At 72.1% G+C, this 175,458-nt stretch carries 145 protein-coding genes and 1 pseudogene (1 of these 146 running past the window's edge); 76 read left to right on the top strand and 70 right to left on the bottom strand.

All coding sequences use genetic code 11. From position 1 onward, the window contains the following. The 3 genes from HAV39_RS14780 to HAV39_RS14770 all read left to right on the top strand — a co-directional run. Positions 1-551 (top strand): beta-xylosidase family glycoside hydrolase (locus HAV39_RS14780; protein WP_483398700.1); only part of this gene is annotated, 551 nt, incomplete at its 5' end. Between the two features lie 314 nt (positions 552-865). Next, positions 866-2,053 (top strand): endo-1,4-beta-xylanase, encoded by a 1,188-nt coding sequence (locus HAV39_RS14775; protein ID WP_191839779.1) that lies wholly within the window; start codon positions 866-868, stop codon positions 2,051-2,053. A gap of 576 nt (positions 2,054-2,629) precedes the next feature. Continuing rightward, positions 2,630-3,337 (top strand): polysaccharide deacetylase family protein, encoded by a 708-nt coding sequence (locus HAV39_RS14770; protein ID WP_191839778.1) that lies wholly within the window; start codon positions 2,630-2,632, stop codon positions 3,335-3,337. 54 nt (positions 3,338-3,391) lie between these two features. On the opposite strand, the gene HAV39_RS14765 is transcribed toward HAV39_RS14770, so the two are convergent. Beyond that, positions 3,392-3,676 carry a hypothetical protein gene (locus tag HAV39_RS14765; protein WP_191839777.1) on the bottom strand — a complete coding sequence of 95 codons (285 nt, stop codon included), beginning with the start codon at positions 3,674-3,676 and terminating at the stop codon, positions 3,392-3,394. Between the two features lie 264 nt (positions 3,677-3,940). Here HAV39_RS14765 and HAV39_RS14760 point away from each other — a divergent pair, with 264 nt between their 5' ends. The 4 genes from HAV39_RS14760 (at position 3,941) to HAV39_RS14745 (ending at position 8,964) form a co-directional block, all read left to right on the top strand. After that, on the top strand, positions 3,941-6,601 hold the full coding sequence (locus HAV39_RS14760) for a tetratricopeptide repeat protein (protein WP_191839776.1): 2,661 nt from the start codon (positions 3,941-3,943) through the stop codon (positions 6,599-6,601). Positions 6,602-6,674: 73 nt separating this feature from the next. Then, positions 6,675-7,799, top strand: coding sequence for a sensor histidine kinase (locus HAV39_RS14755; protein ID WP_191839775.1), 1,125 nt, complete (start codon positions 6,675-6,677; stop codon positions 7,797-7,799). Beyond that, on the top strand, positions 7,796-8,458 hold the full coding sequence (locus HAV39_RS14750; RefSeq protein ID WP_191839774.1) for a response regulator: 663 nt from the start codon (positions 7,796-7,798) through the stop codon (positions 8,456-8,458). The genes HAV39_RS14755 and HAV39_RS14750 overlap by 4 nt, the downstream gene beginning before the upstream one ends. Positions 8,459-8,535: 77 nt before the next feature. After that, the gene (locus HAV39_RS14745; protein ID WP_191839773.1) at positions 8,536-8,964 is read left to right on the top strand and encodes a hypothetical protein; all 429 of its coding nucleotides are present in this window, start codon (positions 8,536-8,538) and stop codon (positions 8,962-8,964) included. A gap of 61 nt (positions 8,965-9,025) precedes the next feature. Here HAV39_RS14745 and HAV39_RS14740 read toward each other — a convergent pair whose 3' ends face one another. The 4 genes from HAV39_RS14740 to HAV39_RS14725 all read right to left on the bottom strand — a co-directional run bounded on the left by HAV39_RS14740 (position 9,026) and on the right by HAV39_RS14725 (position 14,437). After that, a complete protein-coding gene (locus tag HAV39_RS14740) occupies positions 9,026-11,062 on the bottom strand; it encodes a beta-galactosidase (protein ID WP_203736230.1) in 2,037 nt (678 codons plus the stop codon). Between the two features lie 132 nt (positions 11,063-11,194). Further along, positions 11,195-12,535 carry an extracellular solute-binding protein gene (locus HAV39_RS14735; protein WP_191839772.1) on the bottom strand — a complete coding sequence of 447 codons (1,341 nt, stop codon included), beginning with the start codon at positions 12,533-12,535 and terminating at the stop codon, positions 11,195-11,197. Positions 12,536-12,590: 55 nt separating this feature from the next. Then, positions 12,591-13,391: a carbohydrate ABC transporter permease gene (locus HAV39_RS14730; protein ID WP_308440871.1), complete on the bottom strand. Its 801-nt coding sequence runs from the start codon at positions 13,389-13,391 to the stop codon at positions 12,591-12,593. Between the two features lie 119 nt (positions 13,392-13,510). Then, on the bottom strand, positions 13,511-14,437 hold the full coding sequence (locus HAV39_RS14725; RefSeq protein WP_191839770.1) for a carbohydrate ABC transporter permease: 927 nt from the start codon (positions 14,435-14,437) through the stop codon (positions 13,511-13,513). Between the two features lie 246 nt (positions 14,438-14,683). On the opposite strand from HAV39_RS14725, the gene HAV39_RS14720 reads away from it, so the two are divergent. The 5 genes from HAV39_RS14720 to HAV39_RS14700 all read left to right on the top strand — a co-directional run bounded on the left by HAV39_RS14720 (position 14,684) and on the right by HAV39_RS14700 (position 19,135). After that, positions 14,684-15,709, top strand: coding sequence for a LacI family DNA-binding transcriptional regulator (locus HAV39_RS14720; protein WP_191839769.1), 1,026 nt, complete (start codon positions 14,684-14,686; stop codon positions 15,707-15,709). 178 nt (positions 15,710-15,887) lie between these two features. Next, positions 15,888-16,760: an alpha/beta hydrolase family protein gene (locus tag HAV39_RS14715; protein WP_191839768.1), complete on the top strand. Its 873-nt coding sequence runs from the start codon at positions 15,888-15,890 to the stop codon at positions 16,758-16,760. A gap of 102 nt (positions 16,761-16,862) precedes the next feature. After that, entirely contained in the window at positions 16,863-17,747 is an 885-nt protein-coding gene (locus tag HAV39_RS14710; protein ID WP_191839767.1) for an exodeoxyribonuclease III, read from the top strand. 38 nt (positions 17,748-17,785) lie between these two features. Beyond that, positions 17,786-18,613: a DUF72 domain-containing protein gene (locus tag HAV39_RS14705; protein WP_191839809.1), complete on the top strand. Its 828-nt coding sequence runs from the start codon at positions 17,786-17,788 to the stop codon at positions 18,611-18,613. A gap of 258 nt (positions 18,614-18,871) precedes the next feature. Further along, complete coding sequence (locus HAV39_RS14700; RefSeq protein WP_191839766.1) at positions 18,872-19,135, top strand: hypothetical protein; 264 nt, start codon at positions 18,872-18,874, stop codon at positions 19,133-19,135. A 61-nt stretch (positions 19,136-19,196) separates the two neighbouring features. On the opposite strand, the gene HAV39_RS14695 is transcribed toward HAV39_RS14700, so the two are convergent. From HAV39_RS14695 to HAV39_RS14685, 3 genes are all read right to left on the bottom strand, one after another. Next, positions 19,197-19,523 carry a hypothetical protein gene (locus tag HAV39_RS14695; protein WP_191839765.1) on the bottom strand — a complete coding sequence of 109 codons (327 nt, stop codon included), beginning with the start codon at positions 19,521-19,523 and terminating at the stop codon, positions 19,197-19,199. Between the two features lie 145 nt (positions 19,524-19,668). Further along, positions 19,669-20,160 carry a hypothetical protein gene (locus tag HAV39_RS14690; RefSeq protein ID WP_191839764.1) on the bottom strand — a complete coding sequence of 164 codons (492 nt, stop codon included), beginning with the start codon at positions 20,158-20,160 and terminating at the stop codon, positions 19,669-19,671. A gap of 133 nt (positions 20,161-20,293) precedes the next feature. Then, the gene (locus tag HAV39_RS14685; protein WP_203736231.1) at positions 20,294-21,556 is read right to left on the bottom strand and encodes a serine hydrolase domain-containing protein; all 1,263 of its coding nucleotides are present in this window, start codon (positions 21,554-21,556) and stop codon (positions 20,294-20,296) included. 74 nt (positions 21,557-21,630) lie between these two features. On the opposite strand from HAV39_RS14685, the gene HAV39_RS14680 reads away from it, so the two are divergent. From HAV39_RS14680 to HAV39_RS14665, 4 genes are all read left to right on the top strand, one after another. Continuing rightward, complete coding sequence (locus tag HAV39_RS14680) at positions 21,631-22,065, top strand: SRPBCC family protein (protein WP_191839763.1); 435 nt, start codon at positions 21,631-21,633, stop codon at positions 22,063-22,065. A 136-nt stretch (positions 22,066-22,201) separates the two neighbouring features. Continuing rightward, positions 22,202-23,287: a DNA alkylation repair protein gene (locus tag HAV39_RS14675; RefSeq protein WP_191839762.1), complete on the top strand. Its 1,086-nt coding sequence runs from the start codon at positions 22,202-22,204 to the stop codon at positions 23,285-23,287. An 87-nt stretch (positions 23,288-23,374) separates the two neighbouring features. Next, entirely contained in the window at positions 23,375-23,740 is a 366-nt protein-coding gene (locus HAV39_RS14670; RefSeq protein ID WP_203736232.1) for a type II toxin-antitoxin system RelE/ParE family toxin, read from the top strand. Further along, positions 23,737-24,051, top strand: a complete 315-nt coding sequence (locus tag HAV39_RS14665; protein ID WP_191839761.1) for a helix-turn-helix domain-containing protein — start codon at positions 23,737-23,739, stop codon at positions 24,049-24,051. Before HAV39_RS14670 ends, HAV39_RS14665 begins: the two co-directional genes overlap by 4 nt. Positions 24,052-24,225: 174 nt before the next feature. Here HAV39_RS14665 and HAV39_RS14660 read toward each other — a convergent pair whose 3' ends face one another. Both HAV39_RS14660 and HAV39_RS14655 read right to left on the bottom strand, forming a co-directional pair. After that, complete coding sequence (locus HAV39_RS14660) at positions 24,226-24,834, bottom strand: SGNH/GDSL hydrolase family protein (protein WP_191839760.1); 609 nt, start codon at positions 24,832-24,834, stop codon at positions 24,226-24,228. Continuing rightward, positions 24,831-27,038 carry an alpha-galactosidase gene (locus tag HAV39_RS14655; RefSeq protein ID WP_191839759.1) on the bottom strand — a complete coding sequence of 736 codons (2,208 nt, stop codon included), beginning with the start codon at positions 27,036-27,038 and terminating at the stop codon, positions 24,831-24,833. The genes HAV39_RS14660 and HAV39_RS14655 overlap by 4 nt, the downstream gene beginning before the upstream one ends. Positions 27,039-27,184: 146 nt before the next feature. Here HAV39_RS14655 and HAV39_RS14650 point away from each other — a divergent pair, with 146 nt between their 5' ends. The 7 genes from HAV39_RS14650 (at position 27,185) to HAV39_RS14620 (ending at position 36,075) form a co-directional block, all read left to right on the top strand. Next, on the top strand, positions 27,185-28,156 hold the full coding sequence (locus HAV39_RS14650) for a carbohydrate ABC transporter permease (RefSeq protein WP_191839758.1): 972 nt from the start codon (positions 27,185-27,187) through the stop codon (positions 28,154-28,156). Further along, complete coding sequence (locus HAV39_RS14645; RefSeq protein WP_120319736.1) at positions 28,153-29,052, top strand: carbohydrate ABC transporter permease; 900 nt, start codon at positions 28,153-28,155, stop codon at positions 29,050-29,052. The genes HAV39_RS14650 and HAV39_RS14645 overlap by 4 nt, the downstream gene beginning before the upstream one ends. Beyond that, positions 29,052-31,442 carry a glycosyl hydrolase family 95 catalytic domain-containing protein gene (locus HAV39_RS14640; protein ID WP_191839757.1) on the top strand — a complete coding sequence of 797 codons (2,391 nt, stop codon included), beginning with the start codon at positions 29,052-29,054 and terminating at the stop codon, positions 31,440-31,442. Before HAV39_RS14645 ends, HAV39_RS14640 begins: the two co-directional genes overlap by 1 nt. An 87-nt stretch (positions 31,443-31,529) precedes the next feature. After that, complete coding sequence (locus tag HAV39_RS14635) at positions 31,530-32,867, top strand: ABC transporter substrate-binding protein (protein WP_203736233.1); 1,338 nt, start codon at positions 31,530-31,532, stop codon at positions 32,865-32,867. A 114-nt stretch (positions 32,868-32,981) separates the two neighbouring features. Then, complete coding sequence (locus HAV39_RS14630) at positions 32,982-34,154, top strand: ROK family transcriptional regulator (protein ID WP_191839756.1); 1,173 nt, start codon at positions 32,982-32,984, stop codon at positions 34,152-34,154. A 195-nt stretch (positions 34,155-34,349) separates the two neighbouring features. Continuing rightward, positions 34,350-35,000 (top strand): TetR/AcrR family transcriptional regulator C-terminal domain-containing protein, encoded by a 651-nt coding sequence (locus HAV39_RS14625; RefSeq protein ID WP_342355580.1) that lies wholly within the window; start codon positions 34,350-34,352, stop codon positions 34,998-35,000. An 85-nt stretch (positions 35,001-35,085) separates the two neighbouring features. Continuing rightward, the gene (locus HAV39_RS14620; protein WP_191839754.1) at positions 35,086-36,075 is read left to right on the top strand and encodes an NAD(P)-dependent alcohol dehydrogenase; all 990 of its coding nucleotides are present in this window, start codon (positions 35,086-35,088) and stop codon (positions 36,073-36,075) included. A gap of 69 nt (positions 36,076-36,144) precedes the next feature. On the opposite strand, the gene HAV39_RS14615 is transcribed toward HAV39_RS14620, so the two are convergent. Then, the gene (locus tag HAV39_RS14615; RefSeq protein ID WP_191839753.1) at positions 36,145-37,152 is read right to left on the bottom strand and encodes a winged helix-turn-helix domain-containing protein; all 1,008 of its coding nucleotides are present in this window, start codon (positions 37,150-37,152) and stop codon (positions 36,145-36,147) included. 191 nt (positions 37,153-37,343) lie between these two features. Here HAV39_RS14615 and HAV39_RS14610 point away from each other — a divergent pair, with 191 nt between their 5' ends. After that, positions 37,344-38,750, top strand: a complete 1,407-nt coding sequence (locus tag HAV39_RS14610) for a family 43 glycosylhydrolase (protein ID WP_191839752.1) — start codon at positions 37,344-37,346, stop codon at positions 38,748-38,750. A 51-nt stretch (positions 38,751-38,801) separates the two neighbouring features. Here HAV39_RS14610 and HAV39_RS14605 read toward each other — a convergent pair whose 3' ends face one another. Then, positions 38,802-42,527: a S8 family serine peptidase gene (locus HAV39_RS14605; protein WP_239120542.1), complete on the bottom strand. Its 3,726-nt coding sequence runs from the start codon at positions 42,525-42,527 to the stop codon at positions 38,802-38,804. Positions 42,528-42,751: 224 nt separating this feature from the next. On the opposite strand from HAV39_RS14605, the gene HAV39_RS14600 reads away from it, so the two are divergent. From HAV39_RS14600 to HAV39_RS14575, 6 genes are all read left to right on the top strand, one after another. After that, positions 42,752-43,588 (top strand): ABC transporter ATP-binding protein, encoded by an 837-nt coding sequence (locus HAV39_RS14600; RefSeq protein ID WP_191839751.1) that lies wholly within the window; start codon positions 42,752-42,754, stop codon positions 43,586-43,588. After that, positions 43,585-44,406, top strand: coding sequence for an ABC transporter permease (locus HAV39_RS14595; protein ID WP_239120543.1), 822 nt, complete (start codon positions 43,585-43,587; stop codon positions 44,404-44,406). Before HAV39_RS14600 ends, HAV39_RS14595 begins: the two co-directional genes overlap by 4 nt. Before the next feature lie 80 nt (positions 44,407-44,486). Next, entirely contained in the window at positions 44,487-45,620 is a 1,134-nt protein-coding gene (locus HAV39_RS14590; protein ID WP_191839750.1) for a sensor histidine kinase, read from the top strand. After that, positions 45,617-46,237 (top strand): response regulator, encoded by a 621-nt coding sequence (locus HAV39_RS14585; RefSeq protein WP_191839749.1) that lies wholly within the window; start codon positions 45,617-45,619, stop codon positions 46,235-46,237. The genes HAV39_RS14590 and HAV39_RS14585 overlap by 4 nt, the downstream gene beginning before the upstream one ends. Positions 46,238-46,333: 96 nt before the next feature. Next, positions 46,334-47,662 carry a sensor histidine kinase gene (locus HAV39_RS14580; protein ID WP_191839748.1) on the top strand — a complete coding sequence of 443 codons (1,329 nt, stop codon included), beginning with the start codon at positions 46,334-46,336 and terminating at the stop codon, positions 47,660-47,662. Further along, positions 47,650-48,315, top strand: coding sequence for a response regulator transcription factor (locus HAV39_RS14575; protein WP_191839747.1), 666 nt, complete (start codon positions 47,650-47,652; stop codon positions 48,313-48,315). The genes HAV39_RS14580 and HAV39_RS14575 overlap by 13 nt, the downstream gene beginning before the upstream one ends. 237 nt (positions 48,316-48,552) lie before the next feature. On the opposite strand, the gene HAV39_RS14570 is transcribed toward HAV39_RS14575, so the two are convergent. The 6 genes from HAV39_RS14570 to HAV39_RS14545 are packed head-to-tail and all read right to left on the bottom strand — an operon-like array spanning position 48,553 to position 55,444. Beyond that, the gene (locus tag HAV39_RS14570) at positions 48,553-49,188 is read right to left on the bottom strand and encodes a DUF624 domain-containing protein (protein ID WP_191839746.1); all 636 of its coding nucleotides are present in this window, start codon (positions 49,186-49,188) and stop codon (positions 48,553-48,555) included. A 6-nt stretch (positions 49,189-49,194) separates the two neighbouring features. Beyond that, positions 49,195-50,058 carry a carbohydrate ABC transporter permease gene (locus HAV39_RS14565; RefSeq protein ID WP_191839745.1) on the bottom strand — a complete coding sequence of 288 codons (864 nt, stop codon included), beginning with the start codon at positions 50,056-50,058 and terminating at the stop codon, positions 49,195-49,197. Beyond that, the gene (locus HAV39_RS14560) at positions 50,055-50,996 is read right to left on the bottom strand and encodes a carbohydrate ABC transporter permease (protein WP_191839744.1); all 942 of its coding nucleotides are present in this window, start codon (positions 50,994-50,996) and stop codon (positions 50,055-50,057) included. Before HAV39_RS14560 ends, HAV39_RS14565 begins: the two co-directional genes overlap by 4 nt. A 55-nt stretch (positions 50,997-51,051) precedes the next feature. Then, a complete protein-coding gene (locus tag HAV39_RS14555; RefSeq protein WP_239120544.1) occupies positions 51,052-52,320 on the bottom strand; it encodes an ABC transporter substrate-binding protein in 1,269 nt (422 codons plus the stop codon). Positions 52,321-52,346: 26 nt separating this feature from the next. Further along, positions 52,347-54,437 (bottom strand): DUF2264 domain-containing protein, encoded by a 2,091-nt coding sequence (locus tag HAV39_RS14550; protein ID WP_191839743.1) that lies wholly within the window; start codon positions 54,435-54,437, stop codon positions 52,347-52,349. Then, positions 54,434-55,444, bottom strand: a complete 1,011-nt coding sequence (locus HAV39_RS14545; RefSeq protein ID WP_191839742.1) for a hydroxyacid dehydrogenase — start codon at positions 55,442-55,444, stop codon at positions 54,434-54,436. Before HAV39_RS14545 ends, HAV39_RS14550 begins: the two co-directional genes overlap by 4 nt. Positions 55,445-55,774: 330 nt before the next feature. On the opposite strand from HAV39_RS14545, the gene HAV39_RS14540 reads away from it, so the two are divergent. From HAV39_RS14540 to HAV39_RS14525, 4 genes are all read left to right on the top strand, one after another. Then, positions 55,775-56,902 (top strand): substrate-binding domain-containing protein, encoded by a 1,128-nt coding sequence (locus HAV39_RS14540; protein WP_203736234.1) that lies wholly within the window; start codon positions 55,775-55,777, stop codon positions 56,900-56,902. A gap of 13 nt (positions 56,903-56,915) precedes the next feature. Beyond that, positions 56,916-58,583 carry a heparinase II/III family protein gene (locus tag HAV39_RS14535; protein ID WP_191839740.1) on the top strand — a complete coding sequence of 556 codons (1,668 nt, stop codon included), beginning with the start codon at positions 56,916-56,918 and terminating at the stop codon, positions 58,581-58,583. Positions 58,584-58,699: 116 nt separating this feature from the next. Next, positions 58,700-60,676 carry an FAD-dependent oxidoreductase gene (locus HAV39_RS14530; RefSeq protein ID WP_191839739.1) on the top strand — a complete coding sequence of 659 codons (1,977 nt, stop codon included), beginning with the start codon at positions 58,700-58,702 and terminating at the stop codon, positions 60,674-60,676. Positions 60,677-60,797: 121 nt separating this feature from the next. After that, entirely contained in the window at positions 60,798-62,195 is a 1,398-nt protein-coding gene (locus HAV39_RS14525) for a carboxylesterase family protein (RefSeq protein WP_203736235.1), read from the top strand. A gap of 26 nt (positions 62,196-62,221) precedes the next feature. Here the strand turns inward: HAV39_RS14525 and HAV39_RS14520 are convergent, their stop codons facing one another. Together HAV39_RS14520 and HAV39_RS14515 are read right to left on the bottom strand one after the other, a co-directional pair. Next, positions 62,222-62,866, bottom strand: a complete 645-nt coding sequence (locus HAV39_RS14520; RefSeq protein ID WP_191839738.1) for a M23 family metallopeptidase — start codon at positions 62,864-62,866, stop codon at positions 62,222-62,224. A 79-nt stretch (positions 62,867-62,945) separates the two neighbouring features. Beyond that, complete coding sequence (locus tag HAV39_RS14515; RefSeq protein WP_191839737.1) at positions 62,946-64,349, bottom strand: cellulase family glycosylhydrolase; 1,404 nt, start codon at positions 64,347-64,349, stop codon at positions 62,946-62,948. Between the two features lie 184 nt (positions 64,350-64,533). Between HAV39_RS14515 and HAV39_RS14510 the strand changes: the two genes are divergently transcribed. The 3 genes from HAV39_RS14510 (at position 64,534) to HAV39_RS14500 (ending at position 66,308) form a co-directional block, all read left to right on the top strand. Continuing rightward, positions 64,534-64,920 (top strand): VOC family protein, encoded by a 387-nt coding sequence (locus tag HAV39_RS14510; RefSeq protein ID WP_191839736.1) that lies wholly within the window; start codon positions 64,534-64,536, stop codon positions 64,918-64,920. 81 nt (positions 64,921-65,001) lie between these two features. After that, a complete protein-coding gene (locus HAV39_RS14505) occupies positions 65,002-65,415 on the top strand; it encodes a PadR family transcriptional regulator (protein ID WP_230689756.1) in 414 nt (137 codons plus the stop codon). Next, positions 65,412-66,308 carry a permease prefix domain 1-containing protein gene (locus HAV39_RS14500; protein WP_191839734.1) on the top strand — a complete coding sequence of 299 codons (897 nt, stop codon included), beginning with the start codon at positions 65,412-65,414 and terminating at the stop codon, positions 66,306-66,308. The genes HAV39_RS14505 and HAV39_RS14500 overlap by 4 nt, the downstream gene beginning before the upstream one ends. Positions 66,309-66,355: 47 nt before the next feature. On the opposite strand, the gene HAV39_RS14495 is transcribed toward HAV39_RS14500, so the two are convergent. Together HAV39_RS14495 and HAV39_RS14490 are read right to left on the bottom strand one after the other, a co-directional pair. Then, entirely contained in the window at positions 66,356-66,787 is a 432-nt protein-coding gene (locus HAV39_RS14495; RefSeq protein ID WP_191839733.1) for a glutaredoxin family protein, read from the bottom strand. Between the two features lie 24 nt (positions 66,788-66,811). Continuing rightward, positions 66,812-67,255 carry a DUF6223 family protein gene (locus tag HAV39_RS14490; protein ID WP_191839732.1) on the bottom strand — a complete coding sequence of 148 codons (444 nt, stop codon included), beginning with the start codon at positions 67,253-67,255 and terminating at the stop codon, positions 66,812-66,814. Positions 67,256-67,483: 228 nt separating this feature from the next. Here HAV39_RS14490 and HAV39_RS14485 point away from each other — a divergent pair, with 228 nt between their 5' ends. Together HAV39_RS14485 and HAV39_RS14480 are read left to right on the top strand one after the other, a co-directional pair. Then, positions 67,484-68,614, top strand: coding sequence for a sensor histidine kinase (locus HAV39_RS14485; protein WP_191839731.1), 1,131 nt, complete (start codon positions 67,484-67,486; stop codon positions 68,612-68,614). Next, positions 68,611-69,273 carry a response regulator gene (locus HAV39_RS14480; protein ID WP_191839730.1) on the top strand — a complete coding sequence of 221 codons (663 nt, stop codon included), beginning with the start codon at positions 68,611-68,613 and terminating at the stop codon, positions 69,271-69,273. The genes HAV39_RS14485 and HAV39_RS14480 overlap by 4 nt, the downstream gene beginning before the upstream one ends. A gap of 22 nt (positions 69,274-69,295) precedes the next feature. On the opposite strand, the gene HAV39_RS14475 is transcribed toward HAV39_RS14480, so the two are convergent. The 3 genes from HAV39_RS14475 to HAV39_RS14465 form a co-directional block, all read right to left on the bottom strand. Continuing rightward, positions 69,296-70,756 carry a dynamin family protein gene (locus tag HAV39_RS14475; protein WP_191839729.1) on the bottom strand — a complete coding sequence of 487 codons (1,461 nt, stop codon included), beginning with the start codon at positions 70,754-70,756 and terminating at the stop codon, positions 69,296-69,298. Continuing rightward, positions 70,753-72,564 (bottom strand): dynamin family protein, encoded by a 1,812-nt coding sequence (locus tag HAV39_RS14470; protein WP_239120545.1) that lies wholly within the window; start codon positions 72,562-72,564, stop codon positions 70,753-70,755. Before HAV39_RS14470 ends, HAV39_RS14475 begins: the two co-directional genes overlap by 4 nt. 101 nt (positions 72,565-72,665) lie before the next feature. Beyond that, positions 72,666-73,541 (bottom strand): IniB N-terminal domain-containing protein, encoded by an 876-nt coding sequence (locus tag HAV39_RS14465; RefSeq protein ID WP_191839728.1) that lies wholly within the window; start codon positions 73,539-73,541, stop codon positions 72,666-72,668. 290 nt (positions 73,542-73,831) lie between these two features. On the opposite strand from HAV39_RS14465, the gene HAV39_RS14460 reads away from it, so the two are divergent. The 6 genes and pseudogenes from HAV39_RS14460 to HAV39_RS14435 all read left to right on the top strand — a co-directional run bounded on the left by HAV39_RS14460 (position 73,832) and on the right by HAV39_RS14435 (position 83,717). Then, positions 73,832-75,112: an Hsp70 family protein gene (locus HAV39_RS14460; RefSeq protein WP_191839727.1), complete on the top strand. Its 1,281-nt coding sequence runs from the start codon at positions 73,832-73,834 to the stop codon at positions 75,110-75,112. A 50-nt stretch (positions 75,113-75,162) separates the two neighbouring features. Further along, positions 75,163-77,661: a helix-turn-helix transcriptional regulator gene (locus tag HAV39_RS43270; RefSeq protein ID WP_203736236.1), complete on the top strand. Its 2,499-nt coding sequence runs from the start codon at positions 75,163-75,165 to the stop codon at positions 77,659-77,661. Positions 77,662-77,891: 230 nt separating this feature from the next. Then, complete coding sequence (locus HAV39_RS14450; protein WP_203736237.1) at positions 77,892-79,106, top strand: serine hydrolase domain-containing protein; 1,215 nt, start codon at positions 77,892-77,894, stop codon at positions 79,104-79,106. A 142-nt stretch (positions 79,107-79,248) separates the two neighbouring features. Further along, entirely contained in the window at positions 79,249-81,096 is a 1,848-nt protein-coding gene (locus tag HAV39_RS14445; RefSeq protein WP_191839725.1) for a hypothetical protein, read from the top strand. 164 nt (positions 81,097-81,260) lie between these two features. Beyond that, positions 81,261-81,719 (top strand): annotated as a pseudogene (locus HAV39_RS43625) (SigE family RNA polymerase sigma factor); the annotation flags it as partial. 1,266 nt (positions 81,720-82,985) lie between these two features. Further along, positions 82,986-83,717, top strand: coding sequence for a hypothetical protein (locus HAV39_RS14435; RefSeq protein ID WP_191839723.1), 732 nt, complete (start codon positions 82,986-82,988; stop codon positions 83,715-83,717). Between the two features lie 70 nt (positions 83,718-83,787). Here the strand turns inward: HAV39_RS14435 and gntF are convergent, their stop codons facing one another. Together gntF and HAV39_RS14425 are read right to left on the bottom strand one after the other, a co-directional pair. Beyond that, positions 83,788-85,098 (bottom strand): guanitoxin biosynthesis pre-guanitoxin forming N-methyltransferase GntF, encoded by a 1,311-nt coding sequence (gntF, locus tag HAV39_RS14430; RefSeq protein ID WP_239120546.1) that lies wholly within the window; start codon positions 85,096-85,098, stop codon positions 83,788-83,790. Then, entirely contained in the window at positions 85,095-86,507 is a 1,413-nt protein-coding gene (locus HAV39_RS14425; RefSeq protein WP_191839722.1) for an FAD-dependent oxidoreductase, read from the bottom strand. The genes gntF and HAV39_RS14425 overlap by 4 nt, the downstream gene beginning before the upstream one ends. Positions 86,508-86,667: 160 nt before the next feature. Between HAV39_RS14425 and HAV39_RS14420 the strand changes: the two genes are divergently transcribed. Next, on the top strand, positions 86,668-88,731 hold the full coding sequence (locus HAV39_RS14420; RefSeq protein ID WP_191839721.1) for an AAA family ATPase: 2,064 nt from the start codon (positions 86,668-86,670) through the stop codon (positions 88,729-88,731). A gap of 30 nt (positions 88,732-88,761) precedes the next feature. Here HAV39_RS14420 and HAV39_RS14415 read toward each other — a convergent pair whose 3' ends face one another. Continuing rightward, positions 88,762-90,474, bottom strand: coding sequence for an acyl-CoA dehydrogenase family protein (locus HAV39_RS14415; protein WP_191839720.1), 1,713 nt, complete (start codon positions 90,472-90,474; stop codon positions 88,762-88,764). 21 nt (positions 90,475-90,495) lie between these two features. Further along, positions 90,496-91,047: a PadR family transcriptional regulator gene (locus HAV39_RS14410; RefSeq protein WP_191839719.1), complete on the bottom strand. Its 552-nt coding sequence runs from the start codon at positions 91,045-91,047 to the stop codon at positions 90,496-90,498. Between the two features lie 506 nt (positions 91,048-91,553). On the opposite strand from HAV39_RS14410, the gene HAV39_RS14405 reads away from it, so the two are divergent. Both HAV39_RS14405 and HAV39_RS14400 read left to right on the top strand, forming a co-directional pair. Next, the gene (locus HAV39_RS14405) at positions 91,554-92,312 is read left to right on the top strand and encodes a hypothetical protein (protein WP_191839718.1); all 759 of its coding nucleotides are present in this window, start codon (positions 91,554-91,556) and stop codon (positions 92,310-92,312) included. 62 nt (positions 92,313-92,374) lie between these two features. Next, positions 92,375-92,758 (top strand): hypothetical protein, encoded by a 384-nt coding sequence (locus HAV39_RS14400; protein ID WP_191839717.1) that lies wholly within the window; start codon positions 92,375-92,377, stop codon positions 92,756-92,758. A gap of 112 nt (positions 92,759-92,870) precedes the next feature. Here HAV39_RS14400 and HAV39_RS14395 read toward each other — a convergent pair whose 3' ends face one another. The 4 genes from HAV39_RS14395 to HAV39_RS14380 are packed head-to-tail and all read right to left on the bottom strand — an operon-like array spanning position 92,871 to position 97,960. After that, entirely contained in the window at positions 92,871-94,946 is a 2,076-nt protein-coding gene (locus tag HAV39_RS14395) for an alpha-galactosidase (protein ID WP_191839716.1), read from the bottom strand. Beyond that, entirely contained in the window at positions 94,943-95,764 is an 822-nt protein-coding gene (locus HAV39_RS14390) for a carbohydrate ABC transporter permease (protein ID WP_191839715.1), read from the bottom strand. The genes HAV39_RS14395 and HAV39_RS14390 overlap by 4 nt, the downstream gene beginning before the upstream one ends. Next, entirely contained in the window at positions 95,764-96,669 is a 906-nt protein-coding gene (locus tag HAV39_RS14385) for a carbohydrate ABC transporter permease (protein ID WP_191839714.1), read from the bottom strand. Before HAV39_RS14385 ends, HAV39_RS14390 begins: the two co-directional genes overlap by 1 nt. Position 96,670: 1 nt before the next feature. Beyond that, the gene (locus HAV39_RS14380; RefSeq protein ID WP_191839713.1) at positions 96,671-97,960 is read right to left on the bottom strand and encodes an ABC transporter substrate-binding protein; all 1,290 of its coding nucleotides are present in this window, start codon (positions 97,958-97,960) and stop codon (positions 96,671-96,673) included. Positions 97,961-98,129: 169 nt separating this feature from the next. On the opposite strand from HAV39_RS14380, the gene HAV39_RS14375 reads away from it, so the two are divergent. The 9 genes from HAV39_RS14375 (at position 98,130) to HAV39_RS14335 (ending at position 105,890) form a co-directional block, all read left to right on the top strand. Then, positions 98,130-98,876, top strand: coding sequence for an SDR family NAD(P)-dependent oxidoreductase (locus HAV39_RS14375; RefSeq protein WP_191839712.1), 747 nt, complete (start codon positions 98,130-98,132; stop codon positions 98,874-98,876). Between the two features lie 36 nt (positions 98,877-98,912). Continuing rightward, positions 98,913-99,623 carry a FadR/GntR family transcriptional regulator gene (locus HAV39_RS14370; RefSeq protein WP_191839711.1) on the top strand — a complete coding sequence of 237 codons (711 nt, stop codon included), beginning with the start codon at positions 98,913-98,915 and terminating at the stop codon, positions 99,621-99,623. Next, a complete protein-coding gene (gene dgoD, locus HAV39_RS14365) occupies positions 99,620-100,765 on the top strand; it encodes a galactonate dehydratase (protein ID WP_191839710.1) in 1,146 nt (381 codons plus the stop codon). The genes HAV39_RS14370 and dgoD overlap by 4 nt, the downstream gene beginning before the upstream one ends. Beyond that, positions 100,759-101,751 (top strand): hypothetical protein, encoded by a 993-nt coding sequence (locus HAV39_RS14360; RefSeq protein WP_191839709.1) that lies wholly within the window; start codon positions 100,759-100,761, stop codon positions 101,749-101,751. Before dgoD ends, HAV39_RS14360 begins: the two co-directional genes overlap by 7 nt. Further along, positions 101,748-102,368: a bifunctional 4-hydroxy-2-oxoglutarate aldolase/2-dehydro-3-deoxy-phosphogluconate aldolase gene (locus tag HAV39_RS14355; RefSeq protein WP_191839708.1), complete on the top strand. Its 621-nt coding sequence runs from the start codon at positions 101,748-101,750 to the stop codon at positions 102,366-102,368. Before HAV39_RS14360 ends, HAV39_RS14355 begins: the two co-directional genes overlap by 4 nt. Continuing rightward, positions 102,365-103,303 carry a sugar kinase gene (locus HAV39_RS14350; protein ID WP_191839707.1) on the top strand — a complete coding sequence of 313 codons (939 nt, stop codon included), beginning with the start codon at positions 102,365-102,367 and terminating at the stop codon, positions 103,301-103,303. The genes HAV39_RS14355 and HAV39_RS14350 overlap by 4 nt, the downstream gene beginning before the upstream one ends. Beyond that, entirely contained in the window at positions 103,300-104,193 is an 894-nt protein-coding gene (locus HAV39_RS14345) for an SMP-30/gluconolactonase/LRE family protein (protein ID WP_191839706.1), read from the top strand. The genes HAV39_RS14350 and HAV39_RS14345 overlap by 4 nt, the downstream gene beginning before the upstream one ends. 81 nt (positions 104,194-104,274) lie before the next feature. Continuing rightward, positions 104,275-105,027: a MerR family transcriptional regulator gene (locus HAV39_RS14340; RefSeq protein WP_191839705.1), complete on the top strand. Its 753-nt coding sequence runs from the start codon at positions 104,275-104,277 to the stop codon at positions 105,025-105,027. Beyond that, a complete protein-coding gene (locus HAV39_RS14335; RefSeq protein ID WP_191839704.1) occupies positions 105,024-105,890 on the top strand; it encodes a hypothetical protein in 867 nt (288 codons plus the stop codon). Before HAV39_RS14340 ends, HAV39_RS14335 begins: the two co-directional genes overlap by 4 nt. A gap of 102 nt (positions 105,891-105,992) precedes the next feature. On the opposite strand, the gene HAV39_RS14330 is transcribed toward HAV39_RS14335, so the two are convergent. The 11 genes from HAV39_RS14330 to HAV39_RS14285 all read right to left on the bottom strand — a co-directional run bounded on the left by HAV39_RS14330 (position 105,993) and on the right by HAV39_RS14285 (position 119,139). Beyond that, positions 105,993-106,814, bottom strand: a complete 822-nt coding sequence (locus HAV39_RS14330) for an HpcH/HpaI aldolase/citrate lyase family protein (protein WP_191839703.1) — start codon at positions 106,812-106,814, stop codon at positions 105,993-105,995. After that, entirely contained in the window at positions 106,814-108,001 is a 1,188-nt protein-coding gene (locus HAV39_RS14325) for a CaiB/BaiF CoA transferase family protein (protein ID WP_239120547.1), read from the bottom strand. Before HAV39_RS14325 ends, HAV39_RS14330 begins: the two co-directional genes overlap by 1 nt. Next, positions 107,998-109,959, bottom strand: coding sequence for an SUMF1/EgtB/PvdO family nonheme iron enzyme (locus HAV39_RS42655; RefSeq protein ID WP_239120548.1), 1,962 nt, complete (start codon positions 109,957-109,959; stop codon positions 107,998-108,000). Before HAV39_RS42655 ends, HAV39_RS14325 begins: the two co-directional genes overlap by 4 nt. Continuing rightward, positions 109,956-110,876, bottom strand: a complete 921-nt coding sequence (locus tag HAV39_RS14320) for a ribokinase (RefSeq protein WP_191839701.1) — start codon at positions 110,874-110,876, stop codon at positions 109,956-109,958. Before HAV39_RS14320 ends, HAV39_RS42655 begins: the two co-directional genes overlap by 4 nt. Further along, on the bottom strand, positions 110,873-112,195 hold the full coding sequence (locus HAV39_RS14315) for an ADP-ribosylglycohydrolase family protein (RefSeq protein WP_191839700.1): 1,323 nt from the start codon (positions 112,193-112,195) through the stop codon (positions 110,873-110,875). Before HAV39_RS14315 ends, HAV39_RS14320 begins: the two co-directional genes overlap by 4 nt. After that, entirely contained in the window at positions 112,192-113,325 is a 1,134-nt protein-coding gene (locus tag HAV39_RS14310) for an ADP-ribosylglycohydrolase family protein (protein ID WP_191839699.1), read from the bottom strand. The genes HAV39_RS14315 and HAV39_RS14310 overlap by 4 nt, the downstream gene beginning before the upstream one ends. A 2-nt stretch (positions 113,326-113,327) precedes the next feature. After that, positions 113,328-114,587 carry an ABC transporter substrate-binding protein gene (locus tag HAV39_RS14305; protein ID WP_239120549.1) on the bottom strand — a complete coding sequence of 420 codons (1,260 nt, stop codon included), beginning with the start codon at positions 114,585-114,587 and terminating at the stop codon, positions 113,328-113,330. Positions 114,588-114,678: 91 nt separating this feature from the next. Next, the gene (locus tag HAV39_RS14300; RefSeq protein WP_120319671.1) at positions 114,679-115,512 is read right to left on the bottom strand and encodes a carbohydrate ABC transporter permease; all 834 of its coding nucleotides are present in this window, start codon (positions 115,510-115,512) and stop codon (positions 114,679-114,681) included. 1 nt (position 115,513) lies between these two features. Beyond that, the gene (locus tag HAV39_RS14295; protein ID WP_191839697.1) at positions 115,514-116,443 is read right to left on the bottom strand and encodes a carbohydrate ABC transporter permease; all 930 of its coding nucleotides are present in this window, start codon (positions 116,441-116,443) and stop codon (positions 115,514-115,516) included. Beyond that, the gene (locus HAV39_RS14290) at positions 116,440-117,474 is read right to left on the bottom strand and encodes a LacI family DNA-binding transcriptional regulator (protein WP_239120550.1); all 1,035 of its coding nucleotides are present in this window, start codon (positions 117,472-117,474) and stop codon (positions 116,440-116,442) included. The genes HAV39_RS14295 and HAV39_RS14290 overlap by 4 nt, the downstream gene beginning before the upstream one ends. A gap of 267 nt (positions 117,475-117,741) precedes the next feature. Continuing rightward, positions 117,742-119,139 carry an alpha,alpha-trehalose-phosphate synthase (UDP-forming) gene (locus HAV39_RS14285; RefSeq protein WP_191839696.1) on the bottom strand — a complete coding sequence of 466 codons (1,398 nt, stop codon included), beginning with the start codon at positions 119,137-119,139 and terminating at the stop codon, positions 117,742-117,744. Positions 119,140-119,556: 417 nt separating this feature from the next. On the opposite strand from HAV39_RS14285, the gene HAV39_RS14280 reads away from it, so the two are divergent. From HAV39_RS14280 to HAV39_RS14270, 3 genes are all read left to right on the top strand, one after another. After that, positions 119,557-121,356, top strand: a complete 1,800-nt coding sequence (locus HAV39_RS14280; protein WP_191839695.1) for a glycoside hydrolase family 3 protein — start codon at positions 119,557-119,559, stop codon at positions 121,354-121,356. A 9-nt stretch (positions 121,357-121,365) separates the two neighbouring features. After that, positions 121,366-122,652 carry an exo-beta-N-acetylmuramidase NamZ family protein gene (locus HAV39_RS14275; protein WP_191839694.1) on the top strand — a complete coding sequence of 429 codons (1,287 nt, stop codon included), beginning with the start codon at positions 121,366-121,368 and terminating at the stop codon, positions 122,650-122,652. 98 nt (positions 122,653-122,750) lie between these two features. Next, the gene (locus tag HAV39_RS14270; RefSeq protein ID WP_191839693.1) at positions 122,751-123,395 is read left to right on the top strand and encodes a GNAT family N-acetyltransferase; all 645 of its coding nucleotides are present in this window, start codon (positions 122,751-122,753) and stop codon (positions 123,393-123,395) included. A 7-nt stretch (positions 123,396-123,402) separates the two neighbouring features. Here the strand turns inward: HAV39_RS14270 and HAV39_RS14265 are convergent, their stop codons facing one another. Continuing rightward, complete coding sequence (locus HAV39_RS14265; RefSeq protein WP_191839692.1) at positions 123,403-124,029, bottom strand: hypothetical protein; 627 nt, start codon at positions 124,027-124,029, stop codon at positions 123,403-123,405. Positions 124,030-124,108: 79 nt separating this feature from the next. Next, a complete protein-coding gene (locus tag HAV39_RS14260) occupies positions 124,109-124,918 on the bottom strand; it encodes an alpha/beta hydrolase (protein WP_239120551.1) in 810 nt (269 codons plus the stop codon). A 136-nt stretch (positions 124,919-125,054) separates the two neighbouring features. Here HAV39_RS14260 and HAV39_RS14255 point away from each other — a divergent pair, with 136 nt between their 5' ends. Beyond that, positions 125,055-125,465, top strand: a complete 411-nt coding sequence (locus HAV39_RS14255) for a hypothetical protein (protein WP_191839690.1) — start codon at positions 125,055-125,057, stop codon at positions 125,463-125,465. 73 nt (positions 125,466-125,538) lie between these two features. Here the strand turns inward: HAV39_RS14255 and HAV39_RS14250 are convergent, their stop codons facing one another. After that, on the bottom strand, positions 125,539-125,739 hold the full coding sequence (locus HAV39_RS14250; protein WP_191839689.1) for an LPXTG cell wall anchor domain-containing protein: 201 nt from the start codon (positions 125,737-125,739) through the stop codon (positions 125,539-125,541). A 116-nt stretch (positions 125,740-125,855) separates the two neighbouring features. Beyond that, the gene (locus HAV39_RS14245; protein WP_191839688.1) at positions 125,856-128,159 is read right to left on the bottom strand and encodes an immune inhibitor A domain-containing protein; all 2,304 of its coding nucleotides are present in this window, start codon (positions 128,157-128,159) and stop codon (positions 125,856-125,858) included. A gap of 451 nt (positions 128,160-128,610) precedes the next feature. Between HAV39_RS14245 and HAV39_RS14240 the strand changes: the two genes are divergently transcribed. From HAV39_RS14240 to HAV39_RS14230, 3 genes are all read left to right on the top strand, one after another. Further along, positions 128,611-130,467: a LamG-like jellyroll fold domain-containing protein gene (locus HAV39_RS14240; RefSeq protein WP_191839687.1), complete on the top strand. Its 1,857-nt coding sequence runs from the start codon at positions 128,611-128,613 to the stop codon at positions 130,465-130,467. Positions 130,468-130,607: 140 nt separating this feature from the next. Beyond that, entirely contained in the window at positions 130,608-131,435 is an 828-nt protein-coding gene (locus tag HAV39_RS14235; RefSeq protein ID WP_191839686.1) for a DUF1295 domain-containing protein, read from the top strand. 190 nt (positions 131,436-131,625) lie between these two features. Beyond that, positions 131,626-132,294: a TOPRIM nucleotidyl transferase/hydrolase domain-containing protein gene (locus HAV39_RS14230; protein WP_239120552.1), complete on the top strand. Its 669-nt coding sequence runs from the start codon at positions 131,626-131,628 to the stop codon at positions 132,292-132,294. Between the two features lie 39 nt (positions 132,295-132,333). Here HAV39_RS14230 and HAV39_RS43265 read toward each other — a convergent pair whose 3' ends face one another. Beyond that, positions 132,334-133,917, bottom strand: coding sequence for an acyltransferase (locus HAV39_RS43265; protein ID WP_275413923.1), 1,584 nt, complete (start codon positions 133,915-133,917; stop codon positions 132,334-132,336). Between the two features lie 61 nt (positions 133,918-133,978). Between HAV39_RS43265 and HAV39_RS14220 the strand changes: the two genes are divergently transcribed. The 4 genes from HAV39_RS14220 to HAV39_RS14205 all read left to right on the top strand — a co-directional run bounded on the left by HAV39_RS14220 (position 133,979) and on the right by HAV39_RS14205 (position 139,881). Beyond that, positions 133,979-134,365: a DUF1801 domain-containing protein gene (locus HAV39_RS14220; RefSeq protein WP_203736239.1), complete on the top strand. Its 387-nt coding sequence runs from the start codon at positions 133,979-133,981 to the stop codon at positions 134,363-134,365. Positions 134,366-134,400: 35 nt separating this feature from the next. Further along, on the top strand, positions 134,401-136,275 hold the full coding sequence (locus HAV39_RS14215) for an AfsR/SARP family transcriptional regulator (protein ID WP_191839684.1): 1,875 nt from the start codon (positions 134,401-134,403) through the stop codon (positions 136,273-136,275). Between the two features lie 194 nt (positions 136,276-136,469). Continuing rightward, a complete protein-coding gene (locus HAV39_RS14210) occupies positions 136,470-136,994 on the top strand; it encodes a sigma-70 family RNA polymerase sigma factor (protein WP_191839683.1) in 525 nt (174 codons plus the stop codon). Positions 136,995-137,127: 133 nt separating this feature from the next. Beyond that, positions 137,128-139,881 (top strand): AfsR/SARP family transcriptional regulator, encoded by a 2,754-nt coding sequence (locus HAV39_RS14205; protein WP_191839682.1) that lies wholly within the window; start codon positions 137,128-137,130, stop codon positions 139,879-139,881. Between the two features lie 57 nt (positions 139,882-139,938). Here HAV39_RS14205 and HAV39_RS14200 read toward each other — a convergent pair whose 3' ends face one another. The 8 genes from HAV39_RS14200 to HAV39_RS14165 all read right to left on the bottom strand — a co-directional run bounded on the left by HAV39_RS14200 (position 139,939) and on the right by HAV39_RS14165 (position 151,770). Then, complete coding sequence (locus HAV39_RS14200; protein ID WP_191839681.1) at positions 139,939-143,274, bottom strand: S8 family serine peptidase; 3,336 nt, start codon at positions 143,272-143,274, stop codon at positions 139,939-139,941. 107 nt (positions 143,275-143,381) lie between these two features. Then, positions 143,382-145,079, bottom strand: a complete 1,698-nt coding sequence (locus tag HAV39_RS14195) for an AfsR/SARP family transcriptional regulator (protein ID WP_191839680.1) — start codon at positions 145,077-145,079, stop codon at positions 143,382-143,384. A 127-nt stretch (positions 145,080-145,206) separates the two neighbouring features. Next, a complete protein-coding gene (locus tag HAV39_RS14190) occupies positions 145,207-146,088 on the bottom strand; it encodes an alpha/beta fold hydrolase (protein ID WP_239120553.1) in 882 nt (293 codons plus the stop codon). 165 nt (positions 146,089-146,253) lie between these two features. After that, positions 146,254-147,069: an alpha/beta hydrolase gene (locus HAV39_RS14185; RefSeq protein ID WP_239120554.1), complete on the bottom strand. Its 816-nt coding sequence runs from the start codon at positions 147,067-147,069 to the stop codon at positions 146,254-146,256. 151 nt (positions 147,070-147,220) lie between these two features. Continuing rightward, positions 147,221-148,522, bottom strand: a complete 1,302-nt coding sequence (locus HAV39_RS14180; RefSeq protein WP_239120555.1) for a helix-turn-helix domain-containing protein — start codon at positions 148,520-148,522, stop codon at positions 147,221-147,223. A gap of 279 nt (positions 148,523-148,801) precedes the next feature. Next, entirely contained in the window at positions 148,802-150,058 is a 1,257-nt protein-coding gene (locus tag HAV39_RS14175) for an FAD-dependent oxidoreductase (protein ID WP_191839678.1), read from the bottom strand. Positions 150,059-150,174: 116 nt separating this feature from the next. Then, positions 150,175-151,065 (bottom strand): universal stress protein, encoded by an 891-nt coding sequence (locus HAV39_RS14170; protein WP_191839677.1) that lies wholly within the window; start codon positions 151,063-151,065, stop codon positions 150,175-150,177. Positions 151,066-151,308: 243 nt separating this feature from the next. Then, entirely contained in the window at positions 151,309-151,770 is a 462-nt protein-coding gene (locus HAV39_RS14165) for a peptidoglycan-binding domain-containing protein (RefSeq protein ID WP_191839676.1), read from the bottom strand. Here HAV39_RS14165 and HAV39_RS14160 point away from each other — a divergent pair. Further along, positions 151,769-152,068: a hypothetical protein gene (locus HAV39_RS14160; RefSeq protein ID WP_191839675.1), complete on the top strand. Its 300-nt coding sequence runs from the start codon at positions 151,769-151,771 to the stop codon at positions 152,066-152,068. The two genes, HAV39_RS14165 and HAV39_RS14160, sit on opposite strands and share 2 nt — an antisense overlap. Positions 152,069-152,109: 41 nt before the next feature. Here the strand turns inward: HAV39_RS14160 and HAV39_RS14155 are convergent, their stop codons facing one another. Continuing rightward, positions 152,110-152,577, bottom strand: a complete 468-nt coding sequence (locus HAV39_RS14155) for a peptidoglycan-binding domain-containing protein (RefSeq protein WP_191839674.1) — start codon at positions 152,575-152,577, stop codon at positions 152,110-152,112. Between the two features lie 546 nt (positions 152,578-153,123). Here HAV39_RS14155 and HAV39_RS14150 point away from each other — a divergent pair. Together HAV39_RS14150 and HAV39_RS14145 are read left to right on the top strand one after the other, a co-directional pair. After that, positions 153,124-155,007: a hypothetical protein gene (locus tag HAV39_RS14150; RefSeq protein WP_191839673.1), complete on the top strand. Its 1,884-nt coding sequence runs from the start codon at positions 153,124-153,126 to the stop codon at positions 155,005-155,007. 330 nt (positions 155,008-155,337) lie between these two features. After that, positions 155,338-157,584, top strand: coding sequence for a tetratricopeptide repeat protein (locus tag HAV39_RS14145; RefSeq protein WP_191839672.1), 2,247 nt, complete (start codon positions 155,338-155,340; stop codon positions 157,582-157,584). 11 nt (positions 157,585-157,595) lie between these two features. Here the strand turns inward: HAV39_RS14145 and HAV39_RS14140 are convergent, their stop codons facing one another. Together HAV39_RS14140 and HAV39_RS14135 are read right to left on the bottom strand one after the other, a co-directional pair. Further along, positions 157,596-158,432 carry a potassium channel family protein gene (locus HAV39_RS14140; RefSeq protein WP_191839671.1) on the bottom strand — a complete coding sequence of 279 codons (837 nt, stop codon included), beginning with the start codon at positions 158,430-158,432 and terminating at the stop codon, positions 157,596-157,598. Positions 158,433-158,582: 150 nt separating this feature from the next. Then, complete coding sequence (locus HAV39_RS14135) at positions 158,583-161,567, bottom strand: S8 family serine peptidase (RefSeq protein ID WP_239120621.1); 2,985 nt, start codon at positions 161,565-161,567, stop codon at positions 158,583-158,585. 267 nt (positions 161,568-161,834) lie between these two features. Between HAV39_RS14135 and HAV39_RS14130 the strand changes: the two genes are divergently transcribed. The 3 genes from HAV39_RS14130 (at position 161,835) to HAV39_RS14120 (ending at position 163,631) form a co-directional block, all read left to right on the top strand. Beyond that, entirely contained in the window at positions 161,835-162,467 is a 633-nt protein-coding gene (locus HAV39_RS14130) for a hypothetical protein (RefSeq protein WP_191839670.1), read from the top strand. A 157-nt stretch (positions 162,468-162,624) separates the two neighbouring features. Next, complete coding sequence (locus HAV39_RS14125; protein ID WP_191839669.1) at positions 162,625-163,062, top strand: hypothetical protein; 438 nt, start codon at positions 162,625-162,627, stop codon at positions 163,060-163,062. Positions 163,063-163,172: 110 nt separating this feature from the next. Then, positions 163,173-163,631, top strand: a complete 459-nt coding sequence (locus tag HAV39_RS14120; RefSeq protein WP_191839668.1) for a hypothetical protein — start codon at positions 163,173-163,175, stop codon at positions 163,629-163,631. Here HAV39_RS14120 and HAV39_RS14115 read toward each other — a convergent pair. The 3 genes from HAV39_RS14115 to HAV39_RS14105 all read right to left on the bottom strand — a co-directional run bounded on the left by HAV39_RS14115 (position 163,572) and on the right by HAV39_RS14105 (position 167,629). Then, positions 163,572-166,349, bottom strand: a complete 2,778-nt coding sequence (locus tag HAV39_RS14115) for an AfsR/SARP family transcriptional regulator (protein WP_191839667.1) — start codon at positions 166,347-166,349, stop codon at positions 163,572-163,574. The two genes, HAV39_RS14120 and HAV39_RS14115, sit on opposite strands and share 60 nt — an antisense overlap. A 144-nt stretch (positions 166,350-166,493) precedes the next feature. Further along, positions 166,494-167,090, bottom strand: a complete 597-nt coding sequence (locus HAV39_RS14110) for a DinB family protein (RefSeq protein WP_191839666.1) — start codon at positions 167,088-167,090, stop codon at positions 166,494-166,496. Positions 167,091-167,146: 56 nt separating this feature from the next. After that, positions 167,147-167,629: a GNAT family N-acetyltransferase gene (locus tag HAV39_RS14105; RefSeq protein ID WP_191839665.1), complete on the bottom strand. Its 483-nt coding sequence runs from the start codon at positions 167,627-167,629 to the stop codon at positions 167,147-167,149. Positions 167,630-167,789: 160 nt separating this feature from the next. Between HAV39_RS14105 and HAV39_RS14100 the strand changes: the two genes are divergently transcribed. Next, entirely contained in the window at positions 167,790-168,281 is a 492-nt protein-coding gene (locus HAV39_RS14100) for an SRPBCC family protein (protein ID WP_191839664.1), read from the top strand. Positions 168,282-168,605: 324 nt separating this feature from the next. After that, positions 168,606-169,382: a class I SAM-dependent methyltransferase gene (locus tag HAV39_RS14095; RefSeq protein ID WP_191839663.1), complete on the top strand. Its 777-nt coding sequence runs from the start codon at positions 168,606-168,608 to the stop codon at positions 169,380-169,382. Positions 169,383-169,487: 105 nt separating this feature from the next. On the opposite strand, the gene HAV39_RS14090 is transcribed toward HAV39_RS14095, so the two are convergent. The 7 genes in view from HAV39_RS14090 to HAV39_RS14060 are tightly spaced (each overlapping or abutting the next) and all read right to left on the bottom strand, a layout consistent with a single transcriptional unit that may run on beyond the window. Next, positions 169,488-170,528 (bottom strand): GNAT family N-acetyltransferase, encoded by a 1,041-nt coding sequence (locus tag HAV39_RS14090; RefSeq protein WP_191839662.1) that lies wholly within the window; start codon positions 170,526-170,528, stop codon positions 169,488-169,490. Further along, a complete protein-coding gene (locus tag HAV39_RS14085; RefSeq protein ID WP_191839661.1) occupies positions 170,525-171,667 on the bottom strand; it encodes a DUF3419 family protein in 1,143 nt (380 codons plus the stop codon). The genes HAV39_RS14090 and HAV39_RS14085 overlap by 4 nt, the downstream gene beginning before the upstream one ends. After that, positions 171,651-172,694: an SDR family oxidoreductase gene (locus HAV39_RS14080; protein WP_191839660.1), complete on the bottom strand. Its 1,044-nt coding sequence runs from the start codon at positions 172,692-172,694 to the stop codon at positions 171,651-171,653. Before HAV39_RS14080 ends, HAV39_RS14085 begins: the two co-directional genes overlap by 17 nt. Continuing rightward, positions 172,691-173,572: a class-II aminoacyl-tRNA synthetase family protein gene (locus HAV39_RS14075; protein WP_191839659.1), complete on the bottom strand. Its 882-nt coding sequence runs from the start codon at positions 173,570-173,572 to the stop codon at positions 172,691-172,693. The genes HAV39_RS14080 and HAV39_RS14075 overlap by 4 nt, the downstream gene beginning before the upstream one ends. Beyond that, the gene (locus HAV39_RS14070) at positions 173,569-173,814 is read right to left on the bottom strand and encodes a hypothetical protein (RefSeq protein WP_191839658.1); all 246 of its coding nucleotides are present in this window, start codon (positions 173,812-173,814) and stop codon (positions 173,569-173,571) included. The genes HAV39_RS14075 and HAV39_RS14070 overlap by 4 nt, the downstream gene beginning before the upstream one ends. Next, complete coding sequence (locus tag HAV39_RS14065) at positions 173,804-174,685, bottom strand: diiron oxygenase (RefSeq protein WP_191839657.1); 882 nt, start codon at positions 174,683-174,685, stop codon at positions 173,804-173,806. The genes HAV39_RS14070 and HAV39_RS14065 overlap by 11 nt, the downstream gene beginning before the upstream one ends. Then, positions 174,682-175,458 carry the 3' portion of a 3-oxoacyl-[acyl-carrier-protein] synthase III C-terminal domain-containing protein gene (locus tag HAV39_RS14060; protein WP_191839656.1) on the bottom strand. It continues 168 nt past the right edge of the window, so only the last 777 of its 945 coding nucleotides appear in the window; its start codon lies off the right edge, out of view; its stop codon occupies positions 174,682-174,684. The genes HAV39_RS14065 and HAV39_RS14060 overlap by 4 nt, the downstream gene beginning before the upstream one ends.

Here is a 175,458-nt window from a genome sequence, read left to right as displayed (position 1 = left end):
TGCGGTCGCGGCCCTCGCACCTGCGGATCTACGGCGGGCAGTCGCCGGTCGGCAAGCAGACCCCCAGCCTGGTCGCCCGCCGCGTCGGCGCGACCCGGTGCTCGCTGGAGACCGCCGTCGAGTTCGACCCCGCCGACCACCGGCACCTCGCCGGCATCACCGCCTACTACAACACCCTGAACTGGTACTACCTCTACGTCACGCGCGCCGACGACGGGCGGGCCGTGCTGGAGCTGCTCAGCTCCGACAGCGGCCGGCGCACGGTGTACCCGGACCTCACCGTGGACGTCAGCGCGGCGGGCCGGATCGGCCTGCGGGCGGAGTTCGACGGGCCCACGGTGCGGTTCTCCTACGAACTCGGTGACGGCTGGCGGCAGCTGCCCGTCGAGCTGGACGCCACGATCCTGTCCGACGAGCACGCCGCTCTGATCATCGACGGCGAGCCCGCCGCGTGGGGCTTCACCGGCGCGTTCCTCGGCCTGTGGGTGCAGGACCTCGGCAACGACGGCGTGCACGCCGACTACGACCACGCGACCTACCTCGAGCACTGACTCCGCAGCACGATCGAGGCCGGACGGCACGACCGTCCGGCCTCGATGCGCTCTGCGAAACTTTCGGGGGCTGAGGAAGCAGAATCAACGCCGCACCATGGGATTTCCGGAAGTTCTGATGGTTGACGGTCCTGAATGGCCATCGTAATGTTTCGGCCTAGTAACGGAACATGAGCCGCAACTACCGCCGCACCGCGTTCGGGCCTGGCTCAGCAACGGCCCGCGTTCGCCGCGCACGGCGTCATCCGCACCAACGCAAACTCCCGTGCCACTTCCGTCGACCCCGTCGACCGCTCACCACGGAAGGAACGCCCATGAAATTCAGACGCTGGATCGCCACCGGCGCCGTCGCCATCGCGACCGTCGGCGCGCTCAACACCCTGCCGGCCTCGGCCGGCAGTCCGTACAACCCGGCCGATCAGAGCCTGCGCAACCTCGGTCTGCGCCACGACCTGTACATCGGCACCGCGGTCGACATGGCGGCCCTGAACGACGCCGCCGACCCCCGCTACCGCGAGCTCGTCTCCTCGGAGTTCTCGACGGTGACCGCGGAGAACGTGATGAAGTGGGAGAGCCTGGAGCCCACCCGCGGCACCTACAACTGGGGCCCGGCCGACGAGCTGATCGCCTTCGCCAAGCAGAACAACCAGCGGGTGCGCGGGCACGTGCTGGTGTGGCAGAACCAGCTGCCCGGCTGGCTCACCACCGGCGTGAGCGACGGCTCCATCACCACCGCGCAGCTGCGCGACATCCTGCGCAACCACATCACCAACGTGGTGAAGCACTTCAAGGGCAAGATCTGGCAGTGGGACGTGGTCAACGAGGCCGTCAGCGACCCGTGGGACAGCCCGCCGACCCTGCACTACAAGGGCTTCTGGGCGCAGCACCTGGGCCCGGACTACATCGCCGACGCGTTCCGCTGGGCGCGCGCCGCCGACCCGAAGGCGCTGCTGTTCTACAACGACTACAACATCGAGGCCTTCGGCTCCGGTGACCCGGCCAACGACAAGACCCAGTTCGTCTACAACATGGCCAAGGAACTGCTGGCGAAGCGGGTGCCGATCGACGGCGTGGGCAGCCAGGGCCACCTGGGCACGCAGTACGGCAACTACGACACCCTGCAGGTGGCCGCGGCGTTGAAGAAGTTCGCCGGACTCGGGCTGGCGACCGCGTTCACCGAGGTCGACGTGCGCAGCCAGATCACCGAGGCGATGCAGAACGGCGACTCCAACGAGATCAACCCGCGGCTGCAGGCGTCGGCGGCGAACTACAGCGTGCTGCTGCAGGCCTGCCTGGCCGACCGGCACTGCCTGTCGTTCACCGTCTGGGGCTTCACCGACAAGTACTCGTGGGTGCCGAACTGGTTCGGCAACGAGGGCCTGGCCAACATCTACGACGAGAACTACCAGCCCAAGCGGGCGTACAACCTGATGAAGGCGGACCTGATCTACACCGGCCCGCCGTACGTGCTGCCGCGCATCCCGCAGAAGGCGCGCGGGTAGCGGAGCCGCACCACCCGTGGGGTCCGGCGGCCTGGGTTTCCTGGCCGCTCGGGCCCCGCTTCGTCGGTGGCGGGTGGAGCCGAGCGGTGCGACGCAGGCGGGCGGCCCTACACCGTCCGCCGCCGTCGTGTCCTCGCACCGCCCGGCATCACCGGGCCCCTCGGAACGGCCCGGCCTGCGGCCACGCCGCCGGCCTGCCGCCCCGGTCGCGTCCGGAGACACTCCGGCGCAACCCCGTGCGGTCGCCACCGCCGGTCACGGCGTCTCCTCCATCGCGCCGGGACAGCGGCCAACGGCCGACACATTGGCCACAGCATCCGCAGTATTTCGGCGGCACCGATGGCCGTCAATGACTTTCGGAAAGTATCGGAGCCGCGTCGCCGCCGCACGTCGGACGCCTCCTCGACGGGGCCGCGGTCGCGACGAACCGCGGCCGATCCATGGTCGCCGATAGTTTCCGGAAGTGGTTGACGCTACGAAAACGGTCCGCCGAGAATGAGATCCGCGACGCACAGAAACGTTTCTGCCTGACCATAGAACAGTTTCCCCACCGCCCGACCTGCGAGGCACGCCTGTATGTTCGCCTCAACGAACAGCCGCCGCGTGCTGCGGCTGACCGCCGCGTGCTGCGCCCTCGCGCTGGCCCTCGGCATCGCTGGCACCGCCCAGGCCCGACCCGGAGTGAGCACCGCCATCATCGACACCGCCCGCGGCGACGGCAACGTCGTCAGCTTCACCTTCGACGACGGCCCCAACCCGACCGACACCCCGCGGCTGCTCGACGTGCTGCGCCGCCACCACGTCAAAGCCGTGTTCTGCCTGCAGGGCGACCATGTCGAGCAGCACCCCGAGCTGGTGCGCAGGATCGCCGCCGCCGGGCACACGCTGTGCAACCACAGCATGCACCACGACGACATGAGCACCTGGACTCCCGAGCAGATCGCCGCGGACCTGCGGCAGACCAGCGCCGCCATCCGCCGCGCGCTCCCCCACGCGCGCATCCCGTACTTCCGCGCCCCGTACGGCGCCTGGGGCCAGACCCCGGCCGTGGCCGCCTCGCTGGGCATGCAGCCGCTGGGCTGGCGGCTGGCCATCGCCGACTGGGAGACCCCCGGCACCGACGAGCTGGTCCGCCGCCTGGAAGAGGGCATCACGCCCGGGGCGGTCGTGCTCATGCACGACGGCGGCGGCGACCGCAGCCAGACCGTCGACGCCGTCGACCGCGTCATCCCGGCCCTGAAGGCCCGGCACTGGCGCTTCACCCTGCCCGAGACGGGCTGCTGAGCGGTCCCTGCGGCGTTGCCGGGGCCCTCGCCGCCACGAGGGCCCCTCCCGGGTTCAGCCGGCCGCGGTCCGGCGCCGCTTGCGCTCGTCCCGCAGGATCTGCTTGGCCTCCTGCCGGCTGAGGCCGAGTTCGGACAGCAGTTGCTTCTGCGGTATGAGCAGCAGCGCGCCGATACCGACGCCGATCGCCGCCCCGCACCCGGGCGAGAGCATCAGATTGTTGGCGATGAGCAGCACCAGCACCCCGACCATCACCGCCGAGAAGACCCAGACGGAGATCTTCAGGTTGCGGTGCGAACGGACCAGCCGGTCGAGGTCCTCCGGACTCAGAGTGCGCATGGTCACCGATGCCTTCCACTCGTGAACGTGCCTGGTGGCTGCCGTGGCGGGCCATGCCGCGGCACGCCGACGCTAACGGGACGCTGCCGCCGCCCGCTGCCACGCCCCGGCTCGTGTGCCGACGTTCGACCTGGTCAACCGGCCCTCAGCGGCATCGCGCCGGTTCCCCGGTGCGGGCCGGTCCGGTGACCGGCGCGGGCGGACCGTCCACATCGGTACGCCTAGAATCGCATCGACGGCGGACACGGGAGGTCGCGGACCACGATGGCGGAACGGTCGCACGATCAGGACTCCGCGCCCAGGACCGCGTTCACGGCCGCACTGGCGCAGCTGCGCCGCCGCCTGCCCGACATGTCCGACGAGGTGCTGGCGCGCCGGGCGAGCAGCATCGCGCTGCCGTCCGGGCGGCGGATCGCCGTCAACGCCCGCCGCCTCGGCGAATGGATCAACGGCCGGTCGGTGCCCCGCGACTTCGAGCAGGTGCATGCGCTCGTCCAAGCCGTCGAGACCGCCGTGGGCGGGCCCGCGACGGGCCAGTCGCTACAGCGCTGGCGGCAGCTGTGGCGGGCCGCGCACGAGCAGCAGCGCACGCCGGCGCGCACGCCGCCGGCCGCGAGTCCCGGGGCGGAGCTGGTCGTCGGCCGCCCGCCCAGCGACGCCGCCTCGTTGCGGGAGCGCCCGGACCTGGCCGCGGCCATCGACGACGCGCTGCGCGACGACGCGATCCGCCAGGTGCTGCTGACCGGGCCGGGTGGAGCGGGCAAGTCGCAGCTCGCGGCGGCGGCGTTCCATCGGGCGCGGGGCGGCGGGGGCCTGTTCGCGTGGGTGTCGGCGTCGTCGCGGCAGTCGCTGCTGGCCGGGTATGCGCGCGTGTGGCGGGCGGTCGCGGGCGGGGTCCTGGACGGGCCCGCCGCGCCCGGTGGCCGCCCGGCGCACCCGGACGGCTACGGCCACGACGAGGAGACCCAGGCCGACCTGCTGGTCGCGTGGCTGCGCGCCACGCCGCAACCGTGGCTCGTCGTGCTCGACGACGCCGACGACCCGGCCGACCTGGACGGGCTGTGGCCGATCGGCGAACACGGTCGCAGCATCGTGACGACGCGCCGCCGCGACGCGTTGGTGCTGCGTCCCTCGGCACGGGTCGTGCAGGTGGGCATGTTCACCGGTGCGGAATCGGTGGACTACCTGCGCAACCGCCTGTCGCTGGACCCGGCGGCGGGGCACGGCGAGCCGCCGCCCGACGGTGAGCTGGCCGGGCTGGCGGCGGCGCTGGGCCACTTCCCGCTCGCGTTGTCGCAGGCCGCGGCGTTTCTCATCGACACCGGCACCGGCGTCGCGGCGTACCGGCGGCTGCTCGACGACGAGCGGGAGCGGCTGGCCGACCTGTTCCCGCCGTCGTCACCCGCCGACGGCCACGACCGTACGGTGGCCAGCACCTGGCAGCTGGCCGCGCAGCGGGCGGCGGCGCTGGCCAAGCCGGGCGCGGCGCAGCGCATGCTGGAACTGGTGTCGCTGCTGGCCCCGGTGGGTGTGCCGCAGGAACTGCTGCTGACCGGCGCGGCGAGGGCCTGGATCGGCGCGGACCGGCGCGAGGCGTTGCCCGCGTTGCGGGCGCTGCACCGGCTCAGCCTGATCACCCACGACACGGCGACGGTGGCGATGCACGCCCTGGTGCAGCGTGCGGTCCGGGAGTCCGTCCCGGACACCGAGCTGCCCGCCCTGGCGCGTGCCGCCGCGGACGCGCTGGACGAGGCGTGGGCGGCGCCGGACGGCGGCCTGCCGGTGGCCGCGCTGTACGACAGCCTGCTGGCGCTGCGGCGGGCGGCCGCTGAGCACCTGTGGCACGGGGGCATGCATCCGGTGCTCCGGCGGCTCGGCGAGCACCTGATGGCGGTAGGGCGCACCGCCGCGGCCCGCGACGCCCTGGACGACCTGCTCCTGCAGGCCCGCGCCAGGTTCGGCGGCGAACACCGGGACACGATCTTCCTGGCGGCGCAGCGCGCCCAGGCTGTCGGCGAACTCGGCGACCCCGCGGCGGCGCATCCGGAGCTGACCCGCCTGCGGCGCGACGCCGAGCGGCTGCTGGGCGCCGACGACCCGGACACGCTGTGGATTCGGCTGCACGAAGGGCTCCAGCCGTTCGAGCTGGGCGCGCCCGCCGCGACGCTGGCCGACATGGTGCCACTGCTCGCACAGGCCACGGCCGTGCTCGGAGACGAGCATCCGCTGACGCTGGCGGCGCGGCGCTACGTCGCGCTGTGCCAGGGCATGTCCGGTGACCCGGCCGCGGCGCGGGACGGCTTCCGCGCGCTGGCCGGCGAGATGACGCGGCGGCGCGGGCCGGCCCATGCGGACACCGTCAGCACCCTGTCCGACCTGGGCCGGTGGATCGGCGAAGCGGGCGACGCCGAGCTGGCCGTGCAGACGTACCAGCGTGCGGTGGAAGGGCTCGTCGCGGTGCACGGGCCGCTGCACCACGACACGCTGACCGCCCGGCACAACCTGGCGTACTGGCGCGGCCTGGCCGGGCAGCCGGCCGCGGCGGTCGAGGAGTTCGGGGTCGCCACGCAGGACGCCGAACGTGCGCTCGGACCACGGCACCCGACGACGCTGACGTTCCGCACCAACCTCGCCTACTGGACCGGCCTGGCCGACGACCCGGGGGCGGGCATGGCGGCGCTGGCCGCGTTGCAGACGGTCGTCGAGGAGGTGTTCGGGCAGGCTCACCCGCGCGCGCTGCGCACCCGGCAGCTGCACGCGCAGCTGCGCCACCGCGGCGGTGACGTGGCGGGCGCGGTCGGCGAGCTGACCGCGGTGCTGGCCGACATGCGGGCCGTGCAGAGCGACGACCATCTGCGTACCGGCGAGGCGGCGCAGCTGCTGGCGTCGTGGACCGCGCCGCCCGGCGCGACGGCGTCCGTCTGACGGGCCCGCGACGGGTGGTCGTCGCCGGTGCGTGTTCGTTGACCGGATGCCGGTGACCGGCCACAGTGGAGCCGTGCACCGTGCTCTCCACGCGCTGACCGTGGCCGCGTACCTGACGCTGGTCGCCGGCGTCGTCGTGGCGGAGCCTCCGATAACCATGCCGCACCATCCGGTGGCCGCGATCGTGCTGGGCGCGCTCTACGTCGGGTCGGCCACGGTCGGTTTCGGCCGGGTGCGCCGCCGGTCGGGGCGGGCCCTGCACGTCGCGTTCGTGGCGGCCCAGTCGCTGCTGGGTTATGCGGTCTTCGTGGCGTCGGGCGCGTCGGTCGGCGCGATCCTGCTGCTGCTGGTGCTGGTGAGTCAGAGCGCGCTGCTGCTGCCGCTGCGGGGCGCGCTGGTGGTGGTCGGCCTGGTCCCGTTCGCGCATCTGGGCATGGAGTGGCGGGCCGGGCTGCGCGAGGGGCTGGGCATGCTGGCCGCGGCGGCGTTCGCCGCCGTGCTGACCCGCCTGATCGTGCGCGAGCAGCAGGCCCGCCAGGAGCTGACCCGGGCCCACGAGCAGCTGCGCGAGTATGCGCTGCAGGTCGAGCGGCTGGCCGTGGCGCAGGAACGCAACCGGGTCGCCCGCGACATCCACGACGGGCTCGGCCACTCGCTGACCGTGGTGCAGATGCAGGTGAAGGCGGCCCGGGCGGTGCTGGGCACGGACCCGGACCGGGCCGATGCCGTGTTGGCCAAGGCCCAGGCGCAGGCCGAGGAGGCGCTGGCGGAGGTCCGCCGCTCGGTGGGCGCGATGCGCGAACCGCGACCGCGCGCGCCGCTCGCCGAGGCGCTGCGCGAGCTGGCCGAGCAGGCCTCCGCGGCGGGCGTGCCGACCAGCCTGGACATCGCGGGCCAGGCCCGGCCGCTGCTGACCGCCGCGCAGGAGTCGCTCTACCGGGCGGCCCAGGAAGGGCTGACCAACGTGCGCAAACATGCCCGGGCCACCCGGGCCGAGCTGGTCCTCGACTACACCCGCCCGGCCGCGGTGCGGCTGGAGGTCCGCGACGACGGCGCGGGCGTCGCCGCCGAGCCCGCCGGCCTGCCGGGCTACGGCCTGCTGGGGGTACGCGAGCGGGCCGCGCACGCGGGCGGCCGGATGAGCCTGGAGTCCGCGCCCGGCTGTGGCGCGACGCTGAGCGTGGAGGTGCCCGGGTGAGCGCCGGGCCGGTGCGGGTGCTGCTCGCCGACGACCAGTCGCTGTTCCGCGAGGCGCTGGCCGTGCTGCTCGGCGTCCGGGACGACATCGTGGTGGTCGGCGAGGCCGGCGACGGCGCGCAGGCGCTGGACCGCGCCGCCGCGCTGCGGCCCGACGTGGTGCTGATGGACCTGCGCATGCCGGTCCTGGACGGGGTCGCGGCCACCCGGCGGATGCGGGTCGAACACCCCGGGGTCCGGGTCATCGTGCTGACCACGTTCGACGACGATGAGGACGTGTTCGCGGCGCTGCGGGCCGGGGCGCTGGGCTACCTGCTCAAGGACGCGTCTTCGGCACAGCTGGTGGAGGCGGTCCTCGCCGCCGCCCGCGACGAGGCGGTGCTGCAGCCCTCGGTGGCCGCGAAGGTGGTGGCCCGGTTCGCGAGGCTGCCCGACGAGCAGCCGGCCGCCCGGCCGCAGCCGCTGGTGGTGCCGTTGTCCGAACGGGAGCTGGAGGTGCTGCGCCTGCTCGCCGACGGCCGCTCCAACCGGGAGATCGCCGCCGTGCTGTTCCTGGCCGAGGGCACGGTCAAGAACCATGTCAGCGGCGTGCTGGCCAAACTCGACGCCCGCGACCGCACCCAGGCGGCGCTGCGGGCCCGCGCGCTCGGCCTGCTGTGACCCTGTGCCCGATCGTGACCGGTGACCATGACTTCTGGCACCTGTGTGCACGGACCGGCCGGTTCAGGATGGCTCCCATGACGACTCCCGCGCCCGGCTCGACCGCCTCCGCCGAACACGCTCCCGCACGGTCGGCCACCCGCAAGAACCTGCGTTTCGCCCTGCACTTCGCCGAGATGGCCGTCGCCATGGTCGTCGGCATGGCCGCGCTGGGCCCGCTGTGGTCGCTGGCGTGGCCCGGCCTGTCCGACCTGACGGTTGCGAACGTGCTGGTCATGGCGACGAACATGACGATCGGCATGGCGCTGTGGATGCGGTTCCGGCGGCACGGCTGGGCCCGCATCGCCGAGATGTCCGCCGCGATGTACCTGCCGTTCCTGGTCCTGCTGGTGCCCTACGCGTTCGGCGCGGTCTCCGGTGAGGCGCTGATGATGGGTGGCCACCTGCTGATGCTGCCCGCGATGCTGGCGGCGATGCTGTGGCGGCACCACGAGTACCGCCACTGAGCACCGCCGGGGACGGACCGGCACCGCCGGCACGCGGTCCCGGTCCGTCCCCGGTCGGCGCTCAGCTCAGCCGCACCACGCGCACACCCCGCGGTGGCAGCGGCAGCTCGCCCTGCGGCCCCCGAGCCCCGGCGAGCGGCTCGCCGGGCAGCTCGGTGACCGTGAGGGGCTGGTCGGTGCGGTTGACGAGGAACGCGAAACGCTCCTCACCGCGACGCCGCACGGTCAGCTCCACGACGCCGCGCGACCCGGGCGGAAGTTCACTGGTCACGCCCGCGGCCGTGGCCAGCCCGTCCAGGACCGTGGTGAGACCCTGCGGCCCCAGCCGGGTCGACACGTACGCCGCCGAGCCTTCGCCGACGGTGCGGCGGGTGACGGCCGGGTGCCCGGCGTGCTCGCCGGTCGCGTAACGCGACTGCACGGCGACGTCCGGGGCGGTGACCTGGACCCGCTCGGTCCACAGGGTGGCGGGCAGGCCGCCGTCGAGGGTCACCGTCTCGGCGTCGAGCAGCGGCGCGAACTCCTCGACGCGGATGCCGAGCAGGTCGCGCAGCGCGCCGGGGTGGCCGCCGAGCCAGACGTGGTCGTGCTCGTCGACGATGCCGGAGAAGTACGTGGTGACCAGGTGACCGCCGGCCTCGACGTAGCCCTGCAGCTCCTTGGCGACCGGTTCGCCGACCATGTGCAGCATCGGGGCGACGACCAGGGAGTAGCCGTCCAGCGCCGTGCCCAGCGGCACGACGTCGGCGCGGATGCCGAGGTTCAGGAACGCGGTGTACCAGTCCAGCGCCTCCTGCCGGTAGCGCAGGCGGTCGGTCGGGTGCGAGTCGGCTTCGGCGGCCCACCACGAGTCCCAGTGGAAGACGATCGCGGCGGGCGCCTGCTCCCGGGTCGCGCCGGCGACCGGGGCCAGCTCGCGCAGCGTCGCACCCAGGGCGGCGGCGGACCGGAACACGTCGCTGTCGGGCCCGGCGTGCGGGACCATCGCCGAGTGGTACTTCTCGGCGCCCGCCGCGGACTGCCGCCACTGGAAGAAGCAGACCGCGTCCGCGCCGTGCGCGACGTGGGTGAGCGAGTCGCGGGCCAGCTCGCCGGGCTTCTTGGCGACGTTGATCGGCTGCCAGTTGACGGCGCTGGTGGAGTGTTCCATGAGGAACCACGGCCGGCCGCCGGCGATGTTGCCGGTGAGGTTCGCCGAGAACGACAGCTCGTCGAGCGCCTGCGGGCCGGGCTCGCGGTAGTGGTCGTTGGAGACGAAGTCGATGTCGGCGGCCCAGGCCGCGTAGTCCATGCCCTTGGTCCCACCCATGATCATGAAGTTGTGGGTGACGGGCACGTCGGGGGTGAGCCGGTGCAGGACGTCGCGTTCGGCCCGCAGGTGGTCGCGCAGCGCGTCGGAGGAGAAGCGCTTGAAGTCCAGCTGCTGGGTCGGGTTGGGGTGGGTGGCGGCCAGCCGCGGCGGCAGGATCTGCGCCCAGTCGCTGTACTCCTGCGACCAGAACGCGGTGCCCCAGGCGTGGTTGAGCGCTTCGACGGTGGCGTAGCGCGCCTGCAGCCAGGTGCGGAAGGCGCGCGCCGCGTCGTCGGAGTAGTCGTAGACGTTGTGGCAGCCGAGCTCGTTGGACACGTGCCAGGCGGTGAGCGCCGGGTGGTCGGCGTAGCGGCCGGCCATCTTCTCGACCAGGGCCAGGGCGTGCTCGCGGAAGACCGGCGAGGTGGGGCGCCAGTGCTGGCGTCCGCCCGGCCAGATCGTCTCGCCGCGGGCGTTGACCGGCAGGATCTCGGGGTGCTTCGCGGTGAGCCACGGCGGCGGTGAGGCGGTGGCCGTGGCCAGGTCGACGGCGATGCCGTTGTCGTACAGCAGGCCCATGACCTCGTCGAGCCAGTCGAAGCGCCAGGTGTGCTCGGCGGGCTGCAGTTTCGCCCAGGAGAAGATGCCGAGCGAGACGATGTTGACCCCCGCTTCGCGCATGAGGCGTACGTCGTCGCGCCACACCTCACGCGGCCACTGCTCGGGGTTGTAGTCGGCGCCGTAGGCGAGGCCGGGTGCCACGTTGTCGGGCCGGCGCAGCCACTGCGGGCGGGCGGGGTGGGTCACGGGGTGCTCCTTGCCAGGTTGTGCGGTCGGGCCAAGGCCAGGGGCCGCGCCGCGGGCGGTCGGGGTGTGCCGCCCGCGGCGCGGGGTACGTCGCGGGCGGGGTTCGTGGCCCGCCCGCGGCGCGGGCTACGGTCAGCCGACCGTGAAGCCCTGGTCCTTGCCGTACTTGGCGGACGCCTCCTGCCAGGCCTTGAGGCCGTCGGCGAGGGGCTTGTCCGTCACGTACGCCTGTCCGACGGTGTCGTTGAAGATGCTGTTGGCGTAGACCTGGAAGGGCAGGTACGACCAGCCGGGCACGACGTCGGCGGCCGACTTCGCGAAGATCTCGTTGGCCTTCTGGCCGCCGAAGTACGGGAACTCCTTGCCGAGGAAGGCGTCGGACTTCAGCTCAGCGGTGGTGGCCGGGAACGCCCCGTTGTCGACGCGGATCTTCACGCCCTCGCCTGCGGTGGCGTACTTGAGGAACGCGTAGCCCAGGGCGTTGTTGGCACCGGCCTTGGGGAGGGCCAGCGAGCTGCCGCCGTTCTCAGCCGCGGCGTTGGCGCCGGCGGTCCACTGCGGCATGGGCGCGACGCGCCACTTGCCCTTGGCGGCGGGCACGCCGGACTCGAGGTTGGCGGGCATCCACGCGCCGATGACGAGCGTGGCGATGCTGCCGTCGCCGAGGCCCTTGTACCAGCCGTCGCTCCACGAGCCGACCGGCGCGAGCAGCTTGTTGCTGATGAGCTGCTGCCAGGTGGTGGCGAACTTGGTGGAGCCCTCGTCGGCGAGGTTGAGCTTGACGTTGGTGCCGTCGACGGCGAACGGCTTGCCGCCGGCCTGCCAGATGAGGCTGGTGGTGAAGCCGGCGTCACCGGTGTCGTTGGTGATGTAGGCCTTGGGGTCGGCGGCGTGCAGCTTCTTGGCGGCCGCGGCGTACTCGTCCCACGTGGTCGGCACTTCGATCTTGTGCTTGTCGAAGACCTCCTTGTTGTAGAACAGCGCCATCGGGCCGGAGTCCATCGGCAGGCCGAAGGTGCCGCCGCCGGTCTTCACCGACGACCACGGGCCGGGGGTGAAGGTGCCGTCGAGCTCACCTGCGCCGAACGCGGCCAGGTCGGTCAGCGACTTGCCGAGGGCGAACTGGGGCAGGGCGTAGTACTCGATCTGCGCGACGTCGGGGACGCCGGAGCCGGCCGCGATCGCGTTCTGCAGCGCGGTGTACTGGGCGTTGCCGGTGCCGGCGTTGACCAGGTTGACCTTGACCTTGGGGTACTTGGCCTCGAAGGCGGTGACGACCTGCTTGAGGGTCGGCTCCCAGGCCCAGACGGTGACCTGGCCGCCCTTGTCGAGCGCGGCCTGCACCTGGTCGGCGGAGACCGGGGTGGTCGTGTCGCCGCCGTCGTCGGAGCCGCAGGCGGCCAGGGCCGCGGTCGTGAGCGCGGCCGTGGCGAGCGCCGCTGTGCGCAGGAACGCGCGTCGGTTGGTGAACATCGGTGTCCTCTCAAACGGGGGTGTAGCGCTTGCGTGAGCGGTGAGGTCGGTGGGTTCAGTCCTTGACGCCGCCGGCCGCCAGGCCGGACTGCCAGTAGCGCTGCAGGAACAGGAAGGCGGCCAGCAGCGGCAGGATGGTCAGCAGCGAGCCGGTGATGACGAGGTGGAAGATGGCCTGCCCACCGGCGGTGGCGGCCTGGTCGTTCCACGCGTTGAGGCCCAGGGTCAGCGGGTACCAGTCCGGGTCCTTGAGCATGATCAGCGGCAGGAAGTAGTTGTTCCAGGTCGCGACCATGGTGAACAGCGCGACCGTGACGATGCCGGGCGCGAGCAGCGGCATGCAGATGCGCAGGAAGGTGCGCAGCTCGCCAGCGCCGTCCACGCGTGCGGCCTCCAGCAGTTCGCCGGGGATGGCGCTCGCGGCGAACGTCCACATCAGGTAGAGCCCGAACGGCGAGATGAGCGAGGGGATGATCACGGCCCAGGGGGTGTTGGTCAGCCCGAGCTTGGAGAACATCAGGAAGGTGGGCACGGCCAGGGCCGTTCCGGGCACCGCCACAGCGCCGATGACGACGGCGAAGACGCCGCGCTTGCCGGGGAAGTCGAACTTCGCCAGGGCGTATCCGCCCAGCGTGGCCAGGGCGGTCGCGCCGCCCGCGCCGAGCACCACGTAGAGCAGGGTGTTGAGCAGCCAGCGGACGAACACGCCGTCGTCGTAGGTGAGGGTGTCACGGATGTTGCGGAACAGTGCGAAGTCGTCGTCGAACCACAGCCCGAACGAGCTGAACAGGCCTTCCTGCGTCTTGCTGGCATTGATGACCAGCCACACCAGCGGCACCAGGCTGTAGATCAGCATGAGCGCGGTGAGCGCGGTCAGCAGCGGGCTGCGCCGCCGGCGATCGCGGCGTACGCGGTTGCGCAGCGGTGCCGCCGTGCGGGGCGCGGCGACGGTCGGGTCGGTCTGCGTCGTCATGGCTACTTGTCCTTCCGCGTGCCACGCAGCTGGACGGCGTAGGCGACGATCATGGTGAGGATGCCCATGACGATCGCGACGGTCGCGGAGTAGTTGTACTGCTGGCCGGAGAACGACAGCGAGTACGCGTACATGTTCGGGGTGAAGTACGTGGTGATCGCGTTCGGGGCGATGCTCTGCAGAATGTTGGGCTCGTTGAACAGCTGGAAGCTGCCGATGATCGAGAAGATCGTCGCGATGAGCAGCGCGCCCTTGATCGCCGGGAGCTTGACCGACCGGATGACCTGCAGCTGGCTCGCGCCGTCGAGTTCGGCGGCCTCGTACAGCGACTTCGGCACGACCTGCAGCGCGCTGTAGAAGATCAGCATGTTGTAGCCGACGAACTCCCAGGTGACGATGTTGCCGATGGAGGCGAGCACCAGGTCCGGGGAGAGCGGGTCGGGCAGCGATACGCCGAAGGTGTCGTTGATGTTGCCGACCAGGCCGAACCGGGACCCGTACATGAAGCCCCACATCAGCGTCGCGACCACGGCGGGCACGGCGTAGGGCATGAACACGGCGACCCGGAAGAAGGCCTTGCCGTAGAGCCTGCCGCTGTCGATGGCCAGGGCGACCAGCAGCGCCAGGAACAGCATGATCGGCACCTGGACGAGCAGGAACAGGGTGACCCGCCAGGTCGCCGACCAGAACTGCGGGTCGGTGAACACCTGCTGGTAGTTCTCCAGGCCGACGAAGCTGGTGCCGCCGATCAGCCGGGTCCGGAACACGCTCAGGTAGACCGCGTAGGCGATGGGCGCGACGAAGACGAAGGCGAACACCGTCATGAACGGGCCGACGAACGCCCAGCCGGTCCAGGACCTGCGGCGGCGCGCTGGTCTGGGGGCGGCTTGTCCGGTGCGCGAGATGGTCGGAGGGGCAAGCACCGTCATGTCTCCTCCTTCCGACAGATCTCAAGAGTGGCTGGTCAGGTCAGATGTTTACGCAAACATAGCGCCGCTGCCGGATCACACCGACGTTGCACGAACGGGGGTGGCTCCATCACGTTGCGTAATGTTTACGTAAACATCAGCTCGGTGATAGTGTCACCGACGCCGAACAGGCGTCAAGAAGCGGTTTCGGATTCGTTACACGAAGCACTCGACGCCCCGGCGGGAGCCGCACGAGGGGAGCACGCGATGAGCCGGCCGAAGGCGTCCCGGGTGTCGATGGCCGACGTGGCCCGGCTCGCCGGCGTCTCCTCGCAGACGGTCTCCCGCGTGGCCAACGGCCACCCCAGCGTGGTCGGCACCACCCGCCAGCAGGTCCTGGCAGCGATGAAGCAGCTCGACTACCGCCCCAACAGCGCCGCCCGCGCGCTCAAGAGCGGCCAGTTCCGCACCATCGGCGTGATCCTGTTCACCCTGTCCAGCACCGGCAACAGCCGCACCCTGGAGGCCATCGCCACGCACGCGGCGCTGCAGGGATACGCCATCACGCTCATCCCCGTCGCGATGCCCACCCAGGACAGCGTGCTCGGCGCCTTCACCCGGCTCGGCGAACTCGCCGTCGACGGCGTCATCGTGATCATGGAAGTGCACCTGCTCGACGCCGCGACGGTCACCCTGCCGCCCAACGTGCAGGTGGTGGTCGTCGACTCCGACGCCGACGACCGGTACACCGTGGTCGACACCGACCAGGCCGACGGCGCCCGCCAGGCGGTGACGCACCTGCTGGCGCTGGGCCACCGCACGGTGTGGCACGTCACCGGGCCCGAGGAGTCCTTCGCCAGCCAGCGGCGCGCCCAGGCCTGGCGCGACACCCTGGCCGCCGCCGGGCGCGACATCCCCCCGCCGCTGCACGGCGACTGGTCGGCCGAATCGGGCTACCGGGCCGGGCTCACCCTGGCCGGCGAACCCGGCTGCACCGCCGTGTTCGTGTCCAACGACCAGATGGCACTGGGCGTGCTGCGCGCCCTGCACGAGCGGGGCCGTGCCGTGCCCGCCGACGTCAGCGTGGTCGGCTTCGACGACATCCCGGACGCGACCAGCTTCATCCCGCCGCTGACCACCGTGCACCAGGACTTCGCCGAGGTCGGCCGCCGCTGCGTCGAGGGCATCCTGCGCCAGATCGAGCGCGGCGAGACCGAACACGGCACCGCGCTGGTGCCGACCAGCCTGCAGGTGCGCGCCAGCACCGCCCCGCCGCCGGGCGACGGCCGGTAATCACGCCGATCTACCGCTTTACCCGCATCGCCGGGCTGCCACCGGTTCGGCCGGTGATTCTGCCGATGCCCGTCTCGTTAACATCGATGAAACTGACTCCACTGCTCGATCGACCAGCTCTCCGTCCCCCGCAGCACCGCTGCTGGAGAGCTGGTTCCTCACCGTCAGGAGTGGAACAGTGCAGCAATCCGTCTCGTCCCCCCGCCGGCGGCTCACCCGCCTGATCGCCACCACGTTCGTCGCCACCGCCCTGGCCGCCGGAACCGCCCTGGGCACCGGCGCCCCCGCGTACGCCGACGAGATCGGCCAGGCGCCGACCTCGTCCAACATCACCGGCAACGGCAGCTTCTCGGTGTCCACCTACAACATCTCCAGCCTCGTCAGCGGCTTCGGCGGCGGCGTGGCGTACTACCCGAGCACCGCCGGGCGCTACCCGGTCGTCGCCGTGTCCCCGGGCTTCACCGCCCGCTGGTCCAGCATCAGCTGGATCGGCCCGCGCCTGGCCTCCTGGGGCTTCGTCGTCGTCGGCATCGAGACCAACAGCGTCTACGACCAGCCCGCCAGCCGCGGCAGCCAGCTGCTGGCCGCGCTCAACTGGGCCGTGAACTCGGCCCCGAGCGCCATCACCTCCCGCGCCGACGGCAGCCGCCGCGGCGTCGCGGGCCACTCCATGGGCGGTGGCGGCACCCTGGAGGCGCTGGCCGCCGACACCACCGGCAACGTCAAGGCCGGCGTGCCGCTCGCGCCGTGGAACTCCGACAAGACCTGGAACAACGTCAACGAGCCCGTGCAGATCATCGGCGGCGAGAGCGACACGGTCGCCGGTGTCAGCTCGCACTCCATCCCGTTCTACAACTCCCTCGGCGGGCAGAAGAGCTACGTCGAACTGAACGGCGCCAGCCACTTCTTCCCGCAGACCACCAACGCGACCACGTCGCGGGCCCTGGTCTCCTGGTTCAAGCGCTGGCTCAACCAGGACGCCCGGTTCACGCCGTTCACCTGCGGCTACAGCGGCACGGCGGTCTCGGACTTCCGCACCAACGCCTGCTGAAGCACCTCCACGGACGCGCGGCGGGGGCTGGTCCCCGCCGCGCTTTCCGTGCGCCGCCGCCATCGGGCACACCGCAGTCGCGCCCCGTATATCGTGGGGCGAATGCGGGTGACCACCTGGAACGTGAACTCCGTCAAGCAGCGGCTGCCCAGGCTGCTGCCCTGGCTGGACCAGCGGCGGCCGGACGTGGTCTGCCTGCAGGAGACCAAGCTCGCCGACGCCGCCTTCGCCGAGCTGCTGGGCAAGGAACTGGCCGACCGCGGCTACGAGTACGCCGCGCACGGCGAGGCGCGCTGGAACGGCGTCGCGATCCTGTCCCGGGTCGGGCTCGACGACGTCGTGACCGGCATTCCCGGCGGCCCCGGCTTCCCGCACCCCGAGGCGCGGGCGGTGTCGGCGACCTGCGGCGGCATCCGCGTCCACTCGGTGTACGTGCCCAACGGCCGCACCCCGGACTCCGACCACTACCAGTACAAACTCACCTGGCTGGGCGCGCTGCGCGATCTCGTCGCCGCAGGTCCGGACGCCGTGATCGTGGCCGGGGACATCAACATCGCGCCGACCGACGCCGACGTGTTCGACCCCGACGCGTTCGCCGGGCAGACCCACGTGACCGCCCCCGAACGGGCCGCCCTGGCCGACCTGCAGGCGGCCGGGCTGCACGACGTCGTCCGCGACCACTGGCCCGACAAGCGAGTCTTCTCGTACTGGGACTACCGCGCGGGCATGTTCCACCAGGACCTAGGCATGCGCATCGACCTGGTGCTGGCCGGCACGCCGGTCGCCGAACGGGTCAAGGCCGCCTGGGTGGACCGGCACGCCCGCAAGGGCACCGGCCCCAGCGACCACGCCCCCGTCATCGTCGACCTCGACGAGGCCCCGGACGGCGACATCGGACCGGTCGTGCCGCCGCCGTCGGCACCCGCCGCGCGGCGCGGCAAGGCCCGCCTGCCGCAGGCCGCACCGGCCACCCCGGACGACAAGTGAGCGGCGCGGACACCCCACGCCTGCACGTGGGCTGCGCGATGTGGAGCCTCAAGGCGTGGCAGGGGCGCTTCCTGCCGCACCCGAGCACGGCCGAGGAGCGCCTGCAGGCGTACGCCGGCTGGTGCAACGCGGTCGAGGGCAACACGACCTTCTACGCGACCCCGGCACGGGCCACCGTGGCCTCCTGGGCGCAGCAGACCGACCCGGACTTCCGGTTCGTGGTCAAGCTGCCCAAGCCGATCACCCACGAGCGCCGCCTCACCGACGCCGACACCGAGCTGCGCGCCTTCCTGGACGCGATCGAACCGCTCGGCCCGCGCACCCACGCCGTCTGGCTGCAACTGCCCGGCTCGTTCACCCCCGCCGACGTGCCCGTGCTGGCCGCGTTCCTGCGCCGCCTGCCCGGCGACCACCGGTATGCCGTCGAGGTGCGCCACCGCGCCTTCTTCGACGACGCCCGCTCGGCGCGCCTGCTCGAGGACCTGCTCGCTGCGGCGGACGCCGAATGGATCCCGTTCGACACCGTCGCGTTCTTCCGGTCCCCGCCGACCAGCGACGCCGAACGCGACGCGTGGACCAAGAAACCGCGCATGCCGCACCGCTCCCGCGCCCTCACCGACCGGCCGATCATCCGCTACCTGGGCCGCGACGACACCACCGCGACGGTCGAGGGCTGGCAGCCCTGGGTCGAGACGGTCACGGACTGGCTGCGTGAGGGACGCTCGCCGACCGTGTTCATCCACACCCCCGACAACGCCGACGCGCCCGAACTCTCGCGCCGCTTCCACGACGAGGTGCGCGCCCGCGTGCCCGAACTGCGACCGCTGCCCGAGCCCGCGCCGACCGAGCCGCTGACACTGTTCTGACGGGGAGCTAGTGCAGCACCGCGTTAGTTCGTCGGGGTCATACAGCCGTGAGTGGGTGCGTCTGCAGCCGCTACCTAGACGACACGGCCGCTCGGTCTACGCTCCCGGCGAATTCGAGCGGCGCACCATAGGGCGCTGCCACCACCGGAACCGTTTGGGTCTGGCAGCTACGACGGCAGCGAATGCCTGGCGAGTAGTGGCTCCACGAGCCCGCATGACCAGATACTTCAGAAGTTCCGGCTCGTCCATGTGGTAGTCGTGCGGATCGAGGACCTCTACGCAGCTGTGTTGTGCACTCACAGTGAAAGTGAGCCCATCCCCGTGTTCGCCGGCGACCTCGTCGAAGAAGTCGACATGGACCATGCAGCCGTACTCAAGGGGATTCAGGCATGTGAAGAGACTCAGACCTTCGGCCATGAACAGACGCCGGGCCGCTTCCACCACCTGCTCTGCACGTCGGATGTCATCGTCCACCTGAACATTCTCACTGGCCAGACCTCTGGCAAGGAGTCGGGCAGTTAAGATCATCTGGCCGCCACGGCGCTCCCGCCATGTTCCCGCAGCCAGTCACAACCAGTCGGACTCAGCCAGACGCACTACACGCCAAGACGGCGGACTGGTCCGCGAGCAGGAACAGCCGGAAACGGTGACCCGGTGCGACGACCTTGCCAACGCAGACCTCCCGATCGCCCACCGCCTCGAGGCGAGCAACTGCGGACGTCATCTCGGCCGTGTTGATCCCAGCAGCGTCGGCGATTTCCCGTCGCACGTCCCAGATCGACGCAAGAGTACTGGCGGGAAGGTGCTTCTCCCACACGACGAAAGATGCGCCGTTGATGAGCGCCAGCCGACATGCTTCGAAGGCTTCGCCGCCCGTAGACAAGAGACTGATCAACCGATCGCGGTCCACGTCAAGACGGTACAGCGAGGAGAAACAGCAACGTGACCGCACCAAACTGGCCAACGTTGCCCATGCCTGCGCGCCTGGTCTCGTTGTCGGCCGTTGCCAACCGTTCCGCCAGTAACCCGTAGGTTCAGGGTTCCCAGGCTTACAGCTAGGCCGCGGGTTGCGGTAGGGCTGCGCGCTGGGTCAACTCCGCAAGCAGAGTGGCCATCTCTGCGTCGGTCAGCGCGATCATGCCCGCCCGGGCGCCGGTACCGACGAAGGTCGGCGTCGGATAGCGTCGCCCGTCCCGCAGGTCTACCCACAGCACGCGAGACTTTTCCCGATGGGGCCGGACGGTGAACGCCTCCACCCGGTCGTACGAGATCATCAGAGGCTGACTCCCGGAGTGCAGCCGGAGAGCCGTCTCGTCGGCGAAGACGCCCACGGACAACGCTCGCCGGGAGAACACGGCCAGGACCACGAACGGGGCCACCGTCGCGGCGGCCACGGCTAGGTTCGCGTCTCGCTCCACGGCCGCAGCGATCCCTGTCGCCACCGATAGCACAACACCGAGCCAGTACCCCAGCAGCATGAGGAGCCGCTGCGGGATGTCCGGTGTCAGGCGATTGCTGCCAGCGGGAGTGAAAGGTGAGAACGCCACAGCCCAATTCTGGGCCATGGTGAAACGCGGCGACGAGCCCCTCCGAAGCCGCAGGCCGAGTCGAGGTCTGGTCGACCCGACGTTGCCGGCTTCGCCGCATCGCCACCTGACGGACCACAGGAGCATCCCGCGGTCAGCAGGCCTTCTTGTACGGGGGCGGCATCGGCGGGGCGTTGTCCGGCGCCACGTACGCGCCGATCTGCCGGAACAGCGTGTCGCTGGAGTTCGGGTAGACGCCCTTGCAGTCGAACGCGCCCGGCAGGAACGTCGTCACGACCGAGATGCCGATCTTCTCCTGCGGCAGGTACGCCTCCGTCGCGCTGTAGCCGCCGACCAGCGGGTCCTGCAGGAGCCAGTCGCCCGAGCGGACCACGCCCAGGCCGTAGTTGTACCCGTCGATCTGCTTGAAGCACGACGGCGCGCAGTTGGCCTGCGCCTGCCCGAACCCCAGCAGGTTCGGGTCGGTCATCGCCTTGTAGCTCGCCTCCGACAGCAGCTTGCCCGTGCCCACGGCGATGGCGGTGGTCGCCAGGTCGTCGATGGTCGACGTCTGGTTCGCCCCGACCGGGGTGCCCCAGTCGGAGTTCCAGTACGTCGACTCCTCGTAGAACGCGGTCTTCGGCGGCACGCCCAGCGCCGCGCGCCGTTCCGAGCTGTACGCGTGCAGCGCGGGCTCCGGGACGGCCCCGGTCTGGCTGCCGACGGTGTTCTTCAGCCCCATCGGCTCCATGACCTTCTCGCGCAGCAGCACGTCGAGCGGCTTGCCGCCGATCTTCGCGAGGATCTCGCCGAGGATCATGAAGTTCGTGTGCGCGTAGCTCCAGTTGGTGCCGGGCGCGAACTGGATCGGCCGGGAGAACGCGTACTTCAGGCGCCGCTCGAACGACCACGACTGGAACGGGTCGGCGTTGAAGGCCGCGTTCCAGCCCGGGTCGGTCTCGAAGTCCGGGTAGCCCGTGGTCTGGTTGGTCAGCATCTTCAGGGTGACCTTGCCGGACTCGGGCAGTTCCGGCAGCCAGCGGTCGATCGTGTCGTCGAGGGCGGCCTTGCCCTCCTCGACGAACAGCAGCAGCAGCGTGCCGAGGTACGCGAAGACGACCGCTCCGTTGCGGAAGCGCATGTCGGTGGTGGCGGGCACCCCGTCGAGCGACTCGCCGAACGCCTCGGCCGTCACCACCTGGTCGCCCCTGGTCACCTTGACGATGACGGCCCGCAGCGACTGGTCCTTCATCGCCGCGCGGACGACGTCCGCGATCCCCTGCGCCTGCGGCGTCGGGGCCGGCCGCGCCACCGTCGCCGTCGAGACGTCCGTGGCGACCGTGCACCCGCCCAGCAGGAGCATCGCGGCGGCTCCGGCGACGGCGCGGCGGACGGCTCCCGCCATCGACCTGGTCATCTCAGGATGGTATCCGGACGAATCGACCGAATAGGTAGCAACCAGCGAACTCAGCCGGTCGATAGAGTGCCCGGATGCGCCGCCTCATCCGGGAGAGCCGGGTCGTCTCCGCCACGCCGGAGGAGATCTTCGAACTGCTCGCCGACCCCGCCCAGCACCCCCTCATCGACGGGTCGGGGTCGGTGCTGGCCGCCCGGGGCGCCGCGCGCCGGCTGGCGCTGGGCATGAAGTTCGGCATGGACATGCGCATGGGCGCCGGCTACCGCATCCTCAACACGGTGGTCGAGTTCGAGGAGGGCCGCCTGATCGCGTGGCGGCACTTCAACGGCCACCGCTGGCGCTGGCGGCTGGAACCCGCCGGTGACGGAACCACCCAGGTCACCGAGGAGTTCGACTGGTCGACCGCGCGCGTGCCGCTGCTGATCAGCGTCAGCTGGTTCCCGCGCCGCAACCGCCGGGCGATCACCCGCACCCTCGACCGGCTCGAAGCCCGCTTCACCCCGCGCTGACCGCCCGGTGCGGGCGTCCACCGAGATCGGCCCAGGCCGCAGCGTTCGAGCATGTCAGAGGGGTCGTGTCTACTGATCGCACCGGCTCGACCAGGGTGCCGGACCGCGCAGGGCACGAAAGGGAACCGGAAACGTCATGGCCGACCTGAAGGACCACGTCAACGACGCCAGCATCGGCCGGCTGGCCGCGGCCGTCTCCCGGGTCCACCCCGCGTTCCCCGCCGCCGACTTCACAGCAGCCGCGGGCCGCGGGCTGGAGCCGCTCGCGCTCAAGCAGCGCGTGTCGGCCGTGGCCGCCCAGCTCGCCGTGTTTCTGCCGCGGCCGTTCCCGCACGCCGCACGCGTCCTGCGCGAGGCCGTCGCCGCGAGTCCGCTGGACATGTGGAGTGGCTGGCCCGCCACCGACTACGTCGCCGGGCACGGCCTGGGCCACCCCGACGACGCGCTGCCGACCCTCGCCGCGCTGACCCCACACGCCACGGCCGAGTTCGCGATCCGCCCCTACCTCGCCACACACCCCGAACGCACCCTCGCCCAGCTGCATGCCTGGGCCACCGACCCCGACCAGCACCTGCGGCGGCTGGCCTCGGAAGGCTCCCGGCCCCGGCTGCCGTGGGCGTCGCGGGTGCCGATGCTGGCCGACCCGCAGGTCACGATCCCGGTGCTGGACCGCCTGCACGACGACCCCGAGCCGTACGTCCGTCGCTCGGTCGCCAACCATCTCAACGACATCACCAAGGACCACCCGGAGGTCGCCCTCGCCACGGCCCGGCGCTGGGCCGCCACCGGTGGCGACGGCACCGCCTGGGTGATCCGGCACGCGCTGCGCTCGCTGGTCAAGCAGGGTCATCCCGAGGCGCTGGGGCTGCTCGGCTTCGACCACGGCGCGGACGTCGCCGTCACCGGGCTGACCGTCACGCCCGGCACGCTGCCCATCGGCGGGCAGGTCACCATCGCGTTCACGCTCACCGCGGACACCGGCGTGCGAGCCGCCGTCGACTACGTCGTGCACCACGCGGGAGCGCGCGGCCCCCGCGCGCCGAAGGTGTTCAAGCTGACCACGGCCGACCTCGAACCCGGACGCCCCCGCCAGGTCACCCGCCGCCACACGTTCCAGCACGTCAGCGTGCGCCGGCTGTACCCGGGACCGCACCGCGTCGACATCCAGGTCAACGGCCGGGTGCTGGCCGGTGCGGAGATCACCCTCCACGACGGCCACTGAGGACGGCGACGTCCGCGCCCCAAGCGGCCGGGTATAGCTTGAGCTATAGTCGTTCCGTGGGCCACCGTCGAACAGCGCCGATGGAACGTGCGCACCAGCTCCGAGGTGCGCGAGTGGCTCCGAGAGTTGCGCAAGGCTGACCCCGACACCTACCGGAGCGTCAACGTCGCGATCGACATGCTGGTCGAGACCGGGCCGGCGCTTGGCAGACCCCTCGTGGACACGCTAAAAGGGTCCTTCCTCGCCAACCTCAAGGAGCTGCGACCGAGATCAGGGCGCGACGTGTCGATCCGCATCCTGTTCGTCTTCGACCCGTGGTCCCAGGCGATCCTGCTGGTCGCCGGAAACAAAGCCGGAAACTGGGACGGCTGGTACAGGCAGGCGATTCCCCAGGCCGAGGCTGGTTACCAGGCATGGCTTGAGTACGAGCAGAAGAGGAGGCAGGCGCTATGACCGACTTTCACGACTGGGAAGACGTGCGAGCCGAGCTGCACGACGGCGACGACGCCGCGTTGGAGACCGAGCGTGCCCGAACCCTTGCCTGGGCCCATGCCTACCATCTCGCAGAAGAGCGTCGCCGACTCGGGCTGACCCAACGCGATGTGGCTCGGCTCATGAACGTCACACCCGGGCGGGTGAGCCAGATCGAGAACGGCGATCTCGACGCCAACGAAGTGGCAACGCTCAGCCGGTACGCCCAGGCTTTGGGCGCGCGTATGCGCATCATCTTCGACTACGGCGACGATCTGCGCCAGATCGCCTAGCCCTCACCAGACAGAGTGGGCCACACGGTCCGGACTCTCGATCTGGCAGGCCGCGAACCGCTTCGGCAAGCGGCGCCCTGCCGAAGCGGTTCGCGTACCCGCCCTCCAGGCATTCGCGGGATGCAAACGCCTGTGGTCCGGCACCGTGGCGGGAGCGGACCGGTCGAGGGCGACTCAGCGCGGCGGCAGCGCCGTAAGCAGTGGTGCCGCGTGGTCCAGCCACAGCTTGGCGAGCAGGTCGGTGCCGTGGGGGCTCGGGTGGATGCCGTCGGGCGCGAGTCCCTCCGCATCGCCCGCGGCGTTGAGGGCGGTGTCGGCCGGTACGAGCACGGCGGCGTACTCGCGCGCGAGCTCCCGTACGATGTCGATCTTCGGGTCGAGGTCTTCGCGCCATTCGACCTGTTCGGCCCGCACGGGCAGCAGGAACGGCTCGACGAGCACGAGTGCGACGCCGCCGGCGGCCAGCGGGTCGAGCAGCGCCCGGTAGTTCGCCTCGAAGTCGGCCGGGGTGGTCACGGTGCCGCTGTCGTAGCGCCGCCAGGTGTCGTTGATGCCGACGAGCACGCTGACCAGCGAGGGCCGCTCGGCGAGCACGTCGGCGGTCCACCGGTCGCGCAGGTCGCGGGTGCTGTTGCCGCTTATCCCGCGGTTGACCCAGCGTGCCTGGCCGGCCAGGGCGCGGGTGATCCGCAGGACGTAGCCGTCGCCGAGCCCGGCGGGGTCGTCGCGCCGTTCGCAGTCGGTGATGCTGTCGCCGGCGAACAGGACGGTCGGCTTGGTCATGGGTTGATCCTTTCGAGGTCGAAGAGCATGGCCTGCTGGGGGTTGAGGGTCGGCATCGGCACACCCGCGGTGGCGAGCACGGCACCGGAGAGTTCGATCGGGCCGCGCGTGGCACGGGTGATCCATTCGGGGTCGCGGCCCTGGTGGCGGCTTGCCGCGCCGAGTTCTTCGCGGACGGCGACGCGGTAGCGGGCGGCGGGGTCGAGTCCGGGGAAGCGGATCCGGCCGGACTGGCCGGCCGGTGAGGTGTGGAACCGGACCCAGGTGAACAGGGCGCGTGAGCCGTCGTGGGCGACGGTGCCGTGCAGGGCTGTCGCGTCGTCGGCGAGGTCGGCGTTGACGACCCGGCCGGTGTGCAGCAGCGGCCGGAGTTCGCGGTAGAGCCGTGACCAGGCGGTGATCGCGGCGAGTTCGCCGTGGGTGGCGGTGGTGAGGTCCTGTTCGATGCCGGCGTGGGCGGTGAGCGAGGCGATGAGCCGGAACGACAGGTCGGTGGTGCGGGAGGTGGTGTGGGCGCGGGCCGCGCCGAGGTGCGAGCCGATGAGTTCGGGGGGTACGAGGGCGCGGGTCCACCGTTCGATCTGGACGCGTTCGACGGGGTCGTTGCAGTCGGAGGCCCATACCCGGTCGGTGCGGTCGAGGATGCCGAGGTCGATGCGGCCGCCGCCGCCGGAGCACGTCTCGATCTCCAGGTCGGGGTGGCGGGCGCGTAGCTCGTCGAGCAGCCGGTAGAGCGCGAGGGTCTGCCTGTGTACGCCGGGCCGGTCGCCGTCGGGCCGGCGGCTGACGGCTTCGAGCAGGTCGCGGTTGTGGTCCCACTTGAGGTAGTCGATGGAGTATTCGCGGACCAGGGCGTCGATCTGTGCCAGCAGGTAGGCGTATGCCTCGGGGCGGGCGATGTCGAGCACGTACTGCCGGCGGGCGCTGGGGCCGAGGCCGGCGCGCGGGCCGAGGATCCAGTCCGGGTGGCGCCGGGCGAGCTGCGAGTCGAGGTTGACCATCTCGGGTTCGAACCAGAGCCCGAACTGCATGCCGTGCCCGCGTACGACCTTGACGAACGGGTCGAGGCCGTCGGGCCAGACGTCGCGGTCGACGTGCCAGTCGCCGAGGCCCGCGGTGTCGTCGCGGCGGCGGTGGAACCAGCCGTCGTCGAGCACGATGCGTTCGACGCCGACCTCGGCGGCGCGTTCGGCCAGGCGGGTGAGCCGGTCGAGGTCGTGGTCGAAGTAGACCGCTTCCCAGGTGTTGAGCACGAGCGGGCGCGGTGTCGTGGGGTGGTGGGGGCGGTCGCGCAGGCGGCGGTGCAGCCGGTCGGCGACGCCGTCGGTGCCGGCGTCGGACCAGGTGAACAGGACGGTGGGGGCGTCGTAGCGGTCGCCGTCGGTGAGGATGACCTCGCCGGAGTGCAGGGCTTCGCCGGCGCCGATGACGGCGGCGAACGCGCCGGCGGCCTCGGGCAGGCGTTCGGCGAGGTAGCGCTGCTCACCGCTCCAGGCCAGGTGCATGGCCCAGACCTCGCCGTGGCCGAAGCCGAACGCTTCGGTGCCGGCGACGAGCAGGTAGGGCGAGTCGTGTCCGGGTTTGCCGCGGTGGGTGGCGCGCAGGTGGGTGCCGAAGCCGAACCGGGTGCGCTGGGCGGCGCGTTCGCGGCACCACTTGCCGGTGAAGTCGAGCAGGTCGGTGGCGCGTTCGGGCACGGGCAGCAGGGCGAGCAGGCCGTCGAGGGTGTACGGCGTCGCGCCGGTCCCTGGGTTGAGGGCGGCGTCGCGTTGCACGCTCATCGACACGGCGAGCACCCCGAACCGGTCCAGCTCGTAGGTGATCGTGGAGCGCAGGGCGGTGACCTGGTCGAGGAACCGGAAGGTGAGCCGGCCGCCGATCCCGTCGGCGGGCACGTCGAGGTGGTGCGAGTCGAGCACGGGGCGTGGGGTGGTGGCGTGTCCGAGCGCGTTGCCGGCCTGTGCGGTGGTGCCCGACCAGCCGTCGTAGGCGTTGGGCCAGACGGACAGGACCCGGGGTCGGTCGGGTGAGTTGTTGAGGACGGCGGGCTCGGCGGTGAGCCGGAGGTCGTCGCCGCGGCCGTCGGCGGGGTCGCCGAGGTCCGCGCCCCAGTGCAGGACACGGGGGGTGGGATGGCGCACCTCGACGATGAAGGCCGCGCCTCCGGCACGCAGGGCGAGTACGGCTTCGGCGCCGGAATGCATGGTTCAGAGCCTCCGTGGACGTTACGACAAGGTTACTTGACGACGTAAATTAATCATGTTTAGTCTGTCGCGGCAAGCGCAGGAGCAGATCGAAAACCCCCGCCGTGGCAACGGCGCGACAGATCGAACATGCGGGAGCAGGACCAATGGCGCTCTTGGAAACACCGGCCCGCGAAACGCGGCCACCACAGCCGGCGACGCGGCGGCGCGGCAGGGGCCGCGGCGCGGTCAACGCGAACTCCCCCGCCCACCGCGGCGACGCCCGCCTGGCCTGGGTGCTCATCGCGCCCTCGCTGATCGGGTTCGCCGTCTTCGCGGTCTACCCGACGCTGCGCGGGCTCTACCTGAGCTTCACCGACTTCGCGGTGCTCACCCCGCCCACCTGGGTCGGGTTCGACAACTACGTGAAGCTCGCCGCCGACGACGTGTTCTGGTCCGCGCTGGGCGTCACCGTCTACTTCGTCGTGCTCTCGGTGACCATGAGCCTGGCCGTGTCGATCGTGACCGCGGCGGTGCTGCACCGGCTCACGTCCTCGACCGTCATCCGCGGCCTGATCATCCTGCCGTTCCTCATCTCCGCGGTCGTCGCGGCGACCGTGTGGGCGTGGATGCTCGACGCCCAGCTCGGCATCGTCAACATCGCCATCGAGGCGCTCGGCGGGGACGGCGTACGCTTCCTGACCTCCCGCGAATGGGCGATCCCGTCGATCGCGCTGATCAACGTGTGGAAGCAGATGGGCTACACGTCGATCATCATCTTCGCCGGCCTGCAGACCATCCCGCCCACCGTCTACGAGGCCGGGCGCATCGACGGCGCGAGCGAGCTGCAGATGTTCCGCAGGCTCACGCTCCCCCTGCTGCGCCCGATCCTGGCCCTGGTGCTGGTCCTCAACGTCATCGGCGCGTTCCAGGTGTTCGACATCGTCCAGGTCACCACCAAGGGCGGGCCGGCCAACGCCTCCAACGTGCTGCAGATGCTGATCTACAGCAAGGCGTTCGGGCAGTTCGACTTCGGCTACGCCTCGGCGATGTCGTTCGCGCTGTTCGCGATCCTGCTCGTCATCACGTTCCTGCAGATGCGCCTGCTGCGCGCCAACGAATCGGAGGTCAGCGCATGACCGCCACCGCGACCCGCCGCCGCGGCTGGACCGTCGGCAAGGCCGCCGCCTGGACGTACCTGCTCGGCGTGCTGTTCGTGACGATCTTCCCGTTCTACTGGATCCTGCGCACCGCGCTGTCGGACAACTACGCGCTCATGGCCGAGCCCGCCTCGCTGCTGCCCGCGGGCTTCACCTGGGGACCGTTCCGGCGCGTGCTCGGGCTCGCCACGACCGAGGAGTCCATCGCCGAGGGCGGCTCGGGCGCGTCCGTCGAGCTCGGACACTTCCTGGTCAACTCCGTGATCTACGCGACGCTGTCCACGGCGCTGATCGTGTTCTTCTCCACCCTCGCCGCGTACGCCTTCGCCCGCCTGCACTGGCGCGGCCGCGACCTGGTGTTCAGCATGTTCCTGACCGCGCTGATGGTGCCCGGCATCCTCACCCTGCTGCCGAACTTCGTGCTGGTGAAGGAACTCGGCCTGCTCAACACCTTCGCCGGGATGATCCTGCCCGGGTCGCTGTTCTCCGCCTTCAACATCTTCTTCCTGCGGCAGTTCATGCTCGGCCTGTCCACCGAGATCGAGGAGGCGGCGCTGCTCGACGGCGCGGGGCGGCTGCGCGTGCTGTTCGGCATCACCCTGCCGATGACCAGCGGGCCCGTCATCACGCTGTCGATCCTCGGCTTCATCGGCATGTGGAACGACTACTTCTGGCCCCTGCTGGTCACCAGTGACGAGTCCGTGCAGCCGCTGACCCTCGCGCTGGCGGTGTTCAAGCAGTCCTCGCCGCAGGCGCAGCCCGACTGGGCGGGGTTGATGGCGGCGACGCTGGTCGCGGCCCTGCCGATGCTGGCGCTGTTCATGGTGTTCGGCAAGCGCATCGTGAACTCCATCGGCTTCTCCGGAGTGAAGTGATGACGCCGACGCTGCGCCTGGCCTGGCGCCGACCCGCGCGGGAGTGGGTCGAGGCCACCCCGCTGGGCAACGGCCGCATCGGCGCGATGGCCTTCGGCGGCGCCGTGGCCCGCATCCAGGTCAACGACGCGACCATCTGGTCCGGGCACCCCGACGGACCCGCCGACGCGCTCGACGACCTCATCGCGGGCGGGGCCGGCCCGGCCCGCCTGGCCGAGGTCCGGGCCGCCATCGACGCCGAGGACCTGCGCCGGGCCGAGGCGCTGCTGATGAGCTTCCAGGGCCCGTACTCCCAGGAGTTCCTGCCGTTCGTCGACCTGGCGCTGGAGACCCGCGGAGCGGTCGCCGCACCCGATCGGGCCGCCCGCGTGCTCGACCTCGACCAGGCGCACCTGACCGAAGACCTGCACGTCGACGGGGTCGCCGTCACGCGCCGCACCTACGTCAGCGCACCCGCCGGCTGCCTGGTCGTCGCATACACCGCCGACTCCCCCGTGCTCGACGTCGACCTGCGCCTGTCGAGCCCGCTGCGCGAGGTGGGACGCGACACCGCCCCGACCCGCCTGACTCTCGACGTGCTCGCGCCCGTCGACGGCGCGCCCGCGCACGAACCCTCGGTCGAACCGCCGCACCGCTACCTCGACGGCGACGGCTTCGACCACTTCGCGACCGCGGCCCTCGCGGTCGACAGCGACGGAACCCACGGTTCCGACGGTGACACCCTGCGGGTCCGCGGGGCGCGCCGGCTGCTGATCGCACTGTCGACGTCGAGCAGGGCTGCACTGTGGTGGGCTGACCCTGACGGCGCCGGCTGGCGGACCTCCTCCCGCGAGGAGATCCGGGAGCACGCCCGCTCGACCGCGGCCGCCGCCCTGCGGCGCACCGCGTCCGAGCTGTTCACCGAGCACCTCGCCGACGTGCGGGACCATGCCTCGGGGGCGCGCTTCGCGATCGGCGGCCGGCGTGGCGGCACCTGGGACGTCGACACCGACGTCCTGCACGGCGACGACGAGCCCCTGCGCGTCACCGTGCTCGCCGAGTACGGCCGCTACCTGCTCGCCGCCTCGTCGCGCACCGGCGGGCCGGCCGCGAACCTGCAGGGCGTCTGGAACGACGACCTGCGGCCGCCGTGGTCGTCCAACTACACGATCAACATCAACACGCAGATGAACTACTGGCCCGCGCCGGTGGTCGGGCTCGACCACGCGATCGAGCCGCTGACCGCGCTCGTGCGGCGGATGGCCCGCACCGGCTCCGACGTGGCCGCCCGCCTCTACGGCGCGCGCGGCTGGGTCGCCCACCACAACAGCGACCTGTGGGGCTGGAGCCTGCCGGTAGGCATGGGACACGGCGGCCCGAGCTGGGCGATGTGGATGATGGGCGGGGTCTGGCTGACCCACAACCTGTGGGACCGCTACGAGTTCAGCGGCGACCGCGACCTGCTCGCCGGCACCGTCTGGCCACTCATGCGCGGCGCGGCCCTGTTCTGCCTAGACTGGCTCGTCGACGACCCGGCCACCGGAGGGCTGCGGACCGTCCCCTCGACCTCGCCCGAGAACCTGTACGTCGGCCGCGACGGAGCACCCGAGGCGATCGGCGTCTCCACCACGACGGACCTCGCCCTCATCCGGGCCCTGTTCGAGCGCTCCCGCACGGCCATCGAGGTGATGGGGACCGACGACCCGCTCGACGCCGAACTGGCCGCCGCCCTCGACCGGCTGCCCCGGCTCAGCGCAGGCCCCGACGGCCGGCTGCGCGAATGGTCGACCGACGTCGCCGACGTGGACCCGCACCACCGGCACCTGTCCCCGCTGGTCGCCCTCTACCCGCTCGACCTGATCGACCCCGCCCGCACTCCCGGCCTCGCCGAAGCCGCGCGCCGCTTCCTCGACGGCCGCGGACCCGGGGCCATGGGCTGGTCGTGGGCGTGGAAGGTCGCGCTGCGGGCCCGGCTCGGCGACGCCGCGCAGGCCCGCGGCCTGCTGCTCGAAGCGTTCACCGCGTTCGACCGCGACCATCGCAGGCTCGCCCCCGTCGACGGGTCCGAGTGGGGCGGGTTGCTGCCGAACCTGTTCAGCACCCACCCGCCGTTCCAGATCGACGGCAACTACGGCTTCACCGCGGCGATCGCCGAGATGCTCGTGCAGAGCCACGGCGGCCGCATCCGCCTGCTGCCCGCCCTGCCCACCGCCTGGCCCGACGGCCAGGTGACCGGGCTGCGCGCCCGCGGCGGCCGCGAAGTCGACCTCACCTGGCGCGGCGGCGTGCTCGACCGCGCCGTCATCCGCGACCTCACCGGCACCGCGCACCGCATCACCGTCGAGCACGGCGGCCGGGTACGCGAACTCGACCTTCCGCCACACGGCGAGGTCACCCTGCCGAGCGCGTGAGCGCCGGCCAACCGACCCACCACAACACATCACGCACACCCGATCGGGCGTCAGCGACGGCGCCCCGCCACCCACAGTGAGGAACTCGTGAAACCGCAGCGAATCGCATCGGCATTAGCGTTCGTCGTCATCGCCGCCTCCGCGCTCACCGCATGCTCGACCGCCGACGAGACCAGCGCCGGCAGCGGCACGGTCAACTGGTGGACCTGGGACGAGCGGCAGGCCGCCTCGTACGAGAAGTGCCTGCCCGGCTTCCAGAAGGACAACCCCGGCATCACCGTCAAGATCTCCCAGTACGGCGTCGGCGACTACTTCACCAAGCTCACCGCCGGTTTCGTCTCGGGCGCTGCGCCCGACGCGTTCCAGAACAGCGTGCCGCTGCTGGGCGCGTACGCCGGCCAGAAGCAGATCATGCCGCTCGACGACCTGATCAAGAAGACCAGCTACGACCTGAAGGTCTTCAACATCGGCGTCGACTCGTGGAAGTACACCGACGGCAAGCAGTACGGTATCCCGCTGGACTGGGCCGGCGCCGCGATCTACTTCAACGAGGCGAAGGTGACCGAGGCGGGCCTGACCGCCGACCAGGTCCGCAACATGACGTGGAACCCCGACGACGGCGGCACCTTCGACGACATCGTCGCGCACCTCACCATCGACAAGAACGGCGTCCGCGGCGACCAGCCCGGATTCGACAAGACCAAGGTCGCCACCTACGGCATCGGCAGCCTCGCCTCCGGTGACTTCAACGGCCAGACCTCGTGGAACTCGTTCGTGTCCACCCTGGGCTGGCGCATGGGCGACAAGCCCGCGTGGCCGACCCGGTTCCAGTACGACACCCCCGAGTTCGCCAAGACCCTCGAGTACCTGCGCGGGCTCGGCGACCGCGGCCTGATGCCCGGCTACGGTCAGCTGACCGTCTCCGGCGCGCAGCAGGTCGGCTCGGGCACCGTCGCGATGATCCAGGGCGGCACCTGGGACGCGACCTCGATCACGAAGATCCCGGGCGTCAAGGTCGGCATCGCGCCGACCGTCAAGGGACCCCAGGGCCGCTCGATGATCAGCAACTCGAACGCCAACAACATCTACGTCGGCACCAAGAACCTCGACGCGACGTGGAAGTGGGTCACCTACATGGGTTCGGAGGCCTGCCAGTCGGCGGCCGGCGTCGACGCGACGTTCCTGCCCTCGATCGCCAAGTCGCTGCAGGCCGCCGTCGACGCGCAGCAGGCGCAGGGGCTCGACCTGTCGGGCTTCGTCAACGCGCTGAACAACGGCGAGCTGTGGGCGGCCCCGCCGACGGCCAACGGCCAGGAGCTGGCCGACACGATCAAGCCGCTGTTCGAGGCCTACTTCAGCGGTGAGCGCGACAAGAACGTGTTCGGCGAGATGGCGAAGAAGACCGAGGAGATCCTCGGCGAGTGATACCGGCGCGGGGGCGGGAACGGCGTTCGCGCCCACCCTGCCCCCGCACCTCTACCGTATTGCTCGGACCACGCGCCACCCACGACCGGCATCGAAACCACAAGGGATCCCGTCATGTACGAACCAGGCGCCGCCGTCTCGCTGCTGCAAGGAGCCTCCGCCGCAGCGGCCGAGGTGTTCAAGTGCATCCTCACCCGGGGTCCGATCAGCCGCATCGACATCGCCCGCCTGGCGGGCCTGTCCCAGGCCGCGGTGACCAAGGCGGTGGCCCCGCTCATCGGCGTCGGCCTGGTGTCCGACCGGCTCGAATCCCAGCGCGACGGACAGCCGGGGCGACCGGCGAACCCGCTCATGGTCGTGCCGGACGCGCTGGTCTGCCTTGGCATCAAGGTCAACGCCGACGAGATCGTCGGCGTCGCCACCGACCTGACCACCCGCATCCTCGCCAGCGACCGCCGCCCGCTCGACTCCACGAAGCTCGACACCGTCGTCGACGCCCTCGAAGCCACCGTGCACCGGCTCGTCGACCTGCTCGGCGAGCGCGCCGGGCGGCTGTGCGCGGTCGCGGTCACCGTCTCCGGCGACGTCGACACCGTCGGCGGCATCGTCCGCGAGTCCGCGATCATGGGCTGGAGCGAGGTGCCGCTCGCGGCCATCCTGACCGAGCGCCTGGGCCGTGACGTGCTCGTCGAGAACGACGTGCGGGCCCTGACCATCGGCGAGCACTGGTTCGGGGTGGGCGTCGGCACCGCCTCGTTCGCGATCGTCACCATCGGCCGCGGCATCGGCAGCGGCCTGCACGTCAACGGCGAGGTCGTCGAGGGCGCGTACGGCGTCGCGGGCGAGATCGGCCACCTGCCGCTGACCTCGGCTGACCGGACCTGCCCGTGCGGCCGACGTGGCTGCGTCGAGGCCGTCGCCGGCACGCCGGCGATAGTGGCCGAGGTGTCCCGCGGGCACGGCCGGGAGCTGTCGATCGGCGAGGTCGTCGATCTGGCACACCACGGCGACCCCCTCGCCGTGCGGACGTTCGAGCAGGCCGCGACCGTGATCGGCACCGCGATCGCGACACTGGTCAACCTCGCGGGCCCGGAACTGGTCATCATCGGCGGTGAGGCGGTCAGTGACTTCGACCTGTTCGAGGAGCATCTGCGGGCCGCGTTCGCCGAGCACGCCTTCGGTGCGGCGGGCCGGTGCCGGATCGTCACCCGCCCGCACACCTTCGAGGACTGGGCCCGTGGTGCCTCCGCCTCGGCCATCCGCCGCCTGGCGGAGAACCGGGGCTGAGGCCCGCCCGGAGGCGGGTGGGTCCGGTTCCGCGGCGGGGACGGGCCGTCCTCGGTCGGCTCGGCCCGCACCGCGAGCGTCCCGGCGGGAATTCGCGTGATCGGGCAGCCGTAGCCTTGGCTGTACGATGACCTGCGAGTGAAGGGCCTGATGTCGTTGGCTACCCGAAGCAGTCGCACCGAGTCCCGGCCCGCGTTGAGCCGGGATCGTGTGCTGCGGGCGGCGATCGAGCTGGCCGACGAGGGCGGCATCGGCGCCGTGACGATGCGCCGGCTCGCCGAGAGCCTCGGGGCCGAGGCGATGTCGCTCTACCACCACGTGGCCAACAAGGAACAGGTCCTGGACGGCGTCGTCGACGTCATCGCGACCGAGATCAACGAGGTGGTCGGCCGGATCACGCTGCCGACCCGCGGCGCGGCCTGGCAGAGCGCGGCCCGCGAGCGCATCCTGACCGCCCGTCGGCTGCTGCTGCGGCACCGGTGGGCGCCCTCGGTGTTCGAGTCGCGGACCACGACCAGCCCCGCGGTGCTGCTGTACTACGACGGCCTGATCGGCATCATGCGCGACGGCGGGTTCTCCAACGACCTGGCCCACCGCGCGATGCACGCGCTCGGCAGCCGGGCGCTGGGTTTCAGCCAGGAATTGTTCACCCCGGGTGACGGGCCGGCCACGGGCGAGCCCGACCCGGTGATGGCGAGTATGGCCGCGCGGCTGCCCCACCTCGTCGGCATGCTGGCCGAGGTCATGCACGACGATCCTGATTCGACGCTGGGCTGGTGCGACGACCAGGCGGAATTCGAGTTCGGACTCGATCTGCTCCTCGACGGCCTCGATCGGCGACGCTGACCTAGGGAGTTCCCCTGATTGACCGCCTTACGGCGTAAGGCTACCTTACAACGTAAGACTTACAACGTAAGGTCAGGAGACCTCGATGAAGGCGTACGTGCTCCACTCCTACGGACCGCCCGAGAATCTGCACCTCACCGACGTCGACACGCCCGTGCCGGGGGCCGGCGAGGTGCTCGTCCGGGTCCGCGCCACCTCGATCAACCCGTACGACTGGCACCACCTGCGCGGCGAGCCCGTCGTCGCCCGATTCATGGGCGGCGGCTTCGGCAAGCGCCGCCCGAACCACTCCATCCTGGGCTGCGACGTCGCGGGCGAGGTCGCCGCGGTCGGCGCCGGGGTCACCCGGTTCCGCACCGGTGACGAGGTCTACGCCCTGGTCAAGCACGGCGGCTTCGCGCAGTACACCTGCATTCCCGAGGACCACCTGGCACCCAAACCGCGCAGCCTCTCCTTCGAGCAGGCCGCGACCGTGCCGATGGCGGCCCTGACCGCGCTCGTCGCGATCCGCGACAACGCCGCGGTCCAGCCTGGACACCGTGTCCTCGTCAACGGGGCCTCCGGCGGCGTCGGGACGTACGCGGTGCAGCTGGCACGGGCGGCCGGCGCGGAGGTGACCGGTGTGTGCAGCGCGCGCAACGCCGAACTCGTCCGGTCCGTCGGCGCGGCCGAGGTGATCGACTACACCACGCAGGACTTCACCCGGCTCGCCCGCGGCTTCGACGCGCTCATCGACATCGCCGGCAGCCCGTCCGTCTGGGCCGCCCGGCGCGTGCTGCGCCCGGCGGGGACCTACGTCGTCGTCGGCGGCAACGCGGGACGCTGGGCCCGGCCCGTCGACCACATGATCGGCGCCACCGTGATGGGCAAGCTCACCTCCCAGCCCGTGGCCATCACCGACACCCCGATCGGTCCGGCCAGCGGCCGCGACCTGGTGGAGCTGACCGCGCTGTGCGACACCGGCGCGGTCAAGCCGGTCGTCGAGCGCCCGTACCCGTTCACGGAACTGCGCGAAGCCATCCGCCACGTCGAGACCGGGCGGACCCGCGGCAAGGTGGTGGTGACCGTCGAGTGATGCCACCGCACCGGGGGCGAAGCCGTGGCACCCCGTAGGCAGCGCCACAGCCGGCCGCCGACGCGTCGCTCACCACGACCGCGGCGGTCCGGCACCTCCGGTGAGCAGAGCGCGCCCCAGCGGGGTCACGAGGTGCAGCATGTGCCTGCCGTACGGGCGGGTCCGCAGCAGTCCCGCCCGCCGCAGCGTCGTGGCGTGCTCGCTGGCGCTGGACAGCGAGATGCGGACCCGGCGGGCCAGTTCGGTGGTGGTGCAGCCGTGCGGGTGCAGCTGGGCCGCGCGCAACACCGCGGCGCGGGTGTTTCCCAGCAGCGCGACCAGCTCACCGCCGGGCGGCGGGGTCCGGTCGGCGTCCCAGTCGGGGTCGTGGTCGATCGGGTACACCAGCACCGGCGGCCGGTCGTCCGCCCGCAGCGTGACCGGCGTGCCCCGGCAGAAGAACGACGGCAGCAGCACCAGGCCGCGCCCGGCGAGATGGATGTCGCGGTCCTCGGGGTAGGCCACGTGCAGGGTCGGCGAGTCCCACCGGATAGTCGGATGCAGCGTCGTGAGCAGCCGGTCGACACCCCCGTCGACCATGAACCGCGCCCCACGCGCCCGTGCCCCGGCGACCTGCCCCGAGATCAGCTCCCAGTGGCCGGCGAGCACCGCTTCGAAGTAGGAACGCATCGCCGTGGCCAGCGCTGCCAATGCCGCGCGGTCGCCGTCGGCCAGCCGCTCGGTCCGCGCCCGCGGGCAGTGCCGGGGCAGGACCCGGCGCAGGTCCGTACGCAGGTGGTCGAGCGGTGTCGCGAGCACTTCGGCCAGCCCCGCGTCGAGGCCTTCGGCGGCGTCGTGGAGTCCGCGGGTCGGGGTGAGGAAGTCGGGCGAGTAGCCGGTGGGCGGCGCGAGGCTCAGCAGGGCGCGCATCTGCGGGGTGAGGCGTGCCATCGCGTGGCGACGCCAGCCGCCGAGAGCCGGCGGGCCGTGCCCGCTCGTCAGAGCGTGCTGGCTGAGCAGGGTTTCCCACAGTGGATCGGCGCCTGAGGCGAGCCGCAGCGAGCCCAGGTCTGCGGCGGTGAAGTGTAAACGCAGCATGGTCAGGCCTCCGCTGCGCGGACTCTACCCGAGACCGGCATTACGGGCAATCAGCGATGCCCATACGGCGATCTCCTGGTAGCGGTCGCGGCACGCTTCGGCCCTGCCCGAAGCGACTGGCACGGCCCGAGCGGCCGGTCGCATGCTCTGTCGCATCCGAGCACCACCATCCCGAGACGGGAGTTGACCCGATGCGACGCCTGGCCTTGCTGTTCCTGACGCTCGTGCTGCTCATACCCGCCGCGCCCGCGCTGGCGGCCGGCACGTTCACCAATCCCCTCAACGGCAGCGCGGACCCGACGCTGACCTACGTGAACGGCAACTACTACCTGGCCACCACGCTCGGGGACCGGATCGGGATCTGGAAGTCGCCGACGCTGGCGGGCCTGGCGAGCGCCGGCGAGCACACCGTGTGGCGCGACAGCGACCCGAGCCGCAACCAGCAGATGTGGGCGCCGGGCCTGTACCGGTTCGGGCAGCGCTGGTACGTCTACTACACGGCCAGCAACGGCGTCGACGCCAACCACCGCACGTACGTGATCGAGTCCGACGGCGACGACCCGCTGGGGCCGTACCACTTCAAGGCGCGGATCGCCGACCACGGCGAGTACGCGATCGACGGTGAGCCGTTCGTGCACAACGGGCAGATGTACTTCGCGTGGAGCGGCCCCGGCCGCGGCATGGGCGGGCCTGCGCAGATCTACCTGCAGCGCATGGACACGCCCTGGTCGACGACGGGTTCGCGGATGGCGCTGCCGGCCAGTGGCGGCTGCACGGAGGTGCGCGAGGGCGCGGTCGGGTTGCGCGGCAGCGGGCGGCTGTTCCTGGTCTACTCGACCTGCGACACCGGCAAGCCCGACTACCAGCTGTGGATGAAGTCCATCGCCGACGGGGCCGACCCGCTGGTGGCGGGCAACTGGGTGCAGCACGCGGGCCCGGTGTTCTGGCGCAACGACGCCGCGGGCGTGTTCGGCCCCGGTCACAACGGGTTCTTCAAGTCGCCGGACGGCACCGAGGACTGGATCGTCTACCACGGCAAGACCACGTCGGCGTACACCTACGCGGGCCGCACCACCCGCGCGCAGAAGATCACCTGGAACGGTGACGGGACCCCGAACCTCGGCCGGCCGTATGCGCTGGGCACGGCGTTGACGCCGCCGTCGGGTGATCCGGACAACCCGTCCACGGCCTGGTCGGCGATCGTCGACAACACCACCGAGGGGCGGTTCACCGCGAGCGCGAACTGGGGTGTGTCGTCGTACTCGGTGCAGCGGCACGGGGCCGACTACCGGTTCGCCGATCCGGTGTCGGCCGGCGACGCGGCCTGGTACCGGTTCGCGATCCCGGAGACGGGCACGTACCGGGTCGACGCGTGGTGGCCGTCGCTGTCGGGGTACAGCACGAAAGCGCCGTACGTGATCGTCACCGCGAGCGGGAACCAGACGGTGAACGTCGACCAGCGGTTCAACGGCGGGTCGTGGCGCACGCTGGGCACGTTCACGCTGACGGCCGGGGACGAGAACAAGGTCGCCGTCAGCCGCTGGACCAACGGCACGGGCCTGGTCATCGCCGACGCTGTCCGCATCACCCGGGTCTGACCGGCGGATCTGGGAGAGCTGTGGTCGCCCCGACTCTCCCAGATCCAGCCACTAGCGCAGGCCGAAGGCCCGCACGACGGTCTGGCTGACCGTGTTGCCCGCGGAGTCCGCCGCGCTGATCCGCACCGAGGCGAACTTCGCCCACCACGGCGCGCGCAGGGCCGCCTGCCAGGAGCCGTCACGCCGGTCGAGCGACGTCCGGTGCCAGGTGCGGCCGTCGTCGTACGACAGGTCCGCCTCGACCTTGCGGATCTGCCCGCCCTGGTGCACGCCCTCGAACTGCTGCGCGGTCACGCCGAGGCGGGCGCCGCGGTCGGCCCGGCCGGCGAGGTCGGTGTCGACCAGGTAGTGCACGCCGATCAGCGGCAGCCGCCGGATCTCGTCGGACGCGGCCCCCGTGAACGGGAACGTCCACTCGGTGCGGGTGCTGGTCGAGTACGGCGACACGACCTCCTGGCTGGTCTCGGTGATCAGCCGCACCGGCCGCGGACCGGGCGTGAGCACCCCGTACATGCTGCTGCCCGGGTTCTCCGCGATCAGCTCGTCGCCCTGGTACAGGCTGGTCTGCTGCGAGATCTCGCCCTCCCACACCAGTGCCTGGTGGTGCGGGTCGGAGTCGCCCCAGTTCGGCAGCGCCCACACCATCAGCTCGTTGCCGAGCATCGTCGGCCGGCCCGACACGAGGCTGTCCTGCAGCATGCTGGGCCGCCCGACCGGCGCGAACCAGCGCACGTCCGTACGGCTGCCCGGCCGGTAGCCGAGCAGGTCCGACGAGAAGGTCAGCGGGCCCATGCCGGCCTGCTCGAACCACTGGTTGCCGTGGTCGGCCGACACCCAGTCGGTGCGGCCGCCCTGCGCGGGCACCGGCAGGATGCCGCCGCTCAGCGCCGCCCACGGCTGGTCCGGGGAGATGTCGTAGCGCAGCCCCATCCCGGTGCCGGGCACCGGGCTGCGGTAGGCGACGTCGACGCGGGCCAGGTCACGCGGACCGGGCCGGTAGGTCACGTCCTGCGGCACCGCGCCGCGGTAGCGGTGGACCAGGTCGTACACGTAGGACGGCAGCGGGTGCGACTCGACGGCGTGCCGCTGCCTGCCCTTGGCCAGCTGGGCGATCAGCTGCTCACCCTGGTCCCGGCCGAGGGCGGCGACCGGCAGCGCCGGGTTCGGGTTCTCCAGCTCGTACCAGGCGTCGAGGCGGCCGTCGCCGTCGTTGACGAGCAGCAGCATCCGCGCCCCGGCGGCGGCCGCCGCGTCGGCCTGCGCGACGACGTCGCCACCGGCCTCGTGGCGTACCACGGCGACCTTGCCGCGGACCCGGGCCTGCTTCAGCTCGGCGGCGGTGCCCCGGCCCGCGAAGGCGAGGTCGAGCTGCTCACGGCCGTCCGGCAGGCTGCGCGAGGCGGTCTGCATGAGCAGGTCGTCGTAGCGCTGCCCGTGCCCGCTGATGGTCAGCGGCGGTTCAATCAGGCTCCAGCGGAATCCGAGGCTGAACTGGCCCTGCTTGACGGCACGGCCGGTCGGGGTGGCCCAGACGCTGTGGTACCAGCTGGGCACCGTGTAGTTGTCGAAGAACGGCACCAGGTCGCCGTTGGTGCGGCCGTAGTCGACGCGGACGTCGGCGCGCGCGGTCGGCGTCTTCACCTCGGCGGCGACCTGCCGCAGCTGCCGGGCGTCGAGCACGACGGTGCGGTCGCCGGTCAGCACGATCTCCGGTGCGATCAGCAGGCCCAGGCCCAGCGAGTGCGGCCCGGTGACGCCGGGCAGCTCCGCCTGCATGATCGCGCTGTAGGTGCCGGGCTGCAGGCTCGCGGTGAGGCGGCCGGTGCCGTCCACCGCGTACAGCTTCGGCACGGTGTTGCGGGTGATGTCCTTGAGCAGGATCAGCCCGGCCAGGCCGTGCCCGGCGCGGTCGCGGGTCTGGAAGGTCAGGTCGGCGCGCTCGCCTTCCTTGTTCAGGCCGACCAGGGTACGCAGCCGCAGCCCGCCGGGGCCGGTGGCGTCGACCGCGACGTGGGCGTAGGTGTCGTCCTGCGCGCGGTCCAGGGCGATGTGGACGGTCGCCTTGGCGGTGCCGCGCGCGGGCACGGTGACCCGGTCCGCGTCGAGGGTGAACAGGCCTGCGGGCGCGGTCGGCGCGCGCACCGCCAGCGCCAGGTCCACCGGCGCGTCACCGGTGTTGGTGTAGACGACCTCCCGGTCGACCCGCTGCCCCGGCTGGTACGGCCAGGCCAGGTCGGTGAAGTCGGTGCCGGTGGCGAACACGGTCGCAGCCGTGGCCGCGACGGCGTCGACCCGGCCGATGCCGTCGACGTACGGCTCGATGCGCTCGCTGGTGCGGCTCGTGCTCATCAGCACGTCCTTGAGCCGCTGCCCCGACCAGTCCGGGTGCGCCGCGGCCAGCAGCGCCGCCACGCCCGCGACGTGCGGCGTCGCCATCGACGTGCCGCTCATCGTCGTGTAGAGGCCTTCGCCCTCGCTCGACTGCTGCGACCGGGCCGCGAGCACGTCCACGCCGGGGGCGGTGATGTCGGGCTTGAGGCCGTTGTCGCCACGGCGCGGGCCGCGGCTGGAGAAGAACGCGATCCGGTCGAGGCTGTCGACCGCGCCGACGGTGAGCGCGGCGTCGGCCGCGCCGGGCGCGCCGACGGTCTGCATGTCGGGGCCGGAGTTGCCGGCCGCGATGGTGAACAGCGCGCCGGTCTGCGCGCTGAGCTCGTTCACGGCGCTGCTGAGCGGGTCGGTGCCGTCGGTGGGCGCGCCGCCGAGGCTCATGCTGACGACCTTGGCACCCTGCTGGCGGGCGGCCCACTCCATCCCGGCGATGATCCAGGAGTCCTGGCCCTCGCCCAGGTCGTTGAGGACCTTGCCGACGTGCAGGCGTGCGCCCGGGGCGACGCCGCGCTCGCGGCCGTCCGACGCGGCGCCGGTGCCCGCGATCGTCGACGCGACGTGCGTGCCGTGCCCGTGCCGGTCGGTGACCTCCTGCCCCGGCACGAAGCTGGCCGTCTGCGCGATCTGCCCGGCCAGATCCGGGTGGGTGACGTCGACGCCGGTGTCGAGCACCGCGACCGCGACACCTGCGCCGGTGTTGCCGTTCGCCCAGACCTCGGGGGCGCCGATCTGCGCGGTCGTGTCGGCCAGCGCGGCGCGGACCTTGCCGTCCAGCCACACCTTGGTGACCCCGCCGGCGAGCACGGGCCGGTCGTCGGCGCGCTTGGCCGCGCTCGGGGCGGTCAGCGCCGCCCAGAACCGGTCGGCGTCACCGCGCTGCTGCTCGACGGCCGCGCCGTGCACGCTGTCCAGGCCGCGTACCTGCACCGAGCCCGGCAGCGGCGCGCGGCGGGCGGCCGTGCCGTCGGCGTACTGCACGATCAGCGGCAGCTGCGGGCGGTGGGCGTCGTCGTAGCCGTCGGCGATGAGGTCGGTGACGTTGAACAGGCGCTCGTCGAGCAGGCCCGCGGCGACGTACGGCGTGACCGCGTCGGGATACACGTAGGTGTCCGTGCCGTAGGTCAGCACGTGCGCGCCGACCGTCGTGCCCTGCGGGCTGCGGACGCTGGTGGTGGTGCGGCCGCCGGCCAGCGCGGTGACGGTGACCCGGTCGCCGGTGATCAGCGTGACGGTGTGCGAACCGCCGGGCTTGACCGGGGCTTTGGCGGCAGGCACGGCGGCGACGGCGCTGCCGGGGGAGACGGCCGAGATCGCGCCCAGTGCCAGCGTCATCGCCAGCAGGGCGTGCGCGGGGGCGCGGCGTCTCGGTGAGGGAAGTGCGACCACGAGGCGGACTCCGTTCGTGCGGGGGATGAACGCCCGAAGATCGTCGCAACGGCGCAGGCCGCACGGGATAGATCACCCGTGGCGCAGATGTGACTCGCCCTATCGCGCCACCCGGGGTGACCGGGTGAACGTCCCGACGGCCGTCGTGTCCGTCGACCGGTGGACAGCCGGATTCCATCGCGTGGTCGTCCCGGGGGTGGTGCTCCGAACGCGACGATCGAGGCATGGCAGTCATCGAAGTCCACGGACTCCGCAAACGGTACGGGCGGCACCAGGCCGTCGACGGCATCGACCTCACCGTCACCCGCGGCGAGGTGTTCGGGCTGCTGGGCCCCAACGGCGCCGGCAAGAGCACCACAGTCGAGATCCTCGAGGGATACCGCCCCCGTGACGGCGGCGACGTACGCGTGCTCGGCGAGGATCCGGGCACGGCGGGCCGGCGCTGGCGCGCCCGGATCGGGGTCGTGCTGCAGCAGGCGAACGACAGTGCGGGCCTGACCGTGCGGGAGGTGGTCCGGCACGTGGCGGGCTTCTACCCGGCGCCGCGCGACCCCGACGCCGTCATCGACCTGTGCGGCCTGTCGGACAAGGCCGACGCCAAACTCCGCACGCTGTCAGGCGGCCAGCGCCGCCGGGTCGACGTGGCGCTGGGCATCGTCGGCGACCCCGAGCTGCTGTTCCTCGACGAGCCGACGACCGGTTTCGACCCGCAGGCACGGCGGCAGTTCTGGTCGCTGATCCGCAGCCTCGCCGCCGAGGGCACCACCATCGTGCTCACCAGCCACTACCTCGACGAGGTGGAGGCGTTGGCCGGGCGGCTCGTGGTGCTGGCCGGCGGCCGGATCGTCGCCGAGGGCACGCCGGCCACGATCGGCGGCCGCACCGAGGAGTCGACGGTGAGCTGGCGCGACGCCGACGGCACGCACCAGGTCTCCGTCGCCGACCCGACCGCCCTGCTCGCCGGGCTCACCGCCCGCAACGATCCGCAGCTGACCGACCTGCGGGTGCAGCGACGCAGCCTCGAAGACGTCTACCTCGACCTGATCGGAGAAGCCCGGTGACCACCCTGACCCCGCCCCTGCCCTCGACGTTGCGCACCGGCCTGTCGCGGGGCGCCGTCGAGATCAAGCAGTTCTTCCGCGAGCGGGACGCGGTGGTGTTCACCTTCGCCCTGCCCTCCTGCATCCTGATCATGCTCGGGTTCATCTTCGACGAGCCGCTGGAAGGCTATGCCCAGGTGCACGCGAGCCAGGTCTTCGCGGCCGGGATGATCGCGTACGGGATCGTGTCGACGGCGTTCATCAGCATCGGCATCGGCATCAGCGGCGACCGCGACGACGGCACCCTCAAGCGGCTGCGGGCGACGCCCGCGACCGCCGGGGCGTACCTCATCGGCAAGATCGTCCTGGTGGCCGTGACGACGCTCGCCGAGATCACGCTGATGCTCGCGGTGGGGGTGCTGCTGTTCGGCCTGCGGCTGCCGACCGACGCGGGGCGCTGGCTGACGTTCGGGTGGCTGCTCGCCCTGTCGGTCATCGCCTGCACGCTGCTCGGCATCGCCGCCAGCTCGCTGGCCCGCTCGGCCCGCAGCGCCCCTGCGGTGATGAACCTGCCCGTGCTGGCGCTGCAGTTCTCCTCCGGCATCTTCGTCAACATCGCCGCGCTGCCGGCGGCGATGACGGCAGTATCGTCGGTCTTCCCGGTGAAGTGGATGGGGCAGGGCTTCCGATCGGTGTTCCTGCCCGACGCGCTCGCGGCGCAGGAGGTGGCAGGACAGTGGGAGCACGGCAGGACAGCCCTGGTGCTGGCAGCGTGGTGCCTGCTCGGGCTGGTGCTGTGCCTGGCCACGTTCCGCTGGACCGATCGGCGCACCAGTTGAGCTCCGCGCGGCCCGGCCCGGTGGTCCTCCCGACCGCCGGGCCGTGCCCGCGGACGCGGCGATGGCTGTGGCGCTGGGACATGTACCTGGTCACCTGCCTGGCCGTGGTGGCAGTGGCGGTGGCCCGGCACACCGAGGTCGACACGGCACCACGGACCGTCGCCCTGACCTGCATCGTGATCATGGTGTTGAGCTGGGCCGTCGGGCGGCGCACCGCACCCGTCGACGACGATCACGACCACGAGACGGCCGGCGGCCGCTGGTACGTCGTCTTCCTCATCGTGCTGTTCGTGGTGGCGGTGGCGGCCGACGACATGAGCACGTTCACGCTGTTCGCGCTGTGCCCGATGGTGTTCCTGTGCCTGTCGCAGCGGCCCGCGCTGCTGGCCGTGGCGGTGCTGAACCTGGCCCCGCTGCCGATCAACCTGCTGCGCGGGGTCGACCTGGCGGCCATGCGCACCGGTGCCGCGATCAGCGTGCTGGGCCTGACGTTCTCCATGCTGATCGGCACCACCATCGACCGCGTCACCCGCCAGAACGCCGAACGCGGCCAGCTCATCCAGGACCTGGAGGCCACCCGAGCCGAGGTTTCGGCACTGTCGCACGAGGCCGGCGTCGCCGCGGAACGGGCCCGGCTGGCCGCCGACATCCACGACACCCTGGCCCAGGGCTTCACCAGCATCGTCACGCTGCTGCAAGCGGCCGAGTCCGAACTGGACACCGACCGGGCCGCCGCCGACCGACACCTGGCCCTGGCCGTCCGCACCGCCCGCGACAACCTCGCCGAAGCCCGCGCGATGGTCACCGTGCTGACCCCGGCCGAGCTGCGGACCGCGAAGCTGGCCGAGGTGGTCGCCCGGCAGGTCGCCCGCCTGGCCGACGACACCGGCGCGGCCACCAGCTGCACCGTCGAGAACCTGCCGCCCGCGCTGCCCACAGCCGTCGAGGTGGTGCTGGTACGCGCGCTGCAGGAGTCGCTGGCCAACATCCGCAAGCACGCCGGTGCGAGCACGGTCACCGTGGACCTGATCGGCGCCGCCGACACGGTCACCCTCACCGTCTCCGACGACGGCGCCGGCTTCGACCCGGCCACCGCCGCCGACGGCTACGGCCTGCGCGGCATGCTCGCCCGTGCCGAACAGGTCGCCGGGAAGCTGGCCGTCCACTCCGCGCCCGGCCTGGGCACCACCCTCACCCTGGAGCTGCCCGCATGATCACCGTACTGCTGGTCGACGACCACCCGGTCGTGCGGGACGGCCTGCGCGGCATGCTCAACGCCGAGCCCGACATCGACGTGGTCGGGGAGGCCGGCTCCGGCGCCGAGGCGGTCGTCATGGCCAGGTCGCTGCGGCCCGCCGTCGTCCTCATGGACCTGCGGATGCCCGGCGGCGACGGAGCCACGGCGACCGGGCAGATCCTGGCCGAGCTGCGTGACACCCACGTGGTCGTGCTCACCACCTACGACACCGACGCGGACATCCTGCGCGCGGTCGAGGCCGGCGCGGCTGGCTACCTGCTCAAGGACGCCACCCGGGCCGAGCTGACCGCCGCGGTGCGCGCGGCCAGCCGCGGCGAGACGGTGCTCGCTCCGTCGGTCGCCGGACGGCTGATCCGGCAGGTCCGCGGCGGCCCCGCGCAGCAGCAACTGTCGGCGCGCGAGGTCGAGGTCCTCGGGCTCGTCGCGCAGGGCAGCACCAACGCCGACATCGGCCGGCAGTTGCACATCAGCGAGGCCACCGTGAAGACGCACCTGCTGCGCGCGTTCGCCAAACTCGAGGTGTCCGACCGCACCGCCGCGGTGACCACCGCGATGGCCCGTGGCCTGCTGTGACGTGTCCCGACGGGCGCCCCGGGTATGGCTGGCACTACCCCGGATCCGCCCCCTGGGCGGCTGGGCCGGGCCGCCCGCGCTGGCTAGCGTGTCCACATGCCCTCTGAGCAGCCACGTCACTTCCTCGCCACACTCGCCTCACGCCGCTACCTGCTCTCGGAGTGGCCGTGGCGGGCCCTGTTCTACGTCCTGACCGCACTGCCCGCCGTCGGAGTGGCCGCCGTCCTGCTGACGCCGGTCACGCTGACCTGGGCGGCCGTGGTCGTGCAGGCCGCCGACGGCAGGTTCCACGCCCCGGTGCTGGTGGCGGCCGGGCTCGCGACGAGCGGGCTGGCCGCGGTCGGCACGCTGGTGGCGGCTCCGTTCGCCGCGCTGGAACGCCGCCGTTTGGGCATCGTCGACCCGCGCCCGGTCGACCCGGGGCCCCGGGCCGGCACCGCGACCTCCTGGTTCGCCGCGCGCTACGCCGAACTCTCGTCCTGGCGGGAACTCGTGTTCCTCATGCTGCTGGCCACGGTCGCACCGCTGGCGTACGGCCTGCTGGCGTTCGCCGTCTTCCTCGTCAGCATCCTGCTCATCAGCCCGTTGCTGGTACTGAAGGACGGCAAGGGCATCGACGGCATCGGCGCCACGGTCACCATGGGCCCTTGGGAGGTCACCACCCCGGCGCAGGCGATCCCGTACGTGCTGCTCGGCGTGGCCCTGCTGCCCGTGCTGGCATACCTCACCGGGCTGTTGGCCGCTGCCCACGCCGCCACCGCCCGGGCGCTGCTCGGCGGCGGCGGCCAGGCCGAACTGCGGGAGGTGGCCCGGTCCCGGACCCGGCTCGTCGACGCGTTCGACGCCGAACGCCGCCGCATCGAACGCGACCTGCACGACGGCGCGCAGCACCGGCTGACCAGCATGACCCTGCAACTGGGCGTCGCCCGGCTGGACCTGCCCGACGACAGCCCCGCCGCGGCGGCCCTCGACCGGGCGCACGCCGAGGCCAAGGACCTGATGGTGCTGCTGCGCGACCTCGTGCACGGCATCAGCCCGCAGACGCTGGCCGACCTCGGCCTGCCCGCCGCGCTGCGCGACCTGGCCGCCCGCAGCCCGCTCGCCGTCGCGGTGACCGTCGAACCCGGGGTCGCCGACCGCTACCCGTCGCGGGTGGAGAACACCGCGTACTTCGCCGCCTCGGAGGCGTTGGGCAACGTCGCCAAGCACGCCGGTGCCCCGGCCGCGGCGGTCCGGCTCGACCGCCACGGCGACACGCTGGTCATCGAGGTCCGCGACGAGGGCCGCGGTGGCGCCGACCCGGCTCGTGGCACGGGCCTGACCGGGCTCGCCGACCGGGTCGCGGCGGTGGGCGGGCGGCTGCTGCTGTCCAGCCCGGCCGGAGGGCCTACGCTCGTCCGCGTGGAGCTGCCGTGCCTGCCGTGACCAGGGTCGTGCTGGCCGAGGACGGGGTGCTGCTGCGCGAGGGCCTGGCCGGGGTCCTGCAGCGCTTCGAGTTCACCGTGGTGGCCGCGGTCGGTGATGCGGCCGCGCTGGTCGACGCCGTGGCCGCCGAGAATCCGGATCTCGTGATCACCGACATCCGGATGCCGCCGCGCTTCACCGACGAGGGGCTGCGCGCCGCGCTGGCGCTGCGCGCCGCCGACCCGGGCCGGGCGGTCGTCGTGCTCAGCCAGTACGTGCAGGCCGAGTACGCGGCGCGGCTGCTCGACAGCGGCGACGGGCGGCGCGTCGGCTACCTGCTCAAGGACCGGGTCGTCGACATCGCCGACTTCGTCGGGGCGCTGCGGACCGTCGTCGGCGGCGGCACCGTCATCGACCCCGACGTGGTACGAAGGCTGCTGGCCCACCGCCGCGACCCGGTCGCCGAGCTGTCCGCGCGCGAGTACGAGGTGCTGGCGCTGGTCGCCGAGGGCCACTCCAACGCCGCCATCGCCCGGCGGCTCACGGTCACCGAGGCGGCCGTGGGCAAGCACGTCGGCAACATCCTCGCCAAACTCGGCCTGCCACCGGACGACGACACGAACCGGCGGGTCCTCGCCGTGCTCGCCTACCTGCGCTCAAACCCAGAGCCCTAACCCCCCGACTCCCCCTCCCCCCAGCGCCCTCGACCAACCCCGGCACCCTCTCCCAACACGCAAGATCGCGACGATCTTGCGTGGCCTGTGGGTACGACACACTCCAAACGGGCAAAACGGCAACAGTTCGCGCAAGATCGTCACGATCTTCGGGTGGAGGCGGGGCGTCTTCACCGCCGGGAGGTTCGAAGGGCAGTTCCATGGCGCCGTGCGGTGTGACGGTGCCCTTGCTTTGCGCTAACGGAGGGCGGCGGTGAGGTGGCGGGCGTTGGCCCAGACGGCGTAGAGGGCGGGGGCGGGTAGCAGGAACAGGCCGACCGCGGGTCTGGCGACGATCGCGGCGGCCAGGATGCCGAGGACGGCGAGGTTGACCAGGCTGAGGTACCAGTAGCGGAGCGACAGGTAGGCGCAGGCCAGTGTCGTCTTCCGGGTCAGCTTGGCGTCTGCGGCCAGCAGCGCGGTGGCGGTGGCGGCGACGAGCGCGATGAGCAGCGCGAGCAGCGGGGTGACCGCGCCGAACGGGCCGCCGAGGGCGAGCTGGAAGTCGACGGCGAGCACGATCACGGCGGCGGCCGCGGCGCCGGCGACGGCCAGCGCCCGGCCGAACGAGTTCCGGTACGCGGTCCAGAAGGTCCGGCCGACGCGGTGCTCGCCCTCGGACAGGCCGCGGAACGCGGCGAACGCGGCGGCGGCGGCCGGGCCGCAGACCACTGCCAGTGCGGTGAAGAACGGCCAGGCCGGCAGGGGGCTGCCGCTGACGACGAGTGCCGCGAGCAGGGGCAGGCAGGCGGCGACCAGGCACAGGTTGATCTTCAGTCCGGCGTACACCGTGCCGAAGACGGTGTCGTAGGGCAGCCGGGCGAGCAGTCGCATGTCAGCTCATCCCTTCATGCCGGAGGAGGCGACGCCCTGGATGAAGTGGCGCTGGCCGAGCAGGAAGATGATCATGATGGGCAGCACGGACAGCACCGAACCCGTCATCATCATCGCGTAGTCGGCGTCATACTGGCCCACGAACGAGCGCAGGCCGAGCTGGATCGTCCACAGGTCGTTGCTGGTCAGGTAGATGAACGGCCCCATGTAGTCGTTCCAGGTGTTGACGAAGGTGAGCAGGGCCAGGCTCGCCAGCGCCGGTTTCGACAGCGGCAGCATGATGCGCGCCCAGATGCCGTACTCGCTGAGGCCGTCGACGCGGGCCGCTTCGCACAGCTCGTCCGGGATGGTCAGGTAGTACTGGCGCATCAGGAAGACGCCGAAAGCGCCGAACGCCTGCAGCAGGATCAGCGACCAGAAGGTGTCGGTCAGCTCGGCCTTCTGCATCATGATGTACTGCGGGATCATGTACGCCTGCCAGGGCACGGCGATGGTCGCGATGTACAGCATGAACAGCGTGTCGCGCCCGCGGAAGCGGACCTTGGCGAACCCGTAGGCGGCGAAGCTGCCGGTCAGCACCTGCAGGAACGTGATGACGAGGCTGAGGTACACGGTGTTGCCGAGGTAGGTCGCCAGCGGCACCCGGGTCCAGATCTCGGTGAAGTTGCCCCACTGGAAGTCCTGGGGGATCCACTGGATCGGGATGCTGAAGACGTCGTTGTTGCGCTTGAGCGAGGCGCTGACCATCCACAGGAACGGGACCAGGATCAGCAGCGCGGCCGCGGCCAGCACCACGTACACGGCGACCCGTCGGGCGAGGGCGAGCGGGCCGCGTGCGCGCGGGGCGGCGGCCGTGTCTGCGGTGCTCATCGGCGCTCCCGGCGGTTGTTGAACCAGAACTGGACGAGGGTGAAGACCAGCACGAGCAGGAACAGCACGAGCGAGATCGCCGAGGCGTAGCCGAACTCGCCCTCGATGATGCCGCGGCGGTAGATCTGCTGGGACAGCACGAGCGTGGCCCGGCCGGGCCCGCCGTCGGTCATGACGACGATGAGGTCGAACACCTTGAAGCTCTGCACGGTCAGCAGGACGAGCACGAGGAAGGTGACCGGCCGCAGGCCGGGCAGGGTGACGGCGCGGAAGCGCTGCCAGGTGCTCGCGCCGTCGACCTTGGCGGCCTCGTACTGCTCGACCGGGATCGCCTGCAGGCCGGCCAGGAACAGCACCATGTAGTAGCCCATGTCGCGCCAGACGCTGGTGAGGATGACCGCGGGCATGGCCCAGGTGGTGCTGGTGGTCCAGCCCGGTGGGCTGTCCACGCCGACGAACTGCAGGAACTGGTTGACCGGCCCGAACTCCGGGTTGAACAGCATGTTCCAGACGATGGCCACGGCGACCATCGAGGTGATGTACGGGAAGAACGCGGCGGCGCGGAAGAAGCCGACGCCGGCGATCTTGCGGTTGAGCAGCAGTGCCAGGCCGAGCGCGGCGAGCATGGTCAGCGGCACGTGGCCGAGGGCGTAGAAGGCCGTGTTGCGCAGCGCGATCTTGGTGGATTCGTCGTTCAGCAGCCGCTGGAAGTTGTCCAGGCCGACCCACTCGGGCGGGTTGTAGGAGTCCCACTCCATGAACGACAGGGCGAACGCGGCCAGCACCGGCACGAGGGTGAGCACGGCGAAGCCGAGGAAGTTCGGCAGGATGAAGCTCCAGCCGATGAGCGTGTTGCGCCGGGCGCGCCGTCTGTCGCGCGCCCGTGGCGAAGGCGCGGCGCTCGCGGTCGCCGGCGTCGCGGTGAGCAGGTCTGCCATCTCGTCCTCCCGGGTCACGCGGGGACGGCCGGGCGGCCGTCCCCGCGTACCTTCGTCAGTTGACCTCGTTCTTGACGCGGGACTCCATCTCCTTGATCGCGTCGTCGAGCGACTTCTGCTTGGTCATGATGAGCTGGTGTTCCTCGTTGAGGATCGTGTCGATCTTCGCCGTCTTGTCGCTGACCGGCATCTCGGGGTTCACCTTGTCCGGGGTGAAGGCCTTCTTCGACAGGTCGTCGGTGGGCATGCCCGGCAGCGCGAAGTACTGCTGGCGGATCTCGTCGCTCTGGTAGGCCGGGACCACGCCGATGCCGGTGATCGCCTTGGCGCCTTCCAGGGAGCTGGCGAACTCGACGAACTTCTGCGCCGCGGCGGCGTGCTTGGCCTTCTTGTTGACCGCGAACGCGGTCGGCGCCCCGAAGGTGGTGACACCGGTCGCGCCGGGGCGCTGCGGCATCGGGGCGATGGCCCAGTCCGCGTCGGTGGTGCCCTTCTTCTTCTCCGACAGCACCTTGGCGATGTACCAGGTGCCCATCGGCAGCATCGCGGTCTTGCCCGACTCGAACATCGAGGCGTACCCGGTCTTCTGGGTGACCGCGGTGCCGAAGTCGAGGGTGGCCCCGGCCTCCTGCAGAGCCAGCGCGGTCTTGTACTGGTCGGCGAAGAACTTGTAGTCGCCGGCGAGCTGGTCGCCACCGGTCTGCGCGGCGGAGATGGCCTGCACGATGGAGCGCCAGGTGTGCTGGTAGGCGCCGTAGACCTTCTTGTCGCCGGTGCCGGTGGTGAGCTTCTTGGCCAGCTCGACGTACTGGTCCCAGGTCAGGTTCGTCGGGTAGGGCTGCTTCGCGGCGTCGAACATCTTCTTGTTGTAGTACAGGACCCAGAAGTCCTGCCGGTACGGCAGCGCGTAGTACTTGTCGCCGTCCTGCTTGTACTGGTCGAGCCCGGCGAGCTTGGCGCCCTCGGCCGAGGTCGCGGCCGAGGTGATGTCCTTGAGCTGCCCGCGTCCGGCGAAGCGGACGTAGTCAGCCAGCGTCTTCATGGTGATGACGTCGGTGGTGTCGCCGCCGGCGAGCATCGTGGTGACCTTGGTCGGGTAGTCGGCGGCGAGGATGTCGACGGGCTTGATGGTGATGTCCGGGTTCGCCTTGTGGAAGGCGTCGAACAGGGTCTGGAACTCCGGCGTGGAGGCGAGGCTCCACACGGCGACGGTCAGCTCGACGGGGCCGCTCTCGGCGTTGTCTTCGCCGGAGCCGCACGCGGTCAGCGGCAGCGCGACTGCCATCGCCAGACCGACCGCTGCCAGCATCTTCCTTCTCTTCACGAACGTTCCTTCCTAAGGACGGCCGCTCACGCGGCGGAGGATCTGTTCTGTGCGTGGTGGTGCGGGCCGGTCGGCGGCGCGGGCAGCGCCGCCGTCGTGGTGACCTGGTCGGGCCACGTGACCCGGACGACCGGCGCGTCCTCGGGTCCCGAGATCTGTGCCAGCGGCGCGGGTGCGCCGCCGTTGAGCGCGAACGCCGCGATGTGCCAGGCGGTCGGCCCGGGCCTGGCCTGCAGCCAGGGGATGGCGGTGCGTTCGGCCAGCGGGGTGGCGTCGTGCACGGTGTGCACCCCGGCGACGTCGAGGCCGTGCAGCCCCACCGCGGTCGAGGTGAGCGTCGTGCCCACGGCTTCGGCGACGGGCTGGGCCGGGCCTTCGGACAACGGCGTGCCTGCCGGGTCCGTGCGTGCGTCGGGTGTGTCCGCCGCCGGTCGCGGGCGGGCGAGCACAGGGGTCGACCGGTCGTCGGCGACGCCCGCCGGGACCGGCCAGCCGCCGACACGTAGCGCCGTGACCTGGTCCCAGCCGGGCGCGCCCGCGGGGTCGACATGCACGAGCCGCACCTCCCACGCGCCGCGTACGACCGACACCGTGGTGACGGTGGCCGCGTCGACGGCGTCGCCGGGCAGGCCGGAGCCGTGGTCCGGGGCGTTGCGGTCCGGCTTGACCCAGCGGCAGCGGGCGCGGGAGGCCAGCACGGCCGCGTCGCCGCCGAGCAGCTGTACGTCCAGGGTGGTGAAGCCGCTGCGGTGGGTGGCCTCGCCGTGCGTGTCGAGCAGCACCACGGACTGGTCGAGCGGGCAGTCCCAGCCGTCGTCGTCCATCGCCGGCGCGGTCGCGGTGGAGTAGCCGAGCCGGGCGTACAGCGGCGAGTCGGTGCTGCGGTCGCCGGGCCGGGCGTGGTCGGTGCCGTGGTTGTAGACCCGCACCACGCCGTCGGCCGCGGTCGCCGACAGCGCCCAGCCGGGCGCGGTGATGACGGCGAACTGGTCGGCCTGCTCGACGGGCAGCGGCTGCTCGACGTCGGTCCACACCGGATGCTCGGCAGGCAGCGCGAGCCCGAGCAGGCCCTTGGACGCCCAGTAGGGCGAGCCGGTGCCGGAGTAGCGCTGGGCGATGCGCCGCCAGGGGTGGTGCCAGCCGAGGGTGAGCAGCCCGTCGGCGTCGGGCGCGCCCCGGTCGGTGAAGTGCTTGACGATCCCGGACGCGGCGCGGCGCAGCAGTCCGGGCGCGAGCGCGCCGGTGCCCGCCAGCGCGCCGGCCCAGAACGGGGCGGCGGCGGCGAAGCGGTAGGTGAGGCTGCGGCCCTGGATCAGCGGCGAGCCGTCCGCGCCGACCAGGCGCACCGCGTCGAGCAGGTAGCGGTCCAGACGCCGGGTGTACTCGGGCAGCAGCGGTGCGGCCTGCGCCTGCGCGCCGGTCATCCGGCTCCACAGGATCGGGTACAGGTGCAGGGCCCAGCCGGCGTAGTGGTCGTAGCTGCGTTCGGGCCCGTCGCAGTACCAGCCGCCGTCGCGGGCGAAAGACTCGTGCGTGGCCAGGTCGGCGGCGATGTCGTCGGGTGACCACGGGCCGCCGACGGAGGCGAGGAACTGCTCGACGACGATGCGAAACCACACCCAGTTCGTCTGGGGGTAGGTGTGGTCGCCGACGACCTGGGCGAGGTAGTCCACGACGCGTTGCTGCACGCCCGGGTCGAGGTTGTCCCACAGCCACGGCCGGGTCAGGTCGAGGATCAGCGCGATCGACGCGGCTTCGACCTTCGCCTGGCCGTGTTCGCGGGGCGTGGTCCAGCGTTCGGGCGAGCCCGGGTCGGTCCCCGCGGCAATGCCCGCGGCGTAGCGTTCGAGCAGGTGGTGGGGGTCGCGGCCGTGCTCGCCGGCGATGCGGAACCCGGCCAGCAGGAACGTGCGGGCGAAGCCTTCCAGGCCGTCGACGGCGGTGCCGTAGCCGCCGGGCGTCCCGGGCGGGGTGATCAGCGCGCCGGTGGGTGAGGCGTGCTGCCAGGCGGAGGCGAGCAGGTGGTCGGCGAGCGCCGCCCATTCGCTGCGGGTCCAGCCGGTGTACGGCGAGATGCTCGCGCTGCGCTCGTCGACGGCGGTGCGGTGCCCGCTCATGCGATCATCTCCAGTGCTTCGCTGGTGACGGCGTCGATCGGGGGTCTGCCGTGGACGAAGCGTTCGAGTTCGTCGAGGGCCTGGGCGCTCAGGCGCCGGGTCTCCGAGCCGAGCGACCCGGCGATGTGCGGGGTGATCATGACGTTGGGCAGCTGGGCCAGCAGCGATCCGGCGGGCAGTGGCTCGGGGTCGGTGACGTCGAGGATGGCGTTGAGCCGGCCGGTGGCGCATTCGCGCTCCAGCGCGGCGGTGTCCAGCACGGCGCCGCGCGCGGTGTTGATGACCGTCGCGCCGTCGGGCAGCAGGGCCAGCTCGCGGGCGCCGATGGCGTGCCGGGTCTGCGGCAGTTCGGGCAGGTGCAGCGAGACGATGTCGGCGTGGGTCAGCAGCTCGTCCAGCTCGACGAGGCGGCCGCCGGCGGCGGCGACGGCGACGGGGTCGGCGTACGGGTCGGTGACGAGCACCTGCGCGGTGTCGAGGGTCCGCAGCCGTTCGACGACGCGGCGGCCGATGCGGGAGAAGCCGACGATGCCGATGGTGCGGCCGTAGTTGGACAGGTCCTCGCGGTGGTGCACGTCGTCCCAGTCGGCCGGGCGCAGCCGCGATTCGGCGGCCAGCACGTGGGCCTTCTTGCCCGCGAAGACGATCGCGGCGAGCGTGTACTCGGCGACCGGCGTGGCGTTGGCCTCGGCGGCGCTGGTGACGAGGATGCCGCGGCGCCAGATCTCGTCGGAGACGAGGTTGCGGACGCTGCCCGCGCAGTGCAGCACGGCCCGCAGCCGGGGCGCGGCGGCCAGCCGCTGCGGGGTGAGGGTGGGCGCGCCCCACGAGGTGAGCAGCACGTCGGTGTCGGCCAGCCGGGCCCGGGTGTGCGGGTCATCGAGGTCGTCGGTCCAGATCGGATCGCCCAGGTCGGCCAGCGTCCGCAGTCGTTGCAGCTCCTGGGGCCCGAATTGGATCCGGAACGTGTCGGGCCGCATCACGAGCAGTGCCTGCGGACGGTACATGCGGTGGCCTCTCCCGGGTTCCCAAAGCCTTGCTGATATGTTTGTTTATGTTCGTTCGAACAGTGCGATGAGTAGACCAGCCCGGAAACTGCACGACAAGTGCCCGTTACGAAGCTGTAACATGGAACGCGTAGACCTGGCCTTTTCTTTGTGAACGAATATGTTCGTTTGATCTGTGAGGGAGGCGACGATGGTGCGAGCGACCTGCCATCGATGCCCGTCCGGGCCGGTCAGGTCCGTCCGGACGGCGGCCCGCCGCGTGCCGTGCCACGCCACGCGTCCGTGCACAATCGAGCCCGACGCGCGCGACATCACCGTGGAGGCCCAGCCGTGACCCTGTCCGAGCCACCGCTGCTGCCGGACCAGCGCCGCGAGCGGCTCCTGGCCGACCTGCATGCCCACGGCACGCTGCGGGTCAGCGAAATCGCCCGCTCGCTGGGCGTCACCACCGTCACCGTGCGCCGCGACCTCGCCCAGCTCGCCGACGAAGGCGCGATCGAACGTGTGCACGGCGGCATCCGGCTGCCCCGCAACGGCGAAGGGCAGCCCCAGTTCAGCGTCGCCGTCGAGGATCCGGGCAGGTCCACGACCGTCGACGAGGCGTCGCTGCCCGCCGTCGGCATGGTCGTCCCGTCGCTGGACTACTACTGGCCGGAGATCGTCCGCGGCGCCCGCGACGCCGCGCCCGACGCCGGGGTTCGCATCGTGCTGCGCGGATCCTCCTATGACGACGTCGCCGACACGCGCCGCCAGACCGCCTGGCTGCTGGAGACCGCCGGCATCCAGGGCCTGCTCATCGCACCGCCCACCCTCGGCGACGAAGCCGCGCAGCTCATCGACTGGCTGGCCGGGCTCGACATCCCGGTGGTGTTCGTCGAGCGCACCGCGACCGTCGGCCTGTATCAGGAGCACGTCGAGTCCGTCTTCACCGACCACGCGTTCGGCGCGAGCCTGGCCGTGCGGCACCTCGCCGCGCGCGGCCACCGCCGAGTCGGTTTCCTGGCCTCGGCCAGCAGCCCGCACACCCCGGCGGTGCGGCGCGGCTGGCAGCAGACCGTGGCCGCGATCGGCCTCGAACTCGACGCCCCGGAACTGATCAGCCCCGATCACCGCGACCCCAGATGGGACGACGAGATCGACCGCGGCATCGACGCGTGGACCGCCAGCGGCACCACCGCGCTGCTGGCGCACTCCGACCGGGAGGCGATCTCGCTGGTCGCACGATGCGAGGAGCGCGGCATCCGCGTCCCGGACGACCTCGCCGTGGTCGCGTTCGACGACGAGGTCGCGGGCCTGGCCAACCCGGCGCTGAGTGCGGTCCGGCCGGCGAAGTACAACATCGGCGAGAGCGCGATGCAGCTGCTGTCCCAGCGTCTGCAGGACCCGGCACGGCCCGTGCACCGGGTGTCGGTCAGCCCGCAGCTGATCGTGCGCGACTCCAGCGGCGCCCGCCCCTGACGGCCGCGCGACCATGCCCGACACTTCCTTCCCCCGCCCGACGGGCGAGCTGACCTCGCTGCTGCGCGACATCCGCGCCGCGGCCGCCGACGACTCCATGCCTGAGCTGGGCTTCTCCGCCTACCGGGACTACTTCGACACGGGCAACCGCATCCGGTACGAGCGGCGCTACTTCCGCCGCCGCGCCCGGCTGGCCGCCCGCGCCGCTCAGGCGCTGCTCGCCCCGGACACCGACCTCGGGCCGCTGGCCGACACCCTGTGGTCGGTCTGCGACGAGTACACCTGGGCCCTGCCCGCGCACGTGCGCCACAGCGCCGACCAGGACCGCGGCCCGGAGCAGTGCCTGGACCTGTTCGCCGCCGAGACCGCGCACACCCTCGCCGAGACCGTGGCCGCGCTGGGCGACCGGCTGGACCGCCGCGTCGCCGACCGGGTGCGCGCCGAAGTGGAGCGCCGGGTCTTCGTGCCCTACACCGACGACCGGCCGCTGAACTGGGAGGGCTTCGGCAACAACTGGGAGGCGGTGTGCGCCGGGGCGACCGGGATGGCGGCCCTGGCGCTGCTGGGCGGCTCCTCCGCCGACGCCTCCCGGCTGGCCACGATGCTCGACCGCAGCCGCCGGGCCATGGACCGCTACCTGGCCGGATTCGGCGACGACGGCGGGTGCGCCGAAGGCGTGGACTACTGGGTCTACGGCTACGGCTACTTCGTGTACTTCGCCGAGGCGCTGCGCGAGCACACCGGCGAGGACCTGCTCGACTCGGCGAAGGTGGCCCAGATCGCGGCGTTCCCGCACCGGGTGGCGCTGGGCGGCGGCGCGTACGTGCCGTTCTCGGACGCCTCCGAGCGGCCGTGGCTGCCCGCGGGGCTGCTCACCCGGCTGGCCGAGCGGTTCGGCACCCCGCCCGCGCGGGTCGTGCCGTCGTTGCACGACGACCACTGCTACCGGTGGGGGCACCTGTCGCGCACGCTGGCCTGGTTCCGGCCCGGCACGCCCGCGATCACTGCCGAGGCGACCAGCCACCTGCCCGACCTGGCTTGGGTGGTCCACCGCGGCCGGTTCGCGTTCGCCGCCAAGGGCGGCCACAACGACGAGCCGCACAACCACAACGACCTGGGCCACTTCGTCCTGCACACCCGCGGCCAGAGCGTGCTGGACGACCTCGGCGCGGGCGAGTACACCGCCGGCTACTTCGGACCCGGCCGTTATGAATACCTGCACCCGTCGGCGCGCGGCCACTCGGTCCCGATCGTCGACGGCCAGGGGCAACTGCCGGGTGCGGACCGGGCCGCGAAGGTCCTGCTATTCCGCGACGACGGCGACACGCTCAGCTTCGACCTCGACCTGACCGGCGCGTACGAGGTGGCCGGGTTGCGGTCGCTGGTCCGGCGCTTCCGCTGGCGGCCCGACGGGCGGCTCGAACTGACCGACGAGATCGACGCCGAGCGGGAACTGCCCGTCGAGGAGGTCTTCATCAGCCGCCGCGAGCCGACGCTGACAGCCGGCGCGGCGAGCTGGGGCGACCTGGTCACGCTCGCGCACGGCTGCCCGCATGCCGCTCTGGAGGAGGTGGTCGCCTCGGATCACCAGGCCCGGCCGGACCGGGTGTACCGGCTGAGCTGCATCACCGTCGCGCCGGCCGGGCAGTCCGTGCACCGGTTCGTGTTCGAGGTGAAGTGAGCGAGCCGGCGCTCGTCACCTCCTGAACACCGATGTGCCACCGGGCGACGCGCCGCCCGTTCTGCCCCTTTTTCTGCCTCTTCCACTCTGCGACCCGCGTACTCCACAATCTTCGTATGTCTGACCAAATCGGGCACCACCTCGTGTCGTCGTCGCCCGAGCCGGATCACGCCGCCGGCCTGCCCCGCATTCTCGTGATCGGGGCCGGGATCGCCGGGCTGGCGGCGGCACAGGCGCTGCGCGGACTCGGCCACCCCGTCACGATCCTGGAAGCCCGCGACCGCGTCGGAGGACGCATCTGGACCGATGCCGACGGTGTCGACCTGGGCGCGCACTGGATCCACGGCACCGAAGGCAACCCGATCACCGAGCTGGTCGAGCGGTTGGAGATCCCCTACAGCTATGTGGGCGGCGACAGCTCCTACACCGGCGGCTTCGACAATCTGGACCTGTTCGGCACGGACCGGCGGATCACCAGCCAGGCCGCGAAGAACCGCACCCTGGAGCTGGCCGACGGAGTGCTGCACGAACTCGAACAGCGCGCGGAGCGGGCGCGCAGGCGCGGACACCCCGACACCTCCCTCGCCGAGGCCATCGGCCAGATCCTCGCCTCCCGCGACTACGGTCCCGAAGACGAGCACGCCGTGCGCTACCACCTCAACGTGGTGCTGCGCGAGGACGTCGCCGAGGACGCCGACCGGCTGTCGCTCAAGCACTGGGAGGACGGCTACCTGGTCTACGGCCACGGCGACAGCGTCCTGCACCGTGGCTACCAGTCCGTCGTGGACGCCCTCGCCGACGGCCTCGACATCAGGCTGAACCATGTCGTGGCACGGATCGAGGCCGGCGAGGGACCCGTGCGGGTCGTCACCGACCGGGGCGCCTTCACGGCCGACAAAGTGCTGGTCACGCTGCCGCTCGGGGTCCTCAAGAGCGGGGCCGTGGCCTTCGATCCGCCACTGCCGGCAGCCAAGCAGTCGGCGATCGCGCAGCTGGGCTTCGGCACCCTCAACAAGATCGCCCTGCACTTCCCGGAGCCGTTCTGGCCGCAGGAGCAGTACGCCTTCGGCTACCTGTGCCGCGACACCGACCGCCATCCCACGGTCGTGATCAGCATGTGGCGGTCGCACGGCAAGCCGATCCTGGTGATGCTGCTGGGCGGCTCGCTCGGCCGCGAGCTGGAGACCTGGTCCGACGAGCAGGTCGCCGACTACAGCGCCACCGTGGTCCAGGACATCTTCGGCCCCGACGCGCCCGCCCCCGCGCACGTCTCCCGCACGGGCTGGTCCGGCGACCCGTTCGCCCGCGGCTCCTATTCGTGCATCGGCGTCGACGCCTCCCCCAAGGACATCGGCGTGCTCGCCGAACCGGTCGGCGGGCGGCTGTACTTCGCGGGCGAGGCCACGAACGGCTACCACTGGGGCTGCGTGCACAGCGCGTACGAGTCGGGCCTGCGCGAGGCCGCCCGCATCAGCGGCGACACCACCCTCTACACCGCACCGAGCGCGGAGACCCCGCGCCGCCAGCGGCGCGACATCGACCGGATGAAACGGTTCGCGCGTATGCGCATGAGCCACATCAGCGACCAGGATCTGCGCGAACGGGTGGCCTGCCTGCGCGGCAGCGTGGACCCGTACGGAGTGCGCCTGTTCGCGCCGCTGGTCGACGCCGAGCTGGAGACGCTGGCCTCGATGTTCGACGAGCTGACCTTCGCCCCCGGCGAGGCCGTGTGCCGCGAGGACGACGACGCCCACGGGATCTACCTGATCGCCGGTGGGCAGGTCGAGGTCGACTTCGGCGGCGTCTACGAGCGCACGACCATGACCCGCGGCGCGCTGCTGGGCGCGCACGACCTGTTCTTCAGCGCCCGCACCGCCACCGTCACCGCCCTGAGCGACGTGGAGCTCTACTACCTGGACCACTACCGTTACCAGACGTTCCTGTACGCGTTCCCCGACGTCATGATGCTCATGATCACGGATCTCGTCACCCGCTGGGAGCAGCTGGAGAGCGCGCTGGGCGCGGCGGCGCTGCCGGGTGCGCAGCGACGTTCCGGGCAGCGGAGCGACGACGGGGCCGTCGCCTCGGCGTGACCGGATCGGCACACCGCCGGGGTGCATCCACGGACTTCTCCGGAATATCGTGGCATCGTCGCGTCTGGCCGCGGACCAGCCCCCGGTCGGCCGTCGACGCCGAACGAAAGGCAGGTCGCCGGTGCTGTCCGACTCCCCCGCCCGCAGCGGCGACCCGCTCGCCGCCGGTGCGGACGTGCTGGTCACGGTCTGCGGCGGCACGTTGCGAGGGCGGCAGGAGAACGGCCTGACCGTGCTGCGCGGCGTACGCTACGCCACCGCCCCGCGGTTCGGCCCGCCGGTGCCTGAGCAGCCCTGGCCGGGTGTACGCGACGCGGTCGCGCACGGCGGTGTCAGCCCGCAGCCGCCGGCCCGGCCGGGTTCGGCCGGCGGCTCACCCGAGATCGGTGTCCAGTCCGAGGACTGCCTGAACCTGACCATCGTCACCCCGGCGGCCGACGGGGCGCGCCGGCCGGTGATCGTCTGGCTGCACGGCGGCTCGTACCGTTCCGGGGCCGGCTCGTGGGACCGCTACCGGACCGATCGGCTCGCCCGCGAGGGCGACGTGGTCGTGATCAGCGTCAACTCCCGGCTCGGGGCGCTGGGCTACCTGTCCGCGCCCGGCGTCTCCCCCGGCAACCTGGGCCTGCTGGACCAGCTCGAAGCGCTGCGCTGGGTCCGCGACAACGCCGCCGGCCTCGGCGGCGACCCCGGCAACGTCACCCTGGTCGGGCAGTCTTCCGGCGCCCACTCGATCGCCTGCCTGCTCGGCGTGGCGCGGGCGAGGCCGCTGTTCCGCCGGGTCGTGCTGCAGAGCCCGCCACTGGGACTGGGCCTCGGCGGTGCGGCCGACACCGGGCGGCTGGGCGAACGTTTCCTCGCCCGGCTCGGCGGCGACCCGTCCGGGGCCTCGCTCGAACAGCTGCTCGTGGCGCAGCAGGCGGCCGAACGCGATGTCGCCGGACGCGGATTCACCCCGGCGTACGGGCCGGTGGCCGGCGCGGATCCGCTGCCCGACGCCGAAGGCTGGCTCTCCGCGTGCCGGGCGGGTGCGCCCGACCTCGACGTGGTGCTCGGCACCACCCGCCGCGAGATGGCCTACTTCCTGGGCGGCGGTCCCATCTCCGCGCGGGTGCCGCTGGTCGGGCGGGCCGTCGAGAACGGCGTCATCGGTGTGGTCACCTGGACGGCTTTCACCCGGCCGACGCTGCGGTTCGCCAGGCTGCTGAGCGGGGCCGGGGCGCGGGTCTTCGTGTACGGCATCGACGGCCCGGCCTCGGCGTCGCCCTACCGGGCGGGCCACTGCAGCGACCTGCCGTGGCTGTTCGGCGACGAGGCCGCGTGGGCGCAGGCGCCGATGCTCGCCGGTCAGCGCTGGGCGGACGTGACCGAACACGGCAGGGCGCTGCGTTCGGCGTGGCTGTCGTTCGCGGCCGGCGGCGCGCCCGCGCTGACCGAACTCGGCTGGCAGCCGTACCGGGGTCGGCGCGCGGCTGTGCACCGCTTCGGCACGGCGTGCGGCGGTGGGCTCGGCCGCTGAGGTCCGAGCGGGAGCACAGCGGCCGGCTAGCGCTTCTTGTCGACGCAGTTGTTGCTGGTACGCAGGACGGTGTACTCCCGGTCGTCGTGCGTGATGCCCGACGCGGCCCCGTCGAACCAGCTCTCCACCGTCTGCAGACCGCGGCGCTGCTCGTAGTGCAGGTGCGCCGCGCCGGAGTCGCCGGTGCTGCCGACCTTGCCGATCTGCTGGCCCTGCTCGACGCGTTGGCCCTGCTCGACCATCGGCGGTTCGAGCAGGTGCATGTACACGGTAGACCACCGGCCGCCGTGGTCGATCTTCACCCAGTAGCCGCCGCCGCTGCCGCGCGGGCCCTGCGGGTTCTGCGGCGTGCGCCCGCCCAGCTCCCCGTTGATCCCTGCCTCGACGACCGTCCCGCCGTAGGACGCGAGCACGGGATGCCCCCAGGACTGCCCGGACATCGGGAACAGGTCGACGTCGTGCTCGCCGTGGCCCGGATAGGTGCCCAGCTGCCATTTCTCGCCGCACGCGGCGGGCAGCTGGAACAGCAGCCGGGGACCGGCGGGCCACAGCCACAGGGCGGCGGCCCCGACGACGGCGACGGCCGCGACGATGCCGAGCGTGCGCAGTACGCGGGCACGGCGGCCGCGGCCGCGGCGGCGGTTGCCACTGCTCTGGTAGACGGTCGGCACGGACCGAGCATGGCAGGCCCGGGCAAGGTCGCGGGTCCGGCCCGGGCGTCGACCGCCCGGGCCGGCTCTCCGCTGACGATCAGCTCGCGGTGCAGGTCACCGCAGGGACGCTGTTCGTGCTGCCGTTCCACGATCCGAGGAACCCGAAGGTCGTGCCCGCGCCGGCGGCCAGGCTGCCGTTGTAGCTCACGTTGCGGGCGGTCACGGCCGATCCGCTGCTGGTCACCGTGGCGCTCCAGGCCTGGGTGACGGTCTGGCCGTTGGCGAAGGTCCAGGTCACCGTCCAGCCGCTGATCGCCGCGCTGCCCGCGGTCACCCGCACGTCGGCCTGGAAGCCGCCCGGCCACTGGCCCACGATCGAGTACGCGGCGGTGCAGCCGCGCCCGCCGGGTGACGGCGACGCGCTCGGTGAGGGCGAGGTGCTCCGCGACGGCGAGGAGCTCGGCGACGGGGAGGTGCTCGGCGAGGCGGAGGGACGCGGGGACGCTGTGGCGCTCGGCGACGGCGTACCGCCGAAGATCGTGGCCTCCTTGGCGGTGGCCTTGATGCCGTTGGCGCCGTTGAACAGCCGCAGGCCCCACGTGGTGAGCTGGGTGGGGTCGAAGTTGACCGTCATGTCCAGGTACGGGTCGTTGTTGCCGGCCCAGGACCAGCCGAGGTAGCCCAGGCCGCGGGCGTTCGCCTCGGCGATCAGGGTCTGGTCGTCGACGTTGCTGGGCGAGCGCTGCCAGCCGAACTCGCCGATGACCAGCGGCCAGCCGTTGTTCTTGAAGCGGTCGAGGTAGTCGCGGATCGCGGTGGCGGTGCTGAACACGTCGTACATGTGGATCGAGAGCACCGTGTTCTGCTGGGTGTCGGCGTTGAGGATCGTCTGGGCGTTGTCGCGCATGACGTACTGCCAGTCCTGGCCCCAGTTCGGCGCGTCCACCATGAGCAGGTGCTGGAAGCCGTTGGTGCGCATCTTCTGGATCGCGGCGGTGGTCGCGGCGGTCCACTGGCCGGCGTTGGTGTTGCCGATGGGCTCGTTGCCGATATTGATGACGACGTAGTTCTCCTGGCCCACCAGGGCGGCCTTCTGGCTGATCCAGTAGTTGACGGCCTCGTCGAGCGTAGCGGCCGCGCCGTCCTCGCCGTAGCCGGTGGTGTCGTGCACCTCCAGGACGCAGATCAGCCGGTTCTGCTTGCACAGGGAGATGACGTTGGCGACGTCGGTGGACGGCCCCCAGCGCTTGCCGCTGCCGAGCACGACGCGCACGGTGTTGGCGCCGGCGGCCTTGATGTCGGCGAACGAGCTGGTCTGGCCGGTGAACCAGACGTGCTCGTGGTTGACGCCGCGCATGATGAAGTTCTGGCCGTTGGCCTCGACGATGTTGCGGCCACTGATGTGCAGCCCGACGGCCGCGTCAGCGGGGCTGACGGCGACGAGGATGGATGCGGCGGTGGCCAGCACGGCGACACCGACGGAAGTGAGCAGTCTTTTCATGACCTACCTCTGGAGGAGGCCCCAGGACAGGGGCGGATCGCGTCATGCCCGCAGGCGTGTATGCCCGATCGCTGGTCGCTGCCCTGACTCATCCGCGCGTCGGTCAGCGTATGCGCATTCGTCGGTACGTGCAACTAATGCCGAGCCACCGGTGCCCGCGCCGCCGTCGCGCGATGATCAGGTCATGGAGGTTCTCAGCAGCCGCGTCCTGCTCCGCCCGGCCGACCCCGAACGGTCCCGCCGCTTCTACCGGGACGTGCTCGGGCTGGCGGTGTACCGGGAGTTCGGGCCGCCCGACGATCCCGGCCGGGTCTTCTTCCTCGGCCAAGGGATGCTCGAGGTGTCCGGCAAGGCCGACGGCGGACCCTCGGGACCGATCCGGATCTGGTTGCAGGTCCGCGACCTGCGGGCGGAGCATGAACGGCTCGCGGCCCTGGGCGCGGTGATCGTCCGCGAGCCGCAGCGCGAGCCGTGGGGCCTGGACGAGATGTGGATCGAGGACCCCGACGGCGTGGCCATCGTGCTCGTCGAGGTCCCCGCCGACCACCCGCTGCGCCGCGACACCCGGTGAGGTGACGACCGCGAACAGCCTGCCCTGGACAGGCGAATGACCCCTCGCACCTTCAGTACTTTATCTGCTAGAGTACTCAACGTGCCTGAGAAGTCTGACAGCGATACCTTTCTGGCGAGCGACGCGTTCGCCGCCGACCTCCTGCGAGGGCATACCGACACGATCGTGCTGGCGGTCCTGAGCCAGGGCGAGAGCTACGGCTTCGAGATCTTCAAGACGATCCGTGACGCCACCGGCGGCGCCTACGAGATCAAGGAGGCGACGCTCTACGCGAGCTACCGCCGCCTGCTCAAGGACGGCCTGGTCGAGGCGTACTGGGGCGACGAGACCCAGGGCGGCCGCCGCAAGTACTACCGCATCACCGATGCGGGACGTGCCGTGTACCACGACAACGTCGGAGCCTGGGAGATCACCCGAGGCCTCATCGACACCCTGCTCGATCTCGGCAAGGCAGCCCGCACGGGCTCCACGCGACCCGGAAGGCGGCAACAATGACCGACGACAGCCTGGCGATCCACCGCCTGCTCGACGAGGCGTTCGCCGGAATCGAGATGACCCCCGAAGCCCGTGATCTTAAAGAGGAGATGCGCGCCAACCTGGTCGCCCGGATGGCCGAACTCGAACGGTCCGGCGTCAGCCGCGACGCCAGCGCGCAGCGCGCGATGGCCGAACTGGGCGACATCCGGTCGATCGTGACGGAGACCGCCGCGACGCCGCCCGCACCGGCCTGGCGCGACCAGCGGGTCCGGCCGCGACCGGCGTACGTCGTCCGGACCCTGCTGCTGTCGCTGCCGGCAGCGGCGGCGCTGGCCGTGCTCGTCTGGTCCGTGCTGGACACGGCGGTGGCCGGCTGGCAGCCGCTCGCCGTCGCGGTGCTGGCGGTGGCCGGTGGCGTCATCGTGGCCGACGCGCTGCGCCAGGAGACCACCGCCAGCTACCCCCTGCCGGTCGGCCGCGCGGTCAGTTATGGCACGGCCACAGCGGCGGGACTGGCGGGCGCTGGCTGCGTGGCGGCCGCCTACCCGCAGTGGCCGGTCGGGCTGCTGGTCGCCGCGGGCGTGCTCCTGATCGCCGCCGCCGTCGCGTTCACCTACCTGGGCGTGACCCAGACCAACCGGCACAAGCCGTGGATGGTCCGGCTGCAGCGCGAACACGAGGAGATCGGAGACGTGTTCGCGGGCGACCCCGCGGCCGCCGCCCGGTTCGGCATCTACACGGCCGCCATCTGGATCGCCGCGCTCGCGGGATTCGTGGTGCTGACCTTCACGGTCGGCTGGGCCTGGTCGTGGCTCGCCCTGCTCGGCGGCCTGCTGGTGATGCTTCTCCTGCTGGCGCGCACCATGTTCCACCCACACGGCTCCGAGCCGCACAGTCCCGCACGGCGCTGAAAACTCCGGCCGGGTGCGACAGCACCCGGCCGGTCACGCGCTTGCTCTTATCGGGCGAGCTGTCCGCGCAGCCAGCCCGGGTCGGGGTTGACGTGCGGCTGCCCGGCGACCACGACCGTCGGCACCGTCTCGTCGCCGCCGGTGACGGCCCGCACCGCCGCCGCGCCCTCCGGGTCACGCCAGATGTCGACCCAGTGGGCGCGTCGGCCCGCAGCGCCCAGGCGGATACGAAGACGCAGGCAGAACTGGCAACCGGGCCGCCAGTAGATGATCGGCCTGCCGTCGGCCGCGCTGCGCCGCTGCGCCTCGGCCGCGGCCAGCGACCGGGGGAAGACCAGCGGCGACAGCGCCACGGCGAACAGGGTGAAGACCAGCCCCACTGCCACACCGGCACCGGTCGACCCGGTGCTGACCTGCCGCACCGCCACCGCGAACCCGATCAGCACGAAGAGAATCGGGGGAACCCACCTGCGCGTCATGCGCCCACGCTAGCCGTGGCCGGGTCAGCCGGTGCGGCGGGAGCGGGCCATGGCCAGCCCGCCGAGGATCACGGCGATCAGCCCCACGACCAAGGCCACGTAGGCGCCGCCCAGCCCGTTGCCGGTGCCGACGCCGCCGTCGGCGGTCGCCGCGACCAGCCCGCCGAGGGCGATGCTGAGCAGCCCGCCCGCCAGCGCCATGGCGGCCCCCAGCCGCCCGGTGCGGGTGCCGAACCGACCGGTGGGGCGGGCCAGCGCCAGCCCTCCAATGATCAGGCCGGCCAGCCCCAGCAGGGCGGCCGCGCTGGCGCCGAGCCGCCCGGCGCTCATCGTGTAGACGTTCGCGGCGGCGGGCTGGGCCGACGGGTGCGCGGCCGCCGGCGCGGCGATGGCGAAACCGCCGACCAGGGCGGCTGCGGTCACGGTGAGCACCAGCCGGACCGGCCTCAGTGCTTTCGACGTGTTCATTTCCTGTCCTCCTTCTTGCGTCCGGCTTCCGAGGTTCGGACGTCGCTTGAGCATGTCGCGGCGCGGGCGGCCGGTCGTCGTGCGGACGGAGGCGATCCGTGCTGCCACCGGTGCCGGATCCGGCTGCTGTGCACGCCGTAGCCGCCGGGAAGGTACTGCGGGTGCGGTATGCGGCCGCTCGTCTGCGGGGAGGAGTCGCCCGCGCCGGGATCCGGTTAGGGTGCGCGCATGAGCGCCGAACGGTTCCGGATTCCAGCCGGTGTCACCGACGGGGCGATCGCTGCCTGCGTGGCGGTGACGCTGCTGGTCGCCGGGCTGCCCGGGAACCGCTCCGGCGAGGGCCTCGACCTGCTCGGCTACGTGCTGCTGGCGGGCGGCGGCCTGGCGCTGGTCGCGCGGCGGCGGGCTCCGGTCCCCGTCCTGGTGGTCACCGGCCTGTGCGCTGTCGGCCACCAGGCGCTCGGCTTCGACGTGCCGGCCGTCGCGTTCCTGTTCGCGGTGTACGCCGCCGTGCGGGCCGGTCATCGGATCGTCACGATCGCGGCGGCGGCGGCGATGCTGGCCGCGCTCCCGCTCGCGGTGCTCGCCCTGTCGCCGGACACGCCCGTCGGTGAAGCGCTCGCCCGCTCGCGCGGCGCCCTGGAGATCGCGTGGCTGGTGGCCGCCGGCGCCGCCGGCGAGGCGCTGCGGCAGGCCGAGCGGCGGGCGGACGAAGCCGAGCGGACCCGGGAGGAGACCGCGTTGCGGCGCGCCCAGGAGGAGCGCCTGCACATCGCGCGGGAGCTGCATGATTCGCTCACCCATCAGATCTCGGTCATCAAGGTGCAGGCCGCGGTCGCCGTCCATCTGGCCCGCAAACGGGGCGAGCAGGTGCCGGAGGCGCTGCTCGCGATCGAGGAGGCCGGGCGGGAGGCGGCCCGGGAGCTGCGAGCCACCCTGGAGGCGCTGCGTGACGACGACAAGGCCCCACCGCTCGGGCTCGACCATGTCCCGGCGCTGGTGCAGCGGGCCCGCACGACCGGCCTGGACGCGACGTTGACGGTCGTGGGCCGACGCCAGGACGTGCCGGCCGCCGTGGACCGGACCGCGTACCGGATCGTGCAGGAGTCGCTGACCAACATCGCCCGGCATGCGGCCGCCGCGACGGCCTCGGTCCGGATCGACTACCGGGCGGACTGCCTCGCGATCCGGGTCGACGACGACGGCGCGGCGCTCCCCGGCACCGCTCCGACGCCCGGTGTGGGGCTGCTCGGGATGCGGGAACGGGTCACCGCCCTCGGCGGCCGACTGCGGGCGGAACCGCGCGGCGAGGGCGGCTTCACCGTCCACGCCGAGCTGCCGGTGGACCAGGCCCGATGATCCGCGTCCTGCTCGTCGACGACCAGCCGCTCATCCGCAGCGGATTCCGTGCGCTGCTCGACGCGGAGGACGACATCGAGGTGGTGGCCGAGGCCGCCGACGGTGCGCAGGGCGTGGAACTGGCCCGGCGGCACCTGCCGGATGTCGCGCTCGTCGACGTCCAGATGCCGGTCGTCGACGGTATCGAGGCCACCCGGCGAATAGCCGCCGACCCGGCCCTGGCCGGGGTGCACGTCGTCATCCTCACCAACTACGGCCTGGACGAGTACGTCTTCGAGGCGCTGCGGGCCGGTGCGGCCGGGTTCCTGGTCAAGGACGTGGAGCCGGTGGACTTCCTGCACGCCGTGCGGGTGGCGGTGCGCGGCGACGCGCTGCTCGCGCCGTCGATCACACGCCGGCTGATCGACCGGTACGTCGCCGAGCCGCCGCGCACCGGGGCGGCTGACGGCCTGAAGTGGCTGACCAACCGGGAGCGGGAGGCTGTCGTGCTGGTCGCGCGGGGGCTGTCCAACGACCGGATCGCCGAGCACATGGTGATCAGCCCGCTGACCGCGAAGACTCACGTCAACCGGGCGATGGCCAAGCTGCACGCCCGCGACCGCGCCCAGCTCGTCGTCTTCGCGTACGAGTCAGGCCTGGTGACGCCACGCGACCGCTGACCGCGACGGCCGGCAGAGGCCGTCACCGGCCCAGGCCGACCAGCATGCCTTCGCAGCTGCGTACGACGGCCGCGGCCGCCCGCCGCTGGTGCAGGTCCAGCCGCGGGTCCTCCGCGTGCTGCTGCCAGCGGTGCATGGCGTCGGCGGTCAGGTCCCGCAGCTCGCCGCCGGACAGCTCATGATCGGCCCCCAGCCGGACCGCGGCGTCGGTGCCGTCGCCGCCCAGAAGCCGGTGTGCTTCCGCGCCGGCGTCGGCGGTGAACGCGACCTGCCCGGACCGCATCGCCGCCAGCAGCCGCAGCTCGCGGAAGTCGTGCGCGGTCGCGAGCAGCTGTTCGATCCGCGCCCGCAGGTGGGCGCCGTCCTGGCCGGGCATGCGGTCCGCCAGCCGGTCCAGGCCCGCCAGTGCGGTGCGCGCCTTGAGGACGGTGCGCCGTTCGACGAAGCAGGCGGTGATGACCTCGCGGAGTTCGGCGAGCCCGCTGCGCCGGACGAGTTCGGCGGCGAGTTCGGTGCGGGTGGCGCAGCCGGTGCGGGCCAGCGTCGTGGCCAGGCGTACGCCGTGGATGCCGAAGCGGTGGAGCAGCCGGCGGCGCACGTCGGCGTCGATCGGCAGCGGGCAGTCGTCGCCGGCGAACCGGTCGGCCGACATCAGGCACGCGTCCTGGGCGTCGCGTGGCGCGGCCGCGATGGCGGCCACGGCGGTGAAGTCGGCGTCGGACAGGGTGCGGCCGGCGAGCGCGACGAGGCCGCCGTAGGCGACGACGCCTGAGCAGGTGGCCGTCACCGCGGGATCGCGCTGGTGGCGGCGGGCGAGCTGGCGGGCGGTGAGCAGCGCGTCGATGCGTCCGCCGCCCACCTGGTCGGCGTGGGTCAGCACGATGACGGTGTTGACGGGTGTCGCTGTCGCAACCGTGCCGTACTGGGTGTTCTGGAGGGTGTGCAGGTCGGTGACGCGGATCTCCGGGCTCGCGTAGAGGATCGCGTCGGCTTCGCCGACGGCGGGCTCGGTCGCGGCGCGATGTCCGTCGTCGGCGGGGTCGGCGCCGGGGGTGTCGACGAGGGTCAGGTGTCGCAGTGAGCGGGCCGGCCAGGCCACCTTGAGGTCGGTGATCCCCGAGCGCCGGGTGGTGCGCGGGTCCAGCCGCAGGCCGTGGGCGGTGCGGGTGGTGGCCAGTTCGCGGGCGGCGCCGTCGGCGGTCCATGCGGTGACGTGCGGTTGTGCCCCGTCGGTGTACCGGGTGACGACGTCGTGGCCGTCGCCGAGCGGCAGTGGGGCGACCTGGTCTCCGATGAGCCCGTTGACCACCATGGACTTGCCGGATCGGCGCGGCCCGACGACGGCGATGTGCAGCGGCTCCTGGAGCCGGCCGTACAGGCGGTCGAGCTGTGCCGCGGCGTGGCCGTCCTCCCCGCTCAGGTTCCAGGCTTCCTGCAGGAGCCGGCGCACGGCGTCGTCGAGGGTGGGTGCGTGGTGGCTCATGCCCGGGCTCCGGCGGGTGCCGCGGCGAGCCGGCGGGCCTGCTCCTGCAGCACGGCGAGCTGGCGCATCTGCTGGTCGCGTTCGGCGACGTCGGCGTCGGCCGCCAGCTTGGCGCGGCGCAGGGATTCGACGATCTGCTGCTGGAGTTGCTCGGTGAGTGCCGTGTAGTGATCGCGCAGCAGCCGCTGAAGTTGCCGCACCATGTCCCGGCAGTCCTTGCTGACCAGCAGGAAGAAGTCGTCGACGTGGCGCTGGGCGGCCGCCTTCACCGTGGCCTGGCGCCGTTTGAGCAGCCCGCGGCTCTCGTCCAGGACCGTCTTCGCGCCGAACAGGGCGCCCGCGCCGAGCGAGACCGGGTTGATCAGCGGCATGCCGGCCAGGCTCGTGGCGAGGCCGAAGATGAGGATGCCGCCGTAGGACCCGCGCAGTCCGGTGAAGAACTTCTGGACGTAGGTGAACCGCTCGACGTAGGGCTGCTCCATGAGCGGCACGTTCTCGGTGAGGTGCTCACGGGAGGCCGGCGACCAGCCCGGCGCGGTGTCGTCGCCGTGGCCGTAGGCGAGGAAGTGCTCGGCGACCCGGCGGCTGATGACGTCGAAGCGCTGGAGCATCCAGCCGTGGTTGGCCTCGTCGGCTTCGAGGAGGTTCTCGTCGAGCCACTGGGCGAAGGTGTCCCAGTCCGACAGCGGGTCGGCCTTGTCGAAGACCTCGTCGACCTTGCGCAGGATCTTGCGGGTCCGGTCGCGCAGGTCGTACTCGAGGTCGGAGAGCAGGTCGGCCATCTCGTCGTTGAGCGTGTGCTGCCAGCGTACGGAGCACCGGCGCAGCTCGTCGACGGTGCGTTGGGCCTCGTGCAGGCGGGACAGCGGCCCGGGGGCCGGCTCCGGGCGCGCCTCGGCAGGCTCCGTGCGCAGCGGTGCGGCCAGTTGCTCGATGACGGTGCGGGTCAGCTGCCCGACGGCGGCCCGGGCGAGTTCGCCGGTCTTGGCGGCCCGGTCGGTGTTGAGGCGGGCCAGCAGCGCGGGGAACCCCGATTCGGCGTTGACGGCGCTGTCGTTGCTGCCCGCGGCCCGCAGCCGCAGGTCGGCGGAGACGGGCAGGACCGCCGGGCGCACCCCGATCGCGGCCAGGCGGCGGCGGGACTGCTCGGCGGCGTCGCGCCAGCGCGGTGACAGGTCGATTTTGGTGAGCACCAGGGCGACCCGTGCGTGCGACTGCGCCAGGTGCCCGATGGTCGAGATCTCCGATGGCGACAGTTCGCTGTTGACGTCGGAGGCGACCAGGACGATGTCCGCGCGGGCGAAGGCGGTGAGCGCGTCGAGCTGCGTGGGGTCGAGCGCGTCGAGGCCGGGGGTGTCGATCAGCACCATGCCGCTGCCCAGCAGGGCCCGGGGCAGGCCGATCTCGACGTGCGCCGCGCCGGGGTGGCCGCCGAGCTTGCCGGCGACCGCGGCCGCGACCTGGTCGAGCGGCAGCGGGGTGCGGTCCGGCTCGGTGATCGCGCCGCCGGGGCGGTTGCCGGCGGGTGGTGTGTGGACCAGCGCGACGGTCGGGGTGTCGGCGTGGGTGACGACGGTCGGCAGCACGGTGGTGAGTTCGTCGCCGACCGGGCAGGCCGGGGCGTTGAGCAGGCCGTTGATGAGCTGGCTCTTGCCCTGTCCGGGCTCGCCAAGGACGAGGACGCGCAGTCGGGGGTCCAGCAGCTGGGTTCGCTTCTGCTGCACCGACTCGACCAGGTCGGTGCGGCCGTGGGCCGCGCTGAGGCGGGCGGTTTCGTCGAGTACGTCGAGCCAGATTGGTGCTATCACGGGATGGATTCTGCCGATATCAGAGGAATTATCAAGTAGTGATCGGCTGGACCGCCCGTCGCCGTGCGGTCCAGCCGGTTGTGCATCCGTCGAACGCCTGGTCAGAGCAGGCCGTCGGCCAGGCCGAGCACGCCGCTGCCGCCCGCGTGCGCGTCGCCGCTCAGGCCGAGGTCGCCCGTGACGTGGCCGACGCCCAGCGTCGAGCCGAGGTCGGCGGTGACGTCGGTCGTCGCGTGCAGGGTGCCGTCGAGCAGGCCGCCGACCCCGCCGTCGCCGCCGAGGCCGAGCGTGCCGTCGAGGCCGCCGGTCAGGCCGCCCGTGCCGCCGAGCACGCTGTCGAGCTCACCGGTCACGCTGCCCAGCACAGGGAGGTCGCCCAGGCCGTCGACCACCGAGGTGACCGAGCCCAGCGTCGCCTCGACCGGCTGCAGCGGCCCGCCGTCGCCGCCGACCGGCAGCGGCCCCGTCGCGGGCAGGCCCGGGATGGTCAGGTCGGCGTCCAGGGTGCCCGACACGTCGTGCTCGGACGTCAGGCCGACCGTCGCGTCGCCGGTGCCGAAGGCGGTGCCCGTTCCGGTGCTCACCAGGGCGGGCGCGAACAGGCCGCCGCCGAGGGCGGACAGCGCCGGGGCGGTGGTGACCGCGCCGAGGGTCGCGAAGTTGAGGTCGCTGTTGGCCGAGTGCGCCCCGGCCGGCAGCAGTTCGGCGAGGTGCTGCAGCTGGCTCACGGCGGCGGCTCCGTCGGTGGGCAGGGTGTCGAGCCCCAGGTTCTGCGCGAACTGGACCGGGCTCGCGATGGCCTGGGCCGGGGCGAGATCGGCGACCAGCGGGATGACGTCCTGCACGTCGGCCGGGGTCAGGTCACCGAGCCCGGCTGCCTGCAGGCTGCCCTCCGGGTCCAGTTCGAACGCCGCGCGGGCCTGCGAGTCCGTGATCAGCTCCAGCACGAAGTCGCGCAGCGTCTGGTGTCCGTCCATGGTGACGGCCTCCTTCAGGGGTGTCGGTGGTCGATCCGCGGTTCTTGATCGGCTCCGACCGTAGGGTCCGCCGGTGCCGTGGGGCGTCGGGGACGCGACCCCGATCGCCGCGGCACGGGGCCGGGGAAACACCCCCCTCGGGCGTTAGGGGGTTAGGGGATGCCTGTTCGGTGTGATGTGGGACCCGTTCGGGAGGTCGGCTGTAACGAATGGGGGAGCCAGGACGATACACACGCCGTGGACCTCGCCGGGGCCCACCGGGGCGGTGCCCCGAGGGGGGAGGGAGTCGGATGTCGTACGTCCTGGGGATCGATCTCAACGGCACTCACCTGAGCGTCGCCAGATCGAGCTGCACAGGCTGGACGTGGGGCCCGCCCGAGCCGGTGCGGCTGGGGGCGAACGCCCACACCGTGCCCGCCGTGCTGCGGGTCGCCGCGGACGGCGCGTTCTCCATCGGCGACCAGGTCGCCGAAGGTCCCATGGTCGACGGCCACCGCATCGCCCGCGGTTTCGTGGAGCGGGTCGGCGACGACGTGCCACAGGTCGTCGCCGGGGAGCCGTGCCTGCCGCACACGCTGACCGCCGTGCTGGCCGACTGGGCCGTCGAACGGGCACAGGCGCAGACCGGCCACCGCCCCGAGCACCTGGCGATCAGTCATCCGGCGGCCTGGGGCGAGCACCGCCGCGGCCTGCTCCGGCGGGCCCTGTGGGACACCGGGCTCGGCGAGGCGACGCTGCTGCCCGCACCCGTGGCGGCCGCGACGGCACACCTCGGCCGCGAGTCCGGCGGCCGGACCCTGGCCGTGCTGAGCATGTGCGGCAACGGGTTCGAGACGTCCGTGGTGCGCCGGACGCCGACCGGATTCACCATGCCCGGCTGGCGGCAGGGCGTCGACCCGCTCGGCGGCGACGACTTCGACGAGGCGCTGGCCGAGCTGGTCCGGGCCCGGCTGACCCGCGAGTTCGGGCGCGGCTACCTGCAGGATCCGCAGATCCGCTTGGCGCTGCTGGACCTGCAGTCGGCGTGCGCCAGGGCACGGCCGGCATTCACGACCGCCGCGCAGACCGAGGTCCTGGTCCCGCTGCCGTTGGGGTTGACGGCTGTGCCCGTGGGCCGGGCCGCGTTCGGCGAGGCGGTCCGCCCGATGCTGCTGCTGCTCGCCGACACCCTGCTGCGCACCGTGCGCGACGCCGGGCTGCGGCCGGACCAGCTCGACGGGGTGCTGCTCACCGGTGCCGCCGCACACCTGCCGCTGCTCGCCGAGATGATCGGCGAGCAGTTGCCGGGCGACGTCGTGGTCTGCGCCGACCCCCAGCCCACGGCGGCCATCGGCGCGGCACTGGTGGCACAGCGGCTGATCTCCGCGGCCTGGCAGGCGCCGCGGGACGAGCCGCGCCGGCACGCCGCCGCACCCGACGACCCGGGCGACGACGGTCCGGTGCCCGACGGCGGCGGCGTCGCCTGGCACGAGCCCGCCCCGCCCCGCCCGCCCGTGCGCATCACCGACCTGAGCCTGCCCAGGAGCAGGTCGTCGGCGATGTTCGCGCAGGCCCGCGGCCGGGTTCCGTAGCCGGTCCGACCACCAGACCGGACCGCCCGCTCCCTCAGTAAGGAATCCCCGTGCCCCGCCCGCGCGCTATCCCCCACTCCCCCGTCCTGCCCGGCGACGTCCGGGACTTCCTCGCCGAGCAGGCGCCCTTCCTGGCCGGCGTCGCCGTGCAGGCTCCCGGCGGGCACGGCAAGAGCACGGTGCTGCGCGAGCTGGCCCGCTTGCACGGGGCCGCCGGCGTCACCGTCATCGATCACCGGCTCGACCGTTCGGCGCCACGCACCCCCGACAGCGTGCTGCTCGTCGACGATGCGCACACCCTGGACGCCGACAGTCTGCGTGGCCTGCGTGAACTCCTCACCGGCAATCGGTGCCGGCTCGTGGTCGCCTACCGGCCGTGGCCGCGCCCGGCGGCGTTGGCGGAGCTGGCCGACGTGCTCCGGCGCCACGGCCCGCCGCTGGTCCTGGGCCCGTTCAGCGAGGAGCGGACGTCAGCCCTCCTGACGGCGGTGCTCGGCGACGCGACGCCGGCGACCGTCCGTTTCGTACACGCACAGACGGGCGGCGTGCCCGGACACGTCGACCGGCTGGCGCGGGCACTGGCCGGCGCCCCGGACCACCGGCGGGCCGTCGAGGCGGTGGACCTGCCGGCCGCGGCGCTGGCCCCGTTCGCCGCCGAGCTCGACGACGCGGGACCCGACGTACGCCGCCTGCTGCTGGCCGCCGCGTCGGGGGTGGACCTGCCGCTCGCGGTGGCCTGCGCGCTGCTCGGCAGGACCGCCGACGAGCTGGATGCGATGCATGCGGCCGCGCGCGCGGCGGGCCTGCTCGGGCCGAGTGGCCGGCTGTCCCCGATCGTGCGGCACGCGGTCGTCGCGCACAGCCCGACGGACCTGCGGGAGGGTGTCTGGCAGCGCCTGGCCGAGATCCAGCTCCAGCGCGGCGTCGCGGCCCTGCCCGTGGTCCGAGTGCTGCGCCGGGCCGGTCTGCCCGACGCCCACCTGATCGGACCGCTCGCGGCAGCCGCCGACGAGGTCCTGGCCGACGAACCGGCGCTCGCGGCGGACCTGCTCGCCGCCGCGGCGGCCGCCGGGGGCAGGGCTTCGCCGGCCCGCTGGGCGCGCGCAGCCGCGCTGACCGGCGACCTCGACGCCGCGCTGCGCCTGGCGGACCGGGCCCTGGCCGAACCGGATCCCGCCGTACGCGCCGAAGCCGCCATGGTCACCGCGGCCGCGCTGGCCCACCGCGGCCAGCTCGGCCGCAGCGCCGACCTGTACCGCTGGTCGGACACCGACGGCGCAGCGGCGTTCGCGGCGATCGCCGCCACCGCGACCGGCCGCCCCGAGCTGCTCGACGCCGCCGCCGACCAGCCACCGGCGGCCCCACCCACCCTGCTCACCAGCGCGTCCGTGCTCATGGCCCGAGGGTTGAGGGAGACGCTGTCCGGCTCACCGACCGCCGCCCTGTCGTCGCTGACGCAGGCCGCGGCGCTGCTGGAACCCGCCGGCCGGGCCGAGCTCGTGCCGGACAGCCCGGCCGCGCTCACCGCGGTCGTCGGGCTGCACTGCGGCGAGTTCGACCTCGGCAGTTCGGTGCTGGCCCGCGCCGTGCAGGCCCGCGTCGGCGGATCGCTGCTGACCCGGCGCCACCGGCTGCTGCAGGCGTGGATCCACATGACGCGCGGGCAGACCGCGGCCGCCGCCGACATCCTCGACGCCACGGCCCGCCACGGCACCGCGCTGGAACCCCGCGACCAGCTGTTCGCCACGGCGCTGGAGGTCGGTGTCGCGCGCCGCGACAGCGACCTGCCCGCACTGCTCCGCGGCTGGGAACAGGCCCGCGAAGCCCTCATGCGGCACCCGGTGGACCTGTTCACGCTGCTGCCGCTCGGCGAGTTCACCGTCGCGGCGGCGCGGGCAGGTGAACCCGGCCTGGTCCGGGAGCATCTGCACGAGGCGCACCTGCTGCTCGACCGGCTGGGCAACCCGCCGCTGTGGGCGGCGCCGCTGCACTGGAGCAGCCTGCACGCCGCCATCGTCGCCGAGGACGAGACCGCCGCCGCAAAGCTGGTGGCCGCGCTCGCGCGGGTGCGGCACACCCGCTTCGGCTCCGCGGTCGCCGGCGCGGCCGAAAGCTGGTGGCAGGTGTGGCACGGTGTCGTCGAGCTGCCGGCCGTCGAGACCGCCGCCCGGGGACTGCACGCCGTCGGCCTGCCCTGGGACGCGGCCAGACTCGCCGGGCAGGCCGCCATCCGCACCGCCGACCGGCGGACGATGACCACGCTGCTCGACTACGCCCGGCTCCTGCAGCCGAAGCCGGACCGCCCGGCCGCCCCGGACTCCGAACCCGCCGCGGCGCGACGGTCCGACCGGGCCCGCGACGCGAACCCGCTCACGGCGCGCGAGCAGGAGGTGGCCGACCTCGTGCTGGCCGGACTGACCTACCGCCAGATCGGCGAGAAGCTGTTCATCTCCGCCAAGACGGTCGAGCACCACATGGCCCGTATCCGCCGGCGTCTGGGCTGCGCCAGCCGCAGCGAGCTGCTCGCACGGCTCAGGTCGGCGGCATGAACCCGCCCTGACCCCGTGGGTCCGCGGAAGTCGTCGGTCGATCACCATCCAGGTCGGCACGGTTCCGCCCGGCCGGCAGGCCCGGCCCGCATCTGCAGGAAACCCTGCCGGGCGGTCTGGCATTTGATGTACTCGGTGCAGTGGTGACGAGGCATTCGACCCCTCGACGGCCATGTTGCGACGGGGACGGGGGTCCTGACATGCGACGGTTCAGCGCAAGCGGAGCGATCATGTCGCTCGTCGCCGTCACGGCCTTCGCGGGCGCCTGCGGCTACACGATCGGCGAACCCGCGACCTGGCGCACGCCCGCCCCGACGCCCGCATACGCCGCGCAACTGCAGACCACACTGCAGAACATCATCAACGACATGCGGGTGCCCGGCGCGGTCGTGATGATCACCTCGCCGGAGAAGGGCGACTGGACCCAGACCTTCGGCACCCGCACGGTCGACGGCGGCGGTCCCGTGACCGTCGGCGACCGCTTCCGGATCGGCTCGAACACCAAGACCATGACCGGCACGGTGCTCCTGCAACTGGTCCAGGAAGGCAAGATCGGCCTGGACGACCCCGTGTCGAAGTACCGGCCGGAGGTGCCCGACGGCGACGCGATCACCATCGCGCAGCTGCTGGACATGCGCAGCGGGCTCTACAACTACTCCGAGGACGAGCAGTTCAACGCCCAGCTCGACAGCGACCCGCGCCGGGTCTGGAAGCCCGAGGAGCTGCTCGCCATCGCGTTCGCCAAGCCTGCGTACTTCGCGCCGGGCGCGGGCTTCCACTACTCCAACACCAACCTCATCCTGGCCGGCCTCATCGTGGAGCAGCTCACCGGCCGTTCCTTGCAGGACGAGTTCCAGCAGCGGATCTTCGGCCCGCTCGGCCTGGGCGAGACGCTGCTGCCCGGACCGACCGACGCGGACATCCCCGCGCCCCACCCGCAGGGCTACATGTTCGGCACGAACGTGAGCACGCTCGCCGACCCCGCACTGCCGCCGGCCGAGCAGGCGGCCGCCGACGACGGCACCCTGCTGCCCAAGGACGTCACCGTCAGCAACCCGTCGTGGGCGTGGGCGGCCGGCGCCGCGATCTCCACGGCCGCGGACCTGACCAGATACGCCACAGCGCTGGTCAGCGGCGGGCTGCTCGACGCGAAGACGCAGCAGATGCGGCTCGACAGCATCCAGCCGATCCAGACCCCGGCGCCGTTCGAGGTCGGCTACGGCCTGGCGCTCGTCCGGTTCGGGCCGCTGTACGGCCACGACGGCCAGATCCCGGGCTTCAACTCGTTCATGGCCCACGACCCCGTCCGCAAGGACACGGTCATCGTGCTGACCAGCCTCTTCGCCGGACCGGACGGCAAGCAGCCGGCCAACGAGCTGGCCATGGCGATCATCCAGGCCCTCTACGGGATGGCACCTGCCCCGTCCGCCTCGCCCAGCCGCTGACCCCCGCCGTCCACCGTCATGCCCGCAGACCCGTTGGCGGGCAGCGGATGTCGCCCACTGCCACTAATCTCAGCGCGTTGATCACGCTGAGGGGAGCCGCGCCATGGGTTTGTGGGCCGCGTACGTGGTTGTCGGATCCACCGTGGCACCCGCTGACCCGAATGGCTGGGAGCCGGGCGCCGGCACCGTCGACGGCTGGTCGGCCTTCATCACCCGCAGCGCCGATCCACTGCACCCGGCAGCACCGTGGGCGACGGTGCCGGGACCGATGCTGACCGCGTCCGTGCTGGACAGCGACGTGGCGCTGCTGATCGGCTGGGACAAGGGTGAGGAACGGTTCCGCTGGCTGTTCAACGAGGCGGCCGGTGCCGATTACGGCGTTCCCGGCAGCCGGGCGGAGGAGCCGGACGAGCAGACCCAGGCCGCCGAGCGCGTTCCCGTCGTGGCGGCGATGCTGGCGTGGGCCGCCGAGGCCGGGCTGACCGGGGCTGAGCCGGACCGGCTGGACGACATCCTGTCCCGCGGCTACGTGCTGGCCGAGGACGGACTGTTCGCGACCCTGGCCGCGCTCGGGGTGATCCCGCCCGGCGGCTACCTGTACCAGGCCGAGCAGGCCGAACAGACCGGCGACATCCTCGAACGCCCCGAGTTCCAGCACCTGGCGTTGGCCCGGTCCGCCGCCGGAGGCACCACACCGGAGCAGCCCGCCCCGATGTTCCTGGCGACGGCGATCGACCACGACGGGCCGGCGTGGGCACGGTTCGTCGTCCGGCACGAGCTGGAGGAGTGGGGCCGCCCTGGCTGCCTCGTCGCGGCCTGGCAAGAGTTCACCGCCGGCGCCACCACGTTCGGCTCGTGGACGTTCTACCTGACCGGCGATCCGGCACTGGTCCTGTACGGCTGGCACGGCACGCTGGAGGCGGCCTCCGGCCTGCCCGGCCACGGCCCCTGGCTGGCAGTGCCGGGCGAGTGCACCGACATCGACAGCGCGGTCGCCTGGGCGCGCGCGCAGGTGGCAGCCGATGCGACGCCTGCCGCCGCCCCGCCGCACCGAGGGCTCGTCGAGACGGAGCTGGCCGAACAGCTGCTGGGCATGGACATGACGGCGGCCTCGCCCCACGCCCGCGCCGCCGAGCCCCGGCTGGTGTGCCAGCTCTTCACCTATACCGACCTGGCCGAGCACATCGACACGCTGGCGGACTGGCTCGCCGACGCGCGGCGGCTGCTGATCGACCCGGTGCTCGCGGCCTACGGCCCGGACCGGATCTGGCTGGCCGCCACCGGCGACGGCGCCCCGCCGTACGGGGTGTCCGCGAGCATCGACGCGAAGTCGGTCAAGGGCCGCTGGTCGCACAACGGAGCCGGAGCCGCCCAGTGGAACCGCGCCCTGAACCGGCTGCGATCCGGTCAGCTGCACTCCCTCGGTTTGCGGCTGGACCGCCTCAACGGCGAGGGCAGTAGATCGAGCCACCACCGCGGCATCGGCGTCCACGTCGAGTTGCGGGACCAGTTCACCGAGGCCACCGGCCCGCTTCCCGACGGCCACCCGGCCACGATCGTGATCAGCGCGGCCCGGTCACTGCTCGACGAGCACGTGCCAGGCGGCACCGCCGCGGTGGTCGACCTGCTCCAGCGGGCCGCGCTCAGGTTCGGCGCGGTCACCGGCTACGTCCACGGCTCGGGATCGGCCGACTCCCTGCAGTCGCCGTTCGAGCGGCGCGGCACCGCGCATTGGCGCAAGCAGCGGCTGGACACGATGAGCCGGGGCGTGCACTGGGGCAACCTCATCGGTGCCGGGCACCTGGCCGCGATCGGTGGCCTGGACCGGCTGGAACGGCTGCTCACCGACGGCCGCGTACGCCGTCTGGAACAGTGGTCGACAGAGCCGCAGCTGTGGTGGTTCGAGCTCACCGACGACCCGTTCGGGCCGGTCAACGCCCACGCCGACACGGTCGCCCCGGACCTGCGGGAGATCATCGCGTACGGGTGACGCCGAGGCGACGCCCGGGTCCTGCGGCGCGTCGCCGGGGTCTGGTCCGGCCGCAGGCCCCGGTAGCATCACCGATCCTTGACGGTCCGCGCGCCGGGCGATAAATCGGCGGGTGAATCACCAACCTGCCGACGGCCAGCCGCGTGTTGGTGGGGAGGTGACGGATGGACAGGTACGACGGCTTTCACGACTTCGTCGTCGCGCGGGGTGGCGCGCTGTCGCGCACGGCATACCTGCTCACGGGTGAGCATCACGCGGCAGAGGATCTGGTGCAGACCGCGCTGGCCAAGGCGGCGGCGCGGTGGCGGCAGATCGTGTCGCAGGGCCAGCCCGAGGCGTACGTGCGCCGCATCATGATCAATGAGCGGATCACGTGGTGGCGGCGGCGACCGGCCCGGCCGGTCGCGCAGGTGCCCGACTGGGCGGGACCCGACGAACCGCACCAGATCGTCGACCGGATCACGCTCGGGCAGGCACTGGACACCCTGACCCCGCGCCAGCGCACCGTCGTCGTGCTGCGCTTCTACGAGGACCTGTCCGAGGCGGAGACCGCCGACGCCATGGGCTGCTCGATCGGCACGGTCAAGAGCCAGACCCACGTGGCCCTCGGCCACCTGCGCCGCGCGCTGCCGCTGTTCGCCGAGCAGGCCGGCCAGTACGCCGACGTGGGCGCCGCGCTCGCCAAGGCCGGCCGGCGGCGAGCCCGCCGCACCGCCGCGGGGGCGGCGTTGGCGCTGATCCCGTTCGTCCTCGGGCTCGTGGTGGTGTACACGTCGCTCGGCCCCAGCCCGGTGCCGCCACCGGTGACGGGTACGCCGTCGCCCACCGTGACGGCAGGCCCCTCACCGGCGACGCCCACCGGCGCGCCGCCCCTGCCGACCAGCGTCCCCGCGGCCGGTGCGGCGCTGCCCGACCTGCCCGCGGACCGCGGCGTCGGACGCGCGTCCCTGATCCGCGTGAACCGCTTCGACGACGGCGGCACGACCCTGCAGATCGCCACCACGTCCGGCTGGTACCGGCTGCGGATCCCGGTCGACAGCCCCGAACTCCTGCTCTCACCTGACGGCCGCTGGCTGGCCTGGATCGGCCACGACCAGCAGGCGGAGATGCGGGACCTGACCGGCACCACCCAGCAGCGCCTGCCCGGCCGGCCGCTGCGCTGGTCCCCCACTGGCAACTGGCTCGTCGTCCAGGCCGAGAACAACGCCCGCCCGCAACTCGTCCCGCTGGCCGGCGGCAAGGCGCGCCAACTGGCGGCGACCACCCGCTGGAACAACGTCAAGGGCGTGCTGGACTCCGGCGAGGTGCTGCGCGGCACCGATGCCAGACCCGGCCGGAGCAGCTTCGCGCTGGCGATCGAAGATCCGGTCACCGGCCGGACCCGCCAGCTCGACGTCGACCTGACCACACTGCTCAAGCCCGACGAGCACGCACTCGGCATCGGGGACCTGCCGGTGATCGTCCCGCTCACCGGCAGCACCGCGGCGGTCCAGATCCAGTACCAGAACAACTCCAACGCCGTCTCCTACATCGAGATCTCGCTGGAGGACGGAGCCGCAATTCGACGGATTGACCTGAGTGGGCGCGCTGAGGCCGACGAGCGCACGTCGCCTCCCTGCTTGAAGGGCCGCGATCTGATCTGGAGCGACGGCCGCGTGCTCCGGCAGTCCGTGTACGGAACGACCGCCGACGGCCCAATGCTGGACATGCCCCATGACGGCTTCAGCTACCTGCTCGCCGGCTGCCGTCGGGAGGCTGCTTACCAGGAGTGACGCCGACTGCGGACGGCGGACGCCTTGACACGCGTCCGCCGTCCCGGCGAGTTCTGGGATGTCGTCACCGGTCGCCGGACATAGGCTGACCGGGCCCGCCACCCGGAGAGGCCGCCCGTGACCGCGCTCCCCCATCCCCTGCTGGATCCGCTGGCCAACCTGGACATGCAGGGCGCGCAGTTCGACTGGGACGGCTACGACGTGCTCCGTCTGGACGACCGCTACCGGCGGCGGCACCTGCCGCTGCTGCACGAGGCCCCGCGGCCCCGGCTGGCGGGCGACGACCTGTCACCGGCGGAGTACTGGCCGCCGATCAGATCCGCGGTGATCCCGATCGACGACGCCGCTCTGCGCGCCGACGCCGACGTCGCCGCGTTCCTCGACGACCTGCGCGCCGCGCTGGGCCCCGCTGTCTGGTGGCCCGGCCTGCGGCTGCGCGCGGGCCTGCTGCACACGACCCTGGCGCCCGGGCTCGGCCCCGAGGCGGCGCTGCCTGACGGGCCGCTCGCCGCGATCCACCTGGTCGTCCGCGGTCCGTGGCTGGGCCGTTTCAACACGGGGCGCATCTACCTGCCGGTCCAGGCCGCCGACGCGGCCTCGGCAAGGCAGCTGGAGGCGGCGCGGGTTCGGCTGGCGGCCGAGCATCGCCCGCTACTGGCCGGCTACCTGCAGCTGACCGGCGACGTCCGCGGCGAGCGGTACGCGGCGCTGCGCGGGCTGGTCCGCCGGTATCAGGCCCGCATCCAGGTGCCCGTCACACCGGCCGATCTGTGGCTGATGGACACGATGGACGACCTCGTCCTGCGCTCCCGCGTCGCGCGGCGCGTGCCGTTCGCCGCGAAGACCTGATGCCTCGCGCCGCTGCCGGCATGACGGGCGTCGCGCAGCGCCTCGGCGCCGAGCAGTGCCGGAGGCGGTGTCATCCCTGGTCGGGTCGCGTTCGCCGACGGGCCCGGCAGAGCACGATCGCCGCGTAGCCGTGGGCGTCGTCCTGGGCCGTGTGCCGGACCTCGATCGACCCTGGTTCGAAGTCGGTCCGCAGCACCGCCTGGAGGTCGGTTTCGTCGATGTCGGCGCTGGGAAAGGCCCTTCCGGCGACGGTGTAGCCGCGGCACCGGCGCAGGGCGGCGGTGACGAACAGGCCGCCCGGCCGGACCAGTCCGCTGATGTGGCGCATGAACAGCTGCCACGTCGCTCGGTCGTCGGTGGCGGAGTCTGCGCAGTAGGCGCTGATCACCGTCGTGTAGCGCCGGTCCACCGGGCGGGGGTGCCGGGCGTCGACCTCAAGCAGCTCGGTGATCTTCACTCGGGTGAGGTCCTCGCGGGCTGCCAGGTCTTGGTCGGTCGGGTGGCTGACGCCCTCGCACCGCAGGGTGTGGCGGACGAACGGCCGCCAGTCGTGGGCGCCGGGTTCGCGGTCGATCCACCGCCGGATCTCTGCCAGGTTCGCGGGCAGGTAGTCGCCCAGGTGGATCTCGGACGCCACCTCGGCGGCCGCGAACACGTGGTGCAGGGTGGGTCCGACCCCGAAGAACAGCACGGGCCGGCCGCGTTCGGCGTGGCGCATCGCGTCGACGAAGAACGCGATGGTCTCGATCTCGTCCGGTTCGACGGTGCGGTAGTAGCCGTCGAGGTAGTCCTGCGGCACCCAGTCGGTGTCGAACGACGCGTACCTGCGGCGGCGGCGCTCCAGGAAGGCGCGGGTGAGGCGGGCGAGGCCGTGTTCGTACAGCGCGGCCGCGAGGTTGGCGCCGCCGAGGAACACGAGCGCCTCGCGGGAGGTGACCGAGTCGCTGAGGACGGCGGCGCCGAAGGCGGCGGCGTAGTAGGGCGCTTCCTTGGCGAGTTCCGCGGTCGTGTACCCGGCCGCCGCCGCCAGCCGCGCGGCGCGTGCGCTGCCGGTCCTGCGCCGGGTCAGGTCGTAGGCGGCCTTGGACAGCAGGTTGGTGCTGGTCCCCGTCGTGGTCAGCAGCGTCTGGTTCGCCTTCAGACTGGCGTGGAGTCCGTGGCCCCAGCACGCGTAGCTCGCCGCCACGAACACCAGCAGCCACTGCTGGCCGACGTCCGCGAGCAGTCCGGAAGCGACCATGCAGACCCCAGCTGCCGCCGCCACGGCGTCCAGCGCGTAGGTCGACGCCACGGTGGCGGCCAGCGTCACGGTCCAGGCCTTGAGCTGCCGGCGGCTCGCCCTGACCGCTCCCGGCGGCCGTGGAGCCTGCGCTGTCGTCACGGCGAGCCGCCGATGGCGGCGAGCAGTTCACGTCGGCTCGGCCCGGCAAGAGGGTGGTTCGGGGCATGTGCGCCGAGTTCGGTGATCCGCTCGGCCAGTCCCGGTTCGGCGAGGACCTCGTCGATGCCGGCCAGCAGGGATCCGAGCGCCAGGTGGGCGCGGGCGACGTCGGGGTCGGTGCGGGCGGCGGCGAACATGGCGAGGCTGAACGCCCATTTCGGGTCGTCGGCCTGATACGGCAGCCCGGCGGCGTCGGCGTCGAGTTCGGCCAGCCGGTGCCGGTCGTACCACAGGGTGTTGCGGTGCAGCGGCTGCACCGCGGTGCTGGTCCACTCGTGGAACCGGCGTGCCGGCTTGTCGTGGTCGTCGGGGTCGGTGGTGCGCAGGACATCGCGCAGGCCGATGGCGTGGAGCAGGCCGATGGTGGCACCGCGGCCGAGGGAGGGATTGGTGCAGGCCCACGAGTCGCCCACGGCGACGACTCCGGTGGCGACCGGCCGGCCGTCGGCGACGAAGCCGCGGTAGCGGTCCTCGATGCCCGCGATCACCTCGACCCCGGAGATCGTTTCGCCGTCGCGCCAGTGCGCCGCGTCCGGATACCGGGCCAGGGCCGCGTCCCAGCGGGCCGGCTCCCGCAGGGCCCGCATCGACCGGTCCCGGCTGCTGGTGACCAGCGCGACGCTCCAGGTGCCGTTGTCGGCGGGCAGCGTCAGGATCGACATCGACTCGTGTCGTTGCAGCAGGTTGGTGCGGCCTTCGGGCAGTGCCCCGGTGCGCGTGCGGAAGTGCCGTGCGAAGTAGACGAAGCCGCAGTCGGCGCGCTCCTCGGCGGGCCGTCGGGCACCGATGGCCTGCAGCCAGGACGCGAGGGCCGAGCGGCGGCCGCAGCAGTCGACCACGAGGTCGGCCCGCAGGAGGCGGCCGCCCTCGGCGAGCACCCCGGTCACGTGCGGGACCGGGCTGCGGGTGGCCGGGTCGGTGAGCAGCCCGGTGACCGCGACGCCGCGGTGGACGGTGATGTTTGCGGTGTCCGCGGCGACGGCGGCCAGGGCGGACTCCAGCACCGGCCGGCGTGCGGTGACGGTCTCGAAGCGCTCGTCGCCGTCGCGCCACGGGCCACGTTGCGGCAGCATCGCCAGCAGGTTCGTCCGCACCCCGCCGGCGGCCTCCAGCACGCGCAGGACCTCGGGCAGTTCGCGGTCCATCTCGGCCCGCCACCGCGGCAGCATCAGATGCGGCAGGCGGAACTGGTTGACCCCGGGCCGCTGCCACGCCTCCCACGGCTGCGCTCCGGTCGGCGGCTCGGCCGGATCGCGCTCGACGACCGTCACCTCATGGCCGTCACGGGCGAGCAGCAGGGCGGTCGACAAGCCGCACAGGCCTGCGCCGAGAACGAGTATCCGGGCCATCGCGCACCTCCGGGTCGGCGAACTGACGCACGCAGGGTCTGCCTGGCAGGCGCTCACTTTCCAGGTCAGTTGGTTGTCATTCGCTGTCCAATCACGTCGCGGCGACCGACGATAGGATCGGCGCGGTTGCGCTGCCACCCGATCTGCCGGAGGTGCCGACATGTCCACGCATCTCGGTGACCTGCTGGACCACGCCCGGCGGCAGCGGTTCGTGGGGCGTCGGCGCGAGTTGGCGGACTTCGACGACGCCGTCGGCGGGCGCTCGCCGCGGCGGGTGCTGTTCGTGCACGGCCAGGGCGGAATCGGCAAGACGACGCTGCTGCTGGAGTTGCGTGCCCGCGCCCGTGCGGCCGGACGCGTCGTCGTTCAGGTCGACGGCCGTGACGTCGATCCGTCGCCCGGCGGGGTGCAGACGGCCGTGCGGCTCGCGCTCGGCCCGCAGTGTGGCGACAGCCCGGTCGCACAGCTGCCGGCCGGTGCTGTCCTGCTCGTCGACGGTTATGAGCAGCTGACCGCGATCGACGGCTGGCTGCGCGACGCGTTCGTCCCCGGCTTGAGCACCGACAACGTCGTCGTGCTGGCCGGTCGTGACGCGCCCGCCGCGCCCTGGCGCACCGATCCCGGATGGCGGCACCTGATGGCGGTGCATCGCCTCGACCCGTTCGACCCGGCCGAGAGCAGCGAGTTGCTCGCGCACGCCGGGGTCGAGCCGCCCGTGCGGCCACATCTGGTCGGGCTCGGTCGCGGCCATCCGCTGACCATGGCTCTGCTGGCCGATCTCGCCGCGACCGGCCAGGTCCCCGGTGCCCTCGCCGAGGCGCCTGATCTGATCTCGGCCTTGCTGGAATCGTTTCTTCGTGACGCGCCGAGCGAGGCGCACCTGACCGGTCTGGCAACCTGCGCGATCGCGTGGGTGACGACCGAGGACCTGCTTCGGCGGCTGGTGGGTGCCGAAGCAGCCGAGGTGTGGCAGTGGCTGGCACGGCGGCCGTTCGTCACCACCGGCCCGCACGGGCTGTCCATCCACGACCTGGCTCGTGACGTGCTGGACGCCGAGTTCGAACGCCGCTCACCGGAGCGGTATCGCGCGTACCGGCGGGTCATCAAGAACCATGCGCTGGCCGGCCTGCGGGCCGCCAGCGGGTTGGACCGGCAGCCGCACGCCCAGCAGCTGCACCTGCTGCAGCGAAACAGTCCCCTCACCGGCGTGATCTCCGCTATACGCGCGCAAGGATCCGCCGCGGTCGTGCCGGCCCGCCCCGACGAACATGACCAGGTCTGCTCGATCGTGGAGAAGTTCGAGGGACCGGTCAGCGCTCGGCTCGCCCGCGCCTGGATCGGCGAGCAGCCCGAAAACCTCAGCGTCGTCCGCACCGGCGACGGCGTCGCGGGTTTCATCCACCACCTGATCTGCCCCGGCGGTTCGGCGCTGGAAGAGCGGGACCCGGTCGTGCGCGCCGTGCTCGACCATGTCGCGCGGGAGGGACCGATCCGGCCCGGGGAGCACATCGACATCTCCCGCTTCTTCGGTGGTGCGCGAGAACACCAACGCGACCTCTACGCGGTGCTGGCCGGCAACGTGTCCAGCATCGTCCTGTGGCTGACGCGACCGCTCGCCTGGTCGTTCATCGTCGCCGTCGATGCCGGGTACTGGGCGCCGTTCTTCGACTACCTCGCGTTCGTCCCGGTGACCGAGGCCGACGTCGGCGGCCTGCGGCACGTCGTCTACGGCATCGACTGGAGACGCTTCCCGCCCGACGCCTGGTTCGACCTGATACGCGACCGCGGGCTCTCCGGAGACACCGGACCGCCGCCGGCCGCGATGGTCCGCCCGCCGGCGCTGGACCAGGTCCGCTTCGCCACCGCGGTCCGGGCGGCGCTGCAGACCCTGCACCGGCCCGACCGGCTCGCCGCCAACCCGCTCATGGGCTCCGCGCTCGCGGCCACGGCCACCGGTCCCGACGCCGCCCGGCTGCGGGCCACCATCGAGGACGCCGTCGACCGGCTCGGCGACGAGCCCAAGGGCGACCAGCTCCGGGCCGTGCTGCACCGCACCTACGTGCGGGCCGCGCCGACCCAGGAAGCCGCCGCCGAGGTCCTCGACCTGCCGTTGAGCACCTACCGCCGCCATCTCGCCAGGGCGCTGGAACACCTCACCGACCTGCTCTGGACGGTGGAGATCGGCGAGGTGGGCCAGCCGGGGCCGCCGCAGCACACCAGGTGACGAACTGCGGCGGCCGGCTCGTGACGGAGGTCAGGGCCGCATCTCGTACGCGCCGCAGAGCGCCTCGACCTGCGCCCACACGGCAGCGGTGCGCGCGGCGTCGCGAACCGGGCGGCGCAGCTGCGCCACCGCCCAGGCGGCCTGCTCCTCAGTAGTGGCCGCCTTGCCGTGCAGCTCGGTCGCGTACGCGGAGAAGTCCCCCACCAGCACCGCGAAGATCTCGTCGAGCAGGTCGCGGTCCAGCCCGGTGAGCTCGGCCTGCTCCAGGATCAGCTGCCCGTAGACGACCAGCGCGAAGAGCTGACCGATGGTGAGCAGGAAGTCCAGGTCACGCTGCTGATCCTCGGAGGGGGCGTGGGCCAGCAGCAGCGCGCACAGCCCGTCGGCCTGTTCGCGGAACACCGCGACGTTGGCGAGGTCGGCGTGCTTGTCGTACGGGCCGCGCCAGTCGTGGAACCGGACCGCCCCCAGGCCGCGCGCGGGCCCCTGCCGGAACAGGAACTCGTCGTCGGCGGCGTCCTGCCGGGTCGGCACGGACGCGAACTCGGCCGGCTGGAACAGATGGTTCGGCATGAACTTCAGGATCAGGGCGAGGTTGACGTGCACGGTGCCCTCGAGCTTCGGCAGGCCGCGGATGTCCTTGGCCGCCTTGTCGAAGTAGGTGTCGGCCTCGAAGCCCTTCGCGGCGATCACGTCCCACAGCAGGTCGATGACCTTCTCGCCCTCGGTGGTGACCTTCATCTTGGTCATCGGGTTGAACAGCAGGTACCGCCGGTCGTCGGGGCCCGCGGTCCGGAAGTAGTCGACCGCGCGGTCGCTGAACAGCTTCATCGCGACCAGCCGGGCGTACGCGTCGGCGAGCTCGCGGCGCACGTGCGGGAAGTCGGTGACCTTCCTGCCGTACAGCACGCGCCGGTGCGCGTGGGTGACCGCCTCGTACATGGCGTGCTCGCAGATGCCGATGGACGCGGTGCAGAGGTTGAACTTGCCGACGTTGACGGTGTTGAGCGCGGCGTCGAACGCGGCCTTGCCGGTGTGCAGCACGTCCTGCTCGCGCACCGGGTAGTCCTCGAGCCGGAACTCGCTGACGTACATCTGCCCGTTGACCACGTTCTTGACCAGGTGGTAGGCGGGGTGGCGGCTGTCGGCGGCGAAGAAGACGTAGCCGTCGGGCCCATCGACGTCGGCGCGCCGCCCGAACACGGAGACGAGTCCGGCGACGTTGCCGTTGCCGATGTAGTACTTGCCGCCGGTGGCCCGGAAGCCGCCGTCGCCGTCCGGGGTGAGGATCATGTCGGTGGAGTAGATGTCGGCGCCGTGCGTGCGTTCGGACAGGCCGAACGCCATGACGTGGCCGTCGGCGAGCAGCTGGGCGGCGTTGGCGCGGGCGGCCGGGTTGGCGCTCTGCCACACCGGGCCCAGGCCCAGGACGGTGACCTGCCAGGTGTACCAGTAGCCGAGGCCGTAGAAGGCGAGGATCTCGCTGAGGGCCGCGTTGCGGGCGGTGTCCCAGCGGGTGCCGGCGCCGTCGGCGGCCGGGGTCAGGAACGTCGCGAACAGGCCTTCCTTGGCGACGAAGTCGAGGAAGTCGGCGTACCAGGTGCGGTCGTTGTAGCTGTCGACGAGCGCCTTCTTGCCGCGGTTCTCGAAGAAGTCGACGGTGGCGCGCAGCAGCCTGCGGGTGTCGTCGTCAAGGTGCGCGGGGTCGTAGGTGCGCGGATTCAGCAGCAACGGGTTCGCCATGGTCGTCTTCCCTTTCGAGGTTCAGCGGCCGAGGCCGTGGAGGGTGTCGAGGACGTCGTCGAGCCAGGCCAGGACCATCTGCTCGTACGCGATGCCGCCGCGCAGCACGACGTGCCGCAACCGCTGCCCGGTGTCGAGCGCGCCCGGGTCGGGGAAGTCGCGCTGCTCGCCGGTCTGGTAGCGATGCAGGGTGGTCTCGTGGTCGGCGCGGTAGCGCTCGACCTCGGCGATCAGCGCGGCCCGGCCGGCGGCGTCGTCGAACGCCGCACCGCGGATCTTGACGGCGAGTTCGTGGCGGACCGACTCGGGCTGGACGGGTTCGCGCAGCCAGGTGGTGAGCACCGACCGGCCGGGTGTGGCCACGGAGTAGGACCGCTTGTCGGGGCGGCCGTCCTGGTCGATCTCCTCGGCGGTGACCCAGCCGTCCGCCTCCATGCGTTTGAGGACGCGGTAGATCTGCTGGTGGGTCGCGGTCCAGAACCGGCCGATGGAGCGGTCGAAGCGCCGGGCCAGCTCGTAGCCTGACCCGGGCTGCTCCAGCAGCGAGACGAGGATCGCGTGTTCGAGGGCCACGCCGGCCATCATGCTATGAAACTAGTTGCATATCAACTTCCGGTTCGGCGCACTGCGCCAATCGGGGAAGCCCGCGCCGCCAAGCCGACCGGCTGCCGACGACCGGTCGAGCCACCGGCCAGCAAGATCAATCCTATGGAGACGAACAGCATTCGCCGTTATCGAACCGTGATAATGACGCTTAGTATCCGTGTGCCGCCTCGAAAACATGGATGCAAGCCGCGTAACCGATTGATGATCAACACTGTGTAGCCATCGGCGCCCAGCTGTCATGTTCGTGACTGGACACGGGACAGCGACCGTTCCGGATAGGAACTACGGTCTCTACCGAGTGGGTGGCAGAGGCACAAATCTTCCGGCCACTCAACTATCCATGCGGCTCGCGGTGCTGGTTGGGCCATTCACCGCGAGCCGCCCCCTCATCCCTTGGAGGATCTGTGAGGTTGCGCAAAGCGTACCCCCAACTCGGCCGAAAGTGGCTCGCAGCGTCCGCATCTGCTTTCGTCATGTCCGTGGCGGTGCTCCTCGCCCCGACCAGCCCCGCCAGTGCTGCCATCGACCCGGCTGCCGCCGTCGGGCAGAAGCGCGACCAGCTGCTCGCGCTGGTGCAGGCCGGAGCATCTGACACCACCATCCAGTCCCGGTTGGGCCTGGTCAAGGTCTCACAGCCGAGCTCTGGAGGCATCGAGCCGATGTCCTCGCAGGGTGACGCCACGGTCAGTACCCCTACGATCTACTACGACACGCAAGCCAAGTACTACTACGCATCTGCAAGTTTCAGCTGGAACAACCAGCAGACCAAGGCAGACGGCAGCGGCGGCAACGTCGGCGGCTACGACGGCTTCGCCATCCGCTTCAACAAGGACATCACGAACATGGGAACGGGTGCCTCGTTCTGTCCTGGGAACTGGGGCGGAGCGACGCCGTACCCGGGCACCAAACCAGGATGCGTCGTCGTTCAGCCCGAGGACAATGACGATTTCGGTTCGTCCTACAAGTACCAGGACAAACTGAACCAGGCGTACTGTGGCGGCACTGATTACCCCAGCTGCTGGATCTACATCGGCGCCAAGGGCACCATCGTGCACTCCTTCAAGAAGTCCTGGGCCGGCTGCCTCCAGGTGTACTCGAAGTACGGGCACACCTGGTCCAGCACCCAGATCTCCGGCATCAACGTGAGCAACGGCAGCATCAGTTTCGACTTCAGCTCATCGAGCTACAGGTGGGACATCTCCAGCAGCAACTCAGGCAAGTTGGGCTGCTAGTTCGCTAGGATCGCCCGGTCTGCGTCAGCAGGCCGGGCGTTTTCCAAGGGAGGGCAAGAATCGTGCGCAAAGCCGTAGTCGCGTCGGTGGTGGGCGTGGCGATCCTCATCGCCGCGGCATACTTCACATACGCGAGCTTGACCAGGACCGGCGAGATCCGGGTAGGAGTCGGCGTCAACGGCTGCATCGACACGAACTGTGTCACGCTCCCCCTGCCAGAAGCCGACGTGACCGTCACGTTCGCGGATGGCCACAAGCTCAGCGGCAAGACCGATGCGACCGGGGTCACCAACTTCCGCACAGACCGCAGCGGGGAAGTCACCATCACTGCGACCTCCCCGCTGCTTAGCGAGCCGATAACAACCACAGCTGACATCTCCGACGGCGGCTACCTGTCTGTCGACATGGCCGACCCGGCGCCGTTCAAGCTCGTTCGCGCAAGCTGATCGCAATACCAACGAGCCGCATATGCGTGGTCACTGACTGTTAACCGGATCGTGCCATAGATCCGAGGGCAGCCTTTCTGTCATGCCTGGCGGCCACGCCACCGTGAATCCATCAGGCCCGGTGCAGCACGATCAGTTCGGCGTCGTGGTCGGCGGTCCACTGCACCGGCAGGCCGACGGCGCGCAGGTGGCTGCCCGAGTACTCCTGCTCACCGTGCCGGTAGACGTCCCGGTGGCCGAGGCCGCGCAGCGGCAGCCGCACCGGCCGCGACGGCAGCAGTCCGGGGCCGTCGAGACGCCCGGTGTGCCAGGCGAGCACGACCACGGTCGCGCCGTCGGGCGAGGTGTACTGCACCGCGCAGCGGGCCTGGTCCGGGCCGCCGACGAGGTGCACCTCCCCGCGCATGACCACGTCGCGGATCTGCTTGTACCGCGCGATCCATTCGGCTGCCTCGGCCCGTTGCTCGGTGCTCCAGTGCCGGATGTCCGCGCCGATGCCGAGCACGCCGGCCATCGCCAGCACGAACCGGAACGCCAGCGAGCGCGGCCGCGGGTCGAACAGGCCGGGCGCGTCGGTGACCCAGGAGCTGAGCAGGTGCGGCGCGTTGGCGTGCAGGAATCCGTGCTGGATGGCGAGGCGGTCCAGCGGCCCGGTGTTGTCACTGGGCCAGAACACGTCGGCGCGGGCGGCCATGGCCAGGTCGGTGCGGCCGCCGCCGCCCGCGCACGCCTCGATGATCACGTCGGGGTGGTCACGGCGCAGCTGCTCGTAGATGCGGTGCAGGTTCGCGACGTGCGCGCCGTCGAGGTCGACCCGAGCGACCGCACCGGGGCGGCCTGGTTCGGTGCGGGGCCGGTTGAAGTCCCACTTCAGGTAGCCGATGTCGTGGCGGCGCAGCAGGCCGTCGACGGTGCTGTGCACGAACTCGGCGACCTCGGGCCGCCCGAGGTCGAGCAGCAGCTGGTTGCGGACCAGGGTCTGCGGTCGGCCGTCGACGGCGTACACCCAGTCGGGGTGTTCGGCGTAGAGCTGCGACGCCGGGCTGATGCACTCGGGTTCGACCCACAGGCCGAAGGTGAGTCCCATGGCGCGGATCTCGGCGATGAACGCGTCGAACCCGTCGGGGAACTTCGCGGCGTCGACGCTCCAGTCGCCGAGCCCGCCGCGGTCGTCGTGGCGGCCGATGAACCAGCCGTCGTCGACGACGAACGCCTCCGCGCCGATCTCGGCGGCCGTGCGGGCCAGCGCGAGCTGGTTGCCGGCGTCGACGGCGAACCCGGTGGCCTCCCACGAGTTGTAGAGCACGGGCCGGACCCGGTCGAGCCGGTCGCCGGCGAGTCCGCGCTGGTAGGTGTGCCAGACCCGGGCGAGGCCGTCGAGGCCTTCGTCGCTGTACGCGCCCGCGACCACCGGCAGGGCCAGCCGCTCGCCGGGGGCCAGCGTGAGCGGGCCGTCGGTGAGGTGGCGACCGGCCGTGACGCGGGTCAGGCCGCCGGTGTCGCGCTGGGCGCTGATCTCCCATGAGCCGGTCCAGGCCAGTGCCACGGCCCAGGCCGGGCCGGTCTCGTCGGCAGCGTCGCGCACGGCGAGCCAGGGCACGAACAGGTGTCCCGGCACGCCCTGCGCGCTGCCGACGGCGAACCGGCCCTGGCCGAGGTCGACGTGGTCGAGCTGGAACTCCTGCGCCCACTGGCCCCACTGGTAGCTGACGCGGCCGCCGTGCGGGGTGGGCACGTTGAAGCCCGCGGACGCGGCCTGGACCAGCCGCAGCGCGGTGTCGCCCGTGTTCTGCAGCTCCATCCACCGTTCGACGACGTCGGTGCCGTCGGCGAAGCGGTAGCAGTGCTCGGCGCGCAGGCCGGTGACCGGGTCGGCGAAGGTGACCCGCAGCTGCCGGTCGTCGCCGGTCGCCTCCTGGAAGGCCCAGGACACGCGCCGGTCGCCGTCCGGCAGCTCGACGACCAGTTCGCTGCCTGCGAACGGGCGTACCGCGTCGGTGGCGTATTCGACCGGGGCGTAGTCGCCTGCCGTGAGGAAGGGCGTCGGCCCGGTGTAGGCGACCGGCGAGGGTCCCTGCGCCACGCCGTGCGGACCCCAGCTGACGAGTTCGAGCCAGCGCCCGTGGTCGGGCACGGCGACGGTGTACTCGGTGTGCTCGCCGCGCAGCGTCCACCGTCGGTTGTTCATTTGACTGCTCCGATCGCCAGGCCCGAGATGAAGTGGCGCTGGAAGCCGAGGAAGACCGCGACCGTCGGCACGGCGGCGATGACCGTCCCGGCGGCGATGACGCTCCACGACGACACGAACTGCCCCTGCAGGCCGAGCAGCGCCGGGGTGACGGGCATCGTGCCCTCGGTGCGGATGACGGTGATCGCCCACAGCAGGTCGTTGAAGATCCAGGTGAACGACAGCGCGCCGAGTGCGGCCAGCGCCGGCCTGGTCAGCGGCAGGATCACCCGGGTGAAGATCTGCCCGACGCCGGCCCCGTCGATGGTCGCGGCCTCCTGGATCTCGTTGGGCAGGTCGCGCATGAAGCCGTGCAGCACGAAGGTGTAGAACCCGAGACCGAAGCCGACCTGCACGGCGATGAGCGCCCACAGCGTGTCGTACAGGCCGGTGAGCTCGCTGAACTTGCTCACCGGGATGAGCACGATCTGCGGTGGGAGCAGGTTGCCGGCGAGCATCAGCAGCAGGATGGTGCGCCGGCCGGGGATGCGGAACCGGCTCAGGGCGAAGGCCGCCATCGCGCCCAGGCCCAGGCTGAGCAGGACCGCGGGCACGGTGACCAGCAGGCTGTTGATGAGGGCCTGCAGCTGGCCGCCGTCGGTCCACGCCTGGGCATAGGTGTCCAGGGTGAACGAGTGCGGCAGGCTGCCGACCCCGTTGGTGGCGATGTCGTCGAAGGTGCGGGTGGACAGGACGACGACCCAGATGATCGGGCCGAGCCACAGCAGCGACACCGCGATCATGGCGGCGTGGTAGCCGCCGGTGCGCAGTCTGCCCATCATGACTCCTCCCGGAAGGCGCGGACCAGGTAGCCGATGATGACCACGAGCGCGAGCAGGAAGATCACCACGGCGATCGCCGAGCCGTAGCCCAGGCGCAGGCTCTGGAACGCGGCCGAGTACATGTAGGTGCTCAGCAGTTCCGAGGAGTGGTACGGGCCGCCGCGGGTCAGCGACCAGACGATGTCGAACGAGCGCAGCGAGTCGATGACGATGACCGACAGGATGACCGCGTTGACGCCCTTGAGCTGCGGGATGGTGACGTGCCAGAGCCGCTGCCAGCTGTTGGCGCCGTCGACCTTGGCCGCTTCGTGCACGGCCGGGTCGACGGCCTTGAGGCCGGCCAGGTAGAGCACCATGATGTAGCCGATCTGCCGCCACAACGACGGGATGATCACGGCGTAGAAGGCGGTCTCCGGATCGGCCAGCCACGGCCGGATGAGGTGTTCGAGCCCGACCGCGGTCAGCACCTGGTCGACGAGCCCGTCGGGCTGGTAGAAGACCCGCCAGACGAGTGCCGTGACGACCAGCGAGAACACGACCGGCAGAAACAGCGCGGCGCGGTAGATGCCGACGCCGCGGCGCTCGCGCTGCAGGGCCAGCGCCATGCCGAAGCCGCCGAGGATGGACAGGCCGCCGAAGAGCAGCAGCCACAGGACCGTGTTGCCGAGGGCGCCCCGGAAGACGGGGTCGCCGGCCAGCTCGACGTAGTTGTCGAAGCCGACGGGTGCCGGGGCGGACAATCCGTCCCACCGTGTGAACGAGAAGAAGACCCCTTGGATCGCGGGCCAGAACACCCAGATGCTCTCGACCACGAACGGCACCAGGACGAAGGTCAGCAGGAGCGGCGACGGTCGCCACGACCGCCGCCGCCGTGCAGTGCTGTTGTTGATGACCGCGGTCACATCAACCCTTGAAGACCTTCTCGGCGTTCTTCTGCCACTCGGCGAGGATCGCGTCGATCTGGTCGGGCTTGTCGATGAACCGGGTCAGCGCCGTGTCCGCGGTGGGCTGCAGCGCGTCGCTGGAGTCGCGGTTGAAGAACTGGGTGAGCTCGGCGGCGCCGGCCAGCATCGCCTTGCCCTTGGCGACCAGCGGCATGTCGGCCGCCTTGGCCTTGGGGTGGGCGGGCAGGATGATGCCGGAGCTGTTGGCGACGTACGCCTCCTGCGCCTCCACGGACGCCACGTAGGTGAGCAGCGCCTTGGTGGCGGCCGGGTTGGCCGACTTGGCACTGGCGAAGAGGCCGTCGGTGGGCGCCTCCTCCGCGACGGGCACCGCCGGGTCGATGATCGGGAACTGGAAGAAGTCGAGGTCTTCGACCACGTCCTTGGCCGTCGCGTCGGCGAGGAAGGTGCCGATGAGGAACATGCCGGTCTTGCCCGCGAGCAGGGCGGTGGTCGCCTCCTGGAACGGGTACGCCTTGCCCTTGGGGTCGAAGTACGGCAGGGCCTCGCGCCACTTGGCGAAGACGGCCTTGACCTTGGGGTCGTCGAAGCGCTGCTTGCCGGCGAGCAGTTCGCGGTGGAACGGCGCGCCGTTGACGCGGATGTTGAGGTAGTCGAACCAGGCGGAGGCCACCCACGGGGTGTCGCCCAGGCCGATGCCGATCGGCGGGATGCCCTTGGACTTGAGGGTCTCGCACAGGGCCAGGAACTCGGCCCAGGTCTTCGGCGGCTGCACGCCCCACTTGGCGAAGTTGGACTTGCGGTAGAAAAAGCCCCACCAGTAGTTGTTCATCGGGACGAAGATCTGCTTGCCGGTCTCGTCGGTGGACACGTTGCGCATCGCCGGGGTGTAGTCGCCCAGGCCCTGCCACACGTCGGAGATGTCGAGCAGCAGGTTCTTGCGGGAGTACGCGTTGGCCACCGAGCCCGAGTACCAGGTGTACAGGTCCGGCGGGTTGGCGGAGCTGAGGTAGGTCGGCAGCTGGGTGCGGTAGATCTCGGTCGCGACGGTGTTCAGCGTCGCGTTGCCCTTGCCGAGCTTGTTGAAGTCGGCGACGAGCTTCTCGAGGCCGGACTTGGCCGCCCCGGTGAGGTTGGACTGGAGGGTGATGGGGCCGCCGGTGGTGGGGGTGCCACCGGAGCTGGCGGAGCTGGCGCAGGCGCTGAGCAGGGGGCCGGCGCTGAGGGCGCCGACGCCGGCGAGGCCGAGGCCGAGTAGCCGGCGACGACTGGGATCGAAGTCGCTCATCGCGGACATCCTTCCTGAGGGATGCGGGGGGTGACTGTGCGTATGTCGATCACGTAAATCCGTATGACGAACAGGTTGCATCGCGGCTCGGCGGCTGTCAAGATATCTTCGTAATTAATGATTAGATCTCAGGTGGGGATCACTACTCCGGCAGATGGGGAGCCAGTCTATGCGCGGCCTTGACGGCAAGAATGCCCTGATCACCGGGGCAGCCGGCGGCATCGGTGCGGCCACCGCCCGCCGACTGGCCGCCGAGGGCGTCGCCGTGGGCCTGCTCGACATCGCCGAAACGGGCCCGCTCGCCGACGAGATCAACCGCACCGGAGGCCGCGCACTGTCAGTGACCGTCGATGTCTCCGACGAGGCCGCCTGGACCACCGCGGCCGCCACCGTCCGCGAAACGTTCGGGCCGATCGGCATCCTGGTCAGCAACGCCTACGCCGTCGAGGTCACCCCGGCCCACCTGACCAGCCGGCAGTCCTGGGACCACCAGCTCGCCGTCAGCCTCACCGGCACCTTCCTCGGCGTCCGCGCGTGCCTTGACGACCTGCGCGCCGAGCACGGCGCGGTCGTCGTCGTCTCCTCCGTGCACGCCCTGGTCGGCCTGCCCGGGCGGCCCGCCTACGCCGCCGCCAAGGGCGGTCTGGTGGCCCTGGCCCGACAGCTCGCCGTCGAGTACGGTCCCGAGATCCGCGTCAACACCGTGCTGCCCGGCCCGATCCTCACCGCCGCGTGGGACGACGTGTCCGAAGCGGACAGGCGGGCCAGCGTGGCCGAGACTGTCGCCAAGCGGTTCGGCACCCCCGACGAGGTGGCCGCCACGATAGCGTTCCTCGCCTCCGCCGACGCCGCCTTCGTCACCGGCACCAGCCTGGTGGTCGACGGCGGCTGGACCGCGACCAAGGCCTCGGCCTGACCTGACCGGCACCGACGAGCGAGAAGGCGCGAAGCATTGGGACAGTACACAGGACGCGGCGTCCACGGGCAGACCGTCGAGATCATCGCCGGGCGGATCCTCGCCGGCGAGATCGCCGAAGGCGCGACGATCAACCTCGCCGCGCTGCAGGAGGAACTCGACATCAGCCTCACCGTGATGCGTGAGGCGCTGAAGGTGCTCACCGCCAAGGGCCTGGTCGACGCCCGCCCGAAACGCGGCACGTTCGTGCGCCCCCGCGCCGCCTGGAATCTGCTCGACGCCGACGTCATCCGCTGGCAGTTCGCCGGCGGCGCCGACGCCTCGCTGCTCGACCAGCTCCACGAGGTGCGCGCCATCATGGAGCCCGCCGCCGCGAAACTCGCCGCCGCCCGCGCCACCGATACCGACCTGGCCGCGCTCGACGAGGCGCTCGCCCAGATGGCCGCCGCCCACGACGACCCGGCCGCCGCCGTCGCCGCCGACCTGAACTTCCACCGCGCGCTGCTGCACGCCGCCCACAACGAGTGGCTGGAGCGGATGAAGGTCGTCATGGAGACCGGCCTCGCCGAACGCGACAAGCTCGTGCACGGCGCGCAGCACCACGACGACCCGGTCCCCAGCCACCAGGCGGTGGTGGCCGCCATCCGCGCCCGCGACGCGGCGGCCGCGGAACGTGCCATGGGCGACCTGCTCGACAAGGCAGCACAGGACGTGGACCACGTCCGCAAGAAGAAGGACAACCGGTGAAGATCGACCGTATCGAGACCTTCCTCGTCGCACCGCGGTGGCTGTTCTGCCGCGTGCAGACCGACGACGGGCTGGTCGGCTGGGGCGAACCCGTAGTCGAAGGACGCGCCGAAGTCGTCCGAGCCGCCGTCGACACGCTGGCCGAACTCCTCATCGGCGAGGACCCGCTGCGTGTCGAGCACCACTGGCAGGTCATGACCAAGGGCGGCTTCTACCGCGGCGGCCCCGTGCTGTCCAGCGCCGTGGCCGGGCTCGACCAGGCCCTGTGGGACATCGCCGGGCAGGCGTACGGCGCACCCGTGCACGCCCTGCTCGGCGGACCGGTCCGCGACCGGGTACGCATCTACGCCTGGATCGGCGGCGACGACCCGACCGAGATCGGCGAGCAGGCGGCCGCGCAGGCCGCCGCCGGGATGACCGCGGTCAAGATGAACGCCTCCGGGCGGCTGTCGCCCATCCCGACCTCCGCCGAGGTCGACGCCGTCGTCAGCCGCGTCGCCGCCGCCCGCGATGCCCTCGGCGAGCACCGCGACATCGCCGTCGACTTCCACGGCCGGGCCGGCGCCGCCGCCGTACGCCGCATCCTGCCCGAGATCGCGCCGCTGCGGCCGTTCTTCGCCGAGGAGCCGGTGCTGCCCGACCTGGCCCACCGCCTGTCCGACATCGTGACCTGCTCCCCCGTGCCGATCGCCACCGGCGAGCGGCTCTACGGGCGGGCCGAGTTCCTCGCCCCGCTGCAGGCGGGCGTCGCGGTCGTGCAGCCCGACCTGTCCCACGCGGGCGGCATCTCCGAGGTGCGCCGCATCGCCTCGCTGGCCGAGACGTACGGCGCGGTGCTGGCCCCGCACTGCCCGCTGGGCCCGATCTCGCTGGCCGCGAGCCTGCAGGTCGCGCTGGCCACGCCGAACTTCCTGATCCAGGAACAGAGCATCGGCATCCACTACAACCAGGGCAGCGAACTGCTCGACTACCTGGTGGACCCGGCGCCGTTCGCGTTCGTCGACGGGCACATCAACCGCCTGGACGCCCCCGGCCTGGGCATCACCGTCGACGAGGCCGCCGTGCGCAGGGCCGACGCGACCGGCCACGCCTGGCGCAACCCCGTCTGGCGGCACGACGACGGGTCCTTCGCCGAATGGTGACCGACGCACCCGTCGCATTGCGTGCCGTGCTCGACGCGGCCCACGGCGGACGCTGGACCAGCCTGTCCGGCGGCGGCCGCGAATGGCTGTGGTCCCGGCCCGGCACCGGCCGCGACGCCGTGGCCCCCGGTGACGACTTCGTAGACGCGGGCGGCCTGGAGGAATGCCTGCCGACGGTCCGCGGCCTGCCCGACCACGGCGATCTCTGGTCGCGCCCCTGGCAGCGAAGCCCGGCCGAGGTGGGCTTCGGCGGCGGACCCGGTCGTCTGATGACCGGCGGCGGACCTGGTCGCCTCGTGGCCGACGACGGCCCCGTTCGTCTCGTGGCCCACGGCGAAGGCACCGGCGCTCCCGCGGACCTGCGGGAGCCGACCTACCCCGGCGGCGTCATGACGATCGCCCGCCCCGCCTTCACCCTGACCCGGCGGGTAGGTGAGCACTCCGGTGCGATCGTCGCGGACTACACGCTGGCCGCCGACCCCGGCCACCGCTTCGTGTGGGCCGCACACGCGCTGCTCGACCTGAGCACCGCCGCCCGCCTCGACGCCCCTGACGGAACCACCACCAGGCTGTATCCCGAAGCCGCGCCGCTGCTGGCCGAACCCTGGCCCGACGACCTGCCCTGGCGCGAAGGCCCCTGGCCCGCACCGGCCGGGCTGGCCCTGGACCGGTTCGGCCCCGACGACGGCACCGCGCTCGGCGCGATCCTCACCGACTGCCCGACCGTGCACGTCACCGATGGACCCGACCGGCTCACCCTGCACCTGGACTGCGACGGCCAGCCCCGCTCCACCGCCCTGTGGCGCAACCTGCGCGGCTGGCCGCAGCCCGGCCCCTACCGCAGCATCGGCGTCGAACCGATGCTCGGCGCCGCCTTCGACCTGGCCGGGGCCGGTCCCGGCGACACCGCCACCGTGCCCGCATCGGGGCAGGTCAGCTGGCGGCTCACCATCACCGCTCACCGCCGCGGAGGCACCACCCCATGAACCTGCTCGACACCCTGCGCGCCCACCGGCTGCTGGCGATCGTGCGCGGCCCCGACCCGCAGGCCGCCCTCGACAGCGTGCTCACCCTCGCCGACAGCGGCGTCCACCTGATCGAGGTGTCGCTGACCGCGGCCGGTGCGCTGGACACCATCAACCGCGCCCGCGCCGCGCTCGGCCCCGCGTTCGCGCTCGGCGCGGGAACGGTGCTCACCGAGACCGACGCCCGCCAGGCCGCCGACGCCGGCGCGACGTTCCTGGTCACCCCCGCCATCGCGCCGAGCCTGGCCGAAGCCGCCCGCCTCGGCCTGCCCGTGCTCGCCGGGGCGCTGACCCCCAGCGAAGTCGTGCAGGCCACCCTCGCCGGGGCGACCGCGGTCAAGCTGTTCCCCGCGTCGATCGGCGGCCCCGGCTACCTGCGCGCACTGCGCGACCCGTTCCCGCAGACCGCGTTCGTGCCCGTCGGCGGCGTCGACGCGGCCCTCGCACCGCAGTACCTGCAGGCCGGTGCCGTCGCGGTCGGGGTCGGCTCACCGCTGCTCGGCGACGCGGTGCGCGGCGGCGACCTGGCCGCGCTGCGCGAACGCGCCGCGGCGTTCCTGGCCGGAGTAGCCGCATGACCGACGTGCTCACCCTCGGCGAGACCATGGCCGCGTTCCGGATGGCCGGGCCGCTGCGGCTCGGCGGCCCCGCGCACCTGTCGGTCGCCGGCTCCGAATCCACCGTCGCGATCGGGCTGGCCCGGCTCGGCCACCGGGCGAGCTGGCTCGGCGTCACCGGGGCCGACGAGCCCGGCGAACTCGTCCGGCGCAGCCTGCGCGCCGAAGGCGTCGACATCTCCCTCGCGCGCGTCGACCCGCACGCCCCCACCGGCCTGATCCTGTTCGAGCCCCGGGTCGGCGACCTCACCCGGGTCACCTACCACCGCACCGGCTCGGCGGGCTCCCGGCTGAACGCCGACGACGTGCACCCCGCGTTCGCCGCCGACCGCATGCCGCGGATCCTGCACGTCACCGGCATCACCTGCGCGCTGGGCGACGGCCCGTACGAGGCGGTGCGTTACGCGGTCGGGCACGCCCGGGCCGCGGGCAGCCTGGTCTGCCTCGACGTCAACCACCGCACCCGGCTCTGGTCGGCGCAGCAGGCCGCCGCCGCGCTGCGACCGCTGCTGGGCTCCCTCGACCTGGTCGTCGCGTCCGACGACGAGCTGGCCGTGCTGACCGACGACGCCGACCCGGTCGCCGCGCTGCTGGCCGCGGGCGTACGCGAAGTGGTCGTCAAACACGGTGCGGGCGGTGCCACCAGCCACGGCGAGCACGGCACGCTGCACCGGCCCGCCCGTTCCGTGCCGGTGGTCGACACCGTCGGCGCGGGCGACGCGTTCGTCGCCGGGCTGCTGTCCGGCGTGCTCGACGGCGTCGACGCCGCGGCCCGGCTCGACCGCGCCGTGACCGTCGGCGCGTTCGCGGTCGCCACCCGCGGCGACTGGGAAGGGCTGCCCTTCCGCGACGACCTGGCGCTGCTCGACCGCGAACCCGGCAGCGCCGTCCGATGACGACACAGGAGCAGACCGTGCTGCGTGAACCGATCCCGTGGAGCGAGGACCGGCTCGAACTGGGTGAGGGCGCCCGCTGGGTCGACGGCCGCCTCGTGCTCGTCGATCTGCTCGCCGGGCGGCTGCTGGAAACCGGCGGCGACGCGCCCGGCCCGCTGCGCGAGCTGTACCGCCTCGATGGGCCGCTGGGCGCGGTGGCGCCGGTGGCCGGGCGGCCGGACCGGTGGCTGGCCGCCGCCGGGACCGGCCTGGCCCTGCTCGACGACGGGCACGTCCACCCGCTGACGGACCTGGAGTCCACCAATCCCGTCCGAGCGAGGATGAACGACGCGGTCGCCGACCCGCACGGCCGGTTCTGGGCCGGGAGCATGACCTATGACGCCACACCGGGCGGGGGCACGCTGTTCCGCCACGACCACACGACGCAGCCGGCGGTCACCGGCCTGACCATCACCAACGGCCCGGCCTTCGACGCGACCGGCACGGTGATGTACCTCGCGGACACGCCCCTGGGCCACGTCGACCGGTTCACCGTCGACCCGGCCACCGGCGAGCTGTCGGAGCAGACGCCCTTCCTGCGGCTGACCGCCGCCGACGGTTTCCCCGACGGCATGACCGTCGACGCGGCGGGCAACCTGTGGGTGGCGCTGTGGGGCGGTCACGCCGTACGCCGCTACCGGCCCGACGGTTCGCTCGACCGGGAGATCCGGCTGGGTGCGGCCCAGCCGACCAGCGTGTGCCTGGGCGGCCCGGACATGCGGCGGCTGTTCGTCACGACGGCCGACTACGGGCTCACCGAGCCGGGGCCGGTCGACGGCGCCCTGCTGGCAGTCGACGTCGACATCGCCGGGCTGCCCGCGGCCGCCGCGTCGTGGACGGGCCGAAGCTGAACGGTCGACGGGCGCGGATCATGCCCGGACCAGGGCCGGGCGACTTGACCTTGCCGTAACGTCAACGTCTCTAATAGGGGCATGCGTATCGGCGAGCTGGCCGCACTCGTCGGGGTGACCACCCGTACCGTGCGGCACTACCACCACCTCGGGCTGCTGCCCGAGCCCGAGCGGACCCCCGGCGGCTACCGGGAGTACCGGGTCCGCGACGCGGTCCTGCTCGCCCGGGTCCGCCGGCTCGCCGAGCTCGGCCTGTCCCTCGACGAGATCCGCGACGTGCTCGCCGACGACCAGGGCCGCGAGCTGCGCGAGGTGCTCACCGAGCTGGACGCCGACCTGGCCCGCCAGCAGGACGCCATCGCCGCCCGCCGGACCCGGCTGGCGGCGCTGCTGGCCGACGCCGACCTCAACCCCGACACCACGGTCGCCCCCGACCTGGGGGACCTGCTGCACGACCTCCACCCGGCGGGCTCGGCGTTCGCCGCGCTCGACCGCGACGTGATCTCGCTGATCGACACCGGCGCCGACCCGGCCGCCCGGGAACAGGTCATGGCGATGTTCGCGCCGCTGACCGGACCGGATGCGCGGGCGCGGGGCCACGCTCTGACCGCGCGCATGGACGCGATCGCGGGCGCGGACCCGGCCGATCCGCGGGTCGCCGTGCTCGCCGCCGACCTCGCCGCCCACCTGCCCGCCGAGATGGCCGCGGCGATGGTGGCCAGCCTCGACGAGGCGGAGACCGGTCGCTGGCTGGACCTGATGACCTCTGAACTCGCCCCCGCCCAGGCCGAGGTGCTGCGCCTGATGGTCACGACCCTGAAGGAACGCCGATGATGCTGAAGATCGCCCGGGCCGCCCTGTTCGCGATGGTGCCGGCGGAGGTGGTGCTCGCCGTCCTGCTGGTGTCGGGCGTCGCGCTGCCGCGCCCGGTGCTGGCCGGCGCCGAGCTGGTCGTGCTGGCGGTGCTGCTGCTGGAGGCGCTGGTGTTCGGGCAGCGCTACCGTGCCCTGCGCGCCGACGGCGCCGATCGCCGGGCGGCGCTGCGCGGCGCGTACGAGCAGATCGTGCCGGACAAGGTGCGCCGGATCATGGGCTTCGACGCCAAGGGCATGGTCAGCATGGTGCTGTGGGTCGGCCGCCGCCGGCACGGGGTGCCGCCGGGCGCGGTGGCCCTGTCGTATCACCGCGAGCAGACGGTGCTCATGTTCGGGTTCCTGTTCGCGTGCGTGATCGAGCTGGTCGCGGTGGAGATCCTGCTGCGGTCGCTGGACGCCCCGGTCGGGCTGCGCGCGGTGCTGCTGGCGCTGGACGCGTACGGCATCCTGATCGCGCTGGCCGTCATCGCCGGCTACGTCACCCGCCCGCACGTCGTGACCGCCGACGAACTGCGCGTGCGCTACGGCGCGTTCTTCGACCTGCGCATCCCGCGCCGCCTGGTCACCGGGGTGCAGCACAAGCGCAACTACAACGAGACCGGCATGATCAAGGTAGATGGCGAGTGCCTGGCCCTGGCCGCGAACAGCCAGACCAACCTGATCGTCGAGCTCGCCGAGCCCGTCGTCGCGGTACGCCCGCTGGGCCGGCGCGAGCAGGTCCGCGTGCTGCGGTTCTTCGCCGACGACCCGTCGGCCGCCCTCGACGCGCTGCGCCCGGCCCGTCCGGCGGCGGCCACCGGCCCGGCGGCTCGGGCTGCCTGAGGCCCGGCCGGGCGGACGTTTCAGGCGACTTCGCAGCGGCGGCGACGGCCGCGCGGGACCCGAACGCCGGCGGGATCGATCGCGCGCCGCGGCGACGGCCGCTCAGGACCCGAAGCGCCCGGCGAGTTCGATCGTGCGCCGGGCGGCGTCGACCATGGCGCGGTCGGCGAAGCGCCCGTCGGCGAGCACGGCCGTGCCCTGGTCGCGCAGTTGTGCCGCGTCGAGCGCCGCCAGCAGGGCCTGGGCCCGGTCGACCTCGTCCGGGCCGGGCCGGAACGCCTCGACGATCACGGGCAGTTGGCGCGGGTGGATCGCGGCCCGCCCGACGAACCCCATGCCCCGTCCGGCTCGGCATGAAGCGGCCAGGCCGTCCAGGTCGGACACGTTCGCGTAGACCGACATGGCCGGTGACGGCAGTCTCGCCGCGCGGGCCGCGACGACGACGCGCCCGCGCGGCCACAGCAGTGCCGTGTCGTCGCCGGTGCCCAGGTCGGAGCGGAGGTCTGCTTCGCCGAGGCCGATGCTGGCGACCGCGGGGTGTGCCGTGGCGATGCTGTACGCCGCTTCCACCCCCTGTGCCGACTCGATCAGGCAGTGCAGCGGCGCGTCCACGGCGGCGGCGACGGCCGTGACCTGCTCGGCCGACTCCACCTTCGGCAGCCGCACCCCGCCGACACCGGTCACCTGGGCGAGCATCGCCAGGTCCGCTGCCGATTCCCCGGCGGTCAGGTCGTTGATGCGCACCTGCACCGGCACCGGATGCGGACCGGCCAGGAACTCCGCGACCGCGTCGCGGGCGTACACCTTGCGCCCGGCCGATACCGCGTCCTCCAGGTCGACGATGACCGCGTCGGCGCCGGACGCGAGCGCCTTGGCGAACCGGTCCGGACGGTCGCCGGGGACGTAGAGCCAGGTCAGCAGCATCAGATCACGCCCCGTTCGCGTAGCGCGGCGACCTGCTCGTCGGGCAGGCCGAGTTCGCGCAGGACGTCGTCGGTGTCCTGGCCGTGGCGACGGCCGGCGTGGCGGATCGTGCCGGGCGTGGCCGACATCCGGAACGGCACGTTCTGCATCCGCACCGGCCCGAGCTCCTCGTCGGGCACGCTGATGGCGGTGCCCAGGGCCTGGTACTGCGGGTCGGCGAGGATGTCGGCGACGTCGTACACCGGTGCGACGGCGGCCTGGGCGGCCTCGAACGCGGCGACCACCTCGGCCCGGTCGCGTTTGGCGATCCACTCCCCCACGGCGGCGTCGAGGTCGTCGGCGTGCGCGGCGCGGCCGCTGCCGGTCGCGAACCACGGCTGCGTGATCAGGTCGGCCCGGCCGACGAGTGTCATGACCCGTTCGGCGATGCTCAGGGCGCTGGTCGACACGGCCACCCAGCTGCCGTCGGCGCACCGGTACGTGTTGCGCGGGGCGTTGTTGGCCGAGCGGTTGCCCAGCCGCGGTGCGCGGTAGCCGAGCTGGTCGTACCAGGTGATCTGCGGCCCGAGCATCGCCATGATCGGTTCGATGATGGCGAGGTCGACGACCTGCCCGGCGCCGGTGCGTTCGCGGGCGGCCAGGGCCAGCATGATCGCGTACGCCCCGGCCAGACCGGTGATCGAGTCGGCGAGCCCGAACGGCGGCAGGGTCGGCGGCCCGCCGGGTTCGCCGGTCGCGGCCGCGAACCCGCTCATCGCCTCGGCCAGGGTGCCGAACCCGGGCCGGCGCGCGTACGGCCCGATCTGGCCGAATCCGCTGATCCGGGCGACGACCAGGCGCGGGTTGAGCTCGTGCAGCACCTCCGGACCCAGGCCCCACCGTTCGAGCGTGCCCGGCCGGAAGTTCTCCACCAGCACGTCGGCGTCGGCGAGCAGCTGCCGCAGCACCTGGGCGCCGTCGGGGTCGGACAGGTTCAGGGTGATGGTGCGCTTGTTGCGGCCCAGCACCTTCCACCACAGTCCGACGCCGTCCTTGGCGGGGCCGTGCCCGCGGGACGGGTCGGGCTTGTCGGGGTGCTCGACTTTGATCACGTCGGCGCCGAAGTCGCCGAGGAACCCGGCGGCCAGCGGTCCGGCGAACAGGGTGGCCAGCTCGACGACCTTGACTCCGTCCAGGGGCGCGGTCACGGCCGCTCCTGCGGCAGGTCGGCCGCGCAGCGGAAGCCGATGGACGGCGAGCGGCCGAATCCGGCGCCCATGAGCAGGAACTTGACCGACGCCTCGGGTGGCTGGGGGCCGCCGTCGAGGTACCAGTCGGAGCCTTCGGCGACGAACTCGGCGCCGCCCTTGAGGATGCAGAACCGAGTCCGGCCGTCGGTGTGCTCGCTGTCGGTGAGGTTCCACACCAGCGGGCGGGCCCGCTGCAGCAGGCCGGCTTCGGCGGCGATCTGCCATTCGTCCTCGGTGGGCAGGCGCAGCCCGGCCCAGGCGGCGTAGGCGCGGGCGTCGGCGAGTTCGACGTGGGTCACGGGGGCGTCGGCCGGCCCCTGGCCCGCGGTGAACCGCTCCGGGCGGGTGGGGCGGTAGCCGGTGGCGGCCAGGAACGCGGCGTACTCGCCGTGGGTGACCTCGCGGGTCGCGATGGCGAACCGGCCGGTCTGCACGGTGCGGCGCAGGGTGGCCTCGTGGTGCAGGCGCGGCGGCAGCGGTTTCCACTCGTCGACGTAGGGCGCCTCGCCGTAGAGGCCGGTTTCGCGCACCCGGTGGCGCACCAGCAGGTCGTAGCGTCCGGCGGCGACCGCGGCCATGCCGTCGGGCAGGGTGTCGCGCGGTGCCCACGGTGCCGGTCGGCGCACCGCGGCGCGGGCCGGGAACGTGTCGTCGCCGGTGAGTGCTGGTGCGGCGGGCCCGGTGACGGGGCTGGGCAGGACGGCGGCGATCGCGCCGGCGGCGAGGTGGCCGCCGACGGAGACCCGGCCGTCGCCGAGGTCCTTGACGGTCAGCGGGGTGCCGGTGGCCGGATCGGTCCAGTGCGCGCCGGGGCGGGCGTCGGTGACCAGCCAGGGGCCGTCGTAGTCGCCGCCGCGGTTGACGACGGTCCACAGCGGTGTGCCGTCGTGGGTCCAGCGGGAGGCGTACACGGCCGCGCCGCCGCCGGGGTGGTCGGCCAGCGGCAGCCAGTCCTCGCTGCGCAGCCAGGCGGGGTGGCTGAGCTGGACGTGGCGCATGGCACGCAGCACGGCGCGGTCGCGGTCGTTCCAGCCGACCCACACCCCGAACACGCTCTCCCAGATGAGCACGCCGCAGCCGTTGAGCCAGGCCGAGTGCAGCTCGTCGAGGTGGCTGCGGTGCCAGCGCCGGGTGTGGTGCAGGATGTGGCGGCGCTCGAACCACTTGGCGCGCAGCACGCCGGGCACGGTCGAGTCGGCGAACCACTGCGCCCACGACATGGCGTGGTCCTCGATGCGGGCCAGCGGCACCCGCGATTCGCCTTCCAGGACCATGCCGGGGCGTACGGCGTCCAGCGCGGCGCGCAGCGGCCCGGCGCCCTCCTTGAGGGTGTCGAGGAAGACGCCGTCGACGCCCAGGGTGGCGGCCAGTTCGGCGACCGCCTCGGCGTCGGCGACGGGTTCGCGGCGGGTGCCGACGTCCCACGGGTTGTAGTCGACGAAGACCCGCACGCCGCGGTCCTGGAAGAGGCGCACGACCTGCGGCAGCTCGGGCACGTCGCGGTAGAAGTCGAACTGGTTGCGCTCGTCGAGGCCGATCACGGGGTAGGCGTGCCACAGCACGACGCCGTCGATCCCGCCGAAGTCGCGGCCCGCACTGTCGAGGAACGCCTCGACGGTGAACTGGCCCCGCTCGTGGTCGTAGAGGGCCTCGTCCCACAGCCAGACCAGCGCGATGGTGAAGCAGTCGCCCTGGATCTCGTCGTAGTGGCTACCGGTGTACCCGAGCCGGGTGCGGGCCTGCTCGCGCCAGGCGGTGAGCTGCTCGCGCCAGCGCGGCCAGTCGGCCGAATCGCCGGGCGCGGCGAAGATCTTGGCTTCGTCCAGGGCCGACAGGTCCGCGGCCGGGTCGAGCGGCACGGCGGCGGGCAGGTCGATCGGGCGCGGAACGTAGGGGTTGAACGTCGGAACGGTCACGGTGCTCCCCCGTAGGTCTGTGCGTACATCTGGTCGATCTCGGCCCGGGTGGGCAGGGCCGTCGCGGCGCCGTGCCGCTGGGCGCACACCGCCCCGGCCGCGCAGGCCCAGCGCAGCGTGTCGGCGATGGGACGCCGCTGCGCCCAGGCGAGCGCGAGCGCGCCGGTGAACGCGTCCCCGGCGGCGGTGGTGTCGACGGCGGTGATGCGCGGCGCGGGCACGTCCAGGCGCTGCCCGTCGCGGTCGGCGTAGGCGGCCCCGGCCGCGCCGAGGGTCATCACGACCCGCGGCACGTGCGCGAGCAGCGCGTCGAGCAGCCGGGACGGGTCCTGCTCGCCGATGCCGGCGATCGCGGCGGCCTCGCCCTGGTTGACGACGAGCAGGTCCACAGCCTGCAGCAGCGCCGCGGGCAGGGGCCGGGCCGGGGCGGCGTTGAGCACCACGGACACCCCGGCGTCACGGGCCGCCGCGGCGGCCTGCACGACGGTGTCGAGGGGGATCTCCAGCTGGCACAGCAGCACGTCGGCGGCGGTGATCGCGGCCCGGTCGGCGTCGGTCAGCGCGGTCAGGGTGGCGTTGGCGCCGGGCGCGACGACGATGAGGTTCTCGGCTGCGGCGTCGACCGCGATCAGCGCCACCCCGGACGGGCCGGGTGTGCTGCGCAGCCGCTCAGTGTCGACGCCTGCGGCGGCCAGGTTGGCGCGCAGCTCGCCGGCGAACGTGTCTTCTCCGACCGCGCCGACGAACCTGCAGGCGGCTCCCGCGCGGGCGGCGGCGACGGCCTGGTTGGCGCCCTTGCCGCCGGGCACGGTGGAGAACCCGTCGCCGAGCACGGTCTCGCCCGGCCGGGGCAGTGTCGGCGCGGTCGCGACGAGATCCATGTTCACGCTGCCGACGACCGTCACGCGCGGGGTCACGACGCCGTCCCGGTCTGCGCCAGGCGCAGCGTACGGGCGGCGAGTTCGGCGAAGCCGATGCCGTCGAAGCCGGCGATGCTGCTGTGCAGGCGTCCCTTGAGCGGGGCGGTCCACCGCCCGGCGATACGGCCGGCGCCGGTGAGCGCGCCGACGGCCGAGCCGACGGTGGCGCCGTTGGAGTCGGTGTCCCAGCCGCCGCTGACCACGGCGCAGATGGACGTGTCGAAGTCGCCGTCGCCGTAGGCGAGCGCGGCGGCGGTCAGCGCGGCGTTGTTGCGTACGTGGACCCAGTGCAGGTGGCCGTGCTCGGCGTGCAGGGCGTCGAGCACGCTCTCCCAGTCGGGTGCGCCGGTGGCCAACTGGCGGGCGTGGCGCACGGTGTCGGCGAACCGGCCCTCGGGCAGCACGGATTCGGCGGCGTCCAGAACGGTGCGCATGTCGCCGGCGACCACGGCGGCCGAGGTCAGGGCGGCGGCCCACCGGGCGCCCTGGACGCCGTCACGGACGTGGCTGACCGCGGCGTCGCGGGCGGCCATCTCCGCCGCGGCGGCGGGGCGGCCGGGGTTGACCCAGCCGTAGACGTCGGTGCGGATCTGCGCCCCGATCCACTCCCGGAACGGGTTGTGCCGGCGGGCGGTGTCCGGTGGGGTGAGCCCCAGCAGCAGGTTGCGGTAGGCGACCCGTTCGGCGGTGAACACGCGCCCGCCGGGCAGCCAGTCCAGCCACGCCTGCGCGACATCGTCGGTGCTGAAACCGCGTCCGTGGGTCTCCAGGATCCGCAGGGCGAGCAGGGCGAAGTTGAGGTCGTCGTCCTCGGGCATGCCGTCGATGTTCTCGGCCAGGGAGTTGACGGCGCTGCGCCGGTTCCACGGCCACCGGACGGCGACCTCGTCGGGCAGGCCGACGGCGGTGAAGTAGCCGTCGAGCGGCCATCGGCCGGTGGCGCGCAGGATCTCGGCGATGGCTTCGCGGGGCAGTTTCTCGACGGGTTTGCCGAGCAGGCAGCCGACGGCGCGCCCGGTCCATGCGCCGAGCATCCGGTCGTCGGTGACGCCGGTCGGCAGGCCGAGCTCGCGGGGCTGCGGTGCGGCGGGGGTGTCGGCGGTGGGCAGCGCGTCGCACTCATCGAGCAGTTGCAGGGCCAGCGCCCGCAGCTCCGGTCCGGCCGGGGTCGCGGAGGCCCCGGTGACCGGTGCCTGCAGGGAGCCGCCGGCGGCGGTCCAGCGGGCGGCGACGGCCTCGACGTCGCGGCCCTCGTCGCGGCTGGCCGCGAGTTCGTGCGGCAGCAGGTCCTCCGGCTGCACCCAGGTGAGCCTCATCGGGTCAGCTCCGCGAACCGGTCCGCGCGGCGGGCGAAGCGGGCCTGGTCGGCGGTGAAGATCTCCTGTGCCACCTCGGCCAGCACGACGGCGGGTTCGGCCAGGTCGAGGCGGGAGGCTTGCGCGACGGTCGCCGACCACTCGGCCGGGACCGCTGCCGCGCCGCCGAGGGCTCCGGCGATGGCGCCGGCCATGGTGGCGGTGGAGTCGGCGTCGCGGCCGTAGTTGACCGAGCCGAGCAGCGCGGGGCGGAAGTCCCCGCCGGCCACGACGAGCATGCCCAGGGCGATGGGCAGTTCCTCGATGGAGTGCAGGCGGCTGGGTCGCCGGGCGCCCAGGCCGGGGCTGCGGTACTCCTCGCCGACGGTGTCGAACGGCGCGATCGCGGCCCGCAGCGGGGTGATCGCCTCGCGCCAGTCGCGGTGGCCGCGGGCGGCCTTGACGACGGCTTCGATCGCGGCGCGGGTGCCGTCGCGGGCCAGGTCGAGGCAGGCCGCGACGACATCGTCGACGTCGGCGCCGGGCGCCATCGCGGCGGCGACGGCGGCGGCGAAGACCGCGGCGGCCTCGCGGCCGTAGCTGTGCTGGTGCGCTCCGGCGATCTCGACCGCTTCGGCGTACGCCCCGGCCGGGTCGCCGGCGTTGACGATCCCGACCGGTGCCATGTACATGGCCGCGCCGCAGTTGCAGATGTTGCCGACCCCGGCCTCGCGCGGGTCGGCGTGGGCGTGGTGCAGCCGGGTCACCAGCCAGCGCTCGGCGGCCGCGAGGCGGTGGAAGGTCACCGCCTCGCGCTCCATGTCCGGGATGTGGACCACTCGTTCGATCAGGTCGGGCACGAGCAGCTCGGCGACGTCGAAGGCGTCGAGGTGGTCGCGTTTGCGCGCGTACACCCGGACCAGCGCGTGTGTGAGCAGCGTGTCGTCGGTGATGTGCCCGTCGCCCTTGTGGTAGGGGGCCAGCAGCCGACCCGCCCAGTTCTCGTGGAACGGGGCGACGATGCCTTCCACCCAGCCGCCGTAGCGGGCGCGGATCTCCTCGGGCAGTGCCGTCTCGGTGGCTCCGCCCAGGGCGTCGCCTACCGCGGCGCCGACCAGGCAACCGACCGACCTGTCGATCAAGTGGTTCATGATTACTTCAAAACCTGCTTCCCGCCGTCGACGAGCTGGGTGCCCAGCTGGTCGATCGTGATCTTGTTCGCGAAGTACTGCTGCAGCGCCGGGGTGGCGTACTTGGTCTTCCACTCCGGGTAGCCGTCGACCGTCTGGAACGGCGCGATGGTCAGGTCGGCCGCGCTGTCGGCCGCCACGTCCCAGCCCTGCTTGCCGCCGGTCAGTTTGACCAGCTCCTCGTTGGCTTTCGTGCCGGTCGGCACCAGCCAGTCGCCCTTGGCCAGGGTGGCCATGTTGGCGGGGTTGAGGAAGAACTCCAGGAACTGCATGGCCTGCTGCTGGGCCTTGGAGTCCGCGGAGATCGACAGCGTCTGCGGGTTGGCGGCCTGGTTGGCCGAGTTGCCCTTCATCGGCGGCAGGGTCACCCAGTCGAACCCGGCCGGGGCCTGCTCGACCATCTGCTGGCGCAGCGACACCGAGCCGGGCAGCATCGCGTACTTGCCGGCGAAGAAGCCCGGCAGGGTGTCCGCGCCGCTCATGCCCAGCGCGTCCGGCGAGGCCGACTTCGCGGCGTAGATCATGTCGTGGATGCGCTGCGGCACCTGCTTCTCGGCGTCACCGACGCGCACCTCGGTCTTGCCGCCGTCGGTGTAGAAGAACTTGCCGTCGTAGTTGAGCGCCAGGTTCATCACCCGGTTGGTCGGCGACTTGAGTGCCCAGGCCGCGCCGTACTGGCCGGGTTTGGTGAGCTTGGCGGCGTTGGCCTGGAACTCGTCCCAGGTCCAGCCGCCGTCGGCCGGTGGCACCGCGACGCCCGCGGCGTCGAGCAGCTTCTTGTTCGCGATGACGACCTGCGACTCCAGCAGGAACGGGATGCCGGTGATCTTGCCGTCGTGGGTGACGGTGTCCCACACGCCCTGGCTGATCTGGCCCTTGAAGTCGGCGGGCAGCAGCCCGGACAGGTCGGCCAGGTAGCCCTGCTTGCTGAACTCGCCGATCGCCGCCGACTCGTACTGGAACACGTCCGGGGCGTCGCCGCCCTCGAACGAGGTCAGCAGCTGGTCGTGCACGGAGTTCCAGTCGCCCTGGACGTACTCGACCTGGATGTCGGGGTGCTCGGCGTTCCATTTCGCCACCAGGTCCTTGTTGGCCTGCAGCGACTCCTTCTGCCAGGCGAGGCTGAGGAAGCGCAGCTTCACCGGGCCCGTGCTCTGCTCGCCGCTGTCGCCGCCCGTGCCGCAGGCGGCCGCGCCGAGCCCTACGACGGCCGTCACAGCCACCGTGAGCAGCCTTCTTCTGAGCATTCGGTGCACTAGTATCACTCCATCTCTGTGAAGGGGATATCCGGCTGACGTCGTGGACTGGACGGCGTCAGCCTTTAACCGCGCCGGCGAGCGACCCGGAGGACAGCCGGCGTTGCATGACGGCGAAGAAGACAAGGCTCGGTAGCGTCGCCAGCAGCGAGCCGGCGGCCAGCGGACCGAGACGCGCGGTGCCCTCGATCCCGACGAACCGGGCCAGCGTGACCGGCAGCGTCGCCAGCTCCGGGGTCTTGATCAGCACGAGGGCGAAGAAGAACTCGTTCCACGCGGAGATGAACGCGAACAGCGCGGTGGCGACCACGCCGGGCGCGAGCAGCGGGAAGACGACCTTGCGCAGGGTCTGCAGGCGGCTGGCGCCGTCGACGGAGGCAGCCTCCTCCAGCTCGCGCGGGATGTTGCGCACGAAGCCCTGCAGCATCCACAGCGCGAACGGCAGAGCCCACACCACGTAGATCAGGATCAGGCCGGCATGGGTGTTGGCCAGGCCGATCTCGCGCAGCACCAGGAAGATCGGGATGATCAGCAGCACGAACGGGAACAGCTGTGACAGCAGCACCCAGCCCAGCGCCACGGTGCCGATCCTGGTCCGGAACCGGGCCAGCGCGTACGAGGCCGGCAGCGCGATCAGCACCGTCAGCAGCGATGACGCGAGTGCCACCTGCAGGCTGTTGAGGGCCGCGCGGCCCAGCTGCTGCTCGGTGAACGCCTGCACGTAGTTGCTGATCGTCGCGCTGTCGGGGATCAGCGTCGGGTGGAGTTTGACCAGCTCGCGGGGCGGTTTGAAGGAGGTCGACAGCAGCCATACCAGGGGGAAGCCCAGGAAGATCACGTATCCGAGCAGCGCCAGGTACTGCAGCGACCGGGTCAGCCGGGACGCACGCATCTCAGTTCACCTCCCGCAGCCGCCGGCGCAGGTAGACCGCGAGCAGCGCGACGATGATCACTACCATCACGTTGCCCAGCGCCGCGGCGTAGCCGTAGTTGCCGTAGCGGAACGCCTCCTCGTAGGCGAACAGCATCGGCAGCATGGTCTTGCCGCCGGGGCCGCCCGCCGTGAGCACGTACACGAGCCCGAACGAGTTGAAGTTCCAGATGAAGTCCAGCGAGGTGATCGCGACGATCACCGGCATGAGCGCGGGCAGCGTCACCCGGCGGAACCGCTGCCAGGCGGTGGCGCCGTCGACCGCGGCCGCCTCGTGCAGCTCCTTGGGCACGCCCTGCAGACCCGCGAGCAGCACCACGGTAGTCTGCGGCATGCCGGCCCAGACCCCGACGATGATCACTGCGGGCAGGGCGGTGCTGAAGTCGCCGAGCCAGTTGGTGCGCAGCCCGTCGGCGCCGACCTGGTAGAGCAGCTCGTTGAGCAGGCCCGCGTCGGGGTGGTAGACCAGCCGCCACAGGATGCCGACCACAACCGGCGGCATCGCCCACGGCACCAGCGACAGCACCCGGGCCAGGCCGCGGAAGCGCAGCGGCTGGTTGAGCAGCAGTGCCAGGCCCAGTCCGAGCAGGAACTGCAGCGCGGTCACGCCGAACGCCCACAGCAGACCGATCCGGAACGCGCCCCAGAACAGGTCGTCGGTCAGCAGCTCGCGGTAGTTGGCCAGGCCGTTGAAGGCCACCTCGACGTTGCGTCCGGCGCGGGCGTCGGTGAAGCCGAGATAGATACCGCGCACCAGCGGGAAGACCGACAGCAGCACGATCGGCAACAGTGACGGCAGCAGCAGCAGGTAGATCGTCGCTCGGTCGGAGCCGCGCCGGGCCGGGGCCGGGGTGGTGGCCGCGGGGGCGGGGGCGGTGGTGGTGGCGGTCATCCGGCGACCGCCTGGCTGGAGGCCCGGATCACCAGATGAGGGGCGACCTGTTCACGGCGGGCGGGCAGGGTGGGGTCGGCGATCCGCTCGACCAGCAGCCGGGCGGCCAGGCGGCCGCGTTCGGCGGAGCCCAGCGAGACGCTGGAGATCTGAGGAAAGGACATCTGCGCCAGCTCGGTGTCGTCCATGCCCACGAGGGCGACGTCGTGCGGCACCCGCAGCCCTCGGGCCAGCAGGCCGTGCAGCGCGCCCGCGGCGATCAGGTCGTTGGCGCAGACGACGGCGTCGGGGCGGCCACGGTCGAGCAGTCGCTCGATGGCGGCGCGGCCGGCGGCGTACTGGAAGTCGCCCACTTCGATCAGGTCCTCCTCGACGTTGAGGCCGTGCTTGACGAGCGCGGTGCGAAAGCCGGCGTCGCGGGCCGTGCCAGGCACGGTGTCCAGCGGGCCGTTGATGAAGGCGATGCGGCGGTGTCCGGCCTCGTGCAGGTGGCCGACCGCGAGCGCGACGCCGGTGCGGGAGTCGGTGCGCACGTTGTCGACGGCCACGTCGTCGGGCAGCTGGCCGATGACCACGACCGGGACGGGGCTGTCGAGCAGTGCACGGGTGTGCGATTCGGTGATGCGGATCGGCGACATGATCATGCCGTCGACGTAGCGGTGGGCCAGGCGCTGCAGCAGGGCGACCTCGCCGCCGATGCTGGCAGAGGTCTGGTGGACCAGCAGTTGCCGGCCGGACTCGCTGACGACGGCTTCGATGGCGCGCATCATCGCGACGTACACGGGGTTGCCGATGTCCTCGACGGCGAGGGCGACCAGGCCGGTGCGCTGGGATTGCAGGGAGCGGGCGATGGCGTTGGGCACGTAGCCGACCTCGGCTGCGGCCTCGCGGACCTTGCGTACGGTCTCGGCGCTGCCGCCGAGCCCGTTGAGCACGCGCGAGGCGGAGGCGATCGAGACCCCGGCGCGGGCGGCGACGGTGTGCACCGTCGGGCGGCCGTCCGCCGAGGACTGTAAACGTTTCCGAACCACGCTCGACACCTTCCACGGGCACCTGTAAACGTTTCCGAAGTCTCGCCCGCGACCCAGTCGCTGTCAACCCCTCGTTACGAGAACGTTTCCAAGTCCGCCGGTCGGCACGCGGGCACCGACGCCGATCGCGACCTCTTCGCGACGATCGGTTATAACTTCACTACATAAAGTCGTGAGAGTGCCGCGAAGCGGTCCGCGACACTCTCGCCGGCCCGCCGTAGCGGCGGGACCGTCAGGTCGCTCGCGGCACGGCTTGATCCGCCTCCGTCACCGTCCGGCGCAGGCCGCCTCCAGCGCGGTCAGATACGACCGCGCCCAGGTCTGGATGTCGTGCTCGCGCACGTGCGCCCGCATGGCCGCCATCTGCGGACTCGGCTCGGTCGGGTCGGCAGCCAGCGCCTCGATGAGAGTGTCCTTGAGCCCCTCCACGTCATGCGGGTTGACCAGGTACGCCTGCGTCAGCTCCGCGGCGGCCCCGGCGAACTCGCTGAGCAGCAGCGCGCCGCAGCCGTCGACCCGGGCGGCCACGTACTCCTTGGCGACCAGGTTCATGCCGTCGCGCAGCGGGGTGACCGCCATGACGTCGGCGGCGCGGTAGAACGCGGCCAGTTCGGTGCGGTTGAAGACCTGGCTGAGGTAGTGCACCGCGGCGACGCCGAGCCGGCCGAAATCGCCGTTGATCCGGCCGACCTCGCGCTCGACCCGGTCGCGCAGCAGCCGGTACTGCTCGACCCGTTGCCGGCTCGGGATCGCGACCTGCACCAGCACCGTCTCCGGTGCCTTGAGCCGGCCGTCGGCCAGCAGCTCGCGGTATGCCTTGAGCCGGTGCTCGATGCCCTTGGTGTAGTCGAGCCGGTCGACGCTGAGGACCACCCGCTGCGGGCCGCCGAGGTCGGCACGCAGCTTGGCGGCCTTCTCCACGACCTCGTCCTGGTTGGCCAGCGCTTCCATCTCGGCGGTGTCGATCGACACCGGGAACGCGCCGGTGCGGGCGATGCGGCCGTCGACCAGCACGCCGCGCTCGTCGACGGTCGTGTCGAGGACCTTCGCGACCAGCTGGTGGAAGTTGTGCACGGCCTGGGTGCGCTGGAATCCGATCAGGTCGGCGCCGAGCATGCCGCGCAGCAGTTCGGTGCGGCGCGGCAGCTGCATGAACAGTTCCGGGGGCGGGAAGGGCACGTGCAGGAAGAAGCCGATGCGCAGGTCGGGTCGCTGCGCGCGCAGCATCGCGGGCACCAGTTGCAGGTGGTAGTCCTGCACCCAGACCACGGCGCCGTGTGCGGCGACCCGGGCGGTGTGGTCGGCGTAGCGCTGGTTGACCCGCTGGTAGGCCTCCCACCAGCGGCGGTGGTGCACGGCCGGCTCGACGGCGTCGTGGTAGAGCGGCCACAGGGTCGAGTTGGCGAAGCCCTCGTAGTGGTCGTGGACGTCCTCATCGGTCAGTTCCACGGGGATCAGGTGCACGCCGTCGACGTCGGGCAGTGGCGGGGTGGGACCGGGTTTGCCCGCCCAGCCGATCCAGGTGGCGGGCTTGTTGATCAGCACGGGGTGCAGGGCTTCGCCGAGGCCGCCGGGGGTGCGGCGCCATTCGAAGACCCCTTCGGAGGCGGCGGCGTCGTTGATGGGCAGGCGGCTGGCGACCACGACTAGCGAGGCGTCCCGCATGGGGTGCCCCCTTTCCGGGCTTTCGCGGACATGACGTCGGTTCGTGTGGCGGTGCGGCATTGATCGGCCAAGCGAACTTGTATCAACCCAAAGTTACGCCGCGATTACGGAACGCACGTCCTTCATTCGTGCCAGTTCCCCACACAGTAACCGCAGTGCCCGGATCGATCCATACCGGTCACCGGCTCGTCGTACATAGTGGACAGACCAAATGCGCAGCTCCGGCACGTATGAGCGGGCCACATGCACGTGCAGCCCGCGCCCGCCGGGCTCGGTGGCGACCAGACGGGCCGTTCACTGTCCGCACACACCAACCGGCCCGCGCCCGCCCCGGCATCTGAAGATTAGCTTCTTGACCTTGCGGTGTGTTGTAGCTAACTTTCATGCAATCGGACAACTCTCGCAAGGAGGTCGTCTTTGAAGACCCTCGTCGCCGCCGTCGCGGCCCTCACGGTCGCCCTTCCCGCCCCCGCCGCGGCTCAGCCCGCCCACCCGCCCGCCGCCGAACACGGCTGGGTGACCTCGACGCTGCGGCACATGAGCCTCGAACAGAAGGTCGGCCAGCTCTTCTCCACCTACGTTTACGGCTCCGACGCCGCCAACCCCTCCCCCGCCGACCGCACCGCCAACCTCGCCGCCTTCGGCGTCGAGACCCCGGCTGAGGTCGTGGACCGCTTCCACCTCGGCGGCGTGGTCTACTTCGCCTGGTCGCACAACCTCGACAACGTGCGGCAGATCGCCACCCTGTCCAACGGGCTGCAGGCCGCCGCCCTCGACACCGGACACAAGGGCCAGGTGCCGCTGCTCATCTCCACCGACCAGGAGCAGGGCGTGGTGCAGCGGATGCCCGCGCCGTCGGCGCAGTTCCCGGGCTCCATGGCACTGGGCGCGGCCCGCTCGGCGGCCGCCGCCCACCTCGCCGCCGAGGTCACCGGACGCGAGCTGAGCGCGGTGGGCATACGCCAGCCGTACGCGCCGGTCGCCGACGTCAACGTCAACCCGGCCAACCCGGTCATCGGCGTCCGCTCCTTCGGCGCCGATCCCGGCCTGGTCGCCGACCTGACCGCGGCGCAGGTGGCCGGCTTCGAACAGGGCGCGGGCGTGACCGCCGTCGCCAAGCACTTCCCCGGCCACGGCGACACCGCCACCGACAGCCACACCGGACTGCCGGTCATCAGCCACACCCGCGAGCAGTGGGAGCGCATCGACGCGCCCGCGTTCCGGGCGGCGATCGCCGCCGGGATCGACTCGATCATGACGGCGCACATCGTCGTGCCCGCGCTCGACCCGTCCGGCGATCCCGCGACCCTGTCGCCGACGATCCTCACCGGGGTGCTGCGCCGGCAGTTCGGCTTCCAGGGCGTGATCGTCACCGACGCGCTCAACATGGCCGGCGTGCGGGCCAAGTACGGCGACGCCCGCGTGCCCGTGCTCGCCCTGAAGGCCGGCGCCGACCAGCTCCTGATGCCGCCGGACCTCGCCCTGGCCTACGACGCCGTGCTCCAGGCCGTCCGCGACGGCGAGCTGACCGAGCGGCGCATCGACGAGTCGGTGCGCCGGATCCTGTCGGTCAAGTACCGCCAGGGACTGTCCCGGTCGCCGTACGTCGACGTCGACGCGGCCGTGGCCTCGGTCGGCTCCACCGACCACCTGGCCGCGGTCGGGCAGGTCACCGACCAGACGCTCACCGCCGTGCGCAACGACGCCGGGCTGCTGCCGCTGACCGGCGCCGACCGGTCCGTGCTGGTCACCGGCTGGAACAACGCCGCGTTCAACCCGATCGGCAGGCTCGCCGAAGGCTTCACCGCCCGCGGCTCACGCACCACCGCGCTGCCCGCGACGCTGCCCTCGACCCAGGCCATCGCGGCGGCCGCCGCCCAGGCCGCGCGGCACGACCTCACCGTCGTACTGGTCAACAAGGCCTGGGACACCGCGGTCGGCGATCCGCGCGCCAGCCAGCAGCAACTCGTCGCGGCGCTGGTCGCCACCGGCAGACCCGTGATCGCCGTCGCGGTCCGCGACCCGTACGACATCGCCTATCTGCCCGGCGCGACCACCTACCTGGCCGCCTACACCTACACCCCGGCGGCCATGGACACCCTGGTCCGCGTGCTGCACGGCGAGCTCTCGCCGCACGGACGCCTCCCGGTCACCATCGTCGCCGCCACCGACCCCGCCACCACGCTCTACCCCATCGGCCACGGCCTCACCTGGTAGGAGAATCCCTTGCTACGCAGAAACCTCATCACCGGCGCCGCCGCGGCCGGCGCACTGGGCGCGACCACGCTGGCCCTGCCCGCGCAGGCCGCCCCGAAGCCGCGCCGGGTCCAGACCGGACTGGACCGGCTCGTCGCCGACCGGTTCGCGACCCTGGCCGGGCAGAAGGTCGGCGTCGTGTCGAACCCGACCGGCGTCGACGCCGACTACCGCCACCTGGTCGACCTCATCCACGAGTCCGGGCGGGTGAACCTCGTCGCGGCGTTCGGGCCCGAGCACGGCTTCCGCGGCTCCGCGCAGGCCGGCGGCAGCGAAGGAACGGGCGTCGACGCCCGCACGGGCGTCACCGTGTACGACGCGTACGGCGCCTCCCAGGCCAAGTGGGAGGAGCTGATGACCCGGGCCGGCGTCGAGACCGTCGTGTTCGACATCCAGGACGTCGGCGTGCGCTTCTACACCTACATCTGGACCATGTACACCTCGATGGTCGCCGCGGCCCGGCTGGGCCTGCGCTACGTGGTGCTCGACCGGCCCAACCCGATCGGCGGGCGCGCCTACGGGCCGATGATGACGCCGGAGTTCACCTCCGGCGTGGGCCTGAAGGAGATCATCCAGCAGCACGGCATGACGGTCGGCGAGCTCGCCCGGTTCTTCAACGCCGAGTTCCTGCCCGCCGAGGCCGGACGCCAGGTCGAGCTGGAGGTGGTGGCCTGCAAGCACTGGAAGCGCGACATGTTCGCCGCCGACACCGACGTGCCGTGGGTCATGCCCAGCCCCAACATGCCCACCCCGGACACCGCGCTGACCTACCCGGGCACCGGCCTGTTCGAGGGCGTCGCCTCGATCAGCGAGGGCCGGGGCACGACCCGGCCGTTCGAGCTGGTCGGCGGCCTGGCCACCGACTTCGACTACCACTGGTCCGACCGGCTCAACGCCCGCGACCTGCCCGGCGTGCGGTTCCGGGAGGCGTACTTCGTGCCGACCATCGCCGGACACCACCCGCCGCTGCTCAACAAGCTGTGCGCCGGGGTCGAGGTCAAGGTGACCGACCGGGCGGCGTACGACCCGATCCGCACCGCGGTCGCGATGCTGGTCGAGGCACGCAAGTATCCGGCGTTCGCATGGCGTGCCGACGCCTACGACCCGGTCCGGCCCTACTGGGTCGACAAGCTCACCGGCTCGCCGCGGCTGCGCACGATGATCGACGCGGGCGCCGATGTGGACGACGTGGTGGGCGCCTGGTCGTCGGAGCTGGCGGACTTCGAGCGGCGGCGGCGTCCCTACCTGCTCTACTGAGTCACCAGGTGTGGGGCGCGCCGGCAGCGGCCGCCCCACACCGCCGACCTGCCGGAAACCGGATGCGGCGGCCGGGCGCACTTGGCTAGCGTCCGGGCGTGGCCCACACGTATCCCCCGCTGAACGTCGAAGTCCGCACGCCACGCCTGACGCTGGCCGGTGCGTCCGACGAACTGCTGGAACGTCTCGTGCCGATCGTGCGGGCCGGGGTCGCCGACGCCGAGCCGTGGCCGTTCGACGACCCGATCTCGTTCTACGCCGACAGCCCCGAACGCGAATGGCGCTGGCTGCGCGGCATCTGGGCCGGCCGCGCCCGGGTGAGCCCGGACTACTGGCGGCTGTACCTCGTCGTTCTCGTCGACGGCGAACCGGTCGGTATGCAGGACCTCATCGGCAAGAACTTCACCCGGTTCGGCACGGTGTCCAGCTTCTCCTGGCTGGCCCCCGGCAGCCGCGGGCAGGGGCTCGGCAAGGAGATGCGGGCGGCGATCCTGCAGCTGGCCTTCGCCGGGCTGGGCGCACGCGAAGCCGGCAGCGACGCGTTCGTCGACAACGAGGCCTCCAACCGCATCTCCCGTGGCCTGGGCTACGAACCGAACGGCACGGACTGGGACACCCGTCGCGGCGAGCCAGCGCGGATCCAGCAGTGGCGGCTCACCCGGGACGCGTGGGAGCGGGTCCGCCGGGACGACATCGAACTGACCGGCGTCGAGCAGTGCCTGCCCGTCCTGGGCATCGGCTAGGTGTTCCCTACACGGGCCGCCCCGGCGGCAGGATGCGCTCCCATTCGCTGGAGTAGACCTCGCCGAACAACCGCAGCCGGTCGTCCTTGCAGCTGTACGCCTCGGGGGTGATCGTGGCCTTGAGCGGCTCGGAGGCGCGCTGGCGTCCGTTCACCTTCAACGTGGTCGTGCCGGTCGTACGTGGGCTGCTGTAGTTGATCGTCTTGTCGTCGGCCACGTAGTTGAGCTTCGTCGTGCCGTTGTGGATCACCTCGTACCGGTCGCCGTAGCCCGCGCCGCGCCGGGTCACCTTGTCGACGGTGGCCATCGTGCCGTCGGCGTCGATCCGCATCAGCGTGCCCGCACCCGTGAACTGGATCTTGTTGCCGTACATCTCCCAGTTGGCCGTGTACGAGGTCTCGCGCCAGCTGCCGATCAGGCAGGCGGCCGGCGCCAGGCTGGGCCGGGGCAGCGGAGACGGCGACGCGGGCGCGGCGGCGACCGGCGACGGGCTCGGCGTCGAGGCCGGCTCGCCGCGCAGGGCGAAGTAGGCGACCGCGCCGCCGGCCAGGCAGAGCACCAGGAGCATGCCGAGCACCACCACACCCACCACGACAGGCGTGGTCCAATCACGACGCTCAGGAATCGGCTGCACCAGACCAGCATCGGCAAGGATCCACACGGCGGCAAGTCCGAATCGATCACACGGCCGGGCACCTCCAGCGCACCGGACGTCACTTGCCAGGCAGCACCTCGTCCAGGAAGTCGATGCCCCGCTCGATCAGGCCGCCGATGTCGTCGTAGCCCTCGAAGCAGTGGTCGGCCCCGGGCACGAGCAGCAGGTCGGCCCGCACCCCGACCGCGCGCAACGCCTCGGTGAAGGCCCGCCCCTGGGCGGGCGAGACGATCTGGTCGGCGTCGCCGTGGATCGTGAGGAACGGCGGAGCTCCGGTGTGCACCCGGCTGATCGCGTTGCCGAAAGCGACGAACTCGCGCCGGTCCCTGGCCGGGCCGCCGAACAGCAGGGCCCGCGACGTGAACGGGTCGTCCGCGTCGCCGAAGGCGAAGAAGTCGACCGCGCCGTACCAGTTGACGACGGCCTGAATCGCGGTCTCGCCGGTGCCGGTCAGCCCGGCCATGGCGGCCAGGTGGCCGCCCGCCGACTCCCCCAGCGCCGCGAACCGGCTCGGATCGAGTTTGAGCTGCTCGGCGTAGAGCCGCAGCCAGCGCACGGCCGACTGGACGTCGACCAGCTGGGCCGGGTACGGCGCTTCCATGGCCAGCCGGTAGTCGACGTCGGCGACCGCCCAGCCCCGGTCGAGGAAACGCTGGTGGAACCGGTGCGGGGCGACCGGCGGCGGCAGGCCGACCCGGCTGCCCTCGATCCAGCCGCCGCCGTGCACCCACAGCAGCACCGGGAACGGCCCGTCGCCGGCAGGCACGTGCAGGTCGAGGTGCAGCGGCCGGAAGCCCGGCACCACGGCGACGGTGCAGTCGGCGTAGGTGACGGTGGGCCGCGGCTCGGGTGGCGGATATCCGGTCACCGGCCGCCTCCATTCATGATCACGATGGTCGGGTCGAGCATACCGCCGCAAGCGGAGGCTGGCCGGTGCAGGCATTGACCGGGCATCCGATGATCGCCACACTGTGCGCCGACGCCGACGCCCCCGGAGGAGCACCATGACCTTGCCCCGCCTGTCACCTGCCGGATGGACGATCGCCGTCTTCGGACTCGCGGCACTGCTGCTCGGCGCTGTCGGCCTGATCAGCCCCGGCACGCTGCTGGCCTCGATGGGGTTCGCGCCGGACGGCGCCGCCGCGCGCGCCGCCGACGACTACACGCTCGTATTCGTCCGGACCTCCGCGATGGCGTCCTTCAACATGGGTGTGTACTACCTGCTCGCCGCGGCCAAGGACTGGACCGCCTTCTTCGCCTTCACCGTCGCCTTCCGGCTGCTGACGTTCAGCGTGTTCACGGCGCTCGTGCTGACCGACACCGCCCCCGCCGGCTTCTTCGCGGTGGCGGCGTGGGAAGGAGCGGGAGCGCTCGCCACCTTCCTCGCACTACGCGTACAGCGGCGGGAGCAGTAGGTGGACCGACGGCGGTGAGGCGGCACGCGGTCTGCCGGGCTGCGGGGCTCCGCAGCCCGGCAGGGCCGGTGCATCAGACTTGCGGGCTGTTTCGACGGCGGCGGAACACGACGAAGCCCGCCAGGGCCGCGAGCCCGACCAGGACGGAGATCGTGACCCAGGCGACGGTCAATGCGGAGCCGGTTGCCGCCACGCGCACGATGGAGGCTGCGGCGACGGCCGGGCTCGGGCTCACGACGGCGGTCTCGGTGGGCGCGGCCGAGGCGGTGGGCACGGCGCCGGGCGGGAGGCTGTGCGCCGGTTCGTCACGCGGCGGAGGGCCGGGAGTGTCGGCTCCCGGCCCTCCGCCTTCTGCGGGTGTCTCAGCTTGTCAGCGGATCGTCCGCCGACTCACGGGTTGACCACGCTGACGGTCAGGACGTTGCCCGACTGCCCGGTGACCGTGGCCGTGACGCCGTGACCGGCCACCTTCACGCTGCCCTGCGGGTTGGCGGTGCTGTAGTACGCGTCCGGGTTGCTGTCGTCGAACGTCGGGATGCCGGCGCCGGCCGCGGCGCACGCCGCCACGGTCTGCACGGTCTGCGCCTTGCCGGTGCCGACCAGCACCTCCTTGTGCAGGCACAGCTCCGGCACCGGCTGGATGCCGAACGTCGCGTCGAACGGCTGGCGGCGGTTGCTGGGCCTGGTGCCGTCGGGGTAGGCGAACGGCGCGGGCCGGGCGTCCACCGGCAGCGACAGACCCGTGCCGAGGTGCTCGGAGGTGTTGTTGTCCTCGACCGTGTGGTTGACGTACCAGACCAGCATGCCGGGCTGGAACGAGAAGAACTCGACCTTGTCCGGCGCGCTGAGGTTGTAGCTGAACTGGTAGGGGCCGGTGCGCAGGGTGTCGTCGTAGCCGACGTACTGCCGGTTCTCCAGCAGGTAGTACCGGTCGGCGGTGCTCGACACCGTGCCGGTCGAGCGCTGCCACTGGCCCGTCGCGGTCCAGGCGCCCGGCTGCTCGGCGTCGTCGGTCAGCACCGTCGTGTTGCCGGCCTTGACGACGACGTCGTCGATGAACGCGCCGGCGAAGTGCACGCCGCCGTCGGTCTGGTAGCGGAACCGGAACCGCGTCGCCGCACCGCCGGCGGTGTAGGAGAAGCGCAGCGTGGTCCACTTGCCGTTGGACGAGCCGGTGGTCGGCTGGCCGATCTGCGACCAGGTCGTGCCGCCGTCGGTGGAGTACTCGGCGTACAGGTTGTCGAAGCCCGCCTCGATGTCGTACCACGCCTTGGCGGTCACGGTGACCTTCGACGCGGCCGGCACGGCGTGCGAGAGCGACTCGTTGAGCTGGTCGGCGCTGCCGGTCCACCAGGCGTACTGCCCGGAGGTGGGCGTCGCGTACGTCGTCGACGTGGTCGCCGCGGGCAGGTTGACCTTGATCGCCTGCGCGTTGGCGGCGTCGGCGTCCTGTGCCGGGTCGAGCAGGATGGTGCCGCTCTGGCCGAGGCCGACCTCGCGGTAGTCGAGCCAGCCGAGGAACAGCTTCTCCTCGGGGCCCATCAGGCCGGGGGTCGTGCCGATGCCCTGGTTGGCCTCCGTGCCGTGGCCGAGCCACGAGCCGGAGCTCATCAGCGTCCAGAACGCGGTGGTGTTCTCGCCGCCGGCGGTGTCGTAGTAGTCCGGCAGGCCGAGGTCGTGGCCGAACTCGTGGGCGAACACGCCCAGGCCGCCGTTCTCCGGCTCGGTGGTGTAGTCGCCGAGCCAGTAGTTCGAGTTGCCGATCCGGGCGCCGCCGGACAGGTTCTGCTGCCCGCCGACGGTGGGGCCGGACAGGCCGTAGCTGGTCGCGTTGACGTACCAGCGGTGCGACCAGATGGCGTCCTCGCCCTGCGCGCCGCCGCCGGCGTCCTCGCCCTCACCGGCGTGCACGGCCTGGAAGTGGTCGATGTACCCGTCGGACTCGTCGTAGTTTCCGTCGTTGTCGAAGTCGTAGCGGTCCCAGACGTCGAACTGCGCCAGGTAGGCGTTGATCTGGTCCGCGGGCATGCTCTGCAGCGCCCGCTGGTACCAGGCGTTGCCGGTGTCCTGGATGAACGCCCAGGAGCCGCCGTTGTCCTCGATGGCGTTGTCGCCGTAGTAGGACGCGTTGTAGGGCACCTGCACCCAGTCGCTGACGGTGTTGGTCACCGAGTACCTGCCGGAGGACAGGTCCTCGTAGAAGCTCCGCATCGACTCGCCCGAGCCGTTGAACAGCTGCTCGTAGTGGGCGGTGTCGAAATCGGCGGCCCACTCCGTGGAGTTGTTCACCGACCGGTCGGGAGCGGGGATCTCGTTGTGCAGGGGGCCGGGTGCGGTGCCGTACTTGCCGACGCTCTGCGTGCCGAACTCGGACAGGATCGTGAAGATCTTGTCGGTCTTCTCGAAGGCGACCTCGACGACGTTGTCCGTCGCGGCGTCGACCGTGACGTTGCCGTTCGCGTCGATGCGCGCCTTGCCGCGGGCGACCATCTCGTGCGCGGCCTTGCGCTTGCCGAGCCACTGCTTGGTCTGCGGGCCGGGCCGGTTGTCCGCTCGGTGGGCCGCAGCCGCGGGCGCGGCGCTGCCGGCCTCGCCGCTCGCGGCAGGCGCCGCACCGGCCGGCCATTGCAGGGCAGCGACTACCATCGCCGCGCCGGCCGCGCCGGCGACAGCGGAGATGGTGAGCTTCCTCATCGTGTTGATCCCTCCGGGGGCGAAGTTGTGAAGCAGTTTTCGCTTCACTTTCCGGAGCGTCACACAGAACAGCGAGTTCATCTCTCCGCCGCCGAGCCGGTCGGTCCGTGACACGGCCGTCGCGGTCACGACGCCGATTGTCGGCCGACGACGTCACCGCCGAGACGGCGTCGTCGGCCAAATCCTGCAAACGCTGGGGACGTCGCAGAGAACACGCCAACGCCACAGCCACAATATATCGATGATGATCGCTGCAAATAGCGGCGTGAACGGCCGCGACATCGAACTTCACCAGTTGACTGGGTTCCGCGGGCTCGTCTACCGTCGCCTCGGAATGCGCTTTCCAGCGTGGCCCGACCGGGTGACCGCAGCACACGCCACCCGGCGCCAGGCACGTCCCATGCCGTCGCCCAACGGCATGGTCCGCTCCCAGCCCGAAGGACCGACCCCGATGAAACTGCACCCACCCCCTCGTCGGCGAGCCCGCCTCGCCGCACTGATCACCGCGGCGGCCACGGCCGCGCTGACCGTCTTCGCAGGCACCGTGCTGACGACTCCCGCCAGCGCCGCGACGCTGTTCAGCGCGGACTTCGAAGCCGGCGCCAGCGGCTGGTCGAAGTCCGGCGGCGACTGGACGGTCGTCGCCGACGGATCCCAGGTCTTCCAGCAGGCCAGCACGACCACCGACCGGGCCCGCCAGTTCGCCGGCTCCAGCAGCTGGACGAACTACACCGTCCAGGCCCGGGTGAAGCCGCTGGCGTTCGGTTCCGGCGGCGTCGCGGCGCTGGCGGCGCGGTCCAGCGGCGCCACCGTCATGTACCGGCTCGCGCTGACCGGCGGCAACCGGGTCGAGCTGCAGTACATGAACGGCAGCACGATCACGGTCCTGGCGGGTCTGTCCCGGACGGTGTCGACCGGCACCTGGTACACCCTGCGGATCACCGCCAGCGGCTCCACGATCAGCGGCTACGTCGACGGCACCCTTGTCGGCACGGCCACCAGCACCGCGATCGCCGCCGGCCGGATCGGACTGTTCACCGGTTACGCCGGCGCCCGCTTCGACGACGTCAGCGTGACCGACAGCGTCACCACCCCGCCCAGCACCCCGGCGCCCTCGGCCGGCACCGCGTCGCCGTCACCGAGCAGCGCCTCGCCGTCGCCGTCGAGCGCGTCCCCGTCGCCGTCGAGCGCATCCCCCTCCCCCAGCGCCGGCCAGCCGCCGTCCGGCACGCTGTACGTGGCGCCCAACGGCAGCGCCAGCGCGGCCGGCACGCTGGCGAACCCGACGACGCTCGCTTCGGCGATCACCCGGGTGACCGCCGGTGGGACTGTCTTCATGCGCGGCGGGACGTACAACTTCTCCTCCACGGTCACCGTCGAGACCGGTAACAACGGCGCCTCGGGCGCGCTGAAGAAGATCGCGGCGTACCAGGGCGAGACTCCGGTGCTGAACTTCTCCGCCCAGGCTGAGGACCCCGCCAACCGCGGCCTGGCCGTGAACGGCAACTACTGGCACGTGTACGGCATCGTGGTCGAGCGGGCCGGCGACAACGGGATCTTCGTCGGTGGCAGCAACAACATCTTCGAGCGCACGATCACGCGTTTCAACCGCGACACCGGCCTGCAGCTGTCACGGACCCTGTCCAGCACGCCGCAGAGCCAGTGGCCGGCCAACAACCTCATCCTGAGCGCGGAGTCGCACGACAACGCCGACTCCGACGGTGAGGACGCCGACGGCTTCGCCGCGAAGCTGACGGTCGGTTCGGGCAACGTGTTCCGCTACGCCGTGTCGCACAACAACATCGACGACGGCTGGGACCTGTACACCAAGACCGACACCGGCCCGATCGGCGTGGTGACCATCGAGGACTCCATCGCCTACAACAACGGCACGCTCAGCAACGGCGGCCAGGCCGGCGCGGGCGACCGCAACGGCTACAAGCTGGGCGGCGAGGACATCGGCGTGAACCACATCGTGCGGCGCAACATCGCCTTCAACAACGGCAAGCACGGGTTCACCTACAACAGCAACCCGGGTTCGATGACCGTCTCGAACAACATCAGCATCGACAACGACGAGCGCAACTTCTCCTTCGACGCCGGCACCTCGGTGTTCCGCAACAACACCTCGTGCCGTTCCAGCAGTGGCACCAACGACCGCATCATCGGCAACTCCGACAGCTCGAACCAGTTCTGGTCCGGCACGAACGGATCCCGGTGCTCCGGTCTCAGCGGCTCCCTGGGCTGGTCGTTCGCATCCGACGGCCGGCTGGTGGTGACGCTCGGCGGCGCGGTGGTCACGCCGTAGCGTCCGCCGGGGCAGGGCCTTCGGTCACGGGTGCGGCGGTCGCCACACGCGTCACCGGAGGCCCTGCCCCTTGTCGGTCGACAGCTACTGGCTTCCCGGCTGGTGTCCAGGCCGAACGCGGCCCACTACAGTCCCCGATCATGGACGCTCTCATCGTCTGCGTGTGGATCTGCGCGGCCACGTGTGCCGCGACCTGGCTCGCCTCGCTGGTCAGCGGCGAGCATTCGTGGGTGGACCGGATCTGGTCGATCGTCCCGGTGGTGTACGTCGGCGTCTTCGCGGCCTGGGCCGACTTCCGCGATGTCCGACTGAACGTGCTCGCGGTGCTGGTGCTGCTGTGGGGTGCCCGGCTGACGTTCAACTTCGCCCGGCGCGGCGGATACGCCCCCGGCGGCGAGGACTACCGCTGGCCGATCCTGCGCGCACGGCTGTCCCGATGGCAGTTCCAGCTGTTCAACCTGCTGTTCATCACGGTGTACCAGAACATCATCCTGCTGCTGATCAGCCTGCCGGCGTACACGGCGCTGACCCGTCCGGGCTCGTTCGGCGCGGTCGACGCCGCGCTGACGGTGCTGTTCCTGGGGTTGCTCGTCGGGGAGACGGTCGCCGACCAGCAGCAGTGGGACTTCCACCGGCGCAAGCACGCCGCGTTGGCCGAGGGCCGGGCGCCGCAGTCGCGGTTCATGCGCACCGGGCTCTTCCGCTACTCGCGTCACCCCAACTACTTCTTCGAACAGGCCCAGTGGTGGGTGGTGTTCGGCTTCGGCGCCGCCGCGGCCGGTTCGGTGCTGCAGTGGACGGTCGTCGGCCCGGCGCTGCTCACCGCGCTGTTCGTCGGCTCGACGATCTTCACCGAGAGCATCACCCTGTCCCGCTACCCGGAGTACGCCGACTACCGGGCGGTCACCTCGCCGATCGTCCCGTGGCCGCCGCGGCGCGGTCCCGCCCGCCCGGCCGACGTGGCCTGACCGCCCGCCGCCGAGCCGTCGACCGTCCGCGATGATCCCGGCCGTTATTGGGTTGTCGCCGCCGGCCGCCTGCATGACGATGGCCATGGTGGCCACCACCCGCGTGCTGCGGGTTCACCGGGCTCGGGCAGACCGGTAGACGCGTGTGGGCCGCCGACCCGCCCGGCAGCACCGACCGACGGAACCCATCATGGATCTCGCGCAACGCCGTGAGCTTGCCCGCAGGGCGCTCGACGGCTACGACAGCGGCCCGGACGCCACCACCCGGGCGCTGGCCGATGCCCACGCGAAGATCGGCGATGCCGCGGCCCTCATCCTGGTCGAGGGACTCAGCGACCAGATCGCGCTGGAGACCGCCGCGGCGGGCCGCGGCCGTGACCTCGAAGCCGAACGCGTCGTGGTCGTGCCGATCGGCGGGGCGCACGCCATCGGCCGCTACCTGACCGAGCTCGGCCCGTTGACGGCCCGGGTGCGCCTGGCGGGCCTGTGCGACGTGCGCGAGGAGGAGATCTTCCGGCGGGCGCTGGTCGCCGCCGGGATCGGCGCGCCCACCAGCCGCGCCGACCTGGCCGGCCTCGGGTTTCACGTCTGCGTCGACGACCTCGAAGGTGAGCTGATCCGCGCGGTGGGCGCGGCGGGGGTCGAAGCCCTGTTCGACTCCCAGGGCGACCTGGGCTCGTTCCAGACGCTGCAGGGCCAACCCGCGTGGCGCGGCCAGGAGCCCGAGCGGCAGATGTGGCGGTTCCTGCGCGCCGGTTCGCGACGCAACCTGCGCTACGCGCGGCTGCTCACCGAGGCGGCGATGAGCCGCGACGCCCTGCCCCGGCCGCTGGCCGCGGTGCTCGACGGGATCGCCTGAGCCGGGGCCGGACGCGTTTCGCGGGCCTGACGTGCCGGATCACGCCGGTTCGGGTCGGTGGACGCCCCGGGGGCGGTAGCCCAGTGCACCGCTCTCGCCCAGCACGTCCGCCAGCAGCCAGACGATCGCCAGCCACATCTCGGTCCCCTGGAGGCCGGGCAGGTGTTCGGTCCCGGTGGTGGGCGCGGGGCTGAAGGCGAAGCCGGCTCCGGGTTGCCAGCGCGGCAGGGTCGCGGCGAGCCGGTCGCGCGCCCACGCCTGCACCTCGGCACGCCGATGGTCGGTCTGCCGGCCGCAGAGCCACAGCGGGTGGATCACGTCGAGCACGTCGCAGGCGGTGCCGCGCCCGTCGGCGAAGAACCGGCCGTCGCGGGCGTGGGCCAGCACGGTGTCGATCGTCTGCTCGGGGCGCGGCACGGGCAGGCCGAACTGCGCGAACGTGCCCCGGGTGAGCCGGTAGTAGCCGTTGACCGGCTGCCGCCAGCCCTCCTGCGCGCTCGGGCTGCCCCACAGCCCGGTGAAGGCGTCCTGCCGGGTGAGCAGCCAGCCGAACAGCGTCTCGGTCGGCTCGTGTGCGTCGAACAGCCTGCGATTCCAGTGCAGTCCGGTGGCGAGGATGTCGACCCAGTCGCCCGCGCTCCAGGCCTGCTGCGCCCACGGCAGCCGATCCAGCTCCGCGAGCAGCCGGGACGGGTCCATGCGCACGGCTTGGACCGGGTACGGCAGCTGGGCGCCGAGCAGGTCGAGGGCATAACCCACGGACAGGATGTGGTACGCCGAGCCGCTGTCGAGGCTCGGCCGGCCGGTCTCGCCGAGTTCGGGGATGAGTCCGGTGGCCGGATCCTGCAGGGCGGCGAGCCGACCGACGAGTTCGTCCCGGTCGGCCTGGGGCGGAGGCGCGTTCAGCAGCAGGTCGGCGATCTCGATCGCGTCGCAGACGGCTCGCACCGAGGGCGCGGCCGCGGGCTGGTCGGTGAAGGTGTCGCCGGCCCGGTAGCGGTCCAGGACCTGTGGGGCCTGGTCACGGGCCTGTGCGGCGAAGTCGGCGAGCTTCGGCGTCAGGCCGCCGGTGCGGGTCTGGTCGCGGCGGTCGCGCACGCGGCGGGCGGGGTTGCCGACCATCACCGACCAGGCGGGAACGTCCTTGGTGACGACGGCACCCGCGCCGATGATGCTGTGCTCGCCGATGGTGACGCCGTCGAGGACGATGGCGTTCGACCCGATCCACACGTCGTCGCCGACCACTATGCCCTTGGCCACGATGGGCTGGGTGTGTATCGGCGCGTCGGCGTCGGCGGAGTGGTTGAAGCCCACCAGGGAGGCGTGCGCGCCGACGCGCACCCCGGATCCGAGGCGCACCGGGCCGCGTACGACGGCGTAGGGGTTCAGGCTGGTGTGGTCGCCGAGCTGGACCTCGCCGGTGAGGTAGACGTGCGCGGCGATGTAGGAATCCGCGCCGAGCGCGAGGTCGGCCTGGTGGATCGCGGCGAGCGGGGAGACGAACGCTCTGTCGCCCGCGGACCGCAGGCCGGCCAGCGCGCGCTGGAAGGCGAGTTGCGCGTCGCGTTCGTCCTGCGTGGCGTTGTCGGCGAACATCCACGGGCAGAAGTCGAACTCACTCATAGCGGAGATCATTTCGCATCTGCGCGGGGAGTACCAGGTCGTGTGTCCGGGACTCTTGTCGGTGACGGCCGGTACGGTCCGGATCTACGACGAGGAGAAGACCGTGAGCGACGAGGTCACCCAGTACATCAACAAGCAGCAGCCGTGGCAGATCGGCGTGTGCGAGAAACTGCGTGCGATGGTCGGCCAGACCGTTCCCGGTGTCGAGGAGCGGCTCCAGTACGGCAAGCCGCACTACCTCAAGAACGGGCACTACGCGGCCGTCATCGCGGTGGCCAAGGACAAGGTCTCGTTCATGGTGTTCAACGCGACGGACGTCGCGGAGGTCAAGGGGTTCCTCCGGTCTTTGGGCAACGGCGAACGCAAGGCCGTCGACATCAAGGACGGGCAGACCGTCGACTACGACGCGCTCGCCCGCGTCCTGGCAGAGACCACAACTGCCCTGTAGCTGCCAGGTATGCCCGGCCGGTTACCGTTGCCGCTGTGCAGGCGGAGGCGGGTGAGACGGTCGGCTTTTCGGTGCTCGGCTCGATCATGGTCGTCCGGGGCGGTGCCGAGCTGCATCTGGGCACCCGCCAGCAGCGCCTGGTGCTGGCGTTGCTGCTGGTCCGGGCCGGTGCTCCGGTCTCGGTGGCGGAGTTGGTCGACCTGCTCTGGGACGAGCAGGCCCCGGCCAGCGCCGTGAACGTCGTGCACCGGCACATCGGGGAACTGCGGCGGCTGCTCGAACCCGGCCTGCCCACCCGCGCCACGGGCCGGCACCTCGTCCGGGAGCTCGCCAGCTACCGGCTGCGGGCCGACGAGCAGTCGCTGGACCTGCTGAAGTTCCGGTCGCTGAGCCGGCTGGCCAGCCGGGCCCTGCACGACGCAGACCCGGAGTCGGCGCTGCGGCATTCACTGGCCGGGCTGCGGCTGTGGCGCGGGCGGTGCGCCGCGGGCCTGGAACCGGCCTCCCGCCGGCATCCCGCGTTCCTGGCCGTGGAGGCCGAACGCGCCCAGGCCGTGCGCGAGGCCGCCGACGCCGCGGAGCGCTGCGGCCGGCTCAGCATGGTGCTGTCGCCGCTGCGGCAGGCCGCCGAGCTGCACCCGCTCGACGAGTCGCTGCAGAGCCGGCTGCTGCTGGCGCTGGCCGCCGACGGCCGCCAGGCCGAAGCCGTCGAGATGTACCGGCTGGTCCGGCAGCGGCTGTCCGAGGAACTGGGCGTCGATCCGGGCGAGGAGCTGCGGGAGGCGTACGACCGGCTGTTGCACCAGCGCACCCCGCCGGGCCGTGCCGAGTCGCCGGCCGCGCTGCCCCGGCTGGCGCAGCTGCCGCCGGACCTGCCCGCCTTCAGCGGCCGGGACGAGCTGCTCGCCGACGCCCGGGCGGCGGTCACGCGCCCGGGCGGGCCGAGGCTGCTCGCGATCGACGGCATGCCCGGCGTCGGCAAGTCCGCGCTCGCCGTCCACCTCGCCCACGAGTTCGCCGCCGGCTACCCCGACGGGCAGCTGTATGTGGACCTGCGCGGATACGGGCGGGAGCCGGTGATGAACCCGGCCGAGGCGCTGCGCGGCTTCCTCGGCTCGCTCGGGGTGCCCCAGGAGGGCATTCCCGCCGAGCTGCACGCCCAGGCGGGCCTGTATCGCAGCAGGCTCGCGGGCCGGCGCGTGCTGGTCGTGCTCGACAACTGCCGCGACGCCGAGCAGGTCCGGCATCTGCTGCCCGGCACCCCCGACTGCCTGGTGGTCGTCACCAGCCGCAGCCGGTTGAGCACCCTGCAGACCGCGGCCGGCGCGCACCCGCTGCCGGTCGGCCTGCCCGGCGTCGACGAGGCCCGGTCGATGCTGCTGGGGATGCTCGGCGCGGGCCGCGGCGCGGCGGACCCGGCCGCGGTCGACGCCGTCGTCGCGGGCTGCGGGCGGCTGCCCCTGGCGCTGGCCGTGGTCGCCGCCCGCGCGGTGAGCCTGCCACCCACTCCGCTCGCGCAGATCGCCGTGGAACTCGCCCGCGAGCCCGAGAGCCTGGACGGGTTCGACGGTGACGACCCGCAGACCGGCCTGCGCGCCTTCTTCTCGTGGTCCTATCAGGCGTTGTCGGCCCCGGCGGCCCGGCTGTTCCGGCTGCTGCCGGCCCATCCCGGCCCCGGCTTCTCGATCGCCGGCGCGGCGGCTCTGGCCGGCGTCGCACCACGCGTCGGGCGGGCGCTGCTCGGCGAGCTGAGCCGCGCGCATCTGGTCAGCGAGGACCTGCCGGGCCGCTACCGCGCCCACGGCCTGTTGCTCGCCTACGCCACGGAGCTGGGCGAGGAGACCGACAGTCCGGCGGAACGCGCCGCCGCGCAGCTGCGCTGCCTGCAGTTCCACCGGGCCGTCGGGTAACCGCGGCGCGCCGACCGAGGCTTTGCCGGCGCTGCCGAACCTGACGGCGGCCGGTCCCCCGATCACGTCGCATCCGCGCGCGGTCGCGCACGGTGACGGCACTGAATCCGCACTCGGGCGTCAGTCCAATCGCATCGACGATCCCTAGGCTCGTGCCTCGATCACCCCGTTGTTCCTGCCTGTGGGAGGAATACGTGCTGCTGGCACCCGACGAGACGACGGCCACCGCGGCCGAGCGCATGACCGCGCTGCACGCCGACCACGCCCGTGCCGTGCTGGGCCTGCTGCTCGTGCTGACCCACGGCCAGCGGCAGACCGCCGAGGACCTGCTTCAGGAGACGATGCTGCGGGCGTGGCGGCACCTCGACGCGGTGCCGGATGAGCCGGGCGCCGCCCGCCGGTGGCTGCTGACCGTCGCGCGGCGGCTCGTCATCGACGGCGTGCGGCTGCGGCTGCGCCGCCCGGCCGAAGTCCATCTCGTCGACATGACCTGGATTCCCGGCGGGGACGACACCACCGGCACCGCGCTCGCGTCGCACGCCGTCCGGCAGGCGCTCGGCCGGCTGAGCCCGGCGCAGCGCAGCCTGCTCTGCGAGGTCTACCTGGTCGGGCGGTCCCCGAAGGAGGTCGCGGGTCGGCTGGGCATGCCGGTCGGCACAGTGAAGTCGCGGACTCACTATGCGTTGTGCGCCCTGCGCACCAGCCTCAAGGCCGCCTGAGACGCACCGCACCGGGCCGCGGTTCCGGCGTTGCGGCCAAGTTCACAGCGCCGCGAGGCCCGCCGCTCACGGGATATGAGTCCTGCCACGCTACGGCGATCGTGACCGACAGCCTCCCGCGGACCGCACCAGGATGACCAGCCCGCTCTCGTTCGCCGTCCTCGGCCCGGTGCGGGCCTGGCGCGGTGCGTCCGAGCTGGACCTCGGCACCCGCCAGCAGCGCCTGATCCTCGCGCTGCTGCTCGCCCGGGCCGGCGGCGCGGTCAGCGTCGCCGAGTTCGTCGACCTGCTCTGGGAGTCCGATCCCCCGCCGAGCGCGGTCAACGTGGTGCACCGGCACATCGGCACGCTGCGGCGGCGCTTCGAGCCGGGCCTGCCGACGCGCGCGGCCGGCTCGGTGCTGGTCCGTGACGGCGCCGAGTACCGGCTGCGCATCGATGACGAGTCGCTGGACCTGCTGCGTTTCCGGCGCCTGGTCGCCCGGGCCGCCGCCGCCTCCGACGAGTCCGCCGTGCAGGTGTACCGGCAGGCGCTGGCCTTGTGGCACGACCGGTGCGCCGCGGGCCTGCACGCCGCGAGCCGCGCCCATCCGGAGTTCGCCGCCGTCGACGGGGAGCGGTTCGCGGCCGTGCGGGCGGCGGCCGACGCCGCGCTGCGGGCCGGGTGCGCCCACCTGGTGCTGCCGGCGATCAGGCTGGCCGCCGAGGACGAACCGCTGGACGAACAGCTGCAGGCGAGGCTGCTGCTGGCGCTGGCCGCGGACGGCCGGCGGGCCGAGGCCCTGGCGGCGTATGCCGACGTCGAGCACCGGCTCGCCGAGGAGCTGGGCATCGCGCCGGGCGGGGTGCTGCGCGCGGCCCGCGACAGCCTGCACGACCAGGACACCCCGGTGCCGGTAGGGGTCGAGCCACCGGCGCAGCTGCCGCCCGACCATCCCTATTTCGCCGGCCGCCGGGAGGTCATGGCCGCCGCCCGGGCGCTGCTCGCCGGCGACCCGCGGACGACCGCGCTGGTCATCGACGGTATGCCCGGCGTCGGCAAGACCACGCTGGCGGTGCACCTGTCGCACCGGCTGGCCGCCCGCTACCCCGACGGGCAACTGCACGCGGATCTGCGCGGTTTCGACTCCGGCGACGCGGTCATGAGTCCGGCGGAGGCGCTGCGCGGTTTCCTGTGGTCGCTCGGGGTCGCCCCGGCCGCGATCCCGGCCGAGCTGCACGCCCAGGCGGGCTTGTACCGCAGCATCCTGGCCGAGCGGCGGATGCTGATCCTGCTCGACAACTGCCGCGACTGGGACCAGATCCGGCATCTGCTGCCGGGCACCGGCGGCAGCCTCGTCATCGCCACCAGCCGCCGCCGGATCACCGGTGTGGCGGGCGCGGCGGGCGCGCACGCGCTGCATCTGGATCTGCTGACCGACGCCGAGGCCCGCGAGCTGCTCGCCCGCCGGCTCGGTGACGCGGTGGCCGCCGATCCGGCGGCCGTCGGTGAGATCATCGCGCGGTGCGGTCGGCTGCCGCTGGCGCTGGCGCTGGTCGCGACCCGCAGCGTGGGCCGGCCCGGGCTGAGCCTGCCCGCGGTAGTCGGTGAGCTGGCCGGGGCCGACGGCCGGCTGTCCGGGTTCGGGGACGCGCACGCCGATCTGGAGGCGATCTTCTCCTGGTCGTACCGGGCGCTGACACCTGAGGCGGCCCGGCTGTTCCGGCTGCTGCCCCTGCACCCTGCCGGGGAGTTGAGCACGCAGGCGGCCGCCGCGCTGGGCGGGCTGCCCGCCCGCTTCGCCCGTGGCCTGCTCGGCGAGCTCGGGGCGCAGATGCTGGTGCGGCCGGGCGGCGGCCGGTGGCGGATGCACGACCTGCTGCGAGCCTACGCGGTGGAGCTCGGCGAGGAGCACGACGACGCGGCCGAGCGGGACGCCGCCGTCACGCGGGTCTACGACTATTACGAGCTGAGCGCGTACGCGGCGCATCTGCTGTTGCTGCCGCAGGTTGCCCTGCCGGAGCCGGAGCCGTCCGGGCAGGAGGTGACCGGGCGGCGCTTCTCCGGCCGCGACGACGCGATGGCGTGGTTCGCGGCCGAGCAGCGGGTGCTGACCGAGGTCGTCGCGCGGGCGGTGGAACATGGGCGGCCGCGTACGGCGTGGCGGATCGCGCTGGCGATGCAGAACTTCTTCCAGGACACGGCGCAGTTCAGGCAGTGGGCGGCGGTGGTGGGCACCGGCCTGGCCGCGGCCGGCGACGATCCGGCGGCCCGGGCGCTGCTGCACCGCAGCCTCGCCGGCGCGTATTACTTCCTGGCCGATCTGGACGGCGGGCTGTCGCACCTGCGGCAGGCCGGGGCGATCTTCGAGCGGCTCGGGCTGCGCACCGAGCAGGGCCATGTGGAGAACAACATCGCCGAGATCCGGCTGGACCAGCAGTGCTACGGCGACGCGCTGCACCATGCGCAGGCCGCGCGGGCGCTGTTCCACGCCGGGGACAACGTGCGGGGCGCGACGACCGCGCTGCTGGCCATCGCGCGGGCGCAGGGCGGGCTCGGCCGGCATGCCGCCGCGCTGGACATGTTCGTGCGGGCCCAGCGGCAGTTCGAGGCCATCGGCGACCTGCACGGGGTGGGCACCACCCAGTCCTGGCTGGCGCACACGTGCTCGATGATCGGCGACCTGCCGCAGGCGCTGGCGGTCTGGCAGCAGGCGATCGACACGTTCCGCGGCGCGGGGGCCGCCCACCACACCGCGCAGGTGCTGGTCGCCGTCGGCGACTGCCACGCCGCTGGTGGTGCTGCGGAGCCGGCCGGGCAGGCGTGGCGGGAAGCGCTGGCAGAACTCCACGGGACAGACTCCCCGATGGCCCGCCAGATCCGCGACCGCCTCACCCTCCTTCGCTGAACGAAGGAAGGGCACCTTCTTGACGGACGTCGGTCAAGAAGGTGCCCTTCCCTTTCCTCAGTAGCGGTAGGCGCGGATGACGGTCTGCTTGGTGGTGTTGCCGCCGTTGTCGGTCGCGGCGGCGCGCAGCGACACGAAACCGGCCCCGGCCGGGTGGTACACCAGGGCGGTCGCCTGCTCGCCGAACCGCAGCACGGGCAGCTTGTGCCAGGTCTTGCCGTCGTCGAAGGAGGCCTCGACGGTCAGCGACCTGGTCCGGCCCGGTGCCGCCCCGACCTGGCGGTCGAGGGAGACCGGGATCGTGAACAGCCGCCCGGCCGGCGCCCGGTTGTCGATGTCGAGCGCCGGGGTGTACCGGATCGCGGTCAGCGGCAGCTTCACCAGGTCGCCGTCGGCCACGTGCCCGGACTTGAAGGTCCACTCGGCCTCGACCACGGTCGACAGGGTGAACTCCGGGTCGCTGCGGAACGTCGCGGCGAGCCGGTAGTCACCGGTCGCGGCGGGCACCTGCCACACGTAGGGCACCTCGGTCGCGGCGCCGACCTCGACGCCGTCGCGGTAGAGGGTCACCTGCGCGCTGCCGCCGCGGACGTGCCGGAAGCCCATGTGCCCGGCGCCGTCGCCGTGCAGCGGTCCCGGCCCGCCGATCTGGTCGCCCCAGTAGCGGGTGGCGTACTGCTGGCCGAAGTTCGGCTGCGGGAAGACCGGACCGGCCACCGCGTTGGCCCACTTCACGTCGTAGGTGCGGCCGGGCTTGAAACTGGTCCAGTCCGACTGGTAGTAGGTGTACCTGGTCTGCGCCGAGACCGACTGCCAGACCGTCTCCTTGTCCTGGTTGTAGTACTCGGTGACGGTGCGCGGCACGTCGTAGGTGAAGCTCGGCTGGATGTTGCGCTCGTCGCGGTAGACCGGCGCGTTGCCGGGCGCGTGCGCGACCGCGGTCCGGGCCACCGGCACCCCGGCGACGTCCGCGCCGATCTGCGAGCGGACCGTGGCGAAGTCGCCCGCGCGCAGCTTGCGGGTCAGGCCGGCCATCATCTGCTGCGGCTCGTAGAAGTAGGCCCGGTAGACGTAGGGGCTGTTGTGCAGGCTGCCGTCGGCGTCGACCTGGCCCCAGATGCCGTGGACGTAGGAGACGAAGCCGGGCGTCTTGCCGGCCCCGGCCTGCGCCGTGCGCACGTGCTCGAACGGGACGTTCATCAGCGTGCCGAACGGGTCGTTGCTGCCCCAGATCTGCGGCTGCTCGGTCCGGATCGTCCAGCCGGAGTCCGGGAAGACCAGGGTCGCCTTCGGGTTCGGCACCGACACCACGATCGGCTTCGCCGTGCGGGTGTCCATGGTGAGCGCCTGGTCCTTGGTCAGGTCGAGGGTCGGGCGCACCAGCGAGGTGATGTCCGGCTCGTACGGGTCGCCGGTCAACATGTACGTCTGGACCAGGTAGCGGCCCGCGCGGACCCGGTGGCTGGTGGCCGTCGGGTCGTCGAGCACCAGCAGGGTCTGCCGGTCCAGGTCCATCAGGACGGTCACCCAGCCCTGCTCGGCGGTCGGCTTGCCGCCGTCGGGGCCGACGAGCTTGAGCGACAGCGTCCGGCGTACGACATCGAGCGCGACCGGGGTCTGCACCGCGGCGCCGCCGCCGGTGGCGGTGACCTCACCGCCGACGTAGCGGTCGGGCAGGCCGGCGCCGGCCTGCACGGTGACGTCGACCGTGGCGGTGCCGCCGGCCGGCACGGTGACCGAGGAGGCGCTGAGGCTGAACAGGCCTGCCGGCGCGGGGTTGCCTTCGGCGTCCTTGGCGGCCAGGGACACGGCCAGGGTGAGCGCGGCCGGGCCGCTGTTGGCGTAGGTGATGGTGCGCGTCTGCGCGGTGGTGGTCCGCTCGAAGGCGACGCTGACCGGGCTCGCGGTGACGGTCTGCCGGATCGCCCGGGCGACGTCGAGGAAGCCCGCGCCCTGCTCGTAGACGCCGATGGCGGCGTTGGGCTGCGCGGCGGCCATCAGCGTGGACTTGATCCGCTCCGGGGTCCAGTCGGGGTGCTGCTGGAACAGCATCGCGGCCGCGCCGGCCACGTGCGGGGTCGCCATGGAGGTGCCGTTGAGGCTGGTGTACTGCGGATTGTCGGCGTCGGGCCACATGTCGGAGACGCTGCTGAGCGCGGCGAGGATGCCGACACCGGGCGCGGTGAGGTCGGGCTTGATGCCGGCGTCGCCCGCACGCGGGCCGCGGCTGGAGAACTCGGCCAGCTCACCGGTCTTGGTGACGGCGCCGACGGTCAGCGCCTCGGTGACGCTGCCGGGCGAGTTAACGGTGGACTCGCCGCCCAGGCCGGAGTTGCCCGCGGCGACGACGAACAGCATGCCGTAGCGGTGGGTGAGGTCGGCCACGGCCGCCTCGATCGGGTCGGTGGCCGGGCTGTCCGGGCCGCCGAGGCTCATGTTGGCGACCTTGACGCCCTGCTGGGCGGCCCAGTTCATGCCGGCGAGGATCGCCGACTCGGGGCAGCCGTCCACGGTGCAGACCTTGGCGCTGTACAGGTTCGCGCCGGGTGCCATGCCCTTGAAGCGGCCCTCCGACGCGGCGCCGCTGCCCGCGATGGTGGAGGCGACGTGGGTGCCGTGGCCGACCCGGTCCAGGGCGTCGGGCTCGGCGGTGAAGTTCTCCGCCGCGGCGACGTGACCGGCCAGGTCGGGGTGGGTCTGGTCGACACCGGTGTCGATCACGCCGACCTTGACGCCCGCACCGGTCCAGCCGGCCTGCCACGCCTGCGGCGCACCGGTCAGCGGGACGCTCACATCGAGGGTCGGCCGGCGCAGCCCGTCGAGCCAGATCTTGTCGAACCCGGCGCGCAGCCGCCGCTCGGTGCCGCCGGCGGCGGAGGTGATGCTGTTCCAGAAGGACACCGCGTCCGCGCGGTTCTGCGCGACGGCGCTCGCCCCGGACAGTTCCCGGGTGGTCCGGGCGCCGGCGAGGCCGGCAGAGGTGGTGTCGGCGTGCTGGACGATGAGCGGCAGGGTGGGCCGGGAGTCGTCGTAGCCGAAGCCGATCAGTGTCGAGACGTCGAAGAGCCGCTCGTCGAGCTTGCCCCGGTTGAGCAGGGCGACGGCGTCGGCGGGGATGACCCGCACCTGCTCACCGGTGCTGTGGGTGAGGAACGGCATCCGTTCCCGGCCCTTGCCCGGCACGACGGTGACGGCGGTCTGGCCGTCGATGGTGCTGATGTGGACGGTGTCGCCGGTGAGCAGAGTGACCGTCCGCGCTTTGGCGGCGACCGGGGGTGTGGTCGCTGGTTTCGGTGCCTGGGGCTGCGCCGCGGCCGGCGTGCCGCCCGGGGCCACCGCCGAGACGCCCAGCACCAGCAGTGCCAGCGCCGATATCTTGCGAGCTGACCGCATCATTCTCCTAGATCAACGCGAGGGAGGGGTCGGGTGATCTAGACGTGAACGGTGGGCGAAAGTTCATGCGAGTGACCTGGATCACAAAGTGCGCTCGGCGGTGACCCTCAGCCGCGAGTCGCCCGCACCCGACCCGACCAGCTCCAGCGCAGGTGCTGCATGTTGCGGTCACCCGGTCCGCGGCTCGCAGCCGTGCCCGGCCACCGCCGCACCGCCGCCCCGGACGGCGATGCCTGCAACTGCACGGCGAAATCCGCGAGCGGCGCCTCGGGCAGCGCCGCGGCCCGGGCTGCCACCACGGCCAGCGCCCGCGGTAGCCGCCCACTGCCGGCGATGATCTGTGCGACCGCGGCCGGCTCGGCGGCGAGCCGTGCTGCGCCCAGCCGCCGGACCAGGTACTCCCGCGCCTCCTCGGGTGGCGGCGGACCCACCGGCAGGGGATGGGCGCGGCCGGTGGAGACCAGGCCGGTGAGCTGGTTACGGCTGGTCACGATGGCCAGGCAGCCGGGGGTGCCGGGCAGCAGGTGCCGGACGTGCTCGAAGTCGCGGCAGTTGTCGATGACGAGCAGCACCTGCCGTCCGGCGAGGATGCTGCGGTAGAGCCCCGCCAGCGCGTGCAGCTCGCTCGGCCTGCTCTGCTGCGGCACGCCGAGCGAGTCCAGGAACCCGCGCAGTGCCTCAGCGGGGCCCATCGCGCGTTCGTGGACGGCGAAGCCGCGCAGGTCGGCGTAGAGCTGCCCGTCCGGGTACCCGGCCGCCAGCCGGTGTCCCAGATGGATCGCCAGCGTGCTCTTGCCGATGCCCGCCGTGCCGTACAGGGCCAGCGCCACCGTTGCCCTGCCCTGCCGCCGGTCCTCGTCGAGCAGGGTCTGTGCGCGCGCCAGGAGGTCCACTCGGCCGCCGAAGTACGGGTGGTCCGGCGGCAGCTGGGCCGGGGTCGGGCGCGGGATCGTCTGATTTGTCGTCTCCTCGCCGCCGAGGGGCGACTGGGCGCGGGGCACCGCGTGCGGGTCGGGTGGCGGTGGCGGGTCGCCGCCGGCGGCGCGCTGGTGCAGTAGGCGGTCGTAGGCGTCGAGCAGTTCGGGGCTGGGGTCGATGCCGAGCTCGTCGGCGAGCCGGCGGCGGACCTGCTGGAACGTCTGCAGGGCCTCGGCCTGCCTGCCGTCGGCGGCCAGCGTGAGGATGAGGCGGGCCTGCAGCGCCTCGTCGAGCGGGTGCTGTCCGGCCGCCTGCCGCAGGGCCGGGATCATCAGGCGCGGCCGGCCGCCGAGCAGCGCCGTGTCGGCGGCGTCCCGGACGGCGTGGGTGCATTCGGCCTCGATCGCGGCGAAGGCCGGATGGGTGCGCGACTCCGGGTCCAGGCCGGACCCGCAGGCGCCACGCCACAGCGCCAGCGCCTGGGTGTACAGCCGCACCGCCGCGCCGGGTTCGGCCGCCGCTCGGGCCTGGGTGACCAGCCGGCGGAAGTTCAGCAGGTCGAGGGAGTCCTCGTCGACGCGCAGCCGGTAGCCGGCCGCGTGCCGGATGAGGTAGCCGCCGACGGCGCGCACCGGCAGGTCCGGTTCGATGAGCCGGCGCAGGGTGCCGATGTAGCGGTGGACGACGTTGACGGCGCTGGTCGGCGGGTCCTGGTTCCAGATGGTGTCGACCAGGTCGGTGAGGCCGACCACCGACCCCGCGTTGGCCAGCAGCAGGGCGAGCACCAGCCGCTGCTGGCGGCCGCCGAGTTCGAGTTCGGCGCCACCGCGCCGGGCTGCGACCGGGCCCAGGATGGTGAACCGCACTGCCGCGCTCGACTCGTCCATGACCTGCCTTCGCTGTTCGTCCCGGCCCCGGGACGGACCAGCTCATACGCCCATGCAACCAGCGGGAACGGGCCCGTGCCAGGCAGAACTAACGCAGAAAGCGGTGCTGTGCCGGGCCCGCCCGGGTTCATTGCGTGCCGACCAGGTGGACGAAGTCGGCCACGGCGCCCGTGAACGCCGCCGGCTGCTCGAGGTGGGGCAGGTTGCCGCTCTCGGCGAAGACGAGCAGGCCCGAGTCGCGCACTGCCTCGTGCAGCAGCGCCGCCCAGCGCGGGCCGAAGAACGGGTCGTGCGCGCCGGCCAGCACCAGCGTCGGTGTATCGAGGCGGCCCAGCTCGCGCTGGACGTCGAACGGTGCGGATCGGCGTGCCCGCCACGGCACGACCCAGCCTCGGGTGCCGGCCCGGACCGGCGCGTACCTGTGCTCGTGTGCCCAGTAGTCGGCGACCGCGGCTGGCCACGCGGCCCGGACGCCGCGGCTGAAGCCCTCGTCGTCGGTGGCGGTCAGCGCCTGCTCGAACGCCCGCACCGCCGCGGCGGCCTGCTCGCGGCGGCGTGGGTGCCGGGTCGGGAAGGCTGCCAGCCCGGCCAGGAGCGACTGCTGGAACTGCTCGCCGGTCACCGGGGACGTCGCGTACAGGACCAGCCCGGCGACGCGGTCGGGGTGATCGAGCCCGTAGCGTTGCGCGACCAGGCCTCCGTGGCCGTGGCCGAGCAGGAACACCTGATCGGCGCTGAGCGTGGACACGACCGCGTCGAGGACGTTCACGTACGTGCTGACGTGGTAGCCGTGCGGATCGGCGAGCCGGCCGGAGCCTCCGGTGCCGATCGGCTCGACGTAGACCAGCCGCAGGTGCTGCTCGAGCTCCGGCATTCGCAGATAGTCCCAGTTCAAGCCGGGGCCACCCGGGTGCACGACGCAGACCGGGCCGTGGCCGGCGACGTGGAAGCGCTGCTCGATCCCGTACACGGTGGTGGTGTGTGTGCCCTGCGCCAGTGCGTCGCCCACGTGCTCCTCGTTTCCTCGCGGCATCAGGTTAGGAGGCGGTGGTGCGGGTCCAGTGACATTCGAGTGCGTCGAGCACCTGCCCTGGAGCCGACGACGCGGGTGGCGGTCGACCTCCGCCACCCGCTACCTGCCGTGCCCCGCGTGATCGGGATGGGCAGGTGTCCGTCAGGCCGTCTCGCGGGCTGCCCGCTCGATGAACTCGGCCGTCGTCTTCGCCCGCGACACGAACACCGCGTGCGAGGCGCCGTTCTCGCGCTGCTTGACGCCGTGCGCGCGGTCGGCGCCGAAGTGCTGCAGCTTCGCCGGGATGGTCTTGTCGGCCTCGGCGATGAGGTGGTAGCTGCGGATGGTCCGCCAGGCCGGCTCGCCGCCGCCCTCGTTCAGTGCCGACGCGGTGACCGGCCGCTGCGAGGCGGCCATCAGGGCCGCGTCGCGGGACGCCACGTCGGCGGCGAACTGCTGCCGGAACAGCTTCTGGTCCACGTACAGGTCCGCGTCGCCGTCGGGCAGCGGCACCGGCCGCAGCGTCTCCGGCAGGGTGCTGCCTTCGAACTTGGACGCCAGCTGGAAGGCGCTCTCGCCCTTGTCGGGGGTGAACGCTGCGATGTAGACCAGCGCCTTGATGTTCGGGTTGCCGGTGGCCGCCGACGAGATGACCATGCCGCCGTAGGAGTGCCCGACCAGGATGATCGGGCCGTCGATCTGCTGCAGCTTGGCCTTGAGCTGGGCCGCGTCGTGTGCGACGCCGCGCAGCGGGTTGGCGGCGGCGACGACCGGGTAGCCGTCGCGCTGCAGCTTGCGGGTCACGTCATTCCAGCCGCCGCTGTCGGCGAACGCGCCGTGGACCAGCACGACCGTCGGCTTCTTGCCGTGATCACCGGTGGCCTGCGCGCCGGTGGGCGCGACCGCCATGACGGCGCCCGCGGTGAGCACGGCGGCCGCGGCGACGCCGAACGCCCGCAATCTCTTGCTCAGTGACATCTACGTCTCCTCCTGTGGTGTCCGCACCGCGGTCGCGGCACGGGAGCCTGAACCGGCCCAGGTGGTGGCCGGTCATTGCCGGCGAGGAGGAACGCTAGGCACTCTGAGTGCGCATGCAGTGGCGATTGAGTGAGTGCGCCCGGTCGCAGCGTTACCTGAGCAGCAACGGCGTCCGGATCCCGCCGGCGAACCGCTCGGCCCACCTCGCCACCGGCGCCTCGCCGCGCAGCCGGTCGGCTGCGAAGATCCGGATCAGGTCGTGCATCCGATACCGGTCGCCTTCGGGCTGCAGCAGGCCCACGTCGACCAGCTCCTCCAGCAGGTCCTCGGCGTCGAGGAGATCCCGTTGGGTGAGTGCCGCGGCGTCCGGCGCGGTGAAGTCGGGTCCCGGCACGTGTGCGAGGCCCCGGAACATCGCCTTGGCCGGTGCGGACAGCTGGGCATACGACGGCGCGAACGCCGCCGCCACGCCCAGGTCGCCGGTAGACAGGTTCGCCAGCCGCCGGTCCTCATCGGACAGCAGTCGCGCGAGGCGCCCCATCGTCCACCCCGGTCGGCTCGCCAGCCGCGCGCCCGCGATCCGCAACGCCAGCGGCAGGTGGCCGCACAGCCTCGCCACCGCGCCGGCCTCCGGTCCCGCCGCCTGCCCCACGATCGCCTGCAGCAGGGCCGCCGACTCGCGGGGCGTCAGCGGCGCCAGCCCGATCCGCAGCGCCCCCTCCAGACCGCCGAGCAGGCGGCGGCTGGTCACCACGACCGTCCCGGTCCCCACGCCGGGCAGCAGCGCCCTCACCTGGGCCTCGTCGGCCGCGTCGTCGAGCACCAGCAGGCAGCGCCGCTCCCGCAGCACGGCCCGCACCTGCCCGGCCCGTTCCTGCTCGTCGTCGGCGATGCTGCGCGGGCTCACCTCCAGCGCCCGCAGCAGCCGCGTGGACACCTCACCGGCCGGCATCGGCACCGGATCCGTGCCACGAAGATCCAGATAGAGCTGACCGTCGGGGAACGCCTCCCGCAGCTGCTCGGCCGCCCGGACCGCGAACGCCGTCTTGCCCAGCCCCGGCTGGCCGTGCACCACGGCCAGCAGCGTCCAGCCACGGTCCGGAGCGGCCAGCGCGTGGCGGCGCAGCAGTGCCAGCTCCGGCACCCGGCCCACGAAGTCACCGATCCCCCGCGGCAGCTCACCGACCCGGGGGCGGCCGACCCGGCTGTTCGGCCGCTGCGCTCGCACCGGCTCGACGAGGCGGGCACGGTCGCCGTCGTCGAGCTTCAACGCATCGGCCAGCAGCGCCAGCGTCCGCCCCTGGGGCACGCGGCTGTGCCCTCGCTCCATGTCGCTGATCGCCCGGGCGCTGACACCTGACGCCCGGCACAGACCCTCGATGGTCATCCCTGCCGACTGCCGGAACTCGCGCAGTCGCCGCCCGAACGTCGAGCCGGGCACCACGGCCGGCACCGGCCCGCCCCCGGGTCCGTCGGTCCGTTCCCGCCCGCCCACCGTCGCTTCGCCCCCTTCGAGCACGTCGCGGCTGCCGTCCGCTCCATGGTGGGCCGGGTGGCAGACGGGTCCTGGCGGCGGGGGTCGCGGCGGTGATCACGCCCACGACCTGTCACGAATGGGGCTCCTGCGCTGTCACGGCTGCCCTCCGGCGTCGTGGTGAGCTTGCGCGGCCGTCGCCCCGCCCCGTGGTGTCGAGCTGTGCACGTGGCGGCCACCGGCCCAGGCAGCCCGCCGTCAGCCGCGACCTGGCCGGCGAAGAGCCTGCAACGCCGCCTCCACGGCGCGGTGAACGGCGGCGTCGCCGTGGATCATGTGCTGAAGGCGGGCGACGGGCACTTCGGCGTGGACCGCCACCTGCAGCCCGTACAGCACCTCGCCGCCCGCCGGTCCGGCTGCGGTCGCCCCGACCAGGACGCCCCGATCGGTGTCCTCGACCAGCTTGACGAACCCCTCGCCGCCCGCCACCTCGCCGCAGCCCGGCGAGGCGATCGGGGCCAAGGCGGCGCGGACGTTCACCCCGAGCCCACGGGCCTGCTGCTCGGTCAGACCCACCGCGCCGATCTCGGGCTCGGTGCAGATGATCCGCGGCAGCGCCCAGTGGCCCGCGTCGGGCCCGGGCCGGCCGAGAACGTCCCGGACCGCGATCTCGGCCTGGTGCGACAACCCGCGGGCGCCACCGCCCCGGCCGGTGATGCCACCGACCGCCCACAGCCCCGCCCCGGCCCGCATCCGGCCGTCGGTCGGCACAGCGAGCGCCGACGGGTCCAGGCCGACCGTGTCGACGCCCAACCCGCCCAGGTCCACGACCCGCCCGGTCGCCACGAGCAGCCGCTCACCGTCGAGGACCGGCTGCTCCCCCGCCACGTGCGCCAGGAACCCGACGCCGTCGTGCTCTACCCGCCCCACCCGGGCTCCGGTGAGCACGTCCACGCCGTCGGCCCGCAAGGCCGCCGCGGCCAGCTGCCCGGTTTCGGGCTCCTCCCGTGGCAGCAGCCGCTCCCCTGCCTCGATCAGGGTCACCGCGCTGCCGGCACAGGCGAACCTCTGCGCGATCTCCACTCCCGTGCCGCCCCCGCCCACCACGAGCAGCGACGCCGGCAGCTCGCGGCCCGCCGTGACGTCGCGTGGGATCCAGTAGGGCGTCGCGGCGAGTCCGGCGACGTCGGCGGTCCGCGGCCGGGCGCCCGTGGCGAGCACGACACCGCGCCGGGCCTCGAAGGTCGACCGGTCGACCACCACCCGGCGCGTGCCTGCGAGCCGGCCGGTCCCCCGGACCAGCCGCACACCCTGGGCGGCCAGATCATCGGTCGTGGGCCGGCCGCCGCCGTCGTGAGCGGCCTGCCGGTGTACGCGTCCGGCGGCCCCGGACCGGCCGCCGACGGGTTCGGCCTCGACGCCCACCACGTCGAGCCCGGCCCGTGCCAGTGCGCCCGCGACGTGCCGGCCGCCGGGTCCCAAGCCGACGACGATCACGTCCGCCCGCTCGTCCATCCCGACTCCTCTGCTCGTCCCGCGACCGCGGGTCCGTACCGCGCCGCCCGGCCGCAGCCGCTGTCCGCCCCGGGCCGCCGGCGGCCGGGCCCGCATGCCGCGGGTCGTGATCGGCGTCAGTGCCGTTCCGGCTGGTGCCGGACGACGACGAGCGGCGCGTGCGCGTGGTGCAGCACGGCGTGGCTGACCGAGCCGAGCAGGAGGCCGCTGAGCGCGCCGCGGCCGTGCGCACCGACGACCACCAGCCCGGCGCTCTTCGACTCCTCGACCAGCACGTGCGCCGCGGTGCCCCGGACCAGCCGGTGCCGCACGACCACCTGCGGATGGCGCTCGAGGTAGCCGGCGATCGACTCCGCCAGGATCCGGTTCACGTCGTCGGCCCGGTAATCCCCGTCGTAGGCCACGGGCAGGGCTTCGCCCGGGCCGGCCGGCGACGGGAACAGCCACGCGTGCACCGCGACCAGCGGCACGTCGCGGTAGGCGGCCTCGGCGAACGCGAACTCGATCGCCGCCGTGGACAGTTCCGAGCCGTCCACGCCCACCATGACCGGGCCGCCGGCCCGCGGCTCGCCCCGCACCACCAGCACCGGGCAGTGCGCCCGGGCCGAGACCTGCACGCTGACCGAGCCGACCAGCAGCTCGGTGAAGCCGCCCAGCCCCCGGTGCCCGAGCACGACCAGCGCCGCGTCCCGCGACTCGGCCAGCATCACCGCAGTCGCCGCGCCGTCGACGACGACACCGGTGACCGGCACCTGCGGGGCGAGTCTGCCGGCCTCGGCGACCGCCTGCGCGACGTGGCGCTCCGCCTCGTGGCGCAGGCCACCACCGGCCGGGGCGCCCGGGGCCGGGCCGACCGGGACGCCCATCAGCGGCCAGATGAAGGCGTGCACGACGCGCAGCGCACGCCGCCGGTGCGCTGCTTCCTGGACAGCGACCCGTACCGCGTCCAGCCCGGCGGCGGAACCGTCGACGCCCACCACGACAGGGGCACCGGTTCTGATCGTCATGGCATCGTCCTTCGTTCAGCGACGGCGGGAAAGGGATGCGGGTCCGCGCAGGGCGGTCGCACGATCCGTGACTGAAACTAGGTAGGCCGAGTGGACAAGCAGTGGCAAACGAGTGAGTGCTCACGGTCACCGTGCACCGCACGGTGATGACCGGAGTACCCGATGACCGGATCAGCCCGCCGACAACGCGGGAAGGGCCGGCCCATGACGGCCGGCCCTGGCTGAACCCGTGGTGGTGCTGGATTAATAGAAGATGCAGCCGTTGTCGCTCAGCACCGGCCAGCAGAGGTTGTTGCGGGTCTGCGTGCCGTAGCCGCCGTCGACCTTCACGTTCGGGTCGACGTGGGTGCGCCAGAACGTCTGGGCGAACCGCAGCGCGGCCTCGGTCTTGGGCCCGAAGTCGTTGTCGGGGTTGAGCATCACGTAGCCCGGCTCGTCCTCGAAGACGTAGTTCAGGGCCCGCTGCAGTTGCCCGACCCCGGAGTTGTGCGAGCCGCGCAGCAGCCAGCAGTTGAAGTTGCTCGACCGGTACGCCGGAATCCACGCCGAGTACGAGTCGCTGCCGTAGGTCCTGATGATCACGCCGGCGCCGTCGCACTGGGGGTTGGCCGCCTGGGCCGCGGACGGCGCGACCAGCTGCACCGTGGCGGCCGCGAGAACCATCACCACGGCGGCCAGCCCGCGTCGAGCTCCTGACTTGAACATGTCGACGTTGCTCCTCACTCGATTCCTCGGATGGTGGAATCGCCTGCGGGCAGCGTCACCCGTGCACGTCACCGGGTGGCAGGACGCCGACAGACTCCGGACCGGCACGACCGTTCACCTGACTGTCGCCGCTCGACGAGATCCGGAAACCGGACACGGCCGGATCCGACAGTGCGGATCCCGGACGCTGTGGCGCGCCAGAACCTTCGCCGCCTGTCGTGGTGAAGACCTGGTCGACGCCGCCGTGCCGACCGTCGCGGCCAGGGCCGGCCCGGTGAACGAGCCGGCCCTGCTGTGACCTGTCTCAGCGCGGACGTGACCCGCTCCTACATCCCGCTGTCAGTCGAGGTAGCCGATGCAGCCGGAGCTGTTCATGCTCGGCCAGCAGAGCAGGTTGCGGGTCTGCGTGCCGTAGCCGCCGTCGACCTTCACGTTCGGGTCGACGTGGGTGCGCCAGAACGTCTGGGCGAACCGCAGCGCGGCCTCGGTCTTGGGCCCGAAGTCGTTGTCGGGGTTGAGCATCACGTAGCCCGGCTCGTCGCCGAAGTCGTGGTTAAGGGCCCGCTGCAGGTGGCCGACCCCGGAGTTGTGCGAGCCGCGCAGCAGCCAGCAGTTGAAGTTGCTCGACCGGTACGCCGGAATCCACGCCGAGTACGAGTCGCTGCCGTAGGTCCTGATGATCACACCAGCGCCGTCGCACTGGGGGTTGGCCGCCTGGGCCGCGGACGGCGCGACCAGCTGCACCGTGGCGGCCGCGAGAACCATCACCACGGCGGCCAGCCCGCGTCGAGCTCCTGACTTGAACATGTCGACGTTGCTCCTCACTCGATTCCTCGTGGAGTGGAATCGCTCACGGGCAGCGTCGCCGTCACCGGTCGCGGTTCGGGTCGATGCCGACCGACTCCGGACGGCCACAGCCGTTCACCTGATCGTCGCCCGTGACGGAGTCCGGCCACCGGACAGGACCGGACAGTTAGCGGTCGCGCCCCGCCAACCGCACTGGTCGCCGAGTCCACGCGCAGGCTTGTCATCGCAATCACCTTCGAGTGATCGCTTAGTGGATCCACATGACGATGGAACCACGCAAGAAATTCTCGCCTTAGGAAGGCCACGAGACGAGTGCCGTGCCGACGATACTGGCGACCCGTGCTCATTCCGTCAGCCATATGCAGATCCTGGACGTCCGAGCAGCCACTCGCCGGCCCCCCAGCCCGCACCGCGGCGACGCTGATGTCGGTTTACTCAGGCCGTTGTCCTCGGTCGCCAGCCCGAACAGCGGAAGCTTCGTGAGCTATCGATGTGTCAGCGTTGCGTCTGAATGCACGTGTCGGACGTAAATGCGGGAGACGCCGAATGCATCTGAAGAAATTGGCCGCGTTGGCGATTGCCTTCGCGATTCTCGGATCGGCGGCGTGCACGGGTAAGCCCGGTGATCACGGAGAGACCGGCGTCGTGGATGCCGACGATCTACCTGACCCCACGCTGCACGCAGCCGACGCGGTGGTCGTGGCGGTGTCGCCAGGTCACCCTTTGGCCGTGGCTGTTCCTGGCCTCGGCCACCTCACGGCGCCGTCGGGGGCGTTCGCATCGGAAGGCCGCATCGTCGTACGGAAGTTGACCTCCGACAGCAAGGTCAGCGATCTCGTGGTAGACGGTGGCATCGGTGTCGACGTGAGCTTCGAGGACACGTCGGTATCGTCGCCGATAACGATCATGTTCGACGATCCGTCGGTGCGCCAGCGGGTGCCGCAGGGGGCGGTCCCGGTCGTACTCCATCGGCCGACGGGCGGCACGTGGGAGACCAAGCCGCTCATGTTCACACCCGACGGCGTGCCTTACCTCACGACCAAGGAGTTCTCGCCCAATCTCCTCGGTTGGGTGCCGATTCCGGATTGGCTGCACGAGATCGGTGACTCGATCGGGGACTTCGTCACGCAGCGCACGGATCCGCGCGCTTGCCCAGGCGGAGCACCGGGCTGGAGTTCGGTGAAGAGCAAGTCCTCACTGGTCCACCTCTGCGCGATCACCAACAAGGACAACACGGGCGCCGTTCGGGCCGAGTTGCAGGTCCAGTCGAACCGCCGGTTCGTGACCTGGGTGTCGGTGCCACCCGGCTACGACTACCTGTGGGTCGACGGCATGCCGGACAAGATCCGGGAGTTCGTCAACAGGACCCTGGGCGGACACGACCGCGACCAGGTGCTGCTCTCGGGCAACGGCTGGTTCACGGCCGGCTACCGGCAACCGGCCACGACCCAGACCAAGCAGTTCAACGGCTACGTCGACGGCTGGAGCGCGGCAATATCGGTCGCGTTGCCGGCGATGGGCGTCACCTTCAACGAAGGTGTGTACGGCGCGATCGTCCTGATCAGGAAATGCGCCTCGAAGCTCGCGGGCAAGCCCAGCTGGGAGCGCGGTAAGGACTTCTTCGTATGTTTCATCGAACAGTCGCTGTCCAACCTGGTGGATCCCGACAAGGCGTACGCGACTGCGATGGACCTGTATGGCGAGGCCGGGTACGCGAAGTCGGCCGAGAACGCGCTCAGGAAGTCGATCGGTCGGTTGCGGTTGTTGGGCAAGCTGATTCGCGTCATCGGCTTGGTGGGTGTCATCGGCGCGACGTTCCCGCAGCTTCCGGACCTTTATAAGCAGTGGGGTTCCGGGCTGGCCGGCGGGTTCACGCTGGGTCTCAAGGCCGCGCCGGCTGTCCCTGCGCCGCCTCCCCCACCTGCCGACCAGCCGGCTCCCCCGGCACCTCCCGCTCCCCCGGCTCCCGCGGACCGCACGGCGATCGTGAGCTACGACCGCATGCGAGGCGGTGCGCCGTACTGGGGTCGGGCCACCAAGGGATGGCAGGAGTTCACCGCGGTCAGCAACACGATCACGACGGTGGGAGTCACCTGGAGCAATACGAACTATGGCCCGGGTGCGCGTCTGGATGGAATCTCAACCAGGATCTCCTTGTGCGAAGGGGTCAACACGGCGCTGGCCGACCCATGCTCGGGCAGGATCGCCGACGGTTACACCACTGTGATCAACCAGGCGGACACCCGCATCGACTTCGGCGACGTCAGCGTCACGCCGGGGCGGAGGTACACGGTCTTCTACTACCAGCCGACGGTCGGCGCCGGATCATGGGACTTCTACTGGTGGAGTTGTTCGTGTCCTCATCCGGGTCGCAACAGCTCCAACCTCAGCGACCAGAATCAGATCATCGTCCTTGGCTTCAACCGATAGATCGCGACTGCAGGCCGCCGAATATGTGTCCGGTGTAGTCCGGCACGCGGAGTTGCGACTCCCACCGTGCCAGTGGCCGCGATCAGTTGCCGAGGTCAGTACTACCCGACAGGCACCGTCATGCAGGGATCGGCCGGGGTGGCGACCACGGCGACGTGGACCTTGATTACGCCGGACAGGTGCCCCGGATTGAACGGGGTGGTTCAACCGACGGTTGAACCACCCCGTTTCGACGTGCGCCGCCCACCTGCCCTGCCCAGGAGCCGGCCGCCGTCGTGGTCGCCGGCGGACGACGACTGGTCGTCGGACGCACCGGATAGAGTGACCTATGTGGACGAACGTACGAGCCCGGTCGCGCAGTTCTGCACGGACCTGCGGGTCCGCTGGCAGGCTTCGGGCCGGGACCTGCCGAGCATCGCCCGGCAGGTGCGCATCAGCCGCACCCAGCTCTACGCGATCCTCAACGGGGAGATCAAACGGCCGCCGGACTTCGAGGCGCTCGTGCGCCCGTTCGTGCTCGCCTGTGGGGCGTCCGACGCCGAGCTCGCCGACTGGCGACGCCGCCACGACGTCATGGTCGGCGTGCACGAGGGATTGAAGCAGCGGGGCGGCCCGCGACCGGCCCCGCCGAACCTGCTGCCGGCGATGAGCGGCGGTTTCGTCGGCCGGACCGCGCTACTGACCGCGCTGGACACCGCGCCCGGGTCCGTCGTAGTCGTGACCGGGCCGCCCGGGGTCGGCAAGACCGCACTGGTCGTGCACTGGGCGCACGGCCAGGCCGCGGCGTTCCCCGACGGCCGCCTGTACGCCGACCTGCGAGGCTATGCCCGTGACGGGGGCGCCCTCGACCCGGCCGACGCGATCCGCGGCTTCCTCGACGCGCTGGGTGTGCCGGCCCGGGAGGTCCCGCCCGACCGGGCCGCGCAGGCGGCCCGGTTCCGCAACCTGGTCGCCGAGCGTCGCCTGCTCATCGTCCTCGACAACGCCCGCGACGCCGACCAGGTCCGCCCACTGCTGGCCGGCGGATCCGGCGTGCGCATCGTGGTGACCGGCCGCAGCCCGCTGACCGCGCTGGTCGCCGAGTTCGCCGCCGCGCCCCTGGTCGTCGACCTGCCCGGCGAAGCCGACGCCGTCGCACTGCTGCGGTCCCGCATCGCCGACCCGGTCGACGACGACACGGCCGCGGCCGCCGTGGCCGCGTGCGGCCGGCTGCCGCTGGCACTCGCGTTGACCGGCGCGCGGGTGCGCCAGACCGGGTTCCCGCTGGCGGCGGCCGCCGCCGAGCTGCACCGGGCCGGCTCGCGAGCCCATGACGACCTGCGCGCCGTCTTCTCCTGGTCGTACGCGGCGGTCAGCCCGCCCGCCGCGCGGCTGTTCCGCCTGCTCGGTCTCACCGCCGGGCCGGACGTCGCCGCCGACGCGGTCGCCGCCCTCGCCGGGGTGCACGACGCCCGAGCGGAGCTCGACGAGCTGGTCGAGGCCGGCCTGATCGTCGAGCACCGGCCCCACCGCTACCTCCTGCACGACCTGCTGCGCGACTACGCCGGCGAGCAGGCCCGCGCCGTCGACGCCGACGCCGAGCGCCGGGACGCGCTGACCCGCCTGCTCGACTACTACACGCGTACGGCGCACGAGGCCGACCGCGTCCTGAACCCGATCCGTCCGCCGATCCCGCTGCCCGTGCCGCCGGCCGCGGGCAGCCGCCCGGACTACAAGGCCGCGCTGGCCTGGCTGGAAGCCGAACGCTCGGTCCTGATGGCCACGCTGCGCCAGGCTCGTGACGACGGGGCCGACCGGCACGCGTGGCAGCTCGGCTGGGCGCTGGACACGTTCCTCTACGAGCAGCACCGCTGGCATGACGAAGGCGCCGCGTGGGCGGTGGCGCTGCGGGCCGCGACCGCCTCCATGGACCATGCCGCGACCGCCCACGCCCACCGGTTCCTCGGCGCCGTCGCCGGACGGCTGAGCCGCTTCGCCGACGCGTACGCGCACATGCACGAGGCCATGCAGCTGTGCCGGTCGGCCGCCGACCGCCCCGGCGAAGCCGAGACCGAGTTCGTCCTGTCGTATGTGTGCTTCCTGCAAGGCGACATCGTCACCGCGCTGGTGCACGCCGAACGTTCGCTGGAGCTCTGGACCGGCCTGTCCGACCCCGCCTGGACCGGCCGCGCCGCCAACGCCGTCGGCCTTTACCACTCCTTCCGCGGCGACGCGGCGACCGCGATCGTCTTCTACCGCCGCGCCGCCGCCGAGCAGCACCAGGCCGAGGACTTCGCCAACGAGGCCGTCAGCCGGGACAACCTCGGCATGGCCCACCATGCCCTCGGCGCGTACGCGGCCGCGGTCGAACAGTTTGACGCCGCCCGTGACCTGGCCCGGCAGCTCGGCGATCCGATCCTCGACGCGCAGCTGGCCAACCACGCGGGTGACGCGTTCCAGGCGCTCGGCGATCACGCCACCGCCCGCGAGCACTGGGAGTACGCCTACAAGCTGCTGGTCAACGCCGGCCATCCGGTGGCCAACGACGTCGCCCACAAGCTCGCCGTGCCGCATCCGGATCCGCTCGACCTGCCGTGAGGCCGGGCCGTTCAGGGGCCCGGCGTGGGCTCGTCGCCCGCGCGAAGGTGACGGGTGAGCACCGCCAGTTGCTCGCGCAGTCCCGTGAGCTCCTTGACCTCCGCGCGCAGGAGGGCGAGTTCGGCGAGCACCGGATCGTCGGCCGCCGCCTTGCCGTTTCCGCCGTCCTCGGGCTGGAGGCCGAAGAAGCTGGCCAGTGAACCGGCGAGCAGGCCGAGCAGGGCGACGCCCATGAACATGATGGCCGTGCCGTCGACCCGGCCGGCGGTCGTGATGGGCACGATGTCGCCGTACCCGACGGTGGTCAGGGTGACCGTCGCCCACCACAGCGAATCGCCGAAGGTGGCGAACTCGGGGTTCGTGGGGTGCTCGGCGACGTAGGCCATGGCGGCGCCGACGACCAGGACCGCGGCTGCGATGATCGCGACCCGCCCGAGCCGGGCGAACAGCCGCCGGACGCCTTTGGTGGCCAGCAGCAGCCGGCCGAGCCTGGCCAGGCGCAGGACCACCACGAAGCTGCCGGCGTGCGCGCCGGAGACCAGGAACCACGGCGCGGTGAGGATCACGATGGCGAGGTCGAACTTGCCCAGGTGGGTGCCCAGGTAGTGGACCAGCAGCCGCTGGTGGACGAAGAAGTCGACGACGAACACGAGCCACGACACGACACCGATCAGGATCGCGACCCAGCTGCCCTGCTCGGGGACGACGATCAGCGGCAGCACCGCGGACAGGATGATCGGCAGCCGGGCGTGGCGGTCGTACCTGGCCAGCGCGGCGGCGGCCGCCGCGTCTCGCGGTTGTCCGCGTTGCGGGGCTGCTCCGGCGCCTACGCCTTCCGTCGCTCTCACAGCATCGATCCTGCCGGTGCCGGGTCGCCGCGCTCGGCAACCGGGCGGATCGCGGCGCAGCGTGTTGTCGGCCTCCGGCGCTCGGAAGGGGCGCCTGCCCAGACTCGGCCGTGGCCGGGTCTGGGCAGGCGCCCCTGGCGTTACCGTCGATCAGCCGTTGACGGACAGCACCGTCTGGCCGACGGGCGTGCTGCCGTTGCGGTAGGCGAGCACGCCCAGGTAGCGGACGCCCGCAGTGAGCCCGGACCAGGTCGCGGTGACCGTCGCGGGGCCGTTGACGGTCGCGGCCTGGCTGGCCGGGGTGGCGGTGAGGTTGCCCGCCGCCGTGCTGGGCACGACCCAGGTGTTGCCCGGCATGGTCACCGCGCCGGCCGCGGCGAACAGGTGGACGTACACGTCGTAGGCGCCCGCGGACAGGGTCACCGACTCCTGTGCCGTGCCGCCGGTGCTGCTGGCGACCTGGCTGGTGGTGTTACCGGCCGGGTACACGAACACGTCCACGTCGGTGCCCATGGGCACGTCGGCGTCGAAGGTCGAGAACCGCGCCACCGCCGTGCCGGCCGGGACCGTCACGGTGACCTTCTTGACCGAGTCCGACACCACCGGCGTGAAGGTCGGGTTCGGTCCGGCGAAGGCCAGGCTGCTGACGTCGGCGGCGACCAGACCGCCGACGGCGGTGGTCAGGGTGCCGGCGAAGCCGGTGCGCAGCGCCAGCGCGGTGCTGCCGCTGGTGCCCGAGCCGTTGGCCTCGACCGGGGCGGCCAGTGCCGAGTAGCGCACCGCGATGGGGCTGGTGACCTTGTGGTTGCGCAGGTCCGACCAGGTCAGCGAGCCGAACGCCCAGGCGCCGGCGGCCGCGGTGGTGCGGGTGATGGTGACCTTGAAGGTCTTCGACTTGCCCGGCGGGACCGTGAGGGTCTTGGGCTCGACCTTGACGCTGAACCCGGCCGGGGCCGTGACCTGCGCGGCGTACACCGAGGAGTTCTTGCTGACGTTGGTCACCTTGCGGGTGACGGTCTGCGCACCGGGCACGTCACCGACGGCGATCGACGGGTAGTTCAGGTCGCTCGGGTCGATGGAGCCGACCGACTGGCAGAACTCCGCCTCGGTGATCAGCTGCAGCTGGCCGATGCCGCAGGCGTACTGCAGCCACTGCTCCGGCGTCGAGTCGTAGACCAGGCCCGGGTCGAAGGCGCTGCCGGGCACGACGTGTCCCGAACCGTAGTTGAGCGGCGTAGCGTCGCCCTGCGACCACTGGATCGGCGCACCGGTGTTGTCCTTGGTGCTGGCCGTCGTCATCATCGCCGACTTGATCCACATCGGGGACCACTTCGGGTTCTTGCTCTTGATCAGGGCGGCGACACCGGCGATGTGCGGAGCCGACATCGAGGTGCCCGAGAGGGAGTTGAAGTTGTTGCCGCCGCTGCCGGCCGGCGACACCGCCGCGATGATGTCGGCGCCGGGCGCGGTGATGTCCGGCTTGAGCAGGTCACCGTTGCCGGCCAGGGCCGGGCCGTAGGACGAGAAGCCGGCCATGGCCGGAGCCCGCACCGGGTCGGTGCTGACCGCGGAGATGCTGGCGGTCGGGTTCGCCGCCGAGGCGACGTACGCGGTGACCGCGGCGCCGGCGGTGGCGTCGAGGTGGATGCTGGGCACCGCGTGGAAGTCGGCGTTCAGCGACTGCGCGGCACTGGTGTTGGCCTGGATCATGCCGATGCCGCCGGCCTGGGCGACCGCGGCGCTCTTGTCGACGCGTGCGTTGCCGCCCCGGTCACACAGCACGATCTTGCCGGTCACCTTCGCCGGGTCGAGCGTGCCGATGTAGCACAGGTCGACCTGGGCCTGGTCCGCACCGGCCAGGCCGGCGCTGCTGGAGTCGATCAGCGTGGCCGGGCCGGCGGCGACGCCGACACCGACACCGGTGTAGGTGACGCCGTTGCCCAGGGTCACGGTCTTGGTGTTGCCGCGGTCGTGGGTGCTGGCCGCCACCGTGGTCAGCCACGGCGAGTTGTGGGCCACGCTGCTCGCGCCGATGGTGTCGCCGGAGTTGCCCGCCGAGGCGGAGACGAACACACCGGCCGCGGCGGCGTTGAGGAATGCGATCTCGGCCGGGTCGACGACGTACTGGCTCGACCCGGAGATCGAGTAGTTGATGACGTCGACACCGTCGGCGACGGCCGCGTCGATCGCCGCGACGATGTCGGCGGTGCCGCCGGAGGAGTTGCCGGCGACCGGGTTGTGCCACAGCACCTTGTACGCCGCGATGCGGGCCGCGGGCGCCACACCCGAGACGGTGCCGACGACGCCGCCGTTGATGGAGGCGGTCACGCCGAAGTTGCCGGCCGTCGTCGAAGCGGTGTGCGAGCCGTGGCCGTTGTAGTCACGCGGCGACAGGAACTCGACGTCGTTGACGTTGGCGTCGGCGTGGAAGTAGCGGGCGCCGATGAGCTTGTTGTTGCAGGCCACCGGCTGCTCGACACCGACGTCGCAGGTGCCCTTCCACTTCTTGTTGATGTCGCGCTGGTCCGGCCGCGGCGTGGACAGCGGGGCGAACGACGGGTTCTCCGCCCAGATGCCGGAGTCGATGATGCCGACGATGACGCCCTCACCAGCGTGCGCGTCACCCTTGAACTGCTTGTTCCACACGCCGCCGGGGCCGGTCAGGCCCAGGAAGTCGCGGGTGGTGATCGTGTCGGCCTGCAGCTGCTCGCTCTTCCAGACCCGGAGCACGCCGCTGTCGGCCCGCAGGCGCGCGACCTCGGCAGAGGTCAGCCGGGCGCTGAAGCCGTTGAACGTGATCCCGTAGTCGTAGGACTTCTTGGTCGCGTCGACCCGGGCGCCGCGCAGGGCGGCGTCGTGCTCGCCGCGCAGGCGGTCACGCCACCTGGTCGCCGCGGTCGAGTGCGCGTCCACGCGCTCACCGGCGACCGGCCGGGTCGCGGCGTAGCCGCTGACACCGCCCGCGTAGTTGGCGACCGGCTCGCTCACGGTCTGGACCAGGTACAGCGCGGTGGCCGTCGAGGTCGGCGGTGCGGCCTGGGCACCGCCGGCCGCCGACGCCGCGAGCGCGGCTGTCGTGACGACGGCCAGCGCCATCGAGGCCGGGCGTTTGCCGGCCAGTCGATCGAGTCTCACGGGGGTGTCCTCCTGAATGAGGCGATAGCAGCGTGGGACCACGGGGTGTGGGTCCGGTGACGTTGAAACGCCCTACCGCGATGCGAAGGGATCGTTGCACATTCCGGTTCGAGCGCACCAGAGGCAAATGCCGCTTCGGCACATGGCGTTCAGGAATCGGCGCGGCGATACCGGTTTGCGCGAGGTCGGCTCAGTTCGGCAGCGTACGGCGTTCAGCCGCGATCCGGTGCCCCCCACGGCGGGGCCTGCGGCCCGTAGCATTCGGCCATGGTCGTCGTGCCCGCACAGCCGGGTGGCCGGATCTCCGTCTGCTCCCGCCACGGCAATCCGGTGACCTGCACCGCGAGCGCCCGGTTCCGGTCTCGGCCGCCGGCCTGGCTGCAGACCGCGGCGGCAGTGCTCGTCGTCGCGTTCGGGCTGCCCGTGGCCTACCCGGCGGCGCGTTACCTCGACGACCCCGACCCCGAGCTCTACCTGCTCCTCCTGGGCACCGGACTGTTCGCCGGCTGGCTGGCCCACAACATCATGGTCAAGCTCGTCGACGTGCCCGCGTGGGGCTTCTGCCCCGCCTGCCGGGCGCGGCGGGCCAACCTTGTCACCGCGGCGACGAGCTGCTTCGTGCTCGTGCCGGTCTCGTGCGCCCTGTACGTGCCCGTCGTGCTACCCGAGCAGCTCGGCGAAGGTGAGCCGTCCACATTGGCCGAGATCGTGCGCTGGGCGGTGGTGGTCGCTCCGGCGGTCTTCGCGATCACCGGCGTGGTGCTGTCCGCGTACGCCCGCTGGGCGGTCGTGGCCGGTGGCGTCGCCGGCCGTGACGGGACCACGGTGGAGTTTCGCCGCCCCGCCGCGCGGTTCGCCCAGCAGGTGACCGGCCACGCGGGGCGTGCCGAACTGAGTTAGGCGTTTCAGCGGTCGCAGGACGTGAAGGTGTCCTCGTGCTCCCAAGCCGGTGGCGTTCGTCTTTCAGCCGCGCTTCAGAACCACGTCAGGCCTCGATGTGACGGTGTGGCCACGGGTGCTCCAGCACTCGCCCACCCGACCGAGGAAAGGCAACGCGATGAAACTGAGCAGAAGGCTGACCCTGCTGACCATGGCAGTGGTCAGCGTGGTCGCGGTGGTGGCCGGCCCGGCCACCGCCGGTGACCGCGGCATGCAGACCGTGACCATTGGCGACCTCAAGCCCGAAACCGCGCTGGCGCAGATCCACGCCCAGGCGGAGAAGACGCTCGGCGGGAAGCTGCCCGCACCGTCGCGGGTGACGATGGTCCAGTCGGAGCGGGAACTCACCACCGACCAGATCGCGGCGCTGGCGGGCGGCAAGGACGCCGACGGGGTCAAGCGGCTGGGCGACTACGACAAGCCGACACTCGACACCACCGTCGACCAGGTCGCCCGGCAGATCGGCGTCGGTGACGTCGTCGTGTGGGAGTGCATCGTCGTCTACTGGCCGCCGTGGGTCATCTACATCTGCCGACCGCTCGTCCTGCGGGCCTGACCGCCCCGCCGGGGCTCCGCGCTCGCCGCGGAGCCCCGTTTCAGCACCGTTTCAGGCCTGGCCGCCATGGTGTACGCACGCTCTGGCCTTCCACCGAAGGAGTACCTCACGTGCACCAGCTCAGTAAGTGGCTCCGGCACCTCACCGTCTCGGCCCTGACGATCGCCAGCTTCGCCGTCGGCGCGGCAGGCCCGGCCGCCGCGGGCGATCCGCCACCGAGCATCAGCCCCCAGACGCTGCAGGTCCTCTGCAAGACCCTCGGCGGCGACTACTCCGAACAACGGGAATCGTATTCGTGCGACTTCACCGACAGCGTGATCCTCTGCCGCGACGGCACCTGCGGCTACGGCAGCCGCCTGGAGGATCCGCCGCTGCGGGATGAGTGCTATTACGCCGGCGGCATCTTCACCGACCTCGGCATCCGGGTCTACGTGTGCGACCTGCATGAGGGAGAGATCACCGTCGACTGCACCAATCCCTTGGACTGGTGGTCGGATCAGCCGATGTCCCTATGCGCCGTCGAGTTTAGCCCGCACGACGAGCGCATCCGCGTGCGCAAGCCCGTCTAGGATCTCGTACGCCTGCTGCCATGCGATCCGGGCGGCCCGAAGGTCGCCGGCCGCCCGGTGAGTGTCACCAAGATGGCTGAGCGTGTCGGCTTCGTAGTAACGGTCGTTGAGGTCACGGAACAGGTCCAGGGCTCGCCGGTAGTGAGCCGCGGCCAACTCGTAGTCGCCCAGATGGTGATGGATGTAGCCGAGGCTGTCCGAGGTCCCGGCCTGGAACGTCAGATCGCCGAGCTCGCGCATCCGCGCCAGTGCCTGCTCACAGCGCGGCCGGGCTCGGCGATAGTCGCCGTGTAAGGCGTACGCCCAGCCCAGTGAATTGAGCGCGCGTGCGGCCATCATCGGCTTGCCGGTGGCACGGTAGAGCCGCAACGCCTGGCGCGCATGACGAATCGCCTGTTCGTGATCACGCTGGCGGTTCGCCAACCAGCCCAGCTGGTACTGCACCGTGGCCTGGCCGCCGCGATCGTCGAGGTCCGCGTAGAGCTTGAGGGCATCGTTGAGGTGAGTGTGCGCCTGCTCGTAGCGGCCCATCCGGGCGAAGGCCGTCGAGCGGCTCTGGTGGGCATGTGCCTGCGCGGCCTGGTCGCCCTGCCGGCCGGCGGCTTCGATGGCAGCCCCGAGGTTGGCCGCATGTTCCTCCCAATGACCGCCACGATCCAGGTGATCCTGCTGCGCCCAGGCCAGCTGCCACACATGACGGTCGAAACCGTCGGCGGCGGCCCGCTTGATCACAGCGAACAGCACCGCCCGCTCGGCGGTGAACCAGTCCGTCGCCTCCTCCTTGCCGGTGAGTCGTCCCACCGTGGTGCCGGGGCTGAGCTCAGGGACGGCGATCGGGTCCCGGTGCGGGTTGATGAGCATCGCAGCCGACAGGCCCGTGTGCAAATAGTGGTCGAGCAGCCGGCGCATGGCTTGAACCTGCTGCTCCGGCTCGTCCTGCTGCGCACAGTCGGCCGCATAGGTCCAGAGAAGATCATGGAAGCGGTATCGCCGCAGGTTCGGCTGCAGCAGGAGATTCGCCTGGATCAGCTCGGCGAGCAGCGGCCGGACCCCGGCGACGGAAAGGCCCGCCAGGCTGGCGGCCGCCGACTCGCTCACGTCCGGTCCCGGATGCAGGCCCAGCAGTCGGAACAGCCGGGCGGAATCCGCGCTGAGCGCGTGATAAGACCAGGAGAACACCGACCTTATGTCGGTATCCGTATCAGCGCTGTTGAGGGCCTCCAGCGTCCCTGCCGAGTCACGCAACTGCGCCGCGACTCCCGCGACCGGAACCTCGGGGCGCGTGACACAGCTCGCTGCGGCGATCGCCAATGCCAGTGGCAGCCGAGCGCACTGCGTGATCACTTCCTGGACGGCGCCGGCCTCGGCGGTCACCCGGTCCTCGCCCAGCCGCCGGGCGAGCAGATCACGTGCCTCGTCATCGGTGAGCAGGCCGAGGGTTATCGGCACGGCGCCTTCGGCCGTCACGAGTGCGGTCAGCTGGTTGCGGCTGGTGACCAGCACCGTGCAGCCGGGCGAGCCGGGCAGCAGCGGCCGGACCTGCGCCACGTCGCGGGCGTTGTCCAGCACGACCAGCACACGCTTGCCGCTCAGGACGCTGCGGTACAGGGCGGCCTGGGCGTCGAGGTCCGCGGGGATCCGCTGCACGGCGACACCGAAGGCGTCGAGGAATCCGCGCAGCGCCACGGCGGGATCCACCAGCGCGCCGTCGCGGTCGAAGCCCCGCAGGTCGACGTAGAGCTGCCCGTCGGGGAAGGAATGCCGCACCCGGTGGGCCCAGTGCACGGCCAGCGTCGTCTTGCCGACCCCCGCAGTGCCGGACACGGTGGCGATGAGCACCGACGCCGGGTTCTGACCGGTGACCATGGCGTCCAGACGGGCGATCTCCCCGTGCCGTGCGGCGAAGGCGGGGATGGCCAACGGCAGTTGCGCGGGACCCGCCGCGACAGCCGAGCCGGCCGTCACGGTGACGGCTGGTGCGTGCGCCTGGAGCGAGGAGTCCTGGCGCAGAATCGCGGCTTCCAGCTCCCGCAGCGCAAGCCCCGGGTCGATGCCCAGCTCATCGGCCAGATCCCGTTTGAGCTGCTGATAGCGCGCGAGCGACTCGGCCTGGCGGCCGGCCCGGTACAGCGCGAGCATCAGCTGCCGATGGAGATCCTCGTCAAAGGGCCGGGCCGAGATCAGCTGCTCGAGCTCGGGTATCAGCCGGGCATGCTCGCCCAGGGTGAGGCGGACGTCGATGAGCGCCCGGGTCGCCTCGTACTCCAGATGATCGAGGCGGTCGGCCTGCTCCCCCAGCCAGCGAAGCTCGGTGACATCGGCCAGCGGCCGGCCGCGCCACAGGGCCAGGGCGCCACGGAGGTGGTCGAGCGCCCGGGCCGGGTCCGATGACGTGGTCCCCAGCCGGATGAGGCGCTGCGCGGCTTCGGCGTCGGTGGCTTCGCCCGGCAGGTTCAGCAGGTAGCCCGGTGGCCTGGCCACGATGGAGGTCTTGCAACCGAGCGCGTCGCGTAGGTAGGAGATGTGGCGCTGCAGAGTGTTGAGCGCGGTCGCCGGGGCTCGGTCACCCCAGACCACGTCGATGAGACGGTCGCTGCTCACGATCTGTCCGGCGTGCAGGCCGAGGACCGCCAGCACGGCTTTGCGGCGCAGGCCCGGCACCTCCGTGGCCACGCCCGCTGCCGCGACGTCAACGGGCCCGAGAAGCCTCACCTGCATGTGCGCACCTCCAGCGTCATGCTCGGCCGTGTCGCTTCGGGACAGCTACGGACGTTATGCCGCGAGGCTGCGATCGGGGGCCGTAGTGACAGCGATCCGTCCTAATGCGGCACGAACGTTGTGGGGACGGCCGAAGTCGGCCGATCAATGCGACGATCGGGCGCGGGCGGGGTCAGCGGCCTTGGCGGCTTGTTCGATCTTCCAGCGGTACGCCTCGCGGGCCGCGGCGTCGATCGGGTGCTCGTACTCGGCCGTGGTCCCAGTGCGGCCGTCCAACTGTTCGCGCAGAATGTCCGCGTGCCCGGCGTGCCGGGTGGTGTCATTGAGACTGTGGATCATGATGTTGAACAGCTTCACGTCTGGACTCGGCCACCACGGCACGTGTCCCGGTGCATCGATAGGCAGGGCGCCGATCGTCGCATCCGAGTGTTCGCAAACGGCCCGGTAGAGACCCAGAATGTCAGCGCGTTTCTCAAATTCGGCGGCCCAATGCTCGTTCTCCCAGGCACCTACGTCGTTCCATCGCAGTACCGGTCCGGGGAAGGGCCGGCCGAAGACCTCTCCGAAGTACCTGGCATCAGAGTGCGCCCTGTGCTTGACCAGTCCGAGAAGGTTGGTCCCCGTCGCCGTCAACGGGCGACGGATGTCGTACTCGGAGAGCCCGTCGAGTTTCCAGACCAGCGCTTGCCACACCATGCGCAGTTGATGGTGGAGGTACTCCTTCGCGAAGTCATCGATCATCGAAGGCGAGTCTGCCAGAAGACCGCGCGAGCGGCCGCCCCGTCATCACCGCGCGGTCAGGCCGCGATGTGACGGCGGTACCGGATTTCCCTCATGGGGAACCCCCGCGAGTCATCGGTCTTGATCGAGCCGTCGGCTTGCCATCCATCGGCCTCATAGAAGCGCCGTGCGCGGTGATTCGTCTCCAGCACCCACAGAACCGCATCGCGGCAGCCCGCGTCAGCCATGCGACGCCGGCCGTCGTTCATCAGCACCCGGCCACCGCCGTGGCCCCAGTGCTCGGGAAGCAGATAGACGGCAATGACCTCACCCACCGTCAGCGGATCGGTGTCCGAGTCCCGGCTGGGTGCCACGTTGATGAGGCCGACGACGCCATCGGTATCGTGTTCTAACACGGTGGTCCCCCACGGCGGCTGATCGCTTCGAATCCACTGCTCCCATCCCTGCTTCCGCTGCGCGGGGTCGAGCCCGTCGAGGTAGTTCTGTGGCACCTGGCCGCGGTAGGTCGCCTGCCAGGAACGGACATGGACGATCGCCAACGCCCCAGCATCACCCACCACGGATCGCCTGACATGCACGGTGATCGACTATAGGCGTACACGCCAACGCCCAGGTCAAAGGCCGGCAAGGGGCATGCTCAGGATCAGACGAGGCTGCTAGGGTACGCCCGTTCACTCGCCGAACCTGGAGCGCTCCGCCGTGAAGTACACCGTCTCGATCGAGATCGCCTTGCCACGGGAGCAGGTGGCCCAGCTGCTCGCCGACCCGGCACAGCTGCCGAAGTGGCTGCGTGGCCTGGTGCTGCACGAGCCGCTGGGCGGGGTGCACGGGCAGGTCGGCACCAAGTCACGGGTCGTGCTGCAGATGGGGCAGCAGAAGTTCGAGGCGGTCGAGACCATCACCCGCCGGGAGCCGGCAGACCTGCACGGGATCCCGATGGACAGCGTCGTTCATTTCGACCGCGAGATCGTCGGCGAGGATATGTGGAGCGCCGCGCGCGAGCGGCTGACCGAAGTCGGTCCGGAGACGACGCTCTGGGTGAGCGAGAACGAATACCGGTTCAGCGGTCTGCTGATGCGGCTGGTGGGACTCCTGATGCCCGGCACCTTCCGCAAGCAGTCGCTACAGCACATGCAGGACTTCAAGGCGTTCGCCGAACAGGGCAAGGACGTCCGCGAGGCGAACGGCTGATCTGCCTGCGGACAGCGGCGTCGGACCAGCCCGGCCCGTCCCGCAGCGTGGATCAGGCACGAAACGCGATGCGGCCTTTGTCGTCGCGGCCCTGCCGGTAGCCGCGCAGGAGGCACCCGTCGGCCAGCGTCAGGCCGTTTTTGAACCGATCCAGAAAACGACGTCGTTCGGCATCCCTCCCGCTGAGGCGAGATACTCCATTATGTGCATTACTTGCAGCCTTCAGGCGTTTTCTGTAGTTCGGATTTGTCGGACGCGTGCGCAGCCCTGAACGCCTACCCCCGGCCGGCGAGCAGTACGCCACCGCCGCGACCGGGAGCCTAGATGGCCGACTGGGATGGTGCCGGGTACGCGCACATCAGTGGGCTGCAGCGGGCGATGGCGACGGCCTGCCTGGAGTCCGTCAAGGTCGCGGGCACCGAGCACGTGCTCGACGTGGGCTGCGGCGACGGGTACGTGACGCGGCTGATCGCGTCACGGGTGCCGGACGGCTCCGTCCTCGGCGTCGACCCGTCACCACGGATGATCGAGACGGCTCGCACCGCCGACGACCAGCTGACGAACGTGTCGTTCGAGGTCGGCGACGTCACCACCATGACGTACGGGCCGGACTTCGACCTCGTGGTCTCCTTCAACGCGCTGCACTGGGTGGCGGACCAGCAGGCCGCGTACCGCAACATCGCGGCGGCGCTGGCCTCCGGCGGCCGAGCGCTCGTGCAGTTCGTCTGCGGCGGTCCTCGCCGGAGTGTCGAGGGCGTCGCGATGGAGGTGACGCACGATCCGCGCTGGGCACCCGCGTTCGCCGGCTTCACGCCGCCGTTCGTGCACATCGAGCCCGATGACCTGCCCGCGATCGCGGCCGGCGCGGGCCTGAAGGTCACCGATGAATCGGTCGCCGACCGCGAATGGGACTTCGGCTCGCGTGAGCAGTTCGCGCAGTGGTGCACGGTCGGGTTCTCGGACTGGGCGTCGCGCCTGCCGGCGGCAGAGGTTCCCGCGTTCGTCGACGCCGTCGTCGACAGGTATCAGACGGTCGTCGGGCGACCCGGGGTGTTCCGGTTCCTGCAGTTGCGGGCCGAACTGCGGCCGAGCCTGCAATAAGGCAGCACGCCGAGGCACGGCCCAGAACCTGCCGGTTCTCGCCATGGTCGACATCCGGCCGACCACGGCGTATCGCTGACCTGCTTGTCCGTTCTCCGGTCGGGTCTACACCGTGGCGATCTCGAAGTGCACGGGCGTGTCCCGTTCAGCTGGCCCGCCCAGCGTGAGCAGGTCGACGTCGGTGGGCTGCGCCCGCAGCCCGGTCAGTGCGGCAGCCAGCGGGTCGCGGACGTCCAGGCCGATGGTGAGGAACGAGTGCTGCCCGTGCAACCGGTTGCAGGCGTGCCGGAGCAGGGTGCGCAGCGTCTGCGGGTCGGGCGCGCACGGGTTGACCACCGTGCGGTAGCTCAGTTCCTCGCCCGCGCGCGGCAGGCGTGGCGCCCGCAGCAGCGGGGCCGCGAGGTTGAAGGCGACCCGGACGGCCGCCAGCCGGGTCGAGTAGCCGGTGACGCGCATCTGCTTGATGTCGTGCTGGTTCCACAGGCCGACGAACCCGGCGAGCTCGCCGCCGGGCCGCCGGGCCACCAGGTAGTCCAGGTCCGGTCGGTCGAGCGGGAACGACTCGCAGACCGGGGCGTACTGGCGTGAGGCGGCCAGGTGGTGCCACAGCTCGACCATGTCGGGTTCGTCCGCGAGGGCGGCCGGGGTCACGGAGAGGTCGCCGGGCGGGATGGCCCGGCGGGTCAGCAGGTCGATGCTGTGCGATCTGATGGTGGCCCGGCGGCGTACACCGGGTTCGACCTGCCGGCGCAGCATGTCGACGGCGTCGTTGCCGGCCAGCACGGTGCCGATCAGCGGTGCGTGCGGGCCGGCAAGCTGCCGGGCGGCGTCGTGCGCCCAATGCGCCAGGACGCGGGCCGTGCCGCGCCGCCGGTGCGCCGGATGCACCTTGAGGTCGCCGACGTAGCCGAGCGGGGCCTGGTGGCCGTCGATGTAGGAGGGCCGGCGCGCGACGGCGACGCAGCCGATCGGTCCGTCGTCGCCGTCGACGACCCCGACCCGCCAAGCCTGGCCGGCGATGCGGTTGAGCGCGAAGAAGTCGGGCCGCCGGTCGATGCACAGCGACAGGTCGCCTGCCATCGAGCAGCGGGCCGCCAGGTCGACCAGGGCCGCGTTGTCCTCGGGGCGGGCGTCACGGACTCTCACGGCGTCACCTCGCAGAGGGCGAAGCGCCGCTGGCACAGGCTGCGGTCGGTGCGCATCAGCTCCTCGCCGCGCGCCCGGTCCTCCCGGACGGCGTCGCGCCAGCGCGGCGGCACCTCGGTCCAGCCGACGAAGTTGCGAAAGACCAGCCGGGCACCCGGCCGGGCCGTGCGGACGATCTCGGCGAACAGTTCGTCGATCTGGTCGGCGGACAGCCATTCGCAGATGTTGGACAGGGCGAATCCGGCCATGCTGCCGTCGGGCCGCGTACGCAGGTATTCGGTGAAGCCGCCGTCGACCAGCCGAAGGCGGTCGACCGGCACCGGTCCGTCCAGGTAGGGCGGGCGGCTTGCCGCTGGGTAGGCGCCGGTGAGCAGGTGGTGCAGGAAGTAGTTGCCGCCGATGTCCAGCTCGGTGAGCGTGTGCTCGGCGACCTGGCGGAAGTGCCGGGCGTAGCTGGGGTTCTCGACATGGGCGAAGAACCGTTCGTCGTAGGTGCGCCGCAGCACCAGCCGGTTGCACAGCACTGCGAACAGCAGCCGCCAGCCGAAGGTGTCCCAGTCCCGCCGGTAGAACTCCCGCTGCTCGTCGAGCGTCCGCGGGGCGAGCAGCGTCTCGCTCCGGCGGGGGTGGACCACGCGCAGGGTTCGGGCGATCAGGCGCATCAGCCGCTCGGTGACCCCCGCCTGCAGCACTCCGCGCTCGATCGCCCGCGGGTGCGTGTCCCAGTGGTCACGTGCCCCGGCGGTGAGCCGGCCCCGGATCTGCTCGTATGCCTGCCGCCGTGCGGCCGGTGCCATGGGGGCACCGCCGAGCAGCCCGACGGCCGCGCCGGGTGCCAGCTGCGCGACCGCGACCGCTTTCAGTTCGACGAGGTGGTTCTGGGTCCGGTTGACGTCCACGCCGACGACCTCGGCCGCACCCGCGGCGAGCAGCGACAGCGCCGTGCAGCCCGCGGAGCTCACCACGGCGATCGGGCCGTCCCACCGCGCTGCGAACGCGGCGATCTCCAGCTCCGGGTCCTCCCGGACCTGGGCGAAGTACAGCCGGTCGTCGACGGAGCCGGGCAGTTCGATCCGCCGCACCAGTGCCGGCGGCTGTGCCGCCGGCGGGTGCTGTGGTGTCTCAGTGCGCGGTGACATGGAAGCTCCTCTTGATCAGGTCGGTGCACGCCGCCGCGACCAGGGCTGTGGCGTCCTGCGGTCGGTAGCCGGGCCACGCCGCGCGCAGGCGGTCGGTGCGGAAGTGCTTGGGCAGGTAGAGCTGTTCGGCGAAGGGTGCGACGGAGGCGAGCGCGGGTTGCAGCGGGCCGCCGCGCAGCTGCCGGGCGGCCTGTGCCAGGTCGCGGAAGCCGGCCCGGTCGCAGGGGATCGGGCGGGGCAGCATCCTTCGGCGGAAATCCGGATCCTGCTCGAAGGCGGCGAAGGCGGTGTCGATCGCGGTGCCGAGGTTCACCGGGCCGGAGCAGATCTGGTAGATCCCCGGTGGGGCGGCGAGCAGCGCAGTCACGGCGTCGACGGTGAACTCGGCGGTGGCCAGGCTCAGCGGCGTCGCCGGGTCGCCGGGCAACAGCGTCAGCAGCCCGGCGTGGTAGAGCCGCATCGTGTGGTGGAACGCGTTGTACTGGGCGACGGCCCCGCCTGCGTCCTCGGCGATCAGTGTCGGCAGGCGTGCCACCGTCACCGGCAGCCCCGGCACGTCGAGCAGGCACTCCTCGGCGGCCCACTTCGACCATTCGTAGTGGTTGACGAATCCGGTGTCGTCGTGGCGGGTCTCGTGGACCTCGCCGCGGCGCCGTCCGGCGCTGTACAGGGTGGACAGCAGCATCAGCCGGTCGAGCCGGTCGCAGCGGTGCGCGAAGTCGCGTACGCGCGCCGTGCCCGCGACGTTGACCTGGTCGGCGGTGTCGCGGCTGACGTCGAAGCGGATCAGGGCTGCGGCATGGATGATCCGGGTGACGGGCCGGGGGTCGACGTGGGCGAACGGGTCGGCGTCGCGCAGGTCGACCGGCACGACGGGGGCGTCGGCGACGCGGGCGAGCCGGGCCCGCTTGCGGTCGAGCTCGGCCTCGTCCGCGCAGCGCACCGCCAGGATCAGGTCCTCGCCGCGCAGCGCGGCGGTGATCCGCCGGCCGAGGTAGCCGTCCGCTCCGGTGATCAGCGTGGTCATCGGGCCGCCACCAGCCGGGCCGCGGCGAGCAGGTCCGGCCAGCCGTCGGGGTCCGGGCCGTGCCGGTCGACGATCGCATACAGCCAGCGTTCGAGCCCGAACGCGATGCAGGCGGTGGCGGCGGGCACGCCGTCGCGGGTGATGGCGTACGCGGACCCGAAGTGGTCGTGGTGGAGGTTGGCCGAGCCGAGGGCCAGCGAGCCGCCGTAGACCGCCTCGTGCTTGACCGGCTGGATGCGCTGCAGGAGGTGGCCGGGGTGGCGTTCGGCGCGGAAGAACGGGTCGGTCGCCGGTGTCCAGTCCGCCGGCAGGTCGATCAGCAGGGTGAAGTAGTCCACCGCGGCGCGGGCCTGCGCCAGGAACGACGTGGTCTCCTCGGCCGTGCCCAGGCACACGATCTCCCGCATGGCGAAGGTCCACTGGCGGCGCAGCGGCTGGTAGCTCGACTCCCGCCGGAAGCACGTGTTGCGGGTGGTCACGTGGACGGCTGCGGGCAACTGCTCCCCCTGGTGGGCGTGGTAGACGTGATGGCAGGCCGCGGGGGTGAGCACGGCGGTCACCGGTGCCGTGCGGGTCAGCGCGACCGCCCCGGACGGGTCCACCACCGGCCCGTCGGTGAACTCGCCGAGGTTGGCGTCGGCGGGGTCGAGCGCCGTCGCGAAGGTGACCTGGTGCGGGAAGGACCGCAGGTGCCCGTGCAGCGACGAGGCGGGCAGCGTCGCCGCGTACGCCTCCTCACGTGACCCCCACCGGCTCGCGATGGTCCGCAGGGCGCGGTCGCAGTCGTCGGCGAGCGCCAGCAGCGGCCCGGTCAGCCCGGCCTGGCCGCTGGGGTCCCAGCGCAGCCCGATCCGGGCCAGGTCAGCCGGCGCGGTCACGGCTGCCCCGCCCCGAAGCGCGCCATCATCGCGTCGATGCCGTCGAAGTCGCCGATGCGCAGCTGCTCCACGTCGATGGGCGCGCCGCGCAGCCGCTCCAGCAGGATGATCAGCTCGGGCAGGTGTACCGAACGCAGCACCCGCAGCGTGAACAGCGCCGTGTCGTCGGTGACGGCGACTCCCCCGGCGTGCCGGTGCACGAACGCGCGCAGCTGCTCGCGGATCTCGGTCTCAGAACGCATCGGCCGGCTCCTCGGTCAGGATGCCCGCCGCCGCCAGGAACCGCAGGCAGTCCGCCGACACCCGGTGCCGGTGGGTGCGCTGGTCGGGCGCGGACCAGGCCGCCTCCGCCAGCTCCCACGGGTCGTCGAGCCCGGCATCGGCGTACACGTCAGGGTGGTAGTACTCGCGCCAGGTCGCGGTCACGAACCGGGCGAGGTCGTCGCGGATCTCGGCGGCGGTCGGGGCGTCCCAGTCCCCTGCCCGCCACAGCTCCGTCACGAGGCGGCGGCCGAACACCAGGTGCCGGGCCTCCTCGCGGTGGTGGTTGTCGTTGATGAAACGGGCCAGCGGGTGCAGCCGCGCGTCGCGGGCCTGGACCCGGTTGTAGTGGTCCACGATCTCCTCGAATATCAGCGTCTTGGCGAAGAACAGGAAGTCGTCGACGTCGCGCGGCCGGTCGGTGCGCCACGGCGCCTGGCGGCTGCGGTGGACCCGCGCGTACCGGGTGCAGAAGCCGCCGAAGTAGACGCTGTGCTTGTTCTCCTCGTCCAGGAAGTGGTGCAGGTAGCCGGCCGAACCGGCCAGGTCGCTGCGGTAGAGCCGTGCCGCCAGGCCCTGAATCAGCGTCTTCTCCCCGTGGATGTTGAGGCTGTAGAAGCCCGCCGCCTCGTGGAACGCGACCCGGCGGCGGGCCTCGTCGTCCAGGCCTGCCCACACGGCCGTGCCGTGCAGGCTCACGTACTCCGGGGTGCTGAACCAGTCCCGCTCCGGGTCCACCGCCGATGGCCAGTCGACCAGGGTGTACGGGTTCTGGTGCGCCCGCACCGACAGCCGGCTGAGCCGGTCCGCGGTCTGCGACACCTGCGCCAGGGCGCCGGCCAGTGCGCTCATCGGGCCACCTCCAGCACCGCGCACTGCCAGTTGAGCCCGAAACCGGCCACCGGCACCGCGATCCGCTGCCCAGGCCGCGCCTGACCCGAGTCCAGCAGCGCCGACAGGTTGACCACGGCGTCGGCCGAGATGACGTGCCCGACGTCGGCCAGCGTCGGGGCCCAGACCCGGGCGTGGTCGAGGTCCAGCAGCCGGGCGAGGATCTGCCACGCCTTGTCGTGCGTGTTCTGGGTGACGACCCAGTCCAGCTCGGCCGGGGTCATCCCGACCCGGGCCGCGGCCTCGCGGACCAGCCGGTGGGTGTAGGCGAAATAGGTGCCGACGGTCTCGTCGTCGCCGGCGCGGCCCAGGCCGCCGTTGCTGATCTGGTGCACGCTCAGCAGGCGGCACACGTCCGGGTCCCGGCCGACCACGCAGGCCGCGGCCCCGTCCGAGATCAGGTTGTACGCCTGCTCGTACCAGGCCCCGGCGGGAAACCGGTCGGCGGTCACGCACAGCACCCGCCGCCAGCCGGGTTCGGTCGCCAGCAGCGCGCCCGCCACCCGCAGCGCCCCGAGCACACCGGTGCAGGCCTGCTGGTGCAGCCCGATCACGATCGCCCGGGACATGCCGAACTCTGCCTGCAGCCGGCCGGCCGGGAAGTCCATCAGGTCCTTCACGTCACGGACCGGACCGGACCCGGTCTGGGCGTCGGGCAGGCAGGTGGCGTAGACGATCGCGTCGACGTCGGTGAGGTCGCCGCGGGCCGCGATCTGCGCGACCGCCGCACGGGC

This window comes from Catellatospora chokoriensis, assembly GCF_011297315.1.
GTDB classification, from domain to species: Bacteria; Actinomycetota; Actinomycetes; order Mycobacteriales; family Micromonosporaceae; genus Catellatospora; species Catellatospora citrea.
This window is presented reverse-complemented; position numbering and strand designations above follow the sequence as displayed.

Excerpts from the sequence above, each read along its gene's own strand:
- HAV39_RS14720 (WP_191839769.1), top strand. The coding sequence starts at position 14,684 with ATGAGCCGGCCGAAGGCGTCCCGGGTGTCGATGGCCGACGTGGCCCGG.
- HAV39_RS14095 (WP_191839663.1), top strand. The coding sequence starts at position 168,606 with ATGGCCGACTGGGATGGTGCCGGGTACGCGCACATCAGTGGGCTGCAG.
- HAV39_RS14705 (WP_191839809.1), top strand. The coding sequence starts at position 17,786 with ATGTGGAGCCTCAAGGCGTGGCAGGGGCGCTTCCTGCCGCACCCGAGC.
- HAV39_RS14240 (WP_191839687.1), top strand. The coding sequence starts at position 128,611 with ATGAAACTGCACCCACCCCCTCGTCGGCGAGCCCGCCTCGCCGCACTG.
- HAV39_RS14680 (WP_191839763.1), top strand. The coding sequence starts at position 21,631 with ATGCGCCGCCTCATCCGGGAGAGCCGGGTCGTCTCCGCCACGCCGGAG.
- HAV39_RS14330 (WP_191839703.1), bottom strand. The coding sequence starts at position 106,814 with ATGCTGCTGACCTGGCTCTACGTCCCCGGCGACCGTCCGGACCGGTTC.
- HAV39_RS14570 (WP_191839746.1), bottom strand. The coding sequence starts at position 49,188 with ATGCGACTGCTCGCCCGGCTGCCCTACGACACCGTCTTCGGCACGGTG.
- HAV39_RS14390 (WP_191839715.1), bottom strand. The coding sequence starts at position 95,764 with ATGGGCAGACTGCGCACCGGCGGCTACCACGCCGCCATGATCGCGGTG.
- HAV39_RS14730 (WP_308440871.1), bottom strand. The coding sequence starts at position 13,391 with ATGCTGATCTACAGCCTGGTGCCGCTGGTGTGGCTGGTCATCAATGCC.
- HAV39_RS14315 (WP_191839700.1), bottom strand. The coding sequence starts at position 112,195 with ATGAGGCTCACCTGGGTGCAGCCGGAGGACCTGCTGCCGCACGAACTC.
- HAV39_RS14235 (WP_191839686.1), top strand. The coding sequence starts at position 130,608 with ATGGACGCTCTCATCGTCTGCGTGTGGATCTGCGCGGCCACGTGTGCC.
- HAV39_RS14295 (WP_191839697.1), bottom strand. The coding sequence starts at position 116,443 with ATGACCGCCACCACCACCGCCCCCGCCCCCGCGGCCACCACCCCGGCC.
- HAV39_RS14335 (WP_191839704.1), top strand. The coding sequence starts at position 105,024 with ATGATGCTGAAGATCGCCCGGGCCGCCCTGTTCGCGATGGTGCCGGCG.
- HAV39_RS14350 (WP_191839707.1), top strand. The coding sequence starts at position 102,365 with ATGACCGACGTGCTCACCCTCGGCGAGACCATGGCCGCGTTCCGGATG.
- HAV39_RS14560 (WP_191839744.1), bottom strand. The coding sequence starts at position 50,996 with ATGGCAGACCTGCTCACCGCGACGCCGGCGACCGCGAGCGCCGCGCCT.
- HAV39_RS14420 (WP_191839721.1), top strand. The coding sequence starts at position 86,668 with ATGTCCACGCATCTCGGTGACCTGCTGGACCACGCCCGGCGGCAGCGG.
- HAV39_RS14255 (WP_191839690.1), top strand. The coding sequence starts at position 125,055 with ATGACCTTGCCCCGCCTGTCACCTGCCGGATGGACGATCGCCGTCTTC.
- HAV39_RS14165 (WP_191839676.1), bottom strand. The coding sequence starts at position 151,770 with ATGTTCAAGTCAGGAGCTCGACGCGGGCTGGCCGCCGTGGTGATGGTT.
- HAV39_RS14300 (WP_120319671.1), bottom strand. The coding sequence starts at position 115,512 with ATGCGTGCGTCCCGGCTGACCCGGTCGCTGCAGTACCTGGCGCTGCTC.
- HAV39_RS43265 (WP_275413923.1), bottom strand. The coding sequence starts at position 133,917 with ATGAGTGAGTTCGACTTCTGCCCGTGGATGTTCGCCGACAACGCCACG.
- HAV39_RS14565 (WP_191839745.1), bottom strand. The coding sequence starts at position 50,058 with ATGAGCACCGCAGACACGGCCGCCGCCCCGCGCGCACGCGGCCCGCTC.
- HAV39_RS14660 (WP_191839760.1), bottom strand. The coding sequence starts at position 24,834 with ATGACCAAGCCGACCGTCCTGTTCGCCGGCGACAGCATCACCGACTGC.
- HAV39_RS14480 (WP_191839730.1), top strand. The coding sequence starts at position 68,611 with ATGATCCGCGTCCTGCTCGTCGACGACCAGCCGCTCATCCGCAGCGGA.
- HAV39_RS14550 (WP_191839743.1), bottom strand. The coding sequence starts at position 54,437 with ATGAGCGGGCACCGCACCGCCGTCGACGAGCGCAGCGCGAGCATCTCG.
- HAV39_RS14710 (WP_191839767.1), top strand. The coding sequence starts at position 16,863 with ATGCGGGTGACCACCTGGAACGTGAACTCCGTCAAGCAGCGGCTGCCC.
- HAV39_RS14545 (WP_191839742.1), bottom strand. The coding sequence starts at position 55,444 with ATGTACCGTCCGCAGGCACTGCTCGTGATGCGGCCCGACACGTTCCGG.
- HAV39_RS14620 (WP_191839754.1), top strand. The coding sequence starts at position 35,086 with ATGAAGGCGTACGTGCTCCACTCCTACGGACCGCCCGAGAATCTGCAC.
- HAV39_RS14205 (WP_191839682.1), top strand. The coding sequence starts at position 137,128 with ATGACCAGCCCGCTCTCGTTCGCCGTCCTCGGCCCGGTGCGGGCCTGG.
- HAV39_RS14450 (WP_203736237.1), top strand. The coding sequence starts at position 77,892 with ATGTCGCTCGTCGCCGTCACGGCCTTCGCGGGCGCCTGCGGCTACACG.
- HAV39_RS14515 (WP_191839737.1), bottom strand. The coding sequence starts at position 64,349 with ATGAAAAGACTGCTCACTTCCGTCGGTGTCGCCGTGCTGGCCACCGCC.
- HAV39_RS14535 (WP_191839740.1), top strand. The coding sequence starts at position 56,916 with ATGCCCGACACTTCCTTCCCCCGCCCGACGGGCGAGCTGACCTCGCTG.
- HAV39_RS14130 (WP_191839670.1), top strand. The coding sequence starts at position 161,835 with ATGGTCGTCGTGCCCGCACAGCCGGGTGGCCGGATCTCCGTCTGCTCC.
- HAV39_RS14500 (WP_191839734.1), top strand. The coding sequence starts at position 65,412 with ATGACCGACGACAGCCTGGCGATCCACCGCCTGCTCGACGAGGCGTTC.
- HAV39_RS14460 (WP_191839727.1), top strand. The coding sequence starts at position 73,832 with ATGTCGTACGTCCTGGGGATCGATCTCAACGGCACTCACCTGAGCGTC.
- HAV39_RS14380 (WP_191839713.1), bottom strand. The coding sequence starts at position 97,960 with ATGAGCGACTTCGATCCCAGTCGTCGCCGGCTACTCGGCCTCGGCCTC.
- HAV39_RS14530 (WP_191839739.1), top strand. The coding sequence starts at position 58,700 with ATGTCTGACCAAATCGGGCACCACCTCGTGTCGTCGTCGCCCGAGCCG.
- HAV39_RS14590 (WP_191839750.1), top strand. The coding sequence starts at position 44,487 with ATGTACCTGGTCACCTGCCTGGCCGTGGTGGCAGTGGCGGTGGCCCGG.
- HAV39_RS14665 (WP_191839761.1), top strand. The coding sequence starts at position 23,737 with ATGACCGACTTTCACGACTGGGAAGACGTGCGAGCCGAGCTGCACGAC.
- HAV39_RS14580 (WP_191839748.1), top strand. The coding sequence starts at position 46,334 with ATGCCCTCTGAGCAGCCACGTCACTTCCTCGCCACACTCGCCTCACGC.
- HAV39_RS14310 (WP_191839699.1), bottom strand. The coding sequence starts at position 113,325 with ATGAACCACTTGATCGACAGGTCGGTCGGTTGCCTGGTCGGCGCCGCG.
- HAV39_RS14650 (WP_191839758.1), top strand. The coding sequence starts at position 27,185 with ATGGCGCTCTTGGAAACACCGGCCCGCGAAACGCGGCCACCACAGCCG.
- HAV39_RS14170 (WP_191839677.1), bottom strand. The coding sequence starts at position 151,065 with ATGACGATCAGAACCGGTGCCCCTGTCGTGGTGGGCGTCGACGGTTCC.
- HAV39_RS14490 (WP_191839732.1), bottom strand. The coding sequence starts at position 67,255 with ATGAACACGTCGAAAGCACTGAGGCCGGTCCGGCTGGTGCTCACCGTG.
- HAV39_RS14475 (WP_191839729.1), bottom strand. The coding sequence starts at position 70,756 with ATGAGCCACCACGCACCCACCCTCGACGACGCCGTGCGCCGGCTCCTG.
- HAV39_RS14610 (WP_191839752.1), top strand. The coding sequence starts at position 37,344 with ATGCGACGCCTGGCCTTGCTGTTCCTGACGCTCGTGCTGCTCATACCC.
- HAV39_RS14735 (WP_191839772.1), bottom strand. The coding sequence starts at position 12,535 with ATGTTCACCAACCGACGCGCGTTCCTGCGCACAGCGGCGCTCGCCACG.
- HAV39_RS14510 (WP_191839736.1), top strand. The coding sequence starts at position 64,534 with ATGGAGGTTCTCAGCAGCCGCGTCCTGCTCCGCCCGGCCGACCCCGAA.
- HAV39_RS14185 (WP_239120554.1), bottom strand. The coding sequence starts at position 147,069 with ATGTCACTGAGCAAGAGATTGCGGGCGTTCGGCGTCGCCGCGGCCGCC.
- HAV39_RS14640 (WP_191839757.1), top strand. The coding sequence starts at position 29,052 with ATGACGCCGACGCTGCGCCTGGCCTGGCGCCGACCCGCGCGGGAGTGG.
- HAV39_RS14200 (WP_191839681.1), bottom strand. The coding sequence starts at position 143,274 with ATGCGGTCAGCTCGCAAGATATCGGCGCTGGCACTGCTGGTGCTGGGC.
- HAV39_RS14585 (WP_191839749.1), top strand. The coding sequence starts at position 45,617 with ATGATCACCGTACTGCTGGTCGACGACCACCCGGTCGTGCGGGACGGC.
- HAV39_RS14405 (WP_191839718.1), top strand. The coding sequence starts at position 91,554 with ATGTCCGTGGCGGTGCTCCTCGCCCCGACCAGCCCCGCCAGTGCTGCC.
- HAV39_RS14600 (WP_191839751.1), top strand. The coding sequence starts at position 42,752 with ATGGCAGTCATCGAAGTCCACGGACTCCGCAAACGGTACGGGCGGCAC.
- HAV39_RS14495 (WP_191839733.1), bottom strand. The coding sequence starts at position 66,787 with ATGACGCGCAGGTGGGTTCCCCCGATTCTCTTCGTGCTGATCGGGTTC.
- HAV39_RS14175 (WP_191839678.1), bottom strand. The coding sequence starts at position 150,058 with ATGGACGAGCGGGCGGACGTGATCGTCGTCGGCTTGGGACCCGGCGGC.
- HAV39_RS14395 (WP_191839716.1), bottom strand. The coding sequence starts at position 94,946 with ATGAACAACCGACGGTGGACGCTGCGCGGCGAGCACACCGAGTACACC.
- HAV39_RS14340 (WP_191839705.1), top strand. The coding sequence starts at position 104,275 with ATGCGTATCGGCGAGCTGGCCGCACTCGTCGGGGTGACCACCCGTACC.
- HAV39_RS14615 (WP_191839753.1), bottom strand. The coding sequence starts at position 37,152 with ATGCTGCGTTTACACTTCACCGCCGCAGACCTGGGCTCGCTGCGGCTC.
- HAV39_RS14485 (WP_191839731.1), top strand. The coding sequence starts at position 67,484 with ATGAGCGCCGAACGGTTCCGGATTCCAGCCGGTGTCACCGACGGGGCG.
- HAV39_RS14080 (WP_191839660.1), bottom strand. The coding sequence starts at position 172,694 with ATGACCACGCTGATCACCGGAGCGGACGGCTACCTCGGCCGGCGGATC.
- HAV39_RS14230 (WP_239120552.1), top strand. The coding sequence starts at position 131,626 with ATGGATCTCGCGCAACGCCGTGAGCTTGCCCGCAGGGCGCTCGACGGC.
- HAV39_RS14675 (WP_191839762.1), top strand. The coding sequence starts at position 22,202 with ATGGCCGACCTGAAGGACCACGTCAACGACGCCAGCATCGGCCGGCTG.
- HAV39_RS14155 (WP_191839674.1), bottom strand. The coding sequence starts at position 152,577 with ATGTTCAAGTCAGGAGCTCGACGCGGGCTGGCCGCCGTGGTGATGGTT.
- HAV39_RS14065 (WP_191839657.1), bottom strand. The coding sequence starts at position 174,685 with ATGAGCGCACTGGCCGGCGCCCTGGCGCAGGTGTCGCAGACCGCGGAC.
- HAV39_RS14085 (WP_191839661.1), bottom strand. The coding sequence starts at position 171,667 with ATGTCACCGCGCACTGAGACACCACAGCACCCGCCGGCGGCACAGCCG.
- HAV39_RS14685 (WP_203736231.1), bottom strand. The coding sequence starts at position 21,556 with ATGACCAGGTCGATGGCGGGAGCCGTCCGCCGCGCCGTCGCCGGAGCC.
- HAV39_RS14285 (WP_191839696.1), bottom strand. The coding sequence starts at position 119,139 with ATGCGGGACGCCTCGCTAGTCGTGGTCGCCAGCCGCCTGCCCATCAAC.
- HAV39_RS14775 (WP_191839779.1), top strand. The coding sequence starts at position 866 with ATGAAATTCAGACGCTGGATCGCCACCGGCGCCGTCGCCATCGCGACC.
- HAV39_RS14770 (WP_191839778.1), top strand. The coding sequence starts at position 2,630 with ATGTTCGCCTCAACGAACAGCCGCCGCGTGCTGCGGCTGACCGCCGCG.
- HAV39_RS14150 (WP_191839673.1), top strand. The coding sequence starts at position 153,124 with ATGCATCTGAAGAAATTGGCCGCGTTGGCGATTGCCTTCGCGATTCTC.
- HAV39_RS14125 (WP_191839669.1), top strand. The coding sequence starts at position 162,625 with ATGAAACTGAGCAGAAGGCTGACCCTGCTGACCATGGCAGTGGTCAGC.
- HAV39_RS14070 (WP_191839658.1), bottom strand. The coding sequence starts at position 173,814 with ATGCGTTCTGAGACCGAGATCCGCGAGCAGCTGCGCGCGTTCGTGCAC.
- HAV39_RS14110 (WP_191839666.1), bottom strand. The coding sequence starts at position 167,090 with ATGATCGATGACTTCGCGAAGGAGTACCTCCACCATCAACTGCGCATG.
- HAV39_RS14630 (WP_191839756.1), top strand. The coding sequence starts at position 32,982 with ATGTACGAACCAGGCGCCGCCGTCTCGCTGCTGCAAGGAGCCTCCGCC.
- HAV39_RS14360 (WP_191839709.1), top strand. The coding sequence starts at position 100,759 with ATGGTGACCGACGCACCCGTCGCATTGCGTGCCGTGCTCGACGCGGCC.
- HAV39_RS14355 (WP_191839708.1), top strand. The coding sequence starts at position 101,748 with ATGAACCTGCTCGACACCCTGCGCGCCCACCGGCTGCTGGCGATCGTG.
- HAV39_RS14725 (WP_191839770.1), bottom strand. The coding sequence starts at position 14,437 with ATGACGGTGCTTGCCCCTCCGACCATCTCGCGCACCGGACAAGCCGCC.
- HAV39_RS14345 (WP_191839706.1), top strand. The coding sequence starts at position 103,300 with ATGACGACACAGGAGCAGACCGTGCTGCGTGAACCGATCCCGTGGAGC.
- HAV39_RS14645 (WP_120319736.1), top strand. The coding sequence starts at position 28,153 with ATGACCGCCACCGCGACCCGCCGCCGCGGCTGGACCGTCGGCAAGGCC.
- HAV39_RS14765 (WP_191839777.1), bottom strand. The coding sequence starts at position 3,676 with ATGCGCACTCTGAGTCCGGAGGACCTCGACCGGCTGGTCCGTTCGCAC.
- HAV39_RS14195 (WP_191839680.1), bottom strand. The coding sequence starts at position 145,079 with ATGGACGAGTCGAGCGCGGCAGTGCGGTTCACCATCCTGGGCCCGGTC.
- HAV39_RS14160 (WP_191839675.1), top strand. The coding sequence starts at position 151,769 with ATGTCGACGTTGCTCCTCACTCGATTCCTCGGATGGTGGAATCGCCTG.
- HAV39_RS14245 (WP_191839688.1), bottom strand. The coding sequence starts at position 128,159 with ATGAGGAAGCTCACCATCTCCGCTGTCGCCGGCGCGGCCGGCGCGGCG.
- HAV39_RS14375 (WP_191839712.1), top strand. The coding sequence starts at position 98,130 with ATGCGCGGCCTTGACGGCAAGAATGCCCTGATCACCGGGGCAGCCGGC.
- HAV39_RS14115 (WP_191839667.1), bottom strand. The coding sequence starts at position 166,349 with ATGCAGGTGAGGCTTCTCGGGCCCGTTGACGTCGCGGCAGCGGGCGTG.
- HAV39_RS14465 (WP_191839728.1), bottom strand. The coding sequence starts at position 73,541 with ATGGACGGACACCAGACGCTGCGCGACTTCGTGCTGGAGCTGATCACG.
- HAV39_RS14745 (WP_191839773.1), top strand. The coding sequence starts at position 8,536 with ATGACGACTCCCGCGCCCGGCTCGACCGCCTCCGCCGAACACGCTCCC.
- HAV39_RS14415 (WP_191839720.1), bottom strand. The coding sequence starts at position 90,474 with ATGGCGAACCCGTTGCTGCTGAATCCGCGCACCTACGACCCCGCGCAC.
- HAV39_RS14760 (WP_191839776.1), top strand. The coding sequence starts at position 3,941 with ATGGCGGAACGGTCGCACGATCAGGACTCCGCGCCCAGGACCGCGTTC.
- HAV39_RS14425 (WP_191839722.1), bottom strand. The coding sequence starts at position 86,507 with ATGGCCCGGATACTCGTTCTCGGCGCAGGCCTGTGCGGCTTGTCGACC.
- HAV39_RS14655 (WP_191839759.1), bottom strand. The coding sequence starts at position 27,038 with ATGCATTCCGGCGCCGAAGCCGTACTCGCCCTGCGTGCCGGAGGCGCG.